Source organism: Microbacterium sp. J1-1 (assembly GCF_024498615.1).
In the GTDB taxonomy this organism is placed as follows: domain Bacteria; phylum Actinomycetota; class Actinomycetes; order Actinomycetales; family Microbacteriaceae; genus Microbacterium; species Microbacterium aurugineum.
Window position 1 is genome coordinate 1,242,985 of sequence record NZ_CP089590.1, and the last position, 228,241, is coordinate 1,471,225.

The following is a 228,241-nucleotide window of genomic DNA, read 5'->3' on the forward strand; positions in this document are numbered from 1 at the left end:
TGCCTTGACGTGCTTCTGCATGTGCGCGCGGCGCTGTGATTCGTGTGCGTCTCCCTGCGGAAGTGCGGAGGCCTCGAGATAGGCGTCGAGGGGCACCTTGGCATCGACGGCGATCGAGCTGCCGCCCGCGAGACGGATGACCATGTCGGGTCGCCCCTGTCCGCGGTCGGAGGAGATCGTCGCCTGCAGGTCGAAGTCGATGTGCCGAGTGAGGCCGGCGGCTTCGACCACACGGCGGAGCTGCGTCTCGCCCCAGACGCCGCGGGTGGCGGTCGAGCGCAGGGCTCCCGCGAGTGATTCCGTGGTTGCCCGCAGCGCCTCGTCGGACTCCTGAGCACGACGCAGCTGCTCCTCGAGCGTGCCGAACTGCGCGTGACGCTCCCGCTCGATCGCGGCGACCTTGGTCTGCATCTGCTGCAGACTCTCCCGCACCGGCGCGAGGGCGGTCAGGACGGCATTCTGCTGCTGGACTCTCTGGGCTTCGGCGCGCTGCTCGGTCCTGGCATGCTCGACGGCGTCGCGGTAGAGGTCGTATTGGCGGTCACGGTCGTCGCGCGCAGCCGCGAGTTCGGCCTGCGCACGGGCGAGCTCCGCGGCTCCGCGGCCGGCCCGCAGCAACCAGCCCACCGTGACGCCCGCCGCGAGGGCGACGAGGACGAGAACGACAGAGAGTGCATCCATGTGTTCATGATGCTCCCGGCGTCCGACATTCCGCGGTCGACGCGCATAGGGGTGAGCGCTGGATCAGGCGACCGCGCGCTCCAGTACGGGTGCGACAGGGGGGACAGGGGCGGTCACGCGCAGACTCAGGGCATCGGCGAGGGCGAAGACGTCGGCGACGCCCGCTCGGGCTGCCGCGTCGATCACGATCTGCGCGCATGCGCGGGCGTCTGCGAGAGCGTCGTGATGTGCGAACTCCGCGAAGCCGGCGGCGGCTGCGGCCACGGGCAGGCGATAGGACTCGAGCTCGTACGTCTTGCGAGCGACCTGAAGGCTGCACAGTGAACGATAAGGCGGGCAATTCTGTCCCGTGGCCTCGGAGGCGCGGCGCAGGACGTTGAGGTCGAACCCGGCGTTGTGGGCGACCAGCACGTCGGCTCCGGCGAACGCGCACAGGCGGTCGAACTGGTCGACCCACGTGGCGGCCGAAAGCACATCCTCGGGCTGGATGCCGTGGATGCGAACGTTCCACTCCTGGAACTCGTCGTGCCCGGGAGGCGGCTGGATCAGCCATCCCGTGGTGGCGACGACCTCGCCTCCGCGCACACGGACGAGTCCGACGGAGCAGGCCGAGGCAGGACTGGAGTTCGCGGTCTCGAAGTCGATCGCAGTGAAGTCCAAGGGCACACAACCACTCTCCCTCCGAGCGAGCCGAGCGGCACGCAGACTCGCCGTAGGCTGGCGGCATGGCTGAGGAGATGGCGACGTCGTTCGGAGCACAGGCCGGGGACTACGAGGTCGGACGGCCTGAATACCCTTTCGATGCGGTCGCGTGGATGCTGGAGAAGATGCCGGTCGGCTCGCGGCGGATCGCCGACGTCGGCGCGGGCACGGGGAAACTCACCAGGGTCCTGGCCGGGGCGCCGGACGCGGAGATCGTCGCGATCGATCCGGATCCGAAGATGCTCGCCGCGCTTCGGCTCGCTGTGCCCGGTGTTCCGACGTTCGCGGGCACGGCGGAATCCCTTCCGCTCCCTGATTCCAGCCTGGACGCCGTGGTGCTCGGGCAGGCCTGGCACTGGGTGGATCCGGTCACCGGCTCGGCCGAGATCGGTCGCACGGTGCGCAGTGGGGGAGTGCTCGGCTTGATCTGGAACATCCGCGACGAGCGCGTCTCTTGGGTGCGGCGCCTCACCGAGATCATGCACGGCAGCAATGCCGAGGTCATGCTGGCCGACGGCGGGCCCGAGGTCGCCGCGCCGTTCGGGCCGTTGGAGGAGGAGTCGTGGGAGTGGGTGCGTCCGATCTCGCGCGACCACCTGCACCGGATGGCGTCCTCGCGCAGCTTCGTCATCACCGCCCCCGCCGAGGAGAAGGCGCGGATCCGGCGAGAGATGGACGGCCTCTTCGACGAACTCGGACTCGACGGCGAGAGCACGATCGATCTGCCCTATGTGACCAGGGCGTTCCGAGCGATCCGGGACTGAGCCGCTCGCGACGGAAGCGTTTGGTTCCGGCGATCCCGTCAGGCGGGGCGAGGTAGACTCATGCCCCGTGGCTCTCACTATCGGCATCGTCGGCCTGCCCAACGTCGGCAAGTCCACTCTCTTCAATGCACTCACCAAGAACGACGTGCTCGCGGCGAACTATCCGTTCGCGACGATCGAGCCCAACGTCGGCGTGGTGAACCTGCCCGACCCGCGTCTGGAGAAGCTCGCCGAGATCTTCGGCAGCGAGCGGATCCTCCCGGCTGCGGTGTCGTTCGTCGACATCGCCGGCATCGTGCGCGGCGCGAGCGAGGGAGAGGGACTCGGCAACAAGTTCCTGGCGAACATCCGCGAGGCCGATGCCATCGCGCAGGTCGTCCGTGGGTTCGCCGACGACGACGTCGTCCACGTCGACGGCACGGTGAATCCCGCGTCCGACATGGAGACGATCAACGCCGAGCTCATGCTCGCCGACCTGGAGACCGTCGACAAGGCGATCACCCGGTACGAGAAGGAAGTCCGCGGCAAGAAGATCGAGCCCGTCGTGCTCGAGACCGCGAAGGCAGCGAAGGACGCTCTGGAGCGTGGCGTGCTGCTGTCGGTTGCCGGCATCGATCTGACGCCGATCCGGGAACTCGGTCTGCTCACCTCGAAGCCCGTCATCTTCGTGTTCAACGTCGACGAGGCCGTGCTGACCGACGATGCGCGCAAGGCGGAGCTCGCCGCTCTCGTCGCTCCCGCGAAGGCGATCTTCCTCGACGCGAAGATCGAGTCCGAGCTCATCGACCTCGATCCCGAGGATGCGGCAGAACTGCTCGCGTCGACCGGCCAGGACGAGTCGGGCCTGGACCAGCTCGCCCGCATCGGCTTCGACACCCTCGGCCTGCAGACCTACCTCACGGCTGGTCCGAAGGAGGCTCGTGCGTGGACGATCCCCAAGGGTTCGAAGGCGCCGCAGGCGGCCGGTGTCATCCACACCGACTTCGAGAAGGGCTTCATCAAGGCGGAGATCGTCTCGTTCGACGACCTGGTCGAGACGGGCTCCGTCGTGGAAGCCCGCGCCAAGGGCAAGGCTCGCCTCGAGGGTAAGGACTACGTCATGCAGGACGGCGACGTCGTGGAGTTCCGCTTCAACAACTAGCGTCATTCTTGTTGACGATCACTCCTGATCCCACGGCAGTCTCACCTGCGGCAGGATGTAGATGCGGCCGAGGGTCGCGACCGGATGCCTCGTCATGTACTCGGCGGCTTCGTCGATCGAAGCGGCGGTGATGAGGTCGTAGCCGGCGAACCACTCCTTGAACTCGGGGAACGGGCCGTCGGTGATCAGGGCGCGGCCGTCACGGACGACGACGGACTTCGCCTGCTCGGGACCCGCGACCGGTGCCCCCTCGCCCAGACGTCCCGCCGCTTCGCCCTCGGCAGCCCAGCGTTCGAGCATCGCCTGGTCCTCGGATTGGGTCAGATCGGTGCCGGTGGGGTCGGACATGTGGATGACGAGGTACTTGCTGCTCATGAGGGTTCTCCATTCGATGGTGCGAGCTGATTCCGTCGGCGTATGAGGTGAGTGGTCTCGGCGGTGTTCCTGGCCAGACCGATTGCGCGGTCATAGGCCGCTCGGGCGTCGGCGGAGCGGCCGGTCGCGCGCAGCAGCTCAGCACGGGTGACGTGGAAGGCGTGGTGGCCGTCGAGCGTGTCGGCGAGTCGGTCGATGATCGTGAGGGCGAGGTCGGGTGAGTCGTGTTCGGAGATCGCGATGGCCTTGTTGAGGGTGACGAGTGGACTCGGGTCGATCTCCTCGAGCCGGGAGTAGAGGCTCGCGATGCGCGCCCAGTCGGTGTCACGCGGATGCGGGGCGGTGACGTGGGCGGCATTGATCTCCGCGAGTAGCCGGTATCTGCCGGAGGGCTCATCAGCCTCCCGCGATCCGAGCAATTGCAGACCCTCAGCGATCAACTCTCGATCCCAGGACCCCCGATCCTGCTCATCGAGCCGCACCAGCTCACCGTCGACCGAGACGCGGGCCTGAGAGCGGGCGTCGGTGAGCAGCATCAACGCGAGCAGACCGACCACCTCGGCATCGTCAGGACGGAGTCCATGTGCGAGCCGGGTGAGTCGGATCCCCTCGGCGGTCAGTTCGCGCCGGATCGCGGGCGTGTCGGGACCGGAAGCGAGGTATCCCTCGTTGAAGACGAGGTACAGCACCACGAGGACGGCATCGATGCGCTCGGGGAGGTCCACCGCCGTGGGGATCGCGAAGGGGACGCCGGCCGCCTTGAGCTTCGCTTTAGCCCGGCTGATCCGCTGACCCATGGTCGTGTCCTGCACGAGGAACGCGTGGGCGATCTCGGCGACGGTGAGCCCGCCGACGATCCTCAAGGTCAGCGCGACGCGCGCGTCGAGCGAGAGCGCCGGATGGCAGCAGATGAACAGCAGCCGAAGCCGATCATCCTCGATGGCGCCGGTCGGGGCGGCGGGTTCCGGATCGTGCAGCCGCAGCGCCTCCCAGTGCTTCTCGTCTCGACGCGCCTCACGCCGCAGCCGGTCGATCGCCTTGCGATTCGCTGTCGTGGTCACCCACCCGGCAGGGTTCGGGGGTATGCCGTGTGCTGGCCAATGCTCGACAGCGGTCGCGAACGCCTCCGCGGTCATCTCCTCGGCCAGGTCGAGGTCTCCGAACCGCCGTGTGAGTCCCGCGACGATCCGCGCCCACTCCTCCCGATGCGTGCGCGTGATCACCGTCGCGACATCCCGAGTGTCGTCCCGAGATTCCGGCATCGTCATCATCTCCTCGCTACATATACTCCGAGCGCGCCGTTCAGCTTGCGACAGTCTTCCGGAAAAGCCGCCGGATCGGTGTGCGGTCGGAAGGCTTTCGCCGCGGGCCCTCGGCCTTGGCGGCCGCGCTGCGTTCAGCGGCAACGCGACGTCGCTCCGCCTCAACCATGGCCCGCCGGGTCTCGGCCTGGTGATAGATGATCGTCAACATCGGATCCATATACATGGAGGAGGCCCTTCCTGGTCGGGCCGGAATCGTTGCATCCGGCTATCAGGACCACGAACGGGCGCGGCTCATTTCGACACCGGCGTGACAGTGACAGGTTCTGTTGGCCTGATCGCGGTGGTATGCCACCGTTTCGCTTCCATGTGACAGATCACATGAATCATCTCCGGAGAGGCCTGATCGCTTTCAGGACATGTCCGGATGGGGTGCGGCACAGCTTTGTGCCGACTTCATTTCGCCGATCCCGCCTCGGCAGGAGAAAGGACATGAGATGTCGTCGAAGGATGAGAAGAACCTGGCCCAGGTGATCGACAAGATCACGTCGACTCCACCACGCAGGAGCGGATCGCGGACATCGTCCGCTCCGTGATCGACTGATCAGCACTCGCATCGCCTCGATCCGCGCCACGGCGGATCGAGGCAATGCGCGTGAGGGCGGAAGCGAGCGCTACGCTTCGAGGACCGAGCGCCCTCAGGAGGCAGCGATGGAAGCGGCTAACGCTGAACCGCCCGAGACTACCGAGACACGATGGTGGAGATCAGTCATCCGCGCCTGCCTGGTCATCGTCATCGTCGGGCTCGTGGTGAGTGGGGTCACCGCCTTCCCGCTCCGCGAAGAGTTGTCGCTCGGGCGCGACATCCTGAACAACACGGGCCTCAGCGCGACCTACCCCGACGTCGCCTTCTGGGTGCAGCGGGTAGCGGAAGGGCTCGACGTCACCGGGAACGAGTATCCGTTCCTGGCCTATGGCACGGACTGGCTGGCGTTCGCGCACTTGGCCATCGCGGTGGCGTTCATCGGTCCGCTCATCGATCCGGTGCGCAACGTGTGGGTGACCGTCTGGGGCCTCATCATGTGCGCGGGTATCGTCCCGCTGGCGGTGATCGCCGGAGCCATCCGTGGGCTGCCGATCGGCTGGCAGCTCATCGACATCTCCTTCGGGGTCGTGGCTGCGGTGCCTCTCACGATCGCACTCGTGCTGACGCGACGACTCGAGAGATCGAATGTCGTCGCCGCTGTCGGAGGAACCGCGTCCGTGCACGATCCGCACGGGTGACAGGATTGACGGATGACCGCAACACTCGTGGCCCAAGGGCTGGCCGGCGGGTACGGCCACCGCACCCTGTTCGACTCCCTCGACCTGACCGTCACCGCGGGTGATGTCGTGGGCCTCGTCGGAGCCAACGGTGCAGGAAAGTCGACCCTCCTGAAGCTGCTGGCCGGTGTCGACGAACCGCAGGCCGGGACGATTCGACTCTCGCCGGCGGATGCCTTCGTCGGATGGCTCCCGCAGGAACACGAGCGCGTCGCGGGTGAGAGCGTGGTCGACTACATCGGACGTCGGACCGGGTGTGCGGCGGCGACCAGAGACATGGATGCTGCCGCAGCGGCCCTCGGGGACCCGACTCTCGCTGCGCCTGGCACAGACCCCGCCGATACGTACTCGGCCGCGCTGGATCGTTGGCTGGCCAGCGGGGCGGCCGATCTCGAGGAGCGGCTTCCGGCAGTGCTCGCCGACCTCGGCCTCGATCTGGGCGAGGACCCGGCCCACACGCTGATGACATCGCTGTCGGGCGGACAAGCGGCGCGCGTCGGTCTGGCCGCACTGCTGCTGTCGCGCTTCGACATCGCGCTGCTGGACGAGCCGACGAACGATCTCGACCTCGACGGCATCGAGCGGCTGGAGGCGTTCGTGCGCGGCCTCCGCGGGGGTGTCGTCGTGGTCAGCCACGATCGCGAGTTCCTCGCCCGATGTGTCACCCGCGTCCTGGAGCTCGACCTCGCGCAGGGGAGAAACCGCGTGTTCGGCGGCGGCTACGACTCGTACCTGGAGGAGCGGGCGACGATCCGTCGACACCAGCGCGAGAAGTACGACGAGTTCGCGGACAAGAAGGCCGACCTCGTCGCCCGAGCCCGCACGCAGCGTGAGTGGTCGAGCCAGGGCGTTCGCAACGCGATGAAGAAGGCGCCCGACAACGACAAGATCAAACGCAAGGCCTCCGCGGAGTCGAGTGAGAAGCAGGCGCAGAAGGTGCGTCAGATGGAGAGCAGGATCGCTCGGCTCGAAGAGGTCGAGGAGCCGCGCAAGGAATGGCAGCTGGAGTTCACGATCGGTTCGGCGCCGCGTTCAAGCTCGGTGGTATCCACGCTGAGTTCCGCCGTCTTCCGACAGGGATCTTTCCAGCTCGGCCCGGTGTCGCTCCAGGTGAACGCGGGGGAGCGGATCGGCATCACCGGCCCGAACGGCGCCGGGAAGTCGACGCTGCTGCGCGGGCTGCTCGGGCGGCAACTCCCCGATGAGGGAACGGCGAGCCTCGGTGTGAGCGTGCAGATCGGCGAGATCGACCAGGCCCGTGCGCAGCTCGTCGGCACGCAGCCGCTCGCCGGCGCCTTCGAGGAGCTCGTGCCGGAGATGGCGTCCGGGGAGGTGCGCACGCTCCTCGCGAAGTTCGGTCTCAAAGCCGATCACGTGATGCGCGCCGTCGATGAGCTCTCGCCCGGGGAACGCACCCGCGCAGGACTGGCTCTGCTGCAGGCGCGGGGCGTCAACCTGCTCGTGCTCGACGAGCCGACGAACCACCTCGACCTGCCCGCGATCGAGCAGCTCGAACAGGCGCTCGAGTCCTACGAGGGCACTCTGTTGCTCGTCACCCATGACCGTCGGATGCTCGCGACCGTGAAGACCGACCGGCACTGGCGGGTGGAGGCCGGGCAGGTCGTCGAGGTCTGAGCGGCAGCGTCGGCCGGAGAGCACATGCGGCTAGGCTGGAGGACGGCGGCTCCGGCCGCGGTCCGGTCGCTGGCGTCCGCCGTGGACGTCTCGCCTGAGTTCCTGACACCGACGGCACGAGGAGATTCACGCCGATGACCGACACCCAGATCTTCGAGCCCGACGGTCGCGCGATCCCGTTCGTCGATGAAGGCGACGGCCCTGTCAAGCTCGTCCTGATCCAGGAGCGCGATCTGGCAGCCGACGTCCTCGGTGTCGTGGCACACTACCTCGCCGAGGAAGCGGGGTTCCACGTGCTGCGCATCGGTCATCGTGCCGAGACCAAGAGCGAAGAGGTCTCCCTCGACGATCGGGTCGAGGACGCCCTCGCCGTGATCGACCACGTCGGGTTGGGTGATACCTGGATCGGCGGGCACGGCTTCGGCGGCACGGTCGCACGGGCCTTCGCCTTGGCGCACGCCGACCGGGTGAACGGTCTCGCACTGCTGGGCGTCGAAGAGAACGACCTGCCCCTTGCGCCGGTGATGCCCGTGCTGATCATCCAGGGCACCAAGGACCTCGCCAATCGGTTCGCCAACGGTGAGCAGCTGCAGTCCACGGCACCCGAGCGCGCGAGCGTCAAGAGCATCGACGGCGCTGATCACCTGTTCCCGATGACGCACCCGATCGAGACCGCGGTCGTCATCGAGGAGTACCTCGACTGGGATTGAGCCCCTGACGGGCGCTCAGCGCCCCTGACGCTTCTTGTACGGCTTCGGCTGCCCCTTCACAGCGGGCGCCCGGCCCTTGCCCTTCGAGGCTTTGGCCTTGCCTCCGGCCGGGGCAGGGGCGTTGCGCACGGGCTCCGGTGCGGCGGCCACCTCGGCCCGCGCCTCCACCAGCAGAAGCTCGCCGACGGGCGTCAATCGCGTGGGCCCGTCGCGATGGACGATCGGGTGACCCACCTCGGCTTCGAGTTTGTCGATCGAAGTGTAGAGAGAAGCCAGCGGGATGCCGAGCTTCTCCGCCGCGCGCGGGAAGTGCAGTTCGTCCGCGAGGACGACGAAGCGGCGGAGCAGAGAGATCTTCACGGTGGCCTTTCGACTGCGCACACGGTCGTGCGGGCTCGCTCCAGGTTACGCGGTGCAGACAGACGGATGCCGCGGCCGAGTCGGCCGCGGCATCCGGAATCCTTCGGTCAGGCGACCTGCGGTGTGACGGCGAACGACACGGAGCCTTCGTCGTCGACGCCGGCATCGAGGATCTTGTCGTCGAGGGCGGCGACAGCGGACTCGTCGAGGAACAGCCGGGTACCGGCGACCTCCACGACCTGGTCCTGCGGCTCCGGGTCGGTGGCGACGAGCACGGCGAGACGTGCACTGCCCTCCGGCCCCTGGGCCTCGGTCGAGTGGATGCGGAGCCCGGCGTCCGGGGCGTCCGTCTGACGGCTGACGAGAGTCGTCACGATTGCGGAGGCGTTGTCGGTGAGGGTGAGCACGAGACTCTCCTTCCGGTTGGGGCATGCCGCGGTCGCGACATGTCCTGGCTACGATGCCCGACGTCGGGAATGCTCTCAACCCCCTTGCGCGTCCTCGGAGGAGACTCTTACCCTGCTCGCAGGTTCTTGCGGAGGAACACCTGTGCGGTGCCGTCGCCGTCGGGAACGCGCTCGTGCTCCTCATACCCGCACGATCGGTAGAGGCGGATGTTCGCCTCGCTCAAGCTCCCGGTGAACAGCTCCGCGACGTCCGCTCCGGACGCCCTCTCGGCGCTCTCGAGCAGTAGTCTGCCGATTCCCTCGCCCTGCACGTCCGGTGCGATCGCGATCCTGCCGATCAGCAACAGACCGTCTCTCTCGACGTAGCGGATGGCGCCGACGAGGCGCCCGTCGATGCGCGCGGTCAGTCCCGACTCGGAGCGCAGCTCTGCTTCCAACTCGGAGAGCGTCTGTGTCAGGGGTGGCATGTCGACACTGCCGTAGATGGCGGCTTCCGAGACGAAGGCAGCGCGTTGCACCGTCAGCACCTCGCCGGCGTCCTCATCGCTGATCGGGGAGATGACGATCTCCGATTGCGTCTTTTCCTGGTCTTCGTTCACGATGTCCGCGTCACTCACGCGTGTCAGATTCCGGGTTCCGCCCCCGCGGTGTCAACCCCCTCGCTCTCGGCTGCGCGCCGGATTAGCGTCAGCCACAGGAGGTACATCATGGCGAAAAGCACGACCACCAAGAAGGCCGGCGACTCGACGAAGCACGCGGCGAAGACGACCAGACAGCAGAACGCGGAGAAGGGCTTCACAGCCTCGAAGACCCTTGCGGACAACCTGCAGGCCGTGCTCGTCGATCTGCTCGATCTCGCGATCCAGGGAAAGCAGGCGCACTGGAACGTCGTGGGGCGCAACTTCCGCGACACGCACCGCCAGCTCGACGAGATCATCGATGATGCACGCACCTTCAGCGACACGATCGCGGAGCGCATGCGGGCCTTGCATGCTGTCCCCGACGGGCGCAGTGCGACCATCGCGAAGACGAGCTCGCTTCCCGAGTTCCCCGCCGGCGAGGTCTCGACCACCGAGACGATCGACCTCGTCACGGAGCGACTGGAGGCGGCGGTCGGAACAGCACGAGACGTGCATGACGCCGTCGACGAGGAGGACCCGACCTCTGCGGACCTCTTGCACGCCATCATCGAACGGCTCGAGCAGTTCGCATGGATGGTCAGCGCAGAGAACCGGAGCCCGGCAGGACGCTGACTGCGGGTACCGCGGGGCCGTCACTCGGCGGCGGCTCCGCGGGCGTGGGCGCTGCCGCGCATGATCCGCGGAAGCGCCGCCCACAGCGCCGTCACGAGGACCAGCGCCGCGATGAGCGCGATGATGCCGGCGACGCGGTTGACCGTGAAGTCGATGATCAGCGTCGTCACGCCGATGGTCAGCGCGCCGATCACGACGAGGTCGATGCGGACGATCCGCGCCGCGATCCGCACCAGCTCCGGCTTGCGACGCCGACCGAACAGTGCCCGGTGCATCCCCACGGGTGCGAGGGCGAGAATCGTCGCCACCGCCGCGAGCGCGACGAGCGCGACGTAGAGGTCGCGCTGGAGCGCGTCCATGTCGGTGAAGCGTGGCTGGAAGGCGACCGCAAGGAGGAAGCCGGTGAGGATCTGGGTCCCCGTCTGCATGACGCGAAGCTCCTGAAGAAGCTCTTCCCAGTTGCGATCGGCCCGCTCGTTCGCGGTCTCGTCACGGCCATCGAGACCGTTCCCACCACCCGAAGGATCTGATGTCATGGTCTCAGTGTGGTTTCCCCGCTCGGCCGCTGTCCAGACGCTTGCATCCGTGGAACGAAAGAAGGCATGATGACGCTCCCACCGATCCGCGACTGGTGGCCTGAACTCTCCGAAGACGGGCGACGCACCGTGCTCGACGCCGACAGCCCGCACCTCGACGCGGCGGTGCGCGAGGAGATCCGCGTGATCACCGGTGCGGTCGTCGGGATGGTGGAGTCCTTGAGTGACGAGGATCTCGAATACGCCCGTACGCACGTCGCTGAGGCAGACTGAACCTGCGTCCCCACGAATGCCCCACAGCGAGGATCCTTCCATGACCATTCCCGTCACGCTCGACAACTTCACACGGGTCGAGACAGACACCATGATCCTGAAGATGCTTCCGATTATCGGAGGAGTCGGCGTCTTCCACCATGACCGTGAGCTCGCCCCGCTCAGTCAGCAGCCGGTGATCCGGCAGAACCGTGACACGTTGTACTCGGTGGCGATCGCCGACATCGCTCATGGCGGCGCGACGCTGAGCATTCCCGAGGCCGGCGACCGGTACATCTCCGTGATGGTCATCAATCAGGACCACTACATCAATCGCGTCTTCCACGAGGCCGGCGCGTACACGCTCACGACGGACGACTTCGACACGGACTACGTCGTCGTCGCGGCACGCATCCTCTTCGACCCCGCCGACGAGTCCGATCTCGCCGAAGTGCACCGTCTGCAGGACGCTCTGACGATCACCGCGGGCGACCAGCGAGAGTTCCGCTACCCCGACTACGACGCCGCCAGCCACGCGGCAGTCCGCGACGCCCTCCTCGTGCTCGGGAGGACCATGAGCGGACTGGACGGATGCTTCGGCACGGCCGCGCAGGTCGATCCCGTCCACCATCTGGTCGCGACCGCCTCGGCGTGGGGCGGATTGCCCGACACCGAAGCCCGCTACATCAACATCGACCCACGTCGGCCGCAGGCGCGGTACACGATGACATTCGGCCCCGAGGTGCCCGCAGACGCGTTCTGGTCTCTCAGCGTGTACAACGGGGACGGCTACTTCGAGCCCGATGCGAGCACTGTCACGAATGTGAACTCGGTCTTCGGAGCGAAGGACGCCGACGGGTCGATCACCGTTCGTCTCGGCGATTGGCCAGACGGCACCCCGAATCGCATCTCGCTTCCTGCGGGATGGAACCTGCTCGTCCGTCTCTATCGGCCGCGCCTCAACGACCTCGCCACGTGGTCAGTGCCCGAGATCGTCGCCCACTGACGCGATCGGGTGAGCCGCAGGCCGCGGCTCAGCGACCCGACGAGGTCTCGTGGGGATCTGCCGGCTCGGCGCCTTCCTCGCGCAGCCGCGGTTCGGTGCGACGTTCGGGCCGCGCGCCGGCCTTGTCCGCGTAGAACGCTCGGATCCGATCCATGTCGGCCGCCACATCACCGGTCAGATCGATGGTCGGACCGAGCCCGCTCGTCATGGTCGTGCGATCCACGAAGCCGAGCGTCACCGGCATACCTGTCTCGCGAGCAATCCGATAGAACCCCGACTTCCAGTACTCGTTGCCGCCTCGGGTGCCATCAGGTGTCACGACGAGCCCGAAGACGGTACCCGCGTGCACCTGGCCCACGACGTCGTTGACCACCCTCGCGGGGTCGGTGCGGTCGACGGGGATTCCGCCGAGCCCACGCATGATCGGACCGCGCCATCCACGGAAGAGGCTCTTCTTGCCGAGCCAATGCACGTCGATGCCGAGTCGCCAGGCGATCGCCAGCATCAGCACGAAGTCCCAGTTGGACGTATGCGGAGCGCCGACCAGAACGGTCGGCCGCGTCGGCGCTGCCTCGCTCACGAGCGTCCATCTGCTGAACGCCCAGAACATGCGCGCGAGGAGTCGTTTGACCATCCCTCAACCGTACGGGAGAACCGCGGTCGATCTGCGGGCATGTCCGACCGTGCGGATCCGGCGCCACCCCTTCCCGACAGGCGTAGCATCGAGGGATGAAGAACACGCGGCAGGATTCCGTGCAGCAGGACGAGCCCGCCGGGCTGCAACCGCTCCTGGATTCCCTGAACCTCCTCGAGGGCGAAGCTGCGGGCTACTGCAGCAATGGCGTCTGCCAGTTCCCCGCGCCGAAGAGCGAGTAAGCGACAGACGCCATCGCGGGCAGCCTCCGAACGGTCAGTGTCCGCCGGGGAGTGCCTCGCCGGCATCGTCGGAAGGCTTGCGGACGAACGGGCTCAGCGCCACGGCCGCGAGCGAGATGAACGCCGCGATCAGGAACGCCGTGCGAGCACCGGGAGCACCCGCAACCGCGGTCGACAGGCCCTCCTGCTCTCCGGCATGCAGGATCGTGGAGTAGGTCACCAGTAGCAGGGCGACTCCCGTGGCCCCGGCAACCTGCTGCAGGGTGTTCAACACCGCGGAACCGTGGGAGTACAGGGAGCGCCGCAGCGAACCCAGCGAGGCGGAGAACAGCGGCGTGAACGACATCGCGAGCCCGACCGACATGGCCGCCTGGACGATGATGAGCGCCCACCAGATGGTGTGTTCGCCGACCGTCGAGTAGAAGAACAGCGACGACGAGACCAGGATCGTGCCGGGGATGAGCAGCGGGCGAGTGCCGCGCGCATCGTAGACACGGCCCATGATCGGTCCGAGCAGTCCCATCAGCAGGGAACCGGGGAGGAGGATCAGGCCGGACTGGAGCGGGTTGAGCCCCGCGACGTTCTGCAGGTACTGCGGCAGGAGCGTCAGAGTGCCGAACATCGACAGCGCCAGGATCGACATGATGATCACGGACAGCGTGAAGTTGCGGGAGCGGAAGACGCGCAGATCGAGCAGTGCGTCATCGATGCGCTGCAGCAGGAGCTGACGCCAGACGAACAGCCCCAGCGACAGTGCACCGACGATCAGCGAGATGATGCCGGCGGTCTCACCTGATCCGCCCTCGGCACCGAACTGGCTGAGCCCGAACACGACGCCGCCGAAGCCGAGCGCTGCGAGCGGGATCGAGAGGATGTCGAGCGGGACGGACCGGGTCTCACCGAGGTTCGTCATCCACTTCACGCCCATGAGGAGGGCGATCAGCGAGATCGGGAGGATGATCCCGAAGAGTGCGCGCCAGCTGGCGAACTCGAGCACGGCACCGGCGAGGGTCGGACCGATCGCCGGAGCGAGCGAGATCACGAGGCCGACACGGCCCATCATGCGGCCACGCGACTGCGGTGGCACGACGTTCATGATCGTCGTCATCAGCAGCGGCATCATGATGCCGGTGCCGGCGGCCTGGATCACGCGACCGACCAGCAGCACGGTGAAGCCGGGCGCGACGAGGGCCACGAGGGTGCCGAGCGAGAACGCGGTCATCGCGGCGATGAAGACCTGGCGCGTGGTGAACCGCTGCAGGATGAAGCCCGTGGTCGGGATCACGACTGCCATCGTGAGCATGAACGCGCTCGTGAGCCACTGGCCGAGCTCGGGCGGGATGCCCAGGTCGGTGTTCAGGTGGGGGATCGCGATCCCCATCGTGGTCTCGTTGAGGATCGCGACGAAGGCGGCGACGAGCAGCAGCCAGATCACGCGCATGTCGGTGCGGGAGATCTCGCCCCCTGCCGTCGCGGGGGTCGTCGAGATGGAGCCGGTATCGACGGCAGACATGGGCGGCCTCCAGGGCGAAGAAGAAACGGAGTTCGCGAGAGTTCGCAAGAGTCAATCAGCGTAACGGCAATCGCCGACATTTCATTCCGAACTCACAGATATCCATGGAGGACGGGTGCGCGGGCCGTGATGTCCCCGCGCGTGGGTACGCTGGCGCCATGAGCATGGGCGGCGGCATGGGCGGCGGACACCGCGGTGGGTTCCGCGGAGTCGACGAAGAGGCGCAGCGGAAGCTGAACGCCGAGGCGCCACGGATCGCCGGGCTGGGTTCGCGGGTGGTCTCGCTCTTCAGCGCCTATCGCTGGCGCATCTTCTTCACGGGGATCCTCGTCATCGTCGGCGCCGCGATCGCCGTCGTCCCGCCCCTGATCGTGCAGCGCATCTTCGACGATGCGCTGTTCCCCGTCGCCGGGGGAGGCCCGCACCTGGAGTTGCTGGCCTGGCTCGTCGCCGCGATGGTCGGCCTATTCCTGCTCTCCGCGGTGCTCGGTGTCGCCCAGACCTGGCTGACGTCCACGGTCGGCAACAACGTGACGGGCGATCTGCGGGTCAAACTCTTCGAGCACCTGCAAGCGATGGAGCTCGGCTTCTTCACCCGCACCAAGACGGGTGTCATCCAGTCCCGGCTGCAGAACGACGTCGGCGGGGTCTCGGGCGTGCTGACCAACACCGTCACCAGCATCCTGGGCAACGTCGTCACCGTGATCGCCTCGCTCGTCGCCATGATCCTGATCGATTGGCGTCTGACGCTCATCGCGGTCGTCATGATGCCGTTCCTCATCTTCGTCCAGCGCCGGGTGGGCCAGGTGCGCGCGCGGATCGCCGGCGAGACGCAGGAATCCCTCTCCGAACTGACCTCGATCACGCAGGAGACGCTGAGCGTGTCGGGGATGCTGCTGTCGAAGGCCTTCAACCGCCAGCGCACGGAGTCCGAGCGCTATCAGGCGGAGAACCGCAATCAGGTCGTCCTGCAGGTGCGGAGGGCGATGAGCGGTCAGGGCTTCTTCGCGGTGGTGCAGGTGCTCATGGCCAGCGTCCCCGCCGTCATCTACCTCGTCTCGGGGTATCTGATCGCGGGCGGAACCGGGGCCATCACCGCAGGAACCGTGGTCGCGTTCACCACGGTGCAGGCGCGACTGCTCATGCCGTTGATGGGACTGATGCGCGTCTCCCTCGACGTGCAGACCTCTTCGGCATTGTTCGCGCGCATCTTCGAGTACCTCGACCTGGTGCCCGAGATCCAGGATGCCCCCGACGCGATCACAGTCGACCAGGCTCCGGGTCCGCGCGGAAGGCTCGAATTCGTCGACGTCGTCTTCCGTTACCCGGACGCGTCCGCCGAGGCCCGTGCGACCTTGGACGGGGTCTCGTTCGTCGCGGAACCGGGACAGCACGTCGCCTTCGTCGGCCCGTCCGGTGCGGGCAAGACCACGATCCTCTACCTGGCTCCGCGTCTGTACGAAGCCAAGGGCGGCGCCGTGCTGTTCGCCGGTGCCGATGTCCGGGAACTCTCCCAGGAGTCGATCATCGACCACGTGGGCATCGTGTCGCAGGAGACGTATCTCTTCCACGCCACCATCCGCGAGAACCTTCGCTATGCCAAGCCGGATGCGACCGAGGACGAACTGATCGCGGCCTGCACGGCCGCCAACATCCACCACATCATCGCCGGGTTCGAGCAGGGGTACGACACCGTCGTGGGCGAGCGCGGGTACCGGCTCTCCGGTGGCGAGAAGCAACGCATCGCGATCGCCCGCGTGCTGCTCAAGGATCCGCCGGTCCTGCTCCTCGACGAGGCGACCTCCGCTCTCGACACCGTCTCGGAACGTGTCGTGCAGGAGGCGCTGGATGAGGCCGCGAAGGGACGGACCACGCTGTCGATCGCACATCGACTGTCGACTGTGATGGGGGCGGATGTGATCCACGTCCTCGAAGCCGGGCGCATCGTCGAGTCCGGCACGCACACCGAGCTCCTCGCGCTCGGCGGTCTCTATGCCGAGCTCGCAGCGGAACAGGTCGCGGCGTCCCGCGTGCTCGATACCGAGGCCGCAGTCGAACAGGCCGTGACCGGCGGAGCCCCCGCCCCGCTCGCCGATCGTCGTGCGGACAGGGCACCCGCCGACTCTGCGGGTGCCGATGCGGTCGCGACGATCACGGCGGCGGTGCCGTTGCTCGCGGAGCCTCGGCCCGATGAGCCGATCTACCCGCCGGAGTCCTGAGACGCTGTGTTCGGCCTCAGTGCACCGAGAGGCCTCCGTCGACGAACAGCGAGTGTCCGGTCACGTAGGCCGAGCCTGCGCCGGCGAGGAAGACGGCAGCACCGGCGAAGTCGCTCGGAAGACCGTTGCGGCCGATCATGGTGCGTGCCGCGAGCTCGGCGATCTTCGCAGGATCCTCCTGAAGGCGGGCGTTCAGTGGTGTGAGCACGAACCCGGGCACCAGGGTGTTGCTGGTCACGCCGGTGCCGCCCCATGCCTCCGCCTCAGAACGCATGAGCGACTCCACAGCTCCCTTGGACGCACCGTAGATCCCGCTGCCGACGAAGGCGCGGTGGGCCTGCTGGGAACTGATGTGGAGGAGTCGGCCGTAGCCGCGTTCCGCCATGCCGGGTGCGTATCGCTGTCCGAGGAGGAAGGGCGCGAGTGCGTTGACCGTCATCGTTGCATCCCAGTCATCCTCGGTGATCTCCGGGAACGGAGGGCGGATGTTGATCCCGGCGGAGTTGACGAGGATGTCCGGTTCGCCGAACGGCTCGGTGGCCGCCTCCGCGACCGCGTGGATGCCCGCACGGGTGCGGAGATCACCGACGACCCCCGCGGCGCGGCATCCGTGCGCGCGGAGCTCTTCGACCGTCTCGTCGATGCGCGCCTCACCGCGGGCGACGATGACGGTCGCGGCACCGGCGCGGGCGAGCGCGGTGACGATGCCCCGGCCGATCCCGGAGCTGCCGCCCGTCACGACCGCCGTGCGGCCGTCGAGGGAGAAGAGAGAGGAGAGGTAGTCGTGCATGTCGTGGGTACCTGTTCGGTCGGAGGGCGTGCGTCACCACGCGAGCGCGGCGGCGATGGCGGGGTCGGGCGCGGCGTCGGCGAACTCGGGGAGTGCCCGGAGTTCCGCGATGAACGCATCGACCTCGGCCGCGTAGGCCGGGTCGGGGTGGGTGCTCGCGATCTCGAGCAGGGGTGCGATGTCCATCGCGAGGATCAGGTCGAGGCGGGCGGTGACGGATGCGCGGGCACCCGCGTCGTGCAGGACGCGGATGCCGCCACGCAACGCCGCGAGGTAGTCGCGCAGGACGGACAGCTGCGACTTGCTCTGCGTGATCGACGTGCCGTCGGCGCGGAGGCGCCATCGCACGACGACGTCGGGGATCACGTCGAAGGCGCGCGCCCGGGTGTACATCAGCTGCGCGACCACCTGATCTTCGTACGCGACACCCTCGGGGAACCGGAGGTCCCGCCAGAAGGCGGTGCGGCTCACCTTCGACCACGCGACGATGTTCGACACCGCCTGCGGGTGCGCGGTGAGGGTCGTGCCGAGTCGCTCCGGAGAGGTCGCGGCCGCCACCCAGGGCTGCACCCGCCCTGCGACGTAGCCGGACCCCTCCGGGCGGGAACGCACGTACGCACCGGCCACGAAGTCGCTTCCGGTGTGGTCGAGCGTGCGGGTCATCCGGGCGAGCGCATCGGGGAGGAGCTCATCGTCGCCGTCGAGGAATCCGAGGTATCGGGTGTCGACGCGGTCGAGTCCGAGGTTGCGCGCGGCTCCGAGGCCGCGGGAGGCCGGGTGGTGGATCGCCGTGAAGCGTCGGTCCGCGGCCGCAGCCGCATCGAAGATCGCTCCCGTGTCGTCGGTGGAACCGTCGTCGATGAGGATCGCCCGCCACCGGCGCTCGGTCTGCGCACGCAGGGAGTCGAGGGCTGCAGGGGCGAAGGCGGCGATATCGCGTCCGGGGACGACCAGCGTCACGATCGGGTCGGAGGCAGTCACCAGCTGAGTCTATGGCCGGGCATCAGCCTCGGGCCGCGTGCACGGAGTTGATGACGAGTTCCGCGAGTCGTTCCGGTGCGTCATCGGGCAGTGCCTCCCTGCCGAAGGTGAATCGGACCGAGGTCTGCGCCACCTCGGGGGGCACGCCGCACGCGAGGAGGACGTGCGAGGGGTCGTCGCTGCCCGCCGCGCAGGCCGAGCCGCTCGAGGAGATGATCCCCCGGCGTTCAAGCTCGAGCAGCACCGATTCGCCGCTGGTGCCCGCGAAGGTGAAGCTCGCTGTGCCGGGCAGGCGGTGCGCGGGATCGCCGGTGAGTGAAGCTTCAGGGATGCCGGAGAGCACGAGGGAGATGAACCGTGCCGTGGTCGCCGCGACACGGGGTGCCAGGACCTCCCGCTCGTTCTCCGCGAGTTCCAGTGCGGTCGCCAGTGCAACGGCTCCGGCGACGTTCTCCGTGCCCGACCGACGCCCGCGTTCCTGACCGCCACCGTGCAGCACCGGTTCCAGGGGTATGCGACCTCGCACGGCCAGAGCGCCGATGCCCTTGGGGGCACCGAACTTGTGACCGGCGATGGAGACGGCGTCGGCGCCGAGCCCGTCAAGCGGAAGCCATCCCGCCGATTGCACCGCATCCAGATGGAGGGGCACCCGAGAAGCCCGGGCCACCGACGCCAGCGCCGTCGCGTCCTGGACCGTGCCCACCTCGTTGTTCGCGTGGCCGACCGAGATCAGTGCCGTGTCGTCTCTGATCGCCGACGCGAGCGCATCCGCTGCGATCCGACCGGCGTCGTCGACGGGAAGCATCGTCACCTCGACCCCGTGGAAGCGTCGCAGATACGCGGCGGATTCCAGGATCGACTCGTGTTCGATCGGGGAGATGACGAGATGCCGCTTCCCGGTCTCGAGGGTCGCGAGCGTGATGCCCTTCACTGCGAGGTTGTTCGCTTCCGTCCCGCCCGCGGTGAAGACCACATCGCCGGTTCGCATTCCCAGCACCCGCGCGACCCGGGCACGGGCATCGTCGAGTGCCCTCGCCGCCGCTTCGCCTGCCGTGTGATGGCTCGAGGGATTGCCGAACACTCCGGTGAGGTACGGACGCATCGCGTCGAGCACCTCCGGACGCACCGGAGAGGTCGCTGCATGGTCGAGGTAGAGCACGATGTTCAGTCGATCCGCAGATCCAGGCCGAGGTCGAGGGCGCGGGCCGAGTGGGTCAGAGCCCCGACTGAGATGACGTCCACCCCGGTGCGGGCGATGTCGCCGACGGTGTCGAGGTTCACCCCACCGGAGGCTTCGACCGTCGCTCGCCCGTCGATCAGGGCGACGCCCGCACGCAGATCGTCGAGGGAGAAGTTGTCGAGCAGTACCGTGTGGGCACCGCCGTCGAGGACCGCCGGGATCTGGTCGAGACGGTCGACTTCGACGACGACGTGCGTGGTGTGCGGAAGCCGCGACAGTGCCTGACGCAGCGCGGTCGCGAGGTCGAGACCCGATCGGGTGAGCACGGCCAGGTGGTTGTCCTTCGCCATCACCGCGTCCGACAGGGAGTAGCGGTGGTTGCGGCCGCCGCCCGATTCGACTGCGTGTCGCTCGAAGGCGCGCAGCCCCGGCGTGGTCTTGCGTGTGTCGGCGATGCGCGCAGCTGTGCCCTCGATCGCGCTGACGTACGCCGCGGTGAGGCTCGCGATGCCGCTCATCCGCTGCGCGAAGTTCAGCGCCACCCGTTCGGCCGTCAGGATGCTGCGTGCCGAGCCCGACACCGAAGCGAGGACATCGCCCGCGGCGAACTCGTCGCCGTCGCCGACGTGCACGTCGACGATGAGCTCGTCATCGGTGAGGGCGAAGGCGGCCGCGAAGACCGCGCCACCGCTGAACACGCCGGGTTCGCGGGCCACGAGATCAGCCGTGGCCGTCGCCTCCGCCGGGAGCAGGGTGGTGCTGGTGAGGTCTCCCCAGGGGGCGTCTTCTTCGAGGGCTGCTCCGACGACGCGGGTGATGGTGGCGCGGGTGAGCATCAGACGGTCTCCAGGATCGATGAGCGGTCGCGGGACGACGGGAGCGCTTCAGGGGTGGGGGCGTCGACGCGATGGTGTGCCCCCACCGAGTCGGTGCGGGCGAGGGCGGCGGCAGCAGTGGCCTCGGCGAGCAGCAGCAGGTTCGCGTCTTCGTGCTCCGTGGCCGTGGCCGGAGCGGGGACGGCGGCGGCCCATGCACGCACGGTGGCCCAGGCTCGGGCGAGTTGCGCGCCGGAGCGCAGCAACCCGACGTCCTCCCACATCAGCTGCTGCAAGGCGGTGCGGGTGAAGGCGGGCGGCGCAGGCGAAAGGGGCGCGGGCTCGTGGACCGCCGCGGGAGACGGTTCCGGGGAGATCGGGCGCCAGGGAGTCCCGAGCGCGGCCGCGGCTCGGGCCCCGAACACGGCCCCTTCCAACAGGGAGTTGGAGGCGAGTCGATTCGCGCCGTGGACGCCGGTGCGTGCGACCTCGCCGACCGCATAGAGCCCGGGGATCGTGGTGCGGCCATCGAGGTCGGTGACGATGCCGCCCATCAGGTAGTGGGCGGCCGGAGTGACGGGGATGGGCTCGCGTGACCAGTCGTATCCGCGTTCCCTCGTCACGCGATCGATGGTCGGGAACCGCGCCGCCAGCTTCTCGGCGTCCAGCATGGTGGCGTCGAGACGCACGGGTGTCGCCTGGATCGCTGCGTGCCTCGCGATGGCGCGCGACACGACATCCCGCGGAGCGAGTTCACCGTCCGGGTGACTGTCGAAGGTGAAACGACGGCCGCGGTCATCGACCAGTGTCGCTCCCTCCCCGCGCACAGCCTCCGAGATGAGGAATGCCGGTCCCGACGCCAGGATCGTCGGATGGAACTGGACGAACTCCAGATCGGCGACGGCGGCTCCCGCGCGCAGGGCCGCGGCGATGCCGTCGCCCGTCGCGCCGCGGGGGTTCGTCGTGTGCGCGTAGAGATGCCCGGCGCCGCCGGTCGCGAGGATCACGGCATCGGCGAGGAGCTCGACGGTTTCCCCGCCGATGAGGAGGACGACACCGCGCGCGGCGTGATCCGCGACGATCACCTCGGTCAGGAGCGCGTGCTCCACGATGCTCATGGACGCCCGGCGGGCAGCGGCGACGAGCGCTGCGGAGATCGCGGCTCCGGTGGCGTCTCCGCCCGCGTGCACGATGCGGGCGTGGCCGTGCGCGGCCTCCCGCCCCAGCTGCAGCTCGCCGTCTGCCGTCCTGTCGAAGGCGACACCTCGGCTGATCAGCTCCGCGATCCGCTCTGCCGCGTCGGCGACGAGCGCCCGCACCGCAGCCGGGTCGGCGAGTCCTGCACCCGCGTCCATCGTGTCGTCCGCGTGCTGCTCTGCCGAGTCTCCGGGCCCGTAGATCCCGGCCACACCGCCCTGCGCGAGCGCGGTGCATCCGTCTCCGAGCGCACCCTTGGTGACCACCGTCACCGAGTGACCGGCCTCCTCGGCGTGGAGCGCAGCGGTGAGGCCCGCGATGCCCGATCCGACGACGACGACGTTCATCGCACGCCTGCGGACACCGGTGGCTTGGCGGCGAGCATCCGCCCCAGCGCCACTCGCGCGGGATCGGCGACGTCGCCGGAGACCGTGATCCGGTTCGGGGTGCGGCCCGCCACGAGTTCCTCCAGTACCCAGGCCAGGTAGCCGGGGTGGATGCGGTACATCGTCGAACAGGGGCACACGACGGGGTCGAGACAGAAGATCTCATGCTGCGGATACTGCGCCGCGAGTCGTCGGACGAGGTTGATCTCGGTGCCGATCGCGAAGACGGAAGGCTCGGTCGCCGAGTCGATCGCCCGCCGGATGTACTCGGTCGAGCCGGCCTCGTCGGCGGCGTCGACGACCTCCATCGGGCATTCGGGGTGCACGATCACGCGCACGCCGGGGTGTTCGGCACGGGCCTGCTCGATCTGGCCGACGGTGAAGCGCCGGTGCACCGAGCAGAAGCCGTGCCACAGGATCACCCGGGAGTCGAGGAGCTGCTCGGCGGACGAACCACCGAGCGCTCGCCGCGGGTTCCACATCGGCATCTGCTCGAGCGGCACGCCCATCGCCTTGGCGGTGTTGCGCCCCAGATGCTGGTCGGGGAAGAACAGCACGCGACGGCCGCGCTCGAAGGCCCACTCGAGCACGGTCTGGGCGTTCGACGACGTGCAGACGATCCCGCCGTGACGCCCGACGAAGCCCTTGATCGCGGCGGAGGAGTTCATGTAGGTCACCGGGATCACCGGTACCCGGCCTTCGGCGTCTGTGGCCTCGAGGTCGCCGAAAACCTCCTCGAGCTGTTCCCAACACTCCTCGACCTGGTCGATGTCGGCCATGTCGGCCATCGAGCAGCCGGCGGCGAGGTTCGGGAGGATCACGGCCTGGTCGGGCTGGGAGAGCAGGTCGGCGGTCTCGGCCATGAAGTGCACCCCGCAGAACACGATCGCCTCGGCGTCAACTCGGCCTTTGGCGGCGGTGGCGAGCTGGAAGGAGTCGCCGACGTAGTCCGCGTGCTGGACGACCTCTTCGCGCTGATAGAAGTGACCGAGGATGACGACCCGGTCGCCGAGCGTCTCCTTGGCCGCGCGGATCCGTCCGTCGAGCTCTTCCTCGGATGCCTCCCGGTACTCGGCGGGCAGCTCGCCCTGCCGCGGGGCTCCGGTCGGGATGACGTCGCCCATCGAGGAACCGGGACCGTATCCGGGGCGCGCGTCGAAGTCCCAGGGGCCGGCGGCGAGGTCCGTGGTGCAGGTGGCGTCGGTCGACGCGCCGGTGACGATCGCCTGGATCGCATGGTCCACCGAGGGGTCCAGCGGTGGAACGGCGGGAGCGGGTACGAAGGTGATGCTCATCGGGTGCTCGTTTCTTCGGGACCGAGCGGGCCGCGGTCGGCCAGCTCGACATCGGTGTTGTCGCGGTACAGACGTGCAGGACGATGGCTTCCGGTGCGGAAGCGGTCGGTGGGGAGGAGGTTTCCGGCGGCCTCGACCTGGCGGCGGAAGTTCGCCGGGTCGAGGGTCCGGCCGAGGATCGACTCGTAGGCCTCCCGGAGCTCGGCGAGCGTGAACTCCTCGGGGAGGAAGCCTTGGGCGACCCGGCTGTATCCGACCTTGTTGCGGAGTCGCCACAGCGCGTATTCGACGATCTCGGAGTGATCGAAAGCCAGTCGGGGCAGCTGATCCACATCGAACCAGCGCACGTTCTCGGGGGCGCGGCCGGAAGCCTGGTGCGCCGCGATCTGGGCGGTCACGTCGTCCTGGCGGAGCAGCGCCCAGTACACGATCGAGACGACACGGGTGGGGGAGCGGTCGACCGCACCGAAGGCGTAGAGCTGCTCCAGGTAGCTCGGCGCGAGGCCGGTGGTCTCCGCGAGTGTGCGCGCTGCCGCATCAACGGGGGACTCGGCCACGGTCAGCCAGCCGCCGGGAAGCGCCCACTGCTGTGCGAAGGGCTCGCGGGTGCGCAGCACGAGCGGCAGCGCGAGCCGCGCCCGCCCGTCATCCGTGCGCCGCAGCGTCAGGATCACCGTCGAGACGGCGACCCGGATGTCGCTGCTTTGAGTCATAGACACCTTAACCTCCGAGAACGATCTTAGTGTCATGCGGACCCTTAGTGCGCACGTGTGACGCGATCCGTCGCCGAGTCCGAAACGTTATCCGGCGAGCGCAAGGACCCTTGTTTATCGGCATACGGGTTTGTTAGGTTACTGTCCTAACAAACCCCTTCGTGGTGGCCAGCCGGTCGCCTCCCGGGGCCCGCGAACCCCAGACCCGGGGTTCTGCTCCATCCGGAGCGATCCCTCCTGCAGTGCAGCACCGAGAGGAAACAAGAGAAATGATCCGAAACGGAAAGCGCAAGCTCGCGCTCACCGCCATCGCCGGAGCATCCGTCCTCGCCCTGGGCCTCACCGCCTGTGGCACCGGCGGCAGCGGCGATGACAACGCCGACAGCGACCGCGCCCTTCGTGTCTGGGCCGGCAGCCAGACACCGATCCCCACAAACTACAACCCGTTCGCACCGACCGTGCTCCATGGTGCGCTCGGGCCGATCTACGAGCCGCTGTTCTTCTTCAACAAGACGGCTGACTCCGAGCCCGTCGGACTCATCGGCGACACGTTCGAGTACAACGAGGACGGCACGGCGATCACGATCACCATCAAGCCCGACCTCAAGTGGAGCGACGGCGAGCCGCTCACCGCGGAGGACGTCGCGTTCTCCTTCAAGTACGAGGCCAACAACCCCGAGGGCAACGGCCTGGTCTCCGCCGAGGCCACGGACGACACCACCGTCGTGCTGACCTACTCCTCGGCGCAGTACACGACCGAGTTCCAGCGTCTGGGCTCGACCTACATCCTCCCGGAGCACATCTGGGCGGACATCACCGACTTCGCGAACTTCACGAACGAGGAGCCCGTCGGCTCCGGGGCCTACGTCGTCGACAAGACCACGAGCGAGTCGTACACCCTCGTCGCGAACGAGAACTTCCGCGATGCCGACAAGCTCGGCGTCAAGAAGGTCCAGTACATCGCCGTCGACAACAACCAGACCGCTCAGGACCTGCTGGCGGCCGGCAAGCTCGACTGGACGGGCATGTTCATCCCGAACCCGGACGACGTGACCGGCAACGGGAAGATCGACTGGATCAACACCCCGCAGGACCCGACCGTCCTGTACACCTGCTCGAACGCCGACCTCGGCTGCACCGGTCCGCAGACCGACGTCGCCGTGCGCCAGGCGCTCAACGTCGCGATCGACCGCGCCACCATCAAGGACAAGGCGTTCGTCGGTCTGACCGGTGACATCTCGCCGACGTTCGCCCTGCTGCCGCGCGACGAGAAGTGGGTCGCGGACCCCGCCAACGAGGTGAGCCCGCAGGAGGCGAACGTCGCCGAGGCGGGGGAGATCCTCGAGGCGGCGGGCTACACCAAGGGTTCGAGCGGCATCTACGAGAAGGACGGCGTGCCCCTCGAGCTGACCCTCACCTCGGTCGACGGGTGGACGGACTACAACGACGCCGCGAAGCTGATCGCCGAGCAGGCCGAGGCCGCCGGGATCAAGATCACCGCGTCGACGGTGCAGTGGCAGGAGTTCTCCGACGCCCGGCAGAGTGGCGAGTTCCAGCTGATCGTCGGTGGTGTCATCGGCACCTCCGTGGCGGACCCGTTCCAGATCTACCGCGACTGGTTCGGCGGCACCACCGTCGGCTCCACGGGACCGGTCGGCGAGGAGATCCCGGCGACACGCTGGAACTTCAGCCGCTACAACAACCCCGTCGTCGACGAGGCGATCCAGTCGGCCATCAGCACGAACGACGAGGCGGAGAAGAAGGAGCTCTACGGCACGATCCAGACCGAGATCGTGCGTGACCTGCCCTACATCCCGCTCGTCATCAACGCGACGCAGACCTTCTACAACACGAAGGACTTCACGGGCTGGCCGACCGAGGAAGACCTCTACGCCTTCCCGCCGTCCTGGGGTGCGATCGCGGCAGGCTACGTCCTGACGCAGCTGCAGCCGGTCAAGTAACCGAGAGGAGTCGGGGAAGAAGGAAGTCAGGAAACAGTGACATGAAGTTCTATGCACGAAGAATCGGGTTCTACGCGTTCACGCTCTGGGCCGCGATCTCCATCAACTTCCTTCTTCCCCGGCTCATGCCGGGGAACCCGGCCGACATCATGATCGCCAAGATGCAGCGGGCCGGCGGCGAGGTCTCCGAGACGGCCATCCGCAACATCAAGCTCCTGCTCGGCGGCGACGACTCCTCCCTGTGGGAGCAGTACCTGGCGTACTGGGGACGCATGTTCCAGGGCGACCTCGGTGTCTCGGTCACGAAGTTCCCCACTCCGGTGACGGAGCTCATCGCCGGCGCTCTTCCGTGGACGCTCGTCCTGGTCGGCACCGCGACCGTCATCTCCTTCGTCCTCGGCGTCGTGCTCGGCGCCTGGGCCGGATGGAAGCGCGGCACCTGGGTCGACCACCTGATCCCCGCCACCACCGTCCTCCAGTCGATCCCGTACTTCTGGATGGCCCTGATCCTGGTCGCCGTGTTCGCGGTCGGCCTCGGCTGGTTCCCGATCTTCGGCGGCTACGACGTGTTCGACTATCCGGACGGCCCCGAACCGACGTGGGCGTTCTTCACGGATGCCGTGGCGCATGCGATTCTCCCGGCGATCACGATCGTGATCAGTTCGGTCGGTGGCTGGATGTTCGGCATGCGCAACATGATGGTGTCGACCCTCGCCGAGGACTACGTGCTCACGGCGGAGGCCAAGGGGCTTCGTCCGCGACGCATCATGACGACGTACGCGGCTCGCAACGCGGCGATCCCCTCGATCGCGGGGTTCTCGATCACACTCGGCTTCGTGGTCGCCGGTTCCATCGTCATGGAGCAGGTGTTCACCTACCCCGGCATCGGCAAGCTGATGTTCCAGGCCGTTACCAACAACGACTACGCGCTGATGCAGGGACTGTTCCTCGTCATCACCCTGACGGTGCTCGCCGCCAACTTCATCATGGACCTCGTCTATGGCTTCATCGACCCGAGGGCTCGCCAGAATGTCTGACACGAAGAACCCGCTCCTGACGCAGGAGCCGCCGATCACGGCACCGGCCAGCACGATCTCCTTGGCCACACAGCAAGGACGCAAGCGGCGCCGTATCCTGCCCAGCACCTCACCCAAGTTCATCGTCGGCGCGAGCATCGTGGTCGCGATCGTGCTCTTCGCGATCATCGCGCCCTTCTTCACGCAGGATCCGCGCAACACCGCGAACCCCGCGCTCCAGCCGCCCTCCGCGGAGCACTGGCTCGGTACGACCAAGCTCGGCAACGACATGTTCGCCCAGCTCGCGATCGGTGCTCAGGGATCCCTGCTCATCGGCGTCACCGCCGGAGGTATCGCGATCATCCTCTCCCTCTTGTTCGGTGTCCTGGCGGGCTACCTGGGCGGATGGCGGGAAGACGGACTCGCGCTCCTCACCAACGTGATGATCGTGATCCCCGGGTTGCCGCTCGTGATGGTGATCGCCTCCTTCGTGCCACAGCGCAGCTGGCAGCTCGTCGCTTTCGTGCTCGGTATCACGTCATGGGCCGGCGCCGCCTACGTTCTGCGGCTGCAGACGAGGTCGCTGCGCACGAGGGACTACGTCTACGCCTCGAAGGTCGCGGGGGAGCGCTCCTTCCGCGTGATCCTCGTGGAGATCATGCCGAACCTGCTCCCTCTGCTCGCGGCACAGTTCCTCTTCGCCATCATCTTCGCGATCCTCGGTGAGGCGGGTCTGTCCTATCTCGGCCTGGGCCCCAATTCGTCGATCACGTGGGGATCGATCCTGAACGACGCCCAGTCGGGGCAGGCTCTCGGTCGCGGAGCGTGGTGGTGGTTCGTGCCGCCCGGACTCATGATCGCGTTGCTCGGCGCCGGGCTGTCGCTCATCAACTTCGCGATCGACGAGGTCATCAACCCGAAGCTGCGCAATGCGCCGGAGGCCGCGCGTCGTGTGCGCAAGGCCGCCAAGACCAAGGGAGTCACCGCATGAGCGAGCCGGTGCTGACGGCACGGAACGTGTCGATCGAGTACGAAGTCGATCCGCCGGTGAAGGCGGTGCGTGATGTCTCGCTCACCCTGAACCGCGGGGAGATCCTCGGCCTCGCCGGGGAGTCGGGATGCGGGAAGACGACGCTGGCGTACGGGATGAACCGCCTTCTCAAGGCACCCGCGCTGATGACGGCCGGGGAGATCGTGTTCCACGACCGAGACGGTCAGGACATCGACGTCGTCGGGCTCGATGGCGAAGGGCTCAGAGCCTTCCGCTGGGACAAGATCTCCATGGTCTTCCAAGGAGCGATGAACTCCTTGAACCCGGTGATCAGCGTCAAGGCGCAGATCTTCGACATCTTCGACACGCACCGCCCTGGCATGAGCAAGAAGGCCAAGCAGGAGCGCGCCGAGGAACTGCTGACGCTGGTCGGCGTCGATCCGAGTCGGCTCACGAGCTTCCCGCATGAACTCTCGGGCGGTATGCGGCAGCGCATGATGATCGCGATGGCCCTGGCACTCGACCCGCAGGTCATGATCATGGATGAGCCGACCACCGCGCTCGACGTGGTCGTGCAGCGCGGCATCATCCGGGAGATCATGCGTCTTCGCGAGAAGCTGGGGTTCGCGGTGATCTTCATCACGCATGACCTCCCGATGCTGATCGAGATCAGTGACCGGATCGCGATCATGCTGCAGGGGCAGATCGTCGAGGAGGGGACGGCGGAAGAGATCTACCGCACCCCGCAGCACGAATACACGCGGCGGTTGCTGTCGAGCTTCCCGTCGCTCAAGGGCGAGCGGGGCGACTTCGTCCGCACCGGCGTCAGCCAGGAGGGCGTGCGATGAACGCGAACACCACCACAGAGGCCGCGACCGGCGCCGGGGGGACGGCGACGTTGGAGGCGCGGAACCTGGTGAAGGACTTCCATCTGCGTTCGGGGTTCCGATCGAGCGTCCTGCATGCGGTGAAGGATGTGTCCTTCACGATCGAAGCGGGCAAGACGGTTGCTCTGGTGGGGGAGTCCGGGTCGGGGAAGTCGACGATCGCGCGGGTGCTCATGAAGCTGGAGACTCCCACCAGCGGGGAGATCCTCCTCGACGGGAAGCCGTCGGGGAGCGGAGGTCGGGCGCTGGAGGCCTATCGCTCGGATGTGCAGATGGTCTTCCAGGACCCATTCGCCTCGCTGAACCCGTTCCACACGATCGTGCACCACCTGGAGCGGCCGCTGCGCCTGCACCACCCGGAGCTGTCGCGCACGCAGGTGCGGCAGCGCGCGGTGGAGCTCCTCGAGCGTGTGCGGTTGACGCCGGGGGAGAGTTTCGCCGAGCGTCGTCCGCATGAGCTGTCCGGGGGACAGCGGCAGCGCGTCGCGATCGCGCGGGCTCTCGCGCCCGGGGCACGGTTCATCGTGGCGGACGAACCGGTCTCGATGCTGGACGTGTCGATCCGCCTCGGGGTCCTGAACCTGCTGGCGGAACTGCAGCGCGAGGAGAACCTGGGAGTGCTCTACATCACGCACGACCTGGCGACGGCGAGGCACTTCTCCGACGAGATCATGGTGCTCTACAAGGGCGATGTCGTCGAACGGGGCCCGGCGGACGAGGTCATCCTGAACCCGCAGCACGAGTACACCAAGACCCTCCTGGGCGCGGCGCCCGAGCCGGACAACCTCGGACGTCTCCGTGACGAGGTCCGCCGCGAACTCGGCATCGCGCATTGACTAGTCCCGGCTAGACTGGACCCACAACTGAAGACAGGCCGTATGACCCACGCGGGAGAGCCCCGGCGAACGCAGCCGGGCACCGAAGGAGCAAGCCTCCCCGCCAATCTCTCAGGTATGCGTACCGCGCGGGTCCGGCCACTCTGAAAAGCGATCCCGCGACCGTGCGGATCCGCCGACGGTGAAAGCCCCGCCTCTGTGCACGGGTGAAACTCTCAGGCCTATGACAGAGGGGGAGTTCCGAGGGACGGCCCGCCGCCGTTCCGCCCGACACAGCCCGGGAGAACTCCATGTCCGAACCTCGCTACACCCCGTTGCGTGAACGCCACGAAGCGCTCGGCGCCTCGTTCACCGACTTCGGCGGCTGGCAGATGCCGGTCCGCTACACGTCCGACCTCGCCGAGCATCATGCGGTGCGCCAGAGCGCGGGGATGTTCGACATCTCGCACATGGCCGAGTTCACCGTGCGTGGCGACGGAGCCGGGGCGTTCCTCGACCATGCGCTCGCCGGTCGTCTGTCGGCGCTGGCGGTCGGCAAGGCCAAGTACTCGCTGCTCCTCACCGAGTCCGGCGGGATCATCGACGACGTGATCGTCTACCGCCTGGCCGATGACGACTACCTCATCATCTCGAACGCGGGCAACCGAGACGCCGTGTCCGCTGCGTTGAGCGCTCGCACCGAGGGCTTCGGGGTCGTCGTGCAGGACGTGTCCGACGACTACGCCCTCATCGCCGTGCAGGGCCCGCACGCGGAGGCCGTCCTCGCGGCGACCACCGACCTCACCGATGTCAGCACACCCTGGGACGAGCAGAAGTACTACTCCTGGGCGTCGGCCGGATACGCCGGCAAGCCCGTTCTCCTCGCGCGCACCGGCTATACCGGCGAGGACGGCTTCGAGCTGCTCGTCGCAGCCGACGACGCGGTCGCCCTCTGGGACGCCCTGCTCGCAGCGGGCGCTCCGCACGGACTCGTTCCCGCCGGACTCGCGGCGCGCGACACGCTGCGCCTCGAAGCGGGCATGCCGCTCTACGGCCACGAGCTGAGCCTCGAGACCCGTCCGGCGCAGGCCGGCCTCGGTCGCGTCGTCGTGACGGCGAAGGAGCGGTTCGTGGGCAAGGAGGCACTCCTCGCCGCTGAGCAGGACGAGACATCCGATGCACCGGTGCTGGTCGGCCTCGTCGCCGAGGGCAAACGTGCCGGGCGAGCCGGATACGCCGTGGTCGACGGCGACGGGACCACGCTCGGCGAGATCACCAGCGGGGCCCTCAGCCCGACACTCGGACATCCGATCGCGATGGCCTATGTGCACCCTTCTTCCGCTGACGCGGGAACCGCAGTATTCCTTGATGTGCGGGGGACCAGAATCCCCGCGACCGTGACCGCCCTGCCTTTCTACCGGAGGACCAAATGACCGACCTCGCCGCACTCCACTACACCGAAGAACACGAGTGGATCGCCGCTGACGGCGACACCGTGACCATCGGCATCACCGATTACGCCGCAGAGAAGCTGGGTGACGTCGTGTTCGTCGAGCTTCCCGCGGTCGGCACCGAGGTCACCGCGGGCGCGGTCGTCGGTGAGATCGAATCCACCAAGTCGGTCGGCGAGCTGTACGCGCCGGTCTCGGGAACGGTCGTCGAGATCAACGATGCGGCCGTCGACGATCCCTCGCTCGTCAATGCGGCGCCGTTCGAGGGCGGCTGGCTGCTCAAGGTGTCCGTCGCTGCCGGCGCGCTGGACGGACTGCTCGACCGCGACGCCTACGTCGCACTGACGGAGGGCTGATCGCGCAGTGGTCACTTTCGCCGATCGTCACATCGGACCGACGGATGCCGCGCAGCACACCATGCTCAGCGCTCTCGGTCTGGACATCTCCGGAGCGGACGACGCTCTGAGTCCGGTCGAGACGCTGATGCGTCAGGCCGTCCCCGCGTCGATCTACACCGGCCCGTCGTCCGACGCCGGGAGCGCGACGTCGCGGATCCCTGCTGCCGCGAGCGAGACCGAGGCGCTCGCCGAGCTGCGGGACCTCGCCTCGCGCAACACGGTGAACCGTCCGATGATCGGCCTGGGCTACTACGGCACCATCACGCCGCAGGTGATCCAGCGCAACGTGTTCGAGAACCCCTCCTGGTACACGGCGTACACGCCCTATCAGCCGGAGATCTCCCAGGGGCGCCTGGAAGCTCTCATCAACTTCCAGACGATGGTCGCCGAACTCACCGGGCTCACGACGGCCAACGCGTCGATGCTCGACGAGTCCACGGCCGTCGTCGAGGGGATGCTGCTCGCGCGGCGCGCCTCGAAGTCGACCTCCACGGTGTTCGCCGTCGACGCGGACGCGCTTCCGCAGACCAAGGCGATGCTCGCGACGCGCGCCGAAGCCCTCGGAATCGAGCTCGTCTTCGTCGACTTCGCCGCGGGGGACGAGCTGCCCGCCGAGCTGTTCGGCGTGTTCGTCCAGTACCCGGGAGCATCGGGTCGGCTCTGGGATCCGACCGCCGTGTTCGATGCTGCGCACCTCGCGGGCGGACTCGCGGTCGCCGCGGCCGACCTGCTCGCCCTCACCCTGATCGCATCGCCGGGCTCGCTCGGCGCCGACGTCGCGGTCGGCACGACCCAGCGCTTCGGCGTGCCGATGGGGTTCGGCGGGCCGCACGCGGGCTACATGGCGGTTCGCGCCGGTCTGGAGCGTCAGCTGCCCGGCCGACTCGTCGGGGTGTCCGTGGATGCCGACGGCAAGCCTGCCTACCGCCTCTCGTTGCAGACGCGCGAGCAGCACATCCGTCGCGAGAAGGCGACGTCGAACATCTGCACGGCCCAGGTGCTGCTGGCCGTCATGGCGTCGATGTATGCGGTCTATCACGGTCCGGACGGGCTTCGCGAGATCGCGACGCAGACGGCCGCGAAGGCCGCATTGCTGCGCGACTGGCTGACTGAGGCGGGCGTCGACATCGTGCATGCCCAGTTCTTCGACACCCTGCAGGTGCGGGTCCCCGGACGTGCAGCCGAGTACGCCGCGCAGGCGCACGACGGCTACGGCATCCTGCTCCATGTCGCAGACGCCGACACGGTCGGGATCGCGGTCGATGAGACCACGACCCTCGGCGAGCTGCACCAGGTCACCCGCGTCTTCGGTGGCAAGAACGAGCGGGCTTTCGGGAATTTCGGCGCCGAGAAGCTGCGGGCGCTTCCGGTCGACCTGCTCCGTCAGGACGAGTACCTCACGCACCCCGTGTTCCACTCGCACCGTTCGGAGACCGCCATGATGCGGTACCTCAAGAGCCTGGCCGATCGCGACTACGCGCTCGATCGAGGCATGATCCCGCTGGGCTCGTGCACGATGAAGCTCAACGCGGCGACCGAGATGGCGGCGATCACGTGGCCCGAGTTCGCCGGAATCCACCCGTTCGCGCCGGCCTCCGACGTGCAGGGCTACCTCGAGCTCATCGAGCAGCTCGAGGGCTGGCTCGCCGAGGTCACCGGATACGACGCCGTCTCGCTGCAGCCGAACGCCGGTTCGCAGGGTGAGCTCGCCGGTCTGCTGGCGATCCGCGGTTACCACCACGCGAACGGCGACCAGCACCGCACGGTGTGCCTCATCCCGTCGTCCGCCCACGGGACGAATGCGGCCTCGGCCGTGCTCGCGGGTATGAAGGTCGTCGTCGTCGCGACCGATGAGCTCGGCAACGTCGACCTCGACGATCTGCGCGCGAAGATCGCCCTGCACGCCGACTCCCTCTCGGCCCTGATGATCACCTACCCCTCCACACACGGTGTCTACGAGGAGCAGGTCGTCGAGATCACGGCCGCCGTGCACGACGCGGGCGGGCAGGTGTACGTCGACGGTGCGAACCTCAACGCGCTGCTCGGCTATGCGCGCTTCGGTGATCTGGGCGGCGACGTCTCGCACCTCAACCTGCACAAGACGTTCGCCATCCCGCACGGCGGCGGTGGACCCGGCATCGGACCGGTGGCGGCGAAGTCCCACCTCGCGCCGTTCCTCCCCTCGCACCCTCTCGCGCAGCGCGCCGAGCACTTCGGCGGCTTCACCTTCGACGGCGGGGTGATCTCGGCTGCTCCCTACGGCTCCGCCGGCATCCTGCCGATCTCCTGGGCGTACGTGCGCATGATGGGCGCTGACGGGCTGCGACGGGCGACCGCGGCAGCCGTGCTCTCGGCCAACTACATCGCGGAGCGCCTCTCGGCCCACTTCCCCGTCCTGTACACGGGTGAGAACGACCGGGTCGCGCACGAGTGCATCCTCGATCTGCGTCCACTCAAGGAGGCGACCGGCATCACGGTCGACGACGTCGCCAAACGCCTCATCGACTACGGCTTCCACGCGCCGACCATGTCGTTCCCGGTCGCCGGCACACTCATGGTCGAGCCGACCGAGTCGGAGGACCTGGACGAGATTGAGCGCTTCATCGAGGCGATGATCCTGATCAAGGCGGAAGCGGACGCCGTGGCCGCAGGACGCTGGCCCGCCGACGACAACCCGCTCGTGCGTGCACCCCACACCGCGGTCTCGCTGATCGCGGGGGAGTGGGACCACGCCTACACGCGAGAGGAGGCGGCCTATCCCGTGCCTGCCCTCGTCGCAGGCAAGTACTGGCCGCCCGTGCGCCGGATCGACCAGGCCTACGGTGACCGCAATCTCGTGTGCGCGTGCCCGCCGGTGGAGGCGTTCGCCTGAGTTCTCGTGCTCATGTGAGCAGACGGTGCCGCACCTCCGTGGGGTGCGGCACCGTCTTCGTGTCTGCGCGTGTTTCGGCGAGATTACGGATGGTCACCACTCAGTAACGGTTCGTTAGCTGAGCGCGGCGGGGGCGAAGGTGCGGGTTACGCTCAGGTATCCCTGCTCGCTCGATGGTGAGTGCGCAGAATTCCCACGTCCACAGGAGGACACAAAGTGAAGCGCAACAAGATCGCCCTCGCGGGCGTCGCGCTGTTCGCGGTCGGCGCTCTGTCGCTCGCGGGCTGCGCAAGCGGATCCGGCAACAACGGTGACGGTGGCAACGGCTCGAACGCCGATCCCGACGCCATCATCACCACGAACGGCTCCGAGCCCGAGAACCCGTTGATCCCGACCAACACCAACGAGGTCGGCGGAGGCAAGATCCTCGACGAGATCTTCGCGGGTCTGGTCTACTACGACGCCGATGGCGAGCCGGTCAACGACATGGCCGAGGAGATCACCACCGAAGACCCTCAGCACCTCACCGTGAAGCTGAAGGAGGGGCAGACGTTCACCAACGGTGAAGAAGTCACCGCCGACAACTTCATCAAGGCGTGGAACGAGGGCGCGAAGGCCTCCAACGCACACCTCTCCAGCTACTTCTTCGAGGACATCGAGGGCTTCAGCTACGACGAGGACTCCGAGCTCACCGGCCTGGAGCAGGTGGACGACTACACGTTCACGATCGCGCTCAACAAGCCGGCCTCGGACTTCGCGCTGCGTCTCGGCTACTCGGCCTACTACCCGCTTCCCGATGTCGCTTTCGAGGACATGGACGCGTTCGGCCAGAACCCCATCGGCAACGGCCCGTACATGATCGACGGCGAAGACGCATGGCAGCACGACGTGCAGATCGACCTCGTCCGCAACGACGACTACGAGGGTGGGCGCAAGCCGGCCAACGGCGGTCTGACGATCAAGTTCTACGCCACGCAGGAAGCCTCCTACGCTGACCTGCAGGGCAATGAGGTCGATGTGATCGACCAGATCCCGACCAGCTCGCTGCCCGTCTTCCAGGACGAGCTCGAGGACCGGGCCGTCAACCAGCCCTCGGCTGTCTTCCAGTCGTTCACCATCGGCCAGTTCCTCCCGCACTTCAGCGGCGAAGAGGGCAAGCTGCGTCGTCAGGCGCTGTCGATGGCGATCAACCGCGAGGAGATCACCGAGACGATCTTCTCCGGCACCCGCACCCCGGCGGCGGACTTCACGTCCCCGGTCATCGCCGGCTGGTCCGACTCGATCCCCGGCAACGAGGTCCTCAGCTACGACCCCGAGAAGGCCAAGGAACTCTGGGCCGAGGCTGACGCCATCGCTCCGTGGGAGGGCGACTTCAAGATCGCCTACAACTCCGACGGCGGACACGACGCCTGGGTCGACGCAGTGAGCAACAGCATCAAGAACACGCTCGGCATCGAGGCATCGGGCGACCCGTACCCGACCTTCCAGGACCTGCGCACCAAGATCAACGACCGCACCATCACCACGGCGGCACGTTCGGGCTGGCAGGCCGACTACCCGGGTCTGTACAACTTCCTCGGACCGCTCTACGCGACGGGCGCCGGTTCCAACGACGGTGACTACTCGAACCCCGAGTTCGACGACCTCATCTCGGCGGGCATCAGCAACCCCGACCCCGACGCGCAGCTCGAGGACTTCACCAAGGCACAGGAGATCCTGTTCCAGGATCTGCCTGCGATCCCGCTGTGGTACTCGAACGTGACCGGTGGGTTCAGCGAGAACGTCGACAACGTGACGTTCGGCTGGAACTCGGTCCCGCTGTACTACCAGATCACGAAGGCCGGCGAGTAAAGTCTGACGGCACTTCACCCATGAGGCGGTGACGATTCTTCGTCACCGCCTCATGGGCTGTGTTCGCCTCGCTTTCTTTGCCCTCAAGAAGGGACAAGCGGATGCTCGGTTACATTCTGAGACGTCTTCTGCAGGTGATCCCGGTCTTCTTCGGAGCCACCCTGCTCATCTATTTCCTCGTGTTCGCCATGCCCGGCGATCCGGTCCTCGCCCTGTTCGGTGACAAGACCCCGAACCCGGCAGTCATCGAACAGCTTCGCGAGCAGTACCACCTGAACGACCCGTTCATCGTGCAGTACTGGTACTACATCACCGGTGTTCTCCAGGGTGATCTCGGGAACACCTACTCCGGCCGCTCCGTCTCCTCGGTGCTCGCCGCGACACTGCCCGTCACAGGGCGTCTCGCGGTCATGGCGATCGGAATCGAGTTCGTGCTGGCGATCCTCATCGGTACCCTCTCGGCGCTGCGCAAGGGGAAGCTGTTCGACAACGTGTCGCTCGTCGTGGCACTCGTCGCGATCGCGATCCCCATCTTCGTGTTGGCGTTCCTCGCTCAGTACTTCCTCGCGATCCAACTCGGCTGGTTCAAACCCACGGTGGGCGCGGACAACGACTGGGGCGGTCTCTGGCTGCCTGCGATCGTCCTCGGATTCAGCCTCTACGCCGTGAGCATGCGTCTGATGCGCAGCTCCGTCCTCGACACGCTGAACCAAGACTGGGTGCGCACGGCGTACAGCAAGGGTCTGTCACGCAGCCGCGTGCTCCCGGTGCACGTGCTGCGCAACTCCCTGATCCCCGTCATCACCAACTCAGCGACGAACTTCGGCGTACTGCTCGTGGGTGCGACAGTCACGGAGGGCATCTTCAACGTCCCCGGCGTCGGAAACACCCTTTTCGAAGCCATCCGTCGTGGTGAAGGACCCACCGTCGTCTCCTTCGTGACGGTGTTCGTCATCCTCTACGTACTGGTGAACCTGCTCATCGACCTGCTCTACGGTCTGCTCGACCCGAGGATTCGCTATGCCTGATCCCACCTCTCAGAAGCACTACGTCGCTCCTGTCGACACCGAGTCGATCCATGTCGATGCGGTCAGGATCTCCGACAAGCCCAGCAACCTGTGGCGCGACGCCTGGCGTGACCTGCGTCGTCGTCCGCTGTTCTGGTTCTCGGTGGTCCTGGCGCTCTTCTTCCTCTTGATGGCGCTGTGGCCCACGCTGTTCACGCAGACACCGCCGAACAGCAACTGTCTGCTGTCGAACAGCAACGGCGGTCCGACCGAGGGCCATCCGCTCGGTTTCACCTTCCAGGGCTGCGATATCTATTCCCGAATCGTCTGGGGGTCGCAGACCTCGCTGGCGGTCGGTCTGATCGCCACCCTGATCTCCTCGATCCTCGGACTCATCATGGGTGCACTCGCGGGGTTCTACGGAGGATGGCTCGACTCGGTGCTCTCGCGCGTCGGCGACATCTTCTTCGCGATTCCCTACATCCTCGCCGCCGTGGTCGTGATGACCGTCTTCAAGGACTCCCGGTCCGTGTGGACGCTCGCCTTCGCGATCGGTGGGTTCGCCTGGGCGTCGACGGCGCGTGTGGTCCGCGCAGAAGTGCTGAGGGTCCGGCAGGCCGACTTCGTCATGGCATCGCAAGCGCTCGGTCAGTCGAAATTCCGGATCCTCGTGAACCACGTCGTCCCGAATGCGCTCGCGCCGCTGCTGGTGATCTCGACGCTGGCACTCGCGGCGGCGATCGTCGCGGAGGCGACGCTGTCGTTCCTCGGCGTCGGTCTGGGCAGCGACACGATGTCGTGGGGCCTCGACATCGCCAAGGCGCAGGCTTCTCTGCGCGTCGCACCTATGGCTCTCATCTATCCGTCGATCGCGCTCACCCTGGCGGTGCTCGCGTTCGTGACTCTGGGTGAGCTCATCCGAGACGCCCTCGACCCGAAGGCGAGGGCCCGCCGATGAGCGAACGCATTCCCGACCAGGTGCCCCTGCTGAGCGTTCGCGACCTGAAGGTCGCCTTCCGCACGCAGGAGGGGCTTCGTGAAGTCCTCCACGGTGTCAGCTTCGACGTGCTTCCGGGTGAGACCGTCGCGATCGTGGGGGAGTCGGGTTCCGGCAAATCCACGACCGCCACGGCGATCATCGACCTGTTGGCCGGTACGGGGCAGGTGACGGGCGGTTCCATCACTCTCGACGGTCGTGAGCTCACCACTCTCGGCCGTAAAGAGATGGAAGCAGTCCGCGGTCGCGACATCGGATTCGTGCCGCAGGACCCGATGTCGAGCCTGAACCCGGTGTGGAGCATCGGTTTCCAGGTGAAGGAGGCCGTCCGAGCCAACGGCATCGCCCAGGGCCGTGCCGCGGTCAAGGCGCGGACCGTCGAGGTGCTGCAGCAGGCGGGGCTCGCAGATGCTGAGCGCCGACTGCACCAGTATCCGCATCAGTTCTCCGGCGGCATGCGCCAGCGGGCGCTGATCGGGATCGGGCTCGCGGCCAATCCGAAGCTGCTGATCGCCGATGAGCCGACATCGGCTCTCGATGTCACGGTGCAGCGCGTGATCCTGGACCACATGGCAACGCTCACGCGGGACAAGGGCACCTCGGTGCTGCTGATCACCCACGATCTGGGACTCGCCGCGGAACGCGCCGAGAAGATCATCGTGATGAACGGCGGCAACATCGTCGAGGCGGGCCCGAGCCGACAGATCCTCGAGGATCCGCAGCACCCGTACACGAAACGGCTGGTCGCGGCGGCACCGAGCGTGGCGTCGAAGCGGATCCAGGCCGTGGTCGCGGACCGCGGCATCGAGACGCGTGAAGACCTCGCCGCGATCCCGCCGACCGTTCGTGTCGCGGGGCTGACCAAGGACTACAAGATCCGCCAGGGGAACTTCCGCAGTGAAGCCTTCCGTGCAGTGGACGACGTGTCCTTCGAGATCCCGCGCGGCAAGACCCTCGCCCTGGTGGGTGAGTCCGGTTCGGGCAAGTCGACCGTGGCGAAGATGGTGCTCAAGCTGGAGGATCCCACCAGCGGCACGATCGAGATCGACGGCCGCGACGTGTCGAACCTGTCGCGCGCGCAGTCCTTCGGTCTCCGCCGTCGGATGCAGCCGGTCTTCCAGGACCCGTACGGATCACTCGACCCGCTGCGCAATATCGGCAATACGATCGCCGAGCCGTTGCAGATCCACGGCGTCGGTGACCGCGCGTCGCAGCGTGAGCGAGTCAACGAGTTGCTGGAACAGGTTGCTCTCCCTCAGGCTCTGGCGAGCAGATATCCGAGCGAACTCTCGGGCGGACAGCGGCAGCGCGTCGCGATCGCCCGGGCGTTGGCGCTCAAGCCGGACATCATCGTCCTCGACGAGGCGGTCTCGGCGCTCGACGTGCTGGTGCAGGACCAGGTGCTGAACCTCCTGGCGGACCTCCAGTCCGAGTTGGGCCTGACGTACCTGTTCATCACGCATGACCTCGCCGTCGTCCGCGTGTCGAGCGATCTCGTCTGCGTCATGGAGAAGGGGAAGATCGTCGAGCAGGGCACCGTCGACGAGATCTTCGCGAACCCGCAGGAGGAGTACACGGAGCGCCTCCTCCAGGCGATCCCGGGCGTGTCCCTCACGCTCGGAGGCGCCGGAGCGTGACCTCATCGCAACAACCCGAGGGCGCGCGCACATACCGCGCGCCCTCGGGCGTGGTCGTCCTCGTCTTCAGCGCCCTCCTGGCTTTGTTCCTGCTCGGTGACACCGCCGTTCGGGGAAGCTGGGAGCAGATGCTGCTCGTCGCTCCGTGGGTGCTGCTCGCCCTCTGGATCGTGTACGAGATCAGCTACGTCTCGCATGTCCGCGTGGATGCCCACGGTGTCGTCGTCCAGAACATGCTCCGCCGCACGCGCTTCGACTGGAGTCGCGTGCGCGACATCGACCTGCGGTGGCAGCTGCTGTTCTCCCTGGACGACGGGCGCGAGGTCAGCTGTTACGGCGGCCCCGCCCGCGCCCGGCCACCCCGCCCCGGTCGCGGGGAGGACTCCGAGCCCAAGCCGTCATCCGGCCTTCATGCACTCACGGACATCCGCGACCTCTGGGACGCCGCGCCCGTGTCCGATGCGCCGATCCGACGCGAGTGGGATCGGCCGGCGGTCATCGCACTCGTGGTGATCGTGATCTGGGCGGTCGTCGCGATCCTCCTCGCCGGTTCCGCTTCGGTCTGATCGACTCAGCCGGGAAGCCCGAACAGTGCGGGCCACATCGCCGCCGCCCAGGGGTACCCCACGAATGCGGCGGCGTCGATCACGAAGTGTGCGACCAGGAACGGTAGGAGGCGTCCGCTGCGCTGATACAGCCAGCCGAAGAGCAGGCCCATCGCCAGGTTGCCGAGGAACGCCGGATACCCCTGATAGAGGTGGTAGCTCGCCCGCAGCACCGACGTGGAGACGATGATCGTCCACGGACTCCAGCCGAGTTGGCGGAGCCGGGTGAAGAGATAGCCGAGCAGGACGAGCTCCTCCTGCAGCGATGCGCGGGCCGCGGCCAGCAGCAGGACGGGAACGGTCCACCAATACGCGTCGATCCCCGCGGGGTCGATGGCCACGGTGAGTCCCAGAGCGCGACCGGCGAGGTAGAGACCGAGGCCGGGGATGCCGATCGCGAGGACGAGCAGGATTCCGCGACCGACATCGCGTCCTGACCTGGTGCCGTCCAGACCCAGCCGTGCCAGATGCGGGCGCCGTGACTGCCAGAGCAGGAAGCACACCAGCACCACCGGGATCAGGGAGAACCCGATCGCGAGCACCTGGTAGATGAGGTCGAAGATCTCGCGGTCGCTCCGGGAGGGGTTCAGCTTCGCGACCTGGTCGGCGATCGGGACTTCATCCGTGAGCCGGTAGACGAGCTGCACGATCGCATACACGGCGGACTGTCCGAGGCCGAGCGCCAGGACGATCGCGATCTCCCACCACAGTCGCGCACGGGACGGGGCGGGGGAGAGGTCGGGGAGGTCACACGGAGCCTGCGGTCTGGTCACGATCTCGATGCTACGACCTGCTTTCAGGAACAAGCTCCGTGCTTGCGTTATCCTGGAACGTCGGCTTCCCGGCAAAACCCCACATCTTTTAGGACACCTGCATGGCGCACGCCCTTCGCTCTGACCTCCGCAACGTCGCGATCGTCGCGCACGTCGACCACGGCAAGACCACTCTCGTCGACGCCATGTTGCGTCAGACGGGCTCCTTCGGTGAACACGCCCACGTCGATGAGCGCGCCATGGACTCGAACGATCTGGAACGTGAGAAGGGCATCACGATCCTCGCCAAGAACACGGCGATCACGTACAAGGGCAAGCACGCAGGCGGCGAGGAGATCACGATCAACGTGATCGACACCCCCGGTCACGCCGACTTCGGGGGCGAGGTCGAGCGCGGCCTGTCCATGGTTGACGGTGTCGTGCTGCTCGTCGACGCGAGTGAGGGTCCGCTGCCGCAGACGCGTTTCGTGCTGCGCAAGGCGCTCGAGGCCAAGCTCCCCGTGATCCTCCTGGTCAACAAGACCGATCGTCCCGACGCCCGTATCGCGGAGGTCGAAGAGGAGGCACACGACCTGCTCCTGGGTCTCGCCTCCGACCTGGTCGACGACGTGCCGGACCTCGATGTCGACGCACTGCTCGACGTGCCTGTCGTCTACGCTTCCGGTCGCGCCGGTGCCGCATCGCAGAATCGTCCCGCCGACGGCTCGCTGCCGGACAACGACGACCTCGAGCCGCTGTTCGAGGCGATCCTCGAGCACGTTCCCGCTCCGGAGTACGACGACGAGCACCCGCTGCAGGCCTGGGTCACGAACCTCGACTCCAGCCCCTTCCTCGGTCGTCTCGCTCTGCTCCGCGTCTTCAACGGCACGCTGAAGAAGGGCCAGACCGTGGCCTGGGTCCGTGCCGACGGCACCACCAGCAACGCGCGCATCACGGAGCTCCTGAAGACCCGCGCTCTCGAGCGCTACCCGGCCGACTCCGCCGGCCCCGGCGACATCGTCGCCATCGCCGGATTCGAGAACATCACGATCGGCGAGACCATCGCCGACCCCGAGGATGTGCGTCCGCTGCCGGCCATCACGGTCGACGACCCCGCCATCTCGATGACGATCGGCACCAACACCTCGCCGCTCATGGGCAAGGTCAAGGGCCACAAGCTCACCGCTCGCATGGTCAAGGACCGTCTCGACAAGGAGCTGATCGGTAACGTCTCGCTCAAGGTCGTCGACATCGGACGCCCGGACGCCTGGGAGGTGCAGGGCCGTGGAGAGCTGGCCCTTGCCATCCTCGTCGAGAACATGCGTCGCGAGGGCTTCGAGCTCACGGTCGGCAAGCCGCAGGTGGTCACGAAGAAGATCGACGGCAAGACCTACGAGCCTTTCGAGCACCTCACCATCGACACCCCGGAAGAGCACCTCGGTGCGATCACGCAGCTGCTCGCGAACCGCAAGGGTCGCATGGAGAACATGACCAACCACGGCACCGGCTGGGTGCGCATGGAGTTCATCGTCCCGTCGCGCGGCCTGATCGGGTTCCGCAGCGAGTTCCTCACCACCACGCGCGGCACTGGCATCGCGAACGCGATCTCGCACGGCTACGAGCCGTGGGCGGGCTCCATCACGACGCGTCAGAACGGCTCGATCGTCGCCGATCGTCAGGGCGTCGTCACCCCATTCGCGATGATCGCCCTGCAGGAGCGCATGTCGTTCTTCGTGCAGCCCACGCAGGAGGTCTACGAGGGCATGGTCATCGGCGAGAACTCGCGCGCCGACGACATGGACGTGAACATCACCAAGGAGAAGAAGCTCACCAACATGCGTGCGGCCAGCTCCGACACGTTCGAGTCGATGACGCCCCCGCGTCAGCTGACGCTCGAGGAGAGCCTGGAGTTCGCCCGCGATGACGAGTGCGTCGAGGTGACCCCGGAGGTCGTCCGCATCCGCAAGGTGAACCTCGATGCGAACACCCGTGCTCGGGAGACGGCTCGCCTGAAGCGCCAGGACGCGAACGTCTGACACCAGCCTCGGACACGATCCGAGTGAGAGGGTCTCGCACCGCCGGATGGCGCATGCGGGACCCTCTTCTCATGTAAATCCCAGGTGAGGGATGGTTTTCGTTCAGGTTCGTGAGTCAGGGTGGTTCACTGCGCCGGGGACGAGCTCCCGATGAGTCTCCTGCAACGGCGTACGACAACCCGAAAGTCGACCCCATGCTTCAGAAGACTCGTGCGCTTCGGCGCGCCTCCGCAGCGGCCTCAGCCCGCACAGCGATCCACCGTCCCCTGTCCGTCCTCGGAGTGGCGGCGGCCGCTCTCGTCGGCATCACCGTGAGCGTCGGTCTCGCGTCCGTGCCCGCGTCGGGTGCGGTGGACATCCCCTCCGTCGTCACCTCGGCTGTCCGTTCCGGTGCAGAGCCCCTGGCGCAGATCACGAAGGTCGCGTCCGCGACGCTGACGCAGGCGAAGGTCGCGGTCGTCGCGGCGGAGACGCTGAACGGCGAGGTCGTCAGCTCAGGCCTCGACCTCGAGACCACGTCGTCCGTCGACACCTCCGATCTGGAGAGCGACATCGATAGGCTCGAAGAGCTCGATGTGACTCCGGTGCTCCTGGTCGTCCCCGTCGCGGAGGAGGCGAAGCAGGAGACGGCGGATGTCGTCGCCGAGACCGCAGAGCTGCGCAGTGCCCTCGACGCAGCAGAGCGGAAGCGCGCGGCGGAAGAGGCGGCCAGGATCGCCGCAGAGAAGGCAGCCGCGCGGGCCGCGGCGGAGAAGCAGGCGGCGGCCGCCCTGGCCGCAGCCAACACGCCGGAGGGTGCCAAGGCCACCGCACGGCAGCTCATGTCGAGCACCTACGGATGGGGTGGCGACCAGTTCTCCTGCCTGGACTCCCTGTGGAACAAGGAATCCGGGTGGAACTACCAGGCGTACAACCCGAGCGGCGCCACCGGGATCCCGCAGGCGCTCCCCGGTAGCAAGATGGCGTCGGCCGGTTCCGATTGGCAGACCAACGCCGCCACCCAGGTCGCCTGGGGGCTCGGGTACATCTCGTCGGTGTACGGCACCCCGTGCAGCGCGTGGGCGCATTCCCAGGCCGTGAACTGGTATTGACCCGGCGCGGTCGCCCCGCGTTCAGCGCAATTCGGAGATGAGCACGGCGCTCGTGTTCGGCTTCGTCGCCTCGAAGATGTGCGCGGCATCGCCGGCATAGGTGAGGTAGTCGCCGGGGTGGAGGAGCACGGGTTCGCCCGCGGGCCCGACCCGCGCCTCGCCGGCGACCAGGATCACGTGTTCGATCGTGCCCGGGTGGTGAGGGTCCGACAGGCGGGGATCGCCCGGGTCGGCCTGGATCAGGTACACATCGCGGCGCGCTCCCGGAGGGCTGGCAGAGAGCAGGGTCGCACTGTAGGCCGCGGCGGAGGAGGGCACACCGGCCAGGTCGTCGGCACGGATCAGGGTCGGGGCGTTGGCCTGCTGGTCGACGAGCACCGCGAATGGCACGCCGAGTGCCACTCCGAGTGCCCACAGCGTCTCGACGCTGGGGTTCCCAGAGCCGCTCTCGAGCTGCGAGACAGTGGCCTTGGACACCCCGGCTCGCCGGGCGAGCTCGGAGACCGACAGGCTCGCGGCCTCCCTTTCGCGGCGCAGGGTTCGAGCGAGACGTGTGCGGAGATCCTCCATGTGTTCATCATGTCAAACGATCGTTCGCTTGACTATGCATTCAGAAATGTTCAGAATGATGGTCATGCGTTCACTGAAGCGAACACCTGGATGCGATCGGCGCCATGACCGCGGAGCGTGAGGTCTGGCGCGAGGCGCTCGGTGTCGTGCTCGCGACCAGTGCCTATGGGGTCTCCTTCGGTGCGTTGGCCGTGGCCTCCGGCCTGGATGTCTGGCAGACCTGCGTCCTGAGTCTCCTGATGTTCACCGGCGGCTCGCAGTTCGCGTTCGTCGGCGTCTTCACGGCCGGTGGTCTCGCTGCCCTGCCCTCGGCCATCGCGTCGGCGGCCCTTCTCGGGGTGCGCAATGTCGCCTATGGAATGCGGATGTCGCCGATCGTCGGGGGAGGGCCCGGGCGCAAAGCGATGGCGGCGCACTTCACGATCGACGAATCGACGGCGGTGGCGATCTCGCAGAGCGACCCGCGGCTGCGGCAGATCGGCTTCTGGGTGACCGGCGTCGGTATCTTCGTCGGCTGGAACATCACCACCCTCGTCGGCGCGCTCGTGGGTGACGTGCTGGGCGATCCGAAGACGTGGGGGCTGGACGCTGCAGCCGCCGCAGCGTTCCTCGCGCTGCTGTGGCCGCGGCTCCGGCAACGTCAGGCCGTCGCGGTGGGGGTGGCGGCCGCCGTGGTCGCTGCCGCGTTCACACCGTTCCTCATGCCGGGCCTTCCGGTGCTCGTCGCGGCCGTGGTCGCGATCGCCGTCGGCTGGTTCAATTGGCTCGGACGACCCGTGTCGCCGGCCGACGAGCCGCTGGATGGCGCGGAGGCCCCCTCATGAGCCTCTGGAGCGCGATCCTCCTCGCGGCGGTGATCTGTCTCGCCATGAAGGCGGCCGGCTATCTCGTGCCGTCATCGGTGCTCGAAGAGCCCCGCGTCGCCCGGATCTCCGATCTGCTGACCGTGGCCCTCCTCGCGGCGCTTGTCGCCGTGCAGACCCTCGGTGACGGACAGGCCATCATGGTGGATGCGCGTGTGCCCGCTCTGCTGGTCGCCGGGGGACTCCTATGGTTGCGGCAGTCGTTCCTCGTCGTCGTGGTGGCTGCTGCACTGGTGGCGGCCCTGCTGCGCATCTTCGGCCTCGCATCGTGAACCCCGGATCTCGTCGGCACACCGCCGGCGCCGGTAAGCTCAACGGGTGCGCGTGAGCTGGTTGTCGAGAGTGCTGTCCTGGGTGGCTGCAGCCCTGGTGGGCGGCGTCTACGGCGTGGCGGGCACCATCGCCCACAGTGTGATGTGGGGGCCCATCCCGATCGGACTGATCGTCGCTGCGATCGCGTGCGCAGCGATCCTCGTCGCCGTGCGCGCGCTCACCCACGACCGAGGGGCGGCGGTCGCCGCCGGACTGGGGATGATCGGGATGCTGGTGCTGATCTCCGGCGTGGGTCCCGGCGGGTCTGTGGTCGTGCCGGACTCGCTGAGCGGTCAGATCTGGACGTACGTGGTCGCGGGAATCGTGCTCCTGGTCGTCGCCTGGCCGTCCTTCTCGCGGGTCCCGGTGCGCACGGAGGCACCCGCCGCGCAGGAATCCGAGGCGCGCGAGTCGTAGACTGGAGCGGTGACGTATGTGATCGCCCTCCCGTGCGTCGATGTCAAGGACCGAGCCTGCATCGACGAGTGCCCCGTTGACTGCATCTACGAGGGCGAACGCTCGCTGTACATCCATCCCGACGAGTGTGTGGACTGCGGCGCCTGTGAGCCGGTGTGCCCGGTGGAAGCCATCTACTACGAGGATGACCTGCCCGACGAGTGGCAGGACTACTACAAGGCCAATGTCGAGTTCTTCGATGAGATCGGATCTCCCGGAGGCGCGGCGAAGGTCGGCGTCTACGCGTTCGATCACCCGATCGTCGCCGCGCTCCCGCCGCAGGGCGAGTAGGCGCGCGCTGTGAGCGTCCGAGACCTCGACGACTACCCCTGGGACGCCGTCGTCCCGTTCCGCGAGCGTGCGGCCCGACATCCGGAAGGGATCGTGGATCTCTCCATCGGCTCGCCGGTGGATCCGACTCCCGACATCATCCGGCGCGCTCTCGCCGAGGCGACCGACGCCCACGCCTATCCGCAGACGGTCGGCACGCCGACCCTGCGTGAGGCGATCGTCGACTGGTACGCGCGCCGCCGCGGTGTGCCCGACCTCCGCGTCGACAACGTCCTGCCCACGATCGGCTCCAAGGAGTTCGTCGCGCTGCTGCCCACGCTGCTCGGGCTGGGAGAGGGCGACATCGTCGTGCACCCCCGAGTGGCGTACCCGACCTACGATGTCGGTGCCCGCGTCGTCGGCGCGACACCGCTCCCCGCCGACGACCCCGCGGACTGGCCGGAGGGCACGAAGCTCATCTGGATCAACACCCCCGGCAACCCGGACGGCCGCACCTGGACGGTGGACGAGCTCGCCGCCGCCGTGCGTCGCGCCCGTGAACTCGGCGCCGTGCTCGCGAGCGACGAGTGCTATGCCGAACTCGGGTGGGATGGCGAATGGGCCACCTCGCCGATTCCGTCGATCCTCGACCCGCGGGTGACCGGTGGTAGCCGTGCGAATCTGCTCAGCGTGTACTCCCTGAGCAAGCAGTCGAACCTCGCCGGCTACCGCGCCGCGTTCGTCGCAGGTTGTGCGCGCGTGGTCGGCGACCTCCTCACGGCGCGCAAGCATCTCGGCCTGATGCCGCCCGCTCCGGTGCAGCACGCCATGGCGGTGGCGCTCGGCGACGACGCGCACGTCGCGGCGCAGAAGGAGCTCTATCGGGCTCGGCGGGATGCGCTGCATCCTGCGCTCGCAGCCGCCGGCTTCCGTATCGATGGTTCAGAAGCCGGGCTGTACCTGTGGGCGACGGAGGGACGGGATGCCTGGGATTCGATGGCGAGGCTCGCTGAGCTCGGCATCCTCGCGGGCCCGGGGCCGTTCTACGGTGCTGACGCCGCGCAGCATGTCCGGCTCGCCCTCACCGCCCCGACCGAGCGCATTCTCGAGGCGGCGCGACGCCTCACTGTCGAAGCTCTGTAGGTTATCCCCTTGAAGTGGCCGTCTGTTTGGCGGATGTCACAGTAGGCCGGAGTGCCTACTAGGCTGTAAAAGCGATTCGGTCGTGACCCGACCTGGTGCCTCAGCGCCGTGAGATCGCCAGTTCCGACTTGATCAAGATCATGTCCGACTCCACCGCGACGAGCGGGGGCGGACACCAGGAGGAGGTCCGCGTGAGTGCAGCGGCAGACCAGACGGCGAAGCTGACGATCGGTGAGACGACCGCCGAATTCCCGGTACTGCGCGGCACGGCGGGGCACGACAGCATCGACTTCTCGACGCTGACCCGTCAGACCGGCTACACCGGTCTCGACTACGGCTTCGTGAACACCGCGTCGACGAAGTCCGAGATCACCTTCATCGACGGCGACAAGGGCATCCTGCGCTATCGCGGATACCCGATCGAACAGCTGGCGGGATCGACCAGCTATCTCGAGGTCGCTTGGCTCCTGATCTACGGCGAACTGCCCTCGGCATCCGAGCTCGCGGAGTTCGACGAGAAGATCCGCCGCCACACGCTGCTGCACGAAGACCTCAAGCGCTTCTTCTCCGCCCTGCCGCACACGGCGCACCCGATGTCGGTGCTGTCGTCGGCGGTCGCGGCGCTCTCGACCTACTACGAAGGTCAGACCGATCCGCACAACCCCGAGCACGTCGAACTCAACATGGTGCGCATGCTCGCCAAGCTTCCGGTGATCGCGGCGTACGCGCACAAGAAGAGCGTCGGCCAGGCCTTCCTCTACCCCGACAACTCGCTGAGCTTCGTGGACAACTTCCTGAAGCTGAACTTCGGTGTGCACAGCGAGGAGTACGAGGTCAACCCGGTGATGTCGAAGGCTCTCGAGCTGCTCCTCATCCTGCACGAAGACCACGAGCAGAACGCCTCGACCTCGACCGTCCGCCTCGTGGGCTCCACCGGTGCGAACCAGTTCGCGTCGATCTCCGCCGGCATCCAGGCTCTCTCCGGCCCCCTTCACGGCGGTGCGAACGAGGCTGTGCTGACCATGCTCGGGCAGATCCGTGACTCCGGTCAGAGCGTTTCGCGCTTCGTCGAGCGGGTGAAGAACAAGGAAGAGGGCGTGAAGCTGATGGGCTTCGGGCACCGGGTCTACAAGAACTACGATCCGCGCGCCAAGCTCGTCAAGGACGCGGCCGACGAGGTGCTCTCCTCGCTGGGCGTCACTGACCCCCTCCTCGACCTGGCCAAGGAGCTCGAGGAGCTCGCGCTCGCCGACGACTACTTCCGTGAGCGTCGCCTGTACCCGAACGTCGACTTCTACACGGGTGTGATCTACAAGGCGATGGGCTTCCCCACGCGGATGTTCACCGTGCTCTTCGCGATCGGACGGCTGCCCGGCTGGCTCGCGCAGTGGCGTGAGCTGCAGCTCGACCCGCAGACCAAGATCGGCCGCCCGCAGCAGCTGTACACCGGATCCTCGGAGCGCTCTTTCCCGACCCGCTGAGTCTCGGCCGCGCCCGGCCGTAAGCAGTCGAGGCCCCCTCTGCCCGCCGACGCCCCCTCACACTGACGACTGTCAGAGGGGGCGTCGACGCGCTGAGGGGGCCTCGACGTGAAAAGGAGTGGGGCGGGACGCGTCAGCGCCCCCGGCCGCCGCCCTGACGGGACTGGCCGCTCTGCGTGGAGTAGCCTCCGCCCTGGCCGGCACCGGATGCGCCGGAGCGGGGACGGCGACGACGACGGGAAGGCGGGTTCGCCGCCCCGTTCCGCTCGCCGCCCGCGGGACGCTGCTTCGAAGACTGACGCTGCTGCTGCGGCGCCTGCACCGGGGCCGGGCGCACGTGCGGTGCGCGCTCGGGGACGAGAGCGGTGACGGCCGCCGTGGTCACATCCTCCAGCGGAGCGCTGATGGCGGCCTTGCGCAGCAGATCCTTGACGTCACGACGCTGCTCGGGCAGCACGACGGTCACGACCGTACCGGCGGCTCCGGCGCGCGCCGTGCGACCGGAACGGTGCAGGTACGCCTTGTGCTCCACGGGCGGGTCGACGTGCACCACGAGGTCCACGTTGTCCACGTGCACTCCGCGCGCAGCGACGTCGGTCGCGACGAGCACGCGCACGCCGCCGTCCTCCGGCGCCGCCGAGAACGCGCCGAGGTTGCGCTCGCGAGCGTTCTGCGAGAGGTTTCCGTGCAGGTCGACCGCGGGGATGCCTGCAGCGGTGAGCTGCTTCGCGAGCTTCTTCGCCTGGTGCTTGGTACGGGTGAAGAGGATGCGGCGCCCGGTGCCCGATGCGAGGTCGCGCACGAGCGCGGTCTTGTTGTCGGTCGAGTCGACCACGAGCACACGGTGGGTCATCTCGCCGACGGGCACGCTCTCCTCGTCGACCTCGTGGCTGACCGCGTTCGAGAGGAAGCGGCGGGCCAGGGTGTCGATGCCGCGGTCGAGCGTCGCGCTGAACAGCAGGCGCTGACCGCCGGCCGGGGTCGCCGTGAGGATGCGGGTGACACCGGGGAGGAAGCCGAGGTCTGCCATGTGGTCGGCCTCGTCCAGCACGGTGACCTCGATCGCGCTCAGGCGCACGACCTGCTGCTTCATGAGGTCTTCGAGTCGACCGGGGCAGGCGACCACGATGTCGACGCCGCCACGCAGCGCCTGCTCCTGCGGACGCTGGCTGACGCCGCCGAAGACGGTCGTGACGCGCAGGCCCGCGGCCTCGGCGAGAGGAGCGATCGTCGTAGCGATCTGGGTTGCGAGCTCTCGGGTCGGAGCGAGGACGAGTCCGCGCGGCAGGCCTGCGCGGCGCTGCCCCCCGGACGCGGCGAGTCGCGCGACGAGCGGGAGCGCGAAGGCGATGGTCTTGCCGCTGCCCGTGCGTCCGCGGCCCAGGAGGTCGCGTCCGGCAAGGGAGTCGGGGAGCGTGTCGCGCTGAATGGCGAACGCTTCGGTCTTGCCGGAGTCGGCGAGAACGGCGGCGAGCTCGGCGGGAACGCCGAGTTCAAGGAAAGTAGACATGCAGAAACTCCGTCAGCGCACGAGTGAACGGCGCAAGATAAGGGGTGAGGTGGGCGACGGCGCAGGAATTGCGCATCGATTCGCCGTTCGAAAGGCCAGCTGATGCTGGTGATGGGAGCAGTTCCGCTCGCTTCGGTCCTCGGAGACCCCGTGACGACGACGATGTTGTGGGACCGGCGGTCCGTGCAACGAGGTCAGTCTATCAGCGCGGGCATGCCGTCAGCTGCATGCCCGCTGCGTGCGCGAGTCGTCGACGGCGGATCAGGCGTGCAGCGCCTCGTTCAGCGTCACTCCGACGCCCGCCCGTCGCACAGCCTCGACCGCCCCGCTGAGCGAGTTGCGGCGGAACAGCAGTCCGTCCTGGCCCGAGAGTTCCGCACCCTTCACCGTCCGCCGCCCGCCATCCGGCGTCGCGGGACCGTCGGCGAGCACGACCTTGGTGCCGGCTGTCACGTAGAGGCCCGCTTCGACGATGCAGTCATCGCCGAGCGAGATGCCGATGCCGGCGTTGGCGCCGAGGAGCGTGCGCGCTCCGATCGACACCCGGTGCGTGCCGCCGCCCGAGAGGGTGCCCATGATGGAGGAGCCACCGCCGATGTCGCTGCCGTCCCCGACGACGACGCCCTGCGAGATGCGCCCTTCGACCATCGAGGCACCGAGAGTGCCGGCGTTGAAGTTGACGAAGCCCTCGTGCATCACCGTCGTGCCGGGGGAGAGGTAGGCGCCGAGGCGCACGCGGGACGCGTCGGCGATGCGCACGCCGGACGGCTGGACGTAGTCGGTCAGACGGGGGAACTTGTCCAGCCCCTGCACCTGGATGCCCGCGCGCTGGAGGTGCGGACGACGACGCGCCGCGACGTCGGGGTGCACCGGTCCGGCGTTCGTCCAGGCGACGTTGGGCAGGTGCCCGAAAATGCCGTCGAGGTTCAGCTCGTTGGGACGCGCCACGAGGTGCGAGAGCGCGTGCAGACGCAGATACGCGTCGGCGGTGGAGGCGGGAGCCTCGTCGAGGTCGATCTGCAGCTGCACGACCTCGACCGTGACGTCTCGTCGCTCGTCGCGTCCGACGAGGGGTTCGAGTGCGGCGACGCCCGCCTCATCCGCGACGAGCTCCCCGCGTCGCACCTCCGGGTACCAGGCATCGAGAACCGTGCCGTCCCCGGCGATCGTGGTCAGTCCGATACCCCATACCGTGCGTGCGTCGCTCATCCCTCCACGCTATCGCGCCCGGCCGGCGACGACTTCACGCATGACGGGGAAAGTAGGCTGGACGCATGGTGCTCGATCTGACCGCGTCCTCCGTCGAACTCACTCGTGCGATCTGCGACATCCCGAGCGTCTCCGGCGACGAGAAGACGCTGGCCGATGCGATCGAGGCCGCGATCTCGCCGTTGACCCATCTCGAGGTCTTCCGGCACGGGAACACGATCGTCGCCCGCACCGACCTCGGCCGTGCGCAGCGCGTCGCGATCGCCGGTCACATCGACACCGTGCCGATCAATGCGAACCTCCCGACGCGGGACATCGAGATCGACGGAGTGCCCTACCTGTGGGGACGCGGCACGGTCGACATGAAGGCCGGCACCGCCGTGCAGCTGAAACTCGCGGCCGAGCTCACCGCTCCCGCCGTCGACATCACCTGGATGTGGTACGACAACGAGGAGATCGAAGCCTCCAAGAACGGTCTCGGGCTGCTCGCGGCCGTTCGTCCCGATCTGTTCCAGGCGGACTTCGCGATCCTCGGAGAGCCGTCCAACGGCGAGGTGGAGGGGGGCTGCAACGGCACCCTCCGAGCGCTCGTCCGGACGACCGGCGTGCGAGCACACAGTGCCCGCGCCTGGATCGGCGAGAACGCGATCCACAGTGCCGCGCCCATCCTCACCCGGCTGGCGGAGTATCGCGCCAAGGAGGTGCTGGTCGAAGGGTTGCTCTACCGTGAGAGCCTGAGCGCCGTGCGCATCGCGGGTGGCGTCGCGGGGAACGTCATCCCCGATGCCTGCGAGGTCGAGGTCAACTACCGTTTCGCTCCCAACAAGTCGGCTGCGGACGCCGAGTCCCATCTCCGCGGGGTTCTCGCGGGCTTCGACATCGAGATCACGGATGCCGCCGAGGGTGCGCGCCCCGGGCTCGACGCCGAGATCGCGAAGCAGTTCGTGGCTGCTGTCGGCGCGGAGCCGCGACCGAAGTACGGATGGACGGATGTCGCCCGGTTCTCGGCCCTCGGCATCCCCGCGGTGAACTACGGCCCGGGCGACCCGCACCTCGCGCACCACGACGAGGAGCGCGTGCCGCTCGCGCAGATCGACGCCGTGGAGCGGGGCCTGCGCGTATGGCTCGCTTCGCACTGAGTGCGGCTCGCCGGTGGGCGCAGACACCGCTCGCACTGCGCATCGCCGTCATCTATCTCGGTGCGCGGGTGGTCACCACCGCCTTCTTCCTCGTGGCGGGCTCCCTGTCGACCGGGGCCTCTCGGTTCGGTGCAGACGCGGGCGTCGTCGACTTCATCCTCGGTTGGGACGCCCAGTGGTATTGGCTCGTCGCCGAGAACGGGTATCCGACCGACCTCCCTCTGACCGACTCCGGGGAGGTCGCCGAGAACGCCTGGGCGTTCATGCCGGTGTTCGCCTATGCGGCCAAGACGGTCGGGTTCCTGTTCGGCTCGTGGGGCGTCGGCGCTCTCGTGATCTCGTTCGTCGCCGGGTACCTCGCCTGCCTCGCCCTGCACCGCCTGCTCCGCGACCGCATCGGAAGCGGCGCGGCGACCTGGGCGGTCGTCTTCTTCGCCGCCGGGCCCATCGCGGCCATGTTCCAGGTCGGCTACGCCGAGACTCTTTTCCTCCTGCTGCTGTTCCTCGCACTCGACGCGACCGCCGCGCACCGCTACTCCTGGCTCTACGTGCTCATCCCGGTGATGGCCTTCACCCGCCCCGGTGTACTCGCCTTCGCCCTCTACCTGGGGCTGCACGGGATCATGCGATGGGTTCGTCGGAAGGAGGATCCGCTGTCCGGTCGCGAGATCGCGCACATCCTCGCACTGGGTGCGCTGGCGAGCGTGACCGGCTTCGCCTGGCAGGTGATCGCCGGCATCGTCACCGGCGACCCCGGCGCGTACCTCGCCACCGAACTCGCATGGCGTCGCCACTGGATCGTCGGTGGTGTCGACGGTTTCGTCCCGTTCGAAGGCTGGGTCCAGGCAGCGCAGTTCTGGTTCGGTTTCTGGGGGCTTCCGCAGTGGTGGGGGCCGATCGCACTGGCGCTGCTGGTCGTCGGGCTCGCGGCCATGCTGCTGTACTCCCCGCAGGTCCGTGCCCTCGGCGGAGACCTGCGGCTGTGGAGCGCGAGTTACCTGCTCTACCTGCTCGCGGTGTTCTTCCCCCAGTCGAGCACCTTCCGTCTGCTCCTGCCGCTCAGCCCGATGTGGGGTGCGGTCGCCGTCCCGCGCTCACGGCGTTGGAGGCTCGGGATCCTCGCGGTGTGTCTCGTCGGTCAGTGGTTCTGGATCTACCACATGTATGCGCTCGGGAACACGTTCTGGCAGGTGCCGTGATCGTGAAGCTCGACCCAATTGTTGCTCGGTGACCTCCAGGTCCCGGTGACACCCGATAAACTCATCCCATACCACCGGAGGAAAGGGAGCCACGATGGCAGCGATGAAGCCGAGGACCGGAGACGGACCCATGGAGGCCGTGAAAGAAGGACGACTCATCATCGTGCGTGTTCCACTCGAAGGCGGCGGCCGACTGGTCGTCTCCGTGAACGACGCAGAGGCCAAGGAGCTTCACGACGTGCTGGCCGCCGTCGTGGCACCGGCCTGATCGATCTCGGATCCGCGTCCGCGGATCCGGAAGGGCGGTGGATCCTCGGATCCACCGCCCTTCGTCGATTCCGGGCTCTTCGGGAGCGATCCGTGCGGAGGGCTCAGTCGCGCTCGGGGAGGCTGATGAGCTGCAGCAGGCCTTCGGCGGCAGGGGATACGGTCGCGAGCACTGCCGACGATTCCTGCGTCTCCTGCACCAGGGAACGGTAGGCGGACGTGATCTCGTCGCGCTGGACGGGATCGGCGACGCGGCCGCCGGCGAGGACGCGGGGGACCAGCACCAGGCCGCCGGTGCGGGCGAGACGAAGCCCGTGTTCGACGTACTCGATGATGTGCTCGGGGTCGGCGTCGACCAGCACGATGTCATAGGAAGCCTCGTTCATCCGAGGCAGCACGTCGATGGCGCGTCCCGTGATGAAACGGACCCTCGTGGAGGGGACCCTCGCATCGGCGAACGCCTGACGTGCGGCTGCGAGGTGCTCGGGCTCGTTGTCGATCGTGGTGAGCACGGCGTGGGGGACACCGCGCAGGAGCCAGAGGCCGGAGACACCGGCACCGGTGCCGATCTCGACGATCGATCGCGCACCCGTCGCGGCGGCGAGCACGGCGATCTGGGAGCCGACGACCGTGCTGACCGGCATCGCGCCCAGCTCGACCGCATGTGCCCGAGCACGGGCGATGGAGTCCGGCTCCACGATGGACTCGCGAAGGAAACGCGCGTTCGCGTCGTGCTCGCTCATGGCCTGTTCTCCCTGCCTGCCCGGTGATTCCCTCCAGCGTATTCGCTCGTCGCGCGCGGGGACCGCAGGCGCGGCGGTAGCCTGTAGAGATGACGTTCGGGCTCACCTTCGAGAAGATGCTGTTGATCGGCCTCATCGCGGTGCTGATCATCGGTCCTGAGCGTCTTCCACGGGCCGCCGAGAGCTTCTCCCGCATGGTCCGCAAGGCCGGCGAGTACCTTCGCGACACCAAGAGTCGGATGCGCCAGGAGATGGGGCCCGAGATCGACGACGTCGACTGGCGAAAGCTCGACCCCCGTCAGTACGACCCGCGTCGGATCATCCGCGACGCCCTGTTCGAGGAGCCGCAGCCGGCGACGCCGGTACAGGCCAAGGAGACGATCGCCGAGCCCATCGCCCCCCGCGCCGCCCCGCAGGAATTCAGCGCGACGAACCGTCCCCCGTTCGATCCCGAGGCCACCTGACCTTCAGGCGCGAAGGGGCTCTCAGGAGATCCGTGAGCGCAGGGTCGCGATGTCCGCGTCGCTGAGCAGGGCACGGGGGATGGCGGTCGCCGCGCTCGTCCCACGCACCTTGAGCAGCACCGCGTCCCTGCCCACGCGCATGCTCTGGAACGTCCCGTAGGCGATCTCCGACTGTCTCCTGCCGCTGCCCAGCCTCAGCACGTCGTCTTCGAGCTGTGCCCACACCACGGTCTCGACGGGCATCGCCGTCCGCACGGCCTGGCGGGCGGATGACACCGACATCACGACGGCGAACACTGCGAGACCGATGATCAGCAGCGGCATCCAGCCCGCGCCGAACGGCGGTTCTGCGCCCGCGGGCAGGGGGGGGCTCAGATTCAGGATGCTGAGCGTCAGCGCGCCGGCGAGTGCGACCCACATGATGATGGCGGCCGGCCGGGTCAGCGAGTAGACCGCCGCATCGCGAGCCATCCGCTGCAGCAGCCCCTCGTCGATCGTCAGGGAGCGGGGAGGCATCGGTCACTCTTCCTTGCGTGGTCCGCTTACGGTCATCGGCAGCGAACGGCCGGAGAGGCCGCGTCCCCGCCGGGTGAGCGCGCGAGCGAGGTCGTGGATCGCGGTGGCCGCGGCATCCGTGGCTGCCCCCGACACGAGGGGCGCGCCGGCGTCTCCGCTCTGGCGCAGCGCAGGGCTCAGGGGGATCGAGGCCAGCAGCGGGACGACCTCGTCCGGTTCGGAGAGCGCATCGGCGACGGCCGCTCCTCCGCCCGACCCGAACAGGTCCAGCACGGTTCCGTCGGGGAGCGTGTACGCGGCCATGTTCTCGACGACGCCGATCACCTGCTGACCGGTCTGCCGTGCCACGAGACCGCTGCGGATCGCCACGTCGGAGGCAGCGGTCTGCGGAGTCGTCACGACGAGGACCTCGGCGTGCGGGAGCAGCTGTCCGATCGAGATGGCGATGTCGCCCGTGCCGGGCGGCATGTCGATGAGGAGCACATCGAGGTCGCCGAAGAAGACGTCGGTGAGGAACTGGGACACGGTGCGATGCAGCATCGGCCCCCGCCAGGCCACGACGGACTCGCCGTCACGCAGGAACATCCCGATTGAGATCGTCTTCACGCCGTGAGCCACCGGTGGCAGCATCAGGTCATCGATGCGGGTCGGCTGCGTCCCGGCCGGGATCCCGAGGAGGCCGGGGATGGAGAAGCCGTGCACGTCGGCATCGACGAGTCCGACCGAGAGTCCCTGGTCGGCGAGGGCGACCGCGAGGTTGGCGGTGACCGTCGACTTGCCCACTCCGCCCTTGCCGCTCGAGACGAGGATCACGCGGGTGAGGGAGTCGGGGCCGAACGGCATGTGCCGTGCCGGGCGACCGTCGCGCAGCTTCTCGGTCAGCGCCTTGCGTTCGGCGGGGGTCATCACGCCCACCTCGACGTCGACGTCCGTGATGCCGGGGACGGACGCCGCGGCCTGTCGCACGTCGGCTTCGATTCGGGCCGCTGCGGGGCAGCCCACGATCGTCAGCACGATGCCGACCTGGGCGTGGGCACCGTCGACGGAGATGTCGCGCACCATGTCGAGGTCGCCGATCGGTCGACGCAACTCCGGGTCCGTCACGGCGGAGACCGCGGTGCGGACGAGGTCGGCCTCGGTCACGATGCGGCGCCCCCCGATGCCCTGTCGCCGGTGTCCTCGAGTTCGGCGAGCAGGGTCTTCAACTCCTGGCGCAGCACGTCTCGGGTCACGGTCTGCGAGTTGCGCTCCTCGAGCGCCATGCGCAGTGCCACGATCTCGCGGGCCAGGTATTCGGTGTCGGCGAGGTTGCGCTCGGCGCGCTGGCGGTCCTGCTCGATCTGCACCCGGTCGCGGTCGTCCTGGCGGTTCTGCGCGAGCAGGATCAGCGGTGCGGCATAGGAGGCCTGCAACGAGAGCATGAGCGTCAGGGCCGTGAACCCGAGCGCGGCGTCATCGAAACGCAGATGCTCGGGCATCAGGGTGTTCCAGACGATCCAGACCACGCAGAACAGGCTGAGGATCACGAGGAACGCCGGCGTCCCCATCGCCCGCGCGACCCACTCGGTGAACCGTCCGAAGCGGTCGCGAGAGGTGGTGCGCGGGCGGGCCGTGCTGCGTCCCGGCGCGTCCAGACGCGACTCGCGGGCCATCAGCTCGTCTCCTTCGCGGCGGCGGCGATGTCGTCGCTGTCCTGTGAACGCCAGTCATCGGGGAGGAGATAGTCGAGCACGTCGTCGATGCTGATGGCGCCGACGAGCCGATGGGCTGCGTCGATCACCGGCAACGAGACGAGGTCGTAGCTCGCCAGCAGACGCGCCACCTCCGCCGCTGACGCGGTGACGGGAACGGGCTCGAGGCTGTCATCGAGGATCGCGCCGAGTCGTTCATGCGGGGGATAGCGCAGCATCCGCTGGAAGTGCACGAGCCCGAGCAGGCGACCGGTGGGCGTCTCGAACGGGGGGAGGGTCACGAACACGGCCGCGGCCAGCGCCGGGTGCAGCTCGTGGCGCCGGATCAGAGCCAGTGCCTCGGCGACGGTCGCATCGGCCGACAGGATGATGGGTTCCGGGGTCATCAGACCGCCGGCGGTGTCCGGGCCGTAGCGCAGCAGCATCCTGACGTCCTCAGCCTCCTCGGGCTCCATCAGTTCGAGGAGCTGCTCCAGGCGGTCCGGGGTGAGCTGGGCGAGCAGGTCGGCGGCATCATCCGGCTCCATCTGGTCGAGGATGTCGGCCGCGCGTTCGTCGCCGAGCCGGTCGAGGATGTGCACCTGCTCGTCCTCGGGCATCTCCTCGAGGGCATCGGCGAGGCGATCGTCCGAGAGCTCCTCGGCGACCTCGATCATGCGCTGCTGCGGCAGATCGAGAAGCGTGTTGGCGAGGTCGGCGGCATGCAGCTCGGAGTATGAGGCGACGAGCTGCTCGGCGGACTGGGACTCGCCCGGCGCACGTTCCTCGGCGACCTCGTTCCACGCGGCGAACGTCGTCGGCCCCTTCGCGAAGGGTGAGGCACTGGTCTTCGGTCGGCGCAGGAAGAGCTGGCTGATGGCCCATTCGCCGAGGCGGTTGGGCTCGATCGCCACGTCCTCGATCACGGCGGTACCGCTGCCGTCGGCGAAGCTCACTCGTCTTCCGAGCATCTCCGCGAGCACCCGCACCTCGCCGGCACGCGGAGAGAAGCGTCGCACGTTGATGAGTCCGGTGGTGATGACCTGACCGGAGCGGATCGACGTGACGCGGCCGATCGAGAGGAACACGTGCCGGCGTCCCGGGATCTCGACCACGAGACCGATCACGCGGGGTGCCGCGGTACTTCGATACACCACGACGACGTCCCGGACCTTGCCGAGCCGGTCGCCGACGGGATCGAAGACGGCGCACCCGGCCAGGCGCGCGGCGAAAACCCGTTGTGTGCTCACCCCTCCAGAGTAGTCGGCGGGCCCGGTCATCGGCGGGATGGCCGCGCCTCGGGCGGTCTGACGGTGCGCGTGGAAGAATAGTCGGATGAGTATGCTGAACCGCCCCGCGAACAGCTCGGAGACCGGCGAGATCGTCGCTTCCACGCGCGACTACGAGAACGCACAGAAGACCGTCTCGAAGCTGATCGCCGGGGAGGTCCCGGCACGGGACATCGCGATCGTCGGGCAGAGCGTGCGGACGGTCGAGCGCGTGACCGGCAAGCTCGGATACGCCGCGGCCGCCCGCTCCGGCGCCATCAACGGAGTCCTGATCGGCCTGTTCCTCTCCGCGATCCTCGTGCTCGGCAACCCCGAGGTCCCGATCCAGCTCTTCGTCGGCTTCGTCCTCATCGGCGTCGCGGTCGGGATGCTCCTGAGTCTCGTGACCTACGCGATCGTCCGGCGTCGTCGCGACTTCGCGAGCGTCACGCAGTTCGCGGCGGATCACTACGAGGTCACCGTCCAGTCCGCCTCGCTCGCCAAGGCTCGCGACGTTCTCGGAGCGACGCGCGTCGCTCCGGTCCGGCCTCCCGTGAACCTCGACGAGCCGCCGCGATACGGAGAACGGATCACGCCTGGCGCGACGGCGCCGGCACCCGAGGAGCCCGTTATCCCGCCGCGGCCGGCAGACCCCGTTGCCGAGCCGGCTGCCGATCCGGAGCCGGGTGCGCCCGCACCGGAACCCGGGACGCCCGCACCGATCGAGCCCGACGCGACGCCGGGTGCAGAAGGCGCCCCGGGCGAGCGGGCGTGACGACGATCCCCGGACGTTCCTTCTGATGGTCGAGATCCAGGTCGCGCTGCCGAACGGAACCACCGTCGTGTCGGCCGACTGGACGCGCGGTGACAACGGGGCGACGGTGATCGTCGCCCACGGCGCGGGAACGGGAAAGGACCATCCTTTCCTCACCGGCTACGTCGAGGCACTCCGCGCGATCGGCTTCTCGACGCTGCGCTTCAACTTCCCGTACGTGCAGCAGGGGCGGCGGATGCCAGGGCCGGCCGCGCATGCGATCGCCACCTGGAACGCGGTCACGACGTTCGCGCGCACAGCAGACCCCGCGGCGACCGTCTGGGCGACGGGGAAGTCCTACGGCGGACGCATGGCATCGATGGCGGTCGCGGAGGGCCTACGGGTGGACGGACTCGTCTATCTCGGCTATCCCCTTCATCCGCCAGGTCGGCCGGAGAAACCGCGGGTCGAGCACCTGCCGGCGATCACCGTGCCACAGCTCTTCGTGGAGGGGACGAACGATCCCTTCATCCAGCCGATCTCGCAGTTCGAACAGGCTGTCGCGGCCTGTCGAGAAGCCCGGATCGTCTGGATCGAGGGCGGCGGGCACACATTCGAGGTGAAGGGGCGCAAGCTCCCCGCAGAGCAGATCGGTGCGTCGCTCGCCCCGATCGTGGCCGACTTCGCCCTCGGAGGTGCTGTCGCCTGACTTTCAGCCGACGAGCATCGACAGCTCGGGGTCCGCGAGCACGCGGCGGACGGTGGAGATCCCCAGCGCGCTCATCTGCGGGTTCGAGTTCTCGTAGTACCACCCGAGGCCCAGCGCCTGTTGCAGGGCCCACCCGGCACCCCGCTGCCACTCGGCCTCGCCGGCGGAGACACCGTCGCGGACGAGGCGTCGTGTCGGGGCATCGAGGAGGTGCCAGGCGGCGACGAGGTCGAGCGCAGGGTCCGCAGGTCCGAAGTCCCCGCCGTCGAGCACGCCCGCCAGCCGGACCTCGTCGTCGCGCTCGATGACCAGGAGGTTGAACGGCGTGAGGTCGCGGTGGCACATCAGCGGAGCGTCGGCGGGCGGAAGCGCGCGCAGGGCCGCCCAGAGCTTCGCGGTGCGTGCCACGTCGATCAGGTGTGCGCTCCGCGACAGACACTCCGAGACCCACTCATCGTGGTCGCCGAGTCTTCCGCCGCGGCCGTTCCCGTCGAACACCCGTCCGCGCACGTCGACCGAGCGCAGTGCACGGATGAGGACGACCAGATCGTGAGCGAAGGCTTCCGACGCGGCAGCACGCACGGGGCCCGGCGGCTCGCCGTCGATCCAGGACTGGACGGCCCAGGCCGAGTCGAACTCTTCCGACGCGGCAGCGATCCCGTAGGAGCGCGGGGCGGGGAAAGGACTTGCTGCGGCCAACTCATCGAGCGCCGCGGCCTCACGCGCGAGAGTGGGCTCCGATGCCGCGAGGCGCGGGAAGCGGGCGACAAGGCCGTCGCCCACCCGGATGATCCTGTTGACCGTCCCGGTGGACGAGACCGGTCGCAGCTCCTCTCGGCGCAGCTCGGGGAAGCGGCGCGTGATCAGCCGTGCCGCGACCTCGGTCTCGAGCGCGAGCTCACCGTCGTGCATCCGCCGAGGTCAGCTCTGGAGCCGGGCGATCCATGCTTCGACCTCGTCGGCCGTGCGGGGGATGCCGGCCGAGAGGTTCACGGGGCCGTCCTCGGTCATCAGGATGTCGTCCTCGATCCGCACGCCGATGCCGCGGAGCTCTGCGGGCACCGTCAGGTCGTCGATCTGGAAGTACAGCCCGGGCTCGATCGTGAACACCATGCCGGGTGTCAGGACGCCGTCGTAGTACATCTCGCGGCGCGCCTGGGCGCAGTCATGCACGTCGATGCCGAGGTGGTGGGAGGTGCCGTGCACCATGTACCGACGGTGCTGGCCTCCCTTGTCCGCGTCGATCGCCTCGTCGGCGGTCACCGGCAGCAGACCCCACTCCGCGGTGCGTGCAGCGATGACCTTCATGGCGGCCGCGTGCACGTCGCGGAAACGGACGCCCACCCGTGCAGCGGCGAATGCGGCGTCGGCGGCCTCGCGGACGGTCTCGTACACCCGGCGCTGCACCTCGGTGAAGGTTCCCGAGACGGGCAGCGTACGGGTGATGTCTGCCGTGTACAGGCTGTCGGCTTCGACACCGGCGTCGACGAGGATCAGATCGCCCGGGGCCACGGTGCCGTCGTTGCGGGTCCAGTGCAGGTAGCAGGCGTGCGGACCGGACGCCGCGATCGTGTCGTAGCCCTCGCCGTTGCCGTCTTCACGGGCGCGGCGGTGGAAGACACCCTCCACGACACGTTCGCCGCGGGCGTGCGCGACGGCGGACGGAAGCTCGCGGACGATGTCGTCGAAGCCGTTCGCGGTGATCTCGACGGCACGGCGCATCTCGGCGATCTCGAACTCGTCCTTGATGAGGCGCAGCTCGGACACGAAACGGGTGAGGGTCTCGTCCTCGTCGAGCACGAGCTCTCCCTCCACGGCCTCGAGCTCGTGGAGATGGGCGGTCGCGATCTCCAGGTCGGCCGCGACACCGTCCAGGGACGGGCGTGGGCCGATCCAGAACTCACCGATCGTGGCGTCGGCGTAGAACTCCGTCGTGGTGCGGTCGGCGCGCTCGCGGAAGAAGAGGGTGACGTCGTGACCCGTGTCGGTCGGCGCGAAGACCAGGACCGAGTCGGGCTCGGCATCCGCGGCCCACCCCGTGAGGTGGGCGAAGGCGGAGTGTGCCCGGAAGACGTAGTCGGTGTCGTTGCTGCGCTGCTTGAGCGATCCTGCGGGGATGACGAGACGCTTCCCGGGGAAGGCGGCAGAGACCGCGGCTCGACGGGCGGCGGCGTACGGTGCCTGCGCACGCGGAGCGGGAAGGGTTTCCGGACGCTCGGCCCATCCCGTCGAGATGGTGTCGAGGAACCCCTGCGGGAAGGGCTGCTTGCGGTTCGTGTTGCTGTTCTCGACAGACGCTTCGACGGTGGGCTCTGCGATCGTGTCGCGTTCTCCGGTGCTCATCCCTCCAGTCTGTCACCTGCAGGGCGTGTTTCGGGAGTTCAGCCGGCCGGCTCCAGCTGGACGACGAGCGCGCGGTGGTCGCTGCCCCCGGCATCGCCGAGGACGACCGAGCCCGTCGGTGTCCAGTTCGGCGAGGCCATCACGTGATCGATCGGCGCCCCGGCGAGGGGCGGGAGCGAGCTCGGCCACGTTCCCGCGAGACCGTTGCCGGTGCGCGACGCGACATCGCGGCAGTATCCGATGTCACCACCGTCCACTCCGAGAGGCGCCATGTGATCGATCGTCGCATTGAAGTCTCCGGCCAGGATGAAGTCGCCCTGCGGACACTGATCGGCGATCCACTGCAGATCGCTCTGCCACTGCTGCATCTCCTCCACACGGGGAGCGACGGCATGCACGGCGACGATCGTGGGTCCGGAGCCGTCGACCGGCATCAGCACGACACTCGGCACGGAGCCCGTGTTGCTGCTGCCGTCCTTCGAGGATTCGATCACCGAGTACTCGCCGAGGTCGGGGGCCACCAGCACCGTGGTGTGCCAGGACTGGGGGCCGTTGGGGACATCGGGGCGGAACTGCACGTGGTGCACCCACATCGGATGCCCCTGCTCGCGCAACATGATCGCGATGCGCTCGCCGACGTCCTCGGTCGTCTCCGGCAGGGCCACGACATCGGCGCCCTGAGCGAGGATCTGCTGGGCGATCACCTCGGCGGACACGGCTTCGCCCGCCGTGTTCCAGGTCAGCACCCGGATGCTGCTCTCCGTCTTCTGGGGGAGCTCGGTGGTGCCGAAGCCGCGGGTCGCTCCGATGACGCCGGTGGCCCCCGCACCCAGCAGCGCGACGATGAGGACCGACGCGGCGAATCCGCGCAGAGGACGAGCGAAGAGCAGCAGGAGCGCGAGCACAGCGATCACCAGGAATCCGCCGAGGACCAGGCCGCGCGCGGACACCAGCTGCGCGAACGGATAGGTCTGCTCGAGACGGAAGAACTGCGGCCACACGACGATCGCCGTCGCGATCGCGAGCAGGACGGTGAAGAGGATCCCCAGTAGTCGAAACATCCCCTCAAGCCTAGGAGCGCCGCCTGTGAAGTCCCTGCCCCGACATCCGCTTCCGTGTGCCTCCGCGCCCACTGGCCGTCGCCCTCGGTACGCTCGGAGGATGGCCTCTCCGTCCGCCGGGTTCGCCGGTCCCGCCGACCTGCACCTGCACTCCAACCAGTCCGACGGGACGGAGGCGCCGGCCGAGGTGATCAGGCAGGCGCACGCGCACGGGATCCGCACCGTGGCGCTCACCGATCACGATCGCTCCACCGGCTGGGATGAGGCCGGTGACGCCGCCGTCGCGCTCGGCATGACCTTCATCCCCGGGATGGAGCTGTCGGCGAAGCACGAGTGGCGCAGCGTGCACGTGCTCGGCTACCTCTTCGATCCCGGAGACCCGGCTCTGCAGGCCGAGACCGATCGCATCCGCGGGGATCGGATCGGGCGCGCGGAGCGGATCGTGCGCAACATCGGACGGGACTACGACCTGCACTGGGATGACGTGGTCGCGCAGACGGCTCTGGATGCGACGGTCGGGCGCCCTCACATCGCGGACGCTCTCGTGGCGAGGGGCATCGTGCGCGATCGCACGGAGGCGTTCGACGGGATCCTGCATCCGCGCGAGGGATACTACGAGCCGCACTACGCCCCGGATCCGCTGACCGCGGTGCGACTGATCACGCAAGCCGGGGGAGTGGCGATCATCGCCCACCCGGTCACCGCGGGTCGCGACCGGATGATGCCCATCCCGTACATCGAGCGGCTGATCGCGGCCGGACTCGGCGGCTTCGAGGTCGATCACCGCGAGAACACCGAAGCGGGCAAGCGGATGCTGCGCGAGCTGGCGCAGAAGCACGACCTCATCGTCACGGGGTCCAGCGACTATCACGGCAGCGGCAAGCCGAACCGTCCGGGGGAGAACACGACGTCCGACGAGATGGTCGCCCGCCTCCTGGCGCAGGGCACCGGCATCGCCCCGCGCTTCCCCTGACGGTCGGGATACTGTCGGGATACTCCCGGTGACCTGTCGACCGGGAGCGCTACATTCCGAGCATGCAACGAGCGACGTCCGTGGAACGCCGTGTCGATGCGTGGGCCCACCGCCTGCTGCTCGGCGCCCCGAAGAGCGGCTTCCGCGCCGGCCTGATCGAGTTCGCGGTGTTCGTGGTCAAGCAGGCATGGGCGTGCGTGTTCGGGGCCACGCTGTTGCTCGTGATCGTCGCGGCGCGGTTCTGGTACCCGCCGGATGCGGCGCTCGCGCGCAACGATGCCCTCACCATCGCCGCCGTGCTCATCCAGGTGGCCATGCTCGTGTTCCGCTGGGAGAGCGGACGAGAGCTGTGGGTGATCGTCCTGTTCCACCTCACCGGAACCGTGATGGAACTGTTCAAGACCGATGTCGGCTCCTGGGCGTATGCCGCGGACGGCTTCCTGCGCATCGGTGGAGTGCCGCTGTTCAGCGGGTTCATGTATGCCGCTGTCGGTTCTTACATGGTGCGCGTCTACCGGCTCTTCGACCTCGGCTTCACGCGATACCCCCAGCGGTGGATGACCGCGATCCTCGCGATCGCGATCTATGTGAACTTCTTTGCACACCATTGGTTGTGGGATGCGCGGTGGATCCTGCTGGCTGCGGTCATCGTGCTGTGGCTGCCGACGGTGATGCACGCGCGGATCTGGCGTCGGACGATCCGGATCCCGCTGCTCGTCGTGTTCGTCGGAGTCGCCGTCTTCATCTACCTGGCGGAGAACATCGGCACCTGGGCAGGAGCATGGGCATACCCGGATCAGGCGGCGGGATGGCAGCCGGTCTCTCCGAGCAAGCTGAGTTCGTGGTTCCTGCTCATGATCATCTCGGTCGTGCTGGTCGCGTGGGTCTATCCGCCGCAGGTTCCTGCGGCGATACTCCACGGGGAGCGGGCGGCCTCTCTGCGCTGAGCGGCGGCGACGCAGAAGGGCGCGTGCTGCGGACTTCGTCCGCGGCACGCGCCCTTCTGAGAGGTCGAGGTGTCAGGCTCCGGTGACCGGAGCTGCGCCTGCGCCGGAACCTCCACGGCGGCGACGGCGACGGCGCGCCGGCGCGGGCTTGCCGTCGTGGTGCTCCTTGCCCGCCCCGTCGTGGGTGCCGGCGCCCTCGGCGCTGCGGTCTGCGGCCGGAGCGGACTGTCCTTCGCCCGTGGTGGCCCCCGACGCACCTTCGGTGAAGGTCGAGCCGACCGGAGTCGCGCTGTTGCGACGGCGGCGACGGCGCCGCGTCCCGGTCTCGTCGGTGCCTTCCGCGGCGGCGTCCGCGGCGCGCTCTGGCCGACGGGTGCGCTCGGTCTTCACGGATTCGGTCTTCGGCGCGGACACGAGGCGGCCCTTCGTGCCCTGCGGGATGTCCAGGTCTTCGTACAGGTGAGGGCTCGACGAGTAGGTCTCGACGGGCTCCGGCTGACCGAACTCGAGCGCGCGGTTGATGAGGGCCCACTTGTGCAGGTCCTCCCAGTCGACGAATGTGACCGCGATGCCGGTCTTGCCTGCACGCCCCGTGCGGCCGGCGCGGTGCAGGTACGTCTTGTCCTCGTCGGGGATGGTGTGGTTGATGACGTGCGTCACGTCGTCGACGTCGATGCCGCGGGCGGCCACGTCGGTCGCGACGAGAACGTCACGCTTACCCGCCTTGAACGCGGCCATCGAGCGCTCGCGCTGGTCCTGCCCCATGTCGCCGTGCACGCCGCCGACGTTGAAGCCGCGGTCGTTGAGCTCGTCGACGAGGCGCTGTGCCGCGCGCTTGGTGCGCGTGAAGATCACGGTCTTGCCGCGGCCCTCGGCCTGGAGGATGCGAGCGATGATCTCGTCCTTGTCCATCGAGTGCGCGCGGTAGACGAGGTGCTTGATGTTGGCCTGGGTGAGGCCCTCGTCGGGGTCGTTGGCGCGGATGTGGATCGGGTTCGACATGAAGCGGCGGGCGAGGGCCACGATCGGGCCGGGCATGGTCGCCGAGAACAGCTGCGTGTGGCGGACGGCCGGGACCTTCTGGAAGATCTTCTCGATGTCGGCGAGGAAGCCGAGGTCGAGCATCTTGTCGGCCTCGTCGAGCACGACCTCCGTCGCGTTGGAGAGGTCGAGCAGGCGCTGGCCCGCGAGGTCGATCAGGCGGCCGGGAGTGCCGACCACGATCTGCGCGCCCGCCTTGAGCTGGTCGATCTGACCCTCGTACGCCTTGCCTCCGTAGATGGCGACGACGCTGGTGGAGCGGTTGCTGGTGAGCAGGTCGATGTCTTCGTAGACCTGCACGGCGAGCTCGCGGGTCGGGACGACGATGAGTGCTTTGACGCCGTGCTCCGGGTCCTTGCCGAGGCGCTGCACGACGGGGATGCCGAACCCGAAGGTCTTTCCCGTCCCGGTCTTCGCCTGGCCGATGATGTCCTGCCCCGGAAGGCCGAGGGGGATGGTCTGCTCCTGGATCGGGAAGGCATCGATGATGCCCTTGGCCGCGAGTGCGTCGACGATGTCCTGATCGATGCCGAGATCGGCGAAAGTTGTCACTTTATTCAGATTGCCTGTCCGGCGACCCTGGGGGACCGCCACGTAAACGGATCCACGCCGTCTCTTGTGCCACAGGCGCGGGGCCCCGCTCCGACGGCGGGGACACGCCCAGCCTACCGGAGGGGTGGTGCGGACCAGGAAGGAGGGCCCCGCGCGGGTATTGTGAATCTCGTGGTGGACTCGGGAGGAAGACCTCGTGGTTAAGTGGTTCTGGCAGCGCGATGACGCGCCACGGCGAATCCTCACCCTGCGCAGCCGAGGCGAGCAGAGCGATGCGACGAGGGTCGACTTCGCCGAACTCGCCCCCGAGCTCGATCGGTTCCTCGGTCAGGCCGCGTACCTGCAACTCGGCTACTTCGAGACGCTCACCAGGCTCATCCGGGCGACCCCCGAGCTTTCCGAGAAGGAGTCCCTGTCGCGTGCGGCCGGGGCGGCGTTGACGAAGCATCGCGGGATCGTGGAGGTCATCGCCGAGCGCGGTGGCGACCCGACGCAGGTGATGCTGCCGTTCCGCGAGAACCTCGACGCGTTCCGACGCAAGACGATCGGTGCGCGACCCCGGGAGACGCTCCTCGCCGTGTACATCACCGCCGGGATGCTCGACGACTTCTACCTCGCGCTCGCATCGAGCTACGGCGAGACCGGTCGTCGGGTGGCGGAGATCCTCCGCGAAGACGATGCCGGCCATGAGATCGTCGCGATCATCCAGGAGACGATCGAGAGCGATGAGGAGTGGCGGTCCCTGCTGTCGATGTGGGCGCGGCGCCTCGTCGGTGACACCATCCTGGTCTGCCGTTCCGCGCTGCGGCCGGAGCTGCTCCAGGTCGACGACGAGCGCGTCGAGCCGGTCTACACCGAACTCATGGGAGCTCACGCGCGCCGGATGGATGCGATGGGCCTCGCGTCCTAGGTTGCCCGTCAGATGCCGAGTGCCGCCTTGGCATCTGCATCGGACCGCTTGCGCATCCCGGTGATCGCCACCGTCACCAGCGCGGCGACGACGGGAGCACCGAGCACGCTCGCGAGCCACAGCCAGATGCTGTCCTCACCGACGCCGGCCCACTGCAGACCCGTGTAGGTGATCGCTGAGACCGCTGTCGCCACGGCGGGCGCGAGCGCCACTCCGCGCAGCTCGCGCCCGGAGATCAGGAAATGCACCGCGATGCCCAGGGCACACGCGCCGATCAGTGCGAGCAGGATGTACATCGTCTGCTCAGGCGACGAAGCCGACGCGACGCGATTCCTCGGTGCCCAGTTCGATGTAGGCGAGGTTCGCCGTCGGGACGATGTAGGAGTTGCCCTTCACATCGGCGAAGCTCACGTGCGTGGCGTTCTGCTCCAGCGCCGTGGTGACCTGGGTGCGGACCTCGTCTGCGCTCACGCCGGTGTCGAAGCTCAGTTCGCGGCCGGTGTTGATGATGCCGATGCGGATTTCCACGCGTGCTCCTTGAAGTTCGGGGACTGGCCCAACTCTACCCCGCGGGCATCGGGCGGGATCGGCACCCGGCGTGGGTTTCGCCGTGAGCGCACAGGCCGGGGGTGGCGGGTCGCGAGGGTGTCGCGTGCATGCGCGCACGACGATGTCCCCGCGTCCGGATAGCGTGGAGGGCATGACACCGGATGCCGCGCAGCGAGCTGTGATCGCCGCCGAGCCGTTCGCCTCCGGTGTCATCATCGGGGCGCCGGGAACAGGGAAGACGCGAACGCTCGTCGACCGCGTCGTGCACCTGCTCGATGCGGCCGATCTGCGACCCGAGCAGGTGCTGGCACTCACGCCGAGCCGCCAGGCCGCAACCGCACTGCGTGACCGGATCGGTGTCCGCATCGGGCAGGCGACCCCGGGGCCGTTGGCGCGGTCGCTCGGCTCCTTCGCCTTCCAGCTGGTCCGGGGGGCGATGGTGCGCGAGGGAGCGGAGCCGCCTGCGCTGCTCACCGGAGCCGACCAGGACCGCATCATCGCGGATCTGCTCGCCGGTGACACCGAAGACGGTCGCATCCCCTGGCCGGACGCGCTCAGCGGTTCGGTGCGCGCGTCGAAGGGATTCCGTTCGGAGCTCCGCGCGTTCCTCGCGGAGTGCACCGAGATCGGGGCCCGGCCGGACGAGCTCCGCGCATCGGGGAACGATGTGTGGGTGGCAGCCGCGGAGTTCCTCGTCGAGTACCGGACGGTACTCGACGCTCTGCGTTCCGCGCACCGCGACGCCGCGGACCTGCTCAGCGAGGCAGCTGCCATCCTGCGCTCGGCCGAGGCGGCGACGCTCGGCCCGCTCGCGCCATTGCGCGTCGTGCTGATCGATGACGCACAGGAGCTCACCCGCGGAGGGATCGATGTCGTCAGAGCGTTGCGGGGGCGGGGCATCGCGGTGCTGGCGTTCGGCGATCCCGATATCTCATCCGGGTCGTTCCGTGGCGCGAGCCCGGAGCTCTTCGCGCAGCTCGCCGGTGCCGTCGGCGAGGTGCATGTGCTCGACGGCGCGCACCGGCAGCATCTGGCGCTCACCGCCTTGACTCGCACCGTCACACAGGCGATCGGAGTCTCCGGACGCGTCGAGCATCGCCGCGCACCGGTGCCCGTCGACCCGGAGGTGGTCGATGCGCACGTGTCGACCTTCGTCGCCCCGTCTCCCTACGAAGAGCTGGACCGCATCGCCGGTGTGATGCGCGACTGGCATCTGTCCGAGGGAATCCGCTGGGATCGGATGGCCGTCATCGCTCACGACACCCGTCAGGTGACCACGCTGGAGACCGAGCTCGCGGCCAGGGAGGTCCCCACGCGCGCCGCCGGTGTGCAGCGTCCGCTCGGGAGCGAAGGGATCGTGCGTGACATCGTCGGCATCGTGCGCCTCGCGTTGACGCCCGTCGAGGAGCGCACCCCGGAGGCGCTGGAGGAGGCACTGCGCACCCCGTTCGGGGGGATGGACGCGATCGGGCTCCGCCGTCTCCGCGCCCGCCTCCGGCACATCGAACTCGCACAGGGCGGGTCGACGCCTGCGCGCGAGCTGCTGCGCCAGGCGATGGCGAACCACAGCCACCTGACGCTCATCGACTCGCCGGAATCCCGCTCCGCCGAGCGCTTCGCGGAGACGATCGAGGCGGTGGCGCGTGCCGCCGACCAGGGGGAGACGATCCACGATCTGCTGTGGCGGGTGTGGGAGCAGGCTCGTGCCGTCGACGGTCGGCGTCTGCAGGTGGCGTGGCGCGAGATCTCCCTGCTGCCCACCGGAGCGGAGACGGCCCGTTCGCTCGACGCGCTCGTCTCGCTCTTCGACGCGGCGAAGCGCTTCGTCGAGCGCACTCCGAACGAGAAGCCCGAGGCCTTCGTGCGCGACGTCCTCGACAGCGAGGTCCCCGAGGATTCCCTGTCGACCCCGGACCGTCCTGGCAAGGTCACGTTGCTGACTCCGGCCACGGCGCTCGGCACGGAGTTCGACGCCGTCGTCGTCGCCGGGGTGCAGGACGGCGTCTGGCCCAACGTCCGTCTCCGCGGCGGTCTGCTGCAGACCTGGCGTCTGGCCGATGCGCTCGAAGCCGCTCGCACCGGCGTGAGCATCGAACCGCCCGGGGTGCTGGACCGCCGGCGGGCAGCGTTGCATGACGAGCTCCGCCTGTTCGTGCGAGCCGTATCGCGGGCACGGAAGCGACTCCTGATCACCGCGGTCGATGACGACGACCTCACTCCGAGCCCGTTCTTCGCCTTCCTGCCCGCCCCGCACCCGCCGGAGCGCCACGCATCGGCCGAGCATCCGCTCACTTTGCGGGGGCTGGTCGCCCGGTACCGACGGACGCTGACCACGGCGCACTCGGATTCGCTCAGACGTGACGCGGCAGGCCAGCTCGCCGTCCTCGCCCGAGAAGGCGTGCCGGGCGCCGACCCCGCCGAGTGGTACGGCGTCACGGCCCCCTCCACGCAGGCGCCGCTGCGCGATCTCGCCGTCGACGGCGCGCGGGTCTCGCCCTCGAAGATGGAGTCCTTCGAGGAGTGCGGACTCAACTGGGTCGTCTCGGCTCTCGGCGGAGACACGGTGATGCCGCCGACGGCGGGGATCGGCACGATCGTGCACGAGGCGATGGAGCGGGTGCCCGACGGCGATGTCGAGCAGATGCGTGCGATCGTCGCCGAGCGATGGCCGGAACTCGACTTCGAGACCGAGTGGATCGGCCGCAAGGAGCGTCGACGCGCCGATCTGCTCGTGGGGCGCCTGCACGCGTACCTCGGCGAGGTGCGCCGCGAAGGCGGGCGGGTCCTCGGCAGCGAGGTGGAGTTCCGTTTCGCCGTCGACGTGGCGGCTGAGGGCGATGCGCACGCGGTGCCCGCCGTGCATCCCGTCGGGGAGGACCGCGCGAACCAGGCGATCATCCACGGGTACATCGATCGCGTCGAGGCGTATCCGCCGGATGCAGGCGAGCACGGCGCCGCACGCGGACGCGGCTGGGAACGGATGTCTGGCGGCCCGGACGGCCGCATCGTGGTGGTCGATCTGAAGACCGGGAAGAACGACCCCGAGTCGGATCCCGGTGTGCGCGAGCACGCGCAGCTCGCGGCCTATCAGGTCGCCGTCCAGCAGGGCCTGGTGGAGGACGCTCCGCCGGGGTCGTTGGCCGGGGCGCGTCTCGTGATCGTCTCCAAGACGCTTGCCAAGAGCGAGTACCGCATCGCGCATCAGCACACGCTCAGCGACGAATCACGGGCGGCCTTCCTGCGCCGCGTCTCGGATGCCGCCCGCGGCATGTCGGCGTCGAGCTTCACGGCGCAGGTCGAGTCGCACTGCGCCGACACCCAGCGCCGCGTGCATCCGTGTCGCATCCACACCGTCCCGGCGGTGAGCGCATGACCGGGTGGAGCGGCGGCGAGAGGATCTCGGCGGCCGACATCGCGGCCGCGCTCGGACAGCCTCCGCCCACACCCGCGCAGCAGCGGGTGATCGAGGCGCCCCCGGAGCCGGCGCTCGTCGTCGCCGGAGCAGGCAGCGGCAAGACCGAGACCATGTCCGGGCGAGTGGTGTGGCTCGTCGCGAACGGGCACGTACGACGTGACGAGATCCTCGGACTCACGTTCACCCGCAAGGCCGCGGGAGAACTCGCGGAACGGATAGGCCACCGCTTGGCGGTCATCGACGAGTACGGCCACCGGGGCCTGCTGCCCCATCTGGCGCAGATCGTGGCCGACGGCTCCCTTCGCCGGGTCGAGGAGGCCGCTGAGGGCCGGCAGCGCGAGGTGGTGCGCAGGCATGTCCTCGACGAGCTCGCCGCTCATCACGGCACCGGGTGGGACCCCGTCATCCCCCGTGCGGCGGAAGACGTGATGATCCGTCCGCGGGTGTCGACGTACAACGCCTTCGCCGACGGGATCGTCCGCGAACACGCTGCGCGCATCGGCCGTGATCCCGACGTGGCCATGCTCAGCCAGGCCGCCTCCTGGATGCTCGCCCGTGAGGTCGTGCTCCGCAGCGATCTTCCTGAGCTGGAGAACATCGACTTCGCGCTCGGCACGATCATCGACGCGGTCCAGCGCCTCGCCGGCGACGCCCTCGACCATCGAGTGGACCTGGAGGTGGCAGAACGGATCGCGCGGGACCAGGCACTCGCCTTCGCGCCCTACCGGGGCAATGCCGACGTGGAGAAGGCGGCTGTGAACCTGCTCAGCCTGCCGACGCTCGCCCGTCTGGTGCGTGACTACATCGCCGAGAAGGAGCGCCGCGGCGTGCTCGACTTCGCCGATCAGGTGGGCGGTGCATACGACATCGTCGAGTCCGCGCCCGACGTGCGCGACGAGCTTCGGGAGCAGCATCGTGTCGTGCTGCTCGACGAGTACCAGGACACGTCGGTCATCCAGACCCGCTTCCTCGCCGAACTCTTCCGGGACTCCGCGGTGATGGCGGTCGGCGACCCCCACCAGTCCATCTACGGCTGGCGCGGTGCGAGCGCCGACAACCTCTACGCCTTCTCGAGGACGTTCTCGAGCACCGGAACGGCGCAGACCTACAGCCTCATGACGAGCTGGCGCAACGACCGCGGCATCCTCGGCATCGCCAACCGTGTGCTCGAGCCCCTGCGGCGGCCGGGACTCGACGTGCCGCCCCTCGAGCCTCGTCCCGGAGCGGGGGACGGCTCGGTGTCCGTCGAGTACGCGTTCACGGTCGATGACGAGGCCTCCGCCGTCGCGGATTGGTTCGCCGCGCGGAGGGAGGAGCATGAGGCGCGCGGGGTCGGCGCTGCGCAGAGTCTGCGTCCGCACACCGGTGCGATCCTGTTCCGGTCGAAGCGTCACATGCAGACCTTCGCGGCTGCGCTCGCCGCTCGCGGCATCCCGCACCGCATCCTCGGCCTGGGCGGGCTGCTCGCGACTCCCGAGGTGGTCGATGTCGTCTCGACACTCCGGGTCGTGCACGACCCCACGGCGGGGTCCGCCCTGATCCGCCTCCTCACGGGACCCCGCTTCGGGGTGGGGGTCGCCGACATGGCCGCCCTCTACGACCTCGGTCGCGCGCTCTCGGAGCGGGACACCGCGTTGGCACCGCTGCCGGAAGAGGTGCGCGCGCGGTTGCGTTCCTCGCGCGGTGCCGATGAGGCGGTATCCATCGTCGATGCGGTCGACGTGGTGCGCGCTGTGCGTGATGACTACCGTCTGCTCGAGACGATCAGCCCGGACGGACGTGCACGCGTCCGTGCCGCAGGGGAGATGCTGGAACGGCTCCGGCGGGCAGCGTCGCAACCGATCCCGGAACTGATCCGTCTCATCGAACTCGAGCTCCGACTCGACATCGAACTGGCCGCCAACGAGACACGAGGCCCGGCCCGCATCGCCGCCACGCAACTGCGGGCGTTCACGGACGAGGTGCGGGCCTTCCTCGCGGCCGACGAGCGGGGGAGCATCGGGAGCCTGTTGGCGTGGCTCGACAAGGCCGAGAGCACCGACGAGCTGATGCCGCGTCCTGAGCCTCCGGAGCCGGGTGTCGTGCAGCTGCTGACCATTCACGGCTCGAAGGGCCTGGAATGGGATGCGGTCGCCGTCGTGCGTCTCGTGGTCGACGAGCTCCCCAGCCGTGTCTCCGACACCTCGGGGTGGTTCGGCTTCGGCGTGGTTCCGTTCGCCCTCCGCGGTGATCGGGATGCGCTCCCTCGCTTCGAGTGGGACCCCGTCGAGGCGATGGGGGAGGAGACGGATCCGCAGAAGAGGCAGAAGCTCGCGCAGGCTTCATTGTCAGGCGGCGCGACGAAGGCGAATCCGCTGGGCGGCGCGCTCAAGCGCTTCAAGGACGCGTACCGGGCGTATCAGCAGCAGGAGGAGCGGCGTCTCGCCTATGTCGCAGTGACACGTGCGCGGACCGATCTCCTGCTCAGCGGCGCACATTGGGCGGGCCAGAAGGCGCCACGGACGCCGAGCCCGTACCTGGTCGAGGCGATGGAAGTGGTGGGAGTCGAGCCGATCGCCCCGGTGGATCCCGATGACAACCCTTACGACGGTCCCGGATCGACCCTGCATTGGCCGCTCGACCCGCTGGGTGCCCGGCGCGCGACCGTCTCGGCGGCAGCGAGGGCCGTCGACGATGCGGTCCGTGTCGGTGTCGCCGAGCCGTCGATCGAGCTCACGCGGTTGTTGGCCGAACGTGCCGCCCGGCAACGCGGGAACGATGCCGAGGCCCCGACCCGTGTGCCGGCATCGCGGTTCAAGGACTACGTGACGGATTTCTCCGGCACCCTATCGTCGATCGTCCGCCCGATGCCGGAGAGACCGTACCGACAGACCCGCCTCGGCACCCTCTTCCATGCGTGGGTGGAACAGAGATCCGAACTCGTCGGCGTCGGCACGCGTGTGGACGAGGCGCTTTGGGAGGTGGACGAAGACGACGTCGCCCCAGAGTTCGCGGTCGGAGCGACGGCGGCGCTCGACGCGCCGGGGGCATCGGCGGATGCTGCTGATCTCGCGGTCCTCCAGGCGACGTTCGAGCGCAGTGAGTGGGGCCCGCTGCGACCGATCGCGGTGGAGATCGAGATCGACTTCGCCCTCGGCGCCGGGTTGCCGGACGTCGATGCGGGATCGGCGCACATCGTCATCTGCAAGCTCGATGCCGTGTACCGGCGGGCCGATCGCGGTGACCGCATCGAGATCGTCGACTGGAAGACGGGCAGGGCTCCGCGTACGGCGAAGGAGCGCGACGAGCGGATGCTGCAGCTCGCGCTCTATCGACTCGCATACCACCGACGGTACGACGTACCTCTGGAGGCGATCGACGTCGCGCTGTATTACGTGGCGGACGACCTGATCATCCGCGGCGACCGGGTCTACTCCGAGGAAGAGCTCTTCCAGCGCTGGAGTGCCGCGCGCGCCGCTCGCTGAGCCTCGTCCGAGTCGTTCTCGTCGAAATCGCCGTACTCGTCGTCGGACCGCGGGGGACGCGGGTGGGAGTCCTCGCGCGCGTCGGCCGGACCGCTCGTCCCGGCGAACAGGCTCGCGACCCCGGAGAGGTCTTCGGTCTCGATATCCAGCATCCCGGCACGACGGTCGGCGTCGTCGACGCGCTCGCCGGGCACGGTCGCGGTCGGTTCGGTGGAGGACGCGGTCCCCGTGGCTTCCCCTTCTTCCCTCTCCGCCGAGTCCGCCCACAGCTCCTCGGGGTTGTACGCATCGGTGTGCATCGACGTGTCGACCTCGGCGACGGCGTCCTTCGGCACGCGGTCGAGAGCATCGAGTGCGGAGTCGACGCCGACACCTCGCGCGTCGATGATGGCGAGGTCGTCGGTGCGCAGTCCCTCGGCGAGTGCCTCCAGCAGGGACGCCGCATCGTCGACGATGTCGGGCCGATGCATCGCGTCGCCGTGCACGAGCCAGCGGGCGAACTCCAGCTCGGCGAGAAGGCGGGCGCGCACCTCGAGGCCGGCGTCCGGCGCCCGGTCGATCGCGTCAGAATACGCGCGCTGGACGTCTTCAGCGGCCTCCGGTGCAGCGGACAACCAGGAGAGGTCGAGGGCAGGGTCTCCCACCGCGAGGCCGTGCCAGCCGACCACGCCGACCACCTCGGGGCCGCGCTCGGGGTGATCGTCGAACAGGAAGGAGGTCGCCTGCACGCCGCCCAGGATGACGGTGGATTCGAAGCGCCACAGCTCATCGTCGGCGATGGCGTCACGCCACCGCACGGTGAGGCGCGCGGGGACGCGACCGGTGGCGGCCGCGGTGTCGACCAGGCGCTCCAGCTCTGCGCGGCTCTCCTCGGCGCTGCGCGTGGCGAGACCGGCACCGCGCACGACCGAGGTAGGCAGGCCATGGACGGCGGCGATCGAGGCGCCCATGGACTCCGCGGCGCCGCGACCGGCGGGCACCATGGCCGCCTCGATCTGGAATCCGGGGAGGAGTTCGGTGACGAGAGCACGTCCTTCGCCGAGCCGAGTCTCGCCGATGTAGGCCGGGGCACGGAAGGGGAGCATGGCGCGTGCCCCGTCGGTCAGCGCGCGCAGGGCGAGCGCTTCGGCAGCCAGTTCCCGCGCTGTCTCGTCATCGTCGGCGACGCGGATCGCGAGCTCACGGCCGTCGGTGAGAGTGGCGATCGCCGAGTCGAACCGTCCATCGCCATCGGCGCTCAGACGGCGCGCCCCCGTGACCTCCGCCCCGGGCAGTGCAGCGGTCACTGCCGCGGCTAGAGTGAAAGGAGAGCGTCCCATGCCCCCAGGGTAGGTCGGCTCAGGGGCGGTCCCGCCTCCGCCACGCCCGTGAAAGAGGGAGTCGATGACCAGTCAGCGCCCGTCTCTCGACCGTGCAGCCGAACTCCGCGATGAGGCGGACGTCCTCGAACGCCTCCGAGAAGACCTCGCCACCCGCGTGATCGTCGTCCGTGAAGGGCGCGTCCGGGTGGTCGATTCGACGTTGCTGCGGGTTCCTCCCTCGGCCGTCGTCGAAGCCACCTGGGCTCTGCTCGGACGGGATTCCGACGGTGCCGTGGTGCTCCTCGCCGCAGCCCCTCCGGAGACCGATTCCCTCGACGCGGCGCCGGACGAGATCTGGCTCGGGCTCCGCGACCTCGGCGGCCGTATCGACGATCAGGAGTCGGAACTCCTCATCGGCGCCATCGCCCTCGCCGGCTGGCTCCGCGATGCGCCGTTCTGCCCGACATGCGGGGGTGGGACGGAGCTGCGGCAGGCGGGATGGTCACGACGGTGCCTGGTGTGCGCTCGCGAGCACTTCCCCCGCACCGACCCGGCGGTGATCGTCGCGGTCGAGAGCCGTGACGGCGAGCGGCTGCTGCTCGGAGCGAACGCGAACTGGGGCGGTCGCATGTACTCCTGTTTCGCCGGGTTCACCGAGGCAGGGGAGTCGCTCGAGTCGACCGTGCACCGGGAGATCGAGGAGGAGTCGGGCGTGCGGCTGTCGTCGCTGCGGTATGTCTCCTCGCAGGCTTGGCCGTTCCCGCGTTCCCTCATGGTCGGCTTCCGGGCCGTCGTGGACGAGGAGTCCGCTGCGCTCGCCGATGGTGAGGAGATCATCGACGTGCGCTGGTTCTCCCGTGCGGAGATCGGCTCCGCGCTGCTCGGGCGGGGGCCGGTGGGCCTTCCCGGGCCCGCGTCGATCGCCCGCGCGTTGATCGTCGACTGGTACGAGGAGCGCGCGTGAGCGCACTCGATGCCCTCGACGAGCGGCAGCGAGCGGCAGCATCGGTCCTGCGCGGACCTGTGGCCGTGCTCGCGGGCGCAGGCACGGGGAAGACGCGCGTCATCACGCATCGCATCGCCCACGGCGTCGATACCGGGGCCTATTCGCCCTCCCGCGTCATGGCGGTCACGTTCACGGCCAAGGCCGCTGGCGAGCTGAGGGGGCGTCTGCGGGCGCTCGGTGTCGAGGGAGTCGCCGCTCGGACGTTTCACGCGACCGCGCTCGCGCAACTGAATTTCTTCTGGCCGACGCTCGCGGGTTCGCCCGCTCCGTCGATCATCGACAACAAGGTACGGATGCTGGGGCAGGCGGCCGATGCGATCCGGTTGCGGCCCAGCACGGCGACTCTCCGCGACATCGCCTCCGAGATCGAGTGGCGCAAGGTCTCGATGCTCTCGATCGACCAGTACGCGGCGCTCGACCGTCCGATCAGCGGAGTGGACACCGGTCAGCTCATCGAACTGATGCGCGGGTACGAGGCATTGAAGGATGACCGCCGTCAGCTCGATTTCGAAGACGTGCTCCTCGCCTGCGCGGGGATGCTGGAGACGGAGCCGCGGGTCGCCGCATCCGTCCACGAGCAGTACCGGCACTTCACGGTCGACGAGTTCCAAGACGTCTCGCCGCTGCAGAACCGGCTGCTCGAACTCTGGCTGGGAGATCGGCACGACATCTGTGTCGTCGGAGACGCCAGTCAGACGATCTATTCCTTCGCCGGCGCCGACCAGCGCTTCCTGCTCGAGTTCGAGCGTCGCCACCCCGACGCCACGGTGGTGCGGTTGGAGACGAACTATCGTTCCCAGGCGCCGATCCTGACCGTGGCGAACGCGCTGATGCACGGACGCCCCGGTGCGCTCGAGCTCGTGCCCGCGCGCGAGCAGTTCACGGCCGATGCACCCACCGTGACCGCGTACGACTCCGAGAGCGAGGAGGCCGCGGGGATAGCGGCCTCGATCTCGGCTCAGCTCGCCGCAGGGGCATCGCCCTCGGAGATCGCGGTCCTCTACCGCGCGCACGCCCAGTCCGCGGTCCTGCAGCAGGCGCTCGCGGCCGAGGGCATCGCGACGACGGTGCTGGGTGGTACTCGTTTCTTCGCGATGCCGGAGGTGCGTCAGGCCATCCTGGCGCTCCGCGCGGCCGCCGTGGCTCCCTCCGAGCACGGGTTCCTCCCCGCGGTCCAGCGGGTCCTGCGCGAGCTCGGTCTCACGGAGGAGCCGCCGGCCGCGGGCGGTGCGCAGCGCGGCGGATGGGAGGCGCGTCGTGCCATCCTGCGCCTCGCGGAGGATGCCGGTCCCGAGGCGGATCTGCGCAGCTTCAGCGACGCGCTCATGGCCCGCGCGAAAGACCAGCATGAGCCCACGATGCGCACGGTGACCCTGTCGACCCTGCATGCGGCGAAGGGACTCGAGTGGCCCCACGTGCACCTCGCCGGGTGGGCCGAGGGGTCGTTGCCGATCTCCTACGCGACGAGCTTCGAATCGGTCGATGAGGAGCGGCGCCTGGCCTACGTCGGTGTCACGCGCGCCGCGCGGACGCTGTCGCTGTCGTGGGCGAGAACGGCGGGGCGGGGAGAGCGGGCTCCGTCGAGGTTCCTCGCTGAGATGGGGACCACGGCTCGCGGCACCGGCATTCTTCGTGAAACCTCACCGAATGCCACCCGATCGAGCCGTCGGCGCTGACCTGCGCGATGCGGCTCTCCGAAGCCGGATGTTCCCCCAGGAGCACTGCGGCGATCCGTCCGGCCTCGGCGACCTGCACCGCGCGGATCGGCCCGGGATCGCGACCGATCAGCTGTGCGTGCAGCAGGGGCCAGGCCGGGTCGAGATCCGTGGCGTGTGCGTCCCGGCAGGCGAGGCACGCGGACGCTCCGGGGATGACGAGGGGGCCGACCGTCACGCGTCCCGGTTCGAACGACACGGGAAGGTGCGGGATGTCGTCACGGAGGAAGCGGGCGAATGGCAGAGCGGCGGCGGCACCTCGCACGAGCACGACGGCGACGGCGGGTGGCTGAGCAGGATCGACGAGGGTGATGCCCTCGTCCACGAGCGACTCCCGCACGCGGTATTCGCACCTGCCGTCGGAGATGCCGATGCTCTCGACCCAGGCGGGGCGGGCCGCGGCTGGCTCATCGACCAGGAGCGGCTCCACCCGGGCGAGCAGGGCGCGAGCCTCTTCGCGCGGGGCGCCGGCGGCATGGGCGATCACGTCGAACGATCCCCGGCGGAAGGACGAGCGCAGGCGGCTGAGGAGGCGCTCCACCCAGGGGGCGACCGCATCGAAGCTCAGGGCACTGTCGTAGCCGAGCTGGAGCGTGCATTCGTCGCGCCACAGCAGTGGCGCGTTCGGGTCCACGCGCGTGAGGATCGGGGGAGTGAGCGGCATCCCTCCGATTCTGGAGGGGGCACGCGCACGGCGGACGCCACTCCGCCGCTTCGGTGGAGAACTTCCCGCAATTGGCACGATGGGGGAGGAGAAGTGCGGCTTCCCCGTTCCGTCCGCGACGCGTCGGTCAGACGGGTCGGTCGCCTTCCGGGGCAGCGTCGTCGTCGCCGTCTTCGGGCTTCTCCTCCGCGAAGTCTTCGCCGTCGAGCAGCCGCGCCAGCGCCTCGTCGAACTCGTCGGCGACCGGCTGCTCACCGCGCTCCGCGGCCTGCAGTCGCGCCACGATCGCCCGGGGGTCGTCGATGTCGTCGGCGGTCGGCATCAGGTCCGGGTAGTCCCACAGCGAGTCCCGTGCACCGATACCCACGGCGTCCGTCACGGCCTGCCACATCGCCGACGCCTCCCGCATCCGCCGCGGACGAAGCTTGAGCCCGACGAGTGCGCCGAGTGCGTCCTCCGCGGGGCCGCCCACCGCGCGTCTCCGGCGGGCTGCTTCCGCGATGCGCGCACCGTCGGGGAGCCGCGAGGTCGCCTGTGCGGTCACCACGTCGACCCACCCGTCGATCGTCGCGATGAGGTTCTCCAGCCGGGTCAGCGCTTCGCGCTGGGCTTCGCTCTGCACAGGAAGCAGTGCGCCGCCCTCGATGGCCGCACGCAACTCCTCCGGGTCGGAGGGGTCGAGCCGGCTCGCGACGTCTTCCAGGGCATCCACGTCGACCGTGACGCCGCGGGCGAAGTCCGTGATCTGCGCCATCACGTGCAGGTGCAGCCATTTCGCGTGCCGGTAGAGACGCGCATACGCGAGCTCCCGGGTCGCGAGGTAGAGCGCGATCTGGTCTTCCGGAATCTCGAGGCCCTCGCCGAAAGCGGTGAGGTTCTGCGGGATCACGGCCGCCGTGCCGGCGGGGAGCACGGGGATTCCCACGTCGCCACCGGAGACGACCTCGAGCGAGAGGTTCCCCAGGACCTGCCCGAACTGCGCCGCGAACACGGATCCGCCCAGACCCCGCATCAGCTTTCCGGCGCCCTGGACGACGCCGCGCATCTCCTCGGGGACCTGCGTGTCCAGTGCGGAGGTCAGTGCATCGGCGATGCTGGTCGACACCGGATCGGCGATCTCCTTCCACACCGGAAGGGTCTTCTCGACCCACTCGCCGCGCGTCATCGCGATCGGGGATTCGGCGAGCTCCGAGATCGTGGTCGCCTCGCCCAGCCAGAGGTTGGCGAGAGAGAAGGAATCGGCGAGTGAGGTGCGTGATCCGTCGCTGATGCCCTGCCCGTCGCGGTTGGCGATGAACAGGGCCTGACGCAGGGCGTTCTCCCAGGGGTCGCCGCCGAACGCGCCCTGGAGCTGCGACATGATCGTCTGCATCATCGCGGGGTCGAGGCTGAAGCCGTCCATTCCTTCGAACGCGCCGCGCAGTGCCTCGGGGTCGATGTCGCCACCGCCCTGGTTCGCGAGCATCCGTCGGAGGAACTCCTGGAAGTCCTCGGGGGTCGGGTCGTTGTCTGCCATGTCGCTCGCCTCTCAGCACATCTCTTGCCGTGGCATCTACGCTAGTCACAGGTTTCTGCGCGCGACCCCGATGCGGGCAGATCGGTGTACGCCGCTCGCGAACGACGGAGGAATGCTGTGGATCGAACGCGGTCTGGAAAGCCTGGACTCGGAGTCTGGGCGCTGATCGTCGCGCTCGTCGCCCTCGTCGTACTGACGTTCCTGCCGTCGCCCTATGTGATCCAACGGCCCGGTCCGGTCTACGACACGCTCGGCACCGCGACCGACAAGGACGGCGACGAGGTTCCGCTGATCAAGGTCGACGGCGCCGAGACGTTCGAGACGGCCGGCACGCTGGATCTGACCACCGTGCAGGTCGTGGGGAACCGTGAGCGAACCCCGAGCTGGTTCGAGCTGGCCCTGGCCTGGATGGACTCCTCGCGCGCCGTCGTGCCGCTGGACTCCGTCTTCCCCGAAGGCGTGACGACCGAGCAGCGCGACGAGCGCAACGCCACGCTGATGATCGACTCACAGCACGAGGCCACCGCAGCCGCGTTGAACGAGCTCGGGTACGACACCGGCGCGCAGGTCGTGGTGGTCGACGCCGTCGCCGACTCGCCGGCACAGGGGGTGCTCGAGGCCGACGACGTGATCACCGCGATCGACGGCGCACCGGTGGCCTCGGCGACGCAGCTGCGAGAGGCGATCCAGGTGGCGGCGGGCGATCCCGTGACGCTCACCGTGCTGCGTGATGGCGAGGAGCAGACGGTCGAGGTGACACCGGTGGAGCACGTGGAGGGCGGGGTCACGACCTGGCTCATCGGCGTCACGCTCCGCACGGACTACGACTTCGAGATCGATGTCACCATCCAGTTGGACAACGTCGGCGGGCCCAGTGCAGGGATGATGTTCGCGCTGGGGATCATCGACACCCTCACGGAGGGGGAGCTCAACGGTGGGGAGAACATCGCCGGCACCGGGACCATCGATGCCGCGGGCACCGTGGGTCCGATCGGCGGGATCCGGCAGAAGCTGTACGGTGCGCGCGATGCCGGCGCGGAGTTCTTCCTCGCGCCCGCGTCGAACTGCGACGAGGTCGTCGGGCACGTCCCGGACGGACTCCAGGTGATCCGCACCGCGACGCTCGACGAGTCGCTCGCCGCGCTCGAGGTGATCGCCGACGACGGCGACGTCGCCGCGCTGCCGACGTGCGAGACCGCCGGCAGCTGATCCCCGACCGGGCACCGTGACCTCGCCGTGACCGGGATGACAGCCTGCGCACAGTGAGCGATGCCTAGGATGGAGGGGTGACCTCGACCTCAGCTCCGACTCCGGCCACGCCTCGAACGTCCCGACGTATTCTCGGCATCTCTCTGGTGATCATCGCCGCCCTGATCGCGGTGTTCTTCGTGTTCGCCTCCCTCTACACCGAATTCCTCTGGTTCGACCAGCTGGGCTTCACCGGTGTCCTCACCACGCAGTGGATCGCCACGGCGGTGATGTTCGTGGTGGGCTTCCTCGGTATGGCGGTGCCGCTGTTCGTCGCCATCCAGCTCGCGTACCGGCTGCGCCCGGTGTACGTGCGGCTCAGCTCTCAACTGGACCGCTACCAGGAGGTCATCGAGCCGCTTCGTCGACTTGCGATGTGGGGCATGCCGATCTTCTTCGGGCTGTTCGCCGGATTCGCCGCCGCAGGGCAGTGGAAGACGGTGTGGCTCTGGGCCAACGGTGTCGCCACGTCCAGTGTCGACCCGCAGTTCGGCATCGACACCGGGTTCTACATGTTCGCGATGCCGTTCTACTCGATCCTGCTCGCGTTCGTGTCGGCGGTCCTGCTCCTCGCGCTCCTGGTCACCGCGCTCGTCTCCTACCTGTACGGATCGGTTCGTGTGGGTCAGGGAGAGCTGCGCATCTCCAAGCCTGCGCGTATCCAGCTCGCGGTCATCGCGGGTCTTTACCTGCTCGTGCAGGCGGCGAGCCTGTGGCTCGACCAGTACAAGACCCTCGTGGAGCCCGATGACCGCATCACGGGTGCGGCGTACACGGGTGTCAACGCGACGATCCCGGGCCTCGCGATCCTCGCCATCATCGCCGCCGTCGTGGCGATCCTGTTCTTCGTCACCGCGGTCATCGGCCGCTGGCGCTTCCCGCTCGCTGCCACGGCGCTCCTGATCGTCGCCGCCCTCGTGGTCGGGGTCGGCTACCCCTGGGTCGTCACCACCTTCCAGGTGAAGCCGAACCAGAACGCCTACCAGGCGGAGTACTACCAGCGGAACATCGACGGCACGAAGGAGGCCTACGGCGTCGCAGACCTCGAGACCACGCCGTTCGCCGCCAAGACGGACGCCGAGGCCGGTCAGCTGCGCGCCGATGCCGAGACCACGGCGTCAACCCGCATCATGGACCCCAAGGTCATCCCGCCCACGGTGCGTCAGCTCGAGCAGTACCGCGGCTACTACCAGTTCCAGACGACCATGGATGTCGACCGCTACGAGATCGATGGCCAGATGCAGGACACCGTGGTGTCCGTGCGTGACCTCGACATGTCGGGTCTCGGCGACGGTGACAACTGGAACAACCGTGTGGCGGTCTACACGCACGGCTACGGTCTCGTGGCCGCCGCGGGTAACCAGCGGACCTCGGACGGCGAGCCGGTGTTCCTCGAGCGCGGCATCCCGTCCTCCGGGTTCCTGACGGACCGGGAGAATTTCGAGCCTCGTGTCTACTTCGGCGAGAAGTCGCCCGAGTACTCGATCGTCGGAGCGCCCGAAGGCGCCGAGCCGGCCGAGATCGACTACCCCCGGGGCAAGGACGGCTCGAGCGAGACCAAGACGACGTTCTCCGGTGACGGCGGGCCCAAGATCGGCGACACGTTCACGAAGCTCTTGTACGCGCTGAAGTTCCAGTCGGAGCAGATCCTGTTCTCGAACCTCGTGAACGAGGAGTCGCAGATCCTCTACGACCGCGACCCGAAGACCCGTGTGCAGAAGGTCGCGCCCTACCTCGAGCTCGACAGCGATCCGTACCCGAGTGTGGTGGACGGTCGTATCGTCTGGATCGTCGACGGCTACACGACGAGCCAGACCTACCCGTACTCGACGAGCGTGAGCCTGTCGGACGCGATCGCCGACTCCAACGTCACGTCGCCGACGCTGGCCATCGACGACATCAACTACATCCGCAACTCGGTCAAGGCCACGGTCGACGCCTACGACGGCTCCGTGACGCTGTACGCCTGGGACGATGAGGACCCGGTCCTCAAGACCTGGCAGAAGATCTACCCGTCGACGCTGAAGCCGATCAGCGAGATGTCGGGTGAGTTGATGAGCCACGTGCGCTACCCGACGGATCTGTTCAAGGTGCAGCGCGACATCCTCGGCGTCTACCACGTCGACAAGGCCGGCTCCTTCGCACAGCAGGACAACCGGTGGCAGACGCCGAACGACCCGCGCAGCGAGTCGATGCTGCAGCCGCCGTACTACCTGACGATGCAGATGCCCGGCCAGGAGTCCCCGCGGTTCTCGATGTTCTCGACGTTCATCCCGAACTCGCAGGGCTCGGGCGGCAGCCGCGACGTGCTCATGGGCTACCTCGCGGTGGACTCGGACGCCGGTTCGGAGAAGGGCGTGAAGGCAGAGGGCTACGGCCAGCTGCGGATGCTCGAGATCGACACGGACACGACGGTGCCGGGCCCCGGCCAGGTGCAGAACACCTACAACTCCGACACGTCCGTCGTGCCTCAGCTCAACCTGCTGCAACAGGGAGAGTCGGAGGTCATCTACGGCAACCTGCTGACGTTGCCCGTCGGTGGCGGTCTGCTCTATGTGCAGCCGGTGTACGTGCAGTCCTCGGAGGGCACGCAGCTGCCGCGTCTGCAGAAGGTGCTGGTCGCGTTCGGTGATCGCGTCGCTTTCGAGAACACGCTGACCGAGGCTCTGGACACGCTCTTCGGCGGTGATTCCGGTGCCACCGGTGGTGACGACACGGTCGAGCCGAGTGACCCGGAGACGGAGAACCCGGACGCCGGCGAGACGCCGACCGAGCCCACGCAGCCGCCGGATGCGCAGGCCGACGCCCTGGCTGCCGCGCAGCAGGCATTGGTCGACCGTGAGACGGCGCTGCAGTCGGGCGACCTCACGAAGTTCGCGGAGGCCGATGAGCGCCTCACCGCGGCCGTCGAGAAGCTCCTGGAGCTGGACGCCGCCGCCGAGGAGTGAGTCGTCCCGCACCGCAGTGAATGGGCGCCCCCGTGAGGGGGCGCCCATTTCTGTTCCACCGGCGCGGCTCCGACTCGCGAGTGGTCGTGAGGCAGGACATGCTGGTGGCATGCGAAGCGTGATCGTCTGGGGTGAGCGTCACCAGGTCGCCCTCTATCTCGCGGCGATCGCCGCGGGTGGCGTGCTGGGACTGCTGGTGCCCTCTGCAGCGCGTCCGCTCGAACTCGCGATCACCCCGGTGCTCGGTGTGCTCCTCTTCGCCACCTTCCTCGGAGTGCCCTTCCCGGCGATCGGCCGGGCGTTTCGCGACGGGCGGTTCCTCGCCGTCCTCCTCGCGGTGAACTTCGTGATCGTGCCCGTGGTGGTGTTCGGGCTCTCGCGTTTCGTGGCGCATGACGCGGCGTTGCTGGCCGGCGTCCTCCTGGTGCTGCTGACCCCCTGCGTCGACTATGTGATCGTGTTCACCGGGCTCGGGGGAGGGGCGAAGGAACGGCTGCTCGCGGCAGCACCGATCCTGATGCTCGGACAGATGCTGCTGCTCCCGCTCTTTCTGTGGTGGTTCGTCGGCGTGGACCTGGTTCGAACCGTCGAGCTCACCCCGTTCATCGAGGCCTTCGTCTGGGTGATCCTCCTGCCCCTCGCGGCCGCGGGGGCAGTGCAGTACGCGGCGTCTCGGTCGCGGTGGGGGCGGAGCGTCGAGGCGGTGGCGGCCGCTGCGATGGTGCCGCTGATGATGCTGACGCTCGCCGTCGTCGTCGCCTCCCAAGTGCACGGCGTGAGTGCGCGCCTGGCGGACCTCTGGGTCGCCGTGCCGATCTTCCTCGGGTTCGCCGCCCTGATGCTCCCTCTCGGCGCAGTCGCCGGTCGTGTCTCGAAGCTCGGCGTCCCCGCTCGACGTGCGATCGTCTTCTCCGGCGCGACACGCAACTCGCTCGTTGTCCTTCCGCTGGCGCTCGCGCTTCCGGCATGCTTCGCTCTCGCACCGTTGGTGGTGGTGACGCAGACGATCGTCGAGCTGATCGTGATGGTGGTCTTCGTCCGGCTCGTTCCGCGATTCATCCGAACCGTGGAGATCTCGTGATTCGGCCGGCTTCGCGCCCGCGGGCGACGTCCACGCGCACGTGCTCCTGCAGGAAAGGCGAAAGGCCCTCTGATCTGGATTTCTCTAGATCAGAGGGCCTTTCATTTGTTGCGGGGACAGGATTTGAACCTGCGACCTCCGGGTTATGAGCCCGGCGAGCTACCGAACTGCTCCACCCCGCGGCACAAGAAGTAACTTATCACGGAATGCGGACCTCGGCGAATCGAGGCGCCCGGGGATGACGCCCCGGGCGTGTCGATGCGGGAGGATGGATGCATGTCCGAGACAGCAGCCGTCCCCGTCGCCGTGTGTCAGTTCGCGCCGACCGCTTCCCGTTCGGAGAACCGCGAGAGGATCGCGGAGTTGACGGCGGAGGCAGCGGCTCGCGGGGCCAGGCTGATCGTCTTCCCCGAGTACTCGAGCTACTTCGTCGACCCGATGGACGAGAGCCTCGCGGCGAACGCGGAAGACCTCGACGGGGACTTCGTCACGACGCTCACCGCGCTCGCCGCCGATCATGCGGTCGTGATCGTCGCAGGGCTGGTGGAGCGCGCGTCGGACGACCGCCGCGTCCGGAACACGCTCGTCGCGGTGCGGGGTGACGGCATCCTCGCGGTCTATCGCAAGCAGCACCTCTACGACGCGTTCGGACAGGCGGAGTCCGACTGGATCGAGGCCGGCGACGTGGGGGAGGCGTCGACGTTCGAGCTCGCCGGTCTGCGGTTCGGGCTCATGACCTGTTACGACCTGCGTTTCCCGGAGGTCGCCAGGTCGCTGGTCGACGCGGGGACCGATGCGCTGGTCGTGCCTGCGGAGTGGGTGCGAGGTCCGCTCAAGGAGCACCACTGGACCACGCTGCTCGCCGCGCGTGCGATCGAGAACACCGTGTACGTGGTCGCGGCGGACCACCCCACGCCGATCGGCGTCGGGCATTCGCAGATCATCGATCCGCAGGGTGTCGTCCTCGCCGGGGTCGGTACCGCGCCCGGAATCGCGGTGGCGGTCGTGGAACGCTCTGCGATCGACCGGGTGCGCGCCGTGAACCCCTCGCTCCGTGTGCGGCGGTACGCCGTCGTGCCGCGCTGAGGGAACGATCCGGTCCCTCGAACGCTCAGGCGGTGAAATCGGCTAGGCGGGACGCCGCCTCCTCCAAGACATCCACTCGCTTGCACGCGGCGAAGCGCACGAGTCCCGCGTACTCCTGTCGATGCGGTTCCGACACGAACGCGGTCAACGGGATGGCGACGACTCCGACACGTTCCGGCAGGGCTCGGCAGAACGCCGCGGCGTCCGTGCCGCCGAGCGCGGTCGCATCGGCCACCGTGAAGTAACCGCCCTGTGGCGTGTGCACCGTGAACCCGGCCGCGCGCAGTCCGTCGCCGAGGATCCCGTGCTTGTGGGCGAGCGCGGATGAGGCATCGGCGAAGGTGGAGTCGGAGAGTCGGAGCCCCGTGGCGACGGCGGGCTGGAAGGGGGATCCGTTCACGTATGTGAGGTACTGCTTCACCGTGAGCACCGCCGTGATGAGAGCGGCGGGTCCGTGCACCCAGCCGATCTTCCATCCGGTGACCGAGAAGGTCTTGCCGGCGGAAGAGATCGTCAGGGTGCGCTCGGCGGCGCCGGGCAGTGTCGCGATCGGCGTGTGGGGAGCCTCGAAGGAGAGGTGCTCGTACACCTCGTCAGTCACGATGACGGCGTCGTGCCGCGCAGCGAGCCGCACCACCTCGGTGAGGACGTCGTGTCCGAAGACCGCACCCGTCGGATTGTGCGGGTCGTTGACGAGGATGATCCGCGTGCGATCATTCACGGTGGCCGCGAGCTGGTCCAGATCGGGCTGGAAGTCGGGCGCGGAGCGGAACCGTGCGCAGGCGCGCTCCCGCCAGAGCGACCGCTGCGGCGTAGGAGTCGTAGTACGGCTCGAAGACGACCACCTCGTCGTCGGGACCGTCGATCAGTGCGAGCAGCGTAGCCGTGAGCGCCTCGGTCGCCCCTGCCGTCACGATCACCTCGGTACCGGGGTCGACATCGAGCCCGTAGAACCGGCGTTGATGCTCGCTGATCGCCTGGAGCAGGTCGGGTACGCCGCGACCCGGCGGGTACTGGTTCGCCCCGTGGGCGATCGCGGCCCGAGCGGCTTCGAGCACCTCCGGAGGGCCGTCCTCGTCGGGGAATCCCTGTCCGAGATTGATCGCCCCGGTTCGGGCCGCGGCAGCGGACATCTCTGCGAAGATGGTGGGCGCGACGGTTCCGTCTGCGGCGAGCAGACCGGCGCCCGCCGCCGTGCGACGCCATGCGCCGGGGATGACACTCATGAAGAACAGGCTAAGGCCATAGCTGAAACTCATCTTCGACATAAGGAACGCACAGACACAGGCGTCATTCTGAAGTGGTCGTTGAAGGAGCACACACCATGAACGAAGACAACACACAGGACCACTCGGTACCCGCGTCGAACGACGCCGTGCCGTCCACCGAGGCAGCAGAGGTCGCCGCTCAGCCGGCGACGGAGGCCGCCGCTGACACCACCGCGCCGTCCGCCGTTTCGCCGGGTCCCTCCGCGCCGGCTCCCGTCGCCCCCGTCCAGGGACACGTCGTACCGCCGACCTTCACCTCGCAGGTGCCGGCGGCGCCCGTGGTCGAGCCCGTGCCGCACGTCTTCGCCGCCCCCGCGAACTCCGCGACGGCAACGGCCCCTGGTGCCGCGTTCGGCATCCCCACCGCCGCGTCCCACACGCAGCCCACGCAGCCCCTCGGTGCGGACACGCTTCCCGGCGAGGCGAAGGCCAAAGACCAGAAGTCCCGAGGCGGCGCGAAGATCGCGGCATTCATCGTCGCGGCCGCGCTCGTCGGCGGTGTCGCCGGGTTCGGTGGCGGCGCACTGCTGAACGGTCTTCAGAACCCGCCGTCCTCCGGCACGGCCTCGGGGCCGCAGACCGTCACGGTCAACAACCCCGGGTCGGTCAACGAGACCACCGCCGTCGCGACGTCGGCCCTCCCCTCCGTGGTCACCATCGAGGTCGCGGGCTCCCAGGAGGCCGGAAGCGGTTCCGGTGTCATCATCAGCGATGACGGCTACGTGCTCACGAATACCCACGTGGTGACGCTGGGCGGAGCCGTCGCCGATCCCACGATCCGGGTGACCGCCTCGGATGGGAAGCTCTACGAGGCCACGATCGTGGGCACCGACCCGATCTACGACCTCGCCGTGATCAAACTGAAGGACGCCAAGGGGCTCACGCCCATGAAGTTCGCCGATTCGTCGAAGCTCAACGTCGGCGACACCACGGTCGCGCTCGGCGCCCCGCTCGGCCTGGCGAACTCGGTCACCACCGGCATCGTCAGCGCACTCAACCGGAGCATCCAGATCGCGTCGTCGGCACTGCCGGACTCGTCCTCCGAGGATGCTCCTGAGCAGCAGTCGCCCGATCAGGGCCAGGGGCCCTTCCAGTTCGACATCCCCGGAAACTCTGGTCAGCAGACGTCCGATTCCATCTCGATCGCCGTGATCCAGACCGATGCCGCCATCAACCACGGCAACTCCGGGGGTGCGCTCGTCAACAGCAAGGGCGAGTTGATCGGCATCAACGTGGCGATCGCGAGTTCGGGCAACTCCGAGGACTCCGGTTCCATCGGCATCGGCTTCGCCATCCCGTCGAACATCGCCAAGCGGGTCTCCGACGAGATCATCGCCGATGGCGCAGCGACGCACGGCCTCCTCGGCGCCTCCGTCCAGGACGCCTCGAACGTCGAGGGCGCGACCGTCGCCGGCGCATACATCGCCGAGGCGAGCGACGGCGGCGCTGCGGCGGCAGCCGGCATCGAGAAGGGTGACATCGTCACCTCGTTCAACGGGGTTCCGATCACCAGCGCGACCGACCTCACGGCGCAGGTCCGCGCGGCGGCGGCCGGCAGCGATGCCCAGGTCACCTACGTCCGTGGCGGCAAGTCCTACGACATCGAGGTGACGCTCGGCGAACTCGCCGGCTGAGTCCCCGGTCTCACAGAGAAGGGCGCCGCCCCGCGATAGGCTCGCGAGGTGGCGTCCTTCTCTTTCGGCTCCGGCAACGCGGCCAAGCTGCTCCGGATCCCGTTGTACGCCGTCGGGCGCCTCGGCACCTTCCTCGTCCCGCGTGGGCGACGCTGGGTGTTCGGCTGCGGCGCAGGCATCGGCGACGGAGCCCTCGCCCTGTACCACCACGCTTCTTCGCTCGGCCACGAGACCCTGTGGCTCACCGGGTCCGCGCGCGAGGAGCGGGAGGCTACCGCCCTTGGCCTCCGGTTCGTCCGGAAGAACGGTCTGCGCGGCTGGTGGGCGACAGCCGGAGCGGGTGTCCTCGTCGTGACGCACGGTCTCGGCGACGTCAACCGCTACGCCGTCGGCGGCGCTTTCGTCGTCCAGCTCTGGCACGGGATCCCGCTGAAGAGGATCGGACTGGATTCGCCGGCCACGACGCAGGTGCCGAAGGTTCCCGGAGCGCCCCTTCTACGCCGGGTGATCGCCCTCCTGTACCGTGCGACCGCCCAGCGGATCCGCGTGCTGCCGGCGGCTTCGACCCGTGCCAGGGGGCGACTGGAATCGGCATTTGGTCTCGGGGACGATCGGGTGGTCGTGACCGGTGAGCCGCGCGTCGATGTGCTCTCCGCCGGCTCGGGTGAGGAACGTCGGAACGCAGCCTCCGCGCTTCTCCACCGCGTCGTCGGGGAGATCCCGGAGGGGGCGCGGACGATCCTCTATGCGCCGACCTGGCGTGACGGAGCGCCCGATCCGGCGGTACCGTCCGCTACGGAGTGGATCTCCATCCTCCGCCTCCTCGAAGAGCAGAACGCGGTGCTGCTCGTGAGGTCGCACCCTCTGGGAGCGGGGGGCTATGTGCCACCGCTGCCGAGCCGGAGGGTCCGCGCGCTCGGCGCGTCCGTCCTGGCCGATGTGACGCCTGCGCTCGCCGCCGTGGATGTGCTGGTCACCGACTACTCCTCGCTCGCTTACGACGTCGGACTGCTGAGGATGCCGGTGCTCTTCCTGGCCCCGGACGCGGCGGAGTACGCGCGGACTCGAGGCTTCTACGGTCGGTTCGAGGAGGTAGCCGGCTCCGCGACAGCCGCGGACTGGCCGTCGCTTCTCACGCAACTCGAGCACCTCCTGTCCGATGCCGACTCGTACGACGCGGCGTCGGCACGTTCCGCTACGCTCAGCGCGACGATGCATGCGCATCGGGACGGTCGCAACACGGAGCGCGTGTACCGCGTGATCCGCGCACGGGGGATCCCCGCGCCGAAGGGAGCAGTATGACAACGGCCCGCATCGATGACGTGGCAGAGACGCTGGTCATCGCAGGGACCGGTCAGCGTCCGGCCACGGCGACGCTCGTCGGACCGCGGGCGCGGGTGGAGGCTCGCGTCAGCGGAGGCGGCAAGACCTGGAAGGCCACGTTCGCGTTGCAGGCCTCGCGCTGGGGCGGGCCCTCGCTTCCGCTTCCCGCCGGCGCGTATGAACTGCGGATCGCAGACGTCGACCTCGACGCTCTGCGCATCGATCCCGTCGTCCTCCGCGGAGTACGCGTCGCCGTCACCGGGAGCGCTGTCCGCATCGCACCGCCGATCGACCCCGTATACGAGACCGCCGAGGGACGATCGACCCTCGAGGAGCGTTACGTCGCGCAGTCCGGCGGCACCGAGAACGCGGTCTTCTTCGAGAGCTTCTACGGCCGCAGCGTGGGCTGCAATCCGCGAGCGATCGACCGGGAGCTCGCAGCGAGGGCGCCCGGTGTGCGGCGCTACTGGAGCGTCGTCGACCTCTCCGTCGAGGTGCCGGACGGGGCGATCGCGGTCGTCGAAGGAAGCCCGCAGTGGTGGCACGCGCGGGGCGCTGCCCGGCTCCTCGTCGTGAACGACTGGCTGCGCCGTCGTTTCGCCCGCAAACCCGGACAGAAGGTCGTGCAGACCTGGCACGGGACGCCGTTGAAGCGTCTCGCGCTGCACCGTCCCGGTTTCGATCCGCGTCGGATGGCCGCCGTCGTGAAGGAATCGCGTCGATGGGACGTGCTGCTGGCTCAGAACACGTACTCCGAGCGCATACTCCGCAAGGCATATGCGTTCTTCGGACGACCGATCTGGGTGGAGGGGTACCCCCGGAACGACGCGCTGATCACGGGGGACCCCGCCGCGATCCGCAAGGATCTGGGCATCGAGCCCGAGGAGCGGGTGCTTCTCTATGCCCCGACCTGGCGTGACGATCGCGCGGAGATGGTCGACTTCGTGGATGCGGAGCGTCTCGCCCGAGAGGCGAATGCCGTGGTGCTCGTGCGTGGGCACTCGCGGACGCTGGAACAAGGACGAGACCGTGCCGGAGCGCGCGTGATCGACGTGACAGGCTACCCGGAGACCGCGCGTCTGCTGCTCGCTGCGGACGCGCTGATCACCGACTACTCCTCGGTGATGTTCGACTTCAGCGTCACGGGCAAGCCGATGTACTTCCTGGTACCGGATCTCGACCACTATCGCGGTCAGCTGCGAGGTTTCTACTTCGACCTCGCGGAGCGGGCCCCGGGTCCGCTGGTGCGTACGCAGGAGGAGCTGGCCGCGGCGCTCGAAGACCCGGAGCACGAAGCCGCGTTCGCCGAGCGCTATACGGCGTGGCGACGACAGTTCAACTCCCGCGACGACGGCCGTGCTGCCGAGCGGGTGGTCGATCGCATCCTCGACCTCGGTTTCGTCACACCCTGATCCGGCCGCTCACGCGTCTCAGGGGAGTGGCGTGTTCCGGGTGCCCAAGCGCGAAGCATCCACGGTGTCCCGAGCGCCTCGGAGCACGCCGCCGAGGAACCCGATGCCCCACGAGAGGTGCATCGTGGGCAGGACGAGCAGAGTCCACAGCCGTTGGCGAGCACCGCCGCCGCCGGGCGCGAGAGCGACGCCCATCACCAGCAACACGTACAGGGCGAGTGGCCCGTAGACGAGGATCGAGGCGACCCAGGAGACCGCGCCGGTGATGACTCCTGCCAGCTGGAGCGCTCCCAGGACGAGGGCGAGCGCGGCCACGAGCACGAGCGCGGGGGGAGCGAAATAGCGGAGGCCGTTGCGTCGCCCGAAGCGTCGCACCAGCTCACCCCGCCAGGCGCCCGTCGCGCGGAACTGCCGCGCCAGCCGCGTCCAGCTCTCCCGGGGCCAGTAGGTGACGGACAGGTCGGGATCGAACCAGACGCGGTGGCCGGCCTGTCGGATGCGGAGGTTGAGCTCCCAGTCCTCGCCGCGCCGGATCGTCTCGTCGAAGAGACCCACCTCATCGAGAACCTCGCGGCGCATGACGCCGAGGTAGGCCGACTCGGCCTCGCCCTCCTGCGAGCTTCCGTGGTAGGCGCCTCCGCCGAGTCCGACGGGGGAGTTGTAGAGGCGTGCAACGGACTTCTGGAACGGCGTACGCCCCTCGGCGTGCATGACACCGCCGACGTTGGCCGACGCCGTGCGTTCCAGCGTGGCCAGCGCTCGGGCGGCGTAGCCGGGGGAGAGTTCGGAGTGTGCGTCGACGCGGACGATCGTCGCGTAGCGGCTGGCGCGGATGGCGGCGTTCAGCCCCACGGGGATGTGCGCAGCCGGGTTGCCGACGAGCCGGATGCGCTCGTCCGTCTCTGCGAGCCGCTGGGCCAGCTCCGTCGTCCCATCGGTGGAGGGGCCGAGAGCCAGCACGAGCTCCGTGGGCACATCGACGTCTTGAGCGAGCACGGACTCGACCGCGTGCTCCAGGTAGGCGTGTTCGTTGAGCACCGGCATCACGAAGGACACCCCGGGCAGGGGAGCGGCTGACTCGTCGGCTGGCACATGACGATCATGTCACGGCGGCTTCCGGCTTTGCCTGAGGGGAAGCCGTCATGCGCGTCGCAGCCCGGATCGTTCACCGGCCGGGGCTCGCCGCGCGGACGAACTACTCTGGAGGGATGGGTGCACTGTCTGACGCGAAGAAGGCGTACCGTCTGCTGAAGCGGGCGCTCGCATCCCGGACCGCCGTCCAGCGGGTGCGTCGTCGCCTCGCCGAAACTGAGCCGTATCCGACGGGGCACTTCAAAGTGGCGGTGTACTTCGCCGACGGTGCGGTCAACATGTACCAGATGCGGCAGTGGTATCGTCCGCTCGCGGAGCTCGCCCGCCGCTGGCCGGTCGTCGTGCTCTCGCGGCAGGCGACGGGCACCGAGAAGCTCCTGGACGAGGCCTCGCCTCCGGTCGCATTCGTGCCGAAGGTCCGCGATCTCGAGCGCTTCATCGCGACGCAGGACATCCGCATCGTGCTGTACGTCAACCAGAACACCCGCAACTTCCAGATGTTCCGTTACGGGCGGCGGTGGCACGTGTTCATCAACCACGGCGAGTCCGACAAGATGTACATGACCACGAACCAGTACAAGGCGTACGACTATGCGTTCGTGGCCGGCCAGGCCGCGCGGGACCGCCTCTCGCGGACGCTCTGGGACTACGACGTGGATCGCCGCACGATCGAGATCGGGCGCCCTCAGGCCGATCACTACTCCGGCACGCTGCCCTTCGTCCCCGATGACCGTACGGTCGTGCTGTACGCCCCCACGTGGGAGGGCGACAGGCCCAGCGCGCACTACGGATCGATCGCATCGCACGGCGAAACCCTCGTGGCACGCCTGCTCGCCACCGGACAGCACCGGGTGATCTATCGTCCGCATCCCCGCAGTGGCGTCGTCGATGAGGCCTACGGCGCCGCGCATCGACGGATCATCGCGGCTATCGCTGCGGCGAACGCCGCGGACCCGCGCGCCCAGCACGTCTACGACGACGGCCCCGAGCTCGGATGGCAGCTCACCGCCGCGGACGTCGCGATCGTCGACATCTCCGCCATGGTCTACGACCGGCTCGCTGCGGGGAAGCCGCTGATGATCACGCGCCCCACGGATGATCAGGCCTCTGTCGACACGCAGGGCTATCTGTCCGACTGCGAGTGGCTGACCGCCGAGTCGGCGGCGGACGTCGTCGCCGAGATCGAGCGCGTGCGGGTCGATGAGGCGGCGATCGCCCGACTGCGGATGTGGGTGCAGCACTACTTCGGTGACACCACACAGGGGGTGGCGACCGCGAAGTTCCATGCCGCCGTGGACGGGCTCATGCAGGAGTGGGAACGATGGCAGGCCCACGAGGTCGGGGCGGTCCGCGAAGACGAGGATGACGACGACGAAGAAGCCGACGAAGAGGACGCATGAGCATCGGCTTCCCGCGCTCCACCGCGATCGTGCCGCGCCTGGATCTGGTGGCGCGAACGGGGTCGACCAACGCGGACCTTCGCGGGCATGCGCACGACGCGGACGGCTGGCCGCACCTGTCGATCCTGGCGACCCACGACCAGACCGCGGGTCGGGGGCGGCTCGATCGGACCTGGGTGGCGCCGGATGGTTCAGCCCTTGCGGTTTCCGTGCTGTTGCGCGCTCTTCCGGCGGAACCGGCGTCGCGGGGCTGGATACCACTGCTCGCGGGACTGGCGATGGCGGAGGCCGTGGCCGCGCAGCTCCCGGACGAGGAGGTCGCGGTGAAGTGGCCGAACGACGTGCTCGTCGATGGTCGGAAGATCTGCGGAATCCTCGCTGAGGCGGCGTCGGACGCCATCATCGTCGGCGCCGGAGTGAACACGGCGATGACGGTGGAGCAGCTCCCCGTCGCCACGGCGACATCGTTCGCGGCGCAGGGCGTCGACGTCGACGAGGATCAGCTGCTCGCGACCTACGTGACGGCGCTCGACACCCGGCTCACGGACCTCGTCGCCGCCGCCGGAGACGCCGTCGCGAGCGGCGCCCACGGTGCCGTCACCGAACGATGCGCGACTGTCGGGCAGGCGATCCGGGTGTCGATGCCGGGCGATCGCACGCAGGAAGGCACGGCCATCGGCCTCGATGCGGAAGGGCGGCTGCTGGTCGTCTCCGAAGGCGTGGAGCACGCGATATCCGCGGGTGACGTCGTGCACGTGCGTCCTGCGGGAAGCTGACACGCCGAGGCACACACGGGCTTGTCGGGGATCACAGGCACAATGGTGGGGTGACCCAGCCTGTGACGCTCGGCGGACGGCCTCTGATGCCGCCGCCCGGCACGCCTTCGGAGGAGTTGCTGATCGCACGCTTCCGGGGCCATGCCCGTCGACTGTTCTGGTCTGCACTCGTCCTCATCGCGACATTCGGCGCGACGGCCTACTTCTACGGCAACCTCCCGGCGGGGTATGAGGACTGGATGCTGCTCTCTGCGGCGGGTGCGCTGGTGCTTCTCGCCGTGGTGCTGCCGTTCATCGTCTGGTACTCGCGGAGCACGACGGTCACGACGAGACGTGTCATCGCCCACCACGGCGTCGGTGCCCGTCGACGCCGGGAGATGTCCCACGCTCGCGGCTACACGATCGCCGTCCGACGCGGGCCGCTGCAGCGCTTGTGGGGTGCGGGCACGATCACCCTGTCGAACGGCGTCGACGCGCCGATGCGTCTCGCGAACGTACCGAACGTGACGCTGGTCCATGAGACTCTCGCCGACCAGATCGAGGTCGGGCAGATCCTGGCGCATCGCGACGCGCAGGCGGGCGGAGACGAGTTCGACACGGCGTGACCAGACCCGTCCTGCCGGCGATCGACGATCGCGCAGGTGAGACGTGTCCGATCCTCCTGTGCAGGTGCGGGAGAATGGGGTCGGACGAAGGGAGACGGCACATGGCTTTGCGTGTTGGCGTGATCGGTGGAGGGCAGCTGGCCCGGATGATGATCGCTCCGGCGGTCGAACTCGGGCTGGAGATCCGGGTGCTCGCCGAAGACGAAGGGATGTCCGCCGGACTCGCCGCGACGGCGGTCGGCGACTATCGCGATATCGACGTGGTGCGTGCGTTCGCCGCAGGAGTCGACGTCGTCACGTTCGACCACGAGCACGTGCCGCAGTCCGTGCTGCGTGCCCTCGTCGCCGATGGTGTGGTCGTGCACCCGGGCCCCGACGCCCTCCAGTTCGCCCAGGACAAGCTGGTCATGCGCGCCCGCCTCGCCGAGCTCGGCGTCCCTCAGCCGGACTGGGCCGCGGTGCGCGACGTCGCTGAGCTGCAGGCGTTCCTCGATGCCCACGCGGGCGCCGGTGTCGTGAAGACGCCTCGGGGCGGCTACGACGGCAAGGGTGTGCGCGTCGTCCGCGCGGCGGAAGAGGCACAGGACTGGCTCGATGCGCTGGCCGAAGACGATGCACTCCTCGTGGAGGAACTCGTCCCCTTCGTCCGCGAGCTCGCCCAGCAGGTGGCGCGTCGCCCCAGCGGCGACACTGCCGCGTACCCCGTGGTGGAGACGGTGCAGCGCGACGGCGTGTGCGCAGAGGTCATCGCCCCGGCACCCGCGGCAGCCGAGCGCCTCGTGCAGGTCGCTGAGGAGATCGGACGCACGATCGCGGAGGGACTCGGTGTGACGGGCATGCTCGCCGTGGAGCTGTTCGAGACCGACGATGAGCGGATCCTCGTCAACGAGCTGGCCATGCGACCGCACAACAGCGGTCACTGGAGCCAGGACGGCGCCGTCACCGGACAGTTCGAGCAGCATCTGCGCGCGGTCGCCGATCTGCCGTTGGGGAGCACGGCTCCTCGTGCAGCCTGGTCGGTGATGGTGAACATCCTCGGCGGTCCGGCGGAGGGCACGCTCGAGGAGCGCTTCCCCGCGGCGATGGTCGAGCACCCGCAGGCGAAGATCCACACGTACGGCAAAGCGCCACGACCCGGTCGCAAGGTCGGTCACGTGAACGTCGCGGATGACGATCTCGACGATGCCGTGTACGTCGCGCGTGCGGCCGCCGCACATTTCGTCTGAATCCTGTACGCCGGCGCACCTCTCACGGTCGGACATGCGGGACAAGACGCGCGCCGTTCGGGGTTTCTCACAGCGGTAGACCGTAGCCTGATCTGGTGACTGAGCCACTGCACTCCTCCGCTGCCCCTCTGGTCGGCGTCGTGATGGGATCCGATTCCGATTGGCGCGTGATGAGCGATGCGTCTCAGGCGCTCACCGACTTCGGCATCCCGCATGAGGTCGAGGTCGTCTCGGCCCACCGCACACCGGACAAGCTCATGTCGTATGCGCGGGAGGCACGGTCCCGCGGTATCCGCGTGATCATCGCCGGCGCCGGGGGAGCGGCCCACCTTCCGGGCATGCTCGCCTCGATGACGCCGCTGCCCGTGGTCGGCGTTCCCGTGCCGCTCGCCTACCTCGACGGCATGGACTCCCTGCTCTCGATCGTGCAGATGCCCGCCGGCATCCCCGTCGCGACCGTGTCCATCGGCGGCGCCCGCAACGCGGGGCTCCTGGCAGCCCGCATCCTGGGGACGGCGGATGCGGATCTCGCCGACCGGGTGGACGCGTACGCCCGAGATCTCGAGACACAGGTCGAGGAGAAGAACGAACGGTTGAAGGGGTCGCTGTGACCCTTGCGCCTCCGCGCGCAACACGGCGCCCGCTCATCGAGACACGCCCTCTGCGGCACCCGGATGTCGCTGACCCGGGGATGATGGCCAAGCGCGGGTGGTGGCTCATAGCCCTCAATCTCCTGGTCCCCGGATCTGCGCAGGTACTGTCGGGCAACCGCAGGCTCGGCCGCTTCGGGCTCGGCGCGACTCTGCTGGCGTGGCTGCTCGTGGTGGTGGCGCTCGGTCTCGCCCTCTTCGCCCGCCCGGCCCTGCTGTGGCTCACGATCGGAGGCGGGCTGTTCTCCGCTGCGATCCTCACCGTCGTCCAGGTGCTTCTCGTCGGTTACATCGTGCTCTGGGTCGTGTTGACTTTCGATGCCCTGCGGCTGGTGCGACTCGTGAAGGTCCCCGGACCCTCTCGCCTCGCCATCCCGGTCGTCGCGCTGGTGCTGTTGGGGCTCGTGAGCGGTGGCGTCGGGTATGCCGCGACCGCGGTGGGGTCGGTGCGCAGCACGATCGGGGCGATCTTCGGGCAGAGCGGACCGAGCGTCGAGCCGAGCGACGGTTACTACAACATCCTGCTCCTCGGCGCAGACAGCGGCGACGGGCGTGACTCGATGCGCTTCGACAGCATCTCGGTCGTCTCGGTGAACGCCGATACCGGGGCCGTGACGATCACCGGCATCCCGCGTGAACTCCCGAACGCGCCGTTCAGCGAGGGGAGCCCGATGCAGGAGCTCTACCCGAACGGCTTCGAAGGGCACGGATCTTCCACCTGCGGGTGGAACGGATGGATGAACCACATCCGCAACGCCGCGGAGGTGTGTCGGGAAGACGGCGGCACCGGGCTCTACCCTGACGCGAAGGCCAACGGCTCCGAGCCGGGTATCGAAGCGACGAAGGACGCGGCGGAGGGTGTTCTCGGAATCGAGATCCCCTACTACGTCTTCGTCGACATGCACGGGTTCGCCGAGCTCGTCGATGCCCTCGGTGGAGTGCAGATCAACGTCACCGAGCGTCTGCCCAAGGGCGGACCGCCGGAGGGCTGGACCGGTACCGATGTGAACGAGTGGGCTATCGGCTGGATCGAGCCGGGGGAGCAGCGGATGGACGGTGACACCGCCCAGTGGTACGCCCGTTCGCGCTACACGACGAGTGACTGGGATCGGATGAAGCGTCAGCGGGAGCTGCAGGAGGCGATCCTCGCGCAGTTCACCCCGCAGACGGTGCTCACGAGGTTCAACGAGGTGGCGGCTGCGGGGACGGCTCTGATCAGCACGGATCTCCCGTCGGACAAGCTGCCGGAGTTCTTCGATCTGATGCTCAAGGCGAAGGAACAGCCTGTCACGACGATCGAGCTCACCCCTGATTCCGGAGTGGATGAGCACCAGCCGGACTACGCGTACATCCACGATCTGATCCGGCAGACGTTGCACCCCCCGACGGAGACGCCGACCCCCGCGCCCTGACGCGGTGCCTTCCGCTCATCGGGTGCACTCAGTCACGGCGGGAACCGGCGAGCCGGGCACCGGGTGCACGACGAAGCCCACGGTCACCACCTCCGAGGAGGAGGAGCCGTGGGCTGGCGGTGCGCCGGCCGGACGCACCAGACGACGGTGATCGGAGGGGGAGGGATCACCGTCGTCCAGTCGACCACCGCGCGAGGCGGCAGCCGGACCTAGGCGCGCTTGCGGCGAGATGCTCCGACGGCGACCAGGGCGCCACCGGCGACCAGCGCTGCGGCGCCACCGCCGAGGACCCACGGCGAAACGCTGCCGCCGGTGAGGGCGAGTTCGAACCCGCCGGCAGACGCCGCGTTGTCTCCGCCCGTGAGCGGCAGCTCGGTACCCGCCGGAGCCACACCAGGATCGTGGTCGCAGGACGTGGCCGCGTCGTGGCCGTGCGACACCGTGATGGTGGCGGTGTACGAACGCGATCCGTTGAAGGAGACGGCGTACGAGCCCTCACCATCGGCCGGGGGTCGGAACGTGTAGGTCAGTCCGCCGTCTGCACCAGCGGTGCTGCCCGAACCCGCGGCCCGAGCGGCCTCGAGTCCGGAGATGGAGACGCTCACGTTCTCGGAAGGCAGGAAGTACCCTGCTCCGAAGACGATGGTCGAGACCTCGCAGGTGTCGATGATCGGGTCGCTGACCTTGACTCCCGGAGGCGTCGGGTAGTCGTTGGACGACGCGGTCGGAGCGAGCGTCGGCGCCGCCGTCGCTACGGCCGGCGCAGCGAGTACGAGCGCGCCAGCGGTGAGGCTGATGGCAGCCAGTTTCTTCAGCATGATTTCTCCCCAGAATTTCACGCGGAATCGCCTCCGGATACACCCCTGCATCCGACTGCGTGAAGCCTCCCTGCCCCCACGGCAGGTTTGCAGACTCCAGATATTCCCCAGTGAGTCGACAGTACCCTATCGAGCGGGGAATGTCACGATGCGCAGGTCAGTGGTTTGCGTGTCGCATCGGGCTCGTCGACCAGCGGCGTGTGCAGGATCTGCGTGAGCCGCTCTCCGGCGCCGGTTCCCTGGTACTCCACGGTGATCGTCGTCGACTCGCCCGGCGCGAGCGAGACCTCGTGCTGCACCACGGAGCGGCCATCGAGCATGGCGGTCTGCACGCCCTCCTCTTCGCCGTCCCTGTCGATGTGGGAGGGCGTCGCGCCGGCAGGGCCGTAGACCGCGATGAGTGTGCGCACCGTGCCGGCCGGGACCCCGTAGTAGCCGTCCCCGGTGACGTAGGCGGGGAGGGACGTCGCGGCGTCCGCGGGCGCGGCGTTGGTCCACGTCACTTGCACCTGAGTCGTCGGCGCGCCGTTGCAGGTGCCCACGGAAGTCGAGAAGGCGCCGCGGGCGTAGTAGTCCATCTTCCCGCCGGTGCTGTCGTTGATCAGTACGCCCACGTAGGTGGCGTCCGCATCGTCCTCGGGGATCGTCCCTCCCAGCGCGGATGAGGCGAGGAACTCCTCCTCGTCCTCGTGCGCACTCCAGATGCGGATCCGGCCCTCCTCGGCGGATTCGGCCAGGGCTCCGATCAGCGCCTTCGGGTCCCCACCGGACAAGGCTGCGCTGAAGAGCGCACCGGCCGCTTGGGCGAAGATCTCATCCTGTGCGGCAGGGTCGGGGACGGCCGCGTAGATCTCCGAGAGCAGGATGCCGGTGATGTTCTCGGCGGTCGCGGTGAACGGCCCGAACGTGAGATCTCCCGTCACGGCCATCAGGTTCTCCGCGACGATGGCGTCGACGGCGATGACGCCATCGACCGTTCCACCGAATCGTCCCGTCCAGCGTGCGGCGATGGTCTCTCCGGCCTCGGTGAAGTCCGGGATGCTGGTGATGTTCTGGAGAAAGCGGCCCGGCCGATCCTCGAACAGGGCGACCGTCGAATCGCTGAGCGGCAGGGGGGTGTCGAGGGCGGGGAAGTCCCGTGTCGAAGCCTGCTTCTGGAGGGTGATCTTCCCGTTCTCCGCGTGGAGCAGAGCGACTGAGCCGATGATCCCGCCGGACGAGCGCAGCTCTGCGTTGTTCTGCATCGCCAGCACGTAGTTGCGTGGGCCTTCCCCTCCGAGCATCGTCGGCAGGAGGACGGCGGCGCCGTGGAGTGCACCGACCGCGGTGGCGGCCTCGGTGACGGCGGACCGCATCTGATCGATGGCCTCTGCGAGCGGCGGGAGGGTGGCGTCGGCGTCGATGCGTCTGGCCTGCAGCTCCGCAGTTCCGAGCGCGGTGCTCGCCGTGCCGAGCGGCTTCTCGATCTCGGCGAACGGGGCGAGGTCGATGGTGCCGCCCACGAACCCGAGGCTTGCGAGATCGAGGCCGTCCGCCACCTCCAGCAGAGGGGCGAGAGCATCCGTCGAGACGCTGTCGGCGATGTCGGCGATCTCGCTCACGGCACGGAAGTTCGGACCGAGCCAGGGGACGAGCGCGAACGCCTGCCACACCGGGTCCGAGGTCAGGTCGGCGGCCGACGCTGCGCTGCGTGCGACGCTCCGGGCGACCGGCTCCGCGCTGTCGAGGTCTCCCGCCGCGATCGTCTTCTTCAGCTGCGTCGCCCCGTCTGCGACGTCCTGCAGGTCGTTCACCGCGCCGATCCCCCGAACGGTGACCCACCCGATCGCGATGAGGAGAAACGCGAGGAACGCGCCGATGGTCCACCCGATCCATCGGCGTCTGACGGGAAGCCGGCCATCGCTCACCCGAGCATTCAAGCATGAACGGTGGTGCCGGTGGTGGCCGGAAACTGTGGGAACGCTGATATTCACGCGCCACGGGTGGTGCGCTCCACGGGGGCGTCGCGGCCCGAGGATAGCCTGAGCGCATGGGAGCTCGGCTGCGTTTCGTTCTGGATCAACTCGGCCAGATCGTCGACCCCGATCTCGCGTCTGCTGCAGTGGATCTGGCCCACGGTGTGGTCGCGACAGCACCCTCCGGTTGCACGGTGGACCTCATCGTTCCGGCGGGCTCCGAGGCGACGATCCGCGGCGTGGGAGAGGTGCGCACCCTCGGTCTGGCGCGTCGTGAACTGGCGGCCTCCTGGCAGCTCGGCATCGCTCCCGGGGTCGGTGGTGGCATGATCCATTCGCCGAGCCTGTTCGCTCCTCTCGTGAAACACGATCGCGTCCACGACGATGACCAGACGACGGTCACCCTGTGGGACCTGCGCGCGTGGGATGCGCCCGAGCTGCTGCCGAAGAACCAGGTCTCCTGGCAGCGAGGGATGCTTCGCCGGGCCGTCAAACATGCCGATGCCGTCGTGGTGCCCTCCCACGCGGTCGCTGCGCGGCTCTCCGAACTCGCGCGTCTGGGTGATCGTGTGCGCGTGATCGCGGGGGCGCCGCCTCGGGGGTTCGTCGTCCCGGATGACCCCGATCGTCGCCGGAATGCGCTGTCGCTGCCGGACGAGTACGTGGTGCTCACCGGGTCGGAGCCGTCCTTGCGGGACGGTTTCCGCGGGGCCGTGGCGGCGGGGATCGAGGCTGTCGTGCTCGATGCTCCGGACGGGGCGGAGCCTCGCTACGTCGAGATCGCATCCGCAGCTGGCCTCCCAGAGCGTCGCGCCCATGTGCGGGGTGCGCTGGCAGTCGAGGATCGTGCGGCCGTGCTCGCCGGTGCGTCGGTCTTCGCTGCGACCGGCGACTTCGCTGGCTGGCCGTGGCGGGCCGTCGAGGCGATGGCCCTCGGAGTCCCTGTCGTGGCTGTCGACACCGGCTCCCATCGTGACGTCATCGCGGACGGCGGCACGCTCGTGGCGGTGGACGAGATCGCCGATGCGATCGAGCAGGCAGCGGGCTCGGCGGCCGAGCGGCTCCGGATTCTCGCGTCCGACCGATCGAGGGCGTTCTCCTGGGCCAGCTCGGGGGAGCGCCTCTGGGGTCTGCACGCCGACCTGTAAGCCGCTGAGAACCACCTGCGCATCAGGGCGACACGCCGAAAACTTGCGTCGTGAACGGCGCAACAGTGGCATCATCGCGCAACTTCCGTCACACTGGTCACATGTCTCGACGTGCCCCACGCTCGCGAAACACCCTGAGGACCCACCCGCTCCTCACCTGTTTCCTCGCTGTCTCCGCCCTGGTGATCGGAACGGTGGTCCCCGCCGCCGCTGCCCAGGCCTCCGTCTCTGCGCCCACGGTCAGCGTCTCGAGCGCCGTGGCCGATCCGGCGGCGACCGGGATCGCGAAGAGCACGCTCGTCGGCTTCACGCCGGGGAACATCATCAGCGACGCCGTGTTCACGAACAAGAGCACGATGACCGAGGCGCAGATCCAGACCTTCTTCAACAGCAAGGTCTCACGATGCCTCGGCGGTCGGGATGAGAACAACGAGCCGATCGTCTGCCTCAAAGACTTCCGGATGAACACCGTCACGCGTCCCGCGGACGCGTACTGCTCCGGCTACTCCGGCGCCGCGAACGAGTCCGCGGCCCGCATCATCTATCGCGTCTCCCAGGCCTGCAACATCAACCCACAGGTGTTGATCGTCATGCTGCAGAAGGAGCAGGGGCTGATCACCCACGTCTGGCCGAGCGCGTGGCGCTACCGGATCGCTCTGGGGCAGGGGTGTCCCGACACGGCGCCCTGTGACCCGAACTACATCGGCTTCTTCCACCAGATCTACGGCGCCGCGCGTCAGATGCAGATCTACATGGAGGGCAAGTGGTTCCAGTGGTACGCGCCGGGCAAGACCTGGAACATCCTCTACAACCCGAAGGCGTCCTGTGGGTCCGCCCCGGTCTACGTCGCGAACAAGGCGACCTCGGCGCTCTACTACTACACGCCGTACCAGCCCAATGCTGCCGCCCTGCGCGCGGGCTACGGCGAGGGCGACGGGTGCTCGGCGTACGGCAACCGCAACTTCTACAACTACTTCACCGACTGGTTCGGATCCACGCAGTCGAACGCTCTCGGAGAGGGGTCTCAGGCGATCAGCGCTGCTTGGGCGGCGGCTGGCGGGAAGTCCGGATCGTGGGGCAATCGCCTCGACGCGCCCGCGTGCTCGGGATCGGTACCGTGCGGTCATGTCTTCGAGAAGGCGATCGCCTACTGGCAACCCGGGAAAGGGGTGATTCTGGCGACGGGATCCATTGCGCTGTGGGTGCGCTCGCAGGGGGTCGCCACGACGGGATACCCCGATTCAGCTCCCGTTTCTGTCACCGAGAACGGCGGTGGTGTCGCCCAGTCGTTCACGAAGGTGCTTGTGAACGCGGGTCCGAGCGGGATCTTCGCTGTCAGCGGCCTCACCCGCACAGCCCATGGCGAGCTCGGCGGAGTGCGTCAGGCCACTGGATGGCCGACTTCCGCGAAGACGTGCTCGAAGAGCACCGACTACTGCGTTCAAAGCTTTCAGAAAGCCGTCATCTCCGAAGTCGGGGGTCACGCCTATGCGGTTGCGGAACCGACGGTGCTTTCCAAGTACATCGCGCAAGGGGGGCCCAAGGGGCGTCTGGGGATCCCGACGAGTGACCTCGTTTCCTCCAGTGCGAGCGGGGGCGGACAGGAACAGGCCTTTGTCGGAGGCGCGATCGGCAAGACATCTGCAGGCGTGTTCTCCATGACCGGAGAGATCCGTGTCGCTCATAGCAGAGCCGGCGGTGTGAGCGGCCAACTCGGTTGGGTCACGAGCGACAGCGTCTGCAACCTTCCGAAGGGAGCCTGTGTGCAGACATACCAAAAGGGTTCGGTCGTTCAGACCGGTGCCACGGCCTTCTTCGTCGCGGGTCCGGTTGCGACGTTCTATCAGTCCAATGGTGGTCCGGCGGGTGCGTTGGGTTATCCGGTGAGTGACACGATTCCGGTTTCGGCGAACGGTGGCGGTGTTGCGCAGGCTTTCACGAATGGTCTGGTGAATGCGGGGCCGGCTGGGGCGTTCTTGATGACGGGCGCGATCCGGGATGCGCATGGCAAGGCCGGTGGCGTGGGAGGTCCGTTGGGATGGCCGACGGCGGCGCAGGCGTGTGGTTTGCCGAATGGTGGCTGCTCGCAGTCGTTCCAGAACGGGACGATCTATGTCGTCGGTGGTGTGGCTCGGGTCGTGTCGAAGGGTCCGGTTGCGACGTTCTATCAGTCCAATGGTGGTCCGGCGGGTGCGTTGGGTTATCCGGTGAGTGACACGATTCCGGTTTCGGCGAACGGTGGCGGTGTTGCGCAGGCTTTCACGAATGGTCTGGTGAATGCGGGGCCGGCTGGGGCGTTCTTGATGACGGGCGCGATCCGGGATGCGCATGGCAAGGCCGGTGGCGTGGGAGGTCCGTTGGGATGGCCGACGGCGGCGCAGGCGTGTGGTTTGCCGAATGGTGGCTGCTCGCAGTCGTTCCAGAACGGGACGATCTATGTCGTCGGTGGTGTGGCTCGGGTCGTGTCGAAGGGTCCGGTTGCGACGTTCTATCAGTCCAATGGTGGTCCGGCGGGTGCGTTGGGTTATCCGGTGAGTGACACGATTCCGGTTTCGGCGAACGGTGGCGGTGTTGCGCAGGCTTTCACGAATGGTCTGGTGAATGCGGGGCCGGCTGGGGCGTTCTTGATGACGGGCGCGATCCGGGATGCGCATGGCAAGGCCGGTGGCGTGGGAGGTCCGTTGGGATGGCCGACGGCGGCGCAGGCGTGTGGTTTGCCGAATGGTGGCTGCTCGCAGTCGTTCCAGAACGGGACGATCTATGTCGTCGGTGGTGTGGCTCGGGTCGTGTCGAAGGGTCCGGTTGCGACGTTCTATCAGTCCAATGGTGGTCCGGCGGGTGCGTTGGGTTATCCGGTGAGTGACACGATTCCGGTTTCGGCGAACGGTGGCGGTGTTGCGCAGGCTTTCACGAATGGTCTGGTGAATGCGGGGCCGGCTGGGGCGTTCTTGATGACGGGCGCGATCCGGGATGCGCATGGCAAGGCCGGTGGCGTGGGAGGTCCGTTGGGATGGCCGACGGCGGCGCAGGCGTGTGGTTTGCCGAATGGTGGCTGCTCGCAGTCGTTCCAGAACGGGACGATCAATGTGGATGGCACGGGGAAGGTGACGATCGCCCGCTAACGTCCCGAGCGTGCGATGTCTTCGAGCGCTGCGGCCACGCGACGCGCTCCCTGTCCGTCGAATACGTGATTACACGCGGAGAAGAGCCGCTCACGAAGCGACTCTTCTGCGATGAGCCGCTCGACCCCGTGTGCGATCTCCGGCGCGGTCCCCGGGTACGCCGGAAGGTCGGTCAGATCGATGCCCAACGAGAGCCCACCCTCGACCAATGCGCGCAGGCCCGGTCTCTGGTTGTCCACGACCGCGATGAACATTGAGGGAACGCCGATCGTGCAGACCTCCCAGGCGCTTGTCCCCGTCGCCGACACCACGACGTCGGCGCCAGCGAGAAGCTCGGGGAGAGCCGGTGTCGGAGCCAATGAGCGGAAGCCGGGCCGGTCGGCGATCAGTGCGTCTACGTCGTCCTGCCAACGCGGGGACACGACGAGAGTCACCTCGACCGGCATCGGCAACGACAGCAGCTCGCGCGTGACGGTCACGATCGCTCCGGTCGGGTCGCTTCCTCCCATGAAGGACAGGATTCGCGGAGGCGACGTCAGGGGACGAAGCCGGTCCCGCTTGAGGCGCACGATGTCGGCCCGCACGAGCGCGAAAGGAGCCCCGATGAGAGAGTGCTCCCACGGGAAGTCCGCGGCGCCGAGGTTCTGATCCAGGTACAGATCCACGATGAGACCACGGTGGTCTGCATCGACGATGGCGAGCGTCGGCGTCACGCGAGCCATCGCGTTCACGCTATCGACGTCGATCACGTAGGAATCCACGACGACCACGTCGAAGGAATACGCATCCTCATCGGCCCAGGCGAGGTCGTGTGCATGCACATGCTCGTGTCGTACGCCCGCCTCTGACACACGCTCGATCAGCCAGGTGATTCCGCCGAGCTCCCCGCGGAGAAGAACTTCATGACCGCGTGCGCGCAGCTCTTCGGCGAGCGTCAGGCACCGCATGACGTGGCCCGTGCCGGTCTCGAACGTCGCGTCTGCGCGGATCAGGCACCTCACGGGTAATATCCTAGACAGTCGGCGGTCAACGTGATTCTCAGAGTACGACCGTCGTTCCCGGACTTGGAGGATCATCATTACCATCTTGCAGGACTCGTCGATTCTCGTCACGGGGGGCACTGGCTCGTTCGGGAAGGCGTTCATTCGCTACGCATTGGACAACCTCGGTCCCCGTCGAATCGTGATCTACTCGAGGGATGAGCTGAAGCAGTACGAGGCCCGTCAGATGTTCGCCGATGACCCGCGTCTGCGCTGGTTCATCGGGGACATCCGCGACCAGGATCGACTGCGCAGGGCTATGCATGAGGTCGACTATGTCGTGCATGCAGCGGCACTCAAGCAGGTCGACACCGCTGAGTACAACCCCTTCGAGTACGTGAAGACCAACATCGTCGGCTCGCAGAACGTCGTCGAAGCCTCGATCGACGCCGGTGTGAAGAAGGTCGTCGCGTTGTCGACCGACAAGGCCTCGAGCCCTCTCAACCTCTACGGTGCAACGAAGCTCGCCGCCGATAAGCTCTTCCAGTCGGCGAATCACTATGCTGCGAGCTACGTGACTCGATTCAGCGTGGTGCGGTACGGGAATGTGATGGGAAGCCGCGGCTCAGTCGTTCCCTTCTTCCGCAAGCTCGCGGCCGAGGGGAAGCCGCTGCCGATCACTGACAGTCGGATGACACGCTTCTGGATCACGCTCCCTCAGGCCGTGGAGTTCGTCGTCGACTCGTTCGATCAGATGCAGGGCGGCGAGTTGTACGTGCCGCGAATCCCCAGCATGAAGATCACGGATCTCGTCGAAGCGATCGCGCCCGGAGCCGAGACATACGAGATCGGGATCCGTCCAGGCGAGAAGCTGCACGAAGAGATGATCAGCCTCGACGACGCGCGACGAACGCTTCGATTGGGCGATCGATTCGTCGTTCTGCCGACGATCGCCAACTGGGGATTCAATCCGCCACAGGGTGAGGATCTCCCGGATGGATTCGCGTACCAGTCCGACAGCAACGACCTGTGGCTCGATGCCCAGGGAATCCGCGAGATCCTGGAAACCTTGGACTAGTGGCACAGCCGATCCCCTACGGTCATCAGTCCATCGATGAATCGGATGTCGCCGCTGTCGCCGCCGCACTACGAGGCGAGTGGCTGACCACAGGTCCCACGGTCGCCGCATTCGAGGCTGAGATCGCCGCGATCGCCGGGACGGACGATGCTGTGGTGGTGACGAGCGGAACCGCTGCGCTCCACGTCGCTTACGCGGCCGCCGGAGTCACTTCCGGGGACCAGGTCATTGTGCCGGCTCTGACATTCGCCGCGACGGCGTCGACCGCATCGCTGCTCGGCGCGGAGATCGTCTTCGCCGATGTGGAGGAAGACACCGGCAACATCGACCCTGAGTCGGTCGCGGCCCTCGCTACAGAGCGGACGGCCGTCATCTCGGCCGTTGACTACGCGGGTCATCCGGCTGATGTCGATGTGCTGCTGCCGATCGCCCGCGCGGCTGGGGCCTTGGTCTTGGAGGACGCGGCGCACTCCATCGGCTCGACTCTCCGAGAGCGCCCGGTTGGTTCCCTCGCCGATCTCACGACGTTCTCGTTCTTCCCGACCAAGAACATGACGACGGCGGAAGGGGGCGCCGTCGTCTCTAACTCCGAAGCTCTGATCGCGGCCTCTCGGGGATTCCGGGGGCATGGACTCGTCCGCGACCGAGGTGAGCAGCGGTATCCGAATGAGGGCCCGTGGCATCAGGAGATCCACAAGCTCGGGCTCAACTATCGACTCCCCGATGTCCTCTGCGCGCTCGGAATCAACCAGATCCGCCGGCTCGCCGAGTTCAAGGCGTCACGGACCACGGTGTTCGAGCGGTACCAGGACGGACTCGGCGACCTCGACGGACTCACCCTTCCCACGAAGCGCAGCGACGTGGACCCCATGTGGCATCTGTTCCCTGTGCGCGTGCATGATGGTCGTCGCCGCGAGGTTTTCGAGCGCCTGCGCGAGGAGGGCATTCTCGTCCAGGTCAACTACATGCCTGTGTACTGGCATCCCTATTACGAGGACCTCGGGTATCGTCGGGGGCTGTGCCCCGTCGCGGAGCGATACTACAGCGAAGAGATCTCCTTGCCCATGTACGCGCATCTCGACGCAAGCGACCAGGACCGCGTGATCGAAGCTCTGCGTTCGATTCTCGCTTGAGGAGACATTGTGAACGATACGAAACAGCGCCCCCTGATCATCGCCGAGATTTCGGGTAACCACAACGGATCACTCGAGCGAGCGCTGGAGATCGTCAGGTCAGCGGCGAAGGCCGGTGCGCACGCCATAAAGATCCAGACTTATACGGCGGACACGATAACCCTAGATGTCGACACGCCAGCGTTTCGTGTCAGCGACGACCATTCCCTCTGGGGCGCGCGAACGCTCCACTCCCTCTATGAGGAGGCGCACACACCCTGGGAATGGCACGCCCCGATCTTCGCTCTGGCGCAGGAGCTCGGGATGCTGGCCTTCAGCACGCCGTTCGATGAATCGGCCGTCGAGTTCCTGGAGAGCCTCGACGTACCGATGTATAAGATCGCCTCGCTGGAGATCGTCGATCTGCCGCTGATCGAGCAGGTCGCGTCGACCGGCAAGCCCGTGATCCTCTCCGTGGGGACCGCCTCGATCGCTGAGGTGGCGCAAGCGGTGGAGGCCGCCCGGCGGGGCGGATGTGAAAATCTGACGCTCTTGGCGTGCACGAGCTCGTATCCTGCGGAGCCGGACGACGCCAACCTGCGGCGGATTCCGGTGATGAAGGAGATGTTCGGCGTCGACGTCGGTCTTTCCGATCACACGATGGGCGTCGGGGTGTCGATCGCGGCTGTCGCGCTGGGGGCCACAGTGATCGAGAAGCACGTCACCCTGCGTCGCGCGGACGGGGGAGTGGATTCGGCATTCTCTCTGGAACCGGAGGAGCTTCGACTGCTGGTCGAGGGCTGCGATGCGGCTGTGCGCGCGCTTGGTAGTGCAAACGTGTGGGCTACGGGCGCGGAGTCCGAGTCTCTCCGGCTCCGCCCGTCGCTTTACGTCGCTGCAGATGTAGAGGCAGGTGATGCCGTGACTACCCACAACGTTCGCAGCGTGAGGCCTGCGGGCGGCCTGCCACCTTCGGACCTGCCGCGCGTGCTGGAGCGAACTTTCGCCAGGCCGGCGGCAAAGGGAACTCCGGTCAGTTGGGACCTTCTCCGCTGAGTTCCGTGGGCGTTGCTGGAGCCGATGTCATCCTGATAACGCCATCCGCTGACCGGTCCATCTCCGTGAACCCGCCCGCAGCGAACAGAGATCGACTCGCGGTGTTCTCTTCCCTGACCCGCGCCATGACGCTCTTCGTCGAGGGGTGCGCAGCTGCGTAGGTGGCCATCCCCGCCCGAAGAAGTGGCAAAGACAGCCGTCTTCCTCGTTGGGCCGGTGCAACCGTGATGCTGACCTCGGCGGCGCCCGCCTCGTCCTGATCGAAGCGAACCGTTCCGATCGCTGTCCCACCCAGCTCGCCGATGTACAGCGTGCGGAGAGGATCGCTGAGTGTACGTGTCAGCCAGGCGACGTGGGTCTCCCAGTCGACGCTCGCGGAACTCAATGAGGCGACACGCGTCTCGGGATCATTCCGCCAGGACAGGAGGAGACCAGCGTCCCCGGGCGTTACGGCGCGGATGATGATCACGGTGATCATCCTAACCGTCGTCCCGAATACACTAGGGACATGGTGCTCGCGATCCTCCAGGCCCGAACAAGCTCTGCACGGCTTCCTGGCAAGGTCCTATCACCCATTCTCGGGGTTCCGCTGATCCTTCGTGCTCTTGAGCGCATCGCCCGATCCCAGCGTATCGATGCGATCGTTCTTGCAACGTCCACGGATCGGAGTGACGATCTGCTTGCGGAAGTTGTCGTAGACGCGGGGTATCGGGTGCACCGTGGACCGCTCGACGACGTGCTCACCCGATTCATCCAAGTGATCTCCGGTGAGGACGATTCCGAGGCGATCGTGCGCCTCACCGGAGACAACGCACTCTGCGATCCTTCGGTGATCGACGATGTGATCGACGCGCATGAGCGAAGCGGGGCCGACTACACGGCGAACACGCTGGAGCGTTCGTATCCCAGGGGGCTCGACGTCGAGGTGATCCGTGCAGCCGCTCTCCGGGAAGCGGATCGGATCTCGAAGGCGCCGGACGAACGCGAACATGTCACTCTAGGCATTTATCGGCGTCCTGACGTCTTCGCACTGCACTCCGTCACGCAGCCGCAGGATCGATCAGATCTTCGGTGGACCGTGGACTATCCGGCAGATCTGGAGTTTGCTCGTGGAATCTACAAGCGTCTCTACGATCAGCAGCCGGCGTTCGGCCAGGCGGAGGTGCTTGCGCTGCTCGAGGAGAACCCGGAGCTGGTTCGGCGCGAGTCCGATCAAGGGTGATCTCTGCGTCGTTCAGTTGCCTCGTCGGGCCAGGGGATAGACTACTCGGGCTTGCGACGGCACCCGCCGTCGCGTCCGAATGAGTGGGCCAGTGACTGAAACCCGAGATCTTTTTGCCGCCGTCCCGCGTTCCGAGTTCGATACCCCGGGAAAAAGCCGCGGGCTGATCGATGTCGTGCGCTGGCGCTATCTTCTGAGCCTTCTGGTGCGAACAGGCGTGACCACGCGCTATCGCAACTCCGTGTTGGGATGGACCTGGTCGTACGTGCGACCTGCAGCGCAGTTCCTCGTCTTCTGGATCGTTCTCGGGCTCTTCATGAACCTCGACAAAGGCATCCCGAACTACGCTGTCTACCTCTTCTCCGGAATCGTAGTCATCAACCTCTTCTCCGAGGCATTCAAGAACGCGACGACTTCGATCGTGGGCAACGCGCCTCTTGTACGCAAGGTGTTCCTCCCTCGGCAGCTTTTTGCCGTATCCGCCGTGATCGTGGCCTTCGTGCACTTCCTCCCGCAAGTAGGGCTTCTCCTCATCGTGTGCGCTCTCCTGGGCTGGTTCGCGCACGTGTCCGTTCTCGCGGTGCTCGCGATCGTGGCCGCGATGATCATCGTGATGGTGTTCGCGCTCGGCCTGGGCCTGCTCTTCGGTGCTGCGAACGTGCGGTTTCGGGACGCTGAGAACATCGTCGAGTTGTTCTTGTTGCTTGCGACATGGGCATCGCCGGTCTTGTATTCGTGGGTCATGGTTCAGGACGCCGTCGTGAAGACCCTGGGTTGGCCGCAGTGGCTCGTCGAGGTCTACCTACTAAATCCGCTCACGCAAGGCGTCGAGCTCTTCCATTTCGCGTTCTGGCGTCCTGCGACGGAGGCGATGACCTCAGCCCCCGGCTACGCCGGACTTCCCATGGATGCTCTCCCGCCCGGCCTTGCGTTGAACACGCTTTGGACGTTCATCATCGCGATCGGGACACTGTTGATCGGCCAGTTCGTCTTCCGCCGCCTCGAGGGAAAGTTCGCCCAGGATCTATGAGCACGACGCAGACACTTCGTCCCAGCATCATCATCGACGGCGTGAAGAAGCACTTCACGCTCAATCACGCTTTTTCGCTCAAGGACACCGTCGTATCTTGGTTCAAGCGGCGCAAGCTCACGAGCCAGTTCGAAGCGCTCAAGGGCGTGGACATCAGTATCGGCGAGGGGCAGTCAGTCGCCATCCTCGGGTTCAACGGCTCGGGGAAGTCGACGCTGCTCAAGCTGATCTCCGGCGTGATGGAACCTGATGAAGGGCAGGTGTTGACTCGGGGGCGCGTGGCTGGACTCATCGAGGTCGGTGCGGGTTTCCACCCGGAATTGTCCGGCCGGGAGAACGTCTTCCTCAACGCCGCGATCCTCGGAATGAAGAAGCATGAGATCGAGGGGCGCTATGACGAGATCGTGGCGTTCAGCGAGATCGAACAGTTCATCGATCAGGAAGTCAAGCACTATTCGTCGGGTATGTTCATGCGTCTGGCCTTCTCCGTCGCCATTCACGTAGAACTCGACGTGCTGTTGGTGGACGAGATCCTTTCTGTCGGCGATGCTCCGTTCCGAGAGAAGTGTCGTCTGAAGTTCGAGGAGTTGATTGCTCAGGGCAAGACGCTCGTGATCGTGAGTCACGACATGGAGATGGTTCGGGAACTCTGCACCAGAGGCATTGTGATCAACCGAGGTGAAGTCGTTTACGACGGTGACGTCGAGGGTGCGATCGCCCTGGTGGACGCCTGATGCTGTCGTGGGCCGGGCAAGTTCCCGCGCTCCTCGTCGCCATAGCGGTCATCGTGTTGCCTGGCCTGCCAGCCGCGATGTGCCTGAGGGCTAGCCCATTGCTGCGGGTGGGAGCCGCCGTCGCGCTTTCGCTCGGGATCGTTGCCACGGCAACCGTGATCGCGCCCGTCGTCGGCCTCGCATGGTCTCCGCTGCCCGTAGCCATCGTCGCATCGATCGTCACTGCTATCGCGTCGTGGCTGCGCTGGACAGGGCGGGGCGTTCCTGGGCTCGGTGGTTCGCGGACACCTGCTGTCTGGGGCGCGCTCGGTGCCGCATTCACCGGCTGGGTCGTGGTCGTGGCGCTCGGTATTGCCGATCCGACGCACCCTAGCCAGCTCTACGACGGACTGTTCCATCTGAACGCGGTCGAGTTCATCACCCAGACCGGTGACGCGTCGCCCCTCCACATGACGATGGTGACGCCTGGCGCCGCGACGGGCACGTATCCCACGCTGTGGCATGCGCTCGTCGCCCTGGTCGTGCCTGTCTCAGGAGGCGTGGTCACCGCGACGAACACTGTGACGGTGGCGGTGATCGCCGTGATCTGGCCGCTCGCGATGGCTTGTCTGGCATCTGTCCTCTTCCCTGCACGCCCGTCGGCGGCGGTGTGGGCGCCGTTGGTCGCTTTCGGCTTCAGTGTCTTTCCGCTCGGCTTCCTGACCTGGGGCGTGCTGTATCCGAACCTCCTAGGCAACCTGCTTCTCCCTCTTCTTCTTTCCTTCATCGTGCGATGCTTCGAGCCCGGCGACGGAAGAGCAGGGAAGGCCCTGTGGATCCTCACCGCAGCGGCAACCGCCGCAGCGGTCGCTGCTGCCCATCCGTCATCTCTTCTCGCGGGCGTGGCCCTCAGCGTGCCGTTCGTGGTGTGGAGAGCGCTTCGGCTCTGGCCGACGGGCGGCACGACGCGTCGTGTGGTGCTTGTCGCATCGCTGTTGCTCGGCGGCGGACTGCTGATCGCGGTCTGGCTCGCCGCGAATGTGACGACTCATGAATGGCTGCCGAACGAAACCATGAGCCAGGCATTCGGTGAGGTGGCGTTCCTGAGCCCGGTCGGGCGCACTGCGGGTCTCCTTCTCGGTCCTCTCGCCGCGATCGGCATCTGGCGGGTTGTGAAGGATCGTCAGTGGTGGATCCTGTACTCGTATGGTGTGAGCATCGCCTTTTATCTCGCTTCGGCGTGGTTCCCTGTGCTGTCGCTCCGAAGCCTTGCCGTCGGCGTCTGGTATGACGACACGACCCGGGTGGGAGCGCTTCTCGCGATGTGGGGCATCCCGTTGGCCGGACTCGGAGCCGCGGTGGTCGTCTCCTGGGTGGGTGACCGCTGGCGTAATGGATCCCGCCTTCTCGCAGGCGCGATCTCAGGGCTCTTGGTGCTCGGCGCTGCGACCCACATTCCTGCGGCCGTCAATGACCTCTCCTACATGAGGAATTCGAGTTTCGCGTTCACTCCGGACTCGCAGGGTCTTTCGTCTGATGAAGCGGCCCTGTTCGAGAAGATCGCCGGGCGGCTGAACAGTGAAGACATCGTGCTCGGCGACCCCTTGACCGGGGCCGGACTCCTCTTCGCGTACACCGGGCACCGTGTGGTCTTCCCTCACGTCACCGGCCGCTATGGAGCCGACGCTGAGCTGCTGGCACGCAGCTTCTCTGAAGGAGGCGAGGTCGTGTGTGATGCGGCCGGGCGGCTTGGAGTGACCTTCGTGCTCGACTTCGGGGATCGCCAGCTGTTTGAGAATCACTGGACCACGTTCGATGGTCTGCACCACCTTGCCGATTCGCCCTTGCTCAGCGAGGTCGATCGCGTTGGCGACGCCGTTCTCTATGAGGTCACTGGCTGCGGGTAGTGCGGTCCTCGTCTTCTTCCGCGTCGAGCAAAGCGATCTTCCGTGCCAGCAACGTCAGCTGTCGTTGTAGCTGCAGGTTCCTTCGATACTGCGTGTAGACGAAGGTGAGGAACATCAGGACAAGGGCGTAGAGAAGTAAGTCTGTGCCTCGTCCGACACCGATGAGCGTAGCGATCCATGTGAGCCACTGAGGGAACAGCACGGAAAGTATCGCCGCGAGGATGAACAGCATCATGAGTAGGCGGCGGATAGCGAGGTGACTGTCGGCACCTGTTCGACGCATCACGATCAGTCCGAGAACGATGATCGCGGCGATGAGGAGGAACTGGATCCACATGCTCAGCGCACCACCAGATCGACGAGGATGTTGACGGAGTTGAGCACGCTCTGCCCTTTGCTCTTGGAATAGTCGGTATACAGGAGTTCGACCGGGTGCTCACGCCACGGGAGGCCCGTGCGCCCGAGTTCGAGGACGATCTCCGTGGCGTGCGCCATTCTGTCTTGCTTGAGGTCGATCTTTGCGGCGGCGTCGCGCCTGATCACACGGAGCCCGTTGTGCGCGTCGGTCAACTTCATGCCGGTCGTGAGGTTCGTGACGCGGATGGCTGTCTTCAACACGACTTTCTTGATCCAACCCGGGTTCGTCCGATCGTCGAGGAATCGCGATCCGAACACGATGGCGACGTCTTCAGTCCGGGCGAACTCGAGCATTTCGATCGCGTCTTCGATCCGATGCTGACCGTCCGCATCGAATGTGACGATGTACTCGCAGGAACCGTGGGCCAGAGCGTACTCGATCCCGGTCTGGAGCGCGGCCCCCTGTCCGAGATTGACGGGGTGCTTCACAAGATGTGCGCCCTTTCGCGCTGCGACCTCGGCAGAGCCGTCGGTCGACCCATCATCGACGCAGACCACGTGGGGGAAATGTGGCAGGAGGCTCGTGATGACGTCTCCGATGACGCTCGCTTCGTTGTAGAGCGGTATCACGATCCATGCGGTGCTGTCGGCTTCGGAGCCGATCGGTGTTTCGCTCATGCAACCATTCTGACAGGGCGGGTGCGTCCTTTCGGCCATTCACCAGGTGTCGCACCCGCAGCCGATAGACTAGAGAGTGCGACTGCCATGTCACGGTGGCGCAGGAAGCGTGCGAAGTGACCCACCCTACTCCCGTCCGGATTGTCGATTCCGCCGATGTGTCCCCGGACGCGAGTGTGGGAGACGGCTCGTCCATCTGGCATCTCGCCCAGGTGCGCGAGCAGGCTCGGCTCGGCGAGAATTGCATCATCGGTCGAGGCGCGTACATCGGGACGGGCGTCGTCATGGGCGACAACTGCAAGGTGCAGAATTACGCGCTCGTGTATGAGCCGGCCCGCTTGGGCGACGGTGTCTTCATCGGCCCCGCCGTCGTGCTCACCAACGATACGTACCCTCGGGCGATCAATCAGGACGGCACGATCAAGAGCGCGCACGACTGGGAGCCCGTTGGCGTGACGATCGAGCGTGGAGCGGCCATCGGTGCGAGGGCCACCTGCGTGGCGCCGGTGACCATCGGCGCCTGGGCGACGGTCGCTGCCGGCGCCGTCGTCGTCAAGGACGTCCCCGCATTCGCCCTCGTCGCGGGCGTCCCCGCCAAGCGCATCGGCTGGGTGGGGGAGTCGGGTGTACCGCTCGTCGCCGGCGATGACGAGAACACCTGGGTGTGCCCTTCGACGGGCGCGCGCTACATCGAGACTGACGGAACACTGACCAAGGAGATCGTGTGAGCGAGTTCATTCCCCCGGCAAAGCCCCTCATCGGCGACGAGGAGCGCGAGGCCGTCGACCGCGTGCTGCGCAGCGGCATGGTCGCGCAGGGGCCGGAGGTCGCCGCCTTCGAGCAGGAGTTCTCGGCGCATTTCGTGCCCGGTCGACCGTCCGTCGCGGTGAATTCGGGCACGGCGGGCCTCCACCTCGGCCTCCTGGCAGCCGGGGTCGGACCGGGCGACGAGGTCATCGTGCCCTCGTTCACCTTCGCCGCGACCGGCAACTCGGTCGCGCTCACGGGCGGAACGCCGGTGTTCGTCGATATCGAACCGGAGACGTTCACTCTCGACCCTGCGGCGGTCGCAGCCGCGATCACCCCGAAGACGAAGGGGATCCTCCCGGTGCACCTATACGGGCACCCCGCGCGGATGCGTGAGCTCGAGGCGTTGGCGGCGGAACGCGGCGTCGCTCTCTATGAGGACGCGGCGCAGGCGCACGGGGCGTCCCTCGACGGGCGCCCGGTCGGCTCCTTCGGTGAGTTCGCGATGTTCAGCCTTTACCCGACGAAGAACATGACCAGCGGCGAGGGGGGCATGGTGACGACCGCGACGGACGAGCTCGCGCGCCAGGTCAAGCTCCTGCGCAACCAGGGCATGGAGCGCCAGTACGAGAACGAGATCATCGGCTTCAACGCACGCATGACCGACATCCACGCCGCGATCGGCCGCGTGCAGCTGACCAAGGTCGACGCCTGGACGAAGACCCGGCAGTCCAACGCCGCGTTCCTCGACGCGAACCTGGAGGGCGTCGTCGTCCCGCCGGTCGCCGATGGAGCGGTGCACGTGTACCACCAGTACACGATCCGCGTCCCCGAGGACCGCGACGGCTTCGTCGCTGCGCTCAAGAGCGAGTACAACGTGGGCGCCGGGGTCTATTACCCGATCCCGAACCACCGCTTGCCCTCGCTGACACACTTCGCGCCGGGACTCGACCTCCCGGAGACGGAGCGTGCCGCGCGCGAGGTCGCATCGCTGCCGGTGCACCCCTCGCTGAGTGGTGACGACCTCGAGCGCATCGTCGCCGCGGTGAACGCCGTCGCGAAGGCGGGCGCCTGATGGCTCTGCGCGCGGGCGTGATGGGGCTGGGAGTGATGGGGCGCAATCATGCGCGAATTCTTGCCGCGCTCGCGGGAGTCGAGTTCGTTGGTGTCTTTGACCCGGCGGAATCCACACCGGATTTCGTTCACGACCGCCCCGTGTTCCGCGACCTCGACGAGTTCCTCGCCCAAGACCTCTCATACGTGGTCGTCGCCGCTCCGACTGTCTACCATCTCGAGATGGGTACGCGTTTGGCGGAGAGCGGCATTCACGCGTTGATCGAGAAGCCGGTGGCTTCCACGAGCGAGGATGCTCGCGCCTTGCGGGATCTCTTCGACTCGAAGGGGCTGATCGGCGGTGTCGGCCACATCGAACGATACAATCCTGCGTTGCAGGCCGCGCGTCAGCGGATCGAGGCCGGCCTTCTGGGCGACATCTATCAGGTGACTACGCGGCGTCAAGGTCCGTTCCCCGGGCGCATCGCCGATGTCGGGGTGATCAAGGACTTGGCGACTCATGACATCGACCTGACGGCGTGGGTGACACAACAGCAGTACGTGTCTGTCAATGCACGCACCACGTTCCGCAGTGGTCGTCCGCATGAGGACATGGTGCTGGCGGTGGGGACGCTTTCTTCGGGAACGATCACGTCGCACACGGTGAACTGGTTGACGCCCTTCAAAGAACGCACGACCGTGATCACGGGCGAGAAGGGCTCGCTCGTCGCAGACACGCTGACGGCTGACCTGACGTATTTCAAGAACGGGACGATCCGCAGCGAATGGGAGCAGGTCTCGACGTTCCGTGGTGTCGTCGAAGGTGATGTCACCCGTTTCGCGCTCGAGCGCCGTGAACCGCTACTCGCCGAACACGAGGCTTTTCGCGATTCGGTGATCAACGGGGCGGCGAAAGGTATCGTGACGCTCGACGAGGGGGCCAAAGTGGTGCAGATTGCTGAAAGGATGGCCGCCGACGGGCTGTTGCATCGTCCATCCGCGGTAGTCGAGTGAAGCGGCCTGAGCGCACTGGGGAACTCTATTCTGCCGTTCCTGTCGATAGGGCCCAACGTCGGACCAGATCGAGACTGTTTGACGCCCAGAACGATTCCACATCGACGGGCGTGTTACCCGCGCGCAGACGAGCTGCCATGGCCTCGACGTCTCGAACATCATCGTAGGCGGGTCCGAACATCTCGCCCACGTAGTACTCGGTGAAAGGGCTGCGACGGACCAGGACGTCGCAACCGAAGCTGGCCGCTTCGAAGAGGACGGTGCTGGCTACGCCGACCACCGCGCGGCAGTCGGCGAGCGACTCGTAGAGGTCGTCGTGGGGGTCGATCTCCACCCCGACGACGTCGATCAGAGAGGGATAGCGCTCGGCGAGAGTCGCGCGCTCGGAGGGGTGCGGACGGAAGCGTAGCCGCCAGTCCGGCAATTTCTTGCGTAGGGCCAATATGAGACTCGTCGTTGCATCGGGGTCAGTGATGCTGCTGGCGATCAAGGCGATGTTCTCGCGGTCTGCGACCGGTGGTGCCGACGCCATCGCCCGTTGCAGATGCGGTTTGCCGATAGTCGTCAGCGTTGCAGGATGCCGGATACTGCGGCCCCAGTACTCGCCGAAGAGAAGCAGCTCGTCCGGGATCTGCGAATGCAGGCCCTCATGGCGGAAGATGCTGCCATAGTTGTAGGCAGCGTGGGAAGGGCCGATCCACCCGTGCTGAGGTTCTGCGACATGTCGGCCATCTTTTTTCATCGCCTGGATGAGTCCGCCGCGGTGACCGTAGGACGCGTCCTCCAGAACAACGGTGTGGGGGTCGAGACGATCGATGACCGTGAGAAATGCGTCCTGCAGGAGAGGTGCTCGCCGTTCCTGGTAGCGAACCGACGCTGCGATCGTCCGCTCTTGCTCAGCGGAGATCGCACCAGAGAAGAGCGCCGCATAGCGGTGCACGAGGACATCGATCGCTGTTGCCCTCTCCGTGGACAGGTCTTTTCGATACGTACGTAGATCCGTGCGTGCGTTGATCGCGTCCAGGCTGCGCGTGCGCGGGAAGGCTGGCTTGATTCCGGGGTGCGGCGGGCTCCACTGGAGCAGCGTTGCCTCCGGGCCGAGGGCTTCCGCGAGATCGCCGACGAGCCAGTTGCGTTCGTACCCGCGCTCCCGGGAGGTCGTGACGCCGCTCGCGACCATGACAACGGGGGAGCGCCCCCGAAGCCACGCTGCGTCATGCCTGGAAGGGAGGAACGACCGTGCGAGTCTGCGATAGGTCTTCGCCCGAGATTGCCGTTGGGGCACCCCGGTTTCGCCGAGTTCCACGGCGGCGAGGGCGCCCGCAAAGAACATGCGCACCCGAGGCCAGAGCGGTAACGCTGTCCCGGGGAGCGGTTCCAGGAGCTCCGAGGGCTCGGAATCCTCGACGTCGAGAAGTAGGCGAACCGATCGGCTGTAGGGCAGGCCCGTTGAGGGGGTCATCGCGTCTGCTCGTCGTCTCCGAACACCGATTCCATGATGTCGCCCCAAATCTCCGACTGCTTCTCGCTCGAAAGCTCGACGGCGCGCGCGGAAGAGGCGTTCTTCCAGGATTCCACGTCGTCGACCGTGATCTCGCTCAGAAGAGCAGCGAGAGAAGACGCCTCGAAGTCGGGCATTACCCGGCCGATACCGTTCCTCGTGACGATGCGTTTCATCTCTGGCGACGGTCCGACGATGACTCCCAGGCGGGCCTGGATGAAGTCGAAGAACTTGTTGGGGAGGCACCAGGCAAGATTGAAGGTGGTCGGAGCGAAGATGCTCAGACCGATGTCGTAGCGATTGAGCGTGGGCACGAGCTGGGCATACGGAACCGCGTCGTTGAACCGGATCCGCTCATCACCGCCAGCGCGTTCCTTCAGGGACTGCAAGTAGGCAGAACCATCGTCGACAAGGAAGAAGTCCAGGGTGACGTCTGCCTGAGTCTGTAGGACGGCGTCGATCATGATCTCGAGTTTGCGCTGGACGCCGGGGACGCCTGAATGGACGAGCTTGATCGGTTGCTTGACTGCACCGGGCTTCAGGTCGTGGAAAGGCGTCGCGTTGATCACGACCGTGGACACGATGCCGAAGTTTCGGTAGTACTCGTCGGCGATGCCCTGCCCAACGGTCACGATCGCGGCAGATTTGGCCACGTACGTGCGACACAGCCACCGCACGTAGGGAGCGATGAGGATACGCCAGAGCCGCGAATGCTCATTCTGCCGAGGCGAGTATTCGTGCAGGTCTGCGATCACTCCGTGCGTCGTCGTCAGAGAGTTCGCGAGGGCACTTGTCTGTGGATCGTGTGCGATGATCGCGTCCCATTGCGTGCCTGCCAGTCGCGAGCGTGCCGCGTCGTCGCGAGGACTGAGCGACGTGACCAACGGGTAGAGACGCAGAAGCAGCAGGGCCAGGTAGAGGGCGCGCCCGACCACTCCTCCGCGATACGGTCGGCTATCGTGCAGTTCGATATGGGGTAGATCATCGAAAGGAGCCGGCCCGAATCCAGCGGTCGTGACGTCATGATGCTGCCGGAGGAATCGAATTTGCTTGAGCGCTCGCGGTTCCCTCGCGATGGGCGTGTAAGTCAGGACGAGAATTTTTCGACGGACGGTCACAAGGAAGCTCCTCGATCGACGGAAGGGGCGGGCGCGCTCAGGACTTCAACGCGCGTATCTGATCCGGCGTCGGATAGGTGATCAGCACGGCGCGGTGCTTGCCGTTCAGGACGAACATGCTGCCTGCAGCAACGGCGGACGCACCTGCTTCCAGAGCCGGCGCGAAGTCTGCGTACCCGGAGGCGCCTCCAAGCGCGATCACCGGCACCGTTACTGCCTCTGAGACGGCAGTGACGAGCTTGAGGTCATAGCCAGAGAACGTCGACTCCCGGTCGATTGCAGAGACGATGATCTCACCTGCTCCGTGCTCTTGGGCCAGGCGCGCGGCCTCCGCGGGCGTCATCCCGAGCTTCTTCTTCCCCCGTTGCGAGTACGTATCCCAGCCCCCCGTAAGGCGCTTCTTCGCATCGACACTCACCACCGTGCTCGAAGAGCCGAGCGCAGCCGAGATCTCGCCGATTGCCTCGGGTCTGTTGAAAGCAGCAGAGTTCAAGATCACCTTCTCGATACCGATACCGGTGATGCGCTGAGCTTCGGCGGCGGATGACACTCCGCCGCCGTAACCGACGGGCATGAAGGCCTCGCTGGCGATCTCCTCGATGAGCGAGTAGTTCACCCCTGCGCCTTTGACGGACGAGTCGATGTCACAAATAACAAGCTCGTCGACTTGCTTTTCGTTGAAGATGCGTACGGCGTTGATCGGATCCCCGATGTACTTGTCGCCGTGGAACTTGACCGGCTTCACAAGATAGCCGTCGCTGACGAGGAGGACGGGGATGACACGGGGGAATGCACTCATATGTTCGCGAAGTTCCTCAGAATGGTCATGCCGAAGGTGTGGCTCTTCTCGGGGTGAAACTGGGCGCCCATGACATTTTCGCGGCGGACCATCGAGACGAAGATGTTGCCGTATTCAGTCTCCGCGAGCGCATCTTCCGTCGCCGAGGGGACGACATGGTAGCTGTGCACGAAGTAATAGCGGCTGTCCTCCATGACACCGTGGAGGAGGGAGTCCGAGCGCAAAGCTCGTGCGTGATTCCACCCCATGTGGGGAACGCGGAGCCGGGGGCTCTCAACGAAGCGCTGGCAATGCCCGGGGATCAGGCCGAGGCCGTGTTCGCTTCCCTCGGCGCTCGTGTCGACTAGCAACTGCATCCCGAGGCAGATACCCAAGAGCGGGCGCCCCGTGCGTGCGAACTGTTGCAGTCCCTCATGGAGACCGCTCTCCTTGAGGAGGCGGACCCCGGCGTCGAACGCTCCGACCCCCGGGAGAAGTACCCGCTCGCTGTCGAGAACCTCTTCCGGGGTCGTCACACGCCTACTCTGGACGCCGACGCGTTTGAGCATGTTCGCGACAGACCCGAGATTTCCCAGACCGTAGTCGACGAGGGAAACAGTCATTTGCGAATCCCGAGCGCCCTGAGCACCTTCATGGGAACACGAACGAGTGCCATTGCGAGTTCCCATTGCTTCTTCGCGTTCGGATACTCGCTGTAGTCCTTCGGCGGCTGCGCATAGATGCGCTCGAGTTCGTCGACGCTGACGCCCAGCTTCTTGGCGATGAACTCGTGATCCTGTTTCCGGAGTCCCTCGGGGTAGTTCTCCGTCTCCATGAGTTCGAGCGCTTCCTCGCGAGTCATCTGATCGGACAGGATCAGCGAGGAGTAATGAGCGATGCGCTTGTCGAATCCGAACTTCATGGGGAGGTAGTAACCCTGGAAGTAGCGCGTGAACACAGACTCGTAATGCTTACCTCCGTAGTCTCGCCACCCGAGTTCCTCGGTGATCTCCCGCTTCGCATCTTTGTAGCGATAAGGCATGAGGTTGAGCGGCTTGACGGTCTTCACACCGCGGAAGTAGGGGTACCAGATGTGGCGCTTGAAGAGCCCCATCAGCGGATAGGTCTTGAGTTTGACGGAGCCGAACCGCTTCTGGATCCCTTTGACGTGCTTGGCATCGGAGGCGTTGTACCCCCAGGACTGAGGCAAGATCGACTCGCTCGCGAGGTTTGCGCCCGAGAGGATGTACTTGATTCCGTATTTGACGGCCTGCTGGTAGGCGACCCAGCCGAAGGCGTGATCGGTGGGGATATCGCAGTTAGCCACTGACGCCTTGAAGAAGGACAGCTGCAGGTCCTTCATTTCCCGCCAGTCGACGACGTGGGTGTAGAGGTCGAGATCGAGGCGGGAGACGATGTTGTGGATGTTGTCGACGGCGAGCTCTGAGTTCCAGCCGCTGTCGAAATGCACGGCAAGAGGGCGGAGGCCGAGCTTGACCGCCTGAAGAATGAGGAAGGTGCTGTCGACCCCGCCGGAGACGCCGACGATACAGTCATAGGGCTTGCCTTGGCCGGCGCGTTTGATCTCTGCAACAAGCTCGTCGAGTTCGCCAACTCGCTGTCCGCTCTGCGCTGCCTCAACGTCAGCCCGCATCATTTCATCGAAGCGGAGCGCATGAGAGGAGACGCCCTGCTCGTCGAACCAGATTTCCGGATCGGTGGTGTCCATGATGGTTCGCACACACCGCTGATACGGCCGAGACTCGTCAGGAGTCTGGACGGATTCTCCGTTTACGATTGCCAACCTGTTGCTCCTTGATCCCTCGGTGACGCCGAGGTTCGTCGTGGGGACGGTTCTTCGTCGCGTGCGCGCGACAGAAATTCTTCGTCAAGATTACACTTCGTGCGGTCCTGAAGGCTGAGCGCCGCCGATTCCCTCAGCGGGCATGGGCGCAAGACCTGCAAGCGCCGCTTGCCGCGCGAAATCTGGCACGGCCGCGACGACTTCATCGAATGTTCCCGAGTGCACAAGACGGCCGCCCTTCATGAAGAAGATCTGATCGGCGTGCTTAACGGTTGCCAACCGATGCGCCACGGTGACGATGGTGCGTTCGCCGGTCATGGCGCGGATGGAATCGCTCACTGCGGCCTCAGTCTGCGTGTCGAGCGCACTGGTTGCCTCGTCCATGACGAGAACGAGGGGATCGGAGTACAACGCCCGGGCAATCCCGATGCGCTGTCGCTGCCCACCCGACAATGCCATGCCCCGCTCTCCCACAGATCCCCGGATTCCATCTCGGCGGCTCGCGACGATGTCCCAAACGTGGGCGCTCTGTAGTGCCTCGATGACACGTTGTTCGTCGTAGTCATCCGTCCAGGTGAGAGCAACATTCTGCGCAAGGCTCGCGTCGAAGAGTGCGACTTCTTGCGGTACATATGCGACGTGATCTCGCCATGCCCTCGCGACATGCTGCACATCCAGCCCGTCGATCTCGATGCGTCCAGACTGCGGTTCGAGAAGTCCGAGGAGGAGATCGACCAGGGTGGATTTCCCCGAGCCCGAAGAGCCGACGAACGCCACCGATGTTCCGATATCGATGTCGAACGAGACACCTTCGACCGCGGGGTCCGCAGTCGCGTCGTAGCCGAAGGTGACGTCACGGAAGCTGATCCTGTGGATCGGCGAGGGCAGAGGCACGGTCGGTCGTTCGTTGACCGAAGCGATGTGGTGCTCCGCAGCTGTGAGCTCGTCGATGACACGCCGGGGGTAGATCGAAGCAGCCAGCATCTGCGAGATTGCCGCTTGAAACCGGATCACGGAGGGTGCCATGCGGAACCCTGCGAGGGCGAAGAGCGCCACGGCGGTAATCGCCTGCTCCTGTCCGCCGATCAGGAACCCGGCACCGCCGACGACGATGAAGCCGCCGATGATTCCTGATTCCAAAACGTAGCGAGGCACCTGACCCAGGAAGTAGATGTTCGCCCGTGCCCGTGCGCTGCGTGTTCGGCTCCGCTCGACGACCTCGGCCACCTCGGGCTCTTTTCGACGGAGGGTGACCTCCTTCAGGGCAGACATCACCTCAAGGATGAGGCGGGAGGTGCGGATCGTTGATTCGACGTTGATCTCGCCGGCGCGGCGAGAGTGGCGAGCGATCCACAGATAGAGCACGGCTGCCAGCGCGAGCAGATAGACGAGAGTCACCAGAGCGATCAGCGGCTGCACGATGGCTATGGTGCCCACCATCACAACCATGCTCACTACCTCGCCGAGCAGTGTTGCTCCGGGCCGAATGAACGAGTTCACTGCGGCGTCGACACCGCCGTCGGTGAAACGGAGCATGTCTGTGGAGTTCTTCGTGAGACGTTCCTGCCAGGATGCGCCGAGGTAGGCCCGGAACAGTCGATCCCCGAGAGCGACCTCGTAGTTGGCGATGCGCTGCGATCCCCAGCGCATCACGAGCGCGGAAAGAGCGCCTTTCGTGATCATCAGCGCGCAGATGACGAGAATCGCGACGACGACACCTGCGCTGTCGAGAGTGCCGACGAGCGGAAGGGTCACCGCATTGCCGACGGAAAGTGGACCGATCACGACGGCCAGCAGAGCCAAGGCAGCAGCGTCGAACACGGCAAGTGACGCGAGGAGTGTGGCGTAGACGTTGAGGAAACGACGTGCGTCCGTGGGAAGCGCCTGCAGGAGCTCGCGATAGAGGTTCAGAGCGATCTTCACGCGTTCTCCTCCTGTTGGGGGATTTCGCCGCCGGACGGCGTACCCAGGATGCCCTCGATGACTGCGCGGATGTGAGCCGCGTCGTTTTCGAAGCTGAGCTCCTGCGCTGCCGCATCCGAGGCGGCCTTTGCGGATCTTACGGATTCCATGTCGAGTGACGTTAGCGATTGTGCGCACGATTCCGGTGTGAAGTCATGGCTGATCACACCCAGGTCGTGGCGCGTGACCAACTCGGCCATTTCCGACGACGGCCCGACTGCCACCATCAGACGCGCCTGTACGAAATCGAAGAACTTGTTGGGCAAGGTCAGGCGTGCGTTCGTGTGAGTGGGGGGGATCCAGAACACCCCGACGTCGTACGCATTGAGGACCTGGGGAAGGTCATCCGGCGGGACTGGCGGGTGGAAGGTGATCCGGCTGTCCGGCGCGGCTGACGCACGGAGCTCGCGTAGGTAGGCTCCTCCGTCGCCGCCGGGCATGAGATAGAGATCTAGAGTAAAGCGCGCATCAAGCAGCTTCATCGTCTCGATCATGAGTTCGAGCCGTCGCCCGTGAATCGCTGCTCCGCTGTGGACGAGCCTTATCTGTTCGTCGCTCACTGGCGAAGGCTTGAGGGCGCGGAAACCGCCGGCATTGCGCATGACCAAGGCGGGCACATCGAACTGCTGCCGGTAGAGGGCGGCAATGCCGTCTCCGACGGTGGTCACGAGCGCCGACGGCGGCAGATACGTCCTGCATAGATGCACCATGAACGGGGCGACGAGCAAGCGCCAACTGAGAATATGCGTGCGTTCTTCGGGGGCCCATTCATGCATGTCCGCCCAGACAGGAGCTCCGTCGGCTATGCGGTGAGCCACACCCAGCGCTCGTGCCTCGTTCGCGACGACCAAGTCGAAAGTCTGCCCGCCGACGCGGTTCGCTGTCCAACGAACAGCCGGCGCGGAGATCTCAGCCGACCTGTGCATTCGTAATGCGAGGCGCACGATTCCGAGCGGCGTCTGAGGCAGGGTTGAGAGGCCGTCCGGAACTTGGTGATGCGCGAACACGTTGTCGGGAGCCGCGCCGAAGCCCACCGTGGTGACATCACCGATCTCGCTCAGAAGCGAGATCTGTCGGAGGACGCGCGCGTCGCTGCGCAGAGGGGAGAGGGATATGCACAGGATGCGTGGCCGCTCGTTGCTCATTCTGTGGCATCTCTTTCTTGGCTTGGGCGGGGTTTCGCTTCGGGGTTCAGCCGGTCGACGATGCGATCGGCCACGGCCCTGAGTGACCAGTTCGCCTCTGCCCACTGTGCCCGCTGTCGGGTTTCCTGCTCGTCGCGCTCGTGCCGAAGCGCCTCGAGCATCGCGTTCGCTACTGCTGCAGGTTCGTAGTCCGCGGTCCATCCGGATCCCGGTTGATCGAAGAACTCCTGGTCAGCATTGTCACCCGCGTAGACCACAGGGACGCCGCAACCAGCGGATGCGTACATCTTCGTCGGGAACGCGTCGTAGCCGTGCGGGAGCATGCTCGCCAAGGTAGCGCGGGCTCCGCGGATCCACATCGCCGTCTCTTCAGCACTCATGCGTGACATGAATTCGACGGCACCCGGTGCAAGCGCTTCGGCTGCCTCGGAGATCGCGTCTCTCTCCGAACCCTGTCCGATGAACACGATTCGCGCATCCGGAAGCTCACTGAGAACGAGAGGCAGGGCCTGGATGAAGATGATCGCTCCATGAACCTCGGAAGCCGTGCCGGCGTAAAGAAGGTACGGTCGCTCGGAGACGATCATGGTGCCGTCGGGGTGGAAGACCTCGGTGTCGAAACCGTTCCCGACGACGGTGACCGTAGCGGTTTCACACACCGCTAGAACGCGCTCAGCGACGGACTCCGAGACAGCGAGCACCGAGCGCGCACCTACATAGGCGAAACGCTCGAACGAGCGGACCACTCGAACGACGAAAGCAGGCGCGCCGGCGACAGCGGCTGCCTCTGACCACACGTCGGCCGCGTAGAAGTGATACGGCGTGCGGCGCGCCCAAGCGGCGACGCGCATCATGACGCCTGTGGTCGGCGGGGGTTCAACGATGAGCGCGTCGAATCGGCGCGCGAAGAGCACCCGGAAGAGTGCGGGCACATCGAAGCTCAAATACTGGAGATACCCGCGGACATAGCCGGCGCGATCGCGCAGCACCGGCGCGCGGGAGACGGAGTAGTGCTCGGGGGGGTCGGCGGACGGGGTGCCCCGTGGAGGCGTGCTCGTGAAGACTGCGACGTTCGCTCCTCCGTCGTGCAGACGGCGGGCGAGCGCTCGCAAACGCAGAGAGGCAGCGCCGGGTTCGGGCGCGAAGATGCGCGAGACGAGCGCGATCCGGCGCCCAATGAGGGAATCCACCTTTCGATTCTGCCTGAGACTCGCCTGAGCATTGACCGGACGTGCTGACGCCGGGAGCGTGGATGGCGTTCACGTGGTCCTCGCACCGTAGAATGAAGACCATGCGTATCGCCGTCGTCGCCCTCGGAAAGATCGGGCTTCCCCTCGCCGTCCAGTTCGCCTCTTCCGGTCACGACGTGATCGGCGTCGACGTGAACCAGAAGGCCGTCGACACGATCAACGCCGCACAGGAGCCCTTCCCCGGGGAGGCCGAGCTCCAGGAGCGTCTGTCCGAGCTCATCCCGTCCGGTCGTCTGCGCGCGACGACGGACTACGCCGAGGCGATCCCCGGTGCGGATGCCGTGGTGCTCGTCGCTCCCGTTTTCGTGAATGACGAGACCTGGGAACCCGACTTCAAGTACATGGATGCGGCGACCCGCTCGCTCTCCGAGCACCTGACCCCTGGGACCCTCGTCTCCTATGAGACGACGCTCCCTGTGGGGACCACCCGCAGCCGCTGGAAGCCGATGCTCGAGGAGGGCTCCGGGCTTGTCGAGGGTGAGGACTTCTTCCTGGCATACTCGCCCGAGCGGGTGCTCACCGGTCGTGTGTTCGCGGACCTCCGCAAGTACCCGAAGCTCATCGGCGCGCTCTCGGACGAGGGCAACCGTCGCGCACGCGAGTTCTACGAGGCGGTGCTGCAGTTCGATGAGCGCCCCGACCTTCCTCGCCCGAACGGAGTCTGGGACCTCGGCACGACAGAAGCCTCCGAAATGGCCAAGCTCGCCGAGACGACCTATCGCGACGTGAACATCGGCCTCGCGAATCAGTTCGGGCTCTTCGCCGCCTCGCACGGAATCGATGTCTACAAGGTCATCGAAGCCTGCAACTCGCAGCCCTACAGCCACATCCACCGACCCGGCATCGCCGTCGGCGGCCACTGCATCCCCGTCTACCCGCGTCTGTACCTGTCGACGGACCCCGATGCCGACATCGTCCGTGTGGCGCGTCAGCTGAACGCGTCCATGCCGGAGCGGCTCGTCGCGCAGGCAGAAAGCATCCTGGGCGACCTGAGTGGGCAGCGCGCGGTCGTGCTCGGCGCGGCCTATCGCGGTGGCGTCAAGGAGACGGCGTTCTCCGGCGTCTTCCCGACGGTGAAGGCCCTCGAGGATCGCGGCGCCGAGGTCCTCGTGCACGACCCGCTGTACACCGACGATGAGTTGCGCGGCCTCGGCTTCGAGCCGTACGCGATCGGCGGCGTTGTCGACCTCGCGATCCTGCAGACCGATCACGCCGACTACAGGGAGCTCACGCCTGCGCAGCTGACGGGCATCAAGCTGCTCGTCGACGGACGAGCAGCGACAGATGCGACGCGCTGGGCCGGTACGCCGCGCATCGTCGTCGGCACTGCGCACACCGAGGCCTGACGCTGACGCTGATCCAGACGCCGGAAGCCCCGTCGTCTGTCAGGAGGGGCTTCCGCCCTGACATCCAAGCGCTACGCGCCATCGCGATCCTCGCGGTGGTCTTGAACCATCTGTGGCCGACTCGCTTGACCGGTGGATACATCGGTGTCGATGTGTTCTTCGTGATCTCCGGATTCCTCATCACGAGTCATCTGGTCCGCGACGCGACCTCGAGCGGACGTATCGCACTCGCGTCGTTCTACGCTCGGCGCGTGCGGAGACTGCTCCCGGCCGCGCTCCTCGTACTCCTCGTGAGCGCGGTCGGAACCCTCCTGGTCCTGCCCTACCCGCGATGGACGCGCGGCGGAGCCGAGATCATGGCGAGTGCCGGTTACGTCGAGAACTGGTTCCTCGCCGCGATGTCGGTCGACTACTCGGCTCTCAACGACCAGGCAACCGTGGCGCAGCACTATTGGTCTCTGTCGGTCGAGGAACAGTTCTACCTCGTTTGGCCACTTCTCCTCCTCGCCACTTGGTGGTGGGCGGCGAAGAAGGCGTGGCGTCCGCGCCTCGTGGCCGCGATCACGCTCGGCGTCGTCGTCACGCTGGGCATCGCGATCAGCATGCTCGCGACCGCGGGGATGCCGAGTCAGGCATACTTCGTCACGTACACGCGTGCGTGGGAGTTCGGCATCGGCGGCCTCCTGTCTCTCGTCACGTTCCGACGACTGCCACGGCTCGCCGCCAACGTCCTCGCGATCATCGGGTTCGTCGTGATTGCCGTGTCGGCCGTGGCGTTCGGACCGGAGACTCCCTTCCCTGGCGCGTATGCGCTCCTCCCCGTACTCGGCGCGGGAGCGGTAATCGCTGCGGGCACTGTCACGCAGCGACTGTGGCACTCGCGGCTCACTTCCCTGCGCCCCGTGCAATGGCTCGGGGACGTGTCGTACTCCCTCTATCTGTGGCACTGGCCGCTGATCGTCCTTGTCCCGTCGGCCTTGGCGAGCACGATGACGACGATGATGAAGGTCGGCATCCTCGGTGTCGCCTTCGTCCTGGCTTGGCTGACGTATCGGCTGGTGGAGCGTCCCGGGCAACGCTGGCGCCTGGTGGCCGTGTCGAATCGGCGTACCTTCCTTGCCATGCTGGCAGGCATGGCAACTGTGATCGTCGCCGGAGGCGCCCTGATGCTGGCGGGCAACCTCCGCGTGGCAGCGGACGTGCCGCCGATCTCCGTGACCATCCAGGAGTGTGTCGGACCGCAGGCAATGCCGCAGTCGGTGAGCTGCGACGACCGCTTCGCTCCAGCCGCGGAGACAGTCATGGGGCCCCGGAACTCGTACTTCCACGTCCCGGCAGAGTGCGTCGCCCGTCCAGACCTGCTGCCGTTCGGCGACAAGACAGCCACGGTGGAATGCGACTTCAGCGGTGGTGTCGAGGATCCGACCACAGTCTGGCTCGTCGGCGATTCGCACGCGCAGCAGTGGCAGGGGACCGTGTTCGATCTCGCGCGTCAGAACCACTGGTCGGTGATGACGAGTTTCGGGGGCGGATGCCCGGTCATCGATGTCCCGTTCGTCGGCTTTCGCAAGGCGGCACCCGGAGCCGATCAGCAAAGGTGTCGGGACTGGTCGACGGCCGTGCGCGCAGCCGTCGTCGAGTCGAAGCCCGATTTCGTGCTGACCTCCTCCGCCGGCCGCGTCCAACTCGTCGACGACGGGTCGGGTCGTCCGCAGGACGTCCAGTTCTCCGACGGGCTCGTGCGCACTTGGACGGAGTGGGCGGATGCGGGCATCACCGTCATCCCCCTCGGCGGCGTGCCGTTCAACGGAGAGGTGCGCTCTCCCGACTGCGTGGTGGTGAACGCCGGCAACCCTGGCGCCTGCGCCGTGCCGAGATCGGAGGCGCAGCCCAGCGACCCCTATCTCGTCGCGGCCGCGCAGTCGGCGTCGCCGGCGATCCGCGCCTTCGATGCAGATCCCTACTTCTGCGACTCGGACGCGTGCTACGCCGTGATCGGTGGAGTGTCTGTCTACTACGACGCCGATCACCTCAATCTGGACTACGTCCGTCGGTTGGCGCCGCCGCTCGCCCAGGCAATGGGGGTCGCTGGCTGAAGCTCCCAGCCAGACGCCGATACGATGGACGACATGGATCTTCTTGTCGTCGGGTCGGGGTTCTTCGGCCTCACCATCGCCGAGCGCGCCGCCGAAGCAGGCCGCAAGGTGACAGTCATCGACCGCCGCCACCACATCGGCGGAAACGCCTACAGTGAGGCGGAGCCCGAGACCGGGATCGAGGTCCACCGCTACGGTGCGCATCTGTTCCACACCTCGAACGCGACGGTGTGGGAGTACGTCAACCGCTTCACGAGCTTCACGAACTACGTGCACCGCGTCTACACGACGCACAAGGGCACGGTCTTCCCCATGCCGGTCAACCTCGGCACCATCAATCAGTTTTTCCAGTCGGCGTACACACCCGACCAGGCCCGCGCGCTCGTGAAGGAGCAGGCGGGGGAGTTCGACGTGAAGACGGCTTCGAACTTCGAGGAGAAGGGCATCGCCCTCGTGGGGCGCCCGTTGTTCGAGGCGTTCTTCCGCGACTACACCGCGAAGCAGTGGCAGACCGACCCGCAGAAGCTCTCGGGCGACATCATCAGCCGCCTGCCGGTGCGCTACACGTATGACAACCGCTACTTCAACGACACGTGGGAGGGGCTTCCCACGGACGGCTACACCGCGTGGCTGGAGCGCATGGCGGATCACCCGAACATCGAGGTGAAGCTGAACGTCGATTACTTCGACGACACCCACTCGCTCAGCAAGAAGGCGACCGTCGGACAGGTCCCGGTCGTCTACACCGGCCCGGTCGATCGCTACTTCGACTACGCGGAGGGGGCGCTCAGCTGGCGCACGCTCGATTTCGAGCAGGAGGTGCTGAACGTCGGCGACTTCCAGGGCACCAGCGTCATGAACTACCCCGACATGGACGTGCCCTACACGCGCATCCACGAGTTCAAGCACTTCCACCCGGAGCGCAAGGACGTGTACGACTCGGACAAGACGGTCATCATGCGGGAGTTCTCGCGGTTCGCCGAGCGCGAGGACGAGCCGTACTACCCGGTCAACACCCCGAGCGACCGTGAGGGGCTTCTGGCCTATCGCGAGCTTGCAAAGGGGGAGGACGGCGTGCACTTCGGCGGGCGCCTCGGCACATACCAGTACCTCGACATGCACATGGCCATCGGCTCGGCGCTGTCGCTGTGGAACAACACTCTCTCCTAGACTCGACATCGTGAGTCACGCTGCTGTCGGGGCGCCCGGGACGCCCCGGCGTTATCTGCATTCGCTGTGGCTGCTCTCGGCTCGCGACCTCAAGGTCCGCTACGCCACGAGCTCCCTTGGGTACCTCTGGTCGATCCTCGACCCTCTGGTGATGAGCGCGATCTACTGGTTCGTGTTCACGCAGGTGTTCAACCGTGACGTGGGGGAAGACCCCTACATCGTCTTCCTCATCGTGGCGCTGCTGCCGTGGGTATGGTTCAACACCTCGGTGTCCGACTTCACCCGAGCGTTCAAGAAGGATGCCCGGCTCGTCCGTTCGACGGCGATCCCGCGCTCGATCTGGGTCAATCGCATCGTGCTGAGCAAGGGCATCGAGTTCCTCTTCTCGATGCCGGTCCTCGTGCTCTTCGCCGTGTTCAGCGGTGCGCACGTGAACTGGTTGCTGCTCTGGTTCCCGGTGGCGGTCCTCCTGCAGGCGATGCTTCTGGTCGGGCTCGGACTCCTCGTCGCGCCGCTCTGCGCGCTCTACACCGACCTGGAGCGGACGACGGCGCTCATTCTGCGGGCCCTGTTCTACGCCTCCCCGGTGATCTACAGCTTCCGGGACCTGCCGGCGCCGTTCGACGTGATCGGCGCCTTCAACCCGCTCGCCGGGATCTTCACCCTCTACCGCGTGGGCTTCTTCGCCGACCTCTGGGATCCGATGCCGATCCTGATCAGCGCGGTGATGTGCGTGGGAATCCTCGCGCTCGGGATGTGGACGTTCGGACGCCTGGAGCGCCCCGTGCTGAAGGAGCTGTGATGGCCGCGGCGATCGAAGTCACGAACCTCGGTGTGCACTTCCGACGGAACCGGCGCGGGCGCCGGAGCTTCAAGGATCTCTTCGCCGGGGCCTCCCGCAGGTCTCGGCCAGGAGAGTTCTGGGCGCTGCGCAACGTCTCCTTCACCGTGCAGCCCGGTGAGTCGATCGGCGTCGTCGGACGCAACGGTCAGGGCAAGTCCACGCTGCTCCGCCTGGTCGCGAAGGTGCTTCTCCCCGATGAGGGGACGGTCAGCGTCAACGGGGGCGTCGCTCCGTTGATCGAGATCACCGGGGGTTTCGTGGGTGACCTCACCGTGCGCGAGAACGTCCGTCTCACGGCGGGCCTGCACGGGATGTCCCGTGACGAGGTGTCGCGTCGTTACGACGACATCATCGCGTTCGCCGAGTTGGCGGGGTTCGAGGAAACGCCCTACAAGCACCTCTCGAACGGTATGAAGGTCCGTCTGGCCTTCTCCGTGGTATCGCAGCTCGACGAGCCCATCCTGCTCGTCGACGAGGTGCTGGCGGTCGGCGACAAGGCGTTCCGGGACAAGTGCTACAAGCGCATCGATGAGCTGCTCGCCGACGGACGCACGCTCTTCTTCGTCAGCCACAACGAACGCGATCTGCGCCGGTTCTGCACGCGAGGTCTCTATCTCGACAAGGGGGAGCTCGCTCTCGACGCACCGATCAACGAGGTGTTGGACCGGTACAACGCCGACTACGCGGTGTGACTATCGCTCAGAGCCCGGCCACGCTCCGCAGCTGCTGCACCGACGACCGGGCAGCCTCGACGGCTGCAGCGACGCCTGAGCCCTCGGTGATCGCGCTGCGCAGCTGAGTGAGTCGGGTGGCGTAGGTCGACACCCCTTCGCGCCATTGCTGCTCGATCGAGGACGGAGGGAGCGCGTCCGACAGTCGTTGCGCGTCCTGCTGCAGCGTGTCGAGGACCGGCAATGCGTCCTGGCCGCTCGCACCGGCGATGATGTCGAGCCCGCGGGGGGCGTCGCCCAGCCATCCGCTGACCCGTTCGCGGAAGACCTCGATCGAGGGGTCAGCGACCGGCGGCGTTGTGACCTGCGGCGTCTGCACCGGTTCGGGCGTGGGGGAGGAGGTCGGCGTCGGAGTCGCAGTCGGGGTTGAGGTGGCCGAGGGGGACGGCGAGGCGGAATCCGGCGGTGCCGGCGCGTCCCCGCGCGGGAGGAACAAGAACAACAGTGCCCCGACGATGGCGAGTGCAGCGACGACGAGCCCGACGATCAGCCAGACCTTTCCGGTCTTCTTCGGCTGCGGGGCCAGCGGGGCCCAGCGGAGCTCGGGCTGCGGTTCGTCCATCGTCACGCCTCCAACGGGGGCATCGGCTGCCAGCTGCGGTCTCGTCCGACCTTGCCGCCGTCACGGATGCCGCGGAAGAGGTTGCTCGTGCCGCGTACGGTCCGCTCGACGAAGACGAGGCGGATGAGTTCCTTGAAGAACGTCGCCGTGGTGCCGAGGCCGAAGAGGAGCGGGTTGTAGACGCCGTGGACCCGGTAGTACTGCTTGATGAAGCCGCGGTTGCGCATGATGTAGTAGCGGTAGGCGTTGCTCGAGGCGTTCATGTGGCGGATGCCCATGTCCCACTGCTTGATCTCACGCGTGCGGCGCAGCACGAACTCATCGACGATGACCGCGGTGGTCAGACGCGATGCCAACCAGCCGTACATCTGGTCGTCCCAATAGATGAAGAAGCGCGGGTCGGGCAGACCGATCTGCTGAACCAGCGAGCGGTGGATGAACATGCCCTCGAAGCAACCGCTGTTCATCTCCTTGTATCCGCTCTCGTCGAAGGCGGAAGGGGCGAACGGAATCGGGATGCCCATGCGCTCGGCGATGCGGTATTGCCAATAGAACTCGCTGCCGTCGTAGTCGAATCGACGGCCCTGGATGCTCTTGAACCGGCTGCTCCAGGCTCCCATCCTCGCGAGCCCCTCGGGGAGGACCTCGACATCGTCGTCCATCAGCCAGATCCACTCGGAACCGAGATCGTATGCGGTGCGCATGCCCTCGCTGAAGCCCCCTGAGCCGCCGGTGTTCGTCTCCAGCCGGCGGTACACGATCTCGGTGCCGATGTCATCGCGGAACGACTCGACGACATCGGTCGTGTCGTCCACCGACGCATTGTCGATGATGACGACGTGACCGGGCTTCGGGTCCATCGCGGTGATGCTGGTGAGCAGGCCGGAGAGAAGGTGCGAACGGTTGAAGGTGACGATGACGATCGCGGCGGCCTTCGGGTCGAATGCAGCGGGCGCCGCGGTCATGCCTTCTCCTCGAAGATGTTCTGCCAGGACTGGGGGGAGACGAGGTCGGGCAGCGCCTCCCGGTACTGCTTCTGGAGCTCCGGCCAGCGTCGGGTGAGCTCGGAGTGCAGTCGCATCGTGTCTCGAAGCATGCGCCGGTACTTCGCGCGGTCGCGGGTGTAGATGTTCTTCCCGGAACCGTCGGCCGCGCTCACCAGGGCACTGTCGAATGCGGGGACGCGCCACCAGTGCGCGTCCTCCTTACCGAACTCGACCTCGGGCTGCGCGATGTTCGCCGTGGCCGGCCGGTGCATCCAATGGGAAACGAGGGTCGACAGCGTGAACCAGCGCAGCATCAGGCCCTTCGGGCTGTCGAAGTCGTTCTTCGACAGCTTCTTGTACACCTGGCGACCGCGTCGAGAGTGGAGGACCGTGGTTGGGTCCCGATGAACGACCGTCTCTGGGTAGTCGGCGGCGAGGGCGCGGGCCGCGGGCATCGCCGTCGCCAGGTTCTGCCGCATGTGGTCCGGGCCGGAGAGCACATCGCGCAGGGCTTGCGCACGGAGTGCCACGGGGTAGTACTGCATCATCATGAGGTGCTTCAGGTCGACGCGTCGGCTGTGACGGATCAACCGTCCGCCGCGCGGGGCGTCGGAGTGGAGAAGCCCGGCCACGAGGCGGTTGCGTGCATGGAAGTAGGCTTGCCAGTCGATCGAGTCGTCCTTGTTCACCCACGAGACGTGCCAGAGCGCGATCCCGGGCATCGACACGGTGGGGAAACCAGCTTCACCTGCACGGAGGCAGAACTCGGCGTCGTCCCACTTGATGAAGGCGGGCAGCGACAATCCCACCTTCCTGATGGCGTCGAGGGGGATAAGACACATCCACCAGCCGTTGTAGTCCGCATCCATGCGCATGTGCAGAAGAGTCGATTGGCGGAGGTTGGAGACGCCGAAGTCGTGCGGCATCTTCTCCTGATAGAGATTCCGCCACATGAACGGGGCCTCGTCGACGACCTCCGCCCATCCGTGCAGTTTCGGGCGGTCGAGCAGATCGAACATGTGGCCGCCGACCAGGACCGGGGTGGTGGCATACCGGCCGAAGACGATGGACCGGCGCAGCGACTCCGGCTCGAGACGGATATCGTCGTCGAGCAGCTGCACGAAATCGCTCTCCGGGCGCTGCAGCGTCTCGTGCATCGCACGGGCGAACCCGCCGGAGCCTCCCAAGTTGTCCTGGCGGATCACCTGGAGTGTTTCCCCGAGGTTCGCTGCGACATCGTCGTAACCGTCCTGTTCGGAGACGAGCTGCGTGCCCTGATCGACCAGGAAGATGCGGTCGATGAACTCCAGTGCGTCCGGCGACGCGGCCAGTGCGCGCAGAGTCTCGACGCAGTAGTCAGGTTTGTTGTAGGTCGTGATGCCGAGAGAGGCTTTGCCCCCACGGGCGGGCTCCTGCTCGGTGGTCCACTCCGCGCCTTCGAGCACCGCCGGCTTCTCGTCCGCGACGATGTCGAACCAGATCCATCCGCCGTCGCTGTACTGCGTGAGCTCGAGGTCGAAAGAGGTCGACGCCTCGCCGGTCACTTCGCGGGTGGCGACGCGCTGACGCACGCCCGACCCGTTGGAGCGGTACACCAGGATCGTCGCCGGGCCAGTGGTGCGCACCGTGAGCCGCACATCGCGGACGCTGGTCCAGTGCTGCCAGTAGGACGCGGGGAAGGCGTTGAAATATGTCCCCATCGATACGCGACGTCCGGCCACGATGCGGGCACGGTTCCGACCGAGGATGTTCCCCAGGTGGGCGCGGTTCGAGACGCGGACGGGTTCGTCCTCGATCACGGACCATGTCTCCGGATCGGCATACAGCGGAAGGAGGTCGGGGTCGCGATCAAGTGGGAAGACGACGTTCTGAAGGACGTGGGCCACAGGGAGGTTCTCCGATGTTGATGCCGCAGGCCGCTGTCAGCGGACAGCGCGGGACTCGACGAGCAGTGAGTAGCCTACCGTCGATGACCTCTGCATCTGCGGAGAGTCTCCCTTCGGGACTCCAGGTGCACTGACTAGACTGACCGCGATGAAGGTACTGATCACCGGCGGCGCCGGCTACATTGGCTCGACCATTGCGACGGCGTGCATCGAGGTGGGTCTCGATGTGGTCCTCCTCGACGACCTCTCCCGCGGTCTCCGGTCCTTCGGTGAGGGGCGCGATCTGTACGTCGGCGACATCGCCGACATCGCCGTGGTCGACCGACTTCTGGCCGATCACCCTGACATCGATGCGGTCATCCACTGCGCCGCGCGCATCGTCGTCCCGGAATCCGTCGCCGACCCGCTCGGGTACTACGAGGCGAACGTCGGGAAGACGATCGTGCTTCTCCAGCGCTTACGGGACGCGGGCATCCCTCGCATCGTGTTCAGCTCCTCGGCGGCCGTGTACGCCGGGGAGGGCGGCGACGGCGTGGATGAGGCCGGCCGACTGGCGCCGGCGAGCCCGTACGCCACGAGCAAGGCGATGGTCGAGCAGATCCTCGACGATGCAGCGAACGCCGGCGACTTCCGCGCGATCGCGCTGCGGTACTTCAACCCGATCGGGGCCGACCCGCAGCTGCGCACCGGCCTGCAGAATCCGACTCCTTCGCACGCGCTGGGAAAGATCATGCAGGCCAGAGCGTCCGGAGAGCCCTTCACGATCACCGGAACCGACTGGGCCACACGCGACGGCTCGGGTCTCCGCGACTACATCCACGTCTGGGATCTCGCTCTGGCACATGTTGCGGCGGTTCAGAAGTTCGACGACGTCGCCACCCACGGTGAGCCGTACCAGGTGATCAACCTCGGCACCGGCGACGGTGTGACGGTCCGAGAGCTCGTGGCCGCGTTCGAACGCGTCACCGGCGAACCTCTCGCGGTGATCGAGACCGATCGTCGCCCCGGTGACCAGGCGGGTGCCTTCGCGATCGTCGACCGTGCGGCCGAGGTGCTGGACTGGCGTGCCGAACGCTCGGTCGACGATGGTGTGCGCGACGCGATCGCCTGGGCCGAGAAGCTGCGCTCGCTGAGCTGAGTGCGCTGCGGCGCCCTCAGTCACCCCTGCGGGTGGTCACTCCTGTGGGCGGAGCGTCGGGATAGCGCCCGTGTGCACAGCGTCGATGTTCTCGCGCCAGGACCGCGATTGTCCGGCGCGCAGCGCGCAGAGCACCAGCATGAACCACCCGGCGCCGACCAGCGTGAAGCTCTCGAACATCGAGTCGACGGCCAACGTCACCAGCATGATCGGCGTCCAGGCGTAGACGACGGAACGTCGCACGCTGGCCACCAGCCAGGAGCGGATCAGTGCGACGCCGCCCAGCAGGAGGAACAGAACCAGACCGGCCGCACCGAGCTGGAGCAGCACGTCGAAGAACGCGTTCAGTGCGCTCTCATGATGGTCGTCCAGCTGGAAGTTGATGAAGGTGAACGGATATTCGCCACGGGCCCACTCACCGAACCATCCCCACCCGTTGATCGGTCTGACGGCGACGAAGTCGAGGATCGTGTTCCACAGAGACGCGCGGATCGAGAAGTCCGATCCGGCATCCAGCAGCGCGATGATCTGGTGGCGCAGTGCGAACGCGATCGCGAGCGTCAGGGTCACGAGGATGCCGAGGACGAGCTGCACGATGTTGCGCCGCGCGGGTGACGTGTGTCGCACGATCGTCAGCGCGAGCGTGACGGTGCCCACGGCGACGGCGAGAACGAGCACGGTCGGCGATGCCGAGAGGAAGGCCAGGGAACCGGCGAGGCCGATCGAGAGCACGGCGAGCGGCGGGTTCACGGACTGTGTGCGCCACTCGATGACGAACGTGATGAGGGCGATGACCGCGATGAACCCGAGCATGTTGCGGCTGCCGAACAGGCCCTGGATCGGACCGCCTTCCGCCAGGTTTCCCTGGATCGCGAGGAAGGTGAACGGGAGATCGAGGAGGATGCCGGACAGGATCTCGAGTCCCAGCGAGACGGCGAGGAGGGCGCGCAGGGTGTCGCCGATCGCGCGAACGGTCTGGAGCGTGTCACGGATGTGGCCGATCGTGATCGCGAGGAACGCGTAGCCGAACAGTGACATCCAGCCGAACAGCGTGTCCGAGCGGTCCGTCGTCCACACCAGGCTCACCAGAGCCCAGCCGAGGAAGGCGATGAGCGACGACGGGGCGATCCGGAGAAGGGACAGCTCATCCCGTCGGACCCACAGGATCGCCGCGCCCAGGAGGCAGAGCACCGTGATGATGGTGGCCAGCGTGACCTTCGACGTCATCCGCTCGATCGCGTACGAGGCGAAGACCGTGGTCAGAGTGGCGAGGGCGAAGGCGCGAGCCAGCTCGACCGATCCGAGCAGCCGCACCAGGGGGCGCGACGACGTCACGGAACCCGCCGTTGCCGGGCACCGCGCTCGAACACGAGGTCGCGCTCGCCGACCCCGACCAGCGGTACGGACTTCAGCTTGAACGACAGGAGCACCACGAGCATCCAGCCCCACAGCATGATCGGCGTCGACTCGGCGAACCCCTGGACGAGGAGGACCACGGTGAACAGGCTGGGCAGCAGAGTCAGCGGAGAGAAGGGGCGCGCGGAATCGAGGTCCCACCGGGGGCGATCGACGGCGAAGAACCAGGAGCGCCACAACAGGCTCAGGTACGCCACGCCCATCAGGATGACGCCGACGACGCCGAGCTGGAACAGGACATCGAGCCACATGTTGTGCGCGTGGAAGACGGTGATGCCGTGATCGGTGATCCAGTGATCGAACGACGGGTCGGTGGGGATCCAGGGGCTGGAGAAGCCGTTGCCGAGAACCGGGTGCTCGCGGACCCGCTCCAGGACCTTCGCCCAGATCAGGTCGGAGCGTCCGGTGAGGTCGGACGTGCGGCCGACGAGGCCGAGGAGTGGCTCTCGAAGCAGCCAGACCACGACCGTGGCCAGAGCCGTCCCGCCGATGGCGACGACGTAGATGCGCGTTCGTGCGCCGGGGGTGCGGGCGCGACGCATGAGGAGTGCGACCACGAGGACGACCGCGGTCGCGGCTGCGCAGATGAAGGCGGTCACGGAGGACGTGCGGAACAGGAAGTATGCCGCGAGGAGCATCCAGAGCGCGAGCGTGGTGCGCCAGCGCGCGCGGGCGACGAACAGCACCCCGAAAGTGATGATCGAGAACAGCGAGATGATCGCGAGCACGTTCGCATTGCCGACGATCCCCTGGATCCTGCCGCCGTCGAAGAGGTTGTCGCGCACCCAGTAGAGCTGCGGGTCGATCCGGCCGTCCGGCAACGTCGCGAAATTCGGCAGGAGCGGACCGTGCAGGACGAGTGAGACCCACAGCTCAAGGGCGAGCGAGAGGCCGAGGATCCACTTGAACGCGGAGGAGAGGGCCCGCACGATCTCATGCCAGGTGAGCACGTGCGCGATGAAGAGGCCGTTGACGGTCACCGCGGCGAGGAGGAACCAGGTGATCAGAGTCGGCCCCCGCCATTGCGACCAGGCGACGGAGAGGAGGGCGAACGCCGTGTAGCCGATCGCCGTCCAGGGCAGGCGCCGCCAGCGGAACGGCTGCGGGTGATTGCGGGCCAGCATAGGGACGCCGATGGCCAGCGTCGCGAGCGTGAAGGCGACGAGAGTGGCACCGGCCCCCTCCATGCCGACGAGGTTGTACACCGCGGTGTGCGCGAACGTCACGATCAACACGAGGATCACGTAGCCGCGCAGCATCAAATGCCCCGTCGACTCGCGCTCCGGCGGTGTCGGCGGGGCTGCCACCGGGTGCTTGGTGTACTGGGCCATCGCGTTCAGGCTACCGCGCCGCGCTCGGCGCGTCGCTGAACGCCGCAGTGCACCCTACGCTGGGACCATGCTGCTGAGCCTCACGAATGCTCCCCGCGACTACGCGTGGGGATCCGACTCCCTCCTCGCCGGACTCGAAGGGCGCACGCCGACAGGCGCGCCGGAGGCCGAGGTGTGGTTCGGGGACCACCCCGGGGATCCGGCCGATGTCGCCGGAGGGGGAACCCTCGATCAGGTCACCGGGGGGACCCTGCCGTACCTGCTCAAGCTCCTCGCGGCCGGGCGTCCGCTCTCGATCCAGGTGCACCCGACGATCGCGCAGGCACGCGCGGGCTGGGAGCGCGAGAGCGAACTCGCCGCGGACGATCCGCGGCGCAACTACCGCGACGACAACCACAAGCCCGAGCTCATCGTCGCCCTCAGCGAGCGGTTCGAGTCGCTGAGCGGTCTTCGTCCGGTCGACGAGACACTCGCGCTGCTGGGGCTGCTCGACGACAGCGAGGGCGTCGTTCAGTTGCGCGACCGACTCGGCGCGGGCGACGATTCCCTTCGGGACACGATCGGCTGGCTGCTCGGGGGCGGAGCGAACGCTGCGGTCGAGGACATCATCTCGGCCGTCGTGGCATCGTCCGTGCGTGGAGACGGTGACACGGGGGAGTGGGGGACGACGCTCCGTGCGATCGCGAGCGTCGCCGAGAACTACCCGGGGGATCCCGGCGTCGTGGTCGCTCTGCTCATGAACCACGTCGTCCTGCGTCGCGGCGAGGCCGTGTTCTTGCGCGCGGGTCTGCTCCATGCGTACCTGTCCGGACTCGGCGTGGAGATCATGGCGGCGAGCGACAACGTGCTGCGGGGCGGGCTCACCCCGAAACGCATCGATGTCCCCGAACTGCTCGCGATCCTCGACGCCACTCCCGGTGAGGTTCCGGTGCTGCGCCCCCACGGTGACGGCGGGGTCACGGCGTATCCGGTTCCGGTGCCCGACTTCGCGCTCACGAGGATCGAGCTCGACGGAACCCCCGTCGCCCTCGACGTGTCCGGGCCGACGATGGTGCTCGCGACGGACGGGCAGGTCGCCGTCGCTTCTGCGGACGGCGAGCGAATCGACGTCGTGGTCGGTGCGGCGGCGTTCGCGAGTGCCGACGAAGGCACCCTCACCGTTTCCGGCGTCGGCGAGGTCTTCATCGCGAGCCCCGGGCGCTGAGCCGACCCCGGGCGCGCGACACGCCGATCGACCCCCAAGAACCTTAAAGAGCGGCTTGAGGGTTTACGATCCGCGACTTGACCGGAGCGAATGACACGGGTGTAATTAGTCATGAGCACGGCCCGCCGGGGGGCGGAGACAGGGTTGGAGATCGAGATGACGGGATACCGTTCCGACGTACCGGAGAACTGGTTCGTCGATCCGATCAACCTCGGTGTTCCCGGGGTTCGACGGACCGAAGCATCCGACGATGACAACGCCCTCGCCTGGCAGAGCGACGCACTCTGCTCGCAGACGGACCCGGAGGCATTCTTCCCTGAGAAGGGTGGATCCACCAGAGACGCCAAGCGCATCTGCACGACGTGCGACGTCCGCAGCGAGTGCCTCGAATACGCGCTCAACAACGACGAGCGCTTCGGTATCTGGGGCGGTCTCTCGGAGCGCGAACGCCGCAAGCTCAAGCGTCGCGCCAGCTGATCGTCCGCATCGTCTCCGCGTGGCACGGCTTCGCGGGCGCGCCGCACGGGCTGCTCCAGCGCCGCCTGACCCGCGCATAGGCTGACGAGGACATGCCAGCCCGAGTTCACGCCATCATCGTCGCGCGCCCCGGATCCGCCTCCCGCGCGCAGCTCCTCCGCACTCTCGACGCCGTGCGATCCCAGACCGCACCCGCGGACGCCGTGACGCTCGTCGTCTGCGGGGATTCGTCTTCGATGCGGGAGAGCGAAGCGGTCGCCGCGACGGTAGAGGGCATCATCGAGGCGCGCGCCAGCACCTCCTTCGCCGAGGCGGTCGACCTCGCTCGGCCGCGGGTGCTCGACGGCTCAGCGATCTGGCTGCTCGCCCAGGACACGGCCCCGCACCCGCGCGCACTGGAACGTCTTCGCGGAACGCTGGAACGCTCGCCCTCCGCGGCGATCATCGCGCCCAAGCTCGTCGCGACCGACAACGACCGCGAGATCGTCTCCCTCGGGGTGACGATGACCGCTCTCGGCCGCTCGGTCGAGCTCGCGGCCGGCGAGCTCGACCAGGGCCAGCACGATCGCATGGATGACGCTCTCGGGTCCGATGTGCGGGGCATCCTCATCCGTGGCGAAGTCCGCGATGCTCTGCGTCTCGACCCCGCCCTCGCCGGCGCCGATGAGGGACTCGACCTCGGGGTGCGGGCACGCCTGGGCGGCGGACGCGTCGTACTCGCACCGAGCGCACGAATCTCGGCTGCTCCCGGTGGTCCTGCGGCGCTGCCGTCCGGGCGGTCGCGCCGGGCGTACGTCACGCGGCTCGCCCAATTGCATCGACGCCTGGCCTACGCTCCCGCCGCGGCGGTGCCGCTGCACTGGCTGAGCCTGCTTCCTCTCGCGCTGTGGCGCTCCCTCACCCACCTCATCGGCAAGCGGCCCGAGGCCGTGCTCCCCGAATGGGGGGCAGCGCTCACCGCGATGATCCGCCTCGGAGCGATCGCGCGATCGAGGTCGCGCATCCGCGCTTTCCGAACGTCGACGTGGGCGAGCATCGCGCCTCTGCGCATCACCTCCTCGGATCTGCGTCGGCACCTCGACGACGGGCATGGCAGCGAGGGCGGCGCGGTCAGCGAACTGCGCTTCTTCTCCGGCGGGGGAGCATGGGCCGTGCTCGGGGCGCTCGTCGTCAGCATCGCCTCGTTCACCACCCTCCTGGCGTGGCCGGCACTCGGCGGCGGCGGACTGCTCCCGCTCCGTCAGACCGTCGCCGCGCTGTGGAGCGACGCGGCCTGGGGCATTCGGGGCACCGCCGTCGACCTCATCGGACCTGCCGATCCGTTCGCAGCGATCGTGGCGGTGCTCGGTACCCTGTGGCCTGCTGGTCCGTCGTTCGCGATGGTGCTCCTGTGGATCCTCGCCCTCCCGCTCGCCGTCCTCGGGGGATGGTTCGCCGCGACGCGGGTGACCGACCGATCGGGCTTGCGCATCTTCGCCGGCGTCGCATGGGCGCTCACCCCTCCGTTCCTCACGGCGCTCGTCGAGGGGCGTCCGAGCGCCGTCCTCGTACATCTCCTCCTTCCCTGGCTCTTCCATACCGCCGTGGTCGCCCACCGATCGTGGGGAGCCGCCGGCAGCGCGTCGCTGCTGCTCGCGGCCGTCCTTGCGTGCGCGCCCTCGCTGGCGCCCGCGCTGGTCCTGCTGTGGGTCATGGCGCTCGGCATCGTGCTCGGCACGGCGCAGTTCCGGGGGGCCGCGCGTCTGCTCTGGCTGCCGGTGCCGACGGTGGCGCTGTTCGCCCCCCTCGTCTTCTGGCAGTTCGCGCACGGGACGCCGTGGGGTGTCCTGGGCGACCCCGGTCTGATCTGGGCGGGCTCGCAGGCCTCAGCCGACGCCGCGGGCAGGTTGGCCCTCGCGATGGGCTTCCCGACCACGGACCTCGCCGGGTGGGCATCGTTCGCGCCCGAAGCGATCACACCCTGGGTCTGGGTCCTCTCTGCCCCGACCGCGCTCCTCGCTCTGGGTTCCGCTCTGGCGCCGCGGTGGCGAGCGGGGATCACTCTCCTCGTCGTCGCGGTCACCGGCCTCGCCACGGCCTTCTTCGCCGTGGGCGTCACCGTGAGCTTCGACCAGGGCGCTGGAGTGGCGATCTGGCCGGGGGCAGGCCTCAGTCTGGCCTGGATCGGGATGCTCGGCGCTGCGCTCGTCACGCTGGACACGGCCATCACGGCGCCGCGCCTGAGAGGTGTCGCGGCGACCGTCGCGGCCCTGTCCCTGGCGGTCTGCGCGGTCCCGGCGCTCACGGCCTTCCACACGGATCGCTCCCTCCTGACGAACGGTCCCGAATCCACTCTGCCCGCCTACGTCGCAGCCCAGGCAGCGGGTGATCGCGACGTCGCGACGCTCGTCCTCACCCCGAAGAACGACGGCGGACTCGCGGTCGAGGTCGTCCGGGGGGCGAGTGAGACCTTGGGGTCGCAGACGACCATGACCTCGACGGCGACGGAACCGCAGGGGGCGGACGTCTCCACCCTCGCGGTGGACCTGCTGTCTGCTCGCGAGTTCGATGCGCCGGGTGAGCTGGCGGCGAAGGGGATCAGCTACGTGCTGGTCGCTCAGGGCACCGGCAGCGACGGAGACAAGGCGCGTGCCCTCCGTGCCATGGCCATCGCCTCGATCGATCAGCGTCCCGGGCTCGTGCATGCGGGCCGCACGGATCGCGGGGTGCTCTGGCGGCTGGAAGCGGAGGCTGCGGCCTCTCCTGCCCTCAGCGCCGCTCAGCAGGGGACGGTCAGGCTCGTCCTCACGCTCCAGCTGATGGCGGTGCTCGCCGCATTGCTGTTGTCGATCCCCACGCGCGCCTCGCGCCGCGCGGCGCGCGCGCAGTCCCGGATCGTCGGGCGCGCTCCGGATGAGCCTCTGGTGCTTCCTCGGCATGCGGAGGACCGTCACGATCTCGAGGAGCAGCCCCCGGTCGGCGCTCTCGAAGAGCCGCAGGATGCCGCTGCCCTGAACGACGAGGCGCTGGTGCCGATTGCTGAACCTGAGCCCGACCCCGAGCCGAGCGGCGATCAGGCTGCCGCAGCGGACGACGCGTCCCCACCGGCAGGCGCTGATGAGGACGGCCCCGACAGGTCCGTGGAGGGAGATCGATGAGCCGCTCACGCGCAATCCGCGTCGCCGCCACCAGCGCGCGCCTGGTCACGGGAGGCGTGGTCATCGTCGCCTGTGTGGCAGGGATCGCTGCGGCCGTGCATGCGCCCTGGCCGAGCATCAGCCACGACGCGGCCCAGATGCAGGTCACGCCCCTTCCCGGCGACAGCGTGCTCGTCTGCAACGGGGACCTCCGCGCGCTCGGTCGCGACGCGATCGATCCGCTCAGCATGTCGTCCGCCGCGCGGCCGAGCGTGACCCTCGGTGGAACTTCGGGAGACCCCGCGTCCGAGGGTCTCGCCGTGAAAGATGTGCCGGATGCCGGCGAGGTCCGCGTACTGACCGGCACCGTGGAAGGACGCACCGCTCCGTTGATCGCCGCCGCCGAGTCGATCAGCATCGCGACGGAGGATCTCGCCGGATACGCGGCCGCCCCCTGCGGTGTTCCGAAGCTGGACTCGTGGCTCGTGGGCGGCAGCACCGCGACCGGCACCGAAGACATCGTGATCCTGACGAACGCGGCCGAGGTGCCGTCGACCGTCACGCTCTCGGTCTATGGGGAGACGAGGAGCGCGCGCACCGTGATCGTGCCCGCTCGCACGCAGACCGCGGTCCCACTGACGTCGATCGCGGCGGGGAACACCACGCCGGTGGTTCGTGTCGGGGCGGTGGGGGCACCCGTCCGTGCCGTCCTCCAATCCTCCCTCGTGCAGGTCCTCGACCCGGCGGGTATCGACCTGCAGGACGCCGTCGCGGGCCCGCAGGAGAACCTCGTGCTGGCCGGGGTCCAAGTCTTCGCGTCCGCAGGGGACGATGCCGAGATGGCCGTCCTCCGAGTGCTGTCACCGGGAGTGGATGCTCGGGTGCAGGTCCGGGTGCGGGCCGAGGGATCGTCCGCCGTGGTCGATGAGTTCTCGGTCCCCGTCGAAGCCGACCTGCCCGCGCAGGTCGCGCTCACGGGCCTGGCACCGGGTTCGTACACGGTCGACGTCGTTTCGGACGCTCCGGTCGTGGCCGCGCTCCGGGAGCAGGACGGCTTCGGTCGCGACTCCGACTTCGCCTGGATCACCCCGGCGCCGGAGATCGAGGGCGATGTCCTGTTCGCCGTGCCGTCGGGGCCGGCGCCCCGGGTCCAGCTGGCGAACACGTCGGATCAGGATGTGACCGTGACCCTCGAGTCGTCGGACGGGGGTCTGCCCGAGGAGATGGTCATCGCCGCAGGAGAGTCGCTCGGCGTGGAAGTCGATCCCGGCGCCACCTATCGGATGACGACGGACGGCTCGATTCGCGCCGCCCTGACCCTCACCGCCCCGGGAGCGATCGCCGTGTCACCCGTGCAGGCCAGCGCCGGCGTGGAGAAGGCGATAACGGTCTACCCCTGATCTCCCGCGGGGAAAGGTCAGTGCTCGTGGCCCAGATCCCACGGCTCGCGACCGACGTACTCGGCGGCGGCGCGGAACACGGCGCTCTCGATCGCCATCCGCCGATGCGGCGCGTCGTCGTGACCCGGGGGAAGCAACCGTTCGATGGGCAGGCGGAACAGCACGATGCGTCGGTTCTCACGGTCGAGGTACCAGCGTGGAACCTCGTCGGTCGCGTCGAAACCCGGGATCGCGCCGATCTCGAATCGCACCTCCTGCAGCTCCGGCCAGGTTCCACGGAGGAACTCGACCGCCGTGCCGACCGTGAGGTCGAAGCGGTCCAGGCGTCCGTCGAGGGGCGCGAGGGGAGGCCGTACGACCTCGCTGCGGCCCAGACGTCCGTGACGTCCGTGCCGGGCACCGCGCCGAGGGGCGGCGGAGGCGTGGGCAGTGCGACGACGGGGCATGACGAAAGTCTAGGTGGTGTCCGCGTCTGCGGCGCGGCATCCCGAGCGTCGACGGACGGCAGCCGTACGCTGGCGGAGATGGACGGACGACTGTGCTCGAAGGTCGGCTGCGTGCGAGAAGCCGTGGCCACCCTCACCTATGACTATGGCGACCAGATGGCGGCGCTCGGACCGCTCGGTGCCGCGAACGACCCTCAGGCCCACGACCTCTGCTCGCCGCACGCGGATCGACTCTCGGTCCCGGCCGGCTGGCTCGTCGTCCGCCACGAAGCCCTCCGCGTCTGACGGCGCCCCTTCGGGCCGGACACGCGGTGTCAGCCGCCCCAGGAGAACGCTTGCGCCTGGATACGCTGTCCCGAGGCGTGCCAGGGCGGCGCAGCCGGAAAGGCACTCGTGATCGTCTGGCGTCGCTGGATCTTCCCCCTGCTTCTCGTCGTGGTCTTCGGTGCGTGCGCCGCCGCGCTCGTCAAGATCGCCTTCTTCCCCGACAGGGCCGAGACCATCGTCAGCCCTGATGCCGGGATCACCGACCCGATCATCGCCGTGGAACGTGGTTCGGTCGTCAATGCTCTGACCCTGACCGGCAACATCGCTCGCGACGAGACCTTCGGGGTGCGCAGCGAACTCGACGGGACGGTCACGGCCGTCCACGTGAGCGAAGGCGCGGCGGTGAGCGCCGGTCAGAAGCTCTTCACCGTTCGTCAGGAGTATCCCCGGAAGGACATCGACGTGCTCGCCCCCGAAGCCGGCGACGTGTCGGAGATCGCTCTCGTGAAGGGGCAGATGACGTCCGTCGGTACCGAGACGTACAAGCTCACGCCCGCGCGCTACCACCTGCTGGCGACCGTCGACCCGGTCCAGCTGTATCGTCTCGTGAACGCGCCGAGCGAGGCCACGATCACCATCACGGGCGGACCGGCCCCGTTCGCGTGCACCGGCGTGCGCGTCCAGGTCTCGGCAGAGGGGACAGCCAGCGTGCGGTGCGCCATCCCGAAGGACCAGACGGTCTTCGCCGGGCTTCCCGCGACCCTCGACCTCGCCCTCGGCCAGGTCGACGACGCACTCGTGGTCCCGGTCACCGCGGTGCAGGGCGGTGCCGGATCAGGCACGGTCTGGGTCGACGCGGCTGACGGCTCCGAGCCGGAGGAGCGCACGGTGACGCTCGGGGTCAACGACGGGGTGATCGTCGAGGTCACGGAGGGACTGGCGGAAGGCGACAGCATCCGCGAGTTCGTGCCCGGTTTCGTCGCCCCCGTCGAGGAGTTCTGCTACGAAGTGTCGCCGGGGGTCGAACAGTGCGACAGCGGGATGAGCTGGTGAGCCTCGTCGCACTCGAGGACGTCGCGAAGAGCGTTCTCCTCCCGGACGACTCGCGGCTCGAGATCCTTCGCGGCATCACCTTGGAAGTCGGCGCCGGGGACCACGTGTCGATCGTCGGGCGCTCGGGTTCCGGCAAGTCGACGCTGCTCAACATCCTCGGGATGCTGGATGCGCCGACCTCCGGTTCCGTCTCCTTCGAAGGGCGTGAAGTGCGCCGGATGCGGTCGGGACGCCTCGATCGGCTGCGTGGCGACAACGTGGGCTTCGTCTTCCAGCAGTTCAATCTGCTCCCCGGGCGCACCGCGCTCGACAACGTGACGATGCCTCTCGGACATGCGAAGGGCCGGATGTTCTGGAACCGCAGACAGATCGCCGCGGACATGCTCGAGCGTGTCGGCCTCGGCCATCGCGTCGACCAGATCGCCGACAAGCTCTCCGGGGGTGAACAGCAGCGGGTCGCGATCGCCAGGGCGCTGGTGCGGAAGCCCGTCCTGATCCTCGCGGATGAGCCGACGGGCGCCCTCGACATCGATACCGGGGCCTCCGTGATGTCCCTTCTCGACGAGGTCGCCACCGAGACCGATGCGGCGCTCGTCACCATCACGCATGACCTGCACGTCGCCGCGCGCGCACGCAGGCACTACCGCCTGGACGCCGGACGCCTGGAGCCGGTGGACCTGGGCCGCGCCTTCGAGGCCTCGACGCTCGCGGCGTCCGTGCCGTCGGAGGGGACACCCGCGGTGGCGGAGCCCGTCTCGTGACCGGGTTCCTCGGCGCGCTCTCCGACGCCTGGGCGGAGATCCGCGTCCACAAGCTGCGGGTGCTGCTGAGCTTGATCGGCATCGCCGTCTCGGTCGGCGCGCTCACCGCGGTCGTGGCGATCTCGGAGTATCAGCGCCAGTTCCAGGCGGAGCAGTCCGACCGGTGGGGCGGACGCGCCGCGACCATCGCCGTCTCGGCGAGCACGGCCGACGGCACGCCGATCGACGCCGACGAATTCGACGATCGCTTCACCCGGGTGTCCGATCGGTTCGGTTTCAGTCACACCACGCGGATCGCGCAGGGGGTCATGCTGGATGTGCATCTTCCCGAGGGCATCACCCCGGTCCCCGCGCGCATCATGGACCCGGCATTCCCACAGATCCATCGCGAGAAGCTCCTGGAGGGGCGCTGGTTCCTCGACTCCGACCCGGAGGCGATGGCACCTCCGGTCGTGATCACGGAGGCGCTCTGGGACCGTCTGGGGAGGGTGCCGCTGTCTCAGCACCCCACCGTCGAGTTCGGCGGCGCGGCAGGCGGCACCTATCAGGTGATCGGCATCGCTCCCCGGCAGGGCTTCGGGGACGAGGAGTTGCGGGTCGATCTGCTGTACGACGACTATCGCGACAGAGTGGACGCTCTGCCCGCGGAAGTCTCGACGCAGTACGAGGTGTGGGTCGGTGTCGACCAGGCCGATCAGATCGGCCCGGTGCTGGCGATGGATCTACGCGCGGGGCTGCCCGAGGGGGAGACGATCTCGGTGAGTCGCACCGACTGGGCGGCGCAGCCGGGAGCCCTGGACGTCCAGGCGACCTTCGAGATGATCACGGGAGGAATCGCCTCGCTGATCCTCGCCCTCGGTGCTCTCAGCCTGATCAACATCCAGCTCGTGGCGATGCGGCAGCGCGTGCGGGAGATCGGCGTGCGCCGCGCCTTCGGCGCCAGTTCGGGCCGGGTCTTCTTCTCGGTCTTCCTCGAGAGCCTCGTCGCGACGACCGTCGCCGGAGTCATCGGGATCGCGATCGTCGTCGCCGTCCTGCGATCGGACTGGATCGTGACCACGATGTTCTACGGGATCCAGGATGTCCCGCCGTTCCCGATGAGGGCGGCGCTGGTCGGACTCATCGCCTCGGTCGTCGTGGGCGCCGTGTCGGGGTTCATCCCCGCGCTCGTCGCGCTACGGGTGAAGGTGATCGACGCGATCCGCTTCTGACACACACGGTCGTGAGGGGCCGACAGGATGGAAGAATGAGCGCATGCCTGAGCTCGAGTACCGTGTGGCCGACCTGTCCCTCGCCGAAGCCGGCCGTCACCAGCTGCGGCTCGCGGAGAACGAGATGCCCGGACTCATGGCACTCCGGGAGGAGTTCGGCGGTGCTCAGCCGCTGAAGGGCGCCAGGGTAGCGGGCTCGCTCCACATGACGGTGCAGACCGCGGTCCTCATCGAGACGCTCGTGGCCCTCGGCGCCGAGGCCCGGTGGGCGAGCTGCAACATCTTCTCGACGCAGGACGAGGCGGCCGCCGCCGTCGTCGTGGGTCCCGAAGGCACCGTCGACGCCCCGGCAGGCGTGCCCGTCTTCGCCTGGAAGGGGGAGACCCTCGAGGAGTACTGGGCCTGTACGGCGCGGATCTTCGACTGGTCGTCGAGCGGGTTCGACGGACCCAACCTGATCCTCGACGACGGCGGCGATGCGACTCTGCTCGTGCACAAGGGCGTCGAGTTCGAGAAGGCCGGAGCAATACCTGCACCGACCGAGACCGATTCACAGGAATACTCGATCATCCTCGACCTCCTGCGCCGCTCCCTCGCGGAGTCGAGCGACCGCTGGACGGCGCTCGCCGCAGGGCTGATCGGAGTCACGGAAGAGACCACGACGGGCGTGCATCGTCTCTATGAGCTCGCCGCCTCCGAGGATCTGCTGTTCCCGGCCATCAACGTCAACGACTCGGTGACCAAGAGCAAGTTCGACAACAAGTACGGAATCCGCCACTCCCTCCCCGATGGGCTCAACCGCGCGACCGACGTGCTCATCGGCGGCAAGGTGGCCTTCGTCTGCGGGTACGGCGACGTCGGCAAGGGGGCGGCAGAAGCCCTCCGTGGACAGGGAGCCAGGGTCATCGTCAGTGAAGTCGATCCGATCTGCGCGCTCCAGGCCGCCATGGACGGCTTCCAGGTGGCGCGTCTGCTCGACGTCGCGGGCGAGGTCGACATCGTCGTGACCGGGACCGGCAACCGCGATGTCGTCACGACCGAGCACATGCTGGCGCTGAAGCACCTGGCGATCGTCGCCAACGTCGGGCACTTCGACAACGAGATCGACATGGCGGGTCTGGAAGCCCTCGACGGCGCGGAGAAGATCGAGATCAAGCCGCAGGTCCACGAGTGGCGTCTGCCCCACGGGCGCAGTGTGCTCGTGCTCAGCGAGGGCCGCTTGATGAACCTCGGCAACGCCACCGGCCACCCGTCCTTCGTGATGAGTGCGTCCTTCACGAACCAGGTGCTGGCCCAGCTCGAGCTCTACACGAACATCGAGGCGTACCCGATCGGCGTGTACGTGCTCCCCAAGTCCCTGGACGAGAAGGTGGCCCGCCTCCATCTCGACGCGTTGGGGGTGCAGCTGACCACGCTCAGCGACGCGCAGGCCGCATACATCGGCGTGCCGGTCGAGGGGCCGTACAAGCTCGAGCACTACCGCTACTGAACGCGTCCGCGTCGGAGCTCGTCTGCGTCGGAGGTCGTCCTCCGGCGGGACTCAGACGCCGACGTGACGTCCGGTGAGCCGTTCGGCGCGGCGGTCGGCGTTCTCCAGCGCTCGGCGCTCCCGTTCGCGGCGCAGCACGGTGATGCCGACGAGAACCTGCTCGGGTGACACGGGCGGCACCGGCGACACGAACGGTGTCGCTTCCGCCAGCAGCTCCTGCGCGACGCGGGCCCGCGCGGCGGGGATCATCCGCGGAGCGCTCACCAGGAACTGTGAGATGCGCCGAGCCAGCCGGTCGGGCATTCGCGCGACGTCGGCGATCTGCGCCCATCCGGCCAGCGCCGGGGGCAGCACGGGGGCGTGCGAGATGAGGGCCGGAGTGCGGACCCGCTGGCTGTAGGTCCCCGCGACGAGGTCGCCCAACCGCTGGGACCGCGCCGTGAAGGCGCCCGTGAGCACGGCGATGCCGCCGAACGTGATGTAGATCTCCAGCACGCCGATGAGCGCGCGGATGAAGGCATGGCGGAATCCGGCGGCGCCTCCGTCCACACGGACGATGCGTCCGCCGATCGCGAGCTTGCCCAGACTGCGGCCCTTGAGCGCGACCTCCATGGTGATCGGCAGCACCACGAAGCTGACCACGATCGCCGCGACCGTCGCGATGCGGTCGGTGGCGTCGTCGAGCACGCCGGCGTTCAGCAGCCAGATGCGCAGGAAGAGCCACAGCGCGAAGACGGCGTATCCGAGGAGCATGTCGATGGCGGCACCGAGCGCTCGCAGCAGGAAGCCGACCGGCTGCACATCGATGGCGACGGCTTCGCCGGAGAGCACCTCGTCGGAGACGTCGATCGGGGTGGACATGAGTACAGTAAATCAGGTGGATGCCGACGCGTTGACCGATGCACGCCGTGCCGAGTGGGAACGGCTCGACGAGCTCAGCCGCGCCCGACTCGACGGTGCCGGAGTGGATGAGCTGATCGTCCGCTACCGCGCCGCATCGGCCGACCTCGCCGAACTGAAGACCTCGGTCGGCGACTCGCCGCAGGGCGCGTATCTGTCCACGATCCTCGTGAGAGCCCGGCTCCGCCTCACCGGCGCGTCCGACAGCATCCTCACCCAGACGGCACGGTTCTTCCGACTGCAGCTTCCTGCCGCTCTCTATCGCCTGCGATGGACCACTCTGGTGATCGCGGTCGCCTTCATCGCCGTCGCGGTCGGCACAGCCGCATGGATCGCGAGCGACCCGGCGCTGATCGCGACCCTCGGTCCGCCCGACGCCCTCGAGCAGTACGCGGACGAGAGCTTCACGGGCTACTACACCGAGAACGCCGCGGCCACGTTCATGGGCATGGTGTGGACGAACAACGCCTGGATCGCGATGCAGTGCGTGCTGTTCGGCGTCACCGGGATCTGGCCCGTCTACATGCTCGTGCAGAACGCGATGGGGATCGGCACCGCCGGCGCGATCATGGCGGCGCACGACAAGGCCGATCTGATGGTGCTCTACATCCTCCCGCACGGCATGCTCGAGATGACCTGCATCTTCGTCGCCGGTGCCGCGGGGCTGCACATCTTCTGGGCCTGGGTCGCTCCCGGCCACCGCACCCGCGGGGAGGCTCTCGCCGAGGAGGGGAGGGCACTCGCCACGGTCGCGATCGGACTCATCTTCGCGCTGTTCCTGTCGGGGCTCGTCGAGGGCTTCGTGACCGGCTGGGGCCTCCCGTGGCCGGTGAAGATCGGGATCGGTGCGGCCGCTCTCGCGGTGTTCCTGATCTACATGCTCGTCATCGGAGGGCGTGCGCACCGGGCGGGGGAGACCGGCGACCTCGTCGAGTACGAGGCAGGGACTCCGCGGCTCATCTCCGGCTGATCGCCCTCAGTGCACGGGCACGGCACAGGTCAGAGGCGTCCTGCGGCCTTCAGCTCGAGGTAGCGATCCGCGATGCGAGGGGGGAGTTCCTCCGGGTCGGCGGCGATCGCCTCTCCACCGGCTCTGCGGATCGCGTCGGCGACGTTCTCCGCGTCACGGAGGGTGCGTTCGGCCGCGGCAGCGAGGTACACCTCTTCCCGGGAACCTCGTTCTCGGGCGAGAGCACTGATGCCGTCGTCCGTCACCGAACCGACGAGGACCGTCGTCGCCCGTGACGCCCGCGGGAAGGCCCCGAGGAAGCCGCGCGCCGATTCTGCGGCATCCTGCGCGGTCAGCGCGACGATCAGCGACGGTCGTGTGGTGAGCGAGCGGACCGCAGCGAAGGCACCGTGCCAGTCGGTGTCGACCAGGCGTGCGTGCACCGGGGCCATCGCGTCGGTCATTGCCGGGAGCAGTGCGGTGCCGTCGACACCGGTCACCCTGCCACGGACGACGCGGTCGTACAGGAGCAGGTGCACGTGATCGCCGGCGCGGGAGGCGAGCGCGGCGAGGAGGAGGGCGGCCTCGAGGGAGGCATCGACACGGGTGCCGTCCCCGACTCGGGCAGCGGCTGTGCGGCCCGTGTCGATGATGATGACCACGTGCCTGTCGCGCTCAGGACGCCACGTGCGAAGCATCGTCGTTCCGGCTCGAGCCGTGGCCCGCCAGTCGATCGAGCGCACGTCATCACCCCGTACGTACTCGCGCAGCGAATCGAACTCGGTTCCCTGACCGCGCACCTGGATGCTGGTGTTGCCGTCCAGTTCGCGCAACCGCGCGAGGCGTGAGGGCAGGTGCTTTCGCGAGGAGAAAGCCGGCAGCACCCGGATCGCGCCGCGGACGACGTGTCGTGCTTGTCGTCCGGCGAGGCCGAGGGGGCCGCGCGAGCGGATCATCACGAAGTCGCTCACCAGTTCCCCACGTCGCCGGGGGCGGAGGGTGATCGAGACACGGGCGCGTTCCCCCCGAGCCACACGCAGGTGCTGGCGTTCGGCGGGAGCCCCTGCCGTGGGCTGCCAGGCGTCGCGGATCACGGCGTTCAGTGTCCTGGTGCCGTGGTTGTGGACGGCGACGCTCACCGGGACCTGCTCGCCCAGACGAGCTCGCTGGGGCACCCGGCGGCTCACGGTCACCGATCGGGGGTTCGCAGCGAGTGTGACATCCAGGGCGACCAGCAGCACGCACAGGCCGATCCAGGCCCCGAGGGCGGGGTACGCCGGATAGCCCGCCAGTCCGATGAGGACGAGCGGGAGGACGCCCACGGCGAGGGCGATGGTGAGCCGGCCGGTGATGAACACCTAGATCGGCACCCGGGTCTGCTGCACCACGGAAGTGAGGACCGCGTCGGCCGACACGCCTTCCATCTGGGCATCCGGCCGCAACTGGAGCCGGTGGCGCCAGGCCGGAACCAGCATGGTCTGCACGTGGTCGGGGGTCACCGCGGAGGAGGCATTGAGCCAAGCCCAGGCTTTGGCTGCCGCGAGCAGTCCCGTCGAGGCGCGGGGGCTGGCACCGAGCTCGACCGAGGGGGACTGGCGTGTCGCGCGCGCGAGGTCGACGACGTAGCCGAGGACGTCGTCGGTGACCTCGACCGCCGCCGCGCGCTCCTGGGCGGCACGGATCTCGTCCGGCGAGACCACCGGATCGATACCCGTGAGTTCGCGGGGGGAGAAGCCGTCCGCGTGGCGGCGCAGCACCGAGAGCTCGGCATCGCGTTCGGGCATGCCGACGACGAGCTTCATCAGGAAGCGGTCCAGCTGTGCCTCGGGCAGCGAGTAGGTGCCCTCGTGCTCGATCGGGTTCTGGGTCGCAGCGACGAGGAACGGGTCCGGCAGAGGACGACTGACACCGTCGGCCGACACCTGGCGCTCCTCCATCGCCTCGAGAAGGGCTGCCTGCGTCTTCGGAGGCGTGCGGTTGATCTCGTCCGCGAGCAGGATGTTGGTGAACACGGGCCCGGCCCGGAAATCGAACTCGCCGGTGCGAGCGTCGTATACGAGCGAACCGGTGACATCGCCCGGCATGAGGTCGGGCGTGAACTGGACGCGCTTCGTGTCGAGGCCGAGCGCTCGAGCGAAGGACCGGACCACCAGCGTCTTCGCGACCCCGGGCACGCCCTCGAGGAGGACGTGGCCCCGGGCGAGCAGGGACACCAGGAGTCCGGTGACGGTGCCGGCCTGCCCGACGACGGCCTTGTCGACCTCGGTGCGGACCCGATGCATGGCCTGACGAAGCGCGGCGTCGTCGGCGGGGAGATTCTCAACGGTCACGGGGTTCCCTCGGGTTCTCTGGGTGGATGGAAGGGTCGGCTCGTTCGATCATTCGTCATGCCTCGCACTGTGCCTGCTCGACTCCACTGCGGCCTCGAGGTCATCGAGTCGTCGTGCGAGATCGATCAGGGCTGTGTCGTCGGTGGGCAGGGGCCCGGCCAGCAGGGCTTGCAGGGTGCCGCGCGGGATCCGAAGTCGGTCGGAGGCCGCGTCAGCGACCTCGTCCGCGCCGGCGTGTGCGGCGAGCCCGAGTCGTCGTGCGAGTCGGCGCTGGGCGCCGTCGCGGAGAGCTTCCGCGGCGTGTGCCGAGTCCGCGGCCCTGGCCGTCAGACGCGCGCGCCCGTGCATCGTCTCGGAGGCGCGGACGGTCACGGGCAGAGTCTCGGCCACCAGCGGGCCGAAGCGCTGACCGCGCCAGACGGCCGCGGCGATCCCTGTGAGGAGCAGCAGGAGGATCACCGGGGTGACCCAGGGCGGTGTCAAGGTTCCGAGCGTGTCGATCGACTCGCCCTCGATGTCGGAGTCCGCGAAACTCGGGACGTACCAGACGACGTGGTCCGTCTGCCCGAGTAGGGCGAGGGCCAGCGCGGCGTTGCCGTTCTCCGCGAGGGAGGCGTTTGCGAAAAGCCTCGAGCCCTCCACGACGATGCGGCGGTCGTCCGTGCGGTCGTCCACGAGCACCGCGGCGCCGTTCGCATCGCCGAAGCAGGGCACCACCCCACTCGTGGGGGAGAAGAGTCTGTCCGCGCGGATCGTCCCCACTCGGGCGAACTCGGCGACATCGCACTCGGCGGACACCGCAGGAAGCGTCCCCGGGGCGTTCTCACCGATGTCGAGTGCGCTCAGGAGATGGGTGCCTGCGGAGAGGAACACGATGCGGTCCGCCGGTTCCATCAGCGTCTCCAAGGCGTCGTCCGTCAACGTGTACGGATTCGCCATCACGAGGGTCGTGTCGTCGCCGATCGCCGCGCGCGCGGCCGTCCGGGAACGCTCGACGTCGACGTCGACTCCTCGGTCGCGAAGGATCTCGGCGAGGGCGAGCGCGCCCGCGTCGTCCCGGCCCTCCGGATCGAGCGCTCCCCGTGCTCCCGGCGGTGTCACACTGACACGGAGCGCGACGAAAGCGACGATCAGCAGGAGCGCCACCACGATCAGCCAGCCCACGATCGCCTTCGTCTTGCGCGGTCGGTGCTCGGCGGTCGACGGGACCGACGGGGTTTGAGCGGTCATGCTCACGCCGGCACCTCCTCGGGACGAAGCGACAGCAGTCGGGCGTCGGTCGCGGCGAGCTCTCGATAGGTCTGCTCCGTCGCGGCGTGCCCGAGGTAGCGGACGTCGTCGAACGCGGTGGCCGCGCGGCGCATCGCCTCCGCCTCCTGCTCGAACACCCGGATCGCGTCGCGCGCGATGGACTGCGCGGTGGCGCCGGGAGCGGGATCGATCAGATCCCGCTCCAGCAGGCTCCGGGCGATGGCGCGGTACCGGAGGATCGTCGCCGTGCTCCAATCGCCTTCGCGTGCTCGGCGCTCGGCGTCGCTGCGCAGTTGTGACGCCGAGCGATCATCGGCCGCGCCCAGGAGATCCGCGCGACCGCGTCGGACGGTGCGGGACCTTCGAGGCCGACCCCAGATGATGAGGGCCGCGATCAACGCGGCGACGATGAGCGTGATCACGATGATGAGGGCGGCCGGCCCCACATTCGCACTGTTGTCGGCGTTGAACAGATCGGCGAGGAAACGGCCCACGTCACGGGCGAAGAGGTCGAACCACGTCGGCTTCGCGTCGGCATAGCGCGGGTTGGAGAGTTCCTCCTCGGCCCAGCGTCGCGCCTCGTCGCCGTCGGGGACGAACAGGTCGTCGAACGGTCGGATCATGCCGTGTCATCGCCGCCGGGCGCAGCCCAACCGGTCTCCCGCGGGGCGGTCGGTGCGGTCGGTGCGGGCGGAGGCGGGGGCGGGAACCCCGTCGGCGCGGCCCCCATCGATCCCGTGCTCCCCGGCGATGGTGTCGGCACCGGGGGTGCGGAGGGCTGCGCCGGGGGCGGGGGCGAAGGCTGTCCCGGGTAGGGCTGCGCTGCCGGGTAGGGGGAGGAGGGAGCGCCCGGTGCGGTGCCGTACGGAGCAGAGGCGTAGCCCTGGGTCATCTGCACGTGCTCGGGAACCTGTCGGGGCGGTGGTGCGGAGCTGACGGCACGGGCGGGGTCCACCCGGAACGGGTCACCCTGCTGCTCGTCCGTCCAGCCGAGGTCCCGGCGTTCCACATACGCGATGAGTGTCTGATCCAGGCCCTCGTACCGCATCCTGCAGTCGACGTAGATGAGTGCGGCACCCGTGCTCTGGACCACCGCCGCGATCGCCTGGATCACGAGGATCAGGATCTGCGGCGCGAGGATCGCGAGGACGAAACCGACGACGGCCGCAGGTTCCAGAGCGCCGGTGGGCGCGATCACGGGAGTGAGGAGCGTGCTCAGCAGCGTCGAGGGGATGCTCACGACCTGCATCGCCACGCCCATGATGAGGTTGATGAGGAACACGACCCCGAAGGCGACCCAGAAGCGGCCCCGGGTGAGGCGCCAGGACCGGACGAGTGCGTCGCGGAAGCGTGCACGTTCGAGGACGAGGATCGACGGCACCAGCAGCAGCTTCGTCGTCAGCCACACGAACAGCGGGATGGCGGCGAGCACGATGAGGATCACCGTGAGCACGACGACCCCGATGAGCTCGGCACTACCACCCAGGCCGCCCGCCACGAACGCGGCGATGATCGCCGCGACGATCGCGAAGAGTCCGAAGACCGCGGCCACAGTCAGCGACGCGAAGCCGGCGAGCCGCCAGAACGACGGCGCCATCCTGCGCCAGAGCATCCGGAGCGTGGCCTTCACGCCGACGGCTGCGTAGCCGATCTCGGCGGCGACGACGCCCTGCATGACCGCGGTGAACGCGATCGTCGCGAGGCCCACGGCGATTCCGGCGATGAGGTTGATCCCGACCGTCCCGGCCAGCACCGCCTCGAAGTCCGGTGACGAGGGGGAGACCGTCTCCAACCGGGAGAACGTCGTGAAGAACACGACCCCCATCACGCCCGCGGTGACGAACACGACGACGAGCTGGATGACGACGGCGAACCCGAACAGCACCTTCGGGTTGTGCCGGAGCGCCGCGAAGGCCTTCCCCAGCAGCATTCCGAATGTCAGCGGATGAAGAGGGATGATCCCCTTCTTCGGGGCGGGCGTCCATGTCTGGCCACTCAAAAGGCACTCCCTCCATCGTGCGGTCCCATCGTGTCATATCCACGACGTGGTGCGCAGACCTGGGGCCTCTGGGACTGGGTGCCATAAGGTAACAGTTATGACCTCACGCATTCTCGTGGTCGACGATGACACAGCACTCGCCGAGATGATCGGAATCGTGCTGCGCACCGAGGGTTTCGAGCCGGTCTTCTGCGCGGACGGAGCGCGAGCCGTCGAGGAGTGGCGCACGCAGCGGCCCGATCTGGTGCTGCTCGACCTCATGCTCCCCGGGATGGACGGGATAGAGATCTGCACGCGCATCCGCGCCGAATCCGGGGTGCCGATCATCATGCTCACGGCACGCAGCGACACAGCCGACGTCGTCCGTGGGCTCGAGGTGGGCGCGGACGACTACATGGTCAAGCCGTTCAACCCCAAGGAACTCGTGGCGCGGATCCGTACTCGTCTCCGTCCGACGCCGCAGGCCACCAGCGAACAGCTGCGGGTCGGTGACCTCACCGTCGACGTGGACGCGCATGAGGTGCGTCGAGGGACGGACCCGATCGCACTCACGCCTTTGGAGTTCCAGCTGCTCGTCGCTCTCGCCTCGAAGCCTCAGCAGGTCTTCTCCCGGGAGATGCTCCTGGAACAGGTGTGGGGATACCACTACAAGGCCGACACGCGACTCGTGAACGTGCATGTGCAGCGTCTTCGCGCCAAGGTCGAGCTCGACCCGGACAACCCCAAGATCGTGATGACGGTGCGCGGTGTGGGCTACCGTGCCGGGAGCGTGGGCTAGGAGCACGATGGCTGCGACGACAGCGACCACGACGACGGTCGCCGTCCTGCGCGACTGGCGAGGCTGGCCGACGATGCTCGGCCTCCTGTGGAGACGGTCCCTCCGGTTCCGCACCCTCTCGATCACGCTGCTCGCGACCTCGTTGGCGATCTTCATCACGTGCGTGACGATGGCTCTCGCGATCCAGAACGACCTCTTCATCTCACGGAAGAACGTCGCCCTCGAAGACGCGCGCCGAGCAGTCGACCAGGCGCAGCGGATCCTCGATGTGGCCGAGGTGGGAGACGACCCGGCTGCGCTCAGCACTCTCTGGGACGGCATCAGGGACACGCTGGCACGGACGTCGAGCACCGACCAGCTCGCGGGATACAAGATCGAGACGGGCGCCGACACCTCGCCGTTGAACGGGTTCGAGGCCGGGCTGAACGAGAGCCTGTTGAGCCCGGAACTGCGCAGGCGCGTGGTCGAACTCGATGACCGCCAGGAGTGGCAGTCCGTCGCGCTCCCGGTCGAGAACGGCGGGGTGGTCCCCGGGATCATCGTGGGACAGCAGCTCCAGGTCCCGGAAGCGGGGCCGTTCGAGATCTACTTCGCCTATGACCTGGGCGATGCCGATCAGACGCTCCTGTTCGTGCAGCGCACGCTCTGGATCGCCGGGATCGGGCTCGTGGCGATCGTGGCGGCGATCTCCTGGATCGTCCTGCGAGCTGTGTCGACACCGATCGTCCAGGCCGCCGAGACGAGTGCGCGACTCGCCGCGGGCGATCTGGGGGTGCGGATCGATGTGCACGGCGAGGACGAGCTGGCCGTCCTCGGGCGTTCGTTCAACGCCATGGCCGACAGCATCGAGGCGCAGATCAAGGAACTCGGCGAGCTGTCGATGGTGCAGCAGCGCTTCGTCTCCGATGTCTCGCACGAGTTGCGTACACCGCTGACCACTATCCGACTCGCCGCGGACATGCTGAACGACCAGCGTGCGGAGTTCGAGCCGACCACGGCGCGCGCAGCGGAACTGCTGCACGCGCAGGTGCAGCGGTTCGAGACGCTGCTCTCCGACCTGCTCGAGATCAGTCGCTACGATGCGGGATCGGTGCAGCTCGAGCTCGAGGCCACGAGTCTCGCGCACCTGGCCGAGGACATCATCGAACAGATGAGACCGCTCGCGGACGGCCACGGCACCGAATTGCGCTTGGTGGCGCCAGGCGGCTACTCGCCCGTGGACATGGACCCCCGCCGGGTGCGCCGGGTGCTGCGCAATCTGATCGGCAACGCGATCGAGCACGGCGAGGGCCGTCCGGTCGTCATCACGGTCGACAGCAACCAGCACGCGGTCGCCGCCGGCGTCCGGGACTTCGGTCTCGGGATGGAGCCGGGCGACGCCGAGCGGGTGTTCGACCGGTTCTGGCGGGCGGATCCGTCTCGACAGCGCACCATCGGCGGCACGGGGCTCGGGCTGTCGATCGCTCTCGGCGACGCCACCCTGCACGGCGGAACGCTGGCGGTCTGGTCGGAACTCGGTGTCGGGACGAACTTCGTGCTGACCATTCCTCGGCACGAGGGGACGCTGGACGGACCGAGCCCGGTCCCCGTCGAGCCGCAGGAGCCGTTGGCGGAGCTGGGCGACGCGACACAGCCGATCTCGCTCGCCGAGAGTCGCATCGAGCTGTTCGACGAGGGGGAGGGGCCATGATCCGCGCACGATCGAAGAGACGATTGCGTGGTGCGGCGCTGGCGCTCGCCGCGCTGCTGCTGCCGGCGTGTGCAGGGCTTCCGACCAGCGGCGACGTGACAGTCGGCCTCAAGCTCGGCGAATCGTCGCAGGACATCGACTTCTTCCCGGTCGCTTCGGGCCCGGTCAAGGGGGCCGGCCCCGAGCGGATCGTGGAGGGCTTCCTGGAGGCCGGCATCACCACCGCCGACAACTGGGCCACAGCGCGCGAGTTCCTTTCGCCTGCGTTGCAGCGGACCTGGCGACCCGCGTCCGGCGTGTCCGTCGACGCGGGCCCGGAATCCCGCACCCTCACCTCGACGGTCCCCGAAGAGCTGGTCGAGGAGGCGGATACGGCGGAGGTGCAGGTCGAGCTGGACCTGGTCGCGAGCGTCGACGAATCCGGTGCCTACGCGGATGCGCCCGGGGCCTCGACCATGCCGTTCGCCCTCGAGCGGATGGACGACGGCGAATGGCGCATCACGGAAGCGCTCGACGGGGTCGTGATCGACGACCCGCGGTTCGACAAGGTGTACGACGCCTATCCGCTGCAGTACTTCGACGTCAGCTGGTCGCGACTCGTCCCCGACATGAGGTGGTTCCCTCGGCGCCAGAGCCCGGCGACGACGGTGACGCGGGCACTGATCGGCGGTGTGCCCAGCGCCTGGCTGGATCCCGTCGTGCAGAACTCGTTCCCCGCCGACGTCCAGCTGGCCCAGGACGCGGTTCCGATCACCGGGCAGGTGGCCGAAGTCGCGCTCACCCGTCCGGCGGTCGCGCTCGACGAGACGACGCTCGCGCGGATGCGCACCCAGTTGCAGGCGACGCTGAGGGCCGCAGGCGTCGCAGTCACGCGCGTGCAGTTCACCGTGGACGGCCGTGACCTCGATGCCGGCGTGGTCGACGTGATCGAACCCTCGACCGAGATCGGCACGCTCGTCCTGAAGGACGGGGTCTTCGGCAAGATCGTGGGAGATGAGATCTCGCCCCTACCCGGCATCAGCGCCGAGATCGACGCGATCGCTCAACCCATCCTCTCCCTCGATGTGGCGGCGGACGAGTCCCAGGTCGCGGCGCGACTCGGAGACGGTCATGTCTACCTCGTCCGCGACGGCAGCCGCGTCGAGCTGGATTCGCGTACCGGGCTCATCGATCCTTCGCTCGACCCGTACGGGTACACCTGGTCGGTGCCGCGAGGGGATCCTTCCGCCCTACGCGCCTGGGACGCTGAGGTGGTTCCGCAGACGGTGGGGAACGCCTGGCCGAATGCTTCCGCGATCTCGGACCTCCGGGTCGCCGCGGACGGCAGTCGGGTTGCCGCGGTCATCACGGTCGGCAGGCAGTACTGGGTGGTCGTGGCCGGCATCGTCCGCGACGCCGCGGGTGTTCCGATCGAGCTCAGCGATGCCAAGCAGCTGATCCAGCTCTCCGAGCCGGCGACGGGCCTGGTGTGGTTGGGTGCCGACCAGCTGGGTGTGCTGATGGACCCGAGCAGTCCGAAACTCATCACTCAGATGGTCGGGGGACCGGGTACCTCGGAGGCCGCTCCGGGCGATGCGATCTCCGCCGCCGGTGCGCGGACGACCGCGGGAGTGCGCATCCTCGGTGCGGGCGGACAGCTGTTCGCACATGCGGGGACGGCCTGGCGTGAAGTCGCGTCCGGGATCTCCGTCCTCGCCACCCGCGCAGGCGAATGACACTTCCTGCACGACACGGTCCCGCACGAGGCTTGTGCAGGAAGGCCGGCGGCTCGGCGGTGTGACCGATGCCAGGAGTCGCAGAATCGTCGGATGCAGGAAGAATCCCGTCTCCTTCGGATCGGCGCCGAGGTCGCCGCGTTCCTGCTCGCCGCGAACTGCGCGGGCTGCGGTGAGCCCGGCCTCCTGCTGTGCCCAGGCTGTCGGAGTGCCTTGGCGCCGCGGGCGCAGGAGTCGGTGACACCGGCGGGGCTGCCCGTCTGGTCCGCCCTGGAGTTCGACGGGGTGGCGGCGCGCTGCATCCGGCGGCTCAAGGGGGAGGGGGACACGCTCATCGCGCGCCCGCTCGGTGCGGCACTGGCGAGCGTCCTCACCCCGCTGGTGACATCGGCGACGTGGATCGTGCCCGTTCCGACGAGCCGGGCCGCTTTCCGACGTCGGGGCTACCGTGTCCCGGACCTGCTGGTCCGCCGTGCGCATGCGGATCCGCAGGCCGTGCTCGCCGTCGAGGGAGCGCGCCCGGATCAGCGCGGGCTGGGCGCTCGCGCGCGCCAGACGAACGTCCGCGGAGCGATGCGTGCCCGGCACCGAGGGGAGGGAGCCGAGGCGGTCATCGTCGACGACGTGATCACGACCGGGGCGACATTCGACGAGGCAGCGCGCGCCCTCACGGTGGCCGGGTTCCGAGTCGTCGCGGCCGTCGCGCTCGCCGCCACGCCGCTTCGTGGCGGATTCGCATGAACCTCATCGACAACCCACCGGAGACACAGGAGAACCAGCTCGTGACATCCGTCGACGGGCGGACTACGGTGGGGGGACACAAGGCGACCACGGTCCGCCCTTGGCCGGGAGGACCGGGACAAGGAGGCAGCAATGGAAACAAGCATCGTTGGCGTCGGAGTGGGTATCACCGATCGCTTCCGAACCGTTGTCGAAGAGAAGATCGCCAAGATCCAGATGCTCGCGTCTCGCGCGCAGCGGCTGGATGTGAAGGTCACCCATCGCGTGTATCGCAACGGTCATGTGCCCGATGAGACCGTCGAGCTCACGCTGATCGGGAAGGGACCGGTCGTCCGAGCCGAAGCGACCGATGGAGACAAGTTCGTCGCTCTCGATCTCGCGGTGGACAAGATGTCCGAGCAGCTGCGTCGCGCGAAGGAGAAGCGGGTCGATGGACGACAGCACCCGCGCGGCGCTCACTTCGAGAAGGAGAGCGGAGCTCTCACGGGCATCGACGTCCAGCCGGCCTCGGCGGATGTCCTGCATGCCGTCGCCACCGGCAACGTGCCGGTGCAGCAGACGGAAGAGGAGGAGTACTCGCCCGTCGTCATCCGCACGAAGAGCTTCGACGCCGAGTGGATGACCGTCGAGGAGGCCGTCGACCGGATGGAACTGGTCGGACACGACTTCTTCCTCTTCGTGGACGTCCGCACCGACCACCCGAGTGTCGTCTACCGGCGCAAGGGCTGGGACTACGGCGTGATCGCGTTGAGCACCCAGGCTCCGCCGTCCGAGGCCCTCGCCTCCTGATCGACGTTGCGAAACGGCCCGGCCCCGAGAAAGGGACCGGGCCGTTTCGACGTCCGAGAGGCGTGAGGGCTCGGGTCAGTCGAAGATGCCGTCGAGCAGGCTGCCGATCACGAGTCCACCGAGGATGCCGGATGCGAGGTCACCGCCGCCACCGCGTCGTCCGCCGCCGCCTCCCCATCCGCCGCCGCCCCAGCCCTCGTCCTGCGGGCGGGACGAATCGATGTCGCGCTGGGCGAGCTGCAGCGCCTCGGAGGCGAGGTGTGCGACCCGTCGTGCCTGCACGAGCGCGGCTTCGCGGGTCTCTTCGGCCGGGAGGAGGTCGGAGAGGTCGACACGAAGTCGTTCCGCCTCGGCGAGGCGTGTGCGGGCGTCCGCGCCGATCCAGCCGCGATGACCGGCGATCAAGCCGCGTGCCACACCCAGCTGCCGGTCGGCGTCGTCGATCGCGTGCTGCACCTGGGCGATGCTCGGGAGCGGGTTCTCGGCGCGGTGGCGTGCCTTCGCGATGGCGTCGTCCAGCGCGGAGTTGGCGTCACGCAAGCGGGAGAGCTCCGCGAACGGATCGTTGGGTTGTCCCGACGGCGTCAGCGCCGAGAGCGCGGCCTGGAGGTCTGCGACGGCTGACGCCACCGCCGGTACCGCGGGAGCGTTGCGTGCGGCGATGAGGTCGTTACGGGAGTCGGCCACGACTTCGGCGAGCGTGGATTCGGCGCGCAACGCTTCGATCTCGAAGTCCTCGACGGCGTCGAGGAGCGCGGATGCTCGCCGGGTCGCTTCGGTCGCGGTCTCGAGCGCGACGTTCGCCTCTTCGTTCTGTTTCGCCGCTCGACGGCGCTCCGACACGTCGGCGCTGTGGGTTGCGAAGCTGATGAGCTGCTCCGCTTCGGCGGCGCTGGCCGTGATCTGGTGCATCGCGGAATCGGCGTAGCGTGCGGAGAGACGTGCGACAGCCTCGTTGGTCTGCGGGATGCGGGCGCTGAGCGCCTCAGCCTCCGCGCGCACTCGTGCGATGATCTCGGGCGCGCGTCGAACCGTGGAGACGGACTCCGCGAGCTCGGAGGTCTTCTCGTCGAGGAGGTCCTGCGCCCAGTCGCACAGCTGCAGGATGCGTGCATTGCGGGTGCGCAGCTCTTCGTCCGTGTCGGGGATCTCATCGTGATTCAGCTGGTGGAGCTGGAACGCCTCGCGCAGATGGGTGCGCACCGCGGCGAGTGCCGTTCGCAGGTCGGCGGTCAGGCCTTCGCCGAGTTCGGCCTCGGCGAAGGAGAGCTCGTCGGCCGTGGTGCGGATCCGCTCATCCGCTCCGACGAGGGCCTGCTCCGCACGCCGAGCCAGATCGGCGTCCCGAGCGGCGAGCTCTTCCTGTTCGCGTTTGCGCTTGCCCCAAAAACCAGCCATGGGTCGATCCTAGTTTCCCCGGCGCATGAGCCGGCTGAGCATCCGCTCCGGGCGAACGGGGAAGTTCGGCCGAGCGGCCCTGTGGTCGTCGCGACAGGATTCGCTCAGGCTGCAGGCGCGGTCTCGGTGATCTCGGCGCCGGTGATCTCGGCATCGGTGATCGCGGCGCCGGATTTCGCAGGGCGTCCTCGTTTGGGGCGCTCCTCCGTGAGTTCGAGCGCCATCGCGTGCTGCGGGTGTCCGGTGAGGCGCTCGGCAGCGTGGTCGAGCCAGCGCACCTCGGCTTCGGCGGAGAAGATCATCGAGTCGACCACCAGTGACCAGGCGAGTCCCTCGGGGCCGTCCTCACCGCGCTTCGTCCGTCTGGCCTGCCGCAACGTCTCGAGATGCGCCAGGGATGCCGCGCGCTGGGCGTGGATCGTGGCCGCGGCGTCGACACCGGGGAGGGTCGCGGCGACGGCGAGCTTGATCGCCAGCTCATCACGGGCTCCCTTGGCACGCGCGAGGGGGGAGGCGAGCCACCGTGCGACCTCCGCCACTCCGGCGCGGGTGATCCGCCAGTACACATGCCCCTGCTCATCGGTGTGGCCGCGCTGCACGAGGCCGTCCCGTTCGAGTCGTTCGAGGGTGTTGTAGATCTGGCCGACGTTCAACGGCCAGACCGAACCGGTGCGTCGGTCGAACTCGTGCCGGAGCTGGTATCCGTAGCAGGGTCCCTGGGCGAGGATGGCGAGCATGCTCTGGCGTACGGACATCGTCGTCTCCTCGTGCGATCGGGCCGAATGCGATACCGAGTATATGGTTACCAGGCATGCTCTCGCCGAGACGCGCGGTGTCGCCGTGCGGCGACGTGCAGGCGACGTGGAGGTCACGGCCCGGTAACATGGCGAAGTATGCCTGGCGTCGGGTCCACCGATGGCCGGCGATTTACCCACTGACAGGGAGATGACATCCGTGGCCAATCCTCTTGAGAAGCTGCTGCGTGCGGGCGAGGGGCGGGTCATCCGCCGCCTGAATCAGGTCGTCAAAGCAGTGGGAGCGCTGGAAGAGGACATCTCCAAGCTCACCGACGACGAACTGCGCAACGAGACGACGGAGCTGCGGGCGCGGTACGAGAAGGGTGAGACGCTTGACCAGCTGATGCCCGAGGCGTTCGCCGCGGTGCGCGAAGCCGCCAAGCGCACGCTCGGTATGCGCGCCTACGACGTGCAGATCATGGGTGGCGCGGCGCTGCACCTCGGGAACATCGCGGAGATGAAGACCGGTGAGGGCAAGACCCTCGTCGCCACCCTCCCCGCGTACCTGAACGCGATCGCCGGCAAGGGCGTCCACGTCATCACCGTCAACGACTTCCTCGCGAGCTATCAGGCGGAACTCATGGGGCGCGTGTTCCGTGCCCTGGGCATGACCACCGGCATCATCGTCTCCGGTCAGACGCCGGCGATCCGCCGTGAGCAGTACGCTGCAGACATCACCTACGGCACGAACAACGAATTCGGGTTCGACTACCTGCGCGACAACATGGCGTGGCGGAAGGAAGACCTCGTCCAGCGCGAGCACTTCTTCGCGATCGTCGACGAGGTCGACTCGATCCTCATCGACGAGGCCCGTACACCGCTCATCATCTCCGGACCGTCCTCCGGCGAGGCCAACCGCTGGTTCGCCGAGTTCGCGAAGATCGCCCGCACCCTCGAGGTGGGGGAGGACTACGAAGTCGACGAGAAGAAGCGCACCGTGGGCGTGCTCGAGCCCGGGATCGAGAAGGTCGAGGACTACCTCGGCATCGACAACCTGTACGAGTCCGCGAACACTCCGCTGATCTCGTTCCTGAACAATTCGATCAAGGCACTGGCGCTGTTCAAGAAGGACACCGACTACGTCGTGATGAACGACGAGGTCATGATCGTCGATGAGCACACCGGCCGCATCCTGGTCGGACGCCGCTACAACGAGGGCATCCACCAGGCGATCGAGGCCAAGGAGGGCGTGCCGGTCAAGGCTGAGAACCAGACGCTCGCGACCGTCACGCTGCAGAACTACTTCCGCCTCTACGACAAGCTCGCCGGCATGACCGGTACCGCCGAGACCGAAGCGGCTGAGTTCATGTCGACGTACAAGCTCGGCGTGATCCCGATCCCGACGAACCGTCCCATGATCCGCAAGGACCAGTCGGACCTCGTCTACAAGAACGAGACCGCCAAGTTCGCGCAGGTCGTCGAGGACATCGCCGAGCGTCATGCCGAGGGTCAGCCGGTGCTGGTCGGAACCGTCAGCGTCGAGAAGAGCGAGTACCTGTCCCGCCTGCTCGCGAAGAAGGGCATCAAGCACGAGGTCCTCAACGCGAAGAACCACGCGCGTGAGGCCGAGATCGTCGCCCGCGCGGGTCGCCTGGGTGCGGTCACCGTCGCCACGAACATGGCAGGTCGAGGCACCGACATCATGCTCGGCGGGAACGCCGAGTTCCTCGCGGTGCAGGATCTCAAGGCCAAGGGCCTCGATCCGGTCGAGACCCCCGAGGAGTACGAGACCGCCTGGGACGAGACCTACGAGGCGATGAAGAGCGTCGTGGCCGAGGAGGCCGAGAAGGTCATCGAGGCCGGCGGGCTCTACGTGCTCGGCACCGAGCGTCACGAGTCGCGCCGTATCGACAACCAGCTCCGCGGTCGCTCGGGCCGTCAGGGTGACCCCGGTGAGAGTCGCTTCTACCTGAGCCTCACCGATGACCTGATGCGACTGTTCCAGTCCGGTGCCGCCGAGGCCATCCTGGCGCGCACCAACTTCCCGGACGACGTGCCGATCGAGTCCGGCCTCGTCTCTCGCGCCATCCGCAGCGCGCAGTCGCAGGTCGAGTCGCGCAACGCCGAGATGCGCAAGAACGTGCTCAAGTACGACGACGTCCTGAACCGTCAGCGCGAGGCGATCTACGCCGACCGCCGTCACATCCTGCAGGGCGACGACATCGCCGACAGGGTGCAGCACTTCATCGAGGACGCGATCGCCGGAGTCGTCCGCGACCACACCGGCGAGGGCCACAACGAGAGCTGGGACTTCGATGCGCTGTGGACGGAGCTCAAGACGCTCTATCCGGTCGGGGTCACCATCGACGAGGTCGTCTCGGAGGCTGCAGGGCGCAAGGGCGGCATCACCGCGGAAGGCCTCACACGCGAGTTGCTCTCCGACGCAAAGATCGCCTACGAAGCCCGCGAGGAGTCGCTGGGCGAGGCCGCGACCCGCGAACTCGAGCGACGCGTCGTGCTGCAGGTGCTCGATCGCCGCTGGCGGGACCACCTCTACGAGATGGACTACCTCAAGGACGGCATCGGCCTGCGAGCCATGGCGCAGCGCGACCCGCTGATCGAGTATCAGCGTGAGGGCTACGCGATGTTCCAGTCGATGATGGGGCAGATCAAGGAGGAGTCGGTCGGCTACCTCTACAACCTCGAGGTCGAGGTGCGCCGTGCCGCCGACTCGGACAGCACCGAGGTCGAAGCCAAGGGCCTCGCCGCGGGCGCAGGCGAGCAGCGTCTCGAGTACTCCGCCGCGAACGATGCGGGTGAGGTCGAGGTGCGCAACGACCGCGGCCAGGTTCAGCAGGCGGCGACGGATCGCGTCCGTCAGGCCGCCGTGCGCGCGCAGGCTCCGCAGACCGAGCCCGAGGAGGCACCCCGCGGTGCTTTCGGGCAGCGCACGGACGGCGACGCACCGGCCGCCGGTAACCGTGAACAGCGTCGTGCGCAGAGCAAGAAGAAGAAGTAGCGTTCGGTGAGGAGGAGGGCCAGTCCGGGTGGATTGGCCCTCCTTTCGTCGCTGTAAGCTTGGTCGATGACCCCAACGCGCAACTTCGACCAGTCGTCGAAGCTCAAGAACGTCCTGTACGAGATTCGCGGAAACGCCCTCGTCGAGGCGGCGCGCTTGGAAGCGGAGGGTCACAAGATCCTCAAGCTGAACACCGGCAATCCGGCCATCTTCGGCTTCGATGCACCGCACCAGATCGTGCACGACATGCTCGCCGCGATGCCCACGGCGCACGGTTACAGCGACAGCAAGGGCATCATCTCCGCCCGTCGCGCGGTCGTGAGCCGGTACGAGCAGATCGAGGGCTTCCCCCGGTTCGACCCCGATGACGTCTACCTCGGCAACGGCGTGTCCGAACTCATCACGATGACGATGCAGGCTCTGCTCGACGAGGGCGACGAGGTTCTGATCCCCGCCCCCGACTATCCGCTGTGGACCGCGATGACCAGTCTCGCGGGAGGCACGCCCGTGCATTACCTCTGCGACGAGGACGACGAGTGGCAGCCGGATCTCGAGGACATCCGCTCGAAGATCACGCCTCGCACCAAGGCTCTGGTCATCATCAACCCGAACAACCCGACGGGTGTCGTCTATTCGCGTGAAATCCTGGAAGGTCTCGTGCAGATCGCGCGGGAGCACCAGCTGCTCCTCCTGTCCGACGAGATCTACGACCGGATCCTGTTCGACGACGCGGTCCACATTCCGACCGCGACACTCGCTCCCGACCTGCTCTGCCTCACGTTCAACGGTTTGTCCAAGACCTATCGGGTGGCGGGATACCGCTCGGGGTGGATGGTCATCACCGGCCCGCAGGGGCACGCCAAGGGCTTCCTGGAGGGGATCACGCTGCTGGCGTCGACGCGGTTGTGCCCGAACGTCCCTGCGCAGCACGCCGTCCAGGCCGCGCTGTCGGGCGTGCAGTCCATCGAGGCGCTGATCGCTCCCACCGGGCGTCTACGCGAGCAGCGAGACATCGCCTGGGAAGGGCTGGAGTCGATTCCCGGGGTGTCTTGCGTCAAGCCTCAGGGTGCGCTCTACGCATTCCCGCGTCTCGATCCGAACGTGCACGAGATCAGGGACGACGCCCGCCTGGTCTACGACCTCCTCGTCTCCGAGCACATCCTCCTGGTGCAGGGCACCGGCTTCAACTGGCCGACCCCGGACCACCTGCGACTGGTGACGCTGCCCGAGCCGCGAGTGCTGAGCGAAGCCGTCGAACGACTGGGGAACTTCCTCTCGAGCTACCGCCAGTAGGAAGCTCCGGACGTGTGGGAGACAGGGTCGCGGCCAGCCTCCTCACACCGGCGACCAACTGTGAACGGGGCGTGACGTCGGTCATCGGCCGGGCGTGCAGCAGTGCGGCATCGGCAGCGCGCTGATCGAAGGGCAGGAACGTGACCTCGGTGATGCCCGCGAATCGCTCGAGGGTGCGCCGGACCTGCCTGCGCGCATCGATGCCGAGCGGACCCTGCCTGACCTGATTGACGACCACGGCGAGGGGCGTCGGGGCCGTGAGGCGGCGCAGTTCGGCGTGGTCACGCAGGAACCGGCTGATGCTGAGAGGATCCGCCGCCGCGACGGCCACGATCAGGTCCGCCTCGATCAGCGTCGCGGAGGTCGCCGCGTGTCGACGGGGCCCGGCGAGGTCGTACGTGACCTCGTCGTCCGCGTCGAAGGCTGCGGCCACATCCACGACCGTCTCCTCGCTCCACGCCCGACAGGCCTGCAGCGTGGTGCGGAGACGGGCTGATGCCAGTTCCGGCCAGCGGCTCGGGCGATTGATCCCCGCCAGAACCTCGACGTCCTGACCTCCGCTCAGGATTCGGGTGGACAAGCGGGACAGTTCGTCGTCGTCGAGGGCACCTCGTTCGGCTCGACGACAGGCGGCAGCGATTCCGGGAGCGTCGTCGCTGAGCCCGAGCAGCAGGGCGATCGACGGCGCGACGGTGTCGGCGTCGATCAGAGCCGTGCGGCGGCCGGCCCGGGCGAGTTCGACCGCGAGTTGGATCGCGACGGTCGAGCGTCCAGGGGCGCCGTGCGGTCCCCAGACGGCGATGACGCGGTGGGGCTCGGGGTCCTGAGGCAGTGGCGCGTCGACGGTCTCGGTGCCCAGCGCCGCGGCGACCTCCCAGCCGGTGGCTTCGGTGGGCAGTGGTGCAGACAACCCGAGTCGTCCGCGCAGGCGGCTGTCCGCTCCGCCGAGGGCGAGGACGCGCACTCCCGCACGATCACACGTCGAGATCAGCTCGGTGGTCAGCACGGCCCGGGTCGCCGGAACGATGAGCGCTTCGGTGCCGGGAGGCAGATCGACGACCGGAGTGCCGGCCGTCAGGACCGCGAGCACGCGGATCCCCTCCAATTCCAGTTCGGCGGCCAGTGCGCTCGCGCGTGGCTCCGCGATTGCCAAGACCACCGCGGTCATGAGGCGCCTCCGACAGGCAGCACCGAAAGGGCGGACCCGCCGGTGACCGCGGCGAGGACCTCCGCCGCGTCGGATCGGTCGATCACGAGCTCGAGCCGGGTGCCCGCCGAAGCCAGGACCCCGTCCGGCTCGATCACGTCGCGCACGATCACGTCGGCGACGAGGATACGGGGCGCCTCGTGCGAGCGCCCGTCATCGATCGGCGGAGCGTGCCAGACCTCGACGACGGTGCCGGGCGCCACCTCCTCCGGGATGCCGGTGTTGCTCTCGATCACGATCGTGGTCTTCCGGCTCCGGTCCGCGTCGGTGAGAGACGACAAGGGCACGATCTCGCCCTTCTCGATCGTCCGTGCCGCGATCTGCCCCGATCGCAGGTCTTCGGGCCCGAGGTAGTCGTCGCTCAGCAACCCGAGTCCCACCTCGACGACCTGGAAGTCGTCCGCGGTGAGGGTCTCGCCCTCGACGATGGTGTGGTCGGCTCGGAGTACCGGTTCCGCGTCGTCTGCCGCATCGATGATGAGCCACACGGCGGTGATCGAGAGCGCGACGAGAGCGATCCCGATGAGGAACCGCAGGTCGCCCCAGAACGCGCGCCGAGGTCGGGAGAGGAAAGGCATGGCGCTATCGTCACAGAGATCGACACGGGACCTCCTCGGTTATCCACAGGGTTCCGTCCGACCCGATCCGGGGGAACGTGTCAGGGAGAATGGGGACATGTCAGCCCCGTCCTCGCGCGCGCCGCGATTCCTCGCCCCCGCGCAGGTCGCCGAGCTGCTGAGCATCGGAGTGGGCGAGGTGATCGAGCTCGTGCACGAGGGCAGACTGCGAGGAGCGCAGCTCGGATCGCCGCCGCGCTGGCGCGTGGAGGAGTCGAGCCTGGAAGGCTATCTGGCCGAGGAATCGGAGACGTCTCGCCGTATGGCGCTGTGGAGGCAATCACAGGTGGCGAGCTTCCCCGAGGTCTGGGGCATCTCGTCGGCTCACGGCAACTGATCTCCCGCGGTACGCACCGTGACCAGTGCGGAGAACGGGACGATGCGGAAGCCCTGCACCGCACCGGCGAGACGCGCCTGCCCCGGGTCGTGCACCGCCAGGTCCAGGTGATCCGCGGCAGCGCGATCGATCGTGCCGTGCACCTCACCCTCCCGGGTGGTGAGGTGTACGGGGACGCGGCGCCGCGCGAGATCACGCAGCACGAAGCCCAGTGTCATCCTCTCCCGGAGCGCGTGCTCGGTGACAGGAGCCTCCTCCAGGCTCGCCAGGATCATGCCGTGGTCCGTGCTGATGCCGGCGATCGCGTGCAGCGGGACGAGCAGAGCGGCGGTCGTGGCACGGACGGCATCCCCGGTGCCACGCGATTCGACGGCCATCCAGTCGGCCCCGAGGGTGCGCACCGTGACCGGAAGGCGTTGACCGCTCACGAGGTCTATCAGGGCGTCCGTGTCGGAGCCGCAGAGAGCCCGCAGCCGCGCACGCAGATCCAACCGGGCGATGCGCAGCCTCTCCGACTCCGCATCGAGTGCGGCGCGTTCGGCCTCCCACTCGGACGCCAGTTGGCCCTCGAGGTCTTCGAACAGTCGGTCCCAGTGCACCCGACCGAGCGTAGGCGACGCCGATTTCGGACGTACGAGTTATCCACATACTTCCTCGATCAGCGTTCGGGAGCCCGACGGTCGGTGCTGTACTGACGACCTCGCAGACCTTCCCGACCGAGAGATCGACATGACGCCTCACGAGTACTTCGCTCCGCAGCCGACACCGACCAGCGAACTGCCCGATCCCGCACCGCTCCTGCGCAGTCTCACCCACGGTGTGCTCGAAGTGCTCGCCGGCGTCCGTGAGGTCGATCAGCTCGCGCGGTGGTTCAGCGAAGACGCGTTCCGCAGCCTGGTCACCCGGGCGAACCTGTCGGCGAGGGCGCGCAGCGCGCGCGGGGTCGCTCCCGCTCGCCCGACGTTCGAGATCCGGTCCCTGCGGGTGACGGCTCCGATCGACGGGGTCATCGAAGCGGTCGTCGTGGTCGCCGGACCGGGGCGCACGCGGGCGGTCGCGGTGAGACTGGATGGGATCGATCGACGCTGGCGCGCGACCTCCCTGGCGATTCTCTGACCGATCTGACCGTAGGCTGGAAGGGTGTCAACCCTCAGCGATCTCGCCCATGCCCAGGGCCTCCTGACCGACAGCGACGTGGAGTGGCTCCATCGTCTCGCCGGAGACGGACAGCTCCTCGCCGATCTCGCGTCCGCCGACATCGTCATCTGGATCCAGACCGAGGACGGCTCCTTCATCGCGGTCGCGCACGCACGCCCGAGTGGTGCGGCCACGCTCTTCTATCGTGACATCGTCGGGGAGCGGGTGCGGCCTCAGTGGCGTACGCAGGTGCAGGGCGCTTTCGAGTCGGCCGAGATCGTGGATTCCTCATCGCCGGACTGGTTCGAGGAGACGCCGACGCGGGTCCGAGCCGTGCCGATCGTGCCCGAACGCCGGGATACAGGCACAGCCCCCACAGCGATCGGCGTGGTCACCAGACACACCAACCTGGGTGAGCTGCGGACGCCGTCTCGCCAGCAGATCACCTTCGACGAGTGCGCGAACGACCTGTTCCGGATGATCGCGGACGGGAGCTTCCCCGACCTCGCAGCACCGACCTCGCCGCGCCGAGGCGCCCCTCGCGCGTCGGACGGCCTGATCCGCATCGACGTGGACGGGATCAGCACGTTCGCGAGTCCGAACGCTCTGTCCGCCTTCAACAGGATGGGCTTCGACGACGAACTCGAGGGGGAGTCCCTCGCCGAAGTCACCACGCGTTTGGTGCCGCCTTCGCGGCAGGTCGACGAGTCACTCCCGGTCGTCGTCACAGGGCGCGCCCCCTGGCGGACCGACATCGAGGCGCGGGGTGTCACGGTGTCCTTGCGTGCGATCCCGCTGAAGGACCACGGCACCCGCATCGGGGCGATCGTGCTGTGCCGCGATGTGTCGGAACTCCGTCACCAGGAGCAGGAGCTCATCACCAAGGATGCGACGATCCGCGAGATCCACCACCGGGTGAAGAACAATCTGCAGACGGTGGCCTCGCTGCTGCGGATCCAAGCCCGCCGCACGCACTCCGATGAGGCCAGAGACGCGCTCACGCAGGCCATGCGCCGTGTCGACGCCATCGCGGTGGTGCATGACACGCTCGCGCAGGGACTCACGCAGAAGGTCGATTTCGACGAGGTCTTCCACCGCGTGCTCAAGCTCGTGGCGGAGGTGGCATCGGCGCCGAGCACCCGCGCGCGAACGCAATCGACCGGTCGCTTCGGTGTGCTTCCGAGCGAGTATGCGACACCGCTCGCTCTCGCGCTCACCGAGGTCGTGACCAACGCGGTCGAGCACGGTCTGGCAGGCCAAGAGGGCATCGTGACCATCGACGCCAAGCGCACGGAGGAGAACCTCCGCGTGACGGTGCGCGATACCGGTCTGGGCCTGCCCGAAGGCCGGATCGGCCAGGGGCTCGGGACGCAGATCATCCGCACACTCATCCAGGGCGAGCTCGGCGGCACGATCGAGTGGCGGGGGAGCGACGGCGAGGGCACCGAGGTGGTCATCGACATTCCGCTCCGCTGGCTCGACCGCTGAGGATCAGCGCTCCCGGCACACGCGAAAGCGGCCCGAGAGTCGATCTCGGGCCGCTTTCGGAAGTTCAGGAGGCGCGGCGGGCGCGAGCGGCGCGGCGCTTCAGTGCTCGGCGCTCGTCTTCGGAGAGGCCGCCCCAGACGCCCGAGTCCTGACTGGTCTCGAGGGCGTACTGCAGGCAGATCTCGGTGACCGTGCAGGTGGCGCAGACGGTCTTCGCCTTCTCGATCTGGTCGACGGCCGGGCCGGTGTTCCCCACGGGGAAGAAAAGCTCGGGGTCGACAGTCAGGCAGGCGGCCTTATCGCGCCAGTCCATGGGGGCTCCTCGGTGTGGATTTCAAGAGATGTCGCGGTGCGATTTCTCGGATTCGGGTAGCTGTTCGGGTTCGGCTACCCTGTTGAGATGCGGACGGAATGCCGCGAATTGTGATGCGGGCGTGAACGCCCGCCCCACGCCGCTGTGGGAGCACATGACTTTCTCTATTCTGTTACATGAATACCCTGAAATCAAGGGTTTTCTCCTCTTTCGATCCTTGGGAGACACTGTGCGCGCACCCGGAATCGCCCTCGCGGCCGCAGGGGTCCTTGCCCTCGAAGCGGTGGCGCTCCTGGTGTTCGCGATCATCGAACTCGCGGGTCTCGGAGCGGGCGACGCGTCGTCGCTGCCGACCGCCATCGCGCTCATCGTTCTCACGCTGATCGGTGCGGCCGCTCTCGCGGCATTCGCGTTCGGAACGCGCGCCGGCAAGTCGTGGGCGCGTTCCGGAGGGGTGGTGCTCCAGGTGCTGGCCGTCGCGCTCGCCCTCGCGTCCCTGACGGTTCAACCGGTCTCCTGGACGTTCACCCTCGGCGTCGGACTTCCGGCTCTGCTCGGGTTCGCCCTGCTCATCACGAGCGCACGACGAGAAGGCGCGCAGCGCGCGCCGGAGTGAGCTCCGTGCGGTGCCCGTGTCGACGCCGCGGCCGCGCCGCCGCCAACCGGGTCAGGCGTCGATGCCGAGTTGCTTGCGCAGCCGCGCCACGTGGCCGGTGGCCTTGACGTTGTAGAGGGCGATGTCGATCTTCCCGTCCTCATCGAGGACGAACGTGGAGCGGATGACTCCTTCGACGACCTTGCCGTAGTTCATCTTCTCGCCCCAGGCGCCGTAGGCGACATGGACCGAGTGGTCGGGGTCGCTGAGGAGGGGGAACGTGAGGGCGTCCCGCTCGCGGAACTTCGCCAAGGTCGCCGGCTCGTCGCGGGAGATGCCGATGACGCGGTAGCCGGCGCCCTGGAGCGAGGAGATGCTGTCGCGGAAGTCGCAGGCTTGGGTGGTGCATCCGGGCGTCATCGCCGCCGGATAGAAGTACAGCACGGTCTTCTCGCCGCGCAGGTCTGCCAGACGGACGAGGTTCCCGTCCTGGTCGAGGAGAGAGAAGTCGGGGGCTGCGGTACCGGGTTCCAGGCGCTGGGTCACGCCTCCAGCCTAACGGCCGGGGGCCTGCTCCGCCTTGTCGGCGAAGGTCTGCAGCAGTCGTTGGAGCGAGTCGAGGCGCGCGCGCCCGGTCTCGCCCAGCTCGCCCCGATCGGCGGCTTCGATGAGCGCGCAATCGGGAGCGTCCGCCAGGTGCGTGCAGCCACGCGGGCAGTTCTCCGCGATCTCGGCGAGTTCGGTGAAGGCCGCGAGGATGTTCGCCGGATCCACGTGACCGAGACCGAAGGAGCGGACGCCGGGGGTGTCGATCACCCAGCCGGTCCCTTCGGCGCCCTGGTACCGGAGCGACACCGTGGACGACGAGGTGTGTCGCCCCCGTCCGGTGACCTGGTTCACATGGCCCGTGGCGCGTCCTGCCGTCGGGACGAGCGCGTTGACGAGGGTGGACTTGCCGACGCCGGAGTGCCCGACGAAGACGGTCGAGTGCCCGACCAGGGCGGCGCCGATCTCGTCCACCGGCATCTCGTCCTGTGCGCTCGTGAACACCCGCAGGTCGAGGCCGTCGAAATGGGTGAGGAACTCCGTCGGGTCCGCGATGTCCGTCTTCGTCACGACGAGGAGGGGGCGGATCCCGGCATCGAGCGCCGCGACCAGGTACCGGTCGACGAGACGCGCACGCGGCTCCGGGTCGGCAGCCGCCACGACGACGAGCATCTGGTCGGCGTTCGCGACGATCACCCGCTCCACCTGGTCCGTGTCGTCGGCGCTGCGCCGGAGGAGGGACGTACGCTCCACGATGCCGACGATGCGGGCGAGCGTTCCCTCGTCACCGGAGGTGTCGCCGACCACGCGCGCCTGATCGCCGGTGACGATGGGCATGCGACGCAGCTCCCGTGCCCTGGTCGTGGTGATCATGCGTTCGTCGGGGGTGTCTTCGCCGACGAGCACGGAGTAGCGACCGCGGTCCACGCCGAGCACCCTGCCGACTTCGGCATCCTCATGCGCAGGGCGACGCTTGGTCCTGGGGCGGTTGGCCTTCGGGTTGGGACGGGTGCGGATGGTGCTCTCGTCGTAGTCCTCGAAGTCGTCGTCGAGATCGTCGGTGTCGTCGAGCCAGCTCACCGTCAGCCCCGCAGCATCCGCTCCCAGAGCATCGTGAACTCCGGGAGGGTCTTGGCGGTCGTGCCGATGTCGTCGATCACGACGCCGGGGACACGCAGCCCGATGAGTGCGCCGGTCGTGGCCATGCGGTGGTCGTGGTGCGCCGCCCACTCTCCTCCGTGCAGCGGGCGCGGGATGATCCGCAGCCCATCCGGGAGTTCCTCGGCCTCCCCGCCGAGCGCGCGGAGGTTGCCGATCAACGCGGCGATCCGATCCGTCTCGTGAAGGCGGATGTGGCCGATGCCGCGAATCGTGGTGGGGGTCTCGGCGAAGGCGGCGAGACCGACGAGCGTCGGGGTGAGTTCGCTCGCTGCCGAGAGGTCGAGATCGAGGCCGCGGATGCTCGAGCCGGCTCGCACCGTGAGCGTGCCGCCGTGGCGTCCGACATGGGCACCGAAAGCCTGCAGGATGTCCGGCAGCATCGCGCCCGGCTGGGTGGAGTGCGCGGGCCAACCGGTGACAGCCACCGAACCGCCGGTGACGAGTGCCGCGGCGAGGAACGGCGCCGCGTTCGAGAGATCGGGTTCGATCGCGAGCTCCTTGGCGCGCGGCACGCCGGCCTCGACGAGCCACTCACCGACGGCGGGACGCTCGATGCGGATGCCGCGACGGCTCAGCGCCTCGATGGTCATGTCGATGTGGGGCAGGCTCGGGAGGTGTTCGCCGGTGTGCACGAGGTGCAGCCCGACATCGAACCGGGGAGCGGCGAGCAGGAGACCGGAGACGAACTGGCTCGATGCGGAGGCGTCGACCTCGACGCGGCCGCCACGGATGCGTCCGTGACCGCGAATGGTGAACGGGAGGGACCAGGTGCCTTCATCGTCGATGTCGACGCCCAGGTCGCGGAGGGCGCTGATGAGTCCGCCCATCGGTCGGTGCAGGGCCGTCTCGTGGGCGGTGAGGTGCACGTCGTGCTCGGCGAGCCCCGCGAGCGGAGCGATGAAGCGCATCACGGTACCGGCTTGTCCGCAGTCGATCGTCGTGCCGCCGCTGAGCTTCGCCGGGGTGACGACCAGGTCGGGACCGAACTCGTGACCGGCCTCCACCTCCTCGATACCGACGCCGAGCGCGCGCAGCGCATCGACCATACGGGCGGAGTCGTCGGAGTGCAGCGGCGCGATCAGCCGGCCGGGGCCGTCTGCGATCGCGGCGATCATCAGCTCGCGGTTCGTCAGCGATTTCGAGCCGGGGATCGTGAGCTCGGCATGCACGGGCACATCGGTGGCGGGCGCAGGAAAGGCACCCTGCACGCGGATGGGGGAATACCTGTTGGCGCTCATCGGTTCTCACCTTAGTAAACGCAGGGAGCTTCGGCGCGACAGACGAGGCTCCCGAGGTGAAGGAGAGAGAATGCCGGCGACGTTGGAGCGCGAGGTGATCGACCTCAGCGGCCTAGACTGGCCGGTGATGGACGACACCGCAACCGCAGACACCGTCAGCGACCCTCGGCGCGAGTTCGAGGAGCAGGCGATCCCTTTCATGGATCAGCTCTATGCCGCCGCGATGCGCATGACGCGCAATCCGGCGGACGCCGCAGACCTCGTGCAGGAGACGTTCGTGAAGGCGTACGGCTCCTGGTCGACGTTCTCGCAGGGGACGAATCTCAAGGCGTGGCTGTACCGCATCCTCACGAACACGTACATCAACATCTACCGCAAGCGGCAGCGCGAGCCGTTCCAGGGCACGATCGACGAGCTCGAGGACTGGCAGCTCGGCGGTGCGGAGTCGACCACCGCGTCGCACAGTCGTTCGGCAGAGGCGGAGGCGATCGACCGGATGCCGGCTTCGGTCGTCAAAGACGCTCTGCAGGCCGTCCCGGAGGACTTCCGACTCGCGGTGTACCTCGCTGACGTCGAGGGATTCGCGTACCAGGAGATCGCGGACATCATGAAGACGCCCATCGGCACCGTGATGAGCCGCCTGCACCGTGGCAGGCGGATGCTGCGGGAGCTGTTGGCAGACTACGCCGCCGAGCGGGGCATCGCCGCGGCTGACACGAGGAGCAAGGGATGAGCGACTGCGGCTGCGAAAAAGCGCGTCAGGATCTGGAAGAGTACCTCCGCAACGAGGTGTGCAAGACCGAGCACACCGAGATCCGCGAGCATCTGGAGAACTGCCCCTCGTGCCGTGACGAGGCGCTGGTGGCGACGACCCTCACCGAGGTCATCGCCCGCGCCTGCAAGGAGACGGCTCCGGAGCAGCTGCGCGATCAGGTGTTCGCGCGTCTGCGTGAGGCTCAGGCCGCGCAGCACTGACGTCGCGTCCGACCGCCTCGGTAGTGTGGATGGATGAGCTCCATCGATGCGCGGGACGTGACCGCAGACCCCACTTCGACTGAACGCCTGGCGACCTCCGGGCTCGAATACCGGGTCGTCGATCTGTCGGACGACACCCATTCGGCGGCATTCCAACGCGCGGTGGACCGCGGGTTCCTAGGAGCCGAGCCGACGGGCGACATGATCGCCCAGGTCACCAAGACCTTCGCGGCTCGGCGCAACATCGGCGTGTTCGAGCCCTACGCGACGGATGCGACGCTTCCGATCGCGACCACGAACGCCTGGATCACGCCGCTCACGCTCCCGGGCGGCGGCGAGATCGACATGTGGGCGATCAGCGTGGTCACCGTCGCGGCGACGCACCGGCGCCGCGGGATCGCGCGGGCTCTGCTGGAGGGCGAGTTGCGAGCCGCAGCATCGGCCGGCGTTCCCGTCGCGGGCCTCACCGTCTCCGAGGCGACGATCTACGGTCGCTACGGCTTCGGCTCCGCGATACCGGTCGCGCGGTTGACCGTGAACACGCGGCGTGCGGGATGGGGCGGTGCGACGCCCCCGGGGCGCCTCGAGTACGTCGATCGCGACACGCTGGCCGCCGACCTCGGGACCGTGCACGAGCGTGCGCGTCGACAGGTCCCCGGGCAGATCCCGGGCTGGCAGGGCCGATGGGAAGGGTACTCGGGAGTCGCGCCGACACCGGATCGGGACCAGGCCAGGGGAGTGCGCTACCTCGACGAAGACGGAGTGCTCCGCGGCGTCCTGGCGTACACGGTGAGCGAGGCGAGCGGTACCTTCCGGTTCCGGATGGACGTGCGTCTGCTCGTCGCCGAGACGGCCGATGCACGCACCGCGCTCTGGCGCTTCGTGCTGCAGCACGATCTGGTCGACGAGGTCGTCGCCGACCTCCGTCCGCTGGATGACCCGCTGCCGTGGCTCGTCGCCGATCCGCGTGGCGTGAAGCAGGAGGTGCACGACCACGGCTGGTTGCGCATCCTCGACCTCCCGGCCGCCCTCACTGCGCGGGGCTATTCGGCACCGCTCGACACGGTCCTGCGTGTCGAGGACCCGTTGGGATTCACCGCCGGCGACTGGCGGCTGCGCGTGGACGAGTCGGGCATCGCGACCGTCGAGGAGGCGCACGGAGGCTCCGCCGATATCGAGCTCGACGTCTCGGCGCTGTCGTCGCTCTACGCCGGTGGGGTTCGGGCGTCCTCGTTGCACGGCGCCGGCCGTCTCACCGGGGATCGTGCCGCGATCGACGCCTTCGACAAGGCGCTGGTCGCGTTCCCGTCGCCCTCGCTCGACATCTGGTACTGACCGGAGCTGGACGGAAACGAGAACGGGCGCCGCGACCGAAGTCGCGGCGCCCGTCCTCGTCTGCGGATCAGTCGAGTGTGACGGCCGCGTGGATCAGTTCGGCCTGCTCGGCCGCGTGCACCTTCGACGAGCCCGTCGCCGGCGAGGCGGACGCGGGGCGCGAGACGGGACGGAACGACCGGTCTCCCGGGACGTCCGCGAAGGCGAGCGCGAGGAACGGCCAGGCACCCTGGTTCTCCGGCTCCTCCTGGACCCACACGAGCTCGGCGCCGGGGTAGGAGTCGGTGATCGCCTTGAGCTCGTCGATCGGCGTCGGGTACAGCTGCTCGAGCCGGACGAGCGCGACCTCGGGGTTCGGGTTCTTCTCGAGCTCGGCGCGCAGATCCCAGTGCACCTTGCCCGAGTGCACGAGCACGCGCTTGACGGCAGCGCGGTCGAGACCGCGGTCGTCGTCGATGACCGGTTCGAACCGACCCTGGGTGAAGGCCTCGACCGGGCTCGTCGCGCCCCGCAGGCGCAGCATCGCCTTCGGAGTGAAGACGATCAGCGGCTTGCGCGGACGGGCGTACGCCTGGCGCCGCAGGAGGTGGAAGTACGACGCGGGCGTCGACGGACGCGAGACGATCATGTTCTCCTGCGCGCACAGCTGCAGGAAACGCTCGATCCGCGCCGAGGAGTGGTCGGGGCCCTGGCCCTCGTAGCCGTGGGGGAGGAGCAGGGTCACGCTGGACTGCTGGCCCCACTTCTGCTCGGCTGCCGAGATGTACTCGTCGATGACCGACTGCGCACCGTTCACGAAGTCGCCGAACTGTGCTTCCCACAGGACGAGGGCTTCCGGCGCCTCCACCGAGTAGCCGTACTCGAACCCGAGGGCGGCGTACTCGCTCAGCAGCGAGTCGTAGACGAAGAAGCGGCCCTGGGCGTCTGACAGGTTCGACAGCGGCAGCCACTCCTGGCCGTTCGCGCGGTCATGCAGGGTCGCATGCCGCTGCACGAAGGTGCCGCGGCGCGCATCCTGGCCCGCGAGTCGCACCGGAGTGCCCTCGACGAGCAGGGAGCCGAAGGCCAACAGCTCTCCGAAGCCCCAGTCGATGCCTCCGTTGCGGCTCATGTCGAGACGCTTCTCCAGCAGTTGCTGGATCTTCGGGTGCACCGTGAAGCCGCCGGGCTTGTTCACGAACGCGTCACCGATCAGCTGGATGACCTCGGCCGGCACACCCGTCACGTCCGGAGCACCGACTGTGTCATCGACGGGCGGGGCGTCCGGGGTCACGTCCAGGGCGCCGGTCTCGGCCGCGTGCGTCTCGGCGAAGGCGATCTCCAGACGGTTCTGGAAGTCGGCCTTGGCCTCGTCGTACTCCTGCTCCGTGATGTCGCCACGACCGACGAGCGACTCCGTGTACAGGCGGCGCACCGAGCGCTTGGCCTGGATGAGGTCGGTCATGAGCGGCTGCGTCATCGAGGGGTCGTCACCCTCGTTGTGGCCGCGTCGGCGGTAGCAGACGAGGTCGATCACGACGTCGCGGTGGAAACGCTCGCGATACTCGAACGCGAGCTGGGCGACGTGGATGACGGCCTCGGGGTCATCGCCGTTCACATGGAACACCGGCGCCTGAATCGTCTTGGCCACATCGGTCGAGTAGATCGAGGTGCGACCGTCGTTCGGGGTGGTGGTGAAGCCGACCTGGTTGTTCACGACGACGTGGATCGTGCCACCCGTGCGGTAGCCGCGCAGCTGCGACATCTGCAGTGTCTCGACCACGACGCCCTGGCCCGCGAAGGCGGCGTCGCCGTGCACGAGGATCGGCAGCCACGCGAAGGTGCCGATCGGCTTGCGGTCCTGCTTGGCGCGGACGATGCCCTCCAACACCCCGTCGACCGTCTCGAGGTGCGACGGGTTGGCGGCGAGGTAGACCGGAAGCTCGGACTCGTCATCGGCGACGAAGGTGCCCTCGGTGCCGAGGTGGTACTTCACATCGCCGGAGCCGCGCTGGTTGCCGGGGGTCTGCGTGCCTTCGAACTCACGGAACACCTGACCGTACGTCTTGCCGGCGATGTTCGTGAGCACGTTGAGTCGGCCACGGTGGGCCATGCCGATGGCCGCGCCCTCGAGCCCGGCGGTGGCTGCGCCCTGGAGGATCTCGTCGAGGAGCGGGATCAGAGACTCCCCGCCCTCGAGGGAGAAGCGCTTCTGACCCACGAACTTCGTCTGCAGGAAGGTCTCGAACGCTTCGGCCTCGTTGAGCTTGCGGAGAACCCGCAGCTGCTCGTCGTGGCCGGGCTTCTGGTACTTGACCTCGACCTTCTCCTGGAACCAGCGGCGCTGCTCCGGATCCTGGATGTGCATGTACTCGATGCCGAGGGTGCGGCAGTACGAGTCGCGGAGCACACCGAGGATGTCGCGGAGCTTCGCGACGCGGCGACCGCCGAACCCTCCGGTGACGAACTCGCGGTCCAGATCCCAGAACGTGAGGCCGTGGCTCTCGATCTCGAGGTCGGGGTGCGAGCGCTGCACGTATTCGAGCGGGTCGATGTCGGCCATCAGATGACCGCGCACGCGGAACGAGTTGATCAGCTCCTGCACGCGGGACTGCTTGTCGACGCGCTCGGCGAGGTCCACCGCGATGTCGGGGTTCCAGCGGATCGGCGCGTAGGGGATGCGCAGCGCGGCGAAGATGTCGTCGTAGAAGCCGCGCTGGCCGATGAGCAGCTCGTGCACCTTCTTGAGGAACTCGCCGGAACCGGCACCCTGGATGACGCGGTGGTCGTAGGTGCTGGTGAGCGTGATGGTCTTGCCGATCGCGAGCTCGTTGAGGGTCTTCTCGCTGGCGCCCTGGAACTCAGCCGGGTACTCGAGGGCACCGGCTCCGATGATGCAGCCCTGGCCCTTCATCAGGCGAGGCACGGAGTGCACGGTACCGATACCGCCGGGGTTGGTGAGGGAGACCGTGGTGCCCTGGAAGTCGCCGGCGGTCAGCTTGTTCCCGCGGGCGCGCGTGACCAGGTCTTCATAGGCGGAGAGGTATTCGGTGAACGACATGGTGTCGGCGCGCTTGATGCTGGGCACCATGAGAGCGCGCGTGCCGTCGGGCTTGGGCAGGTCGATCGCGATGCCGAGGTTGACGTGGGCCGGGGCGACGACGGAGGGCTTGCCGTCGACCTCGGCGTAGAACACGTTCTGGCTGCGGAACTCGTCGAGCGTGCGGATGAGAGCCCAGCCGATGAGGTGGGTGAAGCTGATCTTGCCGCCACGGGTGCGTGACATGTGGTTGTTGATGACGATGCGGTTGTCGATCATCAGCTTCGCCGGCACGGTGCGCACGCTGGTCGCGGTCGGGACGGTCAGGGACTCGTCCATGTTGGCGGCCAACGTCTTCGGCAGGCCGCGCAGTGGAGTGACCTTGTCCTCTTCGACGACGTCCGTGGTGTCCTTCGCCTCGGGCTTCGGCGCGGGCTTGGGAGCCTGGGCGGGGATCGGCGCCGTCGCAGCCGGCTTGGCCGTGGTACGTGCCACCGGCTGCGAGCCGATCACGGGGATCGGGGCGGTGACGGGATGTGCCTGCGCAGCAGCCGTGCCCGTGGAAGGAGCTGAGGACGCCGCGTCGGAGTGGTACTTCTCCAGGATCGGCCACCACTCCTTGTCGACGGAGTCGCGGTCCACCTTGAACTGCTCGTAGAGCTCTTCAACGAGCCAGGAATTGGCTCCGAACCCCCCGTCGCCGTTGACGCCGGTCACCTGGTTCGACACGCTCGATCGCCCTCTTTCATCGCTGAAGCTCTCTGGTGCGGACGTCGTCGCAGGATGCGTTCGGGCCCGCACGCTCTCGACCAACAAGCCTAACGTGTTTCGCTCGGGGATTCGTCGAAGCCATGCGCCCGTGGCGAGGGGATCTGGGTACCGTGGAGACATGGAATTCTCAGGAGCGCAGCCGGCCGTCGATCTGACCTATTCGGACGTCTTCCTCGTGCCGCGCCGATCCGCGGTGAGCAGCCGCCTCCAGGTCGATCTGGCGCCCCTCGACGGCACCCCCGCGACCCTGCCGATCGTCGCCGCCAACATGAACTCCGTGACGGGTCCGCGCATCGCGGCGGTGCTCGCGCGACGCGGCGCTCTCGGTGTTCTTCCGCAGGACCTGCCGTTGCAGGATCTCGACTCCGCGATTCGCGAGGTGAAGGCGCAGCCGGTCCTCTGGGACACCCCGATCGTGCTGCCACCAGAAGCGTCCGTCGCCGACGCGCTCCGCCTGCTTCCGGCGACCAGCGGACACGGGATCGTCGTGGCCCGCGGCGACGCACCGATCGACGTGGAGCGCATCGTCGGCATCCTCCCCGCAGTCCGACTCGCCACGGCGCTGCCGGATGCGCAACTGGGCGACCTCGTCTACCGGGGTACGCCGTCGATCGATGCCGATGACATCGGTTCGGAGCGGCACGCGTTCGATGTCATCACCGACGCCGGGGTCGAGATGGTGACGGTAATCCACCACGGTCACCTCGTGGGCACTCTGAGCGCACGCAGCGCCTTGCGGTCCACGCTCTACCGGCCGGCGCTCGACGCTGACGGTCGACTGGCGGTGGCCGCGGCGGTCGGCATCAACGGCGACGTCGCCGCCAAGGCGAAGGCGCTCGCCGGAGCAGGCGTCGACGTGCTCGTCGTCGACACGGCACACGGACACCAGGAAGGCATGCTGAGGGCGCTTCGCGCGGTCGCCGATCTCGACCTGGGGCTCCCGATCGTGGCGGGGAACATCGTCACCGCCGACGGCGTCGCCGACCTGGTCGACGCGGGCGCCTCGATCCTCAAGGTCGGTGTTGGGCCCGGGGCCATGTGCACGACCCGAATGATGACGGCGGTCGGTCGACCGCAGTTCTCGGCGGTCCTCGAGACCGCGCAGGCCGCGCGGGAGCTCGGCGCACACGTCTGGGCCGACGGCGGGGTGCGGTACCCCCGCGACGTCGCTCTGGCGCTTGCCGCCGGTGCGGCCTCCGTCATGGTCGGCTCCTGGTTCGCGGGAACCATCGAGGCTCCGGGGGAGCTGCAGCACGAGGGCGACGGGCGTCTCTTCAAGGAGTCCTGGGGCATGGCGTCGACCAAGGCGGTGCAGGCGCGGTTCGGCCGGCTCGACGCGTACGAGCGTGCGCGCAAGGAACTCTTCGCCGAGGGCATCTCCTCGTCGAAGATCTACCTCGACCCCCTGCGTCCCGGCGTGGAGGACCTGCTGGACATGATCACCTCGGGCGTACGTTCGTCGTTCACCTACGCGGGAGCGTCGACCGTGTCCGAGTTCCACGACCGTGCGCTCGTCGGCCTTCAGTCGGCAGCGGGATACGAAGAGGGCAAGGCGCTGCCGGTCAGTTGGTGAGCGCGAGCGCGAGCGCGTCCTCATTCGATACAATCGTCCCCATAATGGACGACCCTCCCAGTTGTAGAACATCGCCCCACTGTCCGCCTCTCTCCTCGGAGAGGAACCTCTGATGGACTACATCATGTTGGGCGTGGGGCTCCTGCTCACGGTCGGCACCGGCCTCTTCGTCGCGAGCGAGTTCGCGCTGGTCAATCTCGACCGCGCCGACCTCGAAGCGCGTCAGGCTCGGGGGGAGTCCCGGCTCTCGCTCACGATCAGTGCCCTCAAGCACACGTCGACCCACCTTTCGGCGGCACAGCTCGGTATCACGCTGACGACGCTGCTGACCGGTTACACGATGGAACCGGCGCTGTCGAACCTCCTCCGGCCGACGCTTCTGGCCTGGCGCATTCCGGAAGCAGCCGTCTCGCCCATCGCGACCATCGTGGCGATGTTCATCGCCACCGTGCTCTCGATGATCCTCGGTGAGCTGGTGCCGAAGAACTTCGCGCTCGCTCTTCCCCTCGCCACCGCGAAGCTGGTGGTCCCTTTCCAGATCGCATTCACCACGGTCTTCAAGCCGGCCGTGGTCGTGCTCAACGGCAGCGCCAACGGCGTGCTGCGCAGCATGGGGATCGAGCCGAAAGAGGAGCTCTCCGGCGCCCGGAGTGCGGAGGAGCTCTCCTCGCTGGTCCGGCGCTCCGCCAGCGCGGGCATGCTCGAGGCCGACACGGCCACGCTCCTCGACCGCACTCTGACGTTCTCCCGACTCACCGCCGCCGATGTGATGACCGCCCGCCCGAGCATGCACGCGATCGCCGCCGGTGACTCCACCGACGATGTCATCCAGCTCGCCCGCCGCACCGGGCACAGTCGGTTCCCGGTCTACGACGACGACCTCGACGACATCATGGGCGTCGTGCATCTGAAAGCTGCCATCTCCGTGCCGCGCGAGCGCCGTGCGGAGGTGCCTGTCGGCGCGCTGGCGACCGAGCCCCTCCGTGTTCCGGAGACGGTCCACGTCGACGCCCTGATCTCCGAGCTCCGCGCACGCGGCTACCAACTGGCCGTCGTCGTCGACGAGTACGGCGGAACGGCAGGGCTCGTGACGCTCGAGGACCTCGTCGAGGAGCTGGTGGGCGAGGTCGCCGATGAGCACGACCGCACTCGGGCCGGAGTGATCCGCAACCGCGAGGGCATCACCTTCCCCGGCGAGTTGCGGCCCGATGAGCTGCGTCGTCGCGCCGGGGTCGAGGTTCCGGAGGGCGACGTCTACGACACCGTCGGCGGGTACGTCATGAGCGTGCTCGAGCGCGTGCCCTCGGTCGGTGACGAGGTTCCGCTCGACAGCGGCACGCTCCGGGTCGTGCGCATGGACGGCCGACGCGTCGATCGCGTCCGCTACGTGCCGAGTCCGCTCGGCGAGGGAGAGGGGGCCACCCGATGAACGATTGGGCAGGACTCGCCTGGCTCGTCGTGCTTCTCGTCGCGAACGCCTTCTTCGTCGGCGGCGAGTTCGCCGTGATCTCCGCGCGGCGGTCGCAGATCGAGCCCCGCGCCGATCAGGGATCGCGCGCGGCCAAGACGGCGCTGTACGCGATGGAGCATGCGACGCTGATGCTCGCGACCTCGCAGCTCGGCATCACGATCTGTTCGCTGCTCATCCTGAACGTCTCCGAGCCCGCGATCCACCACCTGCTGGCCGTGCCGCTGCATGCCCTCGGCTGGCCGGACGGCGCTGTCGACGCGGTGTCGTTCGCCATCGCGCTGCTGATCGTGTCGTTCCTTCATGTGGTGTTCGGCGAGATGGTGCCGAAGAACCTCGCGTTCTCGGTGCCGGACCGTGCCGTGCTCATCCTCGCCCCGCCCCTCGTGTGGGTGTCGAAGGTGTTCATGCCCGTGATCTGGGTGCTCAACGCGACGGCCAACGGCGTGCTGCGGCTGTTCCGCGTGGAGCCGAAGAACGAGGCGGCATCGACCTTCACCCTCGATGAGGTTGCCACCATCGTCAGCCAGTCGCGGCGCGAGGGTCTGCTCATGGACACCGCGGGAACGGTCGCGGCCGCCGTCGAGTTCACCGACAAGAAGGCGCGAGACGTGGCCGTGCCCCTGAGCGATCTGGTCACGCTTCCGCAGTCGACCACGCCGGACGACATCGAGAAGGCGGTCGCCCGCTACGGGTTCTCGCGCTACGTGATCGTCGACGACGAGTCCGTGCCGATCGGCTACGTGCACTTGAAGGACATCCTCCGGGCCTCGGAAGGCCCCGATGCCGAGGTCAAGATGATCGAGCCGGTCCCGGCGAAGCGCATCCACCACATGGTGCCCGTCCAGGAGGACACGGATCTCGAGGACGCCCTCGCGGTCATGCGCCGCGCCGGTCGTCACCTGGCGAAGGTGCGTGACGCGCGGGGGAACACCACCGCGGTGCTGTTCCTGGAGGACATCCTCGAAGAGCTCGTGGGAGAGGTGCAGGACGCGACTCGTCGTTTCCGCGGACGCTGACCCCGATCACACGCACGAAGGCCGCCGGCTCCCCGAGGAGTCGGCGGCCTTCATGTCTCCGTCCGGCCTCAGCGCCAGTGCGCGCGTTCGTACTGGGGTGGCCATGCGACCTCGGCGCCGAGTTCATGTGCGGCGCGGAGCGCGAAGTGCGGGTCGCGAAGCCACTCCCGGCCGGCGAAGACCGCATCCGCCGCGCCGTCGGCGAGCACCTGCTCGGCCTGGGCGGATGCGGTGATCAGTCCGACCGCCGACACCGGGATGCGGCCTCCGCGGCGGACGGTCTCGGCGAGAGAGACCTGGTATCCGGGGAACACCTCGATCCGCTGATGGGCCACGAGGCCGCCGCTCGAGACGTCGATCAGGTCCGCTCCGCGCTGCGTGGCCCAGTCGGCGACGGTGGACGCCTCATCGGGGGTGAAACCGCCTTCGGCGTGGTCGGTGGCCGAGATCCGCACGAAGACCGGCACCTCGGGACCCGCAGCCTCGCGCACAGCGTCCACGACGCGCAGCAGGAGCCGCGCGCGGTTCTCGAGCGAGCCGCCGTACTCGTCGTCTCGCCGGTTCGAGAGCGGGGACAGGAACTGGTGCAGCAGGTAGCCGTGCGCACCGTGGATCTCCAGCACGTCGAAGCCCGCCTCGAGAGCGCGTCGCGCGGCGTCGGCGAAGGCCTCGACCACGCGGTCGATCCCGGCGAGGTCGAGGGCGACCGGCGCGTCGAAACCGTCGAAGGCGATCGCCGACGGCGCAACTGTCGTCCAGCCTCCCTCGGCAGCCGGCACCGACCCCCGCTCACGTGCCCACGGCCACCACGTCGATGCCTTCCGTCCCGCGTGCGCGAGCTGGATCCCGGCGGACGCCCCACGGTCGTGGATAGCGCGGACGATCGGCGCCCAGGCGTCGCGCTGCTCGTCGCTCCAGAGACCCGCATCGCGCGGCGAGATACGGCCCTCGGGTACCACCGCGGTCGCCTCCGCGACGATCAGTCCGGCGCCGCCCGAAGCGAACTGCGCGAGGTGCGTGTGATGCCATTCCTGCACCAGGCCGTCGACGGCGCTGTACATGCACATCGGCGAGACCCAGAGGCGATTGCGGAACGTGACGGAACGGATGCTCAGCGGGGAGAAGAGAAGACTCACCGTTCGACGCTACCGCGACGACGCGCCTCGCGGAGCGTCGCACTAACGTGGAGTCATGGTCGAGGTGCGCGAGTGGACACGCAACGATACGTCCCGGTACTTCCGCGCGCCCGCCGCAGAGGACGACAAGTACACGCGCGGGGTGGTGGCGCTCCGCACCGGATCGGCCGCTTATCCCGGTGCTGCGGTGCTCGGTGTCGAGGCCGCGTGGCGGACCGGTGCAGGATTCGTGCGTTACGTGGGGGAGGAGCGGGCGGCCGATGCCGTGCTCGCCCGGCGCCCGGAGACGGTGGTCGGAGCGGACCCTGGTCGTTCCCGCGTGGATGCCTGGGTGATCGGATCCGGCACGGATCCGGCCCTTCGGACGGACGCGGAGAGCGTCGCGCTCCGGGAGATCCTCGCGGGGACCGTGCCGGTCGTCGTCGATGCCGGAGCGCTGGATCTCGCCCCCGGCGCCCGCGCCCCCTTCCTCATCACCCCGCACGCACGCGAGTTCGCCAGGCTCCAGGAGCGTCTGCGCCTGCAACCAGGCGGCGGACGCGCCGAAGGGGCCCGACAGGTCGCCGCGAAGATCGGCGGAACCGTGCTCCTCAAGGGCGCTCGCACGCTGGTCGCAGCCCCGGACGGGACGACGTTCGCGATCGAGGCCGGGACGGGCTGGTTGGCGACGGCGGGAACCGGAGACGTGCTCGCCGGCGTGCTCGGCGCGGTGACCGCCGCGAATCCCGATGCCCCGCTCGCAGAGATCGCCGCCGCGGGGGCCTGGGTGCACGGCCACGCGGCACGGATCGCCGCAGACGTGACCGCCGGCAGCCCGGGGCATCCGATCGTCGCGCTGGATGTCGCCGCGGCGCTGCCGCCCGCGATCGCGGACGTCCTCGCGTGAGGCGCGCGTCGAACAGCAGGGTGGTCGTGCTATGGGCCGTCTTCCTGCTCGTGCACCTGCTCACAGCGTGGCTCGGGTGGGTGTATCCGAGTCAGCCGATGGGTGATGTCGTGCTCGTGTACGAGCCCTGGGCGACGTCGGCGCTCAGCGGGGGACCGATCGTCGGAATCGACGAGACCTGGGTCTACCCGCAGCTCGCCCTCGTGCCGATGCTCATCGCCGCGGCCGTGTCGGCGCCGCTCGTGCTCCTGCTCGGCGTCTCCAATGCGTATCTGGTCGGGTGGGCGACGCTCGTGATCATCCTCGATGCCGTCGCCTTCGGTGTGCTCGTCGGCCGTTCGCCGTCGCGTGCACGTCGTGTGGCTGCCTGGTTCTGGTGTGCTGCGCTCCTTCTGCTCGGTCCCATCGCGCTCTACCGGATCGACGCGATCACGGTGCCGATCGCCGTGATCGGTGGGCTCTGGCTCGTGTCGCGGCCGACGATCGGTGCCGCCCTCCTCACGATCGGCGCCTGGATCAAGATCTGGCCCGGGGCGCTGGTCCTGGCGGCCGTCGTGGCGCTCCGCGCGAGGATGCGGGTGCTGCTCGCTGCCGCGGTCGTCACCACCGGGGTCGTCGCGACGCTGTTCCTGCTCGGCGCGGACACCGAGATCTTCGGGTTCCTGACGGAGCAGACCGGGCGGGGGCTGCAGATCGAGGCCGTGGCCGCCACGCCGTTCCTCTGGCTCGCGGTCGCCGGAGCCGCACGTATCGAGTACAGCTTCGAGATCCTCACCTTCCAGATCACGGCCCCCGGGGTCGACGCCGTCGCCGCCGCGCTCACACCCCTGATGGCGCTCTCGGTCCTCGCGGTGACGGTGGTGGGCGCGCGGAAAGCGGCGCGCGGTGCGACCTTCCCCCGGCTGTTCCCTCCGCTCGCCCTCACGCTCGTCACGCTGCTGATCGTCACCAACAAGGTCGGTTCGCCGCAGTTCCAGACCTGGCTGATCGCCCCGGTGATCCTCTGGCTCGTGCTCGATCGGGTCAGAGCGCGCGTTCCCGCCGTGATCGTCCTCGCGCTCTGCCTGCTCACCTGCCTCGTCTACCCGATCGGCTACGACGCACTCCTGCGGGCCGATGCCCTCGCCGTCGCCGTCCTCACGGTGCGCAACGTCCTTCTCCTCGTCCTGCTCATCCTGAGCATCCGTGCTCTCTCACGTGTGCCCGCCCGTCGTCCGAAACCCCAGGAGTGAACCCATGCTGATCGCCTTCTCCGTCGCCCCGAGTGGCACCCCCGCCGACGGTGCGCAGCGCACCGACGCCTCCGTGCACGACGCCGTGGCGGCAGCCGTGCGTGTCGTGCGCGAATCGGGGCTGCCGCACCGGACGACGAGCATGTTCACCGAGATCGAAGGTCCGGACTGGGACACGGTCATGGCCGTCGTCAAGCGCGCGACCGAAGCGGTGATGCCGTTCGGGTCACGGGTCTCGCTCGTGCTCAAGGCCGACATCCGTCCCGGGTACTCCGGAGAGCTCGACGCGAAGATCGAACGGTTGGAGTCGGCGATCGGGGAGGCGGCTGCCGCGGAGCCCCGTGACTGATCCGCGTCCGCTCGCATCGGTCGTTCTCCGGACGGCGCTCGCCGAGGACGCCGAGTGGATCGCCGAGCTGCGCGCCGACGTGCTCCGCGCCGACCTGGAGCGGCTGGGGCGCTACGACCCGACGCGTGTCCGACAACGCTTCCGCGATGCGTTCGAGCCGGCGTACACGCGGATCATCGTGGTGGACGCTGTGGATGTCGGGTCTGTCGCCCTCCGTCCAGACGGCGACATCACGTGGCTGGAGCACCTCTACCTCGACGCCTCGCACCACGGGAGGGGCGTCGGCACTCGGGTCCTGGCGATGATCCTCGACGACGACGGGCGGTACCGGCTCAACGTGCTCCAGGGCAGTCCGGCGCGCAGCCTCTACGAGCGTCACGGGTTCACCGTCGACTCGCAGGACGACGTGGACGTGTTCATGACGCGAGAACGAGGCGTCCCGGCGGTCGTGCACCCCGACGGCCGCTAAGCTGATCCGGTGAATCCCTCGACGCAATCGAGGGGTGCGGCGAAGTGGGCGCTCCTCTCTCTCGCCATCGGCAGTTTCGGCATCGGCATGACCGAGTTCGTGGTCATGGGCCTGCTGCCCAACATCGCCGCTGACCTGCTGCCTGCGCTCTGGGCGACCCGTCCGGAAGAAGCGCTGAGTCAGACGGGGTGGCTGATCTCGTTGTACGCGCTGGGTGTCGTCATCGGCGCCCCGACCATCGCGGGCTTCGTCGCGCGCTACCCGCGTCATCGAGTGATGATCGTGCTCGCTCTCGCGCTCACGGTGTTCAATGCCCTCACGGTGGTGCTGCCGACCTTCGAGCTCGTCGCCGCCTCGCGATTCCTCGCCGGGTTGCCGCACGGTGCGTACTTCGGCATCGGAGCCCTCGTCGCCGCCGATGTCATGGGTCCGGGAAACCGTGCCAAGGGCGTGGCCTTCATCCTCACCGGCCTCACGGTCGCCAACGTCATCGGGGTGCCGCTGGGGACCTTCCTCGGGCAGGAGTGGGGGTGGCGGGCGGCGTTCGCCGTCGTGGCGCTGGTGTTCGCGCTCGCAACGCTGTGCATCGCGCTGTTCGTCCCCGAGCATCCGGGCGATCCGGGGCGGACGATGCGTCAGGAGCTCCGGGTGTTCCGCCGGGCACAGGTGTGGTTCACACTCGGCATCGGCGCGATCGGCTTCGGCGGGTTCTTCGCGGTGTACAGCTACATCGCGCCGTTGGTGACGGACGTGGCGGGGTCACCCGAGTGGGCGGTCCCGATCGTGCTCGTGCTGATGGGGCTCGGCATGACCGCCGGAAACCTCGTGGGCGGCCACCTCGCCGACATCGATCTGCGCCGCACCCTGCTGTGGGGACTCGCGGCGATGGCGATCGTGTTCGCCCTGCTCGCCTTCCTCTCGTTCTTGATCGTGAGCCTCGGGCTGACGGTGCTCGTGGTCGGATTCGTCTCTTCGGTGCTGAGCCCGACCATCCAGACGCGTCTCATGGACGTGGCCGGTGACAACCAGTCGATCGCGGCGGCGATGAACCACTCGGCGCTCAACATCGGGAACAGCCTCGGCGCCTTCCTGGGCGGTGTCGTGATCGCCGTCGGATGGGGTTTCACCGCGCCGGCTTGGACCGGAGCAGCGCTCGCCGTTGCCGGGCTCCTGATCGCCGTGCTGTCGTACCGCATCGAAGTGCGCCGCCCCGAGGTCTCGGAACTCGTCGCGTCGTAGAGTGTCGGGATGAGTGCGCCCGAGGATTCCCTGCCCGTCGCCGGCACCGTCGTCCTGCTGCGGTCCGCGGAACCCGGGTTCGAGGTGCTGCTGCTGCGTCGACCGGATCGTGGATCCTTCCCAGGCGCCTGGGTGTTCCCGGGCGGCAAGGTCGAGCCGGAGGACCGACGTGACGGCGAAGGAGACGTCGAGGACGCGCGCCGGGCCGCGATCCGGGAGACCTTCGAGGAAGTGGGGCTGGTGGTCGACGATCTCGTCGTCCTCTCCGAATGGCAGCCGCCGATCGAGGCTCCCACCCGCATCCGCACCTGGTTCTTCCTCGCCGCGGCATCGGACGCGGTGCCGTCACCTGCTGAGGACGAGGTCGCCGAGTTGGCCTGGGCGCGGCCATTGGAAGCACTGGCGCGCCACGGGGCGGGGGAGTGGATGCTGTACCCGCCGACGTGGGTCACGCTGCACCGCCTGTCCGCGTTCTCGGATGCCGCTGCGGCACTGTCGTCCGGCGGTGCAGCGGAACTCTTCCAGACGCGTGTTCTCGATACCGAGACCGGTCGGGACTTCTCCTGGGAGCAAGGGCGCCTCGAAGCCAGTGTGCTGCCGTGGAGGTTCGTCGCAGGCTGAGGCGTTCGGGAGGCTCAGCTGTCGAGGAGCCGGCGGAGGTGGGACCCGACGGCTTCGGTCTCGATCAGGAACCCGTCGTGGCCGAAGTCGCTGGTGAGCACCACGGCCTCGTCGTCGATCACGTGCGGAATGCTGCGGGCGATGCGCTGCTGCCCGTCGACGGGGAACAGCCGATCGCTGTCGATCCCGAGGACCAGCGTGGTCGCCGTGACCGCCCGCAGAGCTTCTTCGACACCCCCGCGCTCCCGCCCGACGTCATGCGAGTTCATGGCCTCCACGAGGGTGATGTAGCTGTTGGCGTCGAAGCGGCGGGTGAACTTGTTGCCGTGGAAGTCCAGGTACGACTCGACCGCGAAGCGCCCGCCGTGCCCGAGCGGCGATACCTCCGACTGCCATGACCGTTGGAAGCGCTGGTTGAGCTCGATCGGGCTGCGGTAGTTCAGCAGAGCCATGCGCCGCGCCAGGGCGAGACCGCGGTGGGGGCCGTCGCCGTCGGACAGGTCGTAGTACTCGCCGCCCTGGAACCGCGGATCCATCCGGATGGTCTCCAGCTGCACGGTGTTCAGCGCGATCTGGTCGGCCGTCGTCACCGGCGGAGAGGAGAGGACCGCGAGACGCTGCACGCGCTCGGGGTGGGTGGCGGCCCACTCCAGGGCATGCATGCCCCCCATCGAGCCGCCGATGACCGCGGCCCACGTGTCGATTCCCAGCGCATCAGCGAGCCGCACCTGCGCCGCCACCTGATCGCGGATCGTCAGGTAGGGGAATCGCGATGCCCACTCGTAGCCGTCCGGGGCGACACTCGCCGGGCCCGTGGATCCCTGGCAGCCGCCCAGCATGTTCGGCGCGATCACGAACCAGCGATCGGTGTCGAGGGGGGCGCCGGGGCCCGTGATGTCCTCCCACCAGCCCGCGGTCGGATGGCCCGCTCCTGCGGGGCCACGCAGATGGCTGTCGCCCGTGAGCGCATGGAGGACGAGGATCGCGTTGTCGCGGGCGGCGTTCAGCTCACCCCAGGACTCGTAGGCGATCCGGATGCCGGGCAGCTCCGCACCGCTCTCCGTGGCGAAGGCTCCGAAGGCGGCGAAGCGCCTGCCGCCGACCGGGTCACCGTCACGCCAGGCCCCGGTCGCCGGGGGGCGGGCGCGGAGGAGACGGACGTCGGCCTCCGTCACGGGTGCCGACGGCACCGTGTCCTCGGAGGTCGTCTGCCAGTCCATCCCTCCATTGTCGCGTGACCCGGCGCACATCGGCGGCAGGTTACGCCCCGATCTCTCGCGCCCCCCAATTCCGGTCGACGCCCCCGCACAGCGTCGACGCCCCTCCTGAGAGACGTGATTCAGGAGGGGCGTCGACGGTCAGACGGGGTGTCGACCGGAACAGCGGGGGTCAGGCGCGGGCGGCCTCCGACACGGCGCGTGCCGCGGCGAGAGCCTGATCCAGGTCGGCCTTGAGGTCCTCGATGTTCTCGATGCCGACCGAGAGGCGCACGAGGCCCGGCGTGACACCGGCCGTGAGCTGCTGCTCGGGGGTGAGCTGTGCATGGGTGGTCGACGCCGGGTGGATGACGAGCGAGCGGACGTCGCCGATGTTGGCGAGGTGGCTGAACAGAGACAGGCTGTTCACGAACTCGCGCCCGGCCTCCACGCCGCCCTTCAGCTCGAACGACAGCACGGCACCGACACCCTTGGGAGCGTACTCGTTCGCCTTGGCGTACCAGGGCGAGGAGGGCAGCCCCGAGTAGTTGACCGTCGCGACATCGTCACGGCCGTCGAGCCACTCGGCGATCTCCTGGGCGTTCTGCACGTGACGCTCGATGCGCAGCGACAGCGTCTCGACGCCCTGGATGAGGTTCCACGCACTCTGCGGCGCGATAGCGGAGCCGAGGTCGCGCAGCAGCTGCACACGGGCCTTGATGATGTACGCGAGGGGGTCGCCGACGGCGGCGGTGTAGCTGGCGCCGTGGTACGAGGGGTCCGGGACCGTGAGGCCGGGGAACTTGTCGACGTTCTTCGACCACTCGAACGTGCCGCCGTCGATGATGACTCCGCCGATGGTCGTGCCGTGGCCGCCGAGGAACTTCGTGACCGAGTGCACGACGATGTCGGCACCGAACTCGAACGGACGGATCAGGTACGGGGTGGCGATGGTGTTGTCGACGATCAGCGGCACGCCGTTCTCGTGCGCGACGTCGGCGACGGTACGGATGTCGAGGATGTTGATCTGCGGGTTGCCGATCGTCTCTGCGAAGAACAGCTTCGTGTTCGGACGGACGGCGCGGCGCCATTCCTCGGGGTCGTCCTGGTTCTCGACGAACGTGACCTCGATGCCGAGCTTCGCGAGGGTGTACTTGAAGAGGTTGTAGGTGCCGCCGTAGATCGAGCTCGAGGCGACGAAGTGGTCTCCGGCCTGCGCGATGTTCAGGATGGCGAAGGTCGAGGCCGCCTGTCCGCTGGCGAGCACGAGCGCGCCGGTGCCGCCTTCGAGTGCGGCGAGCCGCTGCTCCAGCACGTCCTGGGTCGGGTTCTGGATGCGGGTGTAGATGTTGCCGAACTCCGCCAGGGCGAAGAGGTTGGCCGCGTGATCCGCGCTGTCGAAGACATACGAGGTGGTCTGATAGATCGGCGTGGCGCGCGCCTTCGTGACCGGGTCGGGGGCGGCGCCGGAGTGGATCTGCTTGGTCTCGAAGCGCCAGGACTCAGGTGCGGACATGTGATTCCCCCAGGAGTGGTCGGAAGGTCGGATGGCGGATGCCGTTGCTGCGAGAGTACGGAATATCGCTCGGTGTCAACAGTGAGGGAGAAATGTGACGTAACAGAGCGGTGCCCGCTGTCGCGCGAGCGAGGGATCCTCGACAGCCCGCGCGGGACTCCGCAATCCGGGGCGAACATCGTACGGTGGAGGCATGGCCAACAGACGTGCAGTGGTGACAGGTGCGAGTTCGGGGATCGGCGCGGCGACGGTCCGCGCACTCCGGTCGCGGGGATGGGATGTGGTCGGGGTCGCCAGGCGCAAGGACCGTCTGTCCGCGCTCGCCGCGGAGACCGGAGCCTCCGTGATCGCCTGCGATCTGACCGACCCGGCTGCCGTCGACGCCCTCGTCTCCACGCTCGCGGAGTCGGGCCCGGTGCACGCGCTCGTGCAGGTGGCCGGCGGTGCGCGCGGTACCGATCGCATCGAAGACGCCGCGGTCGAGGACTGGCAGTGGATGTTCGATGCGAACGTGCTCGCGACGCAGCGGCTCGTGGCGGGACTGCTCCCGCTGCTGCGCCGAGCTGCCGACGCGGACGGGCACGCGGACACGGTCTTCGTCACCTCCACGGCCGCCCAATCGGCGTATGCGGGGGGAGCCGGGTACAACGCGGCGAAGGCCGCCGAGAGCATGCTGGTCAAGGTGCTCCGCCAGGAGTTGAACGGCGAGCCGATCCGGGTGGTCGAGGTCGCGCCCGGCATGGTGCACACCGAGGAGTTCACGCTGAACCGACTGGGCGGCGACGCCGTGGCCGCAGAGGCCGTGTACGCCGGCGTCGACGCACCGCTCCTCGCGGAGGATGTCGCGGATGTCATCACCTATGCGCTGGAGGCGCCGGGGCATGTGAACCTCGACCTCGTCACGATGCGTCCGGTGGCCCAATCCGCACAGCACCTGCTCGCCCGCGGGCCGCTGCGTGTGCGCTCGATCGACTGACGATGGCGCGGACGCTGGCCGAACTCGCTGCGGACGGCCTCATCGACGCGGGCTGGGCGGAAGCACTCGCCCCGGTCCAGGAGACGATAACCGGACTCGGGGAGAGGCTCCGGGCGGAACAGGATGCCGGGCACGGGTACCTGCCTGCCGGGGAGGACGTCCTTCGGGCGTTCCGACGGCCCCTCGCGGACGTGCGCGTGCTGATCACGGGGCAGGACCCGTATCCGACGCCCGGTCACCCCATCGGCCTGTCGTTCGCGGTGGACCGTGAGGTACGGCCGCTGCCGCGCAGCCTCACGAACATCTACAAGGAGCGGGAGAGCGACCTCGGCCTACCGCCGGCGCCGCACGGTGATCTCACCGCCTGGAGCGATCAGGGCGTGCTCTTGCTCAACCGCGTCCTGACCGTCCGTCCGGGGGCGGCCGCCTCGCACCGAGGCTGGGGGTGGGAGAAGGTCACCGAACTCGCGATCAGAACCCTCGTCGCCCGGAATCAGCCTCTCGTAGCCGTGCTCTGGGGCAGGGACGCGGCGAATCTGCAGCCGATGCTCGGTGACACGCCGGTGATCGTCTCGGCCCATCCCTCCCCGCTGTCGGCGAGCCGCGGGTTCTTCGGATCCCGGCCGTTCTCGCGTGCGAATGCCCTGCTCGCGGAACAGGGGGCCGAAGCCGTGGACTGGAGGGTGGAAGGCGAAGCCGCTCCGTCTCTAAGCTGAGCGCATGCAGTTCGAACCGGGGGACCGTCGCCGTGTCCTCCCGCGCCACCTTCGCCCGCAGGCCGCGCCCGAGATCTTCTCTTACACGATCCGGCCGGCCCGCCCGGCTGACCTGCCTCACGTGCGAGAGATCTACAACCACTTCGTGAGCAATTCCGCGGTCACACTCGATGAGCGACGCAGCAGCATCCCGTACTGGCGCGAGAAGTACGCGCTGCTCACGCGGTTGGAGCTGCCCTTCCTCGTCGCCGTGTCGCCGGGCGGCGTCGTGATGGGATACGCGCTCGCCCAACCGTGGGCGGGGAAGAACGCCTACAAGTACACCGTCGAGGACTCGATCTACCTGGGCCCGGGGGCCGGCGGGAAGGGGCTCGGAGCCGCACTGCTGCGGGCACTGATCGATGCGTGTGAGCAGATCGGGCTTCGAGAGATGGTCGCCGTCATCAGTGATCGCGGCGCAGAGGCGTCGATACGGCTTCACGAGAAGCTCGGTTTCGTCGAGGCCGGGCGCATGGGGCGCGTCGGGTACAAGTTCGGCCGCGATCTCGGCACCGTGTACATGCGGCGCGTGCTCAAGCCGACGGGACGGCGGCGCGGAAGCCTCTTCGGGGCACGTCGCTGAGCAGGGCGACCGGCGGTGACGATGTGCGCTCAGACGTCCCCGGAGCGCGGGATCACCGGGATCGCCGCCAGCAGGGACTTCGTGTACTCCTGTGCGGGGTGCAGGAGGACCTCCTCCGTCGATCCCCGTTCGACGATGCGGCCGTCCTTCATCACCGCGACGCTGTCGCACAGGTTCTGCACCACACCGATGTCGTGCGACACCAGAAGGAGCGTGAGGTCCGTCGTCCGGCGAAGCTCCATCAGCAGATCCAGGATCTGCGCGCGCACCGTCACGTCGAGGGCGGAGAGGGGCTCATCACCCACGAGGATGCGAGGTCGATGCACGATCGCCCGGGCGAGCGCGATCCGCTGGCGTTGACCACCGGAGAACTCGTGCGGGTAGCGATCGCCCATCTCGGGCTCCAGGCCGACCTGTGCGAGGACCTCGCGGACCCTCGCTCGGTGATCGCCGTCGATGCCGAGCGCCCAGAGGGGTTCGCGGATGATCTGCCCGGCCGTCATGCGCGGATCGAGCGAGGCGAACGGGTCCTGGAACACCATCCCGGTCTCGCGTCGCAGCCAATGCAGAGACTTGGCGGATGCGGTGGCGTCCACGGGGCGTCCGTCGATGGTGACGATGCCGGACGACGCTCGATCGAGCCCCAGGAGGAGTCGGACCAGGGTCGATTTCCCCGACCCCGATTCGCCGATGATCCCCACGGATGAGCCCTCGGCGACCTCCAGGTCGGTCGGAAACAGCGCGGTCTGCGTTCGGGGACGCTCGAACAGGGAGCGCTTCGGGAGGCGGTGATCTCGTCCGAGTCCCCGCGCTTCGATCAGGGTCACGAGACACCGCCGTCCGGGCGCCACAGGGTCGCTGTCGCGTCCCGCAGCAGCCCCTGTGTGATCGGGGAGGAGGGGGCCGAGAGGAGAGTCGACACCGCCCCCGACTCCGCGACGCGCCCGCGCTCGAGCACGACGCCCGCGGTCGCGACCTGAGCGAGCACGGCGAGATCGTGGGTGATGAAGACGAGGGACATGCCCTCTTCGGCGACGAGGGCGAGCAGCAGCGACAGGATCTCGGCCTGGATCGTGACATCGAGTGCGGTCGTCGGTTCGTCGGCGATGAGCAGGCGCGGACGGCAGGCGAGAGCCATGGCGATCGCGACGCGCTGCCGCTGACCGCCCGAGAGCTGGTGCGGATACCGGTCGACGATCGACTCCGGATCCGGCAGACGCACGCGCGCGGCCTCGGCGATCGCGCGCTCTCGGCCCTCGCGGCGACCGACTCCCTCGTGGATGCGGATCGATTCCGCGATCTGTCGCCCGACGGTGCGGATGGGGTTCAGCGCCGTGCGGGGCTCTTGGAACACGATGCCGATGTCGTCGCCGCGCAGGCGGGCCAGCTCGCGATCGGGCATTCCGATCAGTTCTACGCCGTTCCAGCGGATACTGCCGGACGCGCTCGCACCGTCGGGGAGGAGGCCGAGCACAGCGAGAGCGGTGAGCGACTTGCCGGAACCGGACTCGCCGATCAGACCCAGGCGCGCACCGTCCGGAACCTCGAACGAGATGCCGTCGACGACGCGGCGCCCGTCGATCTCGATCACGAGGTCTTCCACGGAGAGACTCATGAGACCACCCCCGGGGTATGGACTTCGGCGGCACGGTGTCGCAGGGTCGGGTCGGTCGCCTCGCGCAGGCCGTCACCGAGGAGGTTCAGCGCGAGCACGGTGATCGTGATCGCGAGACCGGGCCAGATCACCGAGAGCGGATGCACCCCGATGTAGCGCTGGAGGTCGGCGAGCAACAACCCCCAGCTCGGCTCGACCACGGAGGCACCGAAGCCGAGGTACGACAGTCCTGCCTCGGCGAGGACGGCGACGGCCATCGACCACGAGAGCTGCACGATGAAGACCGGTGCGACGTTCGGCAGCAGGTGGCGGACCAGGCTCTGCGACGGAGTCAGCCCCGCGGCTCGACCGGCCAGCACGAAGTCGCTCTGCTGCACACGGCGCAGTTCCGGTCGCGTCACGCGGGCGATGTTCACGCCGAACCCGATCCCCACGGCCCAGATCACGACCCAGAGCGAGCCGCCCCAGACCGAGGAGATCATCATGGCGATCAGGAGGACGGGGAAGGCGATCAGGATGTCGACGAGCACCGCGACGGTCTCCCGCATCCAGCGAGCGGTGAGGGCACCGAGCGCGGCGAGGGAGACTCCCACGACCGTCGCCACGACGCCGGCGCCGACGCTCACGAACACGGTCGTGCGCGCTCCCGCCATCAGCAGGCTGAGGATGTCACGGCCGGTGTCATCGGTGCCGAGCAGGTGCGGCCATCCCGGGGGGAGCCACCGCTCTCCGATGTCCGACGCCTGAGGGTCGAACGGGGTCCACCACAGGGCGACGAGCGCCGTGCCCGCGACCACGGCCACGACGACGAGCCCGAAGCGCCCGGTCGGGGTGCTCCAGAGGCGGGCGAGCCATCGGGGAGTCATGCGGCCTCCCGTTGGCGGGGATCGATCGCGCGGTGCACGAGGTCGACCACGAAGCCCACGACCAGCACGAAGCCGGTGAGGACGAGGAGTTCGCTCTGCACCTTGATGAGGTCGCGCGTTCCGACATCGGCGACCAGCATCCGTCCGATGCCGGGGAGGGTGAAGAGCTGCTCGATCACGACCGATCCGACGATGATCCCGGCGACCTGGAGCCCGAGGACGGTGACGATCGAGAGCCCGACGGCCGGGATGCCGTGTTGGATGAGTGCTCGCGTGCGAGTGAGGCCTTTCGCGGCGGCCGTGCGTACGAAGTCCTGTCCGGCCGCTTGGAGCGTGGCGCTGCGCACGAAACGCATCAGCATCGCGCCTTCCACGATGCCGATCGTCAACGCGGGGAGCAGCAGCGACTCGATCGCCCGCCACGGTGTCGACCATCCGGTGCGCGGGAAGCCCTGCGGAGGCAACCAGCCCAGCCAGACCGAGAACACGACGATGAGCATCATGCCGGCCCAGACGACGGGGACGGCGGCCAGCGCCTGGGCGCCGACGCTGAGAGCCGTGCCTCCGCGGCGACCGCGCAGGAGTGCGGCGAGGATGCCGAACGGCACGGCGATCAGCACGGCGATCAGGAGCGACATGATGCCGAGGGGCACGGTGACCTGCGCCTTGAGCAGAAGCTCCTCACCGACCGAGGCACCGGAGAGCAGGGAGGTCCCCAGGTCGCCGCGGAAGATGCCGCCGATCCACTCGGTGTATTGGGCGACCAACGGGCGGTTCAGGCCGAGGGATTCACGCAACGCGTCGATTTCGGTGGGTGAGGCCTGGGTGCCGGCGATGAGTTGCGCGACGTCTCCCGGGAACACGCGCAGAGTGAGGAAGATGAGCACGCTCGACACGAGGAGCCCTGCGATGAGCAGGGCTCCTCGTGTGAGTGCGTATCGGATCACGGAGGGGTGGCCGCCCGCTACCCGTCGGTGGAGACGGTGACGCCGGCGAGGTCGATGCGCGAGTTGATCGAGTCCTCCGGGAAGCCCGCGACGATCGGACTCACTGCCGTGATGGTCTCGCCGTTGTACAGCCAGTCCGCGGCGTGATCCTCCGACACGATGCGCGCGGCCTGCGCGAGCAGCTCGGCGGACTTGTCGGGGTCGACCTCGGCGAGGGCTTCGGCGTACAGACGCTGCACCTCGGTGTTGTCGTAGCCGAAGTAGTAGTCCGGGTCGGCGAAGTTGCCGAAGTCGCGCGGCTCGACGTGCAGCACGAAGCTGAGGTCGTAGTCGTGGTTGGTGTACACGTCTTCCAGCCAGGTCGGGAACTCCACCGAGTTCACCTCGAGGGAGACGCCGACCTTCTTGAAGTCGGAGATCAGCACCTTAGGCACCGTGGTCCCGTAGAAGGCGGGGATGGTAAGGGTGAGCTCCAGGTCCTCCTGGCCGGCTTCGGCCAACAGGGACTTCGCCTTCTCCGGGTCGTAGGAGATCACATCGGACAGATCCTCGTAGCCCGGGTCGAGTTCGGGGATGGGACCGTACAGGGTCGTTCCCGCGCCGACGGCTTCGACGAGCGCGTCGTGGTCGATCGCGAGTCGCAGCGCCTCGCGCACCCGGACATCGTCCAGAGGGGCCTTCTGGTTGTTGAACGCCAGCGTCGCCTTGTCGGTCGTCCGGCCCTTCGTGAGAGCGAACTCGCCGGAGTCCTCGAGCTGCGGGGCGAGGTTCGGGTCCACGGCGGTGAGCACGTCGACGTCGCCGGCGAGCGCGGCGTTCACACCCGCGGTGAAGTCGGGGATGTACTGGAACTCCACCTGGGCGACGCCTGCCTTCTCGCCCCAATAGTCGTCATTGCGCGCGAAGGTGATGGTGCTGCCCTTGTTCCACCGGGTCAGGGTGAAGGGACCGGTGCCGTTCTCCGCCGACTTCAGGTCGGTCGTGTCCCCGGTTTTGAAGACCAGCCCGGCGGGGCCCGTCAGCGTGAACAGGAAGTTCTGGTCCGGCTCCGTGAGCACGATCTCCACCGTGGTCGCGTCGGGTGCGGTGATCGAGGAGACCTTCGCGAACTCGGCGTTGCCCTGCACGGTGGCATCGGTGCGCACGGTCTCGTAGGAGGAGACGACGTCCGCGGAGGTGAGCGCCGTGCCGTCGTGGAACTGGATGCCCTCGTTGAGGGTGAAAGTGTACGTGAGGCCGTCGTCGGAAACGGTGTAGTCCGAGGCGAGACGCCCCTCGATCTCGTTCTCCTGCGTCCGGCTGACCAGTCCCTCGTAGATGTTGTCGATGAGGATCTGCTCGAGCGCGGCGCCACTGGTGTGGCGGATGTCGAGGTTGGTCGGTTCGAGGACCAGGCCGACGTGCAGGGTCGCGTCGGGGTCGGGCGTGCCGGTGTCTGTGGTGACGGTCGGCTCGGGGGAGCCGGCGCAGGCGCTGAGCATGACGGCGGTCGCCGCGAGCGCGGCGATCAGCGAGAGACGTCGGGTACGTCGGAACATGGGCGTTTCCTCTCGGTGCGGCAGTTGCTGTGTGCCGTTGGATCGAGCCTAGAGATGCGTGGGATGGTGCGGGTCAGGTATGGAACGAAGCGTCATATTCCGTGGGAGACGGCGGGGGACGCGATGAGGGCGGCGAGAGCGGTCGGGGCGGTCTCTTGGACGTTGTGTGTCGCGTCCAGCGTGACCAGGCGGGCGGTGGGCACGCGACGTTGCAGCTCGGCGGCGTCCGCTTCGCTGACGAAGCCGCGCTGCGCGCGGACCAGGGTGATCGGTGCGCGGACGGCGGAGAGATCCTCCCACCCGGTCTCGTGGAGCACGGACGGCGCGGCCACTGAGCCCGGGTCGTGGGCCGCGAGCGCCTGGGCGGCGAGGTGCGCGAAGTGGTGCTTCCACTCGACGCGGTCGTCCTCGCGCACGCGGGTGTTGAGGAAGACACCGCGCTCGGTCTCGGCGCGACTGCCCCCGAAACCGAGCGACATCGCCTTGTCGACCAGCTCATCTCGGGAGGCGAAATCGGTCGGACCGGCATAGAACTCGCGTAGCGCGGCCGGACCGGCGGTGACGTCGATGCCCGGGGTGATGTCGACGACGACGAGCTCGGACACGAGATCCGGGCGCGCGGCGGCGAGTGCAGCTCCGGTGAGTCCGCCGAGGGACTGGCCGACGACGATCTGAGGCGGGACCGCCCACGCGTCGAAGGCCGCCGCGACGTCTCGGGCGAGCGTGCGCGGGGTGTAGTCGGCATCGTCACGCCAGGAGGAGTCGCCGTGTCCGGCGAGGTCGATCGCCAGCACGGGCTCCTGAAGCGCCAGGACCGTCGTGTCCCACGTGTGCGCGTTCAGACCGGCACCGTGCAGCAGGGTGACCCGAGGCGCGCCGGTCCCGAACCGCAGCGCGCTGAGTACGCGCCCGTCGTCGAGGGGGAGGGTGACACGCTCCACCGGAGGGAGCGGAACGCCGAGCGCATCGGCCTGTGCGGGAAGATAGCTGAACTCGCTGATGTCGATCGCCACCTCCACATTCTGCTCCCTGCGCCCGGAGACGGAGAAATGCGAGAGCAAAACGCTAAATATGACGCAGAGGTTACTTGTCGTTATGGCGATCTTAGCCGAGACAAGATTGGCAGTCTGCATTTCGACCTCTCGGGGCGAGCGGGGGGCCAGCGGGCGGGCGACGAATATCATGGAGTCATGAGTGAGACGCGTGTGCACCTGTCCAAGACCGAGCCTGCCGCGTACCAGGCGCTCGATGCGTTCTCGAAGACGGTGGGCCAGATCTGCGCGGCGAACGGCATCGACGATCGTCTCAAGGAGATCGTGATGATCCATTGCTCCCAGCTCAACGGCTGCGCGTACTGCGTGCGGATCCATGTCGACCGTGCGGTCGCGGCCGGCGTCGACACCGATGTGCTCACCCAGATCTCCACGTGGCGCGAAAGCGGTGTTTTCAGCGACCGGGAGCGGGCTGCACTCGAACTCGCCGAGGCCTTCACCTTCATCTCCGAGGACGGCGTCTCGGATGACGTGTACGACCGCGTCGGCAGCGTGTTCACCGAGAAGGAATACGCCGCTCTGAGCTGGGCGTGTGTTTCCATCAACGCGTTCAACCGCATCGTGATCGCCGGCCGCTACCCGGTGCCCCCGCGTGCGTCGCAGGAGCAGGCATGACCGTTCTCCGCGTCGATGGGGTGGCGAACATCCGCGACGTCGGTGGCATCCCGGCAGCAGGCGGTCGTATCCGCGCCGGTGTCCTCCTGCGGGCGGGGCAGCTGTCCGGTGCGACCCCCGCCGGGGCGGCCCTCCTCCGTGAGCGCGTGCAGCGCATCGTCGACCTTCGAGACGGCGAGGAGGTCGCAGCGGAGCCGACGGAGATCGACGGGCCGGAGACCACGCACCTTCCCCTGTTCCTGGGGTCGGTGCGGTCATTCTTCGAAACCGACATCAGCCTCGAGGGGTTGTACCTGCACCTCCTCGAGGAGAGCGGCGATCGACTGGTGGCGGCCCTCCGCATCATCGCCGCGGGCGAGCGCACCCTCGTGCACTGCACCGTCGGCAAGGATCGCACCGGGGTGACCGTCGCTCTGGCGCTCTCCGCCGTCGGTGCCGAGAGGGAAGCCGTGATCGCCGACTACGCGCTCACCGAATCGCAGCTTCCCGCTCAGCGTACGCGGCGCATCGCCGAGTACCTGCGGTCTCAGCACCCGGACGCCGTGCATGCCGTCGCGCTCGCGACGCAGTCGCCCGCGCCGGTGATGCGACGTCTTCTCGAGCAGGTGGATGAGCGCTGGGGTTCCGTCGCCGGGTACCTGCGCGCCAACGGGATGACCGAGGGGGAGCTCGCGGCGCTGGCGCAGGCGCTCGTCGAGCCGGCCGAGTAGTGCGTGCGCACGTTTTCTCCCAGCGGGAGCAAGGTTAGGCAAGCCTTCACTTGGTGTACGATGAAGTCATCATGAACACCTCGCTCGAGACTCGCAGCACGCGCGCGGAACGTCGCGCCGCACGTCAGCGCGCGCACCACCTGGTCACGGCCGACGAGCAGTCGCTCGCCGAGCTCGAGGTGTTCCTGACCACGCTGCCTCTGTGTGCTTCCGGGCGGATCTTCATCGAGGTGCCCGAGGCCGCGGACATCGGCATGATCGACGCCCCGGGCCGTATGACGGTGACTTGGCTCGCCCGCGAGCAGCGCACCGGTGCGCCCGGCAGCGGTCGCTCCTGCGCGCCGGGACAGGCTCTGGCGCGGGCGACCTGCGCGTGGGCCGATGAGATGATGTGCGACGACGAGATCGAGACGCACGTCACGCTTCTGGGTGGCTACCTGGGGACGGCCGACATCGTCGAGCACCTCACCGGCTCCCTGGCGATCTCCCCGGCACAGATCCGCACGCCCGAGCGTTTCGGCCTGCTGCCCGCGCAGCGCTGAGGCGTAGCCCTCAGCGGGTGCGCCGCACGTAGTTCCCGTCTTCGAGACCCGCTTCGATCTCGAAGCGGTTGCGCAACGGATCGCGCCCGGCGAACAGGTAGAGCACGGGCATCAGGAAGCCGTAGCGGAGCCACTGGGCCTTGTGCACGGCCTCGTGGCGCAGCACGGCTTCGGTCGGACGCGCGTCACCGGTCAGGAAGCAGCCACCGACGCAGACCCCGCCGCGGCGAAAGGTCCATTTCGGCATGCCCCGGAAGACCCAGAGCCCGGAGCGTCTCTCCACCGGGCCGGTGCTCCACAGCGCGCCCCACATCCAGCCCACGGAGGTGCCCCACGCGTAGCCGAGTCGGCTGATCGGGGAGCGCAGCAGGAAGGAGGGGATCCGTCTGTCGAAGCGGCGCCCGCGCGCGAGCACCTCGTCGGCCGTTGCGCGCCACTCCGAGTCCGGCGTCATGCCACCGCTCCGATCAGTCGCAGCAGCGCGCCGAGATCATCGACGGCGTCGGCCGGGGACCGCGGAGCGAATCCGGCGATGGTGGCTCCGGCGAGCGGGATCTCTCCGCGCAGGGTTCGGACGGCGGTGCTCAGCGCGGCAGGGGAGAGGCCGAACGGCACGGACGACGAGACGCCCGCGAAGTCCGAGGGATCGAGTACATCGACGTCGATGTGGACCCACACGCGTGAGGCGCCCATCGAACGCACCGCATCGAGCAGAGCCTCCGGGCGCTCGAGATCGGCGACCGAGAGATTCGTCAGCGGCGCGAGTGGCGCGATCTCCGCGTCATCGAGCGTACGCATGCCGACGGTCACGACACGGTCGGCAGGGATTGCGGGGGAGAGAGCCAGTTGCTCCTCGCCCTCGCCGAGCAATGCGCGCAGTGCCATGCCGGAGAAGGCGCCCGAGGGGGACGTCTCGGGTGTGTGCAGATCTGCGTGTGCATCGCACCACACGACGGCCAGATCCTCAGTGCCGCCCGGGAGTGCATCGAGGGCGGCGACGGTGACGCTGCAGTCGCCGCCGATCACCACGGTGTCGGCGTCGATATGGCCGTGCACGAGCTCACGAGTCCGGAGCAGCGCACTCAGCCGGCGGACGCCCGTGCCGAGCGCTTCACCGGCCTCGACCGGCACGTCCAACACCGTCGTGGCCGCGCGGGGCAGATCGCCGGCGATCGCGGACGCGCCGTCGACGAGGAGCATCGCCCGTGGCGCGGGTGAGCCCTGCCACTGCGGGATGACCAGGAATCGCACCATGGGTGCCTCCGAGGGAGAACGCGGATGCCCCGAACACGAGGTCCGGGGCATCCGCTGGTCGTGTCAGGAGCCTTCGAGGGCCTGACGGGGGGCGCTGCCACCGGCCTTGAGCTCGGCGAGACGAGCCTCGACCTCGGTGAGCTCGCCGAGGTCTTCCAGGCTTTCGAACTGCGCGTCGAGGCTGGACGCAGCAAGTTCGATCTTGCCCTGCGCGAGAGCCTCCTGACGGCGGACCTTGTCCTCGAACCGGCCCAGCTCGCTGGTGGGGTCGAGCACGTTGATCGAGCCGACCGCGTCCTGCACCTTGGTCTGCGCCTCGGCGACCTTGGCGCGGGCGAGCAGTTCGCTGCGCTTGTTCTTGAGCTCGACGAGCTTGTCCTTCATGCCGTTCAGGCCGCTCTTGAGCTTGTCGACGATCTCGGTCTGCGCGGCGATCTGCGGCTCGGCGCCGGTGGCCTCGCGCTCCGCGCTGATCTGACGCTGGAGCGCGATCTTGGCGAGGTTGTCGAACTTGTCGGCGTCGGCGGCATCACCGCTGGCGCGCATCTCGTCGGCCTTGCGGCTGGCGGCGAGAGCCTTGTTGCCCCATTCGGTGGCCGCCTGGACGTCCTCTTCGTGGTCGCGTTCCAGCAGGCGCAGGTTGCCGATGGTCTCCGCGATCGCGGACTCAGCGTCGGCGATGCTGTTCGTGTAGTCGCGGACGAGCTGGTCGATCATCTTCTGCGGGTCTTCCGCAGAGTCCAGCAGAGAGTTGATGTTCGCGCGGACGAGGGTCGAGATACGTCCGAAGATGGACTGCTTGGTCATGCGTGGTTCCTTTCAGAGGGCGTCTTCGAGAGCTTGGCGTAAAAATCTGTGTGGCGGATCAGAAGCGTCTACCTCCGGATCGGCCGCTACGGCCGCCGCCGCGGGAACCCCCGCCGCCGCCGAAGCCGGAGCTGCGGAAACCGCCGCCCCCGGAGGAGCGCCAGCCACTGCGGCTGCCGCGGCTCGTGGATCGGCCGCCCCCGCCGGCGATCAGGCCGCCGATGATGCCGCCGAGGATGTCTCCTCCGATGCCCGAGCCGCCGCCCGCCGACGACCCGTAGCCTCCGAAGAGGCCACCGAAGCCGCCCTGGTCGGAGGAAGGGGCGTATGCCTGGACATCCGACTGTGCGGCTGCCGTCGCCTGCCTCGCGAGGGAGAGGGCACGATTCGCCTCGGCCAGTGCGGCATCCGGCTCGGTGGCCCGCAGGTTCAGAGCGTGCGTCAGGCTCGCCTCCGCGTTCGCGAGCCGTGTGCGGGCGGTGGAGCCCACGGTGCCGCGACGGGTCTCGATGAAATCCCGAGTCGCGCGGATCTCGGAGGTCGCCTGTGCGAGGGTCTGCTCGAGCATCTGCTGCACGCGGCGCGCGCGTTCGACGCTCTCCTGCCCGTGAGCGATGGCGCCGTCGATCTGGGTGTTCGCGGCGGTGAGCGCCTCCAGCGCTCGCTGCGGGTTGCGGGCGGACCCGGCGAGGTCGACCTGTGCGCGCTGCAACTGCTCTGCGGTCGCCGAGGTCGCGGCGGCGATCGTTCCGTCCGCATCGGGCAGCTGCCGGGCCGCGACGAGGTCCCCCTGCAGTTCGGCCACCAGAGCACGCGACTTCGTCTCGAGTGCGGACAGTTCGGACCCCAGGGCCGTCACCGCCTGGGCGAGCTGCGCCGCCTGCGCCACGGATTGTTCGGCCGTGCGGATCGCGAAGGCTGCTTCACCGGATCTGCCCGCCGCGATCGCCTGTGCGGCGGCGTCGATCGATCGATCCGCCAGCTCGGCGCGCTCGTGCGCCTGGGCCGGGTTGTCGGCGATGGTGCGGAGCGCTTCCGCGTCGTAGGTCTCTGCGAGCGCCGCGAGCGCGGGTGCGGCGGCAGCGAGTGCGGGGGCCAGAGCCGCGCGTTCGCCGCGGACCCTCTCGAGTTCCTGCGGGGCGTTCTGCTCGAGCTTGCGGAGCGCGTCGAACGCTTCGGTGTTGTCATCGAGTACATCGTCGATCTCCTCGGCGATCCGGATGATGCGGATGTGCCAGGCGCGGCGATCGTGGATCGTGTCCTCGATCTCGTCGTCGAGCTTCTGCTTCAGGTCGAATGCTTCGGCGATCTTGGCCTTGGCGGCGTCGACCACCCGGGTGAACTCCTCCGTGGCACCCTCCCCGAACTGCGCGATCGCGAAGCCGAGCTCTTCTCTGCTCGAGGTGATGGCGTCGTCGGCCTGAACGAGGGCGAGCGCGGCCTGCGTCTCGACCTGCTGATCGGTGAGCGTGGAGAACGGGTCGGCGGGATCGGGCGTCTCCGGCATCGCGCCGCGTTCGCGGATCTCGGCCCTGCGGCGCGCACGGCGCACCAGCGCGACGACGAGCCAGACGAGCAGGGCCACCACGACGACGGCGGCGACGATCACGCCGATGCGGAGCGCTCCGGCACCTCCGTCTCCCTGTATCTCATCGGCGGCGAGGGTGATCGCTCCCATCCAGTCGCCGTCGGCGGCGAACGGGACCATCTTGTCTTCGATGCTGTCGAGCTGGCCGAAGCTCAGCGGTCCGTCGGCTGCCGCGGAGATGTAGAGGCTGCGGCCGTCGACGGCGATGGCGAGGAGATACTGCTCGGTGCCGAGGTTGTTGGCCTCGGCGACGGTGTCTGCCCACTGCGCATCGTCTGTGGGGTTGGTGAACTCGTCGACGAGCACGACGAACAGGTCGGCGCTCGAGTTCTCGCTCAGTTCCTTGAGCCGTGCCTCGACCGTCGCCTCTTCGTCGGCGCTGAGCACGCCGGCCTGGTCCGTGACGAACCCGGCGTCGAGCGTGATCGGATCGGTGGCGGACGCAGCCGACGGGGCGAGTGCCCCTGCGACGATCGCCAGCACGAGTCCGGTCAGCATGAGCCACCGTTTCGTCATCGTGTTCCCTCCGACCGGCAGCCGAGCCCCATGCGTCGAGTCTATGCACTGACTACGACACGCGACAGCACTGGAGAGCGGTTCGCCGTTCGCCGTCAGCGGAGGCACATACGCTGGAAGGCATGGACGACATGTACGGTTCGGATGTGCTGGCGACCGGCTGGCGCGACCGCGGCGCGAAGCAGGTGCCACAGGTCGCGGCGGAGGCTGATCTGGTCGTCGAGGTCGCCGATGACGGGTTCTGCGGCGCCGTGACACGCGTGCAGGCGGGAAACGTCGAATTGGAGGACCGACGCGGACGACGCAGGCTCTTCCCGCTCGGCGGAGGATTCCTGATCGACGGTGCCCCCGTGCGGCTCATCAGCCCGTCCGCCCCCGCACAGGGCCGCCGTCGGACGGCGTCTGGCTCCTTCGTCGTCGCCGATCAGCGGGCGCGTGTCGCCTTGCCGAGTCGCATCCTCGTCGAGGGCAAGCATGACGCTGAACTGGTCGAGAAGGTCTGGGGCGCAGACCTGCGCGTCGAGGGTGTCGCCGTCGAGTTCCTCCAGGGGATCGACCTCCTCGACGATCTGCTCGCCGCCGAGCCGCCGACGGCGACGCGGCGCTATGGCGTGCTGGTCGACCACCTCGTGCCGGGATCGAAGGAGACCAGGGTCGCCGAGGCGATCGCGCGCGGCCCGCACGGGCGGCACCTCCGGATCGTCGGGCATCCCTTCGTCGATGTCTGGCAGTGCGTGACACCGCGTGCCCTCGGTATCGCGAAGTGGCCCGAGATCCCGCGCGGCACCGATTGGAAGACGGGGATCTGCCGTGCTCTCGGCTGGCCGTACGAGGCGCCGGGCGACACCGGACGCGCGTGGCAGTACATCCTCTCCAAGGTCACGACGTATCGGGATCTGGAGCCCGCGCTGCTCGGTCGCGTGGAAGAACTCATCGACTTCGTCACCGCCCCCGCAGAGTGACAGAGGTGCGGTCCGCGTGCGCCGGCGGACCCGAGCACGGCGACTACCCTGGAATCATGCCCGAACCCCGTACCTTCCGAGATGAACCGGTGTCGTTCGTACGCCGCAGCGGTCGGATGTCCGAGGCGCAGGAGCGCGCCTTCACCGAGCTCGGACCGCACTACCTGCTCGACGTCCCGCGCGACGTCGCCTGGACCTCGGTGCACCCGGAGGCGCGTCTCGATCCTGCGGCGGAGTACGGTCGCGACTCCGACCTGTACGTCGAGATCGGCTCAGGGCAAGGGCACGCGATCGTCGCGGCGGCGTTGTCGCGCCCGCAGGATGACTTCCTCGCCGTCGAGGTGTTCCGCGCGGGGCTCGCCCGGACCATGCTCGATGCCGACCGTGAGGGCGCACGCAATCTCCGTGTCGTCGAGGCGAACGCGCCCGAGGTGCTGTCGTCGTACCTGCCCGAGGGGGCGGCACGAGAGGTGTGGATCTTCTTCCCTGACCCCTGGCACAAGAAGCGGCACACCAAGCGTCGGCTCGTGCGGTCGGGCTTCGGTGACACCGCGGCGAGAGCGCTGCGTGATGGCGGTCTGCTGCGGCTTGCGACCGACTGGGAGGACTACGCGCTGCAGATGCGCGAGGTGCTCGATGCTGAACCGCTGTTCGAGCGCGCGTTCGACGGCGAGTGGGCCGAGCGTTTCGACGGTCGCGTCATGACCGCCTTCGAGCGCAAAGGCATCGCTAAAGGGCGCGATATCCGCGATCTCGTCTACCGGCGCCGGACCCGGCCATGACCGAGGCACGGACCGCGGCGGCGACGTGGCCCGGTATCGTTCCCGCGGGGCTCGTCTGCGCCGCAGCTCCTGCCTTCTTCGTGGCGGAGATCCCGTGGCTCGGCTGGGTGCTGCTCGCTCTGGGCCTCGGTGCCGCCTGGGTGATCGAACGCCGTCGGCCGTCCGAGAGCAGGATCGTCAGCGGGGGAGAGCAACGGCCCCCGTCGCTCGTCCGCGACCTCTCCCTGATCGCGGTCGGTCTGCTGATCGTCAGCATCATCCCGTTGGCCGCCGAGTTGGACAATCTCGCGATGCTGCGGTTCACGCTGGCTCTCGGCGGCGCGGTGGCCGTGCCCTACGTCATCTCGCGTTTCGTGTACCGCGACCGTGCGATCAGTTTCCCGTGGCGGACCCATCGTCGATGGGGGAGGCTCCAATGGGGATGGCTGGTGGCGGTGCTCGTCCTCGGCTGGCTGATCCTCCCCTTCTACTTCATCACGAGCGGCGTCTACCAGAACTGGCCCGTGGTCGACACTCCCGACCTCATCGCGCGGCTCTTCGTCGGAGTGGGCGCCGTCGGCATCTGGGACGAACTGTTCTTCATCTGCACGGTGTTCGCCCTGCTCCGTCGCCATTTTCCGAACGTGATCGCGAACCTGCTCCAGGCCGTCGTGTTCGTCTCGTTCCTGTGGGAGCTGGGGTACCGGGAGTGGGGTCCGCTGCTCACGATCCCGTTCGCGCTCCTGCAGGGATACATCTTCCTGCGCACCCATTCGCTCGCGTACGTGGTCACCGTGCATCTGCTGTTCGACGCCGTCGTGTTCGCGGTGCTCGTCCACGCGCACAACCCGGGGCTGCTGCCGATCTTCCTGGTCTGAGCACGCGCGGAGACCTCGCGGGCTTGCTGGGTGAGCTCTCGGACGAGAGAATCAGCCCATGCTCATCGTCGGTCTCGTCCTCGCCGCAGCTGCCGCTGCGTTCCATGTGTTCATCTTCGCGCTCGAGTCGCTGAGGTGGACCGAACCCGAGACCAGGAAGATCTTCGGCGTCGCCAGCGAGGCGGACGCCGTCACGATGAAGCAGCTCGCCTTCAACCAGGGGTTCTACAACCTCTTCCTGGCCCTGACCACGTTGCTCGGCATCGGTCTCGTGATCGTGGGAGCCGCGACGGTCGGTCTGACCCTGGTGTTCGCGGGCACGGCCATGATGCTCGCCGCCGCACTCGTCTTGGTGCTCGCGGACCGCACGAAGGCTCGCGCCGCGACGATGCAGGGGGCGCTGCCTCTGCTCGCCGTGATCGTGACTGCGATCGGCGTCTCGATCTCCTGACGCGCGCCCGGGGCCGCCCGGGAGACGGGGTGACAGACGCTCTCTCACCCGGCACACTCGTGTCATGGCCGACTGGGTGCTGCACGTGGACATGGATCAGTTCATCGCCGCGGTCGAGGTGCTGCGGCGACCCGAGCTCGCCGGACGCCCGGTGATCGTGGGCGGACGGGGGGATCCCACCGAGCGAGCCGTCGTGTCGACCGCGTCGTACGAAGCACGTGCCTTCGGCATCGGCTCGGGGATGCCGCTGAAGATCGCGGCACGCAAGGCCCCGGAGGACGCCGTGTTCCTCCCGGTCGATCACCAGGCATACGAGATCACCTCCGCGGACGTGATGGCTGCGCTTCGTGCGCTGCCGGAGGTCGTGGTGGAGGTCGTCGGATGGGACGAGTGCTTCCTCGGTGTGAACACGGACGACCCCGAGAGCGTGGCGCGGGCTGCGCAGGAGGCCGTGCGTGAGGCGACGGAGCTGCACTGCTCGGTCGGCATCGGCGACAACAAGGTGCGGGCCAAGATCGCGACGGAGTTCGGCAAACCCCGAGGGGTCTTCCGGCTCACCGAAGCGAACTGGTTCGACGTCATGGGCGACAGACCGACACGCGATCTCTGGGGCGTCGGCTCGAAGGTGCAGAAGCGTCTGGCTGCACGTGGCATCTCGACCGTCCGGGAACTCGCGGACGCCGAGGAGGCGATTCTCGTCGAGGAGTTCGGCCCGCGGATGGGGGTCTGGTATCACGGACTCGGATCCGGTCAGGGGCCTGCCGTCGTCGATGACACGCCGTGGGTCGCTCGCAGTCACAGCCGGGAGACGACCTACCAGCAGAACCTCACGACACCGGACCAGATCGAGCGGGCCGTTCGCGAGCTCGCCGTCCAGGCTTTCGACGACTGCGCCGCCGAGGGCAGGCCGGTCGTGCGTGTTCATCTGAAGGTTCGTTACGCGCCCTTCGAGACGAAGACGCTCGGTCGGAAGCTGCCGGGTGCGACCGAGGATCGTGAGGAGTTCGTGGCGGCGGCTCTCGCGCTGGCGGCGACCCTCGACGCCGAGCGCGAGGTCCGTCTTCTCGGTGTGCGCGCGGAGATGACGATGCCCGATGCCGCGGACGACACGGGGCGTACGCCGGTCCGCGGAAGGATCTGACTCCTCCTCCGGGTACGGCGGCTCCGATCGACGGACTCCGGGTCAGTCGCGGATGACCGCGGCGACCGCGCTCACCTCGATGAGAGCCCCGGGGACACCGAGGCCCGCGACGAGGGCCGCGGTGACCAGGGGCGGGGCGCCGTCTCTGGCGAGCCTCGACGCGACGGCGCCGTAGGCCGCGCGGAGATCCGCATCCTGACGGATCAGCACGGTCCAGCTGATGACGTCGGCGAGTCCGGCGCCCGCCGATTCGAGGGCGATGCGGGCGTTCTCGACGGCGCGGAGAGACTGCTCCGCGGCATCCGTGGATACGACCGCGCCGGTCGTATCCACACCGTTCTGGCCACCGACGTAGATCGTGGTCGCACCCGGCGGCACGACGGCGACGTGACTGAAGGCGGGGCTGGCGACGAGCCCTTCGGGCTGCATGAGGGTGATCTCCATGGTCACACTCTGCCTCGGGGAACCGACATTGCCGGCCCCGCCCTCGGATCGCGGGATCAGAAGCGCAACAGCACCTTGCCGACGCGCCCCGGGGTGTTGCTCGCCTGCACCGCCGCGCGGATGTCTCCCGCGTCGAAGGTTCCCGCCACGGGAAGCGTCAGGCTGCCGTCGCCGACCCGCTGGATCAGCTCACCGAACAGCTCGCCGCGCACGCTCGGGTCGAGCTGCGGGATCACCTTGCTGCCCCAGAAGCCCTTCACCGTCGCCTGCTTGAAGATCACGTCGGAGGAAGCGATCTCCATGGTCGGAGAGTTCATCGCCCCGAAGGCGACGAGAGTGCCTCCCTCGGCAAGGAGCGAGAGGACGTCTCCCGCGGAGGACCCGCCGACCGAGTCCACACCGGCGACGATGGGTGCTCCACCGGTGATGTGCGCGACCTGCTCGCGCCAGTCATCCTGATCAGTGGCGACCACGCCCTCGATGCCCTGCGCCCGCAGCTCCTCGACCCCTGCTCCGCGGCGGACGAGGCCGAGGACGCGGACGCCTCGTGCGGCTCCGAGCTGCGCGAGCATCCGACCGACGGCGCCGTTCGCCGCGTTCTGCACGATCCACTGGCCCGGCTCCACGTCGAGGAACCGCAGCAGGGCGATCGTGCTGAACGGCATCGAGACGAGCTGCGCGGCGCTCTCGTCCGAGAGCGAATCGGGAACCGCGATCAGGCCGGCCGCGTTCGCGAGGAAGTACTCCGACCAGGCGCCGAATGTGCCGCCGGTGGCGACCCGCTGACCGATGACGAGGTTGTCGACGCCGTCCCCGATCGCGTCGACGACGCCGAGCGCCTCGGTGCCGGACGCCGCGGGGAGCTCGGGCGTGAAGCCGTAGGTGCCGCGGACCGTCCACAGATCGTGGTTGTGGATGGGGGAGAGCACCGTCCGGAGGCGGACCTGGCCCGCGCCCGGTTCCGGGAGGGGGCGGTCTTCGATCCGGAGGACCTGCTCGGGATCGCCGAACGTCTGGTGGATGAGTGCGCGCATGGGGTTCCGTTCCTGTGTGAGTGAATTCAACGAGGGTCGTCCGTGTCGACGGACGTGGCGAGGCCGGCGGTCACCCGCTGGAGTCGGTCGGTGATGTCGCGCAGTTCGGTGATGAGCGCGCGGCGGTGATCGTCGTCGCGGAGACCGGCGGCTTCGGCGACGGCGGCATGAATGGGCGCCACCTCCGCACGAAGCTCGCTCCCTCTCGCGGTGAGCTGCACCGTCACGACACGCTCATCGGTCCGGCTGCGGGATCGCTCGACGAGACCGGCCTGTTCGAGGCGTCGCACGAGTGGCGAGAGCGTGCCCGAGTCGAGGCGCATCACCTCGCCGAGCGATCCGATGGTCTGCTCGCCGTCGAGCCACAGCGCCGCGAGCACGAGGTACTGCGGGTAGGTGAGTCCCCAGGGCGCGAGCAGCGCCCGATACGCCTGAGTGGTGGCGCGGGCAGCGGAGTACAGCGAGAAGCACACCATCTCATCGGTCATGGCCATATGGTATATGCTTGCACACAAGTCAGTTGTGCACAACTTAATCGGTGCACCGCCCCACCCGCGGCGGGTGAGGATCCTCGAGTCGACCACGGTCGGTCGCAGTACGCTCGGGTCATCGGACCGCCGGAGGCAGGTGAGCGCAGTGAGAAGACCGTCGTGGTTCTTCAGCACGCTCGAGGGCTACCAGCACCGCTGGATCGCGCGCGACGTCATCGCGGGACTGTCGGCGGGGGCTGTCGTGATCCCGCAGGCGATGGCCTACGCGACGATCGCCGATCTCCCCGTCCAGGTCGGTCTGTACACGTGCATCCTGCCGATGCTCGTCTACGCGTTCCTCGGCGGCAGCCGGGCGATGAGCGTCTCGACGACGTCGACGATCGCGACTCTTACCGCGACGACTCTCGTCACCGCGGGCGTGGCCGCCGGTGCCGATGACGCCATCAGCTCCCTCATGATGCTGACGCTTCTCGTCGGAGTGACCCTTCTCCTCGCTCGGTTGTGTCGACTCGGGTCGCTCGTGGAGAACATCAGCGGTGCGACGGTGCTGGGGCTCAAGATCGGCGTCGGCGCAACGGTCGCCGTCGGGCAACTGCCCAAGCTGCTGGGCCAGAGCGAGGACTTCTCCGGACATGGCTTCTTCCGGTCGCTCGCGGTCGTCGGGCACGCTCTCGACAGCGTGAACTGGCCGACACTGGCCCTGTCGGTCGGTTCGATCGCCGCGCTGCTCGTCCTGAAGCTCGTCGCCCCAAAGATCCCCGGAACACTCGTCGTCGTGGTCGGCGGCATCCTCCTCGTCGGGCTCGGGGGCATCGATGAGCTCGGCGTCCGCCTGATCGCGCCCGTCCCGAGTGGGCTCCCCGTTCCCGGCATCCCCGACCTCGCACGGCTCCCCGCGTTGCTCCCGGGTGCTCTCGCCATCGCGGTCATGGCCTTCCTCGAGTCCGCAGCGGTGGCTCGGAGCCTCCGCGCGGCGACCGATCGTCAGGTCGACAGCGACCAGGAGCTTCTCGCGACCGGGGCGGCGAACACGGTCGGCGCGTTCTTCGGCACCATGCCGGCGGCGGGAGGGTTCTCGCAGAGCGCCGTCAATCGGAGCGCGGGCGCCGCGTCGCAGCTGGCGACGGTGGTGACGGTCGCGCTCGCCCTCCTCGTGTCGTTGTTCCTCGGCCCCGTGCTGAGTCTGTTGCCGGAGGCGACCCTGGCGGCGATGGTCTTCGTGGCGGTCGCAGGACTCATCGACATCCCCGAGCTGGTGCGGTGGGCACGGATCAGTCGGGTGGACTTCTGGGTCGCCCTGTCCGTTGCTGTCCTCGGGCTCACGGCAGGGCTCCTCCCGGCCGTCGCGGTCGGAGTCGTCGTCACCCTGATCCTCGTGCTGCGCGAGTTGAACGTGCCGAAGGTGCGCGTGGTGGGCAGGAACGACGGGGTGCTCGGTGTCGACCTCGAACGGGGGCTCTACACCGCCAACGCGCTGGTCAACGAGCGCCGCGTGCTCGAGCTCGTCGATCGCGAGAGCGAGCCCATCCGCGCGCTCGTGCTCGGGCTGCGACAGCAGGAAGTCATGACGATCACGGTGCTCGACGCCCTCGAAGATCTTGATCGCGAGTTGGCGCAGCGCGGTGTCTTCCTGCACCTGGCTGCGCTTCCGGAACCGGCGACGGCGGTCGCGGAGCACACGCCCTGGTTCCTGCGGCTCTCCGCCGCTAGGCGGGTGCATGTCTCCGTACGAGACGGGATCGGGTCGATCGCCGCGACGCACACGGATGCCGCGCTCGACGCCGTGCATCCCGAACCCGACGAACCACGCTGACCATCGGTCTCACGTTCGCCGGGTGCGGGACATCGGTCAGAAACTGCCGATGCCTTTTCCGACCATCGACATCCCGATCACCAGGAGCAGCACCGCCATGATGACCGTGTTCTCGGTGGCGAGCCAGCCGCGCAGGGCGTTCAGAGGCGCTCGAAGCCGGTCTGCCGCGATGAGGTAGCCGATCACCGGAACGAGCACCGTCGAGGCCGCGATGAGCGTGTAGACGACCACCACGAGGACCGTCGAGCCGACGGGAAGAGCCGCAGCGCCGATGTCGGTGCCGGAACCGGCCGCCATGATGAGATTCTTCGGATTGACTGCGGAAAGCAGGAAGCCGAGTCCGAAGGCGACCGGGAAGGTGACCGTGTCGATCGCCTTCATCCACTTCGGCAGGGCCGCCTCTTCGCCCGCTTTCGGACGTTTGCGCCACTGTCCGAAGGCGAGCACGAAGAGGAGCACCCCGAGCAGGAGCTGCACGACGCCGCGGATCGGACGGGAAGCGTCCGGGTCCTCCTCCGGGAGGATGGAGAACAGCAGCGTGAAGACCGTCACCGCCACGACGATGCCGATCACCCACCCGAGCAGGAAGCCCACACTCGTGACGCGCGCCTTCGGCGAGAGCAGCATCAGGATCGCCGCGATGATCGGGATCGGGCTGATCGCCACGCCGAGGGCGAGCGGGAGGATCTCTCCGATGACGGTGCCCATCAGTGACCTGCTTTCCTTGAGGACGTGGGCTCCGCCGACGACGGGGCCAGTCGGCTGATCGCGGCGCGGTTGGTCGAGAAGACCTCTTCCGTGTCGAGCAACCCGAGACTGGTGAGACGGTGCAGCGTCTTGGGGCGGACTCGGCTGTACGCGAGCGAGATGGATTGCGACGCGAGCCATTCCTTGAGCGCGGTGAAGGACTCCGCTCCGGTGACGTCCACATCGGTCACGGCCTCCATGTCGACGACGAGGTGGTGGACCGAGCCCGTTCCGGCCGAGCGGATCGCCTCCTTCACCGCGGTGGAGAAGACGGCGCCGTTCGCGAAGAACAGGGGGGCCGCGAGACGGATCACGATCACGCCCGGGGCGGTGACGTTCCCGGCGGGGGCGTCCTCGAGCAGGGACTCGCCGGGGTCGCCGCTGGATTCCAGGACATCGATCGCCGGATGCGAGGCGCGCTTGGCGAGGTTGATGAGCGCGAGCATGAAGGCCACCAGGATGCCGGCGATCGAACCGACGAAGAGCGTGGTGAGGAAGCAGGTCGCCCCGATGAGGAACTCGAACCGATCCTTGCGCCACAGATCGATGAAGTCGCGCACGCCGAGAAGCGGGATGATGGCCACGCCCACGATCGCGCCGATCGCGGGGGAGGGGATGTCGGCCAACAGTGCCGTGCCGAACAGGAGGAGCAGCAGGGTTCCCGCCGCGAGGATCAGAGCGGGGAACTGTGTGCGGGATCCGGCCTGATCCATCGCCGCGGTGCGGGAGGTCGAGGAGCCCACCGCGAAGCTGCCCTGCGCCCCCGCGGCGACATTGGAGATGCCGAACGCGAACAGGTCGCGGTTCGCGCGGAACGGATAGCCGTGTTTCTCGGAGTAGGAGCGGGAGACGAGCAGACCCTCCGCTGTCGTCACCAGTGTGAGCGCGATCGCGGAGGGCACCAGCGCGAGCCACAGCGACCAGTCGATCATGGGCCAGGTCAGCACCGGCGGCCCCGCGGGAACCTCACCGAGCACATCCACCCCTCGCTGATCGAGCCCGGTCAGGACGACCACGAGCGTGGTCACGACCAGCACGATCAGCGCCCAGGGGACCGCACGCAGGAAGCGGCGCCCCAGCAGCAGGACGGCCACCGAGCAGACGGAGATCAGGACGGCCCAGCCGTTGAGGGTCGTGAAGCCTCCCACGAGATCGGCGATCTTGCCGGTGAACTCCTTCCCGGAGTCGATCTTGACGCCCAGCATCTTCGCGACCTGGCTCACCATGATGTCGAGCGCGAGGCCGCCCACGAAGCCGACGAGGATCGGCTTCGACAGGAAGTTCGCCAGGAAGCCGAGCTTGAACACGGCCAGAAGCACGAACATCACCCCGCAGATGATCGCCTGCGCGAGTGCCAGGGTGGCGTAGTCGGCGCTGCCCGCGGCGGCGAGACCACCGATCGACGAGGCGACGAGCGCGGCGGCCGCGGCATCCGGAGACGCGACGAGCTGGCGTGAGGAGACGACCAGGGCATACACGATCGTCGGCACCACGAGGGCGTAGAGCCCCGCGGTCGGCGGGAGACCGGCGATCTGTGCGTAGCCGATGTTCAGAGGGATGGCGATCGCGAGCAGTGTCACACCCGCCGTCAGCTCGGTCACGAAGTTCCGCCCGGTGAGCCCCGCGAGTGGTCGTTGCACGTCGCCTCCCTCAGCCGCACCCGGTCGAGCGCGTTCGCGTCCCCCATCCCAGCCCGGGAAGACGGCGGCCACAACCAGGCCCTAACCTCCCCCGGGTGATACCCC

210 protein-coding genes, 1 tRNA gene, 1 pseudogene and 1 riboswitch (1 of these 213 cut by a window edge) are annotated in these 228,241 nt (G+C 68.0%); of the genes and pseudogenes, 120 read left to right on the top strand and 92 right to left on the bottom strand.

Annotation, left to right across the window (positions count from 1 at the left end):
• On the bottom strand, positions 1-681 hold the 5' portion of the coding sequence (locus LRQ07_RS05875) for a DNA recombination protein RmuC (protein ID WP_256536109.1). 609 nt of this gene lie to the left of the window's left edge; 681 of the gene's 1,290 nt are visible here — the first part of the coding sequence; the start codon lies at positions 679-681; its stop codon lies off the left edge, out of view.
• 63 nt (positions 682-744) lie between these two features.
• Positions 745-1,347 (bottom strand): 3'-5' exonuclease, encoded by a 603-nt coding sequence (locus tag LRQ07_RS05880; protein WP_256536110.1) that lies wholly within the window; start codon positions 1,345-1,347, stop codon positions 745-747.
• Between the two features lie 59 nt (positions 1,348-1,406).
• On the opposite strand from LRQ07_RS05880, the gene LRQ07_RS05885 reads away from it, so the two are divergent.
• The gene (locus LRQ07_RS05885) at positions 1,407-2,147 is read left to right on the top strand and encodes a class I SAM-dependent methyltransferase (protein ID WP_256536111.1); all 741 of its coding nucleotides are present in this window, start codon (positions 1,407-1,409) and stop codon (positions 2,145-2,147) included.
• Between the two features lie 67 nt (positions 2,148-2,214).
• Positions 2,215-3,288, top strand: coding sequence for a redox-regulated ATPase YchF (gene ychF / locus LRQ07_RS05890; RefSeq protein ID WP_131491868.1), 1,074 nt, complete (start codon positions 2,215-2,217; stop codon positions 3,286-3,288).
• Positions 3,289-3,306: 18 nt separating this feature from the next.
• Here ychF and LRQ07_RS05895 read toward each other — a convergent pair whose 3' ends face one another.
• Positions 3,307-3,663: a YciI family protein gene (locus LRQ07_RS05895; RefSeq protein WP_232762234.1), complete on the bottom strand. Its 357-nt coding sequence runs from the start codon at positions 3,661-3,663 to the stop codon at positions 3,307-3,309.
• Complete coding sequence (locus LRQ07_RS05900; RefSeq protein ID WP_256536112.1) at positions 3,660-4,925, bottom strand: RNA polymerase sigma factor; 1,266 nt, start codon at positions 4,923-4,925, stop codon at positions 3,660-3,662. The genes LRQ07_RS05895 and LRQ07_RS05900 overlap by 4 nt, the downstream gene beginning before the upstream one ends.
• Before the next feature lie 711 nt (positions 4,926-5,636).
• Between LRQ07_RS05900 and LRQ07_RS05905 the strand changes: the two genes are divergently transcribed.
• The 3 genes from LRQ07_RS05905 (at position 5,637) to LRQ07_RS05915 (ending at position 8,593) form a co-directional block, all read left to right on the top strand.
• Entirely contained in the window at positions 5,637-6,209 is a 573-nt protein-coding gene (locus tag LRQ07_RS05905; protein WP_256536113.1) for a hypothetical protein, read from the top strand.
• Positions 6,210-6,221: 12 nt separating this feature from the next.
• Positions 6,222-7,883 carry an ABC-F family ATP-binding cassette domain-containing protein gene (locus LRQ07_RS05910; RefSeq protein ID WP_256536114.1) on the top strand — a complete coding sequence of 554 codons (1,662 nt, stop codon included), beginning with the start codon at positions 6,222-6,224 and terminating at the stop codon, positions 7,881-7,883.
• A gap of 134 nt (positions 7,884-8,017) precedes the next feature.
• A complete protein-coding gene (locus tag LRQ07_RS05915) occupies positions 8,018-8,593 on the top strand; it encodes an alpha/beta fold hydrolase (protein ID WP_232762230.1) in 576 nt (191 codons plus the stop codon).
• A gap of 15 nt (positions 8,594-8,608) precedes the next feature.
• Here LRQ07_RS05915 and LRQ07_RS05920 read toward each other — a convergent pair whose 3' ends face one another.
• The 3 genes from LRQ07_RS05920 to LRQ07_RS05930 form a co-directional block, all read right to left on the bottom strand.
• Positions 8,609-8,953, bottom strand: a complete 345-nt coding sequence (locus LRQ07_RS05920) for a helix-turn-helix domain-containing protein (protein ID WP_047523275.1) — start codon at positions 8,951-8,953, stop codon at positions 8,609-8,611.
• A gap of 107 nt (positions 8,954-9,060) precedes the next feature.
• On the bottom strand, positions 9,061-9,360 hold the full coding sequence (locus LRQ07_RS05925) for a Fe-S cluster assembly protein HesB (RefSeq protein ID WP_047523232.1): 300 nt from the start codon (positions 9,358-9,360) through the stop codon (positions 9,061-9,063).
• 107 nt (positions 9,361-9,467) lie between these two features.
• Positions 9,468-9,977 carry a GNAT family N-acetyltransferase gene (locus LRQ07_RS05930; protein ID WP_227991513.1) on the bottom strand — a complete coding sequence of 170 codons (510 nt, stop codon included), beginning with the start codon at positions 9,975-9,977 and terminating at the stop codon, positions 9,468-9,470.
• A gap of 90 nt (positions 9,978-10,067) precedes the next feature.
• Between LRQ07_RS05930 and LRQ07_RS05935 the strand changes: the two genes are divergently transcribed.
• Entirely contained in the window at positions 10,068-10,613 is a 546-nt protein-coding gene (locus tag LRQ07_RS05935; RefSeq protein ID WP_232762228.1) for a Dps family protein, read from the top strand.
• Positions 10,614-10,633: 20 nt separating this feature from the next.
• On the opposite strand, the gene LRQ07_RS05940 is transcribed toward LRQ07_RS05935, so the two are convergent.
• Entirely contained in the window at positions 10,634-11,149 is a 516-nt protein-coding gene (locus tag LRQ07_RS05940; protein ID WP_256536115.1) for a DUF6328 family protein, read from the bottom strand.
• 69 nt (positions 11,150-11,218) lie between these two features.
• Between LRQ07_RS05940 and LRQ07_RS05945 the strand changes: the two genes are divergently transcribed.
• Positions 11,219-11,422, top strand: a complete 204-nt coding sequence (locus tag LRQ07_RS05945; RefSeq protein WP_256536116.1) for a hypothetical protein — start codon at positions 11,219-11,221, stop codon at positions 11,420-11,422.
• Positions 11,423-11,462: 40 nt separating this feature from the next.
• Complete coding sequence (locus LRQ07_RS05950) at positions 11,463-12,407, top strand: DUF1254 domain-containing protein (protein WP_256536117.1); 945 nt, start codon at positions 11,463-11,465, stop codon at positions 12,405-12,407.
• A gap of 28 nt (positions 12,408-12,435) precedes the next feature.
• Here the strand turns inward: LRQ07_RS05950 and LRQ07_RS05955 are convergent, their stop codons facing one another.
• A complete protein-coding gene (locus tag LRQ07_RS05955) occupies positions 12,436-13,041 on the bottom strand; it encodes a 1-acyl-sn-glycerol-3-phosphate acyltransferase (RefSeq protein WP_232762224.1) in 606 nt (201 codons plus the stop codon).
• 95 nt (positions 13,042-13,136) lie between these two features.
• On the opposite strand from LRQ07_RS05955, the gene LRQ07_RS05960 reads away from it, so the two are divergent.
• A complete protein-coding gene (locus tag LRQ07_RS05960; protein ID WP_232762223.1) occupies positions 13,137-13,283 on the top strand; it encodes a hypothetical protein in 147 nt (48 codons plus the stop codon).
• A 34-nt stretch (positions 13,284-13,317) separates the two neighbouring features.
• On the opposite strand, the gene LRQ07_RS05965 is transcribed toward LRQ07_RS05960, so the two are convergent.
• The gene (locus LRQ07_RS05965; protein WP_232762222.1) at positions 13,318-14,796 is read right to left on the bottom strand and encodes a DHA2 family efflux MFS transporter permease subunit; all 1,479 of its coding nucleotides are present in this window, start codon (positions 14,794-14,796) and stop codon (positions 13,318-13,320) included.
• 164 nt (positions 14,797-14,960) lie between these two features.
• On the opposite strand from LRQ07_RS05965, the gene LRQ07_RS05970 reads away from it, so the two are divergent.
• On the top strand, positions 14,961-17,015 hold the full coding sequence (locus LRQ07_RS05970; protein WP_256536468.1) for an ABC transporter ATP-binding protein: 2,055 nt from the start codon (positions 14,961-14,963) through the stop codon (positions 17,013-17,015).
• 16 nt (positions 17,016-17,031) lie between these two features.
• Here LRQ07_RS05970 and LRQ07_RS05975 read toward each other — a convergent pair whose 3' ends face one another.
• Genes LRQ07_RS05975 through LRQ07_RS06005 form a run of 7 tightly spaced genes read right to left on the bottom strand, consistent with a single transcriptional unit; the run spans position 17,032 to position 24,372 of the window.
• On the bottom strand, positions 17,032-17,805 hold the full coding sequence (locus LRQ07_RS05975; RefSeq protein WP_256536118.1) for an SDR family NAD(P)-dependent oxidoreductase: 774 nt from the start codon (positions 17,803-17,805) through the stop codon (positions 17,032-17,034).
• A gap of 33 nt (positions 17,806-17,838) precedes the next feature.
• The gene (locus LRQ07_RS05980; RefSeq protein ID WP_134353334.1) at positions 17,839-18,786 is read right to left on the bottom strand and encodes a glycosyltransferase family 2 protein; all 948 of its coding nucleotides are present in this window, start codon (positions 18,784-18,786) and stop codon (positions 17,839-17,841) included.
• A 22-nt stretch (positions 18,787-18,808) separates the two neighbouring features.
• Positions 18,809-19,945, bottom strand: a complete 1,137-nt coding sequence (locus tag LRQ07_RS05985; protein WP_256536119.1) for a cysteine desulfurase family protein — start codon at positions 19,943-19,945, stop codon at positions 18,809-18,811.
• A 5-nt stretch (positions 19,946-19,950) separates the two neighbouring features.
• Positions 19,951-20,802 carry a carboxylating nicotinate-nucleotide diphosphorylase gene (gene nadC / locus LRQ07_RS05990; protein WP_256536120.1) on the bottom strand — a complete coding sequence of 284 codons (852 nt, stop codon included), beginning with the start codon at positions 20,800-20,802 and terminating at the stop codon, positions 19,951-19,953.
• A complete protein-coding gene (gene nadB / locus LRQ07_RS05995; RefSeq protein ID WP_256536121.1) occupies positions 20,802-22,325 on the bottom strand; it encodes an L-aspartate oxidase in 1,524 nt (507 codons plus the stop codon). Before nadB ends, nadC begins: the two co-directional genes overlap by 1 nt.
• Entirely contained in the window at positions 22,322-23,659 is a 1,338-nt protein-coding gene (nadA, locus tag LRQ07_RS06000; protein WP_256536122.1) for a quinolinate synthase NadA, read from the bottom strand. Before nadA ends, nadB begins: the two co-directional genes overlap by 4 nt.
• A complete protein-coding gene (locus tag LRQ07_RS06005; protein ID WP_047523245.1) occupies positions 23,656-24,372 on the bottom strand; it encodes an NUDIX hydrolase in 717 nt (238 codons plus the stop codon). Before LRQ07_RS06005 ends, nadA begins: the two co-directional genes overlap by 4 nt.
• Positions 24,373-24,641: 269 nt before the next feature.
• Between LRQ07_RS06005 and LRQ07_RS06010 the strand changes: the two genes are divergently transcribed.
• The 13 genes from LRQ07_RS06010 (at position 24,642) to LRQ07_RS06070 (ending at position 40,821) form a co-directional block, all read left to right on the top strand.
• Complete coding sequence (locus LRQ07_RS06010; RefSeq protein WP_232762215.1) at positions 24,642-26,333, top strand: ABC transporter substrate-binding protein; 1,692 nt, start codon at positions 24,642-24,644, stop codon at positions 26,331-26,333.
• Between the two features lie 41 nt (positions 26,334-26,374).
• Positions 26,375-27,370 carry an ABC transporter permease gene (locus LRQ07_RS06015; protein WP_047523247.1) on the top strand — a complete coding sequence of 332 codons (996 nt, stop codon included), beginning with the start codon at positions 26,375-26,377 and terminating at the stop codon, positions 27,368-27,370.
• Positions 27,363-28,340: an ABC transporter permease gene (locus LRQ07_RS06020; RefSeq protein WP_232762214.1), complete on the top strand. Its 978-nt coding sequence runs from the start codon at positions 27,363-27,365 to the stop codon at positions 28,338-28,340. The genes LRQ07_RS06015 and LRQ07_RS06020 overlap by 8 nt, the downstream gene beginning before the upstream one ends.
• A complete protein-coding gene (locus LRQ07_RS06025) occupies positions 28,337-29,188 on the top strand; it encodes an ABC transporter ATP-binding protein (protein WP_047523249.1) in 852 nt (283 codons plus the stop codon). Before LRQ07_RS06020 ends, LRQ07_RS06025 begins: the two co-directional genes overlap by 4 nt.
• Entirely contained in the window at positions 29,185-30,063 is an 879-nt protein-coding gene (locus LRQ07_RS06030; protein ID WP_256536123.1) for an ABC transporter ATP-binding protein, read from the top strand. The genes LRQ07_RS06025 and LRQ07_RS06030 overlap by 4 nt, the downstream gene beginning before the upstream one ends.
• 42 nt (positions 30,064-30,105) lie before the next feature.
• Positions 30,106-30,200: riboswitch (glycine riboswitch) on the top strand.
• Between the two features lie 153 nt (positions 30,201-30,353).
• Complete coding sequence (gcvT, locus tag LRQ07_RS06035) at positions 30,354-31,475, top strand: glycine cleavage system aminomethyltransferase GcvT (RefSeq protein WP_256536124.1); 1,122 nt, start codon at positions 30,354-30,356, stop codon at positions 31,473-31,475.
• Entirely contained in the window at positions 31,472-31,849 is a 378-nt protein-coding gene (gene gcvH / locus LRQ07_RS06040) for a glycine cleavage system protein GcvH (protein WP_046749583.1), read from the top strand. The genes gcvT and gcvH overlap by 4 nt, the downstream gene beginning before the upstream one ends.
• A 61-nt stretch (positions 31,850-31,910) precedes the next feature.
• On the top strand, positions 31,911-34,763 hold the full coding sequence (gene gcvP, locus LRQ07_RS06045; protein WP_413775539.1) for an aminomethyl-transferring glycine dehydrogenase: 2,853 nt from the start codon (positions 31,911-31,913) through the stop codon (positions 34,761-34,763).
• Positions 34,764-34,979: 216 nt separating this feature from the next.
• Positions 34,980-36,614: a peptide ABC transporter substrate-binding protein gene (locus LRQ07_RS06050; RefSeq protein ID WP_256536126.1), complete on the top strand. Its 1,635-nt coding sequence runs from the start codon at positions 34,980-34,982 to the stop codon at positions 36,612-36,614.
• A gap of 101 nt (positions 36,615-36,715) precedes the next feature.
• Positions 36,716-37,642 (top strand): ABC transporter permease, encoded by a 927-nt coding sequence (locus LRQ07_RS06055; RefSeq protein WP_232762210.1) that lies wholly within the window; start codon positions 36,716-36,718, stop codon positions 37,640-37,642.
• Positions 37,635-38,579 (top strand): ABC transporter permease, encoded by a 945-nt coding sequence (locus LRQ07_RS06060; RefSeq protein ID WP_232762209.1) that lies wholly within the window; start codon positions 37,635-37,637, stop codon positions 38,577-38,579. Before LRQ07_RS06055 ends, LRQ07_RS06060 begins: the two co-directional genes overlap by 8 nt.
• Complete coding sequence (locus LRQ07_RS06065) at positions 38,576-40,255, top strand: dipeptide ABC transporter ATP-binding protein (RefSeq protein ID WP_256536127.1); 1,680 nt, start codon at positions 38,576-38,578, stop codon at positions 40,253-40,255. Before LRQ07_RS06060 ends, LRQ07_RS06065 begins: the two co-directional genes overlap by 4 nt.
• Complete coding sequence (locus tag LRQ07_RS06070; protein ID WP_256536128.1) at positions 40,252-40,821, top strand: PH domain-containing protein; 570 nt, start codon at positions 40,252-40,254, stop codon at positions 40,819-40,821. The genes LRQ07_RS06065 and LRQ07_RS06070 overlap by 4 nt, the downstream gene beginning before the upstream one ends.
• 5 nt (positions 40,822-40,826) lie before the next feature.
• Here the strand turns inward: LRQ07_RS06070 and LRQ07_RS06075 are convergent, their stop codons facing one another.
• Complete coding sequence (locus tag LRQ07_RS06075) at positions 40,827-41,633, bottom strand: CPBP family intramembrane glutamic endopeptidase (RefSeq protein ID WP_256536129.1); 807 nt, start codon at positions 41,631-41,633, stop codon at positions 40,827-40,829.
• Between the two features lie 101 nt (positions 41,634-41,734).
• Between LRQ07_RS06075 and typA the strand changes: the two genes are divergently transcribed.
• Positions 41,735-43,648 carry a translational GTPase TypA gene (gene typA, locus LRQ07_RS06080; protein ID WP_047522661.1) on the top strand — a complete coding sequence of 638 codons (1,914 nt, stop codon included), beginning with the start codon at positions 41,735-41,737 and terminating at the stop codon, positions 43,646-43,648.
• Positions 43,649-43,842: 194 nt separating this feature from the next.
• A complete protein-coding gene (locus tag LRQ07_RS06085) occupies positions 43,843-44,739 on the top strand; it encodes a phospholipase (protein ID WP_256536130.1) in 897 nt (298 codons plus the stop codon).
• Positions 44,740-44,760: 21 nt separating this feature from the next.
• Here the strand turns inward: LRQ07_RS06085 and LRQ07_RS06090 are convergent, their stop codons facing one another.
• Positions 44,761-45,309, bottom strand: coding sequence for a helix-turn-helix domain-containing protein (locus LRQ07_RS06090; protein ID WP_256536131.1), 549 nt, complete (start codon positions 45,307-45,309; stop codon positions 44,761-44,763).
• 104 nt (positions 45,310-45,413) lie between these two features.
• On the opposite strand from LRQ07_RS06090, the gene LRQ07_RS06095 reads away from it, so the two are divergent.
• The 6 genes from LRQ07_RS06095 (at position 45,414) to LRQ07_RS06120 (ending at position 49,834) form a co-directional block, all read left to right on the top strand.
• Positions 45,414-46,133 (top strand): AzlC family ABC transporter permease, encoded by a 720-nt coding sequence (locus LRQ07_RS06095; RefSeq protein ID WP_248540051.1) that lies wholly within the window; start codon positions 45,414-45,416, stop codon positions 46,131-46,133.
• Complete coding sequence (locus LRQ07_RS06100) at positions 46,130-46,444, top strand: AzlD domain-containing protein (protein ID WP_256536132.1); 315 nt, start codon at positions 46,130-46,132, stop codon at positions 46,442-46,444. Before LRQ07_RS06095 ends, LRQ07_RS06100 begins: the two co-directional genes overlap by 4 nt.
• A 46-nt stretch (positions 46,445-46,490) precedes the next feature.
• Positions 46,491-46,901, top strand: coding sequence for a histidinol dehydrogenase (locus LRQ07_RS06105; protein WP_153243839.1), 411 nt, complete (start codon positions 46,491-46,493; stop codon positions 46,899-46,901).
• A 9-nt stretch (positions 46,902-46,910) separates the two neighbouring features.
• Positions 46,911-47,231, top strand: coding sequence for a ferredoxin (gene fdxA, locus LRQ07_RS06110; protein ID WP_131491902.1), 321 nt, complete (start codon positions 46,911-46,913; stop codon positions 47,229-47,231).
• 9 nt (positions 47,232-47,240) lie between these two features.
• Positions 47,241-48,353, top strand: a complete 1,113-nt coding sequence (dapC, locus tag LRQ07_RS06115; RefSeq protein ID WP_232762201.1) for a succinyldiaminopimelate transaminase — start codon at positions 47,241-47,243, stop codon at positions 48,351-48,353.
• A 140-nt stretch (positions 48,354-48,493) separates the two neighbouring features.
• Positions 48,494-49,834, top strand: coding sequence for a citrate synthase (locus tag LRQ07_RS06120; RefSeq protein ID WP_372491360.1), 1,341 nt, complete (start codon positions 48,494-48,496; stop codon positions 49,832-49,834).
• 133 nt (positions 49,835-49,967) lie between these two features.
• Here LRQ07_RS06120 and LRQ07_RS06125 read toward each other — a convergent pair whose 3' ends face one another.
• Together LRQ07_RS06125 and dapD are read right to left on the bottom strand one after the other, a co-directional pair.
• Positions 49,968-51,344, bottom strand: coding sequence for a DEAD/DEAH box helicase (locus LRQ07_RS06125; protein ID WP_256536133.1), 1,377 nt, complete (start codon positions 51,342-51,344; stop codon positions 49,968-49,970).
• A 261-nt stretch (positions 51,345-51,605) separates the two neighbouring features.
• Positions 51,606-52,553 (bottom strand): 2,3,4,5-tetrahydropyridine-2,6-dicarboxylate N-succinyltransferase, encoded by a 948-nt coding sequence (dapD, locus tag LRQ07_RS06130; RefSeq protein ID WP_256536134.1) that lies wholly within the window; start codon positions 52,551-52,553, stop codon positions 51,606-51,608.
• A gap of 65 nt (positions 52,554-52,618) precedes the next feature.
• Between dapD and dapE the strand changes: the two genes are divergently transcribed.
• The 3 genes from dapE to LRQ07_RS06145 all read left to right on the top strand — a co-directional run bounded on the left by dapE (position 52,619) and on the right by LRQ07_RS06145 (position 55,159).
• On the top strand, positions 52,619-53,692 hold the full coding sequence (gene dapE / locus LRQ07_RS06135; protein ID WP_248540054.1) for a succinyl-diaminopimelate desuccinylase: 1,074 nt from the start codon (positions 52,619-52,621) through the stop codon (positions 53,690-53,692).
• Positions 53,674-54,891 (top strand): hypothetical protein, encoded by a 1,218-nt coding sequence (locus tag LRQ07_RS06140; protein WP_256536135.1) that lies wholly within the window; start codon positions 53,674-53,676, stop codon positions 54,889-54,891. Before dapE ends, LRQ07_RS06140 begins: the two co-directional genes overlap by 19 nt.
• Before the next feature lie 94 nt (positions 54,892-54,985).
• A complete protein-coding gene (locus tag LRQ07_RS06145; protein WP_017203323.1) occupies positions 54,986-55,159 on the top strand; it encodes a DUF3117 domain-containing protein in 174 nt (57 codons plus the stop codon).
• A 103-nt stretch (positions 55,160-55,262) separates the two neighbouring features.
• Here LRQ07_RS06145 and LRQ07_RS06150 read toward each other — a convergent pair whose 3' ends face one another.
• Positions 55,263-55,901 carry an O-methyltransferase gene (locus LRQ07_RS06150; RefSeq protein WP_256536136.1) on the bottom strand — a complete coding sequence of 213 codons (639 nt, stop codon included), beginning with the start codon at positions 55,899-55,901 and terminating at the stop codon, positions 55,263-55,265.
• Between the two features lie 89 nt (positions 55,902-55,990).
• Between LRQ07_RS06150 and LRQ07_RS06155 the strand changes: the two genes are divergently transcribed.
• Complete coding sequence (locus LRQ07_RS06155; RefSeq protein ID WP_131491909.1) at positions 55,991-56,365, top strand: twin-arginine translocase TatA/TatE family subunit; 375 nt, start codon at positions 55,991-55,993, stop codon at positions 56,363-56,365.
• Between the two features lie 21 nt (positions 56,366-56,386).
• Here the strand turns inward: LRQ07_RS06155 and LRQ07_RS06160 are convergent, their stop codons facing one another.
• The 4 genes from LRQ07_RS06160 to LRQ07_RS06175 are packed head-to-tail and all read right to left on the bottom strand — an operon-like array spanning position 56,387 to position 59,801.
• Positions 56,387-56,881: a YcxB family protein gene (locus tag LRQ07_RS06160; protein WP_256536138.1), complete on the bottom strand. Its 495-nt coding sequence runs from the start codon at positions 56,879-56,881 to the stop codon at positions 56,387-56,389.
• A 3-nt stretch (positions 56,882-56,884) separates the two neighbouring features.
• Entirely contained in the window at positions 56,885-58,024 is a 1,140-nt protein-coding gene (locus LRQ07_RS06165) for an Mrp/NBP35 family ATP-binding protein (protein ID WP_256536139.1), read from the bottom strand.
• The gene (locus tag LRQ07_RS06170) at positions 58,021-58,533 is read right to left on the bottom strand and encodes a DUF1003 domain-containing protein (RefSeq protein WP_256536140.1); all 513 of its coding nucleotides are present in this window, start codon (positions 58,531-58,533) and stop codon (positions 58,021-58,023) included. Before LRQ07_RS06170 ends, LRQ07_RS06165 begins: the two co-directional genes overlap by 4 nt.
• Entirely contained in the window at positions 58,533-59,801 is a 1,269-nt protein-coding gene (locus LRQ07_RS06175; RefSeq protein ID WP_256536141.1) for a magnesium transporter MgtE N-terminal domain-containing protein, read from the bottom strand. Before LRQ07_RS06175 ends, LRQ07_RS06170 begins: the two co-directional genes overlap by 1 nt.
• 85 nt (positions 59,802-59,886) lie before the next feature.
• On the opposite strand from LRQ07_RS06175, the gene LRQ07_RS06180 reads away from it, so the two are divergent.
• Together LRQ07_RS06180 and LRQ07_RS06185 are read left to right on the top strand one after the other, a co-directional pair.
• Positions 59,887-60,594, top strand: coding sequence for a general stress protein (locus LRQ07_RS06180; RefSeq protein ID WP_248540058.1), 708 nt, complete (start codon positions 59,887-59,889; stop codon positions 60,592-60,594).
• A 25-nt stretch (positions 60,595-60,619) separates the two neighbouring features.
• Positions 60,620-61,282 carry an alpha/beta family hydrolase gene (locus tag LRQ07_RS06185; RefSeq protein WP_256536142.1) on the top strand — a complete coding sequence of 221 codons (663 nt, stop codon included), beginning with the start codon at positions 60,620-60,622 and terminating at the stop codon, positions 61,280-61,282.
• Between the two features lie 3 nt (positions 61,283-61,285).
• Here the strand turns inward: LRQ07_RS06185 and LRQ07_RS06190 are convergent, their stop codons facing one another.
• From LRQ07_RS06190 to LRQ07_RS06200, 3 genes are read right to left on the bottom strand one after another with little or no spacing between them, the layout of a single operon-like run.
• Entirely contained in the window at positions 61,286-62,194 is a 909-nt protein-coding gene (locus LRQ07_RS06190) for a phosphotransferase (protein ID WP_256536143.1), read from the bottom strand.
• Positions 62,195-62,203: 9 nt separating this feature from the next.
• Positions 62,204-63,625 carry an aminopeptidase P family protein gene (locus LRQ07_RS06195; protein ID WP_232762191.1) on the bottom strand — a complete coding sequence of 474 codons (1,422 nt, stop codon included), beginning with the start codon at positions 63,623-63,625 and terminating at the stop codon, positions 62,204-62,206.
• 38 nt (positions 63,626-63,663) lie between these two features.
• Positions 63,664-64,686 carry an endonuclease/exonuclease/phosphatase family protein gene (locus LRQ07_RS06200; protein ID WP_047523060.1) on the bottom strand — a complete coding sequence of 341 codons (1,023 nt, stop codon included), beginning with the start codon at positions 64,684-64,686 and terminating at the stop codon, positions 63,664-63,666.
• A gap of 100 nt (positions 64,687-64,786) precedes the next feature.
• On the opposite strand from LRQ07_RS06200, the gene LRQ07_RS06205 reads away from it, so the two are divergent.
• The gene (locus LRQ07_RS06205) at positions 64,787-65,659 is read left to right on the top strand and encodes a PHP domain-containing protein (protein ID WP_047523059.1); all 873 of its coding nucleotides are present in this window, start codon (positions 64,787-64,789) and stop codon (positions 65,657-65,659) included.
• Positions 65,660-65,721: 62 nt separating this feature from the next.
• On the top strand, positions 65,722-66,606 hold the full coding sequence (locus LRQ07_RS06210; RefSeq protein ID WP_248540062.1) for a DUF817 domain-containing protein: 885 nt from the start codon (positions 65,722-65,724) through the stop codon (positions 66,604-66,606).
• Positions 66,607-66,678: 72 nt separating this feature from the next.
• Here the strand turns inward: LRQ07_RS06210 and LRQ07_RS06215 are convergent, their stop codons facing one another.
• Positions 66,679-68,199, bottom strand: a complete 1,521-nt coding sequence (locus LRQ07_RS06215; RefSeq protein WP_047523058.1) for a DEAD/DEAH box helicase — start codon at positions 68,197-68,199, stop codon at positions 66,679-66,681.
• Positions 68,200-68,395: 196 nt separating this feature from the next.
• Between LRQ07_RS06215 and LRQ07_RS06220 the strand changes: the two genes are divergently transcribed.
• On the top strand, positions 68,396-69,109 hold the full coding sequence (locus LRQ07_RS06220; RefSeq protein ID WP_047523057.1) for a ferritin-like fold-containing protein: 714 nt from the start codon (positions 68,396-68,398) through the stop codon (positions 69,107-69,109).
• A gap of 8 nt (positions 69,110-69,117) precedes the next feature.
• Here the strand turns inward: LRQ07_RS06220 and LRQ07_RS06225 are convergent, their stop codons facing one another.
• Positions 69,118-69,405: a hypothetical protein gene (locus LRQ07_RS06225; RefSeq protein WP_131491919.1), complete on the bottom strand. Its 288-nt coding sequence runs from the start codon at positions 69,403-69,405 to the stop codon at positions 69,118-69,120.
• A 7-nt stretch (positions 69,406-69,412) separates the two neighbouring features.
• Positions 69,413-69,637, bottom strand: a complete 225-nt coding sequence (locus tag LRQ07_RS06230) for a DUF3107 domain-containing protein (protein ID WP_131491920.1) — start codon at positions 69,635-69,637, stop codon at positions 69,413-69,415.
• Positions 69,638-69,809: 172 nt separating this feature from the next.
• Here LRQ07_RS06230 and LRQ07_RS06235 point away from each other — a divergent pair, with 172 nt between their 5' ends.
• Together LRQ07_RS06235 and LRQ07_RS06240 are read left to right on the top strand one after the other, a co-directional pair.
• Complete coding sequence (locus LRQ07_RS06235; RefSeq protein WP_256536144.1) at positions 69,810-73,031, top strand: ATP-dependent helicase; 3,222 nt, start codon at positions 69,810-69,812, stop codon at positions 73,029-73,031.
• Positions 73,028-76,537, top strand: a complete 3,510-nt coding sequence (locus LRQ07_RS06240) for an ATP-dependent DNA helicase (protein ID WP_256536145.1) — start codon at positions 73,028-73,030, stop codon at positions 76,535-76,537. Before LRQ07_RS06235 ends, LRQ07_RS06240 begins: the two co-directional genes overlap by 4 nt.
• Here LRQ07_RS06240 and LRQ07_RS06245 read toward each other — a convergent pair.
• Positions 76,483-77,856 (bottom strand): hypothetical protein, encoded by a 1,374-nt coding sequence (locus LRQ07_RS06245; RefSeq protein WP_256536146.1) that lies wholly within the window; start codon positions 77,854-77,856, stop codon positions 76,483-76,485. The genes LRQ07_RS06240 and LRQ07_RS06245 overlap by 55 nt on opposite strands.
• A gap of 64 nt (positions 77,857-77,920) precedes the next feature.
• On the opposite strand from LRQ07_RS06245, the gene nudC reads away from it, so the two are divergent.
• Positions 77,921-78,802 carry an NAD(+) diphosphatase gene (gene nudC, locus LRQ07_RS06250; RefSeq protein WP_256536147.1) on the top strand — a complete coding sequence of 294 codons (882 nt, stop codon included), beginning with the start codon at positions 77,921-77,923 and terminating at the stop codon, positions 78,800-78,802.
• Positions 78,799-80,520, top strand: a complete 1,722-nt coding sequence (locus LRQ07_RS06255; protein WP_134353390.1) for an ATP-dependent helicase — start codon at positions 78,799-78,801, stop codon at positions 80,518-80,520. The genes nudC and LRQ07_RS06255 overlap by 4 nt, the downstream gene beginning before the upstream one ends.
• Before the next feature lie 830 nt (positions 80,521-81,350).
• On the opposite strand, the gene LRQ07_RS06260 is transcribed toward LRQ07_RS06255, so the two are convergent.
• Positions 81,351-82,739 (bottom strand): zinc-dependent metalloprotease, encoded by a 1,389-nt coding sequence (locus tag LRQ07_RS06260; RefSeq protein ID WP_256536149.1) that lies wholly within the window; start codon positions 82,737-82,739, stop codon positions 81,351-81,353.
• A 117-nt stretch (positions 82,740-82,856) separates the two neighbouring features.
• On the opposite strand from LRQ07_RS06260, the gene LRQ07_RS06265 reads away from it, so the two are divergent.
• The 3 genes from LRQ07_RS06265 to LRQ07_RS06275 all read left to right on the top strand — a co-directional run bounded on the left by LRQ07_RS06265 (position 82,857) and on the right by LRQ07_RS06275 (position 88,016).
• Complete coding sequence (locus tag LRQ07_RS06265) at positions 82,857-83,948, top strand: PDZ domain-containing protein (RefSeq protein ID WP_256536150.1); 1,092 nt, start codon at positions 82,857-82,859, stop codon at positions 83,946-83,948.
• Between the two features lie 77 nt (positions 83,949-84,025).
• Positions 84,026-86,935 carry a UPF0182 family protein gene (locus LRQ07_RS06270; RefSeq protein ID WP_256536151.1) on the top strand — a complete coding sequence of 970 codons (2,910 nt, stop codon included), beginning with the start codon at positions 84,026-84,028 and terminating at the stop codon, positions 86,933-86,935.
• A 109-nt stretch (positions 86,936-87,044) separates the two neighbouring features.
• The gene (locus LRQ07_RS06275) at positions 87,045-88,016 is read left to right on the top strand and encodes an arsenic resistance protein (protein ID WP_256536152.1); all 972 of its coding nucleotides are present in this window, start codon (positions 87,045-87,047) and stop codon (positions 88,014-88,016) included.
• Between the two features lie 108 nt (positions 88,017-88,124).
• On the opposite strand, the gene LRQ07_RS06280 is transcribed toward LRQ07_RS06275, so the two are convergent.
• Positions 88,125-88,198: transfer RNA gene (locus LRQ07_RS06280), tRNA-Met, on the bottom strand.
• A 94-nt stretch (positions 88,199-88,292) separates the two neighbouring features.
• On the opposite strand from LRQ07_RS06280, the gene LRQ07_RS06285 reads away from it, so the two are divergent.
• Complete coding sequence (locus tag LRQ07_RS06285; RefSeq protein ID WP_256536153.1) at positions 88,293-89,102, top strand: carbon-nitrogen hydrolase family protein; 810 nt, start codon at positions 88,293-88,295, stop codon at positions 89,100-89,102.
• A 25-nt stretch (positions 89,103-89,127) separates the two neighbouring features.
• Here the strand turns inward: LRQ07_RS06285 and LRQ07_RS06290 are convergent.
• Positions 89,128-90,328 (bottom strand): annotated as a pseudogene (locus LRQ07_RS06290) (aminotransferase class I/II-fold pyridoxal phosphate-dependent enzyme).
• Between the two features lie 98 nt (positions 90,329-90,426).
• Here LRQ07_RS06290 and LRQ07_RS06295 point away from each other — a divergent pair.
• From LRQ07_RS06295 to LRQ07_RS06305, 3 genes are read left to right on the top strand one after another with little or no spacing between them, the layout of a single operon-like run.
• Entirely contained in the window at positions 90,427-92,004 is a 1,578-nt protein-coding gene (locus LRQ07_RS06295) for a S1C family serine protease (protein ID WP_256536154.1), read from the top strand.
• 48 nt (positions 92,005-92,052) lie between these two features.
• Positions 92,053-93,306 carry a CDP-glycerol glycerophosphotransferase family protein gene (locus tag LRQ07_RS06300; protein WP_256536155.1) on the top strand — a complete coding sequence of 418 codons (1,254 nt, stop codon included), beginning with the start codon at positions 92,053-92,055 and terminating at the stop codon, positions 93,304-93,306.
• On the top strand, positions 93,303-94,739 hold the full coding sequence (locus LRQ07_RS06305; protein WP_256536156.1) for a CDP-glycerol glycerophosphotransferase family protein: 1,437 nt from the start codon (positions 93,303-93,305) through the stop codon (positions 94,737-94,739). The genes LRQ07_RS06300 and LRQ07_RS06305 overlap by 4 nt, the downstream gene beginning before the upstream one ends.
• Positions 94,740-94,757: 18 nt before the next feature.
• On the opposite strand, the gene LRQ07_RS06310 is transcribed toward LRQ07_RS06305, so the two are convergent.
• Complete coding sequence (locus tag LRQ07_RS06310; protein ID WP_227991527.1) at positions 94,758-95,831, bottom strand: glycosyltransferase family 2 protein; 1,074 nt, start codon at positions 95,829-95,831, stop codon at positions 94,758-94,760.
• Positions 95,832-95,947: 116 nt separating this feature from the next.
• Here LRQ07_RS06310 and LRQ07_RS06315 point away from each other — a divergent pair, with 116 nt between their 5' ends.
• From LRQ07_RS06315 to LRQ07_RS06340, 6 genes are all read left to right on the top strand, one after another.
• Positions 95,948-97,231 carry a CDP-glycerol glycerophosphotransferase family protein gene (locus LRQ07_RS06315; protein ID WP_134353407.1) on the top strand — a complete coding sequence of 428 codons (1,284 nt, stop codon included), beginning with the start codon at positions 95,948-95,950 and terminating at the stop codon, positions 97,229-97,231.
• Positions 97,228-98,007, top strand: a complete 780-nt coding sequence (locus LRQ07_RS06320; protein WP_256536157.1) for a biotin--[acetyl-CoA-carboxylase] ligase — start codon at positions 97,228-97,230, stop codon at positions 98,005-98,007. The genes LRQ07_RS06315 and LRQ07_RS06320 overlap by 4 nt, the downstream gene beginning before the upstream one ends.
• A gap of 86 nt (positions 98,008-98,093) precedes the next feature.
• A complete protein-coding gene (locus LRQ07_RS06325; protein ID WP_232763150.1) occupies positions 98,094-98,612 on the top strand; it encodes a PH domain-containing protein in 519 nt (172 codons plus the stop codon).
• Between the two features lie 101 nt (positions 98,613-98,713).
• Positions 98,714-99,838, top strand: a complete 1,125-nt coding sequence (locus LRQ07_RS06330; RefSeq protein WP_256536158.1) for a 5-(carboxyamino)imidazole ribonucleotide synthase — start codon at positions 98,714-98,716, stop codon at positions 99,836-99,838.
• A gap of 143 nt (positions 99,839-99,981) precedes the next feature.
• Positions 99,982-100,449: a 5-(carboxyamino)imidazole ribonucleotide mutase gene (gene purE, locus LRQ07_RS06335; protein WP_047523092.1), complete on the top strand. Its 468-nt coding sequence runs from the start codon at positions 99,982-99,984 to the stop codon at positions 100,447-100,449.
• On the top strand, positions 100,446-101,900 hold the full coding sequence (locus tag LRQ07_RS06340; protein WP_256536159.1) for an LCP family protein: 1,455 nt from the start codon (positions 100,446-100,448) through the stop codon (positions 101,898-101,900). The genes purE and LRQ07_RS06340 overlap by 4 nt, the downstream gene beginning before the upstream one ends.
• A gap of 209 nt (positions 101,901-102,109) precedes the next feature.
• On the opposite strand, the gene LRQ07_RS06345 is transcribed toward LRQ07_RS06340, so the two are convergent.
• Both LRQ07_RS06345 and LRQ07_RS06350 read right to left on the bottom strand, forming a co-directional pair.
• Positions 102,110-102,718, bottom strand: a complete 609-nt coding sequence (locus LRQ07_RS06345; RefSeq protein ID WP_131491938.1) for a hypothetical protein — start codon at positions 102,716-102,718, stop codon at positions 102,110-102,112.
• A 143-nt stretch (positions 102,719-102,861) separates the two neighbouring features.
• Positions 102,862-104,625, bottom strand: a complete 1,764-nt coding sequence (locus LRQ07_RS06350; protein WP_256536160.1) for a DUF4012 domain-containing protein — start codon at positions 104,623-104,625, stop codon at positions 102,862-102,864.
• A 122-nt stretch (positions 104,626-104,747) separates the two neighbouring features.
• Here LRQ07_RS06350 and LRQ07_RS06355 point away from each other — a divergent pair, with 122 nt between their 5' ends.
• On the top strand, positions 104,748-105,821 hold the full coding sequence (locus LRQ07_RS06355; protein ID WP_256536161.1) for a glycosyltransferase: 1,074 nt from the start codon (positions 104,748-104,750) through the stop codon (positions 105,819-105,821).
• 97 nt (positions 105,822-105,918) lie between these two features.
• On the opposite strand, the gene LRQ07_RS06360 is transcribed toward LRQ07_RS06355, so the two are convergent.
• On the bottom strand, positions 105,919-106,209 hold the full coding sequence (locus LRQ07_RS06360; RefSeq protein ID WP_256536162.1) for a hypothetical protein: 291 nt from the start codon (positions 106,207-106,209) through the stop codon (positions 105,919-105,921).
• Here LRQ07_RS06360 and LRQ07_RS06365 point away from each other — a divergent pair.
• Positions 106,178-108,943 carry a hypothetical protein gene (locus LRQ07_RS06365; RefSeq protein WP_256536163.1) on the top strand — a complete coding sequence of 922 codons (2,766 nt, stop codon included), beginning with the start codon at positions 106,178-106,180 and terminating at the stop codon, positions 108,941-108,943. The genes LRQ07_RS06360 and LRQ07_RS06365 overlap by 32 nt on opposite strands.
• On the opposite strand, the gene LRQ07_RS06370 is transcribed toward LRQ07_RS06365, so the two are convergent.
• Positions 108,940-109,944: a PseG/SpsG family protein gene (locus LRQ07_RS06370; RefSeq protein ID WP_256536164.1), complete on the bottom strand. Its 1,005-nt coding sequence runs from the start codon at positions 109,942-109,944 to the stop codon at positions 108,940-108,942. The genes LRQ07_RS06365 and LRQ07_RS06370 overlap by 4 nt on opposite strands.
• Before the next feature lie 85 nt (positions 109,945-110,029).
• Between LRQ07_RS06370 and pseB the strand changes: the two genes are divergently transcribed.
• From pseB to pseI, 3 genes are read left to right on the top strand one after another with little or no spacing between them, the layout of a single operon-like run.
• Entirely contained in the window at positions 110,030-111,001 is a 972-nt protein-coding gene (gene pseB / locus LRQ07_RS06375) for a UDP-N-acetylglucosamine 4,6-dehydratase (inverting) (protein WP_227991530.1), read from the top strand.
• Positions 111,001-112,134, top strand: a complete 1,134-nt coding sequence (locus tag LRQ07_RS06380; protein WP_256536165.1) for a DegT/DnrJ/EryC1/StrS family aminotransferase — start codon at positions 111,001-111,003, stop codon at positions 112,132-112,134. The genes pseB and LRQ07_RS06380 overlap by 1 nt, the downstream gene beginning before the upstream one ends.
• A 9-nt stretch (positions 112,135-112,143) precedes the next feature.
• Positions 112,144-113,169, top strand: coding sequence for a pseudaminic acid synthase (gene pseI / locus LRQ07_RS06385; protein WP_256536166.1), 1,026 nt, complete (start codon positions 112,144-112,146; stop codon positions 113,167-113,169).
• Here pseI and LRQ07_RS06390 read toward each other — a convergent pair.
• Positions 113,147-113,638, bottom strand: a complete 492-nt coding sequence (locus LRQ07_RS06390; RefSeq protein WP_256536167.1) for a GNAT family N-acetyltransferase — start codon at positions 113,636-113,638, stop codon at positions 113,147-113,149. The two genes, pseI and LRQ07_RS06390, sit on opposite strands and share 23 nt — an antisense overlap.
• 39 nt (positions 113,639-113,677) lie before the next feature.
• Between LRQ07_RS06390 and LRQ07_RS06395 the strand changes: the two genes are divergently transcribed.
• The 4 genes from LRQ07_RS06395 (at position 113,678) to LRQ07_RS06410 (ending at position 118,041) form a co-directional block, all read left to right on the top strand.
• Positions 113,678-114,391, top strand: a complete 714-nt coding sequence (locus LRQ07_RS06395) for a cytidylyltransferase domain-containing protein (RefSeq protein WP_256536168.1) — start codon at positions 113,678-113,680, stop codon at positions 114,389-114,391.
• 91 nt (positions 114,392-114,482) lie between these two features.
• A complete protein-coding gene (locus LRQ07_RS06400; protein ID WP_256536169.1) occupies positions 114,483-115,421 on the top strand; it encodes an ABC transporter permease in 939 nt (312 codons plus the stop codon).
• Positions 115,418-116,155, top strand: coding sequence for an ABC transporter ATP-binding protein (locus LRQ07_RS06405; RefSeq protein WP_131491948.1), 738 nt, complete (start codon positions 115,418-115,420; stop codon positions 116,153-116,155). The genes LRQ07_RS06400 and LRQ07_RS06405 overlap by 4 nt, the downstream gene beginning before the upstream one ends.
• A 98-nt stretch (positions 116,156-116,253) precedes the next feature.
• Positions 116,254-118,041, top strand: a complete 1,788-nt coding sequence (locus tag LRQ07_RS06410; RefSeq protein WP_256536170.1) for a DUF6541 family protein — start codon at positions 116,254-116,256, stop codon at positions 118,039-118,041.
• On the opposite strand, the gene LRQ07_RS06415 is transcribed toward LRQ07_RS06410, so the two are convergent.
• Both LRQ07_RS06415 and LRQ07_RS06420 read right to left on the bottom strand, forming a co-directional pair.
• Positions 118,025-118,378: a DUF2304 domain-containing protein gene (locus tag LRQ07_RS06415; RefSeq protein WP_131491950.1), complete on the bottom strand. Its 354-nt coding sequence runs from the start codon at positions 118,376-118,378 to the stop codon at positions 118,025-118,027. The genes LRQ07_RS06410 and LRQ07_RS06415 overlap by 17 nt on opposite strands.
• Before the next feature lie 2 nt (positions 118,379-118,380).
• Positions 118,381-119,076 carry a glycosyltransferase family 2 protein gene (locus LRQ07_RS06420; protein WP_256536171.1) on the bottom strand — a complete coding sequence of 232 codons (696 nt, stop codon included), beginning with the start codon at positions 119,074-119,076 and terminating at the stop codon, positions 118,381-118,383.
• Positions 119,077-119,192: 116 nt separating this feature from the next.
• On the opposite strand from LRQ07_RS06420, the gene LRQ07_RS06425 reads away from it, so the two are divergent.
• The 3 genes from LRQ07_RS06425 to LRQ07_RS06435 are packed head-to-tail and all read left to right on the top strand — an operon-like array spanning position 119,193 to position 121,890.
• Entirely contained in the window at positions 119,193-119,804 is a 612-nt protein-coding gene (locus LRQ07_RS06425; RefSeq protein WP_256536172.1) for an acyltransferase, read from the top strand.
• Positions 119,801-120,898, top strand: a complete 1,098-nt coding sequence (locus LRQ07_RS06430) for a DegT/DnrJ/EryC1/StrS family aminotransferase (RefSeq protein WP_256536173.1) — start codon at positions 119,801-119,803, stop codon at positions 120,896-120,898. The genes LRQ07_RS06425 and LRQ07_RS06430 overlap by 4 nt, the downstream gene beginning before the upstream one ends.
• Positions 120,898-121,890: a Gfo/Idh/MocA family protein gene (locus LRQ07_RS06435; protein ID WP_256536174.1), complete on the top strand. Its 993-nt coding sequence runs from the start codon at positions 120,898-120,900 to the stop codon at positions 121,888-121,890. The genes LRQ07_RS06430 and LRQ07_RS06435 overlap by 1 nt, the downstream gene beginning before the upstream one ends.
• A gap of 25 nt (positions 121,891-121,915) precedes the next feature.
• On the opposite strand, the gene LRQ07_RS06440 is transcribed toward LRQ07_RS06435, so the two are convergent.
• The 8 genes from LRQ07_RS06440 to LRQ07_RS06475 all read right to left on the bottom strand — a co-directional run bounded on the left by LRQ07_RS06440 (position 121,916) and on the right by LRQ07_RS06475 (position 131,388).
• Positions 121,916-123,070 (bottom strand): hypothetical protein, encoded by a 1,155-nt coding sequence (locus tag LRQ07_RS06440; RefSeq protein WP_256536175.1) that lies wholly within the window; start codon positions 123,068-123,070, stop codon positions 121,916-121,918.
• 278 nt (positions 123,071-123,348) lie between these two features.
• Complete coding sequence (locus LRQ07_RS06445) at positions 123,349-124,509, bottom strand: glycosyltransferase family 1 protein (protein WP_256536176.1); 1,161 nt, start codon at positions 124,507-124,509, stop codon at positions 123,349-123,351.
• Positions 124,510-124,546: 37 nt separating this feature from the next.
• Positions 124,547-125,308 carry an AglZ/HisF2 family acetamidino modification protein gene (locus tag LRQ07_RS06450; protein WP_131491957.1) on the bottom strand — a complete coding sequence of 254 codons (762 nt, stop codon included), beginning with the start codon at positions 125,306-125,308 and terminating at the stop codon, positions 124,547-124,549.
• The gene (gene hisH / locus LRQ07_RS06455; RefSeq protein WP_256536177.1) at positions 125,305-125,910 is read right to left on the bottom strand and encodes an imidazole glycerol phosphate synthase subunit HisH; all 606 of its coding nucleotides are present in this window, start codon (positions 125,908-125,910) and stop codon (positions 125,305-125,307) included. The genes LRQ07_RS06450 and hisH overlap by 4 nt, the downstream gene beginning before the upstream one ends.
• Positions 125,907-127,028: an N-acetyl sugar amidotransferase gene (locus tag LRQ07_RS06460; RefSeq protein WP_256536178.1), complete on the bottom strand. Its 1,122-nt coding sequence runs from the start codon at positions 127,026-127,028 to the stop codon at positions 125,907-125,909. Before LRQ07_RS06460 ends, hisH begins: the two co-directional genes overlap by 4 nt.
• Before the next feature lie 153 nt (positions 127,029-127,181).
• Positions 127,182-129,014, bottom strand: a complete 1,833-nt coding sequence (locus LRQ07_RS06465; RefSeq protein WP_256536179.1) for an ABC transporter ATP-binding protein — start codon at positions 129,012-129,014, stop codon at positions 127,182-127,184.
• Positions 129,011-130,198 carry a hypothetical protein gene (locus tag LRQ07_RS06470; RefSeq protein ID WP_256536180.1) on the bottom strand — a complete coding sequence of 396 codons (1,188 nt, stop codon included), beginning with the start codon at positions 130,196-130,198 and terminating at the stop codon, positions 129,011-129,013. The genes LRQ07_RS06465 and LRQ07_RS06470 overlap by 4 nt, the downstream gene beginning before the upstream one ends.
• Entirely contained in the window at positions 130,195-131,388 is a 1,194-nt protein-coding gene (locus tag LRQ07_RS06475; protein ID WP_256536181.1) for a glycosyltransferase, read from the bottom strand. The genes LRQ07_RS06470 and LRQ07_RS06475 overlap by 4 nt, the downstream gene beginning before the upstream one ends.
• Positions 131,389-131,489: 101 nt before the next feature.
• On the opposite strand from LRQ07_RS06475, the gene LRQ07_RS06480 reads away from it, so the two are divergent.
• The 5 genes from LRQ07_RS06480 to LRQ07_RS06500 all read left to right on the top strand — a co-directional run bounded on the left by LRQ07_RS06480 (position 131,490) and on the right by LRQ07_RS06500 (position 137,596).
• Positions 131,490-132,794: a nucleotide sugar dehydrogenase gene (locus tag LRQ07_RS06480; protein WP_256536182.1), complete on the top strand. Its 1,305-nt coding sequence runs from the start codon at positions 131,490-131,492 to the stop codon at positions 132,792-132,794.
• Between the two features lie 62 nt (positions 132,795-132,856).
• On the top strand, positions 132,857-134,890 hold the full coding sequence (locus tag LRQ07_RS06485) for an acyltransferase family protein (protein ID WP_256536421.1): 2,034 nt from the start codon (positions 132,857-132,859) through the stop codon (positions 134,888-134,890).
• 33 nt (positions 134,891-134,923) lie between these two features.
• Positions 134,924-136,060 (top strand): UDP-galactopyranose mutase, encoded by a 1,137-nt coding sequence (gene glf, locus LRQ07_RS06490; protein WP_256536183.1) that lies wholly within the window; start codon positions 134,924-134,926, stop codon positions 136,058-136,060.
• A gap of 10 nt (positions 136,061-136,070) precedes the next feature.
• Positions 136,071-136,862, top strand: coding sequence for an ABC transporter permease (locus LRQ07_RS06495; protein WP_256536184.1), 792 nt, complete (start codon positions 136,071-136,073; stop codon positions 136,860-136,862).
• The gene (locus LRQ07_RS06500; RefSeq protein WP_256536185.1) at positions 136,862-137,596 is read left to right on the top strand and encodes an ABC transporter ATP-binding protein; all 735 of its coding nucleotides are present in this window, start codon (positions 136,862-136,864) and stop codon (positions 137,594-137,596) included. Before LRQ07_RS06495 ends, LRQ07_RS06500 begins: the two co-directional genes overlap by 1 nt.
• A 7-nt stretch (positions 137,597-137,603) precedes the next feature.
• On the opposite strand, the gene LRQ07_RS06505 is transcribed toward LRQ07_RS06500, so the two are convergent.
• Genes LRQ07_RS06505 through LRQ07_RS06515 form a run of 3 tightly spaced genes read right to left on the bottom strand, consistent with a single transcriptional unit; the run spans position 137,604 to position 141,069 of the window.
• Entirely contained in the window at positions 137,604-138,197 is a 594-nt protein-coding gene (locus tag LRQ07_RS06505) for a hypothetical protein (RefSeq protein ID WP_256536186.1), read from the bottom strand.
• 2 nt (positions 138,198-138,199) lie between these two features.
• Positions 138,200-139,162 (bottom strand): glycosyltransferase, encoded by a 963-nt coding sequence (locus LRQ07_RS06510; RefSeq protein WP_256536187.1) that lies wholly within the window; start codon positions 139,160-139,162, stop codon positions 138,200-138,202.
• Entirely contained in the window at positions 139,159-141,069 is a 1,911-nt protein-coding gene (locus tag LRQ07_RS06515) for a glycosyltransferase (RefSeq protein ID WP_256536188.1), read from the bottom strand. Before LRQ07_RS06515 ends, LRQ07_RS06510 begins: the two co-directional genes overlap by 4 nt.
• A 148-nt stretch (positions 141,070-141,217) precedes the next feature.
• On the opposite strand from LRQ07_RS06515, the gene galE reads away from it, so the two are divergent.
• Positions 141,218-142,207, top strand: a complete 990-nt coding sequence (gene galE / locus LRQ07_RS06520; RefSeq protein ID WP_256536189.1) for a UDP-glucose 4-epimerase GalE — start codon at positions 141,218-141,220, stop codon at positions 142,205-142,207.
• 36 nt (positions 142,208-142,243) lie between these two features.
• Here the strand turns inward: galE and LRQ07_RS06525 are convergent, their stop codons facing one another.
• On the bottom strand, positions 142,244-143,542 hold the full coding sequence (locus LRQ07_RS06525) for an O-antigen ligase family protein (protein ID WP_256536190.1): 1,299 nt from the start codon (positions 143,540-143,542) through the stop codon (positions 142,244-142,246).
• Positions 143,539-144,954, bottom strand: a complete 1,416-nt coding sequence (locus tag LRQ07_RS06530) for an O-antigen ligase family protein (protein ID WP_256536191.1) — start codon at positions 144,952-144,954, stop codon at positions 143,539-143,541. The genes LRQ07_RS06525 and LRQ07_RS06530 overlap by 4 nt, the downstream gene beginning before the upstream one ends.
• Positions 144,955-145,021: 67 nt before the next feature.
• Here LRQ07_RS06530 and manA point away from each other — a divergent pair, with 67 nt between their 5' ends.
• From manA to LRQ07_RS06550, 4 genes are all read left to right on the top strand, one after another.
• Positions 145,022-146,158 (top strand): mannose-6-phosphate isomerase, class I, encoded by a 1,137-nt coding sequence (gene manA, locus LRQ07_RS06535; RefSeq protein WP_232762145.1) that lies wholly within the window; start codon positions 145,022-145,024, stop codon positions 146,156-146,158.
• 156 nt (positions 146,159-146,314) lie between these two features.
• Positions 146,315-146,635 carry a WhiB family transcriptional regulator gene (locus LRQ07_RS06540; RefSeq protein WP_081997016.1) on the top strand — a complete coding sequence of 107 codons (321 nt, stop codon included), beginning with the start codon at positions 146,315-146,317 and terminating at the stop codon, positions 146,633-146,635.
• A gap of 92 nt (positions 146,636-146,727) precedes the next feature.
• Positions 146,728-149,772, top strand: a complete 3,045-nt coding sequence (locus LRQ07_RS06545; RefSeq protein WP_256536192.1) for a glycosyltransferase — start codon at positions 146,728-146,730, stop codon at positions 149,770-149,772.
• The gene (locus LRQ07_RS06550; protein WP_256536193.1) at positions 149,769-151,151 is read left to right on the top strand and encodes a DUF5719 family protein; all 1,383 of its coding nucleotides are present in this window, start codon (positions 149,769-149,771) and stop codon (positions 151,149-151,151) included. Before LRQ07_RS06545 ends, LRQ07_RS06550 begins: the two co-directional genes overlap by 4 nt.
• A gap of 17 nt (positions 151,152-151,168) precedes the next feature.
• Here the strand turns inward: LRQ07_RS06550 and LRQ07_RS06555 are convergent, their stop codons facing one another.
• On the bottom strand, positions 151,169-151,597 hold the full coding sequence (locus tag LRQ07_RS06555; RefSeq protein WP_244093626.1) for a hypothetical protein: 429 nt from the start codon (positions 151,595-151,597) through the stop codon (positions 151,169-151,171).
• Positions 151,598-151,675: 78 nt separating this feature from the next.
• On the opposite strand from LRQ07_RS06555, the gene LRQ07_RS06560 reads away from it, so the two are divergent.
• The 5 genes from LRQ07_RS06560 (at position 151,676) to ahcY (ending at position 156,378) form a co-directional block, all read left to right on the top strand.
• The gene (locus LRQ07_RS06560; RefSeq protein ID WP_047523011.1) at positions 151,676-151,882 is read left to right on the top strand and encodes a DUF3499 family protein; all 207 of its coding nucleotides are present in this window, start codon (positions 151,676-151,678) and stop codon (positions 151,880-151,882) included.
• A 108-nt stretch (positions 151,883-151,990) separates the two neighbouring features.
• A complete protein-coding gene (locus tag LRQ07_RS06565; protein WP_232762142.1) occupies positions 151,991-152,917 on the top strand; it encodes an efflux RND transporter periplasmic adaptor subunit in 927 nt (308 codons plus the stop codon).
• Complete coding sequence (locus LRQ07_RS06570; protein ID WP_248540118.1) at positions 152,914-153,678, top strand: ABC transporter ATP-binding protein; 765 nt, start codon at positions 152,914-152,916, stop codon at positions 153,676-153,678. The genes LRQ07_RS06565 and LRQ07_RS06570 overlap by 4 nt, the downstream gene beginning before the upstream one ends.
• Entirely contained in the window at positions 153,675-154,889 is a 1,215-nt protein-coding gene (locus tag LRQ07_RS06575) for an ABC transporter permease (RefSeq protein WP_256536194.1), read from the top strand. Before LRQ07_RS06570 ends, LRQ07_RS06575 begins: the two co-directional genes overlap by 4 nt.
• Before the next feature lie 43 nt (positions 154,890-154,932).
• A complete protein-coding gene (gene ahcY, locus LRQ07_RS06580) occupies positions 154,933-156,378 on the top strand; it encodes an adenosylhomocysteinase (protein WP_256536195.1) in 1,446 nt (481 codons plus the stop codon).
• A 51-nt stretch (positions 156,379-156,429) separates the two neighbouring features.
• Here the strand turns inward: ahcY and LRQ07_RS06585 are convergent, their stop codons facing one another.
• Complete coding sequence (locus tag LRQ07_RS06585) at positions 156,430-157,239, bottom strand: RDD family protein (RefSeq protein WP_131491981.1); 810 nt, start codon at positions 157,237-157,239, stop codon at positions 156,430-156,432.
• A 16-nt stretch (positions 157,240-157,255) separates the two neighbouring features.
• Here LRQ07_RS06585 and LRQ07_RS06590 point away from each other — a divergent pair, with 16 nt between their 5' ends.
• A complete protein-coding gene (locus LRQ07_RS06590; RefSeq protein ID WP_047523006.1) occupies positions 157,256-158,248 on the top strand; it encodes a stage II sporulation protein M in 993 nt (330 codons plus the stop codon).
• Positions 158,249-158,277: 29 nt separating this feature from the next.
• Here LRQ07_RS06590 and LRQ07_RS06595 read toward each other — a convergent pair whose 3' ends face one another.
• The 5 genes from LRQ07_RS06595 to LRQ07_RS06615 form a co-directional block, all read right to left on the bottom strand.
• Entirely contained in the window at positions 158,278-159,585 is a 1,308-nt protein-coding gene (locus LRQ07_RS06595; protein WP_256536196.1) for a DUF58 domain-containing protein, read from the bottom strand.
• Positions 159,586-160,509: an AAA family ATPase gene (locus LRQ07_RS06600; RefSeq protein WP_256536422.1), complete on the bottom strand. Its 924-nt coding sequence runs from the start codon at positions 160,507-160,509 to the stop codon at positions 159,586-159,588.
• Positions 160,510-160,605: 96 nt separating this feature from the next.
• Positions 160,606-161,787 (bottom strand): DUF4350 domain-containing protein, encoded by a 1,182-nt coding sequence (locus LRQ07_RS06605; RefSeq protein ID WP_256536197.1) that lies wholly within the window; start codon positions 161,785-161,787, stop codon positions 160,606-160,608.
• A 2-nt stretch (positions 161,788-161,789) separates the two neighbouring features.
• Positions 161,790-162,431 carry a DUF4129 domain-containing protein gene (locus LRQ07_RS06610; protein WP_232762135.1) on the bottom strand — a complete coding sequence of 214 codons (642 nt, stop codon included), beginning with the start codon at positions 162,429-162,431 and terminating at the stop codon, positions 161,790-161,792.
• Positions 162,428-163,807: a glycerophosphoryl diester phosphodiesterase membrane domain-containing protein gene (locus tag LRQ07_RS06615; RefSeq protein ID WP_256536198.1), complete on the bottom strand. Its 1,380-nt coding sequence runs from the start codon at positions 163,805-163,807 to the stop codon at positions 162,428-162,430. The genes LRQ07_RS06610 and LRQ07_RS06615 overlap by 4 nt, the downstream gene beginning before the upstream one ends.
• A gap of 97 nt (positions 163,808-163,904) precedes the next feature.
• Between LRQ07_RS06615 and mtrA the strand changes: the two genes are divergently transcribed.
• The 5 genes from mtrA to hpf all read left to right on the top strand — a co-directional run bounded on the left by mtrA (position 163,905) and on the right by hpf (position 169,520).
• A complete protein-coding gene (gene mtrA / locus LRQ07_RS06620; RefSeq protein WP_047524414.1) occupies positions 163,905-164,585 on the top strand; it encodes an MtrAB system response regulator MtrA in 681 nt (226 codons plus the stop codon).
• A gap of 7 nt (positions 164,586-164,592) precedes the next feature.
• Complete coding sequence (mtrB, locus tag LRQ07_RS06625) at positions 164,593-166,275, top strand: MtrAB system histidine kinase MtrB (RefSeq protein WP_256536200.1); 1,683 nt, start codon at positions 164,593-164,595, stop codon at positions 166,273-166,275.
• The gene (locus LRQ07_RS06630) at positions 166,272-167,990 is read left to right on the top strand and encodes an LpqB family beta-propeller domain-containing protein (RefSeq protein ID WP_256536201.1); all 1,719 of its coding nucleotides are present in this window, start codon (positions 166,272-166,274) and stop codon (positions 167,988-167,990) included. Before mtrB ends, LRQ07_RS06630 begins: the two co-directional genes overlap by 4 nt.
• A 93-nt stretch (positions 167,991-168,083) precedes the next feature.
• Complete coding sequence (locus LRQ07_RS06635) at positions 168,084-168,731, top strand: ComF family protein (protein WP_256536202.1); 648 nt, start codon at positions 168,084-168,086, stop codon at positions 168,729-168,731.
• Between the two features lie 132 nt (positions 168,732-168,863).
• Positions 168,864-169,520 (top strand): ribosome hibernation-promoting factor, HPF/YfiA family, encoded by a 657-nt coding sequence (gene hpf / locus LRQ07_RS06640; protein WP_047524410.1) that lies wholly within the window; start codon positions 168,864-168,866, stop codon positions 169,518-169,520.
• Between the two features lie 75 nt (positions 169,521-169,595).
• On the opposite strand, the gene LRQ07_RS06645 is transcribed toward hpf, so the two are convergent.
• Together LRQ07_RS06645 and LRQ07_RS06650 are read right to left on the bottom strand one after the other, a co-directional pair.
• Positions 169,596-170,918, bottom strand: coding sequence for a hypothetical protein (locus LRQ07_RS06645; protein ID WP_256536203.1), 1,323 nt, complete (start codon positions 170,916-170,918; stop codon positions 169,596-169,598).
• A 104-nt stretch (positions 170,919-171,022) separates the two neighbouring features.
• The gene (locus LRQ07_RS06650; RefSeq protein ID WP_256536204.1) at positions 171,023-171,673 is read right to left on the bottom strand and encodes a PadR family transcriptional regulator; all 651 of its coding nucleotides are present in this window, start codon (positions 171,671-171,673) and stop codon (positions 171,023-171,025) included.
• 199 nt (positions 171,674-171,872) lie between these two features.
• Between LRQ07_RS06650 and secA the strand changes: the two genes are divergently transcribed.
• Both secA and LRQ07_RS06660 read left to right on the top strand, forming a co-directional pair.
• Complete coding sequence (secA, locus tag LRQ07_RS06655) at positions 171,873-174,674, top strand: preprotein translocase subunit SecA (RefSeq protein ID WP_256536205.1); 2,802 nt, start codon at positions 171,873-171,875, stop codon at positions 174,672-174,674.
• Between the two features lie 66 nt (positions 174,675-174,740).
• Positions 174,741-175,967, top strand: a complete 1,227-nt coding sequence (locus LRQ07_RS06660; protein WP_047524408.1) for a pyridoxal phosphate-dependent aminotransferase — start codon at positions 174,741-174,743, stop codon at positions 175,965-175,967.
• On the opposite strand, the gene LRQ07_RS06665 is transcribed toward LRQ07_RS06660, so the two are convergent.
• Positions 175,858-177,135, bottom strand: a complete 1,278-nt coding sequence (locus LRQ07_RS06665) for an AAA family ATPase (protein ID WP_256536206.1) — start codon at positions 177,133-177,135, stop codon at positions 175,858-175,860. The genes LRQ07_RS06660 and LRQ07_RS06665 overlap by 110 nt on opposite strands.
• Positions 177,132-177,752, bottom strand: coding sequence for an SAF domain-containing protein (locus LRQ07_RS06670; protein WP_256536207.1), 621 nt, complete (start codon positions 177,750-177,752; stop codon positions 177,132-177,134). Before LRQ07_RS06670 ends, LRQ07_RS06665 begins: the two co-directional genes overlap by 4 nt.
• Before the next feature lie 97 nt (positions 177,753-177,849).
• Here LRQ07_RS06670 and LRQ07_RS06675 point away from each other — a divergent pair, with 97 nt between their 5' ends.
• A complete protein-coding gene (locus LRQ07_RS06675; protein WP_047524406.1) occupies positions 177,850-178,128 on the top strand; it encodes a helix-turn-helix domain-containing protein in 279 nt (92 codons plus the stop codon).
• Here the strand turns inward: LRQ07_RS06675 and LRQ07_RS06680 are convergent.
• Positions 178,116-178,727, bottom strand: coding sequence for a hypothetical protein (locus tag LRQ07_RS06680; RefSeq protein ID WP_256536208.1), 612 nt, complete (start codon positions 178,725-178,727; stop codon positions 178,116-178,118). The two genes, LRQ07_RS06675 and LRQ07_RS06680, sit on opposite strands and share 13 nt — an antisense overlap.
• Positions 178,728-178,857: 130 nt before the next feature.
• On the opposite strand from LRQ07_RS06680, the gene LRQ07_RS18560 reads away from it, so the two are divergent.
• Positions 178,858-179,244, top strand: a complete 387-nt coding sequence (locus LRQ07_RS18560; RefSeq protein WP_232762124.1) for an Rv3235 family protein — start codon at positions 178,858-178,860, stop codon at positions 179,242-179,244.
• Between the two features lie 24 nt (positions 179,245-179,268).
• Complete coding sequence (locus LRQ07_RS06690; RefSeq protein ID WP_047524403.1) at positions 179,269-180,753, top strand: sensor histidine kinase; 1,485 nt, start codon at positions 179,269-179,271, stop codon at positions 180,751-180,753.
• Positions 180,754-180,817: 64 nt separating this feature from the next.
• Here the strand turns inward: LRQ07_RS06690 and LRQ07_RS06695 are convergent, their stop codons facing one another.
• On the bottom strand, positions 180,818-181,066 hold the full coding sequence (locus tag LRQ07_RS06695; protein ID WP_017203224.1) for a WhiB family transcriptional regulator: 249 nt from the start codon (positions 181,064-181,066) through the stop codon (positions 180,818-180,820).
• 229 nt (positions 181,067-181,295) lie between these two features.
• Between LRQ07_RS06695 and LRQ07_RS06700 the strand changes: the two genes are divergently transcribed.
• Positions 181,296-181,682, top strand: coding sequence for a hypothetical protein (locus LRQ07_RS06700; RefSeq protein WP_227991555.1), 387 nt, complete (start codon positions 181,296-181,298; stop codon positions 181,680-181,682).
• 51 nt (positions 181,683-181,733) lie between these two features.
• Here LRQ07_RS06700 and bcp read toward each other — a convergent pair whose 3' ends face one another.
• Genes bcp through aroA form a run of 3 tightly spaced genes read right to left on the bottom strand, consistent with a single transcriptional unit; the run spans position 181,734 to position 184,606 of the window.
• The gene (gene bcp, locus LRQ07_RS06705) at positions 181,734-182,207 is read right to left on the bottom strand and encodes a thioredoxin-dependent thiol peroxidase (protein ID WP_047524401.1); all 474 of its coding nucleotides are present in this window, start codon (positions 182,205-182,207) and stop codon (positions 181,734-181,736) included.
• 9 nt (positions 182,208-182,216) lie between these two features.
• The gene (rsgA, locus tag LRQ07_RS06710; protein WP_134353478.1) at positions 182,217-183,287 is read right to left on the bottom strand and encodes a ribosome small subunit-dependent GTPase A; all 1,071 of its coding nucleotides are present in this window, start codon (positions 183,285-183,287) and stop codon (positions 182,217-182,219) included.
• 2 nt (positions 183,288-183,289) lie between these two features.
• Positions 183,290-184,606: a 3-phosphoshikimate 1-carboxyvinyltransferase gene (gene aroA, locus LRQ07_RS06715; RefSeq protein WP_232762122.1), complete on the bottom strand. Its 1,317-nt coding sequence runs from the start codon at positions 184,604-184,606 to the stop codon at positions 183,290-183,292.
• Between the two features lie 70 nt (positions 184,607-184,676).
• Here aroA and LRQ07_RS06720 point away from each other — a divergent pair, with 70 nt between their 5' ends.
• The 3 genes from LRQ07_RS06720 to LRQ07_RS06730 are packed head-to-tail and all read left to right on the top strand — an operon-like array spanning position 184,677 to position 186,916.
• Entirely contained in the window at positions 184,677-185,339 is a 663-nt protein-coding gene (locus LRQ07_RS06720) for a sigma-70 family RNA polymerase sigma factor (RefSeq protein WP_047524398.1), read from the top strand.
• The gene (locus LRQ07_RS06725; RefSeq protein ID WP_047524397.1) at positions 185,336-185,581 is read left to right on the top strand and encodes a zf-HC2 domain-containing protein; all 246 of its coding nucleotides are present in this window, start codon (positions 185,336-185,338) and stop codon (positions 185,579-185,581) included. Before LRQ07_RS06720 ends, LRQ07_RS06725 begins: the two co-directional genes overlap by 4 nt.
• Positions 185,582-185,614: 33 nt before the next feature.
• Positions 185,615-186,916: a GNAT family N-acetyltransferase gene (locus LRQ07_RS06730; protein WP_256536210.1), complete on the top strand. Its 1,302-nt coding sequence runs from the start codon at positions 185,615-185,617 to the stop codon at positions 186,914-186,916.
• Positions 186,917-186,983: 67 nt separating this feature from the next.
• Here LRQ07_RS06730 and LRQ07_RS06735 read toward each other — a convergent pair whose 3' ends face one another.
• On the bottom strand, positions 186,984-190,664 hold the full coding sequence (locus LRQ07_RS06735) for a multifunctional oxoglutarate decarboxylase/oxoglutarate dehydrogenase thiamine pyrophosphate-binding subunit/dihydrolipoyllysine-residue succinyltransferase subunit (protein ID WP_232762119.1): 3,681 nt from the start codon (positions 190,662-190,664) through the stop codon (positions 186,984-186,986).
• A gap of 160 nt (positions 190,665-190,824) precedes the next feature.
• On the opposite strand from LRQ07_RS06735, the gene LRQ07_RS06740 reads away from it, so the two are divergent.
• From LRQ07_RS06740 to LRQ07_RS06750, 3 genes are all read left to right on the top strand, one after another.
• Entirely contained in the window at positions 190,825-192,279 is a 1,455-nt protein-coding gene (locus LRQ07_RS06740; protein WP_256536211.1) for a GuaB1 family IMP dehydrogenase-related protein, read from the top strand.
• A gap of 112 nt (positions 192,280-192,391) precedes the next feature.
• On the top strand, positions 192,392-193,708 hold the full coding sequence (locus LRQ07_RS06745) for a hemolysin family protein (RefSeq protein ID WP_047524383.1): 1,317 nt from the start codon (positions 192,392-192,394) through the stop codon (positions 193,706-193,708).
• A complete protein-coding gene (locus LRQ07_RS06750) occupies positions 193,705-194,766 on the top strand; it encodes a hemolysin family protein (protein WP_047524382.1) in 1,062 nt (353 codons plus the stop codon). The genes LRQ07_RS06745 and LRQ07_RS06750 overlap by 4 nt, the downstream gene beginning before the upstream one ends.
• A 68-nt stretch (positions 194,767-194,834) precedes the next feature.
• On the opposite strand, the gene LRQ07_RS06755 is transcribed toward LRQ07_RS06750, so the two are convergent.
• Positions 194,835-195,902: an NADH:flavin oxidoreductase/NADH oxidase gene (locus LRQ07_RS06755; protein ID WP_256536213.1), complete on the bottom strand. Its 1,068-nt coding sequence runs from the start codon at positions 195,900-195,902 to the stop codon at positions 194,835-194,837.
• A gap of 55 nt (positions 195,903-195,957) precedes the next feature.
• Between LRQ07_RS06755 and LRQ07_RS06760 the strand changes: the two genes are divergently transcribed.
• From LRQ07_RS06760 to LRQ07_RS06785, 6 genes are read left to right on the top strand one after another with little or no spacing between them, the layout of a single operon-like run.
• Positions 195,958-196,788 carry an NAD(P)H-hydrate dehydratase gene (locus LRQ07_RS06760; RefSeq protein WP_256536214.1) on the top strand — a complete coding sequence of 277 codons (831 nt, stop codon included), beginning with the start codon at positions 195,958-195,960 and terminating at the stop codon, positions 196,786-196,788.
• 26 nt (positions 196,789-196,814) lie between these two features.
• Entirely contained in the window at positions 196,815-198,020 is a 1,206-nt protein-coding gene (locus LRQ07_RS06765) for a hypothetical protein (protein WP_256536215.1), read from the top strand.
• 4 nt (positions 198,021-198,024) lie between these two features.
• Positions 198,025-198,369, top strand: coding sequence for an MTH1187 family thiamine-binding protein (locus LRQ07_RS06770; protein WP_134353486.1), 345 nt, complete (start codon positions 198,025-198,027; stop codon positions 198,367-198,369).
• Entirely contained in the window at positions 198,362-198,838 is a 477-nt protein-coding gene (locus LRQ07_RS06775; RefSeq protein ID WP_256536216.1) for a GNAT family N-acetyltransferase, read from the top strand. Before LRQ07_RS06770 ends, LRQ07_RS06775 begins: the two co-directional genes overlap by 8 nt.
• 9 nt (positions 198,839-198,847) lie before the next feature.
• Positions 198,848-200,077: an MFS transporter gene (locus LRQ07_RS06780; RefSeq protein WP_256536217.1), complete on the top strand. Its 1,230-nt coding sequence runs from the start codon at positions 198,848-198,850 to the stop codon at positions 200,075-200,077.
• Positions 200,078-200,086: 9 nt separating this feature from the next.
• Entirely contained in the window at positions 200,087-200,698 is a 612-nt protein-coding gene (locus tag LRQ07_RS06785; protein WP_256536218.1) for an NUDIX hydrolase, read from the top strand.
• A gap of 14 nt (positions 200,699-200,712) precedes the next feature.
• On the opposite strand, the gene metX is transcribed toward LRQ07_RS06785, so the two are convergent.
• Both metX and LRQ07_RS06795 read right to left on the bottom strand, forming a co-directional pair.
• Positions 200,713-201,918 carry a homoserine O-acetyltransferase MetX gene (gene metX, locus LRQ07_RS06790; protein ID WP_131492193.1) on the bottom strand — a complete coding sequence of 402 codons (1,206 nt, stop codon included), beginning with the start codon at positions 201,916-201,918 and terminating at the stop codon, positions 200,713-200,715.
• 169 nt (positions 201,919-202,087) lie between these two features.
• Positions 202,088-203,410, bottom strand: coding sequence for a bifunctional o-acetylhomoserine/o-acetylserine sulfhydrylase (locus tag LRQ07_RS06795; protein WP_131492192.1), 1,323 nt, complete (start codon positions 203,408-203,410; stop codon positions 202,088-202,090).
• 193 nt (positions 203,411-203,603) lie between these two features.
• On the opposite strand from LRQ07_RS06795, the gene LRQ07_RS06800 reads away from it, so the two are divergent.
• The 3 genes from LRQ07_RS06800 to LRQ07_RS06810 are packed head-to-tail and all read left to right on the top strand — an operon-like array spanning position 203,604 to position 205,724.
• The gene (locus tag LRQ07_RS06800) at positions 203,604-204,386 is read left to right on the top strand and encodes an SDR family oxidoreductase (RefSeq protein WP_256536219.1); all 783 of its coding nucleotides are present in this window, start codon (positions 203,604-203,606) and stop codon (positions 204,384-204,386) included.
• Positions 204,387-204,388: 2 nt separating this feature from the next.
• Positions 204,389-205,102 (top strand): uracil-DNA glycosylase, encoded by a 714-nt coding sequence (locus LRQ07_RS06805; RefSeq protein ID WP_232762108.1) that lies wholly within the window; start codon positions 204,389-204,391, stop codon positions 205,100-205,102.
• 4 nt (positions 205,103-205,106) lie between these two features.
• Positions 205,107-205,724: a GNAT family N-acetyltransferase gene (locus LRQ07_RS06810; protein WP_256536220.1), complete on the top strand. Its 618-nt coding sequence runs from the start codon at positions 205,107-205,109 to the stop codon at positions 205,722-205,724.
• 29 nt (positions 205,725-205,753) lie between these two features.
• Here the strand turns inward: LRQ07_RS06810 and LRQ07_RS06815 are convergent, their stop codons facing one another.
• The 6 genes from LRQ07_RS06815 to LRQ07_RS06840 all read right to left on the bottom strand — a co-directional run bounded on the left by LRQ07_RS06815 (position 205,754) and on the right by LRQ07_RS06840 (position 211,709).
• Positions 205,754-206,551: an ABC transporter ATP-binding protein gene (locus tag LRQ07_RS06815; RefSeq protein WP_232762106.1), complete on the bottom strand. Its 798-nt coding sequence runs from the start codon at positions 206,549-206,551 to the stop codon at positions 205,754-205,756.
• On the bottom strand, positions 206,548-207,339 hold the full coding sequence (locus LRQ07_RS06820) for an ATP-binding cassette domain-containing protein (RefSeq protein ID WP_256536221.1): 792 nt from the start codon (positions 207,337-207,339) through the stop codon (positions 206,548-206,550). The genes LRQ07_RS06815 and LRQ07_RS06820 overlap by 4 nt, the downstream gene beginning before the upstream one ends.
• Positions 207,336-208,205: an ABC transporter permease gene (locus tag LRQ07_RS06825; protein ID WP_256536222.1), complete on the bottom strand. Its 870-nt coding sequence runs from the start codon at positions 208,203-208,205 to the stop codon at positions 207,336-207,338. The genes LRQ07_RS06820 and LRQ07_RS06825 overlap by 4 nt, the downstream gene beginning before the upstream one ends.
• Positions 208,202-209,152: an ABC transporter permease gene (locus LRQ07_RS06830; protein WP_256536223.1), complete on the bottom strand. Its 951-nt coding sequence runs from the start codon at positions 209,150-209,152 to the stop codon at positions 208,202-208,204. The genes LRQ07_RS06825 and LRQ07_RS06830 overlap by 4 nt, the downstream gene beginning before the upstream one ends.
• Before the next feature lie 17 nt (positions 209,153-209,169).
• Positions 209,170-210,690, bottom strand: coding sequence for an ABC transporter substrate-binding protein (locus LRQ07_RS06835; RefSeq protein WP_256536224.1), 1,521 nt, complete (start codon positions 210,688-210,690; stop codon positions 209,170-209,172).
• Positions 210,691-210,782: 92 nt separating this feature from the next.
• The gene (locus LRQ07_RS06840; RefSeq protein ID WP_256536225.1) at positions 210,783-211,709 is read right to left on the bottom strand and encodes an alpha/beta fold hydrolase; all 927 of its coding nucleotides are present in this window, start codon (positions 211,707-211,709) and stop codon (positions 210,783-210,785) included.
• A gap of 171 nt (positions 211,710-211,880) precedes the next feature.
• Here LRQ07_RS06840 and LRQ07_RS06845 point away from each other — a divergent pair, with 171 nt between their 5' ends.
• The 3 genes from LRQ07_RS06845 (at position 211,881) to LRQ07_RS06855 (ending at position 213,609) form a co-directional block, all read left to right on the top strand.
• Positions 211,881-212,357, top strand: coding sequence for a carboxymuconolactone decarboxylase family protein (locus LRQ07_RS06845; RefSeq protein WP_256536226.1), 477 nt, complete (start codon positions 211,881-211,883; stop codon positions 212,355-212,357).
• A complete protein-coding gene (locus LRQ07_RS06850) occupies positions 212,354-213,067 on the top strand; it encodes a tyrosine-protein phosphatase (RefSeq protein ID WP_256536227.1) in 714 nt (237 codons plus the stop codon). The genes LRQ07_RS06845 and LRQ07_RS06850 overlap by 4 nt, the downstream gene beginning before the upstream one ends.
• 71 nt (positions 213,068-213,138) lie before the next feature.
• Positions 213,139-213,609 (top strand): SIP domain-containing protein, encoded by a 471-nt coding sequence (locus LRQ07_RS06855; protein WP_232762099.1) that lies wholly within the window; start codon positions 213,139-213,141, stop codon positions 213,607-213,609.
• A 10-nt stretch (positions 213,610-213,619) separates the two neighbouring features.
• On the opposite strand, the gene LRQ07_RS06860 is transcribed toward LRQ07_RS06855, so the two are convergent.
• The 4 genes from LRQ07_RS06860 to LRQ07_RS06875 all read right to left on the bottom strand — a co-directional run bounded on the left by LRQ07_RS06860 (position 213,620) and on the right by LRQ07_RS06875 (position 217,774).
• Positions 213,620-214,063 carry a hypothetical protein gene (locus LRQ07_RS06860; protein ID WP_047524086.1) on the bottom strand — a complete coding sequence of 148 codons (444 nt, stop codon included), beginning with the start codon at positions 214,061-214,063 and terminating at the stop codon, positions 213,620-213,622.
• On the bottom strand, positions 214,060-214,863 hold the full coding sequence (locus LRQ07_RS06865) for an arginase family protein (RefSeq protein ID WP_256536228.1): 804 nt from the start codon (positions 214,861-214,863) through the stop codon (positions 214,060-214,062). Before LRQ07_RS06865 ends, LRQ07_RS06860 begins: the two co-directional genes overlap by 4 nt.
• Before the next feature lie 63 nt (positions 214,864-214,926).
• Positions 214,927-215,670, bottom strand: a complete 744-nt coding sequence (locus tag LRQ07_RS06870) for a PspA/IM30 family protein (protein WP_047524088.1) — start codon at positions 215,668-215,670, stop codon at positions 214,927-214,929.
• A 58-nt stretch (positions 215,671-215,728) separates the two neighbouring features.
• Entirely contained in the window at positions 215,729-217,774 is a 2,046-nt protein-coding gene (locus LRQ07_RS06875) for a TPM domain-containing protein (RefSeq protein WP_256536229.1), read from the bottom strand.
• 122 nt (positions 217,775-217,896) lie between these two features.
• On the opposite strand from LRQ07_RS06875, the gene LRQ07_RS06880 reads away from it, so the two are divergent.
• From LRQ07_RS06880 to LRQ07_RS06900, 5 genes are all read left to right on the top strand, one after another.
• Entirely contained in the window at positions 217,897-218,736 is an 840-nt protein-coding gene (locus tag LRQ07_RS06880; RefSeq protein WP_232762097.1) for a DUF3097 domain-containing protein, read from the top strand.
• A 56-nt stretch (positions 218,737-218,792) separates the two neighbouring features.
• Entirely contained in the window at positions 218,793-219,518 is a 726-nt protein-coding gene (gene trmB, locus LRQ07_RS06885) for a tRNA (guanosine(46)-N7)-methyltransferase TrmB (RefSeq protein ID WP_256536230.1), read from the top strand.
• On the top strand, positions 219,515-220,375 hold the full coding sequence (locus LRQ07_RS06890) for a CPBP family intramembrane glutamic endopeptidase (RefSeq protein ID WP_153243902.1): 861 nt from the start codon (positions 219,515-219,517) through the stop codon (positions 220,373-220,375). The genes trmB and LRQ07_RS06890 overlap by 4 nt, the downstream gene beginning before the upstream one ends.
• A 58-nt stretch (positions 220,376-220,433) precedes the next feature.
• Entirely contained in the window at positions 220,434-220,826 is a 393-nt protein-coding gene (locus tag LRQ07_RS06895) for a DUF1304 domain-containing protein (protein WP_232762095.1), read from the top strand.
• 64 nt (positions 220,827-220,890) lie between these two features.
• A complete protein-coding gene (locus LRQ07_RS06900) occupies positions 220,891-221,967 on the top strand; it encodes a DNA polymerase IV (RefSeq protein ID WP_256536231.1) in 1,077 nt (358 codons plus the stop codon).
• 42 nt (positions 221,968-222,009) lie between these two features.
• On the opposite strand, the gene LRQ07_RS06905 is transcribed toward LRQ07_RS06900, so the two are convergent.
• From LRQ07_RS06905 to LRQ07_RS06915, 3 genes are read right to left on the bottom strand one after another with little or no spacing between them, the layout of a single operon-like run.
• Positions 222,010-222,411, bottom strand: a complete 402-nt coding sequence (locus LRQ07_RS06905; protein WP_131492176.1) for a RidA family protein — start codon at positions 222,409-222,411, stop codon at positions 222,010-222,012.
• Between the two features lie 56 nt (positions 222,412-222,467).
• A complete protein-coding gene (locus tag LRQ07_RS06910) occupies positions 222,468-223,445 on the bottom strand; it encodes a zinc-binding dehydrogenase (protein ID WP_232762093.1) in 978 nt (325 codons plus the stop codon).
• A 26-nt stretch (positions 223,446-223,471) separates the two neighbouring features.
• Complete coding sequence (locus tag LRQ07_RS06915) at positions 223,472-223,933, bottom strand: MarR family winged helix-turn-helix transcriptional regulator (protein WP_374199029.1); 462 nt, start codon at positions 223,931-223,933, stop codon at positions 223,472-223,474.
• Between the two features lie 148 nt (positions 223,934-224,081).
• On the opposite strand from LRQ07_RS06915, the gene LRQ07_RS06920 reads away from it, so the two are divergent.
• Complete coding sequence (locus LRQ07_RS06920) at positions 224,082-225,749, top strand: SulP family inorganic anion transporter (protein WP_256536232.1); 1,668 nt, start codon at positions 224,082-224,084, stop codon at positions 225,747-225,749.
• A gap of 36 nt (positions 225,750-225,785) precedes the next feature.
• On the opposite strand, the gene LRQ07_RS06925 is transcribed toward LRQ07_RS06920, so the two are convergent.
• Positions 225,786-226,457: a GAP family protein gene (locus LRQ07_RS06925; RefSeq protein ID WP_256536233.1), complete on the bottom strand. Its 672-nt coding sequence runs from the start codon at positions 226,455-226,457 to the stop codon at positions 225,786-225,788.
• Positions 226,457-228,136 (bottom strand): SulP family inorganic anion transporter, encoded by a 1,680-nt coding sequence (locus tag LRQ07_RS06930; protein WP_256536234.1) that lies wholly within the window; start codon positions 228,134-228,136, stop codon positions 226,457-226,459. Before LRQ07_RS06930 ends, LRQ07_RS06925 begins: the two co-directional genes overlap by 1 nt.
• Between the last annotated feature and the right edge of the window lie 105 nt (positions 228,137-228,241).

Excerpts from the sequence above, each read along its gene's own strand:
- LRQ07_RS06785 (WP_256536218.1), top strand. The coding sequence starts at position 200,087 with ATGAGTGCGCCCGAGGATTCCCTGCCCGTCGCCGGCACCGTCGTCCTG.
- LRQ07_RS06860 (WP_047524086.1), bottom strand. The coding sequence starts at position 214,063 with ATGACGCCGGACTCGGAGTGGCGCGCAACGGCCGACGAGGTGCTCGCG.
- LRQ07_RS06315 (WP_134353407.1), top strand. The coding sequence starts at position 95,948 with ATGGGTGCACTGTCTGACGCGAAGAAGGCGTACCGTCTGCTGAAGCGG.
- LRQ07_RS06100 (WP_256536132.1), top strand. The coding sequence starts at position 46,130 with ATGAGCCTCTGGAGCGCGATCCTCCTCGCGGCGGTGATCTGTCTCGCC.
- LRQ07_RS06420 (WP_256536171.1), bottom strand. The coding sequence starts at position 119,076 with ATGAGCGAAACACCGATCGGCTCCGAAGCCGACAGCACCGCATGGATC.
- gcvH (WP_046749583.1), top strand. The coding sequence starts at position 31,472 with ATGACCGACCTCGCCGCACTCCACTACACCGAAGAACACGAGTGGATC.
- mtrB (WP_256536200.1), top strand. The coding sequence starts at position 164,593 with ATGGCTGCGACGACAGCGACCACGACGACGGTCGCCGTCCTGCGCGAC.
- hisH (WP_256536177.1), bottom strand. The coding sequence starts at position 125,910 with ATGACTGTTTCCCTCGTCGACTACGGTCTGGGAAATCTCGGGTCTGTC.
- LRQ07_RS06005 (WP_047523245.1), bottom strand. The coding sequence starts at position 24,372 with ATGACTCAAAGCAGCGACATCCGGGTCGCCGTCTCGACGGTGATCCTG.
- LRQ07_RS06540 (WP_081997016.1), top strand. The coding sequence starts at position 146,315 with ATGACGGGATACCGTTCCGACGTACCGGAGAACTGGTTCGTCGATCCG.
- LRQ07_RS06805 (WP_232762108.1), top strand. The coding sequence starts at position 204,389 with ATGGCGCGGACGCTGGCCGAACTCGCTGCGGACGGCCTCATCGACGCG.
- LRQ07_RS06260 (WP_256536149.1), bottom strand. The coding sequence starts at position 82,739 with ATGGCAGACAACGACCCGACCCCCGAGGACTTCCAGGAGTTCCTCCGA.
- dapE (WP_248540054.1), top strand. The coding sequence starts at position 52,619 with ATGGTGCTCGATCTGACCGCGTCCTCCGTCGAACTCACTCGTGCGATC.
- LRQ07_RS06555 (WP_244093626.1), bottom strand. The coding sequence starts at position 151,597 with ATGCCCCGTCGTCGCACTGCCCACGCCTCCGCCGCCCCTCGGCGCGGT.
- LRQ07_RS06055 (WP_232762210.1), top strand. The coding sequence starts at position 36,716 with ATGCTCGGTTACATTCTGAGACGTCTTCTGCAGGTGATCCCGGTCTTC.
- LRQ07_RS06195 (WP_232762191.1), bottom strand. The coding sequence starts at position 63,625 with ATGAGCACCGGAGAACGCGACACGATCGCAGAGCCCACCGTCGAAGCG.
- LRQ07_RS06415 (WP_131491950.1), bottom strand. The coding sequence starts at position 118,378 with ATGTGGATCCAGTTCCTCCTCATCGCCGCGATCATCGTTCTCGGACTG.
- LRQ07_RS06025 (WP_047523249.1), top strand. The coding sequence starts at position 28,337 with ATGAGCGAGCCGGTGCTGACGGCACGGAACGTGTCGATCGAGTACGAA.
- LRQ07_RS06140 (WP_256536135.1), top strand. The coding sequence starts at position 53,674 with ATGGCTCGCTTCGCACTGAGTGCGGCTCGCCGGTGGGCGCAGACACCG.
- LRQ07_RS06855 (WP_232762099.1), top strand. The coding sequence starts at position 213,139 with ATGAACACCTCGCTCGAGACTCGCAGCACGCGCGCGGAACGTCGCGCC.
- LRQ07_RS05940 (WP_256536115.1), bottom strand. The coding sequence starts at position 11,149 with ATGACATCAGATCCTTCGGGTGGTGGGAACGGTCTCGATGGCCGTGAC.
- LRQ07_RS06405 (WP_131491948.1), top strand. The coding sequence starts at position 115,418 with ATGAGCACGACGCAGACACTTCGTCCCAGCATCATCATCGACGGCGTG.
- dapD (WP_256536134.1), bottom strand. The coding sequence starts at position 52,553 with ATGAGCGACGCACGCACGGTATGGGGTATCGGACTGACCACGATCGCC.
- LRQ07_RS06185 (WP_256536142.1), top strand. The coding sequence starts at position 60,620 with ATGGTCGAGATCCAGGTCGCGCTGCCGAACGGAACCACCGTCGTGTCG.
- LRQ07_RS18560 (WP_232762124.1), top strand. The coding sequence starts at position 178,858 with ATGACGCCTCACGAGTACTTCGCTCCGCAGCCGACACCGACCAGCGAA.
- nadA (WP_256536122.1), bottom strand. The coding sequence starts at position 23,659 with ATGAGCATCACCTTCGTACCCGCTCCCGCCGTTCCACCGCTGGACCCC.
- LRQ07_RS05915 (WP_232762230.1), top strand. The coding sequence starts at position 8,018 with ATGACCGACACCCAGATCTTCGAGCCCGACGGTCGCGCGATCCCGTTC.
- LRQ07_RS06355 (WP_256536161.1), top strand. The coding sequence starts at position 104,748 with ATGGGAGCTCGGCTGCGTTTCGTTCTGGATCAACTCGGCCAGATCGTC.
- nudC (WP_256536147.1), top strand. The coding sequence starts at position 77,921 with ATGACCAGTCAGCGCCCGTCTCTCGACCGTGCAGCCGAACTCCGCGAT.
- manA (WP_232762145.1), top strand. The coding sequence starts at position 145,022 with ATGCTGCTGAGCCTCACGAATGCTCCCCGCGACTACGCGTGGGGATCC.
- LRQ07_RS06675 (WP_047524406.1), top strand. The coding sequence starts at position 177,850 with ATGTCAGCCCCGTCCTCGCGCGCGCCGCGATTCCTCGCCCCCGCGCAG.
- LRQ07_RS05935 (WP_232762228.1), top strand. The coding sequence starts at position 10,068 with ATGGCGAAAAGCACGACCACCAAGAAGGCCGGCGACTCGACGAAGCAC.
- LRQ07_RS05975 (WP_256536118.1), bottom strand. The coding sequence starts at position 17,805 with ATGCACGACTACCTCTCCTCTCTCTTCTCCCTCGACGGCCGCACGGCG.
- LRQ07_RS06550 (WP_256536193.1), top strand. The coding sequence starts at position 149,769 with ATGAGCCGCTCACGCGCAATCCGCGTCGCCGCCACCAGCGCGCGCCTG.
- LRQ07_RS06545 (WP_256536192.1), top strand. The coding sequence starts at position 146,728 with ATGCCAGCCCGAGTTCACGCCATCATCGTCGCGCGCCCCGGATCCGCC.
- LRQ07_RS06605 (WP_256536197.1), bottom strand. The coding sequence starts at position 161,787 with ATGACCGCTCAAACCCCGTCGGTCCCGTCGACCGCCGAGCACCGACCG.
- LRQ07_RS06275 (WP_256536152.1), top strand. The coding sequence starts at position 87,045 with ATGCGAAGCGTGATCGTCTGGGGTGAGCGTCACCAGGTCGCCCTCTAT.
- LRQ07_RS06825 (WP_256536222.1), bottom strand. The coding sequence starts at position 208,205 with ATGACTCCCCGATGGCTCGCCCGCCTCTGGAGCACCCCGACCGGGCGC.
- nadC (WP_256536120.1), bottom strand. The coding sequence starts at position 20,802 with ATGCTCACCCGCGCCACCATCACCCGCGTCGTCGGAGCAGCCCTCGAA.
- LRQ07_RS06745 (WP_047524383.1), top strand. The coding sequence starts at position 192,392 with ATGGACTACATCATGTTGGGCGTGGGGCTCCTGCTCACGGTCGGCACC.
- LRQ07_RS06450 (WP_131491957.1), bottom strand. The coding sequence starts at position 125,308 with ATGAGTGCATTCCCCCGTGTCATCCCCGTCCTCCTCGTCAGCGACGGC.
- LRQ07_RS06910 (WP_232762093.1), bottom strand. The coding sequence starts at position 223,445 with ATGCGCGCACTCATCCACCAGACGTTCGGCGATCCCGAGCAGGTCCTC.
- LRQ07_RS06060 (WP_232762209.1), top strand. The coding sequence starts at position 37,635 with ATGCCTGATCCCACCTCTCAGAAGCACTACGTCGCTCCTGTCGACACC.
- LRQ07_RS06480 (WP_256536182.1), top strand. The coding sequence starts at position 131,490 with ATGCGTATCGCCGTCGTCGCCCTCGGAAAGATCGGGCTTCCCCTCGCC.
- LRQ07_RS06440 (WP_256536175.1), bottom strand. The coding sequence starts at position 123,070 with ATGGTCGCGAGCGGCGTCACGACCTCCCGGGAGCGCGGGTACGAACGC.
- LRQ07_RS06330 (WP_256536158.1), top strand. The coding sequence starts at position 98,714 with ATGGCTTTGCGTGTTGGCGTGATCGGTGGAGGGCAGCTGGCCCGGATG.
- hpf (WP_047524410.1), top strand. The coding sequence starts at position 168,864 with ATGGAAACAAGCATCGTTGGCGTCGGAGTGGGTATCACCGATCGCTTC.
- ahcY (WP_256536195.1), top strand. The coding sequence starts at position 154,933 with ATGCCTGAGCTCGAGTACCGTGTGGCCGACCTGTCCCTCGCCGAAGCC.
- LRQ07_RS06365 (WP_256536163.1), top strand. The coding sequence starts at position 106,178 with ATGACCGAGGCGCAGATCCAGACCTTCTTCAACAGCAAGGTCTCACGA.
- LRQ07_RS06890 (WP_153243902.1), top strand. The coding sequence starts at position 219,515 with ATGACCGAGGCACGGACCGCGGCGGCGACGTGGCCCGGTATCGTTCCC.
- LRQ07_RS06660 (WP_047524408.1), top strand. The coding sequence starts at position 174,741 with ATGACCCCAACGCGCAACTTCGACCAGTCGTCGAAGCTCAAGAACGTC.
- LRQ07_RS06585 (WP_131491981.1), bottom strand. The coding sequence starts at position 157,239 with ATGTCCACCCCGATCGACGTCTCCGACGAGGTGCTCTCCGGCGAAGCC.
- LRQ07_RS06670 (WP_256536207.1), bottom strand. The coding sequence starts at position 177,752 with ATGCCTTTCCTCTCCCGACCTCGGCGCGCGTTCTGGGGCGACCTGCGG.
- LRQ07_RS06160 (WP_256536138.1), bottom strand. The coding sequence starts at position 56,881 with ATGCCTCCCCGCTCCCTGACGATCGACGAGGGGCTGCTGCAGCGGATG.
- LRQ07_RS06015 (WP_047523247.1), top strand. The coding sequence starts at position 26,375 with ATGAAGTTCTATGCACGAAGAATCGGGTTCTACGCGTTCACGCTCTGG.
- LRQ07_RS06730 (WP_256536210.1), top strand. The coding sequence starts at position 185,615 with ATGAGCTCCATCGATGCGCGGGACGTGACCGCAGACCCCACTTCGACT.
- LRQ07_RS06505 (WP_256536186.1), bottom strand. The coding sequence starts at position 138,197 with ATGGACGAACCGCAGCCCGAGCTCCGCTGGGCCCCGCTGGCCCCGCAG.
- glf (WP_256536183.1), top strand. The coding sequence starts at position 134,924 with ATGGATCTTCTTGTCGTCGGGTCGGGGTTCTTCGGCCTCACCATCGCC.
- LRQ07_RS06145 (WP_017203323.1), top strand. The coding sequence starts at position 54,986 with ATGGCAGCGATGAAGCCGAGGACCGGAGACGGACCCATGGAGGCCGTG.
- LRQ07_RS06190 (WP_256536143.1), bottom strand. The coding sequence starts at position 62,194 with ATGCACGACGGTGAGCTCGCGCTCGAGACCGAGGTCGCGGCACGGCTG.
- LRQ07_RS05965 (WP_232762222.1), bottom strand. The coding sequence starts at position 14,796 with ATGTCTGCCGTCGATACCGGCTCCATCTCGACGACCCCCGCGACGGCA.
- LRQ07_RS06810 (WP_256536220.1), top strand. The coding sequence starts at position 205,107 with ATGCAGTTCGAACCGGGGGACCGTCGCCGTGTCCTCCCGCGCCACCTT.
- LRQ07_RS06835 (WP_256536224.1), bottom strand. The coding sequence starts at position 210,690 with ATGTTCCGACGTACCCGACGTCTCTCGCTGATCGCCGCGCTCGCGGCG.
- LRQ07_RS06740 (WP_256536211.1), top strand. The coding sequence starts at position 190,825 with ATGGAATTCTCAGGAGCGCAGCCGGCCGTCGATCTGACCTATTCGGAC.
- typA (WP_047522661.1), top strand. The coding sequence starts at position 41,735 with ATGGCGCACGCCCTTCGCTCTGACCTCCGCAACGTCGCGATCGTCGCG.
- LRQ07_RS06205 (WP_047523059.1), top strand. The coding sequence starts at position 64,787 with ATGGCCTCTCCGTCCGCCGGGTTCGCCGGTCCCGCCGACCTGCACCTG.
- LRQ07_RS06870 (WP_047524088.1), bottom strand. The coding sequence starts at position 215,670 with ATGACCAAGCAGTCCATCTTCGGACGTATCTCGACCCTCGTCCGCGCG.
- LRQ07_RS05910 (WP_256536114.1), top strand. The coding sequence starts at position 6,222 with ATGACCGCAACACTCGTGGCCCAAGGGCTGGCCGGCGGGTACGGCCAC.
- LRQ07_RS05970 (WP_256536468.1), top strand. The coding sequence starts at position 14,961 with ATGGGCGGCGGCATGGGCGGCGGACACCGCGGTGGGTTCCGCGGAGTC.
- LRQ07_RS06530 (WP_256536191.1), bottom strand. The coding sequence starts at position 144,954 with ATGGCCCAGTACACCAAGCACCCGGTGGCAGCCCCGCCGACACCGCCG.
- LRQ07_RS05900 (WP_256536112.1), bottom strand. The coding sequence starts at position 4,925 with ATGCCGGAATCTCGGGACGACACTCGGGATGTCGCGACGGTGATCACG.
- LRQ07_RS06120 (WP_372491360.1), top strand. The coding sequence starts at position 48,494 with ATGTCCGACTCCACCGCGACGAGCGGGGGCGGACACCAGGAGGAGGTC.
- LRQ07_RS06245 (WP_256536146.1), bottom strand. The coding sequence starts at position 77,856 with ATGGGACGCTCTCCTTTCACTCTAGCCGCGGCAGTGACCGCTGCACTG.
- LRQ07_RS06610 (WP_232762135.1), bottom strand. The coding sequence starts at position 162,431 with ATGATCCGACCGTTCGACGACCTGTTCGTCCCCGACGGCGACGAGGCG.
- LRQ07_RS06800 (WP_256536219.1), top strand. The coding sequence starts at position 203,604 with ATGGCCAACAGACGTGCAGTGGTGACAGGTGCGAGTTCGGGGATCGGC.
- LRQ07_RS06345 (WP_131491938.1), bottom strand. The coding sequence starts at position 102,718 with ATGCTGAAGAAACTGGCTGCCATCAGCCTCACCGCTGGCGCGCTCGTA.
- LRQ07_RS06725 (WP_047524397.1), top strand. The coding sequence starts at position 185,336 with ATGAGCGACTGCGGCTGCGAAAAAGCGCGTCAGGATCTGGAAGAGTAC.
- LRQ07_RS06795 (WP_131492192.1), bottom strand. The coding sequence starts at position 203,410 with ATGTCCGCACCTGAGTCCTGGCGCTTCGAGACCAAGCAGATCCACTCC.
- LRQ07_RS06150 (WP_256536136.1), bottom strand. The coding sequence starts at position 55,901 with ATGAGCGAGCACGACGCGAACGCGCGTTTCCTTCGCGAGTCCATCGTG.
- LRQ07_RS05905 (WP_256536113.1), top strand. The coding sequence starts at position 5,637 with ATGGAAGCGGCTAACGCTGAACCGCCCGAGACTACCGAGACACGATGG.
- LRQ07_RS06760 (WP_256536214.1), top strand. The coding sequence starts at position 195,958 with ATGGTCGAGGTGCGCGAGTGGACACGCAACGATACGTCCCGGTACTTC.
- gcvP (WP_413775539.1), top strand. The coding sequence starts at position 31,911 with ATGCTCAGCGCTCTCGGTCTGGACATCTCCGGAGCGGACGACGCTCTG.
- LRQ07_RS06645 (WP_256536203.1), bottom strand. The coding sequence starts at position 170,918 with ATGGCTGGTTTTTGGGGCAAGCGCAAACGCGAACAGGAAGAGCTCGCC.
- LRQ07_RS06295 (WP_256536154.1), top strand. The coding sequence starts at position 90,427 with ATGAACGAAGACAACACACAGGACCACTCGGTACCCGCGTCGAACGAC.
- LRQ07_RS06880 (WP_232762097.1), top strand. The coding sequence starts at position 217,897 with ATGGACGACATGTACGGTTCGGATGTGCTGGCGACCGGCTGGCGCGAC.
- LRQ07_RS06085 (WP_256536130.1), top strand. The coding sequence starts at position 43,843 with ATGCTTCAGAAGACTCGTGCGCTTCGGCGCGCCTCCGCAGCGGCCTCA.
- LRQ07_RS06285 (WP_256536153.1), top strand. The coding sequence starts at position 88,293 with ATGTCCGAGACAGCAGCCGTCCCCGTCGCCGTGTGTCAGTTCGCGCCG.
- LRQ07_RS06695 (WP_017203224.1), bottom strand. The coding sequence starts at position 181,066 with ATGGACTGGCGCGATAAGGCCGCCTGCCTGACTGTCGACCCCGAGCTT.
- LRQ07_RS06095 (WP_248540051.1), top strand. The coding sequence starts at position 45,414 with ATGACCGCGGAGCGTGAGGTCTGGCGCGAGGCGCTCGGTGTCGTGCTC.
- metX (WP_131492193.1), bottom strand. The coding sequence starts at position 201,918 with ATGGACTGGCAGACGACCTCCGAGGACACGGTGCCGTCGGCACCCGTG.
- gcvT (WP_256536124.1), top strand. The coding sequence starts at position 30,354 with ATGTCCGAACCTCGCTACACCCCGTTGCGTGAACGCCACGAAGCGCTC.
- LRQ07_RS06155 (WP_131491909.1), top strand. The coding sequence starts at position 55,991 with ATGACGTTCGGGCTCACCTTCGAGAAGATGCTGTTGATCGGCCTCATC.
- LRQ07_RS05955 (WP_232762224.1), bottom strand. The coding sequence starts at position 13,041 with ATGGTCAAACGACTCCTCGCGCGCATGTTCTGGGCGTTCAGCAGATGG.
- LRQ07_RS05895 (WP_232762234.1), bottom strand. The coding sequence starts at position 3,663 with ATGAGCAGCAAGTACCTCGTCATCCACATGTCCGACCCCACCGGCACC.
- purE (WP_047523092.1), top strand. The coding sequence starts at position 99,982 with ATGGGATCCGATTCCGATTGGCGCGTGATGAGCGATGCGTCTCAGGCG.
- LRQ07_RS05945 (WP_256536116.1), top strand. The coding sequence starts at position 11,219 with ATGACGCTCCCACCGATCCGCGACTGGTGGCCTGAACTCTCCGAAGAC.
- LRQ07_RS05960 (WP_232762223.1), top strand. The coding sequence starts at position 13,137 with ATGAAGAACACGCGGCAGGATTCCGTGCAGCAGGACGAGCCCGCCGGG.
- mtrA (WP_047524414.1), top strand. The coding sequence starts at position 163,905 with ATGACCTCACGCATTCTCGTGGTCGACGATGACACAGCACTCGCCGAG.
- LRQ07_RS06850 (WP_256536227.1), top strand. The coding sequence starts at position 212,354 with ATGACCGTTCTCCGCGTCGATGGGGTGGCGAACATCCGCGACGTCGGT.
- LRQ07_RS06225 (WP_131491919.1), bottom strand. The coding sequence starts at position 69,405 with ATGTACATCCTGCTCGCACTGATCGGCGCGTGTGCCCTGGGCATCGCG.
- LRQ07_RS06720 (WP_047524398.1), top strand. The coding sequence starts at position 184,677 with ATGCCGGCGACGTTGGAGCGCGAGGTGATCGACCTCAGCGGCCTAGAC.
- LRQ07_RS06305 (WP_256536156.1), top strand. The coding sequence starts at position 93,303 with ATGACAACGGCCCGCATCGATGACGTGGCAGAGACGCTGGTCATCGCA.
- LRQ07_RS06650 (WP_256536204.1), bottom strand. The coding sequence starts at position 171,673 with ATGTCCGTACGCCAGAGCATGCTCGCCATCCTCGCCCAGGGACCCTGC.
- LRQ07_RS06770 (WP_134353486.1), top strand. The coding sequence starts at position 198,025 with ATGCTGATCGCCTTCTCCGTCGCCCCGAGTGGCACCCCCGCCGACGGT.
- LRQ07_RS06500 (WP_256536185.1), top strand. The coding sequence starts at position 136,862 with ATGGCCGCGGCGATCGAAGTCACGAACCTCGGTGTGCACTTCCGACGG.
- LRQ07_RS06630 (WP_256536201.1), top strand. The coding sequence starts at position 166,272 with ATGATCCGCGCACGATCGAAGAGACGATTGCGTGGTGCGGCGCTGGCG.
- LRQ07_RS06065 (WP_256536127.1), top strand. The coding sequence starts at position 38,576 with ATGAGCGAACGCATTCCCGACCAGGTGCCCCTGCTGAGCGTTCGCGAC.
- LRQ07_RS06915 (WP_374199029.1), bottom strand. The coding sequence starts at position 223,933 with ATGACCGATGAGATGGTGTGCTTCTCGCTGTACTCCGCTGCCCGCGCC.
- LRQ07_RS06395 (WP_256536168.1), top strand. The coding sequence starts at position 113,678 with ATGGTGCTCGCGATCCTCCAGGCCCGAACAAGCTCTGCACGGCTTCCT.
- LRQ07_RS06030 (WP_256536123.1), top strand. The coding sequence starts at position 29,185 with ATGAACGCGAACACCACCACAGAGGCCGCGACCGGCGCCGGGGGGACG.
- LRQ07_RS06470 (WP_256536180.1), bottom strand. The coding sequence starts at position 130,198 with ATGAGCAACGAGCGGCCACGCATCCTGTGCATATCCCTCTCCCCTCTG.
- LRQ07_RS05950 (WP_256536117.1), top strand. The coding sequence starts at position 11,463 with ATGACCATTCCCGTCACGCTCGACAACTTCACACGGGTCGAGACAGAC.
- LRQ07_RS06900 (WP_256536231.1), top strand. The coding sequence starts at position 220,891 with ATGGCCGACTGGGTGCTGCACGTGGACATGGATCAGTTCATCGCCGCG.
- LRQ07_RS06125 (WP_256536133.1), bottom strand. The coding sequence starts at position 51,344 with ATGTCTACTTTCCTTGAACTCGGCGTTCCCGCCGAGCTCGCCGCCGTT.
- LRQ07_RS06875 (WP_256536229.1), bottom strand. The coding sequence starts at position 217,774 with ATGACGAAACGGTGGCTCATGCTGACCGGACTCGTGCTGGCGATCGTC.
- LRQ07_RS06665 (WP_256536206.1), bottom strand. The coding sequence starts at position 177,135 with ATGACCGCGGTGGTCTTGGCAATCGCGGAGCCACGCGCGAGCGCACTG.
- LRQ07_RS06895 (WP_232762095.1), top strand. The coding sequence starts at position 220,434 with ATGCTCATCGTCGGTCTCGTCCTCGCCGCAGCTGCCGCTGCGTTCCAT.
- LRQ07_RS06905 (WP_131492176.1), bottom strand. The coding sequence starts at position 222,411 with ATGGAGATCACCCTCATGCAGCCCGAAGGGCTCGTCGCCAGCCCCGCC.
- LRQ07_RS06170 (WP_256536140.1), bottom strand. The coding sequence starts at position 58,533 with ATGGCCCGCGAGTCGCGTCTGGACGCGCCGGGACGCAGCACGGCCCGC.
- aroA (WP_232762122.1), bottom strand. The coding sequence starts at position 184,606 with ATGAGCGCCAACAGGTATTCCCCCATCCGCGTGCAGGGTGCCTTTCCT.
- LRQ07_RS06560 (WP_047523011.1), top strand. The coding sequence starts at position 151,676 with ATGGACGGACGACTGTGCTCGAAGGTCGGCTGCGTGCGAGAAGCCGTG.
- LRQ07_RS06510 (WP_256536187.1), bottom strand. The coding sequence starts at position 139,162 with ATGACCGCGGCGCCCGCTGCATTCGACCCGAAGGCCGCCGCGATCGTC.
- LRQ07_RS06865 (WP_256536228.1), bottom strand. The coding sequence starts at position 214,863 with ATGGTGCGATTCCTGGTCATCCCGCAGTGGCAGGGCTCACCCGCGCCA.
- nadB (WP_256536121.1), bottom strand. The coding sequence starts at position 22,325 with ATGAACGTCGTCGTCGTCGGATCGGGCATCGCGGGCCTCACCGCTGCG.
- LRQ07_RS06820 (WP_256536221.1), bottom strand. The coding sequence starts at position 207,339 with ATGAGTCTCTCCGTGGAAGACCTCGTGATCGAGATCGACGGGCGCCGC.
- LRQ07_RS06635 (WP_256536202.1), top strand. The coding sequence starts at position 168,084 with ATGCAGGAAGAATCCCGTCTCCTTCGGATCGGCGCCGAGGTCGCCGCG.
- LRQ07_RS06010 (WP_232762215.1), top strand. The coding sequence starts at position 24,642 with ATGATCCGAAACGGAAAGCGCAAGCTCGCGCTCACCGCCATCGCCGGA.
- LRQ07_RS06240 (WP_256536145.1), top strand. The coding sequence starts at position 73,028 with ATGACCGGGTGGAGCGGCGGCGAGAGGATCTCGGCGGCCGACATCGCG.
- LRQ07_RS06020 (WP_232762214.1), top strand. The coding sequence starts at position 27,363 with ATGTCTGACACGAAGAACCCGCTCCTGACGCAGGAGCCGCCGATCACG.
- LRQ07_RS06320 (WP_256536157.1), top strand. The coding sequence starts at position 97,228 with ATGAGCATCGGCTTCCCGCGCTCCACCGCGATCGTGCCGCGCCTGGAT.
- LRQ07_RS06090 (WP_256536131.1), bottom strand. The coding sequence starts at position 45,309 with ATGGAGGATCTCCGCACACGTCTCGCTCGAACCCTGCGCCGCGAAAGG.
- LRQ07_RS06845 (WP_256536226.1), top strand. The coding sequence starts at position 211,881 with ATGAGTGAGACGCGTGTGCACCTGTCCAAGACCGAGCCTGCCGCGTAC.
- trmB (WP_256536230.1), top strand. The coding sequence starts at position 218,793 with ATGCCCGAACCCCGTACCTTCCGAGATGAACCGGTGTCGTTCGTACGC.
- LRQ07_RS06235 (WP_256536144.1), top strand. The coding sequence starts at position 69,810 with ATGACACCGGATGCCGCGCAGCGAGCTGTGATCGCCGCCGAGCCGTTC.
- LRQ07_RS06435 (WP_256536174.1), top strand. The coding sequence starts at position 120,898 with ATGGCTCTGCGCGCGGGCGTGATGGGGCTGGGAGTGATGGGGCGCAAT.
- LRQ07_RS06325 (WP_232763150.1), top strand. The coding sequence starts at position 98,094 with ATGCCGCCGCCCGGCACGCCTTCGGAGGAGTTGCTGATCGCACGCTTC.
- LRQ07_RS05885 (WP_256536111.1), top strand. The coding sequence starts at position 1,407 with ATGGCTGAGGAGATGGCGACGTCGTTCGGAGCACAGGCCGGGGACTAC.
- LRQ07_RS06210 (WP_248540062.1), top strand. The coding sequence starts at position 65,722 with ATGCAACGAGCGACGTCCGTGGAACGCCGTGTCGATGCGTGGGCCCAC.
- LRQ07_RS06200 (WP_047523060.1), bottom strand. The coding sequence starts at position 64,686 with ATGTTTCGACTACTGGGGATCCTCTTCACCGTCCTGCTCGCGATCGCG.
- LRQ07_RS06750 (WP_047524382.1), top strand. The coding sequence starts at position 193,705 with ATGAACGATTGGGCAGGACTCGCCTGGCTCGTCGTGCTTCTCGTCGCG.
- LRQ07_RS06925 (WP_256536233.1), bottom strand. The coding sequence starts at position 226,457 with ATGGGCACCGTCATCGGAGAGATCCTCCCGCTCGCCCTCGGCGTGGCG.
- LRQ07_RS06600 (WP_256536422.1), bottom strand. The coding sequence starts at position 160,509 with ATGCATCGGGTCCGCACCGAGGTCGACAAGGCCGTCGTCGGGCAGGCC.
- LRQ07_RS06180 (WP_248540058.1), top strand. The coding sequence starts at position 59,887 with ATGAGTATGCTGAACCGCCCCGCGAACAGCTCGGAGACCGGCGAGATC.
- galE (WP_256536189.1), top strand. The coding sequence starts at position 141,218 with ATGAAGGTACTGATCACCGGCGGCGCCGGCTACATTGGCTCGACCATT.